The organism is Fibrobacter sp. UWCM, from assembly GCF_900129735.1.
Lineage (GTDB): Bacteria > Fibrobacterota > Fibrobacteria > Fibrobacterales > Fibrobacteraceae > Fibrobacter.
In genome coordinates this window covers 1-230,686 of sequence record NZ_FQWR01000003.1, presented here as the reverse complement: position 1 = coordinate 230,686, position 230,686 = coordinate 1, and the positions used below count along the sequence as shown (strand labels likewise).

Annotated in this window: 203 protein-coding genes, 6 tRNA genes and 2 pseudogenes (1 of these 211 cut by a window edge); 106 read left to right on the top strand and 105 right to left on the bottom strand. The window is 54.4% G+C overall.

The genetic code is table 11. The features are described from left to right. On the bottom strand, positions 1–599 hold the 5' end (the start) of the coding sequence (gene dnaA, locus BUB22_RS03645) for a chromosomal replication initiator protein DnaA (protein ID WP_073113967.1). It extends 727 nt beyond the left edge of the window; 599 of the gene's 1,326 nt are visible here — the first part of the coding sequence; the start codon lies at positions 597–599; the stop codon falls past the left edge of the window. Between the two features lie 350 nt (positions 600–949). On the opposite strand from dnaA, the gene BUB22_RS03640 reads away from it, so the two are divergent. From BUB22_RS03640 to lspA, 3 genes are all read left to right on the top strand, one after another. Next, complete coding sequence (locus tag BUB22_RS03640) at positions 950–1,528, top strand: hypothetical protein (RefSeq protein WP_072810631.1); 579 nt, start codon at positions 950–952, stop codon at positions 1,526–1,528. A gap of 170 nt (positions 1,529–1,698) precedes the next feature. Then, complete coding sequence (locus BUB22_RS03635) at positions 1,699–2,823, top strand: squalene/phytoene synthase family protein (RefSeq protein WP_073113966.1); 1,125 nt, start codon at positions 1,699–1,701, stop codon at positions 2,821–2,823. Between the two features lie 61 nt (positions 2,824–2,884). Beyond that, complete coding sequence (gene lspA, locus BUB22_RS03630; RefSeq protein ID WP_073113965.1) at positions 2,885–3,442, top strand: signal peptidase II; 558 nt, start codon at positions 2,885–2,887, stop codon at positions 3,440–3,442. Here the strand turns inward: lspA and BUB22_RS03625 are convergent. Beyond that, entirely contained in the window at positions 3,439–3,837 is a 399-nt protein-coding gene (locus BUB22_RS03625; RefSeq protein WP_073113964.1) for a hypothetical protein, read from the bottom strand. The two genes, lspA and BUB22_RS03625, sit on opposite strands and share 4 nt — an antisense overlap. Before the next feature lie 57 nt (positions 3,838–3,894). Between BUB22_RS03625 and BUB22_RS03620 the strand changes: the two genes are divergently transcribed. Then, on the top strand, positions 3,895–4,107 hold the full coding sequence (locus BUB22_RS03620; protein WP_139258695.1) for a hypothetical protein: 213 nt from the start codon (positions 3,895–3,897) through the stop codon (positions 4,105–4,107). 19 nt (positions 4,108–4,126) lie between these two features. Here BUB22_RS03620 and BUB22_RS03615 read toward each other — a convergent pair whose 3' ends face one another. The 5 genes from BUB22_RS03615 to BUB22_RS03595 form a co-directional block, all read right to left on the bottom strand. Continuing rightward, a complete protein-coding gene (locus BUB22_RS03615; protein ID WP_072810611.1) occupies positions 4,127–4,627 on the bottom strand; it encodes a RidA family protein in 501 nt (166 codons plus the stop codon). Between the two features lie 153 nt (positions 4,628–4,780). Beyond that, positions 4,781–6,475, bottom strand: a complete 1,695-nt coding sequence (locus BUB22_RS03610; protein ID WP_073113963.1) for a sodium-dependent transporter — start codon at positions 6,473–6,475, stop codon at positions 4,781–4,783. Between the two features lie 89 nt (positions 6,476–6,564). Further along, positions 6,565–7,185, bottom strand: a complete 621-nt coding sequence (locus BUB22_RS03605; RefSeq protein ID WP_072810607.1) for an FISUMP domain-containing protein — start codon at positions 7,183–7,185, stop codon at positions 6,565–6,567. 14 nt (positions 7,186–7,199) lie between these two features. After that, positions 7,200–9,473: an aconitate hydratase gene (locus BUB22_RS03600; RefSeq protein WP_073113962.1), complete on the bottom strand. Its 2,274-nt coding sequence runs from the start codon at positions 9,471–9,473 to the stop codon at positions 7,200–7,202. Between the two features lie 47 nt (positions 9,474–9,520). Next, on the bottom strand, positions 9,521–12,673 hold the full coding sequence (locus tag BUB22_RS03595; protein ID WP_073113961.1) for a cellulase family glycosylhydrolase: 3,153 nt from the start codon (positions 12,671–12,673) through the stop codon (positions 9,521–9,523). Between the two features lie 67 nt (positions 12,674–12,740). Between BUB22_RS03595 and BUB22_RS03590 the strand changes: the two genes are divergently transcribed. Together BUB22_RS03590 and murC are read left to right on the top strand one after the other, a co-directional pair. Then, on the top strand, positions 12,741–14,021 hold the full coding sequence (locus BUB22_RS03590; RefSeq protein WP_073113960.1) for an RluA family pseudouridine synthase: 1,281 nt from the start codon (positions 12,741–12,743) through the stop codon (positions 14,019–14,021). Positions 14,022–14,059: 38 nt separating this feature from the next. Continuing rightward, the gene (gene murC / locus BUB22_RS03585) at positions 14,060–15,487 is read left to right on the top strand and encodes a UDP-N-acetylmuramate--L-alanine ligase (protein ID WP_073113959.1); all 1,428 of its coding nucleotides are present in this window, start codon (positions 14,060–14,062) and stop codon (positions 15,485–15,487) included. Positions 15,488–15,679: 192 nt separating this feature from the next. On the opposite strand, the gene BUB22_RS03580 is transcribed toward murC, so the two are convergent. Continuing rightward, entirely contained in the window at positions 15,680–16,687 is a 1,008-nt protein-coding gene (locus BUB22_RS03580) for a GGDEF domain-containing protein (protein ID WP_073113958.1), read from the bottom strand. 132 nt (positions 16,688–16,819) lie between these two features. On the opposite strand from BUB22_RS03580, the gene BUB22_RS03575 reads away from it, so the two are divergent. Next, on the top strand, positions 16,820–18,085 hold the full coding sequence (locus BUB22_RS03575) for an amidohydrolase (RefSeq protein WP_073113957.1): 1,266 nt from the start codon (positions 16,820–16,822) through the stop codon (positions 18,083–18,085). A 31-nt stretch (positions 18,086–18,116) separates the two neighbouring features. Here BUB22_RS03575 and BUB22_RS03570 read toward each other — a convergent pair whose 3' ends face one another. The 3 genes from BUB22_RS03570 to nadB all read right to left on the bottom strand — a co-directional run bounded on the left by BUB22_RS03570 (position 18,117) and on the right by nadB (position 21,563). Next, the gene (locus tag BUB22_RS03570) at positions 18,117–18,875 is read right to left on the bottom strand and encodes a CvpA family protein (protein ID WP_073113956.1); all 759 of its coding nucleotides are present in this window, start codon (positions 18,873–18,875) and stop codon (positions 18,117–18,119) included. Between the two features lie 9 nt (positions 18,876–18,884). Next, complete coding sequence (locus tag BUB22_RS03565) at positions 18,885–19,913, bottom strand: serine/threonine protein kinase (protein ID WP_073113955.1); 1,029 nt, start codon at positions 19,911–19,913, stop codon at positions 18,885–18,887. 63 nt (positions 19,914–19,976) lie between these two features. Beyond that, the gene (gene nadB, locus BUB22_RS03560) at positions 19,977–21,563 is read right to left on the bottom strand and encodes an L-aspartate oxidase (protein WP_073113954.1); all 1,587 of its coding nucleotides are present in this window, start codon (positions 21,561–21,563) and stop codon (positions 19,977–19,979) included. A gap of 236 nt (positions 21,564–21,799) precedes the next feature. Between nadB and BUB22_RS03555 the strand changes: the two genes are divergently transcribed. The 5 genes from BUB22_RS03555 to BUB22_RS03535 all read left to right on the top strand — a co-directional run bounded on the left by BUB22_RS03555 (position 21,800) and on the right by BUB22_RS03535 (position 29,142). Next, positions 21,800–22,636, top strand: a complete 837-nt coding sequence (locus tag BUB22_RS03555) for a TIGR02147 family protein (RefSeq protein ID WP_073113953.1) — start codon at positions 21,800–21,802, stop codon at positions 22,634–22,636. Beyond that, on the top strand, positions 22,623–24,551 hold the full coding sequence (locus BUB22_RS03550; RefSeq protein WP_073113952.1) for an FISUMP domain-containing protein: 1,929 nt from the start codon (positions 22,623–22,625) through the stop codon (positions 24,549–24,551). The genes BUB22_RS03555 and BUB22_RS03550 overlap by 14 nt, the downstream gene beginning before the upstream one ends. A gap of 222 nt (positions 24,552–24,773) precedes the next feature. Continuing rightward, entirely contained in the window at positions 24,774–26,723 is a 1,950-nt protein-coding gene (locus BUB22_RS17220; RefSeq protein WP_073113951.1) for a peptidylprolyl isomerase, read from the top strand. Positions 26,724–26,796: 73 nt separating this feature from the next. Continuing rightward, positions 26,797–26,869 (top strand) — tRNA-Glu (locus tag BUB22_RS03540). Positions 26,870–27,063: 194 nt separating this feature from the next. Further along, positions 27,064–29,142, top strand: coding sequence for an FISUMP domain-containing protein (locus BUB22_RS03535; protein WP_073113950.1), 2,079 nt, complete (start codon positions 27,064–27,066; stop codon positions 29,140–29,142). Positions 29,143–29,421: 279 nt separating this feature from the next. On the opposite strand, the gene ligA is transcribed toward BUB22_RS03535, so the two are convergent. The 8 genes from ligA to BUB22_RS03495 all read right to left on the bottom strand — a co-directional run bounded on the left by ligA (position 29,422) and on the right by BUB22_RS03495 (position 38,155). Beyond that, on the bottom strand, positions 29,422–31,584 hold the full coding sequence (gene ligA / locus BUB22_RS03530; protein ID WP_073113949.1) for an NAD-dependent DNA ligase LigA: 2,163 nt from the start codon (positions 31,582–31,584) through the stop codon (positions 29,422–29,424). 69 nt (positions 31,585–31,653) lie between these two features. Then, positions 31,654–32,604: a geranylgeranylglycerol-phosphate geranylgeranyltransferase gene (locus tag BUB22_RS03525; RefSeq protein ID WP_073113948.1), complete on the bottom strand. Its 951-nt coding sequence runs from the start codon at positions 32,602–32,604 to the stop codon at positions 31,654–31,656. A 59-nt stretch (positions 32,605–32,663) separates the two neighbouring features. Further along, positions 32,664–32,737 (bottom strand) — tRNA-Met (locus tag BUB22_RS03520). A gap of 131 nt (positions 32,738–32,868) precedes the next feature. Then, positions 32,869–34,023 carry a CDP-alcohol phosphatidyltransferase family protein gene (locus BUB22_RS03515; RefSeq protein ID WP_073113947.1) on the bottom strand — a complete coding sequence of 385 codons (1,155 nt, stop codon included), beginning with the start codon at positions 34,021–34,023 and terminating at the stop codon, positions 32,869–32,871. Continuing rightward, complete coding sequence (gene recN, locus BUB22_RS03510) at positions 34,020–35,669, bottom strand: DNA repair protein RecN (protein WP_073113946.1); 1,650 nt, start codon at positions 35,667–35,669, stop codon at positions 34,020–34,022. Before recN ends, BUB22_RS03515 begins: the two co-directional genes overlap by 4 nt. Before the next feature lie 64 nt (positions 35,670–35,733). Next, the gene (locus BUB22_RS03505; RefSeq protein ID WP_073113945.1) at positions 35,734–36,489 is read right to left on the bottom strand and encodes a tRNA (guanine(46)-N(7))-methyltransferase TrmB; all 756 of its coding nucleotides are present in this window, start codon (positions 36,487–36,489) and stop codon (positions 35,734–35,736) included. A 97-nt stretch (positions 36,490–36,586) separates the two neighbouring features. Further along, on the bottom strand, positions 36,587–37,477 hold the full coding sequence (locus BUB22_RS03500; protein ID WP_073113944.1) for an MBL fold metallo-hydrolase: 891 nt from the start codon (positions 37,475–37,477) through the stop codon (positions 36,587–36,589). 75 nt (positions 37,478–37,552) lie between these two features. Further along, positions 37,553–38,155: a hypothetical protein gene (locus BUB22_RS03495; RefSeq protein ID WP_073113943.1), complete on the bottom strand. Its 603-nt coding sequence runs from the start codon at positions 38,153–38,155 to the stop codon at positions 37,553–37,555. 223 nt (positions 38,156–38,378) lie between these two features. On the opposite strand from BUB22_RS03495, the gene BUB22_RS03490 reads away from it, so the two are divergent. Continuing rightward, positions 38,379–39,197 (top strand): exodeoxyribonuclease III, encoded by an 819-nt coding sequence (locus BUB22_RS03490; RefSeq protein WP_073113942.1) that lies wholly within the window; start codon positions 38,379–38,381, stop codon positions 39,195–39,197. 49 nt (positions 39,198–39,246) lie between these two features. Here the strand turns inward: BUB22_RS03490 and BUB22_RS03485 are convergent, their stop codons facing one another. The 4 genes from BUB22_RS03485 to BUB22_RS03470 form a co-directional block, all read right to left on the bottom strand. Continuing rightward, positions 39,247–40,548 carry a pyridoxal phosphate-dependent aminotransferase gene (locus BUB22_RS03485; RefSeq protein ID WP_072810561.1) on the bottom strand — a complete coding sequence of 434 codons (1,302 nt, stop codon included), beginning with the start codon at positions 40,546–40,548 and terminating at the stop codon, positions 39,247–39,249. A 184-nt stretch (positions 40,549–40,732) separates the two neighbouring features. Then, positions 40,733–40,870: a hypothetical protein gene (locus BUB22_RS16585; RefSeq protein WP_175547226.1), complete on the bottom strand. Its 138-nt coding sequence runs from the start codon at positions 40,868–40,870 to the stop codon at positions 40,733–40,735. A gap of 54 nt (positions 40,871–40,924) precedes the next feature. Further along, a complete protein-coding gene (argH, locus tag BUB22_RS03475; protein ID WP_073113940.1) occupies positions 40,925–42,349 on the bottom strand; it encodes an argininosuccinate lyase in 1,425 nt (474 codons plus the stop codon). Positions 42,350–42,405: 56 nt separating this feature from the next. After that, complete coding sequence (locus BUB22_RS03470; RefSeq protein ID WP_073113939.1) at positions 42,406–43,290, bottom strand: tRNA modification radical SAM protein MnmL/YtqA; 885 nt, start codon at positions 43,288–43,290, stop codon at positions 42,406–42,408. 85 nt (positions 43,291–43,375) lie between these two features. Between BUB22_RS03470 and BUB22_RS03465 the strand changes: the two genes are divergently transcribed. The 9 genes from BUB22_RS03465 to BUB22_RS03425 all read left to right on the top strand — a co-directional run bounded on the left by BUB22_RS03465 (position 43,376) and on the right by BUB22_RS03425 (position 52,653). Continuing rightward, positions 43,376–44,992, top strand: coding sequence for an FISUMP domain-containing protein (locus BUB22_RS03465; RefSeq protein WP_073113938.1), 1,617 nt, complete (start codon positions 43,376–43,378; stop codon positions 44,990–44,992). 166 nt (positions 44,993–45,158) lie between these two features. Then, positions 45,159–46,790 (top strand): endo-1,4-beta-xylanase, encoded by a 1,632-nt coding sequence (locus tag BUB22_RS03460; protein WP_175547225.1) that lies wholly within the window; start codon positions 45,159–45,161, stop codon positions 46,788–46,790. A 16-nt stretch (positions 46,791–46,806) separates the two neighbouring features. Further along, on the top strand, positions 46,807–47,046 hold the full coding sequence (locus BUB22_RS03455) for a hypothetical protein (protein ID WP_083535353.1): 240 nt from the start codon (positions 46,807–46,809) through the stop codon (positions 47,044–47,046). Further along, positions 47,046–47,372: an SUI1 family translation initiation factor gene (locus BUB22_RS03450; protein ID WP_073113936.1), complete on the top strand. Its 327-nt coding sequence runs from the start codon at positions 47,046–47,048 to the stop codon at positions 47,370–47,372. The genes BUB22_RS03455 and BUB22_RS03450 overlap by 1 nt, the downstream gene beginning before the upstream one ends. 117 nt (positions 47,373–47,489) lie before the next feature. Beyond that, positions 47,490–48,992: a hypothetical protein gene (locus tag BUB22_RS03445; RefSeq protein ID WP_072810548.1), complete on the top strand. Its 1,503-nt coding sequence runs from the start codon at positions 47,490–47,492 to the stop codon at positions 48,990–48,992. Positions 48,993–49,077: 85 nt separating this feature from the next. Next, positions 49,078–49,150, top strand: a tRNA-Arg gene (locus BUB22_RS03440). 94 nt (positions 49,151–49,244) lie between these two features. Further along, a complete protein-coding gene (locus tag BUB22_RS03435; protein ID WP_073113934.1) occupies positions 49,245–51,062 on the top strand; it encodes an alginate O-acetyltransferase AlgX-related protein in 1,818 nt (605 codons plus the stop codon). Then, a complete protein-coding gene (locus BUB22_RS03430) occupies positions 51,062–51,304 on the top strand; it encodes a helix-turn-helix transcriptional regulator (RefSeq protein ID WP_073113933.1) in 243 nt (80 codons plus the stop codon). The genes BUB22_RS03435 and BUB22_RS03430 overlap by 1 nt, the downstream gene beginning before the upstream one ends. A 20-nt stretch (positions 51,305–51,324) precedes the next feature. Further along, complete coding sequence (locus BUB22_RS03425) at positions 51,325–52,653, top strand: TldD/PmbA family protein (protein ID WP_073113932.1); 1,329 nt, start codon at positions 51,325–51,327, stop codon at positions 52,651–52,653. Between the two features lie 30 nt (positions 52,654–52,683). Here the strand turns inward: BUB22_RS03425 and lgt are convergent, their stop codons facing one another. Genes lgt through orn form a run of 3 tightly spaced genes read right to left on the bottom strand, consistent with a single transcriptional unit; the run spans position 52,684 to position 55,574 of the window. Beyond that, positions 52,684–53,559 carry a prolipoprotein diacylglyceryl transferase gene (gene lgt, locus BUB22_RS03420; protein WP_072810539.1) on the bottom strand — a complete coding sequence of 292 codons (876 nt, stop codon included), beginning with the start codon at positions 53,557–53,559 and terminating at the stop codon, positions 52,684–52,686. A gap of 13 nt (positions 53,560–53,572) precedes the next feature. Then, positions 53,573–55,024 carry a penicillin-binding transpeptidase domain-containing protein gene (locus tag BUB22_RS03415; RefSeq protein WP_073113931.1) on the bottom strand — a complete coding sequence of 484 codons (1,452 nt, stop codon included), beginning with the start codon at positions 55,022–55,024 and terminating at the stop codon, positions 53,573–53,575. Between the two features lie 4 nt (positions 55,025–55,028). Then, positions 55,029–55,574, bottom strand: coding sequence for an oligoribonuclease (orn, locus tag BUB22_RS03410; RefSeq protein WP_072810534.1), 546 nt, complete (start codon positions 55,572–55,574; stop codon positions 55,029–55,031). A 180-nt stretch (positions 55,575–55,754) separates the two neighbouring features. On the opposite strand from orn, the gene fabF reads away from it, so the two are divergent. The 3 genes from fabF (at position 55,755) to BUB22_RS03395 (ending at position 58,666) form a co-directional block, all read left to right on the top strand. After that, on the top strand, positions 55,755–56,984 hold the full coding sequence (gene fabF / locus BUB22_RS03405; RefSeq protein ID WP_072810532.1) for a beta-ketoacyl-ACP synthase II: 1,230 nt from the start codon (positions 55,755–55,757) through the stop codon (positions 56,982–56,984). 143 nt (positions 56,985–57,127) lie between these two features. After that, complete coding sequence (locus tag BUB22_RS03400; protein WP_254794618.1) at positions 57,128–58,078, top strand: YfiM family protein; 951 nt, start codon at positions 57,128–57,130, stop codon at positions 58,076–58,078. A gap of 9 nt (positions 58,079–58,087) precedes the next feature. Next, positions 58,088–58,666, top strand: coding sequence for a fibrobacter succinogenes major paralogous domain-containing protein (locus tag BUB22_RS03395; protein WP_073113930.1), 579 nt, complete (start codon positions 58,088–58,090; stop codon positions 58,664–58,666). Here BUB22_RS03395 and BUB22_RS03390 read toward each other — a convergent pair. From BUB22_RS03390 to BUB22_RS03380, 3 genes are all read right to left on the bottom strand, one after another. Continuing rightward, a complete protein-coding gene (locus BUB22_RS03390) occupies positions 58,663–59,268 on the bottom strand; it encodes a phosphatidylglycerophosphatase A family protein (protein ID WP_073113929.1) in 606 nt (201 codons plus the stop codon). The two genes, BUB22_RS03395 and BUB22_RS03390, sit on opposite strands and share 4 nt — an antisense overlap. 64 nt (positions 59,269–59,332) lie before the next feature. Continuing rightward, positions 59,333–60,505 (bottom strand): GTPase HflX, encoded by a 1,173-nt coding sequence (gene hflX, locus BUB22_RS03385; RefSeq protein ID WP_073113928.1) that lies wholly within the window; start codon positions 60,503–60,505, stop codon positions 59,333–59,335. Positions 60,506–60,513: 8 nt separating this feature from the next. Continuing rightward, a complete protein-coding gene (locus BUB22_RS03380) occupies positions 60,514–60,696 on the bottom strand; it encodes a hypothetical protein (protein ID WP_139258691.1) in 183 nt (60 codons plus the stop codon). A gap of 88 nt (positions 60,697–60,784) precedes the next feature. Here BUB22_RS03380 and BUB22_RS03375 point away from each other — a divergent pair, with 88 nt between their 5' ends. Continuing rightward, positions 60,785–61,477 (top strand): beta/alpha barrel domain-containing protein, encoded by a 693-nt coding sequence (locus tag BUB22_RS03375; RefSeq protein ID WP_073113926.1) that lies wholly within the window; start codon positions 60,785–60,787, stop codon positions 61,475–61,477. Here the strand turns inward: BUB22_RS03375 and BUB22_RS03370 are convergent. Both BUB22_RS03370 and BUB22_RS03365 read right to left on the bottom strand, forming a co-directional pair. Beyond that, the gene (locus BUB22_RS03370; RefSeq protein WP_073113925.1) at positions 61,385–62,410 is read right to left on the bottom strand and encodes a DUF4199 domain-containing protein; all 1,026 of its coding nucleotides are present in this window, start codon (positions 62,408–62,410) and stop codon (positions 61,385–61,387) included. The genes BUB22_RS03375 and BUB22_RS03370 overlap by 93 nt on opposite strands. Positions 62,411–62,419: 9 nt before the next feature. Next, complete coding sequence (locus BUB22_RS03365) at positions 62,420–64,303, bottom strand: glycoside hydrolase family 43 protein (RefSeq protein ID WP_254794617.1); 1,884 nt, start codon at positions 64,301–64,303, stop codon at positions 62,420–62,422. A gap of 219 nt (positions 64,304–64,522) precedes the next feature. Here BUB22_RS03365 and BUB22_RS03360 point away from each other — a divergent pair, with 219 nt between their 5' ends. Continuing rightward, the gene (locus BUB22_RS03360) at positions 64,523–65,593 is read left to right on the top strand and encodes an HD domain-containing phosphohydrolase (RefSeq protein ID WP_073113924.1); all 1,071 of its coding nucleotides are present in this window, start codon (positions 64,523–64,525) and stop codon (positions 65,591–65,593) included. Continuing rightward, positions 65,590–69,576 carry a response regulator gene (locus BUB22_RS03355; protein ID WP_073113923.1) on the top strand — a complete coding sequence of 1,329 codons (3,987 nt, stop codon included), beginning with the start codon at positions 65,590–65,592 and terminating at the stop codon, positions 69,574–69,576. The genes BUB22_RS03360 and BUB22_RS03355 overlap by 4 nt, the downstream gene beginning before the upstream one ends. Before the next feature lie 3 nt (positions 69,577–69,579). On the opposite strand, the gene BUB22_RS03350 is transcribed toward BUB22_RS03355, so the two are convergent. From BUB22_RS03350 to BUB22_RS03340, 3 genes are all read right to left on the bottom strand, one after another. Continuing rightward, positions 69,580–69,837, bottom strand: a complete 258-nt coding sequence (locus tag BUB22_RS03350) for a zinc ribbon domain-containing protein (protein ID WP_073113922.1) — start codon at positions 69,835–69,837, stop codon at positions 69,580–69,582. A gap of 99 nt (positions 69,838–69,936) precedes the next feature. Further along, positions 69,937–70,749, bottom strand: coding sequence for a hypothetical protein (locus tag BUB22_RS03345; RefSeq protein ID WP_073113921.1), 813 nt, complete (start codon positions 70,747–70,749; stop codon positions 69,937–69,939). 154 nt (positions 70,750–70,903) lie between these two features. Further along, on the bottom strand, positions 70,904–71,905 hold the full coding sequence (locus tag BUB22_RS03340) for a class II fructose-bisphosphate aldolase (protein ID WP_072810508.1): 1,002 nt from the start codon (positions 71,903–71,905) through the stop codon (positions 70,904–70,906). Between the two features lie 195 nt (positions 71,906–72,100). On the opposite strand from BUB22_RS03340, the gene BUB22_RS03335 reads away from it, so the two are divergent. Further along, positions 72,101–73,279 carry an RICIN domain-containing protein gene (locus BUB22_RS03335; protein WP_175547224.1) on the top strand — a complete coding sequence of 393 codons (1,179 nt, stop codon included), beginning with the start codon at positions 72,101–72,103 and terminating at the stop codon, positions 73,277–73,279. 156 nt (positions 73,280–73,435) lie between these two features. Here BUB22_RS03335 and BUB22_RS03330 read toward each other — a convergent pair whose 3' ends face one another. The 4 genes from BUB22_RS03330 to BUB22_RS03315 form a co-directional block, all read right to left on the bottom strand. Beyond that, on the bottom strand, positions 73,436–73,762 hold the full coding sequence (locus BUB22_RS03330; RefSeq protein WP_072810504.1) for a hypothetical protein: 327 nt from the start codon (positions 73,760–73,762) through the stop codon (positions 73,436–73,438). A 24-nt stretch (positions 73,763–73,786) separates the two neighbouring features. After that, positions 73,787–73,871, bottom strand: a tRNA-Ser gene (locus tag BUB22_RS03325). A gap of 138 nt (positions 73,872–74,009) precedes the next feature. Beyond that, positions 74,010–75,695, bottom strand: coding sequence for a M3 family oligoendopeptidase (locus BUB22_RS03320; protein ID WP_073113920.1), 1,686 nt, complete (start codon positions 75,693–75,695; stop codon positions 74,010–74,012). An 11-nt stretch (positions 75,696–75,706) separates the two neighbouring features. Continuing rightward, entirely contained in the window at positions 75,707–76,360 is a 654-nt protein-coding gene (locus tag BUB22_RS03315; protein WP_073113919.1) for a hypothetical protein, read from the bottom strand. 383 nt (positions 76,361–76,743) lie between these two features. Between BUB22_RS03315 and grpE the strand changes: the two genes are divergently transcribed. The 11 genes from grpE to BUB22_RS03260 all read left to right on the top strand — a co-directional run bounded on the left by grpE (position 76,744) and on the right by BUB22_RS03260 (position 89,411). Beyond that, positions 76,744–77,436: a nucleotide exchange factor GrpE gene (gene grpE / locus BUB22_RS03310; RefSeq protein WP_073113918.1), complete on the top strand. Its 693-nt coding sequence runs from the start codon at positions 76,744–76,746 to the stop codon at positions 77,434–77,436. 129 nt (positions 77,437–77,565) lie between these two features. Next, complete coding sequence (locus tag BUB22_RS16245; RefSeq protein ID WP_139258689.1) at positions 77,566–78,126, top strand: hypothetical protein; 561 nt, start codon at positions 77,566–77,568, stop codon at positions 78,124–78,126. Positions 78,127–78,417: 291 nt separating this feature from the next. Continuing rightward, positions 78,418–80,535 carry a family 43 glycosylhydrolase gene (locus BUB22_RS03300; protein ID WP_073113916.1) on the top strand — a complete coding sequence of 706 codons (2,118 nt, stop codon included), beginning with the start codon at positions 78,418–78,420 and terminating at the stop codon, positions 80,533–80,535. 160 nt (positions 80,536–80,695) lie between these two features. Next, positions 80,696–81,718, top strand: coding sequence for a RhuM family protein (rhuM, locus tag BUB22_RS03295; protein ID WP_073113915.1), 1,023 nt, complete (start codon positions 80,696–80,698; stop codon positions 81,716–81,718). Between the two features lie 193 nt (positions 81,719–81,911). Then, positions 81,912–83,813, top strand: coding sequence for a molecular chaperone DnaK (gene dnaK / locus BUB22_RS03290; protein WP_073113914.1), 1,902 nt, complete (start codon positions 81,912–81,914; stop codon positions 83,811–83,813). A gap of 100 nt (positions 83,814–83,913) precedes the next feature. Then, positions 83,914–85,059 carry a molecular chaperone DnaJ gene (gene dnaJ / locus BUB22_RS03285; RefSeq protein WP_073113913.1) on the top strand — a complete coding sequence of 382 codons (1,146 nt, stop codon included), beginning with the start codon at positions 83,914–83,916 and terminating at the stop codon, positions 85,057–85,059. Between the two features lie 86 nt (positions 85,060–85,145). Further along, on the top strand, positions 85,146–85,796 hold the full coding sequence (locus BUB22_RS03280; protein WP_073113912.1) for a hypothetical protein: 651 nt from the start codon (positions 85,146–85,148) through the stop codon (positions 85,794–85,796). A 254-nt stretch (positions 85,797–86,050) separates the two neighbouring features. Then, a complete protein-coding gene (locus BUB22_RS16030) occupies positions 86,051–86,359 on the top strand; it encodes a DnaJ C-terminal domain-containing protein (RefSeq protein WP_073113911.1) in 309 nt (102 codons plus the stop codon). Between the two features lie 160 nt (positions 86,360–86,519). After that, positions 86,520–87,209 carry a hypothetical protein gene (locus BUB22_RS03270; RefSeq protein ID WP_073113910.1) on the top strand — a complete coding sequence of 230 codons (690 nt, stop codon included), beginning with the start codon at positions 86,520–86,522 and terminating at the stop codon, positions 87,207–87,209. 201 nt (positions 87,210–87,410) lie between these two features. Next, on the top strand, positions 87,411–88,694 hold the full coding sequence (locus BUB22_RS03265) for an ATP-binding protein (RefSeq protein ID WP_073113909.1): 1,284 nt from the start codon (positions 87,411–87,413) through the stop codon (positions 88,692–88,694). A 45-nt stretch (positions 88,695–88,739) separates the two neighbouring features. Continuing rightward, positions 88,740–89,411: a hypothetical protein gene (locus BUB22_RS03260; protein ID WP_073113908.1), complete on the top strand. Its 672-nt coding sequence runs from the start codon at positions 88,740–88,742 to the stop codon at positions 89,409–89,411. Between the two features lie 52 nt (positions 89,412–89,463). On the opposite strand, the gene BUB22_RS03255 is transcribed toward BUB22_RS03260, so the two are convergent. Together BUB22_RS03255 and BUB22_RS16580 are read right to left on the bottom strand one after the other, a co-directional pair. Next, a complete protein-coding gene (locus tag BUB22_RS03255) occupies positions 89,464–89,817 on the bottom strand; it encodes a hypothetical protein (protein ID WP_073113907.1) in 354 nt (117 codons plus the stop codon). A 7-nt stretch (positions 89,818–89,824) separates the two neighbouring features. Further along, complete coding sequence (locus BUB22_RS16580) at positions 89,825–89,983, bottom strand: hypothetical protein (RefSeq protein ID WP_175547223.1); 159 nt, start codon at positions 89,981–89,983, stop codon at positions 89,825–89,827. Between the two features lie 222 nt (positions 89,984–90,205). Here BUB22_RS16580 and BUB22_RS16575 point away from each other — a divergent pair, with 222 nt between their 5' ends. Together BUB22_RS16575 and BUB22_RS03250 are read left to right on the top strand one after the other, a co-directional pair. Beyond that, the gene (locus BUB22_RS16575) at positions 90,206–90,373 is read left to right on the top strand and encodes a hypothetical protein (RefSeq protein WP_173319863.1); all 168 of its coding nucleotides are present in this window, start codon (positions 90,206–90,208) and stop codon (positions 90,371–90,373) included. Then, positions 90,373–90,981, top strand: coding sequence for a GNAT family N-acetyltransferase (locus tag BUB22_RS03250; RefSeq protein WP_073113906.1), 609 nt, complete (start codon positions 90,373–90,375; stop codon positions 90,979–90,981). Before BUB22_RS16575 ends, BUB22_RS03250 begins: the two co-directional genes overlap by 1 nt. 40 nt (positions 90,982–91,021) lie before the next feature. Here BUB22_RS03250 and BUB22_RS03245 read toward each other — a convergent pair whose 3' ends face one another. Genes BUB22_RS03245 through BUB22_RS17010 form a run of 5 tightly spaced genes read right to left on the bottom strand, consistent with a single transcriptional unit; the run spans position 91,022 to position 96,073 of the window. Continuing rightward, a complete protein-coding gene (locus BUB22_RS03245) occupies positions 91,022–92,089 on the bottom strand; it encodes a fibrobacter succinogenes major paralogous domain-containing protein (protein ID WP_073113905.1) in 1,068 nt (355 codons plus the stop codon). Positions 92,090–92,107: 18 nt separating this feature from the next. Further along, complete coding sequence (locus BUB22_RS03240) at positions 92,108–92,821, bottom strand: fibrobacter succinogenes major paralogous domain-containing protein (RefSeq protein ID WP_254794616.1); 714 nt, start codon at positions 92,819–92,821, stop codon at positions 92,108–92,110. Between the two features lie 18 nt (positions 92,822–92,839). After that, positions 92,840–93,718 (bottom strand): fibrobacter succinogenes major paralogous domain-containing protein, encoded by an 879-nt coding sequence (locus BUB22_RS03235; RefSeq protein ID WP_073113903.1) that lies wholly within the window; start codon positions 93,716–93,718, stop codon positions 92,840–92,842. A gap of 18 nt (positions 93,719–93,736) precedes the next feature. Next, positions 93,737–94,903 carry a fibrobacter succinogenes major paralogous domain-containing protein gene (locus tag BUB22_RS03230; protein ID WP_073113902.1) on the bottom strand — a complete coding sequence of 389 codons (1,167 nt, stop codon included), beginning with the start codon at positions 94,901–94,903 and terminating at the stop codon, positions 93,737–93,739. Between the two features lie 18 nt (positions 94,904–94,921). Further along, positions 94,922–96,073, bottom strand: coding sequence for a fibrobacter succinogenes major paralogous domain-containing protein (locus BUB22_RS17010; protein WP_254794615.1), 1,152 nt, complete (start codon positions 96,071–96,073; stop codon positions 94,922–94,924). A gap of 341 nt (positions 96,074–96,414) precedes the next feature. On the opposite strand from BUB22_RS17010, the pseudogene tenpIN reads away from it, so the two are divergent. After that, a pseudogene (gene tenpIN, locus BUB22_RS17285) lies at positions 96,415–96,849 on the top strand (type III toxin-antitoxin system TenpIN family toxin); the annotation flags it as partial. Here tenpIN and BUB22_RS17005 read toward each other — a convergent pair. The 7 genes from BUB22_RS17005 to BUB22_RS16855 are packed head-to-tail and all read right to left on the bottom strand — an operon-like array spanning position 96,846 to position 105,308. Beyond that, entirely contained in the window at positions 96,846–98,504 is a 1,659-nt protein-coding gene (locus tag BUB22_RS17005; RefSeq protein ID WP_073113898.1) for an FISUMP domain-containing protein, read from the bottom strand. The pseudogene tenpIN and the gene BUB22_RS17005 overlap by 4 nt on opposite strands. Before the next feature lie 18 nt (positions 98,505–98,522). Then, positions 98,523–99,521: a fibrobacter succinogenes major paralogous domain-containing protein gene (locus BUB22_RS03205; RefSeq protein WP_254794614.1), complete on the bottom strand. Its 999-nt coding sequence runs from the start codon at positions 99,519–99,521 to the stop codon at positions 98,523–98,525. Positions 99,522–99,572: 51 nt separating this feature from the next. Beyond that, the gene (locus tag BUB22_RS03200; protein ID WP_073113896.1) at positions 99,573–101,315 is read right to left on the bottom strand and encodes an FISUMP domain-containing protein; all 1,743 of its coding nucleotides are present in this window, start codon (positions 101,313–101,315) and stop codon (positions 99,573–99,575) included. Positions 101,316–101,333: 18 nt separating this feature from the next. After that, positions 101,334–102,494, bottom strand: coding sequence for a fibrobacter succinogenes major paralogous domain-containing protein (locus BUB22_RS17000; protein ID WP_073113895.1), 1,161 nt, complete (start codon positions 102,492–102,494; stop codon positions 101,334–101,336). Between the two features lie 39 nt (positions 102,495–102,533). Next, the gene (locus BUB22_RS03190) at positions 102,534–103,433 is read right to left on the bottom strand and encodes a fibrobacter succinogenes major paralogous domain-containing protein (protein WP_083535351.1); all 900 of its coding nucleotides are present in this window, start codon (positions 103,431–103,433) and stop codon (positions 102,534–102,536) included. Positions 103,434–103,451: 18 nt separating this feature from the next. Further along, entirely contained in the window at positions 103,452–104,390 is a 939-nt protein-coding gene (locus BUB22_RS03185) for a fibrobacter succinogenes major paralogous domain-containing protein (protein WP_139258697.1), read from the bottom strand. 36 nt (positions 104,391–104,426) lie between these two features. After that, the gene (locus BUB22_RS16855) at positions 104,427–105,308 is read right to left on the bottom strand and encodes a fibrobacter succinogenes major paralogous domain-containing protein (RefSeq protein WP_254794613.1); all 882 of its coding nucleotides are present in this window, start codon (positions 105,306–105,308) and stop codon (positions 104,427–104,429) included. A 244-nt stretch (positions 105,309–105,552) separates the two neighbouring features. On the opposite strand from BUB22_RS16855, the gene BUB22_RS03175 reads away from it, so the two are divergent. The 3 genes from BUB22_RS03175 to BUB22_RS16235 are packed head-to-tail and all read left to right on the top strand — an operon-like array spanning position 105,553 to position 108,581. Continuing rightward, positions 105,553–106,371, top strand: coding sequence for a TIGR02147 family protein (locus BUB22_RS03175; RefSeq protein WP_073113891.1), 819 nt, complete (start codon positions 105,553–105,555; stop codon positions 106,369–106,371). Next, positions 106,368–108,167: an FISUMP domain-containing protein gene (locus BUB22_RS03170; RefSeq protein WP_073113890.1), complete on the top strand. Its 1,800-nt coding sequence runs from the start codon at positions 106,368–106,370 to the stop codon at positions 108,165–108,167. The genes BUB22_RS03175 and BUB22_RS03170 overlap by 4 nt, the downstream gene beginning before the upstream one ends. 33 nt (positions 108,168–108,200) lie before the next feature. Further along, on the top strand, positions 108,201–108,581 hold the full coding sequence (locus tag BUB22_RS16235) for a hypothetical protein (RefSeq protein WP_139258688.1): 381 nt from the start codon (positions 108,201–108,203) through the stop codon (positions 108,579–108,581). Here BUB22_RS16235 and BUB22_RS03165 read toward each other — a convergent pair. The 4 genes from BUB22_RS03165 to BUB22_RS03150 are packed head-to-tail and all read right to left on the bottom strand — an operon-like array spanning position 108,544 to position 111,747. Then, positions 108,544–109,023, bottom strand: a complete 480-nt coding sequence (locus BUB22_RS03165) for a hypothetical protein (RefSeq protein ID WP_073113889.1) — start codon at positions 109,021–109,023, stop codon at positions 108,544–108,546. The two genes, BUB22_RS16235 and BUB22_RS03165, sit on opposite strands and share 38 nt — an antisense overlap. Positions 109,024–109,025: 2 nt before the next feature. Continuing rightward, entirely contained in the window at positions 109,026–110,186 is a 1,161-nt protein-coding gene (locus tag BUB22_RS03160) for a DUF2156 domain-containing protein (RefSeq protein ID WP_073113888.1), read from the bottom strand. Between the two features lie 40 nt (positions 110,187–110,226). After that, positions 110,227–111,372, bottom strand: coding sequence for a tRNA guanosine(34) transglycosylase Tgt (gene tgt, locus BUB22_RS03155; RefSeq protein ID WP_073113994.1), 1,146 nt, complete (start codon positions 111,370–111,372; stop codon positions 110,227–110,229). A 24-nt stretch (positions 111,373–111,396) separates the two neighbouring features. After that, complete coding sequence (locus BUB22_RS03150) at positions 111,397–111,747, bottom strand: hypothetical protein (protein ID WP_073113887.1); 351 nt, start codon at positions 111,745–111,747, stop codon at positions 111,397–111,399. A gap of 151 nt (positions 111,748–111,898) precedes the next feature. Between BUB22_RS03150 and BUB22_RS03145 the strand changes: the two genes are divergently transcribed. From BUB22_RS03145 to trmFO, 10 genes are all read left to right on the top strand, one after another. After that, complete coding sequence (locus tag BUB22_RS03145) at positions 111,899–112,933, top strand: D-alanine--D-alanine ligase family protein (protein ID WP_073113886.1); 1,035 nt, start codon at positions 111,899–111,901, stop codon at positions 112,931–112,933. Between the two features lie 91 nt (positions 112,934–113,024). Continuing rightward, the gene (gene tsaB, locus BUB22_RS03140; RefSeq protein WP_073113885.1) at positions 113,025–113,777 is read left to right on the top strand and encodes a tRNA (adenosine(37)-N6)-threonylcarbamoyltransferase complex dimerization subunit type 1 TsaB; all 753 of its coding nucleotides are present in this window, start codon (positions 113,025–113,027) and stop codon (positions 113,775–113,777) included. Between the two features lie 26 nt (positions 113,778–113,803). Continuing rightward, complete coding sequence (locus BUB22_RS03135) at positions 113,804–114,301, top strand: GNAT family N-acetyltransferase (protein WP_073113884.1); 498 nt, start codon at positions 113,804–113,806, stop codon at positions 114,299–114,301. Between the two features lie 11 nt (positions 114,302–114,312). After that, positions 114,313–115,173 (top strand): YdcF family protein, encoded by an 861-nt coding sequence (locus BUB22_RS03130; protein ID WP_139258687.1) that lies wholly within the window; start codon positions 114,313–114,315, stop codon positions 115,171–115,173. 19 nt (positions 115,174–115,192) lie between these two features. Beyond that, positions 115,193–117,532: a DUF748 domain-containing protein gene (locus tag BUB22_RS03125; RefSeq protein WP_073113882.1), complete on the top strand. Its 2,340-nt coding sequence runs from the start codon at positions 115,193–115,195 to the stop codon at positions 117,530–117,532. Between the two features lie 285 nt (positions 117,533–117,817). Next, positions 117,818–118,639, top strand: coding sequence for a NifU family protein (locus BUB22_RS03120; RefSeq protein ID WP_073113881.1), 822 nt, complete (start codon positions 117,818–117,820; stop codon positions 118,637–118,639). A 141-nt stretch (positions 118,640–118,780) separates the two neighbouring features. Then, complete coding sequence (locus tag BUB22_RS03115) at positions 118,781–121,516, top strand: cellulase family glycosylhydrolase (RefSeq protein ID WP_073113880.1); 2,736 nt, start codon at positions 118,781–118,783, stop codon at positions 121,514–121,516. A gap of 324 nt (positions 121,517–121,840) precedes the next feature. Beyond that, complete coding sequence (locus BUB22_RS03105) at positions 121,841–122,893, top strand: IMP cyclohydrolase (protein ID WP_073113878.1); 1,053 nt, start codon at positions 121,841–121,843, stop codon at positions 122,891–122,893. A gap of 10 nt (positions 122,894–122,903) precedes the next feature. Then, on the top strand, positions 122,904–123,359 hold the full coding sequence (locus BUB22_RS03100; RefSeq protein WP_072812152.1) for a hypothetical protein: 456 nt from the start codon (positions 122,904–122,906) through the stop codon (positions 123,357–123,359). A gap of 57 nt (positions 123,360–123,416) precedes the next feature. Further along, positions 123,417–124,745, top strand: a complete 1,329-nt coding sequence (gene trmFO / locus BUB22_RS03095; RefSeq protein ID WP_073113877.1) for a methylenetetrahydrofolate--tRNA-(uracil(54)-C(5))-methyltransferase (FADH(2)-oxidizing) TrmFO — start codon at positions 123,417–123,419, stop codon at positions 124,743–124,745. A 39-nt stretch (positions 124,746–124,784) separates the two neighbouring features. Here trmFO and BUB22_RS03090 read toward each other — a convergent pair. Next, positions 124,785–124,857 (bottom strand) — tRNA-Lys (locus BUB22_RS03090). A gap of 147 nt (positions 124,858–125,004) precedes the next feature. Here BUB22_RS03090 and BUB22_RS03085 point away from each other — a divergent pair. Together BUB22_RS03085 and BUB22_RS03080 are read left to right on the top strand one after the other, a co-directional pair. Then, positions 125,005–125,907 carry a tyrosine recombinase gene (locus BUB22_RS03085; protein ID WP_073113876.1) on the top strand — a complete coding sequence of 301 codons (903 nt, stop codon included), beginning with the start codon at positions 125,005–125,007 and terminating at the stop codon, positions 125,905–125,907. A 95-nt stretch (positions 125,908–126,002) separates the two neighbouring features. After that, positions 126,003–127,739 carry a hypothetical protein gene (locus tag BUB22_RS03080; RefSeq protein ID WP_139258686.1) on the top strand — a complete coding sequence of 579 codons (1,737 nt, stop codon included), beginning with the start codon at positions 126,003–126,005 and terminating at the stop codon, positions 127,737–127,739. A 79-nt stretch (positions 127,740–127,818) separates the two neighbouring features. Here BUB22_RS03080 and BUB22_RS16565 read toward each other — a convergent pair whose 3' ends face one another. Further along, on the bottom strand, positions 127,819–128,499 hold the full coding sequence (locus BUB22_RS16565) for a hypothetical protein (RefSeq protein ID WP_073113874.1): 681 nt from the start codon (positions 128,497–128,499) through the stop codon (positions 127,819–127,821). A gap of 448 nt (positions 128,500–128,947) precedes the next feature. On the opposite strand from BUB22_RS16565, the gene leuB reads away from it, so the two are divergent. Beyond that, the gene (gene leuB, locus BUB22_RS03070; protein WP_073113873.1) at positions 128,948–130,039 is read left to right on the top strand and encodes a 3-isopropylmalate dehydrogenase; all 1,092 of its coding nucleotides are present in this window, start codon (positions 128,948–128,950) and stop codon (positions 130,037–130,039) included. A 131-nt stretch (positions 130,040–130,170) separates the two neighbouring features. Here the strand turns inward: leuB and BUB22_RS03065 are convergent, their stop codons facing one another. The 10 genes from BUB22_RS03065 to BUB22_RS03020 form a co-directional block, all read right to left on the bottom strand. Beyond that, positions 130,171–131,358, bottom strand: a complete 1,188-nt coding sequence (locus BUB22_RS03065; RefSeq protein WP_073113872.1) for a hypothetical protein — start codon at positions 131,356–131,358, stop codon at positions 130,171–130,173. A 99-nt stretch (positions 131,359–131,457) separates the two neighbouring features. Further along, complete coding sequence (locus BUB22_RS03060; protein ID WP_073113871.1) at positions 131,458–132,573, bottom strand: hypothetical protein; 1,116 nt, start codon at positions 132,571–132,573, stop codon at positions 131,458–131,460. A 20-nt stretch (positions 132,574–132,593) separates the two neighbouring features. After that, complete coding sequence (locus BUB22_RS03055) at positions 132,594–133,901, bottom strand: MFS transporter (RefSeq protein WP_073113870.1); 1,308 nt, start codon at positions 133,899–133,901, stop codon at positions 132,594–132,596. 21 nt (positions 133,902–133,922) lie between these two features. Next, positions 133,923–134,888 (bottom strand): tetratricopeptide repeat protein, encoded by a 966-nt coding sequence (locus tag BUB22_RS03050; RefSeq protein ID WP_254794611.1) that lies wholly within the window; start codon positions 134,886–134,888, stop codon positions 133,923–133,925. Between the two features lie 31 nt (positions 134,889–134,919). Further along, positions 134,920–135,561, bottom strand: coding sequence for an energy transducer TonB (locus BUB22_RS03045; protein WP_072812132.1), 642 nt, complete (start codon positions 135,559–135,561; stop codon positions 134,920–134,922). Then, on the bottom strand, positions 135,561–135,965 hold the full coding sequence (locus BUB22_RS03040; RefSeq protein ID WP_072812130.1) for an ExbD/TolR family protein: 405 nt from the start codon (positions 135,963–135,965) through the stop codon (positions 135,561–135,563). Before BUB22_RS03040 ends, BUB22_RS03045 begins: the two co-directional genes overlap by 1 nt. Beyond that, on the bottom strand, positions 135,962–136,660 hold the full coding sequence (locus BUB22_RS03035; RefSeq protein WP_073113868.1) for a MotA/TolQ/ExbB proton channel family protein: 699 nt from the start codon (positions 136,658–136,660) through the stop codon (positions 135,962–135,964). Before BUB22_RS03035 ends, BUB22_RS03040 begins: the two co-directional genes overlap by 4 nt. A 12-nt stretch (positions 136,661–136,672) precedes the next feature. After that, positions 136,673–138,250, bottom strand: coding sequence for a MotA/TolQ/ExbB proton channel family protein (locus BUB22_RS03030; RefSeq protein WP_254794610.1), 1,578 nt, complete (start codon positions 138,248–138,250; stop codon positions 136,673–136,675). Continuing rightward, entirely contained in the window at positions 138,247–139,038 is a 792-nt protein-coding gene (locus tag BUB22_RS03025; RefSeq protein WP_073113993.1) for a DUF3450 family protein, read from the bottom strand. Before BUB22_RS03025 ends, BUB22_RS03030 begins: the two co-directional genes overlap by 4 nt. Positions 139,039–139,128: 90 nt before the next feature. Continuing rightward, entirely contained in the window at positions 139,129–139,902 is a 774-nt protein-coding gene (locus tag BUB22_RS03020) for an ankyrin repeat domain-containing protein (protein ID WP_072812128.1), read from the bottom strand. Positions 139,903–140,014: 112 nt separating this feature from the next. Between BUB22_RS03020 and BUB22_RS03015 the strand changes: the two genes are divergently transcribed. Beyond that, positions 140,015–140,794 carry a hypothetical protein gene (locus BUB22_RS03015; protein WP_072812126.1) on the top strand — a complete coding sequence of 260 codons (780 nt, stop codon included), beginning with the start codon at positions 140,015–140,017 and terminating at the stop codon, positions 140,792–140,794. Positions 140,795–140,829: 35 nt separating this feature from the next. Here the strand turns inward: BUB22_RS03015 and BUB22_RS03010 are convergent, their stop codons facing one another. The 3 genes from BUB22_RS03010 to BUB22_RS16560 all read right to left on the bottom strand — a co-directional run bounded on the left by BUB22_RS03010 (position 140,830) and on the right by BUB22_RS16560 (position 143,496). Next, a complete protein-coding gene (locus BUB22_RS03010) occupies positions 140,830–143,004 on the bottom strand; it encodes a LysM peptidoglycan-binding domain-containing protein (protein WP_254794609.1) in 2,175 nt (724 codons plus the stop codon). A gap of 119 nt (positions 143,005–143,123) precedes the next feature. Beyond that, the gene (locus tag BUB22_RS16225) at positions 143,124–143,324 is read right to left on the bottom strand and encodes a hypothetical protein (RefSeq protein WP_139258684.1); all 201 of its coding nucleotides are present in this window, start codon (positions 143,322–143,324) and stop codon (positions 143,124–143,126) included. Between the two features lie 13 nt (positions 143,325–143,337). Then, positions 143,338–143,496 (bottom strand): hypothetical protein, encoded by a 159-nt coding sequence (locus tag BUB22_RS16560; RefSeq protein ID WP_175547222.1) that lies wholly within the window; start codon positions 143,494–143,496, stop codon positions 143,338–143,340. A gap of 71 nt (positions 143,497–143,567) precedes the next feature. Between BUB22_RS16560 and BUB22_RS17215 the strand changes: the two genes are divergently transcribed. Both BUB22_RS17215 and BUB22_RS03000 read left to right on the top strand, forming a co-directional pair. Continuing rightward, positions 143,568–145,691, top strand: coding sequence for a thrombospondin type 3 repeat-containing protein (locus tag BUB22_RS17215; RefSeq protein WP_073113867.1), 2,124 nt, complete (start codon positions 143,568–143,570; stop codon positions 145,689–145,691). Next, positions 145,688–146,173, top strand: coding sequence for an NUDIX hydrolase (locus BUB22_RS03000; RefSeq protein ID WP_073113866.1), 486 nt, complete (start codon positions 145,688–145,690; stop codon positions 146,171–146,173). Before BUB22_RS17215 ends, BUB22_RS03000 begins: the two co-directional genes overlap by 4 nt. Positions 146,174–146,470: 297 nt before the next feature. On the opposite strand, the gene BUB22_RS02995 is transcribed toward BUB22_RS03000, so the two are convergent. Next, a complete protein-coding gene (locus tag BUB22_RS02995) occupies positions 146,471–146,992 on the bottom strand; it encodes an LptE family protein (RefSeq protein ID WP_073113865.1) in 522 nt (173 codons plus the stop codon). A 67-nt stretch (positions 146,993–147,059) separates the two neighbouring features. On the opposite strand from BUB22_RS02995, the gene BUB22_RS02990 reads away from it, so the two are divergent. From BUB22_RS02990 to serS, 5 genes are all read left to right on the top strand, one after another. Further along, positions 147,060–147,920 carry a hypothetical protein gene (locus tag BUB22_RS02990; RefSeq protein ID WP_217650342.1) on the top strand — a complete coding sequence of 287 codons (861 nt, stop codon included), beginning with the start codon at positions 147,060–147,062 and terminating at the stop codon, positions 147,918–147,920. Then, positions 147,917–148,366, top strand: coding sequence for a S24/S26 family peptidase (locus tag BUB22_RS02985; RefSeq protein WP_073113863.1), 450 nt, complete (start codon positions 147,917–147,919; stop codon positions 148,364–148,366). The genes BUB22_RS02990 and BUB22_RS02985 overlap by 4 nt, the downstream gene beginning before the upstream one ends. Next, positions 148,363–148,632 (top strand): PqqD family protein, encoded by a 270-nt coding sequence (locus tag BUB22_RS02980; RefSeq protein WP_072812113.1) that lies wholly within the window; start codon positions 148,363–148,365, stop codon positions 148,630–148,632. Before BUB22_RS02985 ends, BUB22_RS02980 begins: the two co-directional genes overlap by 4 nt. Continuing rightward, the gene (locus BUB22_RS02975) at positions 148,629–150,365 is read left to right on the top strand and encodes an ABC transporter ATP-binding protein (protein WP_175547221.1); all 1,737 of its coding nucleotides are present in this window, start codon (positions 148,629–148,631) and stop codon (positions 150,363–150,365) included. The genes BUB22_RS02980 and BUB22_RS02975 overlap by 4 nt, the downstream gene beginning before the upstream one ends. Before the next feature lie 68 nt (positions 150,366–150,433). Beyond that, positions 150,434–151,720 carry a serine--tRNA ligase gene (gene serS, locus BUB22_RS02970; RefSeq protein WP_073113861.1) on the top strand — a complete coding sequence of 429 codons (1,287 nt, stop codon included), beginning with the start codon at positions 150,434–150,436 and terminating at the stop codon, positions 151,718–151,720. A 65-nt stretch (positions 151,721–151,785) separates the two neighbouring features. On the opposite strand, the gene BUB22_RS02965 is transcribed toward serS, so the two are convergent. The 6 genes from BUB22_RS02965 to BUB22_RS02940 all read right to left on the bottom strand — a co-directional run bounded on the left by BUB22_RS02965 (position 151,786) and on the right by BUB22_RS02940 (position 158,203). Beyond that, complete coding sequence (locus tag BUB22_RS02965; RefSeq protein WP_139258683.1) at positions 151,786–152,808, bottom strand: fibrobacter succinogenes major paralogous domain-containing protein; 1,023 nt, start codon at positions 152,806–152,808, stop codon at positions 151,786–151,788. Between the two features lie 134 nt (positions 152,809–152,942). Next, positions 152,943–153,362: a type I restriction enzyme HsdR N-terminal domain-containing protein gene (locus BUB22_RS02960; RefSeq protein ID WP_073113859.1), complete on the bottom strand. Its 420-nt coding sequence runs from the start codon at positions 153,360–153,362 to the stop codon at positions 152,943–152,945. A 65-nt stretch (positions 153,363–153,427) separates the two neighbouring features. Next, the gene (locus tag BUB22_RS02955) at positions 153,428–154,063 is read right to left on the bottom strand and encodes a 50S ribosomal protein L25 (RefSeq protein WP_073113858.1); all 636 of its coding nucleotides are present in this window, start codon (positions 154,061–154,063) and stop codon (positions 153,428–153,430) included. Between the two features lie 38 nt (positions 154,064–154,101). After that, positions 154,102–154,173 (bottom strand) — tRNA-Gln (locus tag BUB22_RS02950). A gap of 118 nt (positions 154,174–154,291) precedes the next feature. Next, entirely contained in the window at positions 154,292–155,170 is an 879-nt protein-coding gene (ispE, locus tag BUB22_RS02945; RefSeq protein WP_073113857.1) for a 4-(cytidine 5'-diphospho)-2-C-methyl-D-erythritol kinase, read from the bottom strand. Positions 155,171–155,203: 33 nt separating this feature from the next. Then, entirely contained in the window at positions 155,204–158,203 is a 3,000-nt protein-coding gene (locus BUB22_RS02940; protein WP_073113991.1) for an FtsK/SpoIIIE family DNA translocase, read from the bottom strand. A 63-nt stretch (positions 158,204–158,266) separates the two neighbouring features. On the opposite strand from BUB22_RS02940, the gene BUB22_RS02935 reads away from it, so the two are divergent. Then, positions 158,267–161,311 carry a CHASE2 domain-containing protein gene (locus tag BUB22_RS02935; RefSeq protein WP_073113856.1) on the top strand — a complete coding sequence of 1,015 codons (3,045 nt, stop codon included), beginning with the start codon at positions 158,267–158,269 and terminating at the stop codon, positions 161,309–161,311. Positions 161,312–161,593: 282 nt separating this feature from the next. Here BUB22_RS02935 and panC read toward each other — a convergent pair whose 3' ends face one another. The 3 genes from panC to folK are packed head-to-tail and all read right to left on the bottom strand — an operon-like array spanning position 161,594 to position 163,614. Beyond that, on the bottom strand, positions 161,594–162,445 hold the full coding sequence (gene panC / locus BUB22_RS02930) for a pantoate--beta-alanine ligase (RefSeq protein ID WP_073113855.1): 852 nt from the start codon (positions 162,443–162,445) through the stop codon (positions 161,594–161,596). A 9-nt stretch (positions 162,446–162,454) separates the two neighbouring features. Continuing rightward, positions 162,455–163,105: a deoxynucleoside kinase gene (locus BUB22_RS02925; protein WP_072812093.1), complete on the bottom strand. Its 651-nt coding sequence runs from the start codon at positions 163,103–163,105 to the stop codon at positions 162,455–162,457. After that, entirely contained in the window at positions 163,105–163,614 is a 510-nt protein-coding gene (gene folK, locus BUB22_RS02920) for a 2-amino-4-hydroxy-6-hydroxymethyldihydropteridine diphosphokinase (RefSeq protein ID WP_072812092.1), read from the bottom strand. Before folK ends, BUB22_RS02925 begins: the two co-directional genes overlap by 1 nt. A gap of 288 nt (positions 163,615–163,902) precedes the next feature. On the opposite strand from folK, the gene rho reads away from it, so the two are divergent. The 3 genes from rho to BUB22_RS02905 all read left to right on the top strand — a co-directional run bounded on the left by rho (position 163,903) and on the right by BUB22_RS02905 (position 168,113). After that, positions 163,903–165,828 (top strand): transcription termination factor Rho, encoded by a 1,926-nt coding sequence (gene rho / locus BUB22_RS02915; RefSeq protein WP_371586786.1) that lies wholly within the window; start codon positions 163,903–163,905, stop codon positions 165,826–165,828. 56 nt (positions 165,829–165,884) lie between these two features. Beyond that, positions 165,885–166,691 carry a pyrroline-5-carboxylate reductase gene (gene proC, locus BUB22_RS02910; protein ID WP_073113854.1) on the top strand — a complete coding sequence of 269 codons (807 nt, stop codon included), beginning with the start codon at positions 165,885–165,887 and terminating at the stop codon, positions 166,689–166,691. 99 nt (positions 166,692–166,790) lie between these two features. Beyond that, positions 166,791–168,113 carry a sigma-54 interaction domain-containing protein gene (locus BUB22_RS02905; RefSeq protein WP_073113853.1) on the top strand — a complete coding sequence of 441 codons (1,323 nt, stop codon included), beginning with the start codon at positions 166,791–166,793 and terminating at the stop codon, positions 168,111–168,113. Here the strand turns inward: BUB22_RS02905 and BUB22_RS02900 are convergent. Genes BUB22_RS02900 through BUB22_RS02890 form a run of 3 tightly spaced genes read right to left on the bottom strand, consistent with a single transcriptional unit; the run spans position 168,110 to position 170,595 of the window. Then, positions 168,110–168,844, bottom strand: a complete 735-nt coding sequence (locus tag BUB22_RS02900; protein ID WP_073113852.1) for an ABC transporter ATP-binding protein — start codon at positions 168,842–168,844, stop codon at positions 168,110–168,112. The two genes, BUB22_RS02905 and BUB22_RS02900, sit on opposite strands and share 4 nt — an antisense overlap. Next, entirely contained in the window at positions 168,841–169,824 is a 984-nt protein-coding gene (locus BUB22_RS02895) for a FecCD family ABC transporter permease (RefSeq protein WP_073113851.1), read from the bottom strand. Before BUB22_RS02895 ends, BUB22_RS02900 begins: the two co-directional genes overlap by 4 nt. A 9-nt stretch (positions 169,825–169,833) precedes the next feature. Then, a complete protein-coding gene (locus tag BUB22_RS02890; RefSeq protein WP_143151968.1) occupies positions 169,834–170,595 on the bottom strand; it encodes a hypothetical protein in 762 nt (253 codons plus the stop codon). 107 nt (positions 170,596–170,702) lie between these two features. Between BUB22_RS02890 and nspC the strand changes: the two genes are divergently transcribed. The 3 genes from nspC to BUB22_RS02875 all read left to right on the top strand — a co-directional run bounded on the left by nspC (position 170,703) and on the right by BUB22_RS02875 (position 172,915). After that, positions 170,703–171,830 (top strand): carboxynorspermidine decarboxylase, encoded by a 1,128-nt coding sequence (gene nspC, locus BUB22_RS02885; protein ID WP_073113850.1) that lies wholly within the window; start codon positions 170,703–170,705, stop codon positions 171,828–171,830. A gap of 120 nt (positions 171,831–171,950) precedes the next feature. Then, positions 171,951–172,364 carry a tRNA (adenosine(37)-N6)-threonylcarbamoyltransferase complex ATPase subunit type 1 TsaE gene (gene tsaE / locus BUB22_RS02880; protein ID WP_073113849.1) on the top strand — a complete coding sequence of 138 codons (414 nt, stop codon included), beginning with the start codon at positions 171,951–171,953 and terminating at the stop codon, positions 172,362–172,364. Next, positions 172,352–172,915, top strand: a complete 564-nt coding sequence (locus BUB22_RS02875) for a manganese efflux pump MntP (RefSeq protein ID WP_073113848.1) — start codon at positions 172,352–172,354, stop codon at positions 172,913–172,915. Before tsaE ends, BUB22_RS02875 begins: the two co-directional genes overlap by 13 nt. Before the next feature lies 1 nt (position 172,916). On the opposite strand, the gene BUB22_RS02870 is transcribed toward BUB22_RS02875, so the two are convergent. Together BUB22_RS02870 and BUB22_RS02865 are read right to left on the bottom strand one after the other, a co-directional pair. Continuing rightward, entirely contained in the window at positions 172,917–173,837 is a 921-nt protein-coding gene (locus BUB22_RS02870; protein ID WP_073113847.1) for an NAD-dependent epimerase/dehydratase family protein, read from the bottom strand. 98 nt (positions 173,838–173,935) lie between these two features. After that, positions 173,936–174,127 carry a hypothetical protein gene (locus tag BUB22_RS02865; protein ID WP_072812072.1) on the bottom strand — a complete coding sequence of 64 codons (192 nt, stop codon included), beginning with the start codon at positions 174,125–174,127 and terminating at the stop codon, positions 173,936–173,938. Positions 174,128–174,258: 131 nt separating this feature from the next. Here BUB22_RS02865 and BUB22_RS02860 point away from each other — a divergent pair, with 131 nt between their 5' ends. Continuing rightward, a complete protein-coding gene (locus BUB22_RS02860; protein ID WP_073113846.1) occupies positions 174,259–175,644 on the top strand; it encodes a TrpB-like pyridoxal phosphate-dependent enzyme in 1,386 nt (461 codons plus the stop codon). Between the two features lie 498 nt (positions 175,645–176,142). Here the strand turns inward: BUB22_RS02860 and BUB22_RS02855 are convergent, their stop codons facing one another. Then, positions 176,143–177,126: a diaminopimelate dehydrogenase gene (locus BUB22_RS02855; protein ID WP_073113845.1), complete on the bottom strand. Its 984-nt coding sequence runs from the start codon at positions 177,124–177,126 to the stop codon at positions 176,143–176,145. A gap of 359 nt (positions 177,127–177,485) precedes the next feature. Between BUB22_RS02855 and BUB22_RS16020 the strand changes: the two genes are divergently transcribed. Both BUB22_RS16020 and BUB22_RS02840 read left to right on the top strand, forming a co-directional pair. Continuing rightward, a complete protein-coding gene (locus tag BUB22_RS16020) occupies positions 177,486–178,565 on the top strand; it encodes an FISUMP domain-containing protein (protein WP_175547220.1) in 1,080 nt (359 codons plus the stop codon). 267 nt (positions 178,566–178,832) lie between these two features. Next, positions 178,833–179,204 carry an LEPR-XLL domain-containing protein gene (locus BUB22_RS02840; RefSeq protein WP_073113842.1) on the top strand — a complete coding sequence of 124 codons (372 nt, stop codon included), beginning with the start codon at positions 178,833–178,835 and terminating at the stop codon, positions 179,202–179,204. A 231-nt stretch (positions 179,205–179,435) separates the two neighbouring features. Here the strand turns inward: BUB22_RS02840 and BUB22_RS02835 are convergent, their stop codons facing one another. Both BUB22_RS02835 and BUB22_RS02825 read right to left on the bottom strand, forming a co-directional pair. Further along, positions 179,436–179,801, bottom strand: coding sequence for a helix-turn-helix domain-containing protein (locus BUB22_RS02835; protein WP_072812061.1), 366 nt, complete (start codon positions 179,799–179,801; stop codon positions 179,436–179,438). Positions 179,802–180,266: 465 nt separating this feature from the next. Beyond that, the gene (locus BUB22_RS02825) at positions 180,267–180,701 is read right to left on the bottom strand and encodes a dUTP diphosphatase (protein ID WP_073113841.1); all 435 of its coding nucleotides are present in this window, start codon (positions 180,699–180,701) and stop codon (positions 180,267–180,269) included. A gap of 32 nt (positions 180,702–180,733) precedes the next feature. Between BUB22_RS02825 and BUB22_RS02820 the strand changes: the two genes are divergently transcribed. Beyond that, positions 180,734–183,361 carry a U32 family peptidase gene (locus BUB22_RS02820; protein WP_073113840.1) on the top strand — a complete coding sequence of 876 codons (2,628 nt, stop codon included), beginning with the start codon at positions 180,734–180,736 and terminating at the stop codon, positions 183,359–183,361. Positions 183,362–183,397: 36 nt separating this feature from the next. On the opposite strand, the gene BUB22_RS02815 is transcribed toward BUB22_RS02820, so the two are convergent. Continuing rightward, complete coding sequence (locus tag BUB22_RS02815) at positions 183,398–184,189, bottom strand: hypothetical protein (protein WP_073113839.1); 792 nt, start codon at positions 184,187–184,189, stop codon at positions 183,398–183,400. Positions 184,190–184,360: 171 nt separating this feature from the next. On the opposite strand from BUB22_RS02815, the gene BUB22_RS02810 reads away from it, so the two are divergent. Continuing rightward, positions 184,361–184,999, top strand: coding sequence for an FKBP-type peptidyl-prolyl cis-trans isomerase (locus BUB22_RS02810; RefSeq protein ID WP_073113838.1), 639 nt, complete (start codon positions 184,361–184,363; stop codon positions 184,997–184,999). Positions 185,000–185,398: 399 nt separating this feature from the next. Here BUB22_RS02810 and BUB22_RS02805 read toward each other — a convergent pair whose 3' ends face one another. From BUB22_RS02805 to BUB22_RS02775, 7 genes are all read right to left on the bottom strand, one after another. Then, the gene (locus tag BUB22_RS02805; protein ID WP_073113837.1) at positions 185,399–186,334 is read right to left on the bottom strand and encodes a hypothetical protein; all 936 of its coding nucleotides are present in this window, start codon (positions 186,332–186,334) and stop codon (positions 185,399–185,401) included. Positions 186,335–186,369: 35 nt separating this feature from the next. Next, positions 186,370–187,551 carry a TonB family protein gene (locus BUB22_RS02800; RefSeq protein WP_073113836.1) on the bottom strand — a complete coding sequence of 394 codons (1,182 nt, stop codon included), beginning with the start codon at positions 187,549–187,551 and terminating at the stop codon, positions 186,370–186,372. A gap of 575 nt (positions 187,552–188,126) precedes the next feature. Next, the gene (locus BUB22_RS16990; RefSeq protein ID WP_073113835.1) at positions 188,127–189,155 is read right to left on the bottom strand and encodes a glycosyltransferase family 2 protein; all 1,029 of its coding nucleotides are present in this window, start codon (positions 189,153–189,155) and stop codon (positions 188,127–188,129) included. A 13-nt stretch (positions 189,156–189,168) separates the two neighbouring features. Beyond that, positions 189,169–190,356 carry an NAD-dependent epimerase/dehydratase family protein gene (locus tag BUB22_RS16985; protein ID WP_254794607.1) on the bottom strand — a complete coding sequence of 396 codons (1,188 nt, stop codon included), beginning with the start codon at positions 190,354–190,356 and terminating at the stop codon, positions 189,169–189,171. Next, positions 190,356–190,787, bottom strand: coding sequence for a hypothetical protein (locus BUB22_RS02785; protein WP_073113834.1), 432 nt, complete (start codon positions 190,785–190,787; stop codon positions 190,356–190,358). The genes BUB22_RS16985 and BUB22_RS02785 overlap by 1 nt, the downstream gene beginning before the upstream one ends. Before the next feature lie 44 nt (positions 190,788–190,831). Then, on the bottom strand, positions 190,832–191,377 hold the full coding sequence (locus tag BUB22_RS02780) for a DJ-1 family glyoxalase III (protein WP_073113833.1): 546 nt from the start codon (positions 191,375–191,377) through the stop codon (positions 190,832–190,834). A gap of 47 nt (positions 191,378–191,424) precedes the next feature. Further along, positions 191,425–192,738: a B12-binding domain-containing radical SAM protein gene (locus BUB22_RS02775; protein WP_073113989.1), complete on the bottom strand. Its 1,314-nt coding sequence runs from the start codon at positions 192,736–192,738 to the stop codon at positions 191,425–191,427. A 107-nt stretch (positions 192,739–192,845) separates the two neighbouring features. Between BUB22_RS02775 and BUB22_RS02770 the strand changes: the two genes are divergently transcribed. Together BUB22_RS02770 and thrH are read left to right on the top strand one after the other, a co-directional pair. Further along, positions 192,846–193,724 carry an Hsp33 family molecular chaperone HslO gene (locus BUB22_RS02770; RefSeq protein WP_073113832.1) on the top strand — a complete coding sequence of 293 codons (879 nt, stop codon included), beginning with the start codon at positions 192,846–192,848 and terminating at the stop codon, positions 193,722–193,724. 68 nt (positions 193,725–193,792) lie between these two features. Further along, complete coding sequence (gene thrH, locus BUB22_RS02765) at positions 193,793–194,410, top strand: bifunctional phosphoserine phosphatase/homoserine phosphotransferase ThrH (protein ID WP_073113831.1); 618 nt, start codon at positions 193,793–193,795, stop codon at positions 194,408–194,410. A gap of 374 nt (positions 194,411–194,784) precedes the next feature. Here thrH and BUB22_RS16215 read toward each other — a convergent pair whose 3' ends face one another. Beyond that, entirely contained in the window at positions 194,785–195,009 is a 225-nt protein-coding gene (locus tag BUB22_RS16215; protein WP_139258680.1) for a hypothetical protein, read from the bottom strand. A 90-nt stretch (positions 195,010–195,099) separates the two neighbouring features. Further along, positions 195,100–196,698 carry a glucuronyl esterase domain-containing protein gene (locus BUB22_RS02760; protein ID WP_073113988.1) on the bottom strand — a complete coding sequence of 533 codons (1,599 nt, stop codon included), beginning with the start codon at positions 196,696–196,698 and terminating at the stop codon, positions 195,100–195,102. A gap of 362 nt (positions 196,699–197,060) precedes the next feature. Here BUB22_RS02760 and BUB22_RS16210 point away from each other — a divergent pair, with 362 nt between their 5' ends. The 18 genes and pseudogenes from BUB22_RS16210 to BUB22_RS02675 all read left to right on the top strand — a co-directional run bounded on the left by BUB22_RS16210 (position 197,061) and on the right by BUB22_RS02675 (position 214,275). Continuing rightward, entirely contained in the window at positions 197,061–198,011 is a 951-nt protein-coding gene (locus BUB22_RS16210; RefSeq protein WP_139258679.1) for a hypothetical protein, read from the top strand. Between the two features lie 2 nt (positions 198,012–198,013). After that, complete coding sequence (locus BUB22_RS16205; protein ID WP_139258678.1) at positions 198,014–199,060, top strand: hypothetical protein; 1,047 nt, start codon at positions 198,014–198,016, stop codon at positions 199,058–199,060. Between the two features lie 2 nt (positions 199,061–199,062). After that, positions 199,063–199,434 carry a hypothetical protein gene (locus tag BUB22_RS02745; RefSeq protein WP_073113828.1) on the top strand — a complete coding sequence of 124 codons (372 nt, stop codon included), beginning with the start codon at positions 199,063–199,065 and terminating at the stop codon, positions 199,432–199,434. A gap of 15 nt (positions 199,435–199,449) precedes the next feature. After that, the gene (locus BUB22_RS02740; protein WP_073113827.1) at positions 199,450–199,929 is read left to right on the top strand and encodes a hypothetical protein; all 480 of its coding nucleotides are present in this window, start codon (positions 199,450–199,452) and stop codon (positions 199,927–199,929) included. A gap of 40 nt (positions 199,930–199,969) precedes the next feature. Continuing rightward, positions 199,970–201,046: a TIGR04133 family radical SAM/SPASM protein gene (locus BUB22_RS02735; RefSeq protein ID WP_073113826.1), complete on the top strand. Its 1,077-nt coding sequence runs from the start codon at positions 199,970–199,972 to the stop codon at positions 201,044–201,046. 184 nt (positions 201,047–201,230) lie between these two features. After that, positions 201,231–203,366 (top strand): RelA/SpoT family protein, encoded by a 2,136-nt coding sequence (locus BUB22_RS02730; RefSeq protein ID WP_073113825.1) that lies wholly within the window; start codon positions 201,231–201,233, stop codon positions 203,364–203,366. Beyond that, positions 203,363–203,953 (top strand): hypothetical protein, encoded by a 591-nt coding sequence (locus tag BUB22_RS02725; RefSeq protein WP_073113824.1) that lies wholly within the window; start codon positions 203,363–203,365, stop codon positions 203,951–203,953. The genes BUB22_RS02730 and BUB22_RS02725 overlap by 4 nt, the downstream gene beginning before the upstream one ends. Before the next feature lie 82 nt (positions 203,954–204,035). Then, complete coding sequence (locus BUB22_RS02720) at positions 204,036–204,416, top strand: NADH-quinone oxidoreductase subunit A (RefSeq protein ID WP_073113823.1); 381 nt, start codon at positions 204,036–204,038, stop codon at positions 204,414–204,416. After that, positions 204,407–204,925, top strand: a pseudogene (locus BUB22_RS17280) (NADH-quinone oxidoreductase subunit B); the annotation flags it as partial. The gene BUB22_RS02720 and the pseudogene BUB22_RS17280, both read left to right, overlap by 10 nt. Positions 204,926–204,943: 18 nt before the next feature. Continuing rightward, positions 204,944–205,666, top strand: a complete 723-nt coding sequence (locus tag BUB22_RS17275; protein WP_371586800.1) for an NADH-quinone oxidoreductase subunit C — start codon at positions 204,944–204,946, stop codon at positions 205,664–205,666. Beyond that, positions 205,666–206,802 carry an NADH-quinone oxidoreductase subunit D gene (locus BUB22_RS02710; RefSeq protein ID WP_072812016.1) on the top strand — a complete coding sequence of 379 codons (1,137 nt, stop codon included), beginning with the start codon at positions 205,666–205,668 and terminating at the stop codon, positions 206,800–206,802. Before BUB22_RS17275 ends, BUB22_RS02710 begins: the two co-directional genes overlap by 1 nt. 3 nt (positions 206,803–206,805) lie before the next feature. Further along, entirely contained in the window at positions 206,806–207,927 is a 1,122-nt protein-coding gene (locus BUB22_RS02705) for a complex I subunit 1/NuoH family protein (protein ID WP_073113821.1), read from the top strand. 3 nt (positions 207,928–207,930) lie between these two features. Beyond that, complete coding sequence (locus BUB22_RS02700) at positions 207,931–208,407, top strand: 4Fe-4S binding protein (protein WP_072812012.1); 477 nt, start codon at positions 207,931–207,933, stop codon at positions 208,405–208,407. After that, positions 208,407–209,030, top strand: coding sequence for an NADH-quinone oxidoreductase subunit J family protein (locus tag BUB22_RS02695; RefSeq protein ID WP_254794606.1), 624 nt, complete (start codon positions 208,407–208,409; stop codon positions 209,028–209,030). The genes BUB22_RS02700 and BUB22_RS02695 overlap by 1 nt, the downstream gene beginning before the upstream one ends. Continuing rightward, positions 209,030–209,335: an NADH-quinone oxidoreductase subunit NuoK gene (gene nuoK, locus BUB22_RS02690; RefSeq protein ID WP_072812009.1), complete on the top strand. Its 306-nt coding sequence runs from the start codon at positions 209,030–209,032 to the stop codon at positions 209,333–209,335. The genes BUB22_RS02695 and nuoK overlap by 1 nt, the downstream gene beginning before the upstream one ends. After that, positions 209,328–211,283, top strand: coding sequence for an NADH-quinone oxidoreductase subunit L (gene nuoL, locus BUB22_RS02685; protein WP_073113820.1), 1,956 nt, complete (start codon positions 209,328–209,330; stop codon positions 211,281–211,283). The genes nuoK and nuoL overlap by 8 nt, the downstream gene beginning before the upstream one ends. A gap of 7 nt (positions 211,284–211,290) precedes the next feature. Beyond that, positions 211,291–212,829, top strand: coding sequence for a complex I subunit 4 family protein (locus BUB22_RS02680; protein WP_073113819.1), 1,539 nt, complete (start codon positions 211,291–211,293; stop codon positions 212,827–212,829). A 3-nt stretch (positions 212,830–212,832) separates the two neighbouring features. Beyond that, on the top strand, positions 212,833–214,275 hold the full coding sequence (locus tag BUB22_RS02675) for an NADH-quinone oxidoreductase subunit N (protein WP_073113818.1): 1,443 nt from the start codon (positions 212,833–212,835) through the stop codon (positions 214,273–214,275). 17 nt (positions 214,276–214,292) lie between these two features. On the opposite strand, the gene BUB22_RS02670 is transcribed toward BUB22_RS02675, so the two are convergent. From BUB22_RS02670 to BUB22_RS02655, 4 genes are read right to left on the bottom strand one after another with little or no spacing between them, the layout of a single operon-like run. Beyond that, positions 214,293–214,640, bottom strand: coding sequence for a hypothetical protein (locus BUB22_RS02670; protein WP_073113817.1), 348 nt, complete (start codon positions 214,638–214,640; stop codon positions 214,293–214,295). A gap of 3 nt (positions 214,641–214,643) precedes the next feature. Continuing rightward, complete coding sequence (locus BUB22_RS02665) at positions 214,644–215,408, bottom strand: RNA methyltransferase (RefSeq protein WP_073113816.1); 765 nt, start codon at positions 215,406–215,408, stop codon at positions 214,644–214,646. 16 nt (positions 215,409–215,424) lie between these two features. Next, a complete protein-coding gene (locus BUB22_RS02660; protein ID WP_073113815.1) occupies positions 215,425–215,817 on the bottom strand; it encodes a four helix bundle protein in 393 nt (130 codons plus the stop codon). Positions 215,818–215,857: 40 nt separating this feature from the next. Then, entirely contained in the window at positions 215,858–216,739 is an 882-nt protein-coding gene (locus BUB22_RS02655; protein WP_254794605.1) for a sugar phosphate nucleotidyltransferase, read from the bottom strand. A 76-nt stretch (positions 216,740–216,815) separates the two neighbouring features. Between BUB22_RS02655 and BUB22_RS02650 the strand changes: the two genes are divergently transcribed. Then, on the top strand, positions 216,816–217,337 hold the full coding sequence (locus BUB22_RS02650; RefSeq protein WP_073113814.1) for a hypothetical protein: 522 nt from the start codon (positions 216,816–216,818) through the stop codon (positions 217,335–217,337). Between the two features lie 3 nt (positions 217,338–217,340). On the opposite strand, the gene BUB22_RS02645 is transcribed toward BUB22_RS02650, so the two are convergent. Beyond that, positions 217,341–219,242, bottom strand: coding sequence for a CBM35 domain-containing protein (locus tag BUB22_RS02645; RefSeq protein ID WP_175547219.1), 1,902 nt, complete (start codon positions 219,240–219,242; stop codon positions 217,341–217,343). Between the two features lie 92 nt (positions 219,243–219,334). On the opposite strand from BUB22_RS02645, the gene hisS reads away from it, so the two are divergent. The 6 genes from hisS to BUB22_RS02615 all read left to right on the top strand — a co-directional run bounded on the left by hisS (position 219,335) and on the right by BUB22_RS02615 (position 229,520). Then, on the top strand, positions 219,335–220,648 hold the full coding sequence (gene hisS / locus BUB22_RS02640) for a histidine--tRNA ligase (RefSeq protein ID WP_073113812.1): 1,314 nt from the start codon (positions 219,335–219,337) through the stop codon (positions 220,646–220,648). 61 nt (positions 220,649–220,709) lie between these two features. Continuing rightward, positions 220,710–222,251 (top strand): SGNH/GDSL hydrolase family protein, encoded by a 1,542-nt coding sequence (locus tag BUB22_RS02635; RefSeq protein WP_073113811.1) that lies wholly within the window; start codon positions 220,710–220,712, stop codon positions 222,249–222,251. Then, complete coding sequence (locus BUB22_RS16980) at positions 222,248–223,990, top strand: GDSL-type esterase/lipase family protein (RefSeq protein WP_254794604.1); 1,743 nt, start codon at positions 222,248–222,250, stop codon at positions 223,988–223,990. Before BUB22_RS02635 ends, BUB22_RS16980 begins: the two co-directional genes overlap by 4 nt. A gap of 60 nt (positions 223,991–224,050) precedes the next feature. Then, positions 224,051–225,901: an MBOAT family O-acyltransferase gene (locus BUB22_RS02625; protein WP_073113810.1), complete on the top strand. Its 1,851-nt coding sequence runs from the start codon at positions 224,051–224,053 to the stop codon at positions 225,899–225,901. A 28-nt stretch (positions 225,902–225,929) separates the two neighbouring features. Further along, a complete protein-coding gene (locus BUB22_RS02620) occupies positions 225,930–227,687 on the top strand; it encodes a hypothetical protein (RefSeq protein ID WP_073113809.1) in 1,758 nt (585 codons plus the stop codon). Between the two features lie 201 nt (positions 227,688–227,888). Next, positions 227,889–229,520, top strand: coding sequence for a hypothetical protein (locus BUB22_RS02615; protein ID WP_073113808.1), 1,632 nt, complete (start codon positions 227,889–227,891; stop codon positions 229,518–229,520). Between the two features lie 126 nt (positions 229,521–229,646). On the opposite strand, the gene BUB22_RS02610 is transcribed toward BUB22_RS02615, so the two are convergent. Beyond that, a complete protein-coding gene (locus BUB22_RS02610; RefSeq protein ID WP_073113807.1) occupies positions 229,647–230,615 on the bottom strand; it encodes a nucleotidyltransferase family protein in 969 nt (322 codons plus the stop codon). Positions 230,616–230,686: the final 71 nt, after the last annotated feature.

The window sequence follows — 230,686 nt, the reverse complement described above, 5'->3', positions numbered from 1 at the left end:
TTACGGTAGAAGTCGCTCATCTCGGTCACGCGACCGTCGCGCAGGCACTTCATGTACTGCTGTGAAAAGTCTTCGCTGGTAAGGTAGCACACGCGCTTGTTCGGGTCTTCCTCGAGCACGTAGTTGCCGATGGCCTGCAGCAGGTGAGTCTTGCCGAGGCCCGAGGAACCGTAGATGAACAGCGGGTTGTACTGCGTGCCGTCGGGATTCTTTGCGACAGCGATTGCCGCATTGAACGCGAGCTGCGCCTTGTCGCCGGGCACAAAATTCTCGAAGCGGAAACTGGGCGAGAGAGGCACGCTCGGCTTGAGGAAATCCCTGAAGGTGTTGTCAGTCTCGGTATTTGCCTTCGGGGCAACTTCCTGCGGCTGGAACTCGAATTCCATGGGGGTCTCGCTGTGCGTGGCCTCTTTCCAGCCAAGCTTGATGAGTTCCTTGTAGGCGGCATAGACCTTAGTATCCAGTCCGGGCTGCACCGAAATGACGGCGTGACCGGTGGTCTGGTTTACCATCTTGGTCTGGGCGAAATAAGTCTTATAGACGGAATCGGAGAGCATTCCGCGCAGGTAGTTCAGGCATCTTTCCCATTCGACTTGCATAACGCGTTCTATCCCTTGTCCGGCAGTTTCCGGGACACGAAAATCTATCAACAGTTGGACTCTAAATTTATAAAAAAATGCTTTGATGTTGATAAGTCTAGCGAGGTGACCCTGAAAAAGGCCTTTTTCGAGGTCGGACCGGCACCGTAAGTCCTTGATACACCGTAAGTTATGAATTCCGGCGTGCGGTGGGCTGCTCGACCCGCCTTCCGGGCCTGGAAACTCCCCGAAAGACGGCATTTTGTACAAACTAACGGGCTGTTTTGGCACGCGCCGGCGGTTTTGGCCCGGTTCTCTGCCAGCCTGTTTTGGGCCTTGTTTTTTGCCGAAATTTCTATATTTGAGCCCGTATGGAATACCTTGATAAACTTGATTACGTGATATGGCTGCCCCTTTTGCTGTGGGTGGCTCTCTATTTTTGGTTCTGGCGTTTCTCGTACCCGCTTTTTATGCATAAGATGGTCAAGAAGGGGCAAAGATGGGCGTATGTCTCGGGCTCGTCCGCCGAAATCCATTCCCGTAAGGCGAAACTCCGCCTGCTGAATTTCGTGTTCTCGCTCGTTGCCTCGGTCGCGCTCTCGGTGAGCGTCTGTTGGCTGTTCCGCAGGTTCGGCATTTGCGAGCCGGTCTACGGCCTTGTGGCGATTGCCCCGGCGATGATTCTGGCCGCAGTGCTCTACAGTATTGCGATGGGCCGGATTGCCGCGATGTTCACCTCCGCATATTTCTTGGAATACCGCAAGGTGCGCTATGAGACGGAAAGCAAGGGCACGTTCATGAGCGAGCCCGATATCCACAACCGTACTATCTGGAGTTACAACAAGAAGCTCCGCCACGCGCAGGAACACAGGCGCTTTTGGAAGTACGTGAGGGCGATGGCGAAAACGAAGAAGATTCCGCCCGATGTCTACGCCGAGACGATGTACTAGTTTTGGCGCGAATGTCGAAGGGTGACGGACAAAAGGGTGATTAGGATTTTATAACTTTATGTACAAGGTCAATAGTCATTAGTCAATGGTCATTAGTTTTTTTTTGCGGTAATGCCGCCTGACTTCAACTAATAACTAATGACTAACAACTAATAACTAGTAACTAGAAAATGGCGAATATACTTGATTCACTTGGAATGGGCGAGGATGTGCTCGAAGGCAAGAAGGCGTGGCTTTACGCCGAGGAAATCCTGCTGCACGTTTCGCGTACGTTCGCGCTCAATATCAATGTGCTCAAGGGACGGCTCCACAGGAGCATCCTGCTTGCGTACCTGTACCTGCGCATAGCCGATACGGTGGAAGACGACCCCGACATGAAGGCCTCCGAGAAGGAGGTGCTGCTCGGGAAATTCGCCGACATTTTTAGGACCGCCGATTTGCCCGATGGGGCGATTGCTGCGTTCGAAGATGCCCTGCCCGAAAGCTGGCGCAAGTCCGATCACCCGTACATGAACCTGTGCCTGCATACGCACGTGGTAGTGCCTCTCCTGAAGGAACTGCCCGAGGTCTATGCCGCCCCGGTGCGCGCCGTGACTATCGAGATGTGTCATGGCATGGCGAAGTTTGCGCTTAGGCAGGAGGCCGCGCTCTTTTCCGGCTGGTTCACGCTCGAGAGCGTTGCCGACCTGGACGAGTACTGCTATTACGTTGCAGGCATTGTCGGGAAGCTGCTCACGAACCTGTTTGCGGCCGATACCTGCCTGATTGGCGATGCGCGCAAGGCCGAGATGCAAAAACTTGACGTGAGTTTCGGGCTTGCGCTCCAGGTGGCGAACATCGTGAAGGACTGCATGGAGGATTCGACCCGCAGGGTGTGCTTCGTGCCCGAGGAAATCTGCCGCCGCCACGGCTTCGAGCATTCCTACGACATGTTCAACCTGCCGGTAGGGGTAGCGGACGAGGTGCGGGCCGATTTCGAGGCACGCCGTGCCGCCGTGATGGAAGAACTCGTGAAGAAGGCGTGGGGGCACCTGGACGATGCCATCGCGTACACGAAGCTCGTGCCGAACGTGAAGATGCGCACCCGACTCTTCTGCCTGTGGCCGCTCTTTATGGCAGCAGAGAACATGAAGCTTATCGGCGACGGCTCGGGCCTGTTTGCTGCCGACAAGAAGATGAAGATTACCCGCGATACGGTGAAGCGTATCGTGAAGTCCACGTCGATGCATTTCTATTCCGACCGCTGGATTGAGAAAACCTATTTGCAATTGAAAAAAGGGGTGATGTCATCCTGAGCGGAGTGCGTAGCACGAAGTCGAAGGATCTCCCTGTGAAATTAAGAGTATAAGGCAACGTATGAAGTTCTACAACAAATGGCCGTTCCATATTGCCGTAATCGTTTTTAGCATTGTGGCAGACCAGCTCACGAAACTGTGGGCGCTTGCCCGGTTCACGAACGAGACCGGCGCGCCGAACCATGACGTGATAAACATCCTCGGCGAATTCCTGCGCTTCCAGCTGGTGTTCAACAAGGGTGCCGCGTTCAGCAGCCGCCCGCAAGACCTGATGCCGTTCCTTTCGCCGACCGTTTTCTTTATATTGATATCGCTTGTCGCCGTCGTAGTGATGGGCTGGTTCTACAAAAATATCGACAAGCGCGACTGGATGAGCCGCCTTGGCGTGGTGATGATTCTCGGCGGTGCGATTGGCAACTTCATCGACCGCATGCGCCTCCAGATGGTCGTGGACTTTATCGACTGCGACTTGCCCGACTTTATCATGACGCGCTTCCCGACGTTCAACGTCGCGGATTCCTTCGTCACGGTAGGTGTCACCATCGTGATTCTTTCACCGTTTATCCTGAAAGAGATTCACAAACAAATTAAGGAAGAAAAGGAACAGGCTAAGTCCTAGAAAAGATCTTCGATCTTATACCCGAATTTCACGATTGCTCCGGATTCCCTGATCCGGAGATTTTTTTTGTGGGCGAGGCCTTCGAGAATGGCGTCGTCGATGCGCCCCTGTATCTGGTCGGGTGTGCCTTCGAAGGAAATTTCTGCGGGTTCCTGTGCGCCGTCGGGCAGCCACTCGCGGGCGGGGATTCCGGCTGCTTCCTTGATGATGGCTGCAACCCGGTAGTCGGGGTCGATTTCGAAGATTTGCTCGTAGATAAAGGTGTCGTCGTCGGGGGTGTTCGCCTTGCAGGAAAATGCGGGTTCAGTCGAAAGCCTGAGCGCCTTCGGATCGCAAACCGATATGGAGCCCTTGTAGCCTTGAGCGTTAAACCATTCCCAGACCTTGTTAATCATAATACCTTTTTCCGCAGATTGTTCTTCTTGTCCCATATTTATAATTAAATTTTGGACATGACAAGGTTAAATGTTATTTTATTGGCAATTATCGCGACCTTTTTGTGTTTCGCCTGCTCTAATCCCGAAGTGGAGAACGAAATCCGCCTGCTCGAATCGAAGAAAGTAGAACTTGAGGGCCAGATACAGGCTCTGCAGGTCCAGGTCGATTCTCTCCAGAAAGAAAACAAGAAAATGCAGGACAAGCTATCCGCGCTCGACATGAACTAGGCGCGGATAGCAGGCAAGCCTAGCCAATCCAGTTCATGCGCCCGGTAAAGCGAACCTCTTCGGGGACGACCTCGAATGTGCAGCTGATTTCGACAGCGGCGTTTTTCGGGAGTGCGCTCACGCCGACGGCGGTACGGGCGTGCTTCCCGTTTTCACCGAGAATCTGGACTGCGAGTTCGCTTGCGCCGTTGAGGATAGCGGGCTGCTCGTGGAAGTCCGCGGCGGACTGCACAAAGCCCTGCATCTGCACGAGTTTGAGGGTCTCGCCGTGTTCGAGTTTTGTCATGGCGGCGGCGATGTTGTTCAGGAGGCAGATGCGGGCGGCTTCGGTAGCCTTTTCAATGGAAAGTTCGTTCGGGACTGTGCCGCAATAGGCGGAAAAATCCCCCTTCACGGAAGGGAGCTGGCCCGATACTGCAATCACGTTGCCGAAGCGCGTCGCGGGCACGTATGCGGCAAGCGGTGCGGGGCATTCGGGTAGGGTGAGCGCCAGTTCTTCGACTTTCTTCTTGATATCCATAAAATTCTCCTGTTATTCGTGTACAAGATAACAAAAATTATTGCCTACTTGTTCTTGAACACCTTGACAAAGCAAAATACGCACAGTCCAATGATGGCCGCCCAGGACGAGAGCATAAAAACGAGTCCGCTGGTGGTGAATTCTGCATCCATGTTATGCCTCCTTCTGTGTTTCGGTTTCGTCGGAATTGCCCATAGGCATCTTCTGTATGCCTGCGTTACGGCCCTGTTCTGCGGTGCCGCCCTTGCGCCATGCGTATGCGATGGCGACGTTCAGGAGCACGATGACGAGCAGCAGGAACCCGCGGAACGCCCAGGTGAAGCCCTTCTGCGGGAATTCCATACCGAGGAAGGTGACCTTCGCCGTGTCGGCGATGTTGCTGAGCGTGATAATCGGGAGGCCGTCTGTAAACGTGAACGAGATGAGCAGGATGATGAGGTATGCCGGGCAAACGTACTGGATGATGGGCCTGAAGAAGCGGGGGAGCTTTAGCTTTGCACCCACGTTCATGAGACCGAAGGCGACGTTCTCGTTCGGGTCGCCGATGGTGTCTTCGCCCTGGTAGAACGATTCGTTCGAGATGACCGCCTTGCGGCGCCCGAGCACGAAACTGAACATGATGGCCTGGATGGCCCCGAACACCACGAGCAGGAAGGTGCCGCCCCAGAAGTCGAGTTCGTCGACCGTACCTGCGGCAAGCCCGAAGATGGCGGTGAGGCTGCCGATAAACGTGATGGTGCTGATGGTCGCCACGGACTTTTTGCGGGAGAACTTGAGGTCGTCTTCGCAGAAGCTGATGAGCGGCTGGATGATTGAAATTGCACTCGTGATGCCCGCAAAGAATAGCATCGCGAACCAGATGGTCTGCAACAGGCCTCCGAGCGGGAGCGTGCCGAACACGTAGGGCATGGTCTGGAAGCCGAGGCCGAAGGTGCCGAGCTTTGCGCACTGCTCGATGTCCGCGCCCGCGATAAGCACGGCTATCGGGATGACGACCGTACCGCCGATGATGATTTCGGCAAAGCCGTTCGTGGCGCTAGCGGTAAGCGAGGAAAGCGTGAGGTCTTCCTTGGGCTTGAGGTAGCTTGCGTAGCAGAAGATGATGCCCATGCCGAGGCTCATGGTGAAGAACACCTGGCCTGCTGCCGCCATCCATACCTTGGGGCTGGCGAGTTCGGAAAGGTTCGGGTTCCACATGAAGGCGAGACCCTTGCCGATACCGTCGAGCGTGAGCACGCGTGCTACGAGAATGAGACCCATGATAAGGAGGATGGGCATGCATATCTTGTTTGCGCGCTCGATACCCTTGCGCACGCCGAACGAGAGCACTCCCATGTTGCAGGCGAACGTGATGAGGAAGAATATGAGGGCTACGGGAACGGGGCCCACGCAGGTCTTGAGCATGATGAAGTCGCTGAAGAACTGGGTGACCGCCTCGGGCCCGAGGGCGACCTTCTCCATGAGGGTGCCGTTGAGCGAATAGAATGCGAACGCGAGAATCCACGACTGGATGAACACGTAGTAGAACACGATGAAGATGGGCGGCAAGAGTCCGATGGACCCGAGATGCTTGGCCCAGCCCTTCTTCTTGTGGAAAATGATGTGGAACGTGCTCGGGGCGGTGCCGTAGTTGTGGCTGCCCGCATAGCGCCCGAGGCTCCATTCCATCCACGCGAGGGGAATCCCGAGAAACACGAAAGCGATGAGGTAGGGGATGATAAAGGCGCCGCCACCGTTGGTGGCCGCCTGCACCGGGAAGCGCAAGAAGTTGCCAAGCCCGACGGCGGAACCTGCGACAGCGAGGATTACGCCCAGCTTGGAACCCCAGTTTTCACGATTGCCTTGCATTGCGATACACTCCGTTTAGTAATCAAGACAAATTTAATTATTTGTCACGGAGTTGCAACTGCGTTGCAAGTTATTTTATCTGAGCGCGCTTAGCGGTCCTTTACCAGACGGAGCGCGAGGGCCTGCGCCTTGTACGTCCTGAAACCGGTGAAGTCTTCGCCTGCATACGTGCCGCCCCAGCGGATGGCGTAAACCTTGTCGACTTCGGTAGATGTCCAGAAGTGCGCGCCCTTGCCGCCGTAGAGGTATTCCCCGTTGGGCATGTGGCGGCCCGACGGGAGGGCGTTGAACCCGACCTCGTCGGCACCTGCGGGGCAGCCGTCCGGGTCCTTTTTCCAGCCCTTCCTGGACTTGAGCGCGGTCCCGAATTCGGTATCGGCGATGCTATCGACATACGCCTTGAGTTCCTTCCATTCGGCATCGCTCGGAATGTGCCAGCCCTCGGGTGCGATGCCCCTGTAGGTGGCATTGCGTTCCTCGTCGGTTGTGAAAGCGACATTGTCGTTCATCTTGCCGTCGAACCCCATCAGTTCCGCCCAGGTGTATAGCCTGCCGTACCGAGTCTCGTTTTCGGTCTTGTTCTCGTAAACGACACTGCCCGGGCAGTCATAGTCGAAGTTCTCGGCGAACCATTCCTGGTTGCCAATCTTTACAGTACGGTACGTGCGGCCGTCCCTGGGGTCTGTAAAGGTGCTGAATTCCGGCTCCATAGGCATTCCCTTGCTTACTTGTTGTTCGCGCGGATGAGGTTGAGGGCGGAACCTGCCTTGAACCATGCCCACTGCTGTTCGTTGTAGGTGTGGCAGAGGGCGATGTTATCGACCGAGCCGTTCTTGTGGTGGGCAACGAGGGTGAACTCGGAACCCGGGGCGAACTTGGTGAGGCCAACGATGTCGAACACGTCCTGTTCCTGGATCTTGTCGTAGTCGGCGGCGTTCTTGAAGGTGAGGGCGAGCATGCCCTGCTTCTTGAGGTTCGTTTCGTGGATGCGGGCGAAGCTCTTCACGATCACGGCCTTCACGCCGAGGAAGCGCGGTTCCATAGCGGCGTGTTCGCGGCTGGAGCCTTCACCATAGTTTTCGTCACCGATGACGATGGAGCCCGTGCCCTTGGCCTTGTAAATCTTGGCAAGTTCGGGGACTTCCTTGTATTCACCGCACTGGCAGAGAACCTTGTTCGTTTCGCCGTTGAAAGCGTTCACGGCGCCGATGAGCATGTTGTTCGAAATGTTTTCGAGGTGACCGCGGTAGTTGAGCCACGGACCTGCCATAGAAATGTGGTCGGTAGTGCACTTGCCCTTGGCCTTGATGAGGAGCGGGGCGCCCACGATGTCCTTGCCGTCCCAAGCGGCGAACGGGGCGAGAGCCTGGAGGCGCTTGCTTTCCGGGTTGATGGAAACGGTAATCTTGGAACCGTCTTCGGCAGGTGCCTGGTAGCCGGCATCCTTGACTTCGAAACCCTTCGGCGGGAGTTCGCACTGTTCCGGCGGGTCGAGCTTCACGGCCTGGCCCTCATTGTTCACGAGGGTGTCGGTCATCGGGTTGAAGCGGATGTCGCCGCTGAGGGCTGCAATCACGGCCATGAGCGGGCTAGCAACGAAGGCGTGCGTGTTCGGGTTGCCGTCGGCGCGCTTTGCGAAGTTGCGGTTAAAACTATGGACGATGGTGTTGAGTTCCTTCTTGTCGGCACCGGCGCGGTCCCAGCGGCCAATGCAAGGACCGCAGGCGTTCGTCATGATGGTGGCACCGAACTGCTTGAACAAGTCGATGAGGCCGTCGCGTTCGGCGGTGTAGCGCACCTGTTCGCTCCCCGGGTTGATGAGGAGCGGGCACTTCGGGGAAAGACCCTTCGCGAGGGCCTGCTTGATCATGTTCGCTGCCATGAACAAATCTTCGTAGCTGGAGTTCGTGCAGCTGCCGATGAGGGCGGCGCTTACGACCGGCGTAGATTCCGGCTTGGTTTCGGTGGCCTTGAGGCTTTCGGCCATGTCGGTCACGGCGTAGGCGCGGTCCGGGCTAAACGGGCCGTTGAAGTGCGGAATGAGCGTGTTGAGGTCGATTTCCACGACACGGTCAAAGTACTTTTCCGGCTCGGCTTCGACTTCCGGGTCGGCCTTGAGGTGTTCTGCAATCTTGTCGGCGGCGGCGGCAACGTCGGCACGGCCTGTAGCGCGGAGGTAGCGGCTCATGGAATCGTCGTAGCTGAAGGTGGAGCAGGTAGCGCCCACTTCGGCACCCATATTCGCAATCGTCGCCTTGCCTGTTGCGGAGAGGCTGCGTGCGCCTTCGCCGAAGTATTCGATAATGGCGTTGGTGCCGCCCTTCACGGTGAGGATGCCTGCGAGCTTGAGGATGATGTCTTTGGCGGTTGCGAAGCCCTGGAGTTTGCCGGTGAGTTTCACGCCGATCATCTTCGGGTACTTGAGTTCCCACGGGAGGCCCACCATGGCATCCACGGCGTCTGCACCGCCCACGCCAATCGCGAGCATGCCGAGACCGCCAGCGTTCACGGTGTGGGAGTCGGTACCGATCATCATGCCGCCCGGGAAGGCGTAGTTTTCGAGCACCACCTGGTGGATGATGCCAGCACCCGGGAGCCAGCAGTCAATGCCGTACTTGGCGGAGACGGACTGGAGGAAATCGTAAACTTCCTTGCTTTCTTCCTTGGCGCGGGGGAGGTCCTTTTCGACACCTTCGCGGGCGATAATCAGGTGGTCGCAGTGCACGGAGCTCGGCACTGCCACGCGGGCCTTACCGGCGGTAGTGAACTGGAGAAGGGCCATCTGGGCGGTAGCGTCCTGCATGGCCACGCGATCGGGGTGGAATTCGGCAAAATCCTTGCCGCGCTCGTAAGTCCTGTTCTCGGCGCCATCGATCAGGTGGCTGTAGATAATCTTTTCGGCGAGGGTGAGCGGACGGCCCAGCTGCTTGCGGGCAGCTTCAACGCGGGCGGGAATGCGGGCATAGACGCCCTGGATCATGTCGAAATTGAAAAGCATAGTCTCTTTGGGTTATAGGTTGAATTTTCGGGCGTAAAGATAGAAAATTATCGGGTCACGATGCGGTGGGCGATGTTGTTCCACAGGTTGTCGATGTGGCCTTCGCCGAGCCGCAAGCGTTGCGGGAGCGTTGGCGTGCGGTCGTAGAGCATCTGGATGTATTCGTCCTTCTGCCCGCCAAAATCAAGAATCTCGACGGTATAGACGCTCGGGATGCGCGGGCTTCGTGTATTGCGGATGGCAACGACAGTTCCCGTAACCTGCAAGGTGTACATCTTCTTCGATATGGTGAGGCTGATGGGCTCGCCCAGGTTCAGGATGTTCAGTTCGTCGGTAAAGATGTCCACTCCGTGTTCCGTCAACTTCGTGGTAATGCCCTCGATTTCGTGTCCGTCCTGCTTTTTCACCATCACGTTCTCGGCGGCAAGGACCTTCACGGGTTCGCTGTCGGAGTCGCGGCCCATCCCGAGGAACAAGCACATGGTGAGGTAGTAGGCGTTGCGGAAAAGCCAGAAGAGAATGGCGAGAATTTCGATGTATCCGAGTGCGATAATCATGTAGCCCATGTGGACGATACCCGCGAGAGTGAGTACGAGCAATACGGCAAACGGGGCGATAGTCTTCCCGTCGGCCTGCGGTCGGACTGCGCGCTTGTCTTTCTGGGTCACCTTGAACTTGGAAAGCGTCATACCCAGAGTCTCCTTGACGATGGGCAAAAGCAGGAATGGCATGACGGATGTCTCGTAGATGCCGCTCCAGCGGGCGCTAATCTTTCCGTGGCTTGTGAAGCGGAGGGCCCACATCGACATCAGGTGCATCGGGAGCCAGAACAGGGCAAGGTCAACCAGAGTGCACTTGAATATCGGTACGCAGAATACGGCAAACATCAGGGGCGAAAGCAGGTAGATTAGGTTCTTGACGGGGGAGAACCAGTAAAGTACGGAACTCAGGTAGCTCAACTTTTGCGAGATGTTCAACTTGCGGTTGAACAAGAACTTGAGCTGCTTTGCGGTCGCAATGACGCCGCGTCCCCAGCGGGTGCGCTGCTGGATGTGCTCGCGGAAGCTGGAGGGCGCAATGCCCGATGCGAGCGGTTGCGAAAGACCGAGGCTCACAAAGCCTGCCGATTCGATCAGCATGCCTGTCGCAAAGTCTTCCGTGATGGATTTCGTGTAGAATCCGCCGATGGCGTCAAGTGCCTTGCGCGAAATAATCGTGTTCGACCCGCCGTAAATCACGCTGTTGGTGGATGTCTTTGCAGCCTCGATGACGCAGTAGAAGTAGTCCTGTTCGTTAGGGACCTTCGTTTCGGCGTAGAGGTTGTGCTGGAACACGTCGGGCGTGTAGAAACTTTGCGGTGTCTGGATAAACCCGAGCGGGCGGCGCGTTTCTTCGGGGAGGCTTTCGTTGATGCGTTCGGCGTCTACAAAATAGGGGATAGTCTTGAGCAGGAATTTTCTCTGCGGAATCATGTCCGCGTCGAAGGTCACCACGTAGGGCGAACTCGTGCGGGCGAGTGCCGCGTTCAGGTTGCCCGCTTTCGCGCCATCGTTGTTCGGGCGGTCGAAGTAGTTTATCTCCAGTTCCTCGGCGAGTTTGCGCATTTCGCTACGGCGGTTGTCGTCGCACAGGTAGATATGCACCTTCGACCTGTCGGGGTAATCCATGTGCTTGCAGCCGATAATCGTCTTGCGCAAAAGTTCGGGCGGTTCGTTATAAGTCGAAATGAAAATATCTACGTCGGGGTAATCCGCGTCGGCAATTTCGGGCATGGGATGTTCCCGTAGCTTGAGCATTCCGCCGTAGTGTATGAGCGATTCGATAAAGCCGAGGACTTCTATGGCGAGCAGGATGCAGCTTCCGATGATGGCAATCCAGCCGTAGGCATACGGGATGGAACACGTAAAGCGCCAGCATAGATAAATTAACGTGAAGAAAGTGCTCAGGAAGAGAAACAGGTCGCCGAGTAATTGCTTTGCTGGCCTGGAGTTGAATTTTTTCGCGCTTTCGTTCTTGCTGAATTTAAGAAGGTCGTCGTAGGTGCGAACCTTGCTGTAGCGGAAACGCTTCCTGATTTTCTGGATGAGGAAAGCGACAAGGATGATAACAAAGACAGGAATGGCAAAAATCCCCCACACAATATAGGGCTTCGTGCGGGCGAGAATCTTGAAGTTCGATACGGGCTCGTAGATAAGCGGAATCTGGTTCAGGTCCTTGCCCTGGAAAAGAGCCCGCGCATAGAGGCCCGAAAGGCTCAGGTCGCTTTCGGCAAGGGAATCCACTGCACGTGAATCGGCACGCACCATGGCGGATTCCTCTTCCTTGTTCGACATGCTCCAGATGGTGTAGCTCAGGTGCAGGGAATCCAGGGTGGCGTACCACTGCTTGACGCTTTCCAGGTCAATCTTTCCGTCGCCGCTCGCTTCGCAGAGTCCGCTTTCGGTAATGAAGATGGGGGTTCCGCCGCCTACGACTTCTTTGAGGAGCGAAAGTGATTCGCCCTTGTGGGAGGTGGCGTAGAAGTGGAACGAATACATCACGTTATCAAAGGCCACCGGGTCTTTCGCCGGTTCCTGGATTTCACGGTCGTAATTCGGTGTGCCGATGAGAATCAGCGCGTCGGGCTTGTGCCTGCGGATAACGGGAATGATGATGTTCGCGTATTCCTTGATGTCTTCCCAGGTGCAGTCACCGTTGGGCTCGTTGCAGATTTCAAAAATCACGTTTGGGACGTTCGCGTATTCCTTTGCCATCATGTTGAAGAAATTGATGGCTTCGGCAAGGTTTTCGTTCGGATTGTTGTCGATGAGGATATGCCAGTCCACCATCACGTACATGTCGTTCTCGATGGCGTACTGCACGCCTTTCCGCAGGATTTCGAGATTCTTTTCGCGGTCGCCGTGCACGTAGTCGTACGAATACATGGCTAGGCGAATCAGGTTCGTGTTCCATTCCCTGCTGAGCTGGCGGAAAAGGTTGGTGTTTACGTATTGCGGGAACCAGGTGAGTCCGTGGGTACTCGCACCCTTAATGACAACCTGGTTGCCATGTTCGTCGAAGAGGTTCGTACCTTCTACATGGAGCTTCCCGTTTATGGAGGGGCGTGCATTTATAACGGTGGTCGTGTCTGCGCTGGCCATTGCGGCAAGGAACAGCGTGCAGATGGTGAAAATGCGAATAAATCTCTGTAATGAAGTCATGCTTGAAAGATACGAAAAAAACAGGAGGAATCCATGCGGTCATATAAATTTTTTTAAGTTTGATACCATGAATTTTCCTGTAAAAGATGAACACTCCGGTGAACGCATCGACAAGTTCCTTGTCGGCGCAATGGAGAACGTGTCCCGCACTGACGTACAGAAACTTATAGTTGCGGGCGAGGTGAAGGTCGGTGGCGCTGCCGTTTCCAAGAATTTCCGCGTAGAGAGCGGTATGGTCGTAGTGGTGGAGAAGGTTCCCGAGAAGCAGGCGAGTACGCTTGAACCCGAGGAAATCCCGCTCGACATCGTGTACGAGGACGACGATATTGTCGTGCTGAACAAGCCGCGCAACCTGGTGGTGCATCCGGGTAACGGTATTAGCAAGGGAACGCTTGCATCTGGGCTCCTGCACCATTTCAAGGAAAATCTCTCGACTGTAAACGGCCCGCTTCGCCCGGGTATCGTGCATCGCCTGGACAAGGATACGCCGGGCCTCATGGTGGTGGCCAAGAACGATGCCGCCCACAGACACCTGGCACACCAGCTGGAAACCCGCACGCTGCACCGCACCTACAATGCGCTCGTGTGGGGCTGCCCGCGCGACCTGGAAGGCTGCATTGATGCCCCCATCGGGCGCAACCCGAAAAATCGCCTGAAGATGGCGGTGGTGAAGGGCGGCAAGGAAAGCCGCACGCATTTTGTGGCGAAGGAATTCTTTGCGATTGCGACCCTGCTTGAACTGCAACTGGAATCGGGCCGTACGCACCAGATTCGCGTGCATACCCGCTATACGGGCCACCCGGTAGTGGGCGACCCGCTCTATGACGGTCGCGAAGATAGCCTGAACCGCGTGCCGCCCCTGATGAAGGAGATTGCGGGGAAGGTGCTCGAGATTGCCCCGGCGCAGCTTTTGCAGGCGGTGAAGATTGAACTCATTCACCCGCGCACGGGCAAGAAGATGAAGTTCAAGGTCCCGCTGGAAGAACCGTTCGCGAAGGTGCTGAAACTCCTGAAGAAGGAATGCCCGGCAGACGCCCCGGTGTTCGATGAGGAAGAAGGCTTCCGCGACTTTGATGCCGACATCCGTTTTGACGAAGGCTTCGATGAGGACTTCGATGGCGATATGCCCGAAGAAGAGCAGGAATGCGTGTTTCCGGAACTGAAGGAGCGCAAGACTCGCGCCCAGCGCCATGCCGAGAAGGCGGCTACAGCCGCGCACCGCAAGGCGAAAGCGGCCGAACGCAAGCTCATCAAGCAGATGAAGGCGGCGCGCAAGAAGGGAATTGCGACCGAGGACTTCGTGGAACCCGGTTACGAGCCTACGATTGACCCGGATTTGCTAGATTAGACGAAAGACGATAACTATTGACTAATAACTAATGACCAATGACTGAATCTTACTTCTTTATCGGTGTTGCGGGCGTGGGCATGAGTGCTATCGCCCAGTACCTGGCGGGCAAGGGTGTTGCGGTGAGCGGGTCCGACCGTCAGTTCGGTGAATTCCTGGCGGGCAAGTGCGAAAAGCCGCTCGTGATGGGCCAGCTCGAGGATTGCGGAATCAAGTGCTTTGCGCAGGATGGCTCGGGCATTGTCGCGGGCCTCTCTGCCGTGGTGGTGAGTACCGCCATCGAGGATACGAACCCCGACTTGAAGCGCGCGAAGGAACTCGGCGTCCCTGTGATGCACCGTAGTGAAATGCTTGCGAAGATTTCGAAGGAAGCCCGCACGATTGCGGTGAGCGGGACGAGCGGCAAAAGCACCGTGACCGCGATGATTTACCACATCCTGGAATACGCTGGACTCCAGCCCTCCGTGATGACGGGTGCCGGCCTCGTGAACCTGCAGAAGCAGGGCAAGATTGGTAACGCGGTGAGCGGCAAGGGCGAGTGGCTCGTTGTTGAAGCCGACGAGAGCGACGGAACCCTCGTGCGCTACGAGCCGGAAATCGGCCTGATTTTGAATGTGGACAAGGACCACAAGGAAATGGACGAACTGCAGGAAATCTTCCTCAAGTTCAGCCACAATATTCTGGACAACGGCAAGATTCTTATCGTGAACGACGCGCACCCGCTGGCAAAGAAGTTCAGCGCGGGCCGCGAATTCGATTTTGGGTTCGAGAACTACGTGGGCGTGCAGGGCACGGACTTCAAGACTGCCGGTACGCATATCAAGTTCCGCGTGCGCCATAAGGCGGAACTTGTGAATTTCGAGGTGCCGCTCCCGGGCAAGCATAACATGGAAAACGCCCTCGCGGCGACTGCGGCGGCGCTCTTTGCGGGCGTTTCGCTCCATACGTGTGCCGACGCGCTGGCAACTTTCCCGGGCGTGTTCCGCCGCCACCAGATATTGGGAACGTTCAACGGCGTTACCCTCGTGGATGACTTCGCGCATAACCCCGCAAAGATTGCGGCAAGCATCAGGAGTGCGCAGGACTTTACCGAGGGCCGCGTGATTGCCTGGTTCCAACCGCATGGCTTTGGGCCCACGCGTTTTTTGCGGCATGACCTTGTGGAATTCATCGCGAAGACGCTCCGCCCGAAGGACTTTGATTTCGACCGCGATAACGACATGATGTTCTTCAGCGAAATCTACTATGCGGGCGGTACCGTCACGCGCGATATAAGTGCGGGCGACCTTGCCGACGACCTCCTGCTGAAGGGCTGCGAGGCCATCTACATCGAGAACCGTGACGAGTGCGCGAAAAAGATGGTGGAATGCGCCCAGCCCGGCGATACCATCTTGCTGATGGGCGCGCGAGACCCGAGTTTGGAAGGCTTTGCACGTTCAGTGAAAAGCCTTCTTGAAACGAAGTAAAGCGCCCATCACCGTGAGCAATAAAGCCCCTAGTATTAACTAGGGGCGGTTGCGAAAGCGAGTGAGTTACCGGAGGTTTTGTGCCCGATACGTCGAACGAGCGGTCGCTTTGGGGCGCGCGAGACCCGAGTTTGCAGGCCTACGCACAAAGCGTGCAGAAATTGCTGGAGGCGAAGTAGAGCGGTTGCTTTACTACGTGCCGGTTTTTAGCAACTGCATTTTGCCGTCGCCCAGGTTCTGGCAGACACGGTTCCTGCCATTCTGCTTGGCGTGGTAGAGAGCCTTGTCTGCGCGGTCGATGAGCGATGCGACAGTATCGTTGTCGACACGTTCCGCAAACCCGATGCTCACGGTAACCTGGATGATGTTGCCGTCCGGGAGCGAAATGCTCATGTTCTCCATGTCGCGACGGATGCGTTCTGCAATAATCTTTGCGTTCTTGGTCGAAGTCCCGGGCAGGAACACCGTGAACTCCTCGCCGCCGTAACGCACCGGCATGTCAGAAGGCCTCAGGCTGCGTGTAAGCGTCTGCGCCACGGAAATAAGCACCTGGTCACCTGCGAGGTGGCCGTAGGTGTCGTTCACGTTCTTGAAGTGGTCGATGTCGAGCATGAATGCCGTGAGCATAATGTTTCCCTTGTTGCTCCGGGCCATCTCGCGCGTGTACATTTCTTCGAGCCAGCGGCGGTTGTGGAGCCCTGTCATCGCGTCCACCTTTGCGTATTCTTCCATGCGGCGGATATGGTACTGCTCCTCGCATACAATCTTGTTGTTGTTGCGGATGCACTGGCTCATTATCTGCAAAAAGTTCAGGCACAGTTCGTGCGAGGCGGAAAGCATCGCACGTGCGATGTCGGAGGGGATAAGCAGCACCTTGCTGTTATCCTTTGCAGATACCGTCGCGCTCGGGGGAATGCTGTCGAATATCGACATCTCTCCGGCGCAGTGCCCCTGTTCGATGGTGCTTGTAAACGTTCCTCCCTCGGATTCGAGTTTCACTTCGAGGCTGCCGCGCAATACGATGACCAGGTCGATGTTCGGATTGTCGGGGCTAATGAGCGTTGTACCCTGTTCGACCTCCTTGGTCTTGCAGGGCAGCAGGAATCCCGCCAATTTTTCGAATTGGATATTCTTGAAAATTTCCAGTTCGGCGAATTCGTTCCTGGATATCGGGAGAGTCTCTTTTTCGTCGTAGTTCATAATTCTATTATATAATTTTCGGTGCGCTCGGGTTACCTTGTGTGCCTTTTTTTTCAGAAATAAGAATTTTTTATCATATTTTAGGCTTCTAAAACGGAAAAATGCTATCTTGCAAGGGGTAAGGGTATCGTTATGCACAAGATTTTACTGAAGTCGGTGGTGTTGCCCGGTCAGGGCTGCGGCAAAGTTGTGGATGTGCTTATTGCGGGGAATCGCTTTGCACGCATAGGGGTGGTTCCCCCCGAGGAGTCGCTTGGCGCTGAGGTCGTGGACTGCTCGCGCTTCGCCATTTTCCCGGCGTTCTACAACGGGCATACGCATGCGGCGATGACGCTCTTGCGCGGGTATGCCGACGATATGCCGCTCCAGAAGTGGCTGCAGGAATACATCTGGCCGTTCGAGGCCAAACTTACGGGTGACGATATCGACGTGGCTTGTCGACTTGCCCTTCTCGAGATGATTAAGTCGGGTACGGTTTTCTTTGCCGACATGTACTGGCATCGCGAACGTACCATCAAGGTTGTCGGGGAGATGGGCATACGTGCTGCAGTGGGCGTGACGTTTGCGGAATCTCTCATGTCGCCAGAAGCGATTGAGGGCAATTTCAAGTTCCTTGCCGCGCATACCGGTGAATCGGAACGCGTGCGCCTTGCGGTTGCCCCGCATTCCGTATACACAGTGGGCGAGACGCTGCTGAAGCGCTGTGCCGACTTTGCCCGTTCCGAAAATTTCATGGTCCATACGCACCTCTCCGAAACGAAAAAGGAACTGGAAGATTGCGAAAGGCAGTACGGGTGCAGTCCGGTCCGCTTGCTGGAACGTGCGGGAATGCTCGGTTCGAATCTCGCTGCGGCGCATTGCGTTCATCTCTCGGATGACGACATGAAGGCATTCGTGGATTCGGGCGCGACGGCGGTATTGAACCCGAATTCGAACTTGAAACTCGCTAGCGGTATCCCGCCGATTGACCGCCTGTTGCGTTCCGGTGCAAATGTTGCCCTCGGTACGGATGGCGATTCCTCGAACAACAACCTTGACATGCACGAGGAGATGAAGCTTGCGGCTTTGCTTGCGAAGGTGCAGGGCGGTGCGGAGACGTTGCCTGCGCACGAAGCGCTGAAGATGGCGACTGTCCATGTGGCGCGTGCCTACGGGCTAATGGATGCCGGCGAAATCAAGGAAGGCTACCTCGCGGATTGCCTGCTGGTCGACCTGAAGAACGAACGCATGGTGCCCGGCCACAACCTGGTAAGTAACTGGGTGTACGCTGCCGACAGCAGTTGCATTGATTCGGTTATCTGTAACGGAAAGTTCGTAATGCGTGGCCGCCACGTGGATGGCGAAGAAGAAATTGTGCGTGAAGCCGAAACCTGCGCAAAAAGGCTTGCGGCCGTTTAAGTTCGGTAAGCTAAGCTTTGTCGATTGAGTTCTACTTCTTTTCCACGGAGTAGGTGTTCGGGGCCTTCTCGTTGCTTACCTTGTAAGTCGTTCCGGCTTTTTCCGTGACCTTTTCCTTGACGGCCGAAACGGCTGAGTCAGCCTTCGCGTCGACTTTCTTGACTAGCGAATCCTTGACGTCGGTTGCTGCCTTCACGGCTGCGTCCTTGGCCTGCTCGGCGGCCTGCGTCGTGGTCTCCTTGACCTTCTCGACAGCCTTGTCGGTGATTTCCTTGCTGAGTTCGGTCGCCTTCTTTTCGGCCATACCAACTAGGTCAGGTTCTTCCGAAGAGAATCCGAATAGCTCCAGGTTGAACTTGTAGAAACTGTATGCGGTAGCGTCATTACGCGTGTCCTTGAGCCCGCCGGATACCGGGATGATGTGCAGGATGGAGAGAAAAATGAAGCAGATAATCCAGCCCTTGCACGCCCCGAGAATCCCGCCGAGAATCCTGTTTACCTTGCCTACGGGGGTGTCGGCGACGGCCTTCTGCACAAAATGCCCTATCATGAACAACGTAATGAACGGCACGAGGAACCCGATGCAGATGCACAGGAGCTTTACGGTAAACCCGGTTATCTCGAGGTTTGTCGCGAGCGTGTCGGCGAGGAGGTCGTTTGCAAAGTATGCGCCCGCAAGCGCTGCGGCCCAGGCGACAAGCCGGAACAGGTCCTTCAGGAACCCGCGCCACACACCGATGAGCGTGAGGATGAGTACGCAGACAAGGCAGAATATGTCTATCCAGTTCATTGGTAACCTTTAGAAGTTCGATAAGAGCAGGTATACGCCGGTTGTGACTGCTGCGCTTAATATAGCCGTAAGCGCGATTGTCATTTTGTTCCTGCTTGGGTAGGTCTTGGGTTCAATGGCGGTCTTTTCGCCCCTCATCGTTGCGCTTACCCATTCGGCGAGGTAGGGCGTGAGGTCGCGCGGGTAGGCGCGCATCAGCCGGCTGAGTTCGTCGGCGACATCTGCGGCGGAAAGCGGGCGCTTGGAGGGCTTCTTTTCGAGAAGCTTCATCACGAGTTTTACAAGCCCCTTCGGAGTGCCGGCGGGGAAGGCTTTTTTGCCGATTTTAAGGCGGCGGATGTTCTGGAACGTCTGGTTCAGCGATTCCCCGCGGAACACGTTTTCGCCAAGGAGCATCTCGCTTGCGATAATGCCCATGCTGAACAGGTCCGATGCCGGAGAGGCCTCGTTCCCCATGGTCTGTTCGGGACTCATGTACGCGCCGGTACCGATTTGCGAACCCGCCATGGTGAGCGTCATGTCGTCGCCGTTACGCCTGTCCACGTGGGCAACACCGAAATCGAGCAGGCGGATTCGCCCGTCCTTGTCGACCATCATGTTCGCGGGTTTCAAGTCGCGGTGCACGATGCCCGCGCGGTGCACGACGCTCAATGCAAGGAACATCTCGTGGAGGATTGCCATCACGACCCATACGGGAGGCTGCTTGCAGGTGTCCAGAATTTCGCGGAGGTTCTTGCCCATCACGAATTCCATCGAGAGCGAAAGTTGTCCGTCGGGTTCCTTCCAGAGGGCGTAGGGCACGACGATTGCCGGGTGGTTCAGGTGGGCGAGGATTGTCGCCTCCTGCTGGAACCGGAGGATAAAGGAGTCCTGGTCCAAAAGCTTCGGGACCATCTGCTTCACGATGACCATGCGGTCGAGCGATTCGTCATGGCACAGCCACACGTTGCCCATGGCTCCGTGCCCGAGCATCTGCGTCGGCTTGTAACCGCCGATTTTCTTCGGCAAGGCTTCCTTTGTCTTCTTCGCTACAGTCATTCTTTTCGTTCCTGCTGTCATCCTGGAGGCCGAAGGCCGATAGGATCCAGTGCTTCTCCTCTGTTACTTGGAACCCTTTTCCAGATATATCGTGTGGTGCTTGGTCTTGGGGTCGAGATTCGGGTAGTCGAGAATGTAGTGTAGCCCGCGCGATTCCTTGCGGTGGAGCGCTGCGGTGAGAATCATCTTGGAAACCTGCAGGGCGTTCAGGAACTCGAGGAAGTGGATGTTCTCCGTTTCCTTGTTCTTGATGGCAGCATCCACGTCGGCCTCGAGGGTGGCGATTTCCTTGAGGCCCTGGTTCAGGCCCGCGGTCGTGCGCACGATGCCGCAGTAGGCCCACATCGTATCTTGCAGGGCCTTCTTGCGCTTGCGCCAGTAGGCGGCCTTCGTGAACGAAACCTTTTCTTTCTTGGTCGATTTCTTCACGTCGAGTTTCGCCTTCAGGAGCCCGCTATCGCAGATATTGTCCACCGCGCGGATTGCAAAGACGACGCTCTCCAGCAGGGAGTTCGATGCCAGGCGGTTTGCTCCGTGGACGCCCGTCGCGGCGACTTCGCCGCAGGCGTACAGGCCCTTGATTTCGGTACGCGACCACGTGTCGACCAGTACGCCTCCGCACATGTAGTGTGCGGCGGGCACCACGGGAATCCATTCCTTCGTGATGTCGATACCTGCGTCGAGGCACTTCGCGTAGATGTTCGGGAAGTGGCTCTTGATGTCCTTCGGGGTGCGGCCCGAGAGGTCGATGAACATGTTGGGCTTGCCCAGGCGCTGCATCTCGCTGTGGATGGCGCGCGCCACGATGTCGCGGGGCGCGAGCGAGTGGAGCGGGTGAACCTGGTTCATGAACTCTTCGCCCTTGTAGTTCTTCAAAATGCCGCCGAACCCGCGCACCGCTTCCGAAATCAGGAAGGGCTTCTTGAGCTGCGGGGCGTAGAGGCTTGTCGGGTGGAACTGCATGAACTCGATATCCTGCAGGGCGGCGCCTGCACGGGCCGCAATCGCCATGCCGTCGCCACAGCTGTCGGGCGGGCAAACGGTGTATTGCCAGATACGGCCAGCACCGCCGGTAGAAAGGATGGAGGCCTTTGCGTAGAGGTCTTCGACAATGCCTGTCTTCTGGTGGATAATCTTTGCTCCCACGCAACGCTTGTTCTTGCCTTCGCCCTTGCAGATGAGGTCCTTGATGTAGCAGTTCTCGATGTAGTGGATGTTCTTGTGCTTGTGGAGTTCACACAGGAGCGCGCGCATGATTTCCTTGCCGGTGAGGTCCGCCGCGTGCAAGATGCGGTGATGGCTGTGGCCGCCTTCCAGGTGCAGGTCGAACTGCGTCTTGTCGGCAGGCGATGGCGTGAACTGCACGCCCCACTTCACGAGCTGCTTGATGGTTGCGGGCCCGCTCTTGGTGAGGATGTTCACGGGTTCCTTCTTGCAGAGGCCGGCACCCGCCTCGAGCGTGTCGTCGATGTGGAACTTGAACTTGTCCGTCTTCTCGGTGACGGTCGCGATGCCGCCCTGCGCGTAGTTGGAAGAACCGTCCGGTTTTGCGCCTTTCGTGAGAATAACGACCGAAAGGCCCTTTTCTGCCGCATGCAGGGCAGCGGAGAGGCCGGAAATACCTGCTCCCAGGACTAGAATATCGTACATGACCAAACTCCGTTGGTAAGTTTTATGCTCCATAGATAGAAATTTACTTGCATTCGTGATTATAGCTTTCTGTCGTGACTTGAGTTCCTGGAAAAAATCCTATATGCAATACTTCATTGCATATACGCAAATGTAATAGAAAATTTACTATAAAAATGCGGAAATTTTTAAAATTTCTTTAATTTTGTTGACTAAAATGCTTGTTTTCTTAAAATCGCGATTGTATATTTCTTGGTATGAAGCCGATTACCGAATACACAGACTACCGCAAGTTCATGCTGGATTATTACGAAGACAGAAAGGCACATTCCGTTTTCTCGTGGCGCGAGTTTTCTAACCTTGCAGGATTTTCTTCCTGTTCGTACATGAAGGTCGTTTGTGACGGTAAGAGCAAGCTGAGTAAGCAGGGTGTGGAACGTACTGCACAGGCGATGGGGCTCGTGGGTTTTGAGGTAGAGTATTTCCGTGCGATGGTTACCTTTTGCCAGTCTAGATCGGACGCAAAGAAGAAAGAGGCGTTCGAGCGGATGTGTTCCATCGCGAAGAACCACAAGGTACGTGTTCTTGAAGAAAGGCTTTTTGATTACTACGAGTCGTGGAAGAACCCGACCTTGCGTGAACTTGCGCCGTTGATGCCGGGGGCGACTCCCGGTGAACTAGCGAAGAAGTGTTACCCGCCAGTAACGGCTTGGGAGGTTCAGGAAACCTTAAAGTTCCTTACCGATTCTGGGCTCCTGCTCAAGGCCAAGGACGGAACGTATTCTCAATCAGAAAGTTCCATTACGGGGTCGAGCGAGGCGACTCGCCTTGCAATCCGGACGGCGCACCGCCAGATGTCGCAACTCGCGGCGAATTCCCTTGACCTGCCTACGACGGAGCGCAACATCACCGGTGTCACTATGGGCATTTCTGATGAAACCTACGACAGGATTGTTCATGAACTTGAGACGTTCCGCCAGAAGATTATATCCATTGCCGTTGCAGACAAGAATATTAACCAGGTCTACAGACTCAACCTGCAGTTTTTCCCGCTGACCCGAAAGGTGAAGGAGGTTCCCCATGAAAACGACTAACCTGAGATTTGTAATTTCCATTGCTGCGCTGGGCCTTGCCTCCACATGGCTTTCGTCTTGCAATGATTCAAGATCTGTGGCAGGAACATCGGACGACCCGAACCAGATTACAGCAAGCATCGAGGGCGTTGTTGAGAAGGGGCCGTTCGTGAAGGGTACGACTGTTACCTTGTACGAACTGAATTCCCAAACTTTTGCGCAGACGGGCAAGACGTTTACGGGCACCGTTGACGGCGATGACGGCTCGTTCTCGATAGGCAAGGTGGAACTGGATTCGCGCTACGTGCTTGTGGAGGCGTCGGGGTACTACTGGAACGAACTCTATGGGCTGAAATCCACCAATCCGCTATCGTTAAAGGCGGTCGCCAAAGTCGGGAAGGATGGCAAGATAAATATCAATGTGGGTACGCACATTACGCACAAGCGAATTCTTTCGCTCGTGGAAAATGGTATGGATTTCGATAAGGCAAAATCGCAGGCGGAAAAGGAAGTCGTGGAAGCCTTCTTTGGCGATAAGGCTGGCACTGCCTTCGAAAATGCGAGCATCTTTGATGACGAAAAACTCCTTGCACTTTCTGTGCTCGTGCTGCTAGCGGGCCCGGAACCCGACGTGACCGAGATGATTGCAAGCCTTGCAGCTGGAGTGAACGACGATTTGCTTGTCAAGCTTGCCGACAAGGCCGCGCTGCGCTACAACGAGTATGCGTATGCCCGTAGGTTTATGGACCAGCATTTCCCTGATGCCTCGATTGGGTATTTTGAACACTATATCATTGCGTTCTGGCAAAAGGTTTACGGATTGGGCGAGTGCAACAAGGACAAATCGGGTGTACTAGATACCGTTCGTGCTGAAAAGTCGGAGAATGCGGGCAAAGTCCTGATATGCAAGGAATTTGAACCGGAATCTGGTGTGTATCTGTGGTTAAGTGCGAGCAACGTGGAGCAGAATACATTCAATTTGGAACCTGTGGAGGATGGCCGCCTAATAAGGTCGGAAACTGATTCTACCGTGGCCTATGTCTATGATAATGGAAAATGGCGTGAAGCGTATTCTAGTGAAATTACGGTTGGTATTGGGTGTGTAAAGACAACAAACGATTCGTTGGTGGTAATGGGGCGCAAAGCTTACCGTTGTGAATGGAAGTATTGCATTGAGACCGTTAATGGGTTCAGGTCAGATGGCACTTTTGTTATGCCTGATAGTACGGATTTTGTGTGCCGATGGAATAATTCACCTGCGTGGAAATCGCTAGGTGTGAAAGAATTTCCGAAGGACTATTTCTTTAGCAAGAATGTGGAATATGGGACTGTGACTGATGAACGTGATGGTAAAGTTTATCGTACCGTTGAACTTGCGGGTAAAACCTGGATGGCGGAGAATCTTTCTTATGGGGTTTTATGCTCTATTGACTCATCTTATGGATGTTTCTACAAATGGAGGCCGGCAATGGACATCCCTGAAAATGATTCCATTGTTATAGGAGATGTGCACCAAGGTATTTGCATGAAAGGTTGGCATGTTCCGGATTCTACGGAATGGGTGACGTTGCTGTCTGAATATGAACTGGCAGGCTTGAAATCAGAGATTGGTTGGCTTGATGGAACTAATGAAACAGGTTTTTCTGTCATTCCGACATCTTACGATTGTCAGGAGTTTAGAGATGCCTACTCTAATACTCCTGTTGAGACTCATGCTTGTTCTGATTTTATTGTTGCAAGATCAAGAGAAGGAGTTTTGCCTCTATCTAATAATGAAAAAACATATTATGGGGTTATGGCTGCTTTTGATGTTGATGGAACATCAATTAAAACAATGGCGCAGATAAGCAAGTCTAGTTCTCGAGGTACAAAGGCTGTACTCCGTTGCGTGAAGGATTATAACTTACTTGAACAATCAACCAATATAGGAGAATAAAATGAGTTACGGAATATACTATGTCGATGACTATTCTGGAACCGATTATGCCACTTTACTGGCGGGTTACTTTGCAATAGAGTGGAACTTTGGCTGATTGGCGGTATTAACCGTATGATACAGGGATTTGGGCTAATTTGTGCCTAATTCCCTTTTTTTATACGAAAGCGTCGTTTTCTTTTGTTATATTTTGCCCCGACAAATTTTAATGGAGTCTACTCTATGTTAACGTGGATTAATGAAAAGGCCAAGTGGGTTATCGTCATTTTCGCGGCAGGTATTGTCGTGGGCCTGTTGGCTATGGACCGTGTTCCGAATAGTGCACAGAGCTACCCTGTCGGAGTGGTGAACGACCACAAGATCAGCTATGCCGAATTTGATGCCCGCATCAAGATGCTGCAGCAGAACCAGTTCCAGAACCAGCACCTCGAGGACGAGCAGTACGCGCAGCTCCGTAGCGACGTGTTCCGCTCCTTTGTCCGCCAGATTCTCCTGGACGGGCAGTTCGAGAAGGCCGGACTGGCAGCCTCGGTCGCCGAACTCAAGTCTGAATTCAAGACCAATTCTAATGCCGTTCGCCAGCGCCTGGTGCAGGAAGCTCAGTATCGTCTCTTTGCGATTCAGCAGCAGGCAACCTCTCAGGAAGACCTGATGCAGCGCAGTCAGGCTTACATCGCTTCGCTCCCGAAGTTCCTGACCGATTCTACCGCAAGTGCCGCAGACTACGAGGCCTGGCTCGAGACTCCGGAGGCCTTCAAGTGGAACTCCATGCTCCAGCTCGAAGAAGAAATGAAGAACACGAACATTCCTGTGCGCCAACTTCAAACGCTGGTCAGCGCTGGAATCCACCCGACGTCGCTCGAGGCCAAGTGGGCTGTTGAACGCCGCATGACTGATTTCGATATCGATGTCGCGTTTGCTTCTGCAAGCGATTTCGCCGTTGCCGACGACGCGGTCGATACGGCGATGGTGAAGGGTTACTTCAATGCCCACCAGGACAGCTTCTTCGTGGAAAAGGATGCCGTGAAGTTTGACTACGTGACCATCCCGGTCGCAGCGACTGCCGCTGACGACGAGCGCGTGCGTGAATACGCGATGACGATTTACTTCCAGCTCGCCGATACGTCTTCTACCGCTTCGTTCGAGGAAATGGCCCGTATTTCTTCCGAAGACCCGGGCAGTGCCGAGAAGGGTGGCGTGCTTGACCAGCCTGCTGGCCTTGGCGTATATGTTCCTGAATTCGAGAAGGCCGCCCTCGCGCTTGATTCCGGCGCCGTCTCTGAACCGGTCAAGACCCAGTTCGGCTACCACATCATCAAGAGCTTCGGCAAGTCCACCGATTCCACCGGCAAGGTTACCGCCAACGTCGGCCATATCCTGCTTGTCGTGAACGCATCTTCTGAAACCATCGACAGCCTCGAGAAGATTCTTACGGGCGTGAGGAACGAAGTGAACGCCGGTACCAAGGACTTTGCCGCCGCCGTCAAGGAACGCGGTCTCGAAGTCAAACACTCCGGCTGGGTGGGCAGGAACGAGAACGTGGACGACCTCGGTTACCTGAAGGGCGTTACCACGTTTGCATGGCCCAACGAACACCTCCCCGAAGAGGATGGTATCGTGTCGCAGGTGCTCCGCAACAACAAGTTTGTCGCCATCTTCAAGAAGGACAAGGAACTCAAGGCCGGTGAACGCAGCATCGACCTGCACTTTGATGCCATCAAGAATAGCCTCAAGGCCCGCAAGTCCGAGAACGCTGCCGGCGCTTACCTGAACTCCGTCGCCGCGAAGGTGAAGGAATGGAAGGCCGCCGACCCGGCCGATTCTGCCGCCGCTGCAGCAAGTGCCATCGAGAAGGTGAATGTCCAGAACTACAAGGCTTCTGCAGAAGGCTATATTCCGGGCTTCGGCTACGGCAATGCTGCCCTCTACAAGGTGCTGAACGGCCAGAAGCAGGGTGAATGGGGCCCGGTCGTTGAAACTGAGCTCGGCGCCGTGATGGTCCGCGTGAACGGCAAGACCGCTCCCGAAGATTCTGCCGTGACGAGCGCCGTGAAGCAGGAAGTCGAAAATGCCTCCCGCTTTACCTCCATGACGCTGTTCAATGAATTTGTCAGTAATATGGAAAAGGGCACTCCGGTCGAAAGCAACCTCGACCTGTTCTACAAGGAATAGCTGAATTTCGTTGACGGGATTTTCCCGTTGACGGTTTCACCTTCTTTTGTTATATTTGTGCCGCTTAACTGATGCCCCCATCGTCTAGTGGCCCAGGACTCGGGATTCTCATTCCCGCAACAGCGGTTCGAGTCCGCTTGGGGGTACGAAAAGGAACTCACCGGAAGGTGGGTTTCTTTTTTTGTGATAAAACGGGGTTTTATCAACCATGACAATGCAAGTATGGCCGCGGGGTTATGAATGGTATGTTGCTTTTGTTAGGGCGCTTTTTATGCGCTTTTGGGTGCTTTTTTGGGGTAGGGCTTGTACTTTTTAGGAAAAATGGATTTATTTTATTTGTATGATGCGTTACTTGACTCTTTTTCTGATGATGGCAGTCTCTACGGCGTTCGCGGGCATGATTGTCCCGATGCCGAACCTGGTGGACCCGCGCGACAAGCAGGTCTATAAGACGGTACAGATTGGCGACCAGCGCTGGATGGCCGAAAACCTGCGGTTCAAGTTGAAGGGTACGTTCTGCTACAACAAGAACGATTCGTACTGCAACGAGTACGGAAGGCTTTATACGTGGGCGGCCTCCATGAGGCTTGTGGACTATTTCAACCATACCGTCGCGAAGGATGCCGTGAAGAAGGTGCACGACGTGTGTCCCAAGGGCTGGCGCGTGCCGACGAACAAGGACTGGAAGAAGCTCAACTATTACGTAACCAAGATGGGGATTAGCGACGGTGCGGGGATAAGCCTCAAATCGAAGGAGGGCTGGGATCGCGAACTTCGCTTGCCTGCAGGGTCCGATGAGTTCGGGTTCAACGCCTTGCCTGCGGGTGAGTTCCACTACGTGGGTGAATTTATGGACAAGGGCGCCTCCACGCAGTTCTGGGCGTCGAACGAGTACGATGCATACGGCGCGTACTTCTGGCGCATTACATACGATTCGAGAACGTTCGAGAAGGTCTACGACGCGAAGGATAACGCCGTGTCGGTGCGTTGCGTCGAGGAGAAGTACTACAAGCCGGTCGAACCGCCTCCGCCGCCAAACTTCGTGAAGGTCGAGGTGGTGACGGTGCAGAACAAGGAAATCCTCACCATTCACGTGGGCGACCAGGTATGGATGGCGAAGAACCTGGACGTAGATGTGCCGGGAAGCTTCTGTTATGGGGGAAAGGAAGAAAACTGCAAGAAGTTCGGGCGCCTCTACACGTGGTCTGCTGCAATGAAGCTCCCTCAGGAATATGGCGAGAAGATTGCCCGCGATTCGGTGAAGCGGACTCACCGCGGTTTGTGCCCTTACGGCTGGCATATCCCGAGCATATACGATTTCGACAGGCTTAACGCCTACCTCAAGGATATCGACGAGGCGGTAGGCGTGGGTGCGAACCTGAAGGCCCGCGACATCTGGCCGGAGTCGGACAACTCCCTGCCTGGCGAGAACGGTTTCGGGTTCAACGCGCTTCCTTCGGGCATATTGCCGGCGAATTTGCCGTTTAGCGGGCTTGATTCCGTGACGGGTTTCTGGAGCACCGCCGAGACGGATTCCGTTACGGCGCTGTTCTGGTCGCTGCGTTATGATAGCGACGACCTGGTGCGAGACAGTGCGGGCAAGGCGGGGGCGTTCCCGGTGCGTTGCCTGATGGACCCGCCTGGCGTGGACGAGATTTACGATAGCACCGCACTGTATGATTCCCGCGACGAGAACCGCTACAAGACCGTAGAAATCGGCGGTACACGCTGGATGGCGGAGAACCTGCGGTTTGCTGCCCCCGGGAGCTTCTGCTACGAGGACAAGGATATCCGTTGCAGGAGTTATGGGAGGCTTTACCCGTGGCATGTGGCGATGCGCCTGCCTGCAGACTTCATCACGAATCCGGTGGAAGGCGCGATTACCGTCGAGCACCAGGGTATTTGCCCTGCGGGTTGGCACGTGCCTTCGCAGAAGGAATGGAGTGACATGATGCTCGGTGTCGCCAAGATGAAGAAGGGTAGCATTGCGGCCGCGCTCAAGATGCGCGAGGGCTGGGTGCGAAGCGGTGCGCCGATTAGCGAGGCTTCGGGCTTCAATGCCATACCTGCGGGTGCGCGTTACAACGACGGCGAGTTTATGGAACTTGGCACGAGTGCGTACTTCTGGGAGGCAAGTGGCGGCGGCGATACGGGTGCGGCCTACTGGAACCTCATCAACAGCAAGGACGATGTGATGCGCGCGGAAGACTTCGAGAATACTGCGTTCTCGCTGCGCTGCGTGAAGAATGCGCCTGTTGCGGCGGATAGCACGAAGGCTGCTACGGCGGGGAATACTGCTCCGGCGGGGGATAGTGCCGCGCCTGCTGGGAATTCTGTTCCGGCGGGGGATGTTGCCGCGCCTGCTGGGAATGCTGCTGCGCAGGGGAATGCTGCTGCGGGTGCCTTGCAGCAGAAATAGTACTTTTTGCAATAAAATAGGACTAAATGCTAATTTTTGTATCGTTTAGTCCTATTTTTGTTAATTTGTGTGTATTACTTTTGGGGTGAATTGCCCCTTTTTTGAAAAAAATGAGCGGAAACGAGGGAAAATGTGTGGTTTTTGAGCGGCACATGAACAACCTATGCTGAAAATCTGTTACTTTGTATGAAAAATATAGGACTAAATGCACAGTTTTCGGGCGTTTAGTCCTATTTTTCGCCCTATAGCGCTGCGGGCCCAGCTATTGCGCCCGGCACCTTAGAACAAACTAAGTTGCCCGTTTGCATCGCCGGCTTTGTTGCCCGAAATGCCACTGCTGTCGATGGCAGGTGATGCCGCGGGGTTGCCTTCGTTGCCTGCGTCGGAATCTGCTGCGGCAATCTGCGCTAAAAGCCATGCCTCGTCGTGCACGGGAATGCCGAGTTCGTTCGCCTTGGTGAGCTTGGAACCGGCAGCTTCGCCCGCGAGGACCCAGCTCGTCTTCTTGCTTACGGAGCCACTGACCTTGCCACCGTTCTCTTCGATGAGCTTGCGGGCTTCGTCGCGGTCCATGCTCGGGAGCGTTCCGGTGATGACTGCGGTTTGCCCCTGGAATAGCGTCTTCACGACGCCCTTGAATTCAGTGGGGCACCCGAGGGCCACGAGTTCGTCAATTTCGTTCGTGTAGAGCGGCGTGTGGAAGAAGTCGTAGACGGATTTCCCGATGCGTTCGCCGACGTCGGTCACGTTCTGCAGGTCTTCGACGGTGGCTGTGCGGATTTTTTCCAGCGTGCGGAAGTGCTTCGCGAGGTTCCTGGCACTTGTGCGGCCCACAAAGCGAATGCCGAGCCCGTGCAACAGGTTCTCGAGGCTACGTTCCTTCGAGGCGGCGATGGCGTCGTAGACGTTCTTCGCGCTCTTCTTGGCCATGCGCTCCTGGGATTCCAAATCCTCGATGGTGAGACGGTACAGGTCCGGGATGCGCTTGATTTTGCCTGTAGCAATCAGGCTTGCGATGAGGGCGGGGCCGAGGTTCTCGATGTTCATGGCCTCGCGGCTCACGAAATGCTCGAACAGGCATTGCACCTGCGCCGCACAGTGCATGTTTTCGCACCGGAGAATGACTTCGCCATCCACGTGCGTCAAAGGCTCGCCACAAACCGGGCATTTTTCGGGGGCGACGACGGGGGAGGCTCCGGCGGGGCGGAGTTCCTTCTTGACGTCGGTAATTTTCGGGATGATTTCGCCGCCCTTCTCGACGCCGACGGTGTCTCCGTAATGCAGGTCTAGGCGCGAGACTTCGTCGAAGTTGTGGAGGGTGGCGCGCTTGACGGTGGTGCCCGCGAGGCGCACGGGGGCGAGGTTTGCCACGGGCGTGACTGCACCGGTGCGGCCCACCTGGAATTCAACAGAAAGGAGCGGCGTGTAGGCGCGCTCGGCCTTGAACTTGTAGGCGATGGCCCAGCGCGGGCTCTTGCTCGTGGTACCGAGGGCGCGCTGCATGGCAAGGTCGTTCAGCTTCACGACCATGCCGTCTATTTCGAAGGGGAGGCTGTCGCGGCTCGCACCAATCTGCTCCGAAATCTTCATGATTTCATCGGTGGTGTCCGCAGTCCAGTAGTCGTTCGTGTGGAACCCGAGGCGCTTGAGCTGTAGCAGGTTTTCTTCGTGCGTCTTGTTGTTGCTTTGCGGTATGTGGTAGGCGAAGAATCGCATCGGGCGAGTCTTGCATTCGGCCACGCTCTTGAGCTTGAGCGAACCCGAGACGGTATTGCGCGGGTTCTGGAAAATCTTCTTGCCTTCCAATATGAACTGCTCGTTCAGGCGCTCGAAAGCTTCGCGCTCCATGTAGACTTCGCCGCGCACCTCGAAAGTGCCCTGCGGGATTTCGCTCGGATCAATCTTCAGTTTCTTCGCGTCAAAGTATTCGGGAATGTCCGCAATCGTAAGTGCGTTCAGGGTCACGTCGTCGCCCTGGGCGCCGTCGCCGCGGGTGGCCGCCTGCTTCAAGCGTCCGTTCTCGTACACGATGGAAAGCGAAACGCCGTCGATTTTCCGCTCGCAGATCCATTTCGCGCGCTTCTTGCCCCCCGCGTCATCCTGAGGGGCTGAATCCAGACTTGCGATTCCATCTTCTGCGGCCCTGACAAACTCCGCCATCTCTTCGGCGCTGTACACGTTCGCGATGCTGAGCATGGGCACGGCGTGCGCGACCTTCGCAAAGTCATTCGTCAGGTCGCTGCCGACCCGCTGCGTGAGCGAACCCTGACCGCGCAGTTCCGGGTACTTCGCCTCGAGCGCTTCCATCTCCTTGAGCCCGAAGTCGAAATCCTGGTCGCTCATGGGGGAGACGCCTTCCTTGTAGTATAGGCGGCTCGCTTCTTCCAGTTGCTTCTTCAGTTCAAAATAGCGGGTAAAGTCGAAATCTTTCTGCTCGGTCATGGCCTTAATATAGCAAGTTTTGCGCAATTTTTTTGCGCAGTCTTTTGGCTCGAATCGTTACTTGTGGAATTAAAAAATTGTGCAGACGATAAGGGCGATGAGGCCTGCGAACATGGCCACCTTCGTGAGCGACTGTGCCCGGCGGTAGTTCTTGCGGTGGGCGCTGAATAGGATTACCGCGAATGTCGGCGTGAGCGCAATGCCTGTGATAATCAGGAACAGCGGCGGGTAGTTGTGCCCGAACACCTTGTCCATGTAGAATACCGGGAGCGGGAGCGAAATCCAGGTGAAGAGGATGATGGCGCCGGCGAGCCTCCTAGCGGTTGCCGAACCTGCGATAAGCGGGAACGTCATGATGCCCGCCTTCAGGTCTCCTGTTTCGTCTTCCAGGTCCTTGTAGATTTCACGCGCAGTCGTGAGCAAAAATGCGAACGGGATTGCCGGGATAATCGCCCAGATGTGTTCTTGTGCGTAGTCGTTTCCTGGTAGGATGAGATTGGATAGTATGAGATAATCCATCAGGGCGTAGAGCAGGGGAGTTGTACACAGGAAGGCGACTGTCATGTTCTTTAACAAGGGTATATGCTTGAGCCACTTGTTGTAGGCTATCAGGAGCACCCCGAGTAAAAAGAAGAAGCCGAGCGGAAGGTATTCAAACGGAGGGGATGAATTTGAATCTCCAAGTCCGCAGAGGAGCATCAGTACGAACAAGGCCATCCAGGTTATGCGTGCGGCCTTTACCGAAACTTTCCCGGTTACGAGCGGGCGTTCCGGGCGGTTCATCTTGTCGCTTTCCAGGTCCAGGATGTCGTTCTGGATGTTCGCAAACCCGATGGCGAATGCGAACCCGAACGCTTCCACTACAACGGTAGACCAGCCAATCCAATCAAAGTCGGAATTGCAGTCGTCGGGCAAGAAAAGCGAATTGGGAAACCCGAGCAGCATATACCCGACCACGAGCGTGATTATCGCAATCACGATGTTCTTGGGGCGGGTCATCTTGATGAGTTCGACAAGCATCGTGTTCCAAATATAAAAAAGGGAATAAAAAAAATCCGGCTTTGAACCGGATCTTTTAGTAGCGGGGGCAGGACTTGAACGCTGCGACCTTCGGGTTATGAGCCCGACGAGCTACCAACTGCTCCACCCCGCGTCGAGGTTGTTGCCATATATAGAAAATTTTTATGGTTATGTCAAGGGTAGAACCGCTTTTTCTGCGAAAATAAGCGAAAAAAAGCAATTTCCCAAAAGATGCTCGCCTACGCGAGCATGACGAAGTGTGCGCTACACGAACTTCTTGAGGATGTGCTTGCTCGAAACGAAGTAGTCGATACCGCTGATGATGGTGATGGCGGTAATGATGCCCATGACGATTGTCGGGAATATGTGCCAGATGTCGCTCAGGCCGGGGACGAGCGCACGCACGGGTTCAATCGCCCCGAGGAGGATTGCCACGATGCCGATTCCCTGGAGGGCCGTCTTCCACTTGCCGCTCCTGCGTGCAGGCATGATGAGCCCCTCGCTGGCGGCGAGCGTGCGGAGAGTCTCCACGCTGGATTCACGGAAGTAGATGAGCGCCACCATCCACACGGGCGCATAGTCCGTGGCGATGAAGCACATGAAAATCGTCATGTTCGAAATCTTGTCGCTGAACGGGTCGAGGTACTTGCCGAGCGTGCTCACTTCGCCCATGGCGCGGGCGAGTTTCCCGTCCAAAAAGTCGGTAAGCATGAACCCGAGAACCATCGCAAGCGCAAGCACCTTGAATACGATGCTGTTGTTGCTGTAGTTCAGGTCGTTGTCGTAGAAGAATACCCAGAGGAAGAACGGCGTGAGCACGATACGGCTCATCGTAAGCTGGCTTGCGATGGAGAGCGGCTTGCGGTGTGCCGGGTCGCGGTAGTACCAATAGGCGTAGGCGACTGTGGAGGCTACAATCAGCAGGATGGTCGCCACCATGCAAATTTGCTGATAGTCCTCGAGGTTCAACAGGTAGACGCCCATCGTAACCGTGGTCGCAAGGTTTGCAAGCTTGGACCAACGGCGTTTTTGCGGCAGTTTCTTGCCTTCGCGCAGCACACCGAGAGAAAACAGGGAATGCGCGATGAGTCGCCCGAGAATAAAGGCGCAGCCGATGCCGAGGAGTTTTTCTGCGCTTTCGGAATAGTAGAGGTCGCGCACGAAAATGCTTGTCATGACGCTGAACTGCAACAGACCGTCGACAACGTTCAGCCAGAGTCTGTAGTAGGGCTTCTCGATTTCCTGGCTACGCAACTGGTAGAGGTTCACCCACCCCATGATGAGGGCGATAAGCACGAAGGCGCAGGCGGTCTTCGCCATGCCGAGCCAGATGAAGATGATGACGCAGACAAAAACGAGCGCCCGTAGTAGGCTCCAGATGCGGCTGCGTAACCGCACGTCTGTTGTGTTTTCGCTCATTCGCAATTCTCCAAAAGTTGTTTCGCGTGCTCGCGCACCGTGGCAGATTCACCGCCCAGCATCCGCACGAGTTCGTCGACACGTCCGTCCGCATCGAGGTTCGTTACGGAGGTGTACGTGCGCCCATCGACTTCCTGCTTGCTTACGGCCAGCTGGTTGTCGGCACGGCTTGCGACCTGGTGCAGGTGGGTGATGGTGAGTACCTGATGGTGCTTGCCCAGGTTTCTGAGCGCAATCCCGATGTTGTTGCCCACTTCACCGCTGATGCCGGAATCTACCTCGTCAAAAATTAGCAAAGGAACGGCGTCGAGTTCTGCCATCACGGTCTTGATGGCGAGCAAAACGCGGCTCAGTTCACCGCCCGATACCGCCTTCTGGAGCGATTTTGCCCCTTCGCCCGGGTTGGGCGCTAACATAAATTCAATCTTGTCGGCCCCGTTCGCGGCAAAGTCCTGCTTTTCGATGCTCGTATGGAAGGTCGCCTTGGGCATGCCGAGCGTGTGGAGATTTCCCTCCACGTCGGCATCGAACTTCTGTGCGGCCGCCTTGCGGATTTCTGTCAGCCTTGTTGCGGCTTCCTGCATCTCGGCCTGGTGCTTTTGGGCCTTGCGGGCGAGTTCCTCGAGGTCTGCATCCAGGTTCTCGAGGCTTTCGAGTTCTTCCTTGCGCTGTGCGGTAAGCGCGATGAGGCCGGCGACATCGGTGCGGTACTTGCGCTTGAGTTTCTGGATGGCAGCAATGCGCGAATTTGCACGGTCGATTTCGGCGGGGGAAAGCGAACGCGCGGGGGAAAGCCGGAGCAGGTCCTTGCAGACGCTTTCGAACGGGTCGGCGACCTCTGCGAGCGAGTTCACGTATTCCTCGTAATGCGGGATTTTCGATGCCAGCGCGCGCATCTTGGATTGCAGAATCTGAACCTGGTCCAGGAGGCCGCTATCGCCGCCGAGAAGCGCCTGGATATCGTTGATGTAGTTGCGTTCCGCTTCGCCCTTGCTCGCGATATTTACCTTGTCTTCGAGTTCTTCCTCTTCGCCTTCGCGGAGGGCCGCCTTCGAGAGTTCGTCGTACTGGAACTTGAGGAAATCCTTCTGGGCGGCGAGGTTCTTCGCCTTGTTCTCGGTTTCCTCGATTTGCGCGAGTGTCTGGTTCCAGGCATTCCAGGCGGCAGTGTATTGCGAAAGCACCTGCGAGTCGTTCGCGAAGTCGTCGAGCATCTGGGCGTGCGTGCGCGTATCGCGGAGCAGGAGTTGCTCGGTCTGGCCATGCATCTGGATGAGGTGCTCTCCGATTTCCTGCAGGTCGGCGAGATTTACCATATTGCCGTTGACGCGCGTGCGGCCCTTGCCGTTCTCGAGAATCTCGCGCCGGATAACGAGCTCGTCGTCACAGTCTATTCCGAGACTTTCGACAATCTTCTTGACTTTCGGTTCGTTGCTGATGTCAAAAATGCCTTCGATGACGGCCTTGCTCTCGCCGGTACGCACCATCGATGCCTGCGCCTTGTCGCCACAGACCATGCGGAGCGCCTTGAGAAGTACGGACTTGCCTGCGCCGGTTTCGCCGGTAATGGCCGTGAACCCTTCGCGGAAAGGGACTTCTGCCTTGGCAATCAGGGTAAAATCGTTTATCGAAAGAGTCTTTAACATAGTGACGATAAATTAGAAAATTCCAAATCGCGCGACCAGACAAATTTTGACATCCGAAAAAAAATTATTTTTCGAACTCGATTACGCTCCGGTAGATGGGCCTGCCTTCTTTCCTGTACTTGCGTTCAAAACCGGTGGTGATGCCCTCGGTCGGTTCTGCGGTATTGCGCACGACGACCTTGCATCCGGGGAAGTTGTCGAACGTTTCAAGCGCAATCTCGTTGTATTCCTTGTGGTCTGTACCCCAGTAGAACAGGCGCTTGCCGGGCTTGAGCACGCGGGCGACCTCGGTCAGGAAGTCGGGGCGCAACAGGCGGTTCTTGTGGTGGCGCTCCTTGGGCCACGGGTCCGGGAAGTACATGTGGAATGCGTCTACGGTGTTGCTCTTTACTGCATCGCGCAAGAAGTAGAATACGTCGCCGCGCAGCATGGACGCGTTGTCGAGCACCCCGCGCTTTTCCATGCGATCATGCGCGAATACGGCCCACGTGTAGTCCCACTCGCTACCCATGATAAAGTAGTCGGGGTGCTTCTGGGCGTAGTCCGCAATAAAGTTGCCCTTGCCGCTCCCGATTTCGACCTCGATGTGGCCGTTCTCGTTTTCGAACATGTCATTCCAGTTGAAATCCAGCTTGTGGGGGAGGCCGTCGGTTGTTTTGATGGGCTTGCGGTCACCGTTCGTGCGGAACACGTAGTGCCAGAGGCTCCTGTGCTCGCTGTCCCGGTTCAAATCGCGGTAGAATTCCGGAATTACGACCTGCTTTTCGCCGGCATCTTCAGTAGCTTCTTCTACGTTCTTGTTGATTACATCTTCACTCATACTTTTCCTATTCCTCCCGCAATAAACATTGCCTAACCTGCAATAAACATCTCGCAACCCAACAACTAATCATCCATTATACATCATCAATCATCAATTAAATAAACGCTACGACCTTCTCTCTAAACTTTTCCGGTATTTCCTTCGCGATAGTCTCGCGGATATACTTTTCCGAATACTTCATCGAGAAGTGCGTGAGGATAATCTGTTCGCACTTGACTTCGTCCCCAAGTTCATTCAGCGCATGTACGATGTGGTCGAGATGCGTGTGCCCCTTCTTGCGGCTCATGGGCTCGTCTTCGGGGGCGATAAACGTGCATTCGGTAACGAGGACTTTCGAGTCGAAAACGGAGCGGTTCTCGAGCAGGCTCTCGCCGAGGCAGTCTCCCATGAAACTCATCTGCGGTTCGAATACCTCGCGTGTAATCTCGACACCTGCCTGCCGAAGTGCGATGATTTCGCTTGCGTCCTTCCCGAGGAACTCGTCCTTGAGCTTTCTCTTGTGCAGGTAGAGCGTGCCGCCCATCGCGGGGACGGAGTGTTTCACCTCAAAGGGTTCCAGGACCATGTCCTTCCTGTAGCGCAGCGGAATGCGTTCTCCCGCCCTGACGGCAACGATTTCCGGGTAACGGAACTTGGCTTCGCTCACTCCTTCGAACATCGCTTCGGCGCGGATCCAGTCCTTTGCCCCTTCATAGATGCTTTCGGGAATGTAGTACACGCTGTCGCGTTCTACGCCCATCATTTTGCGGAGGCTGTGGTGACGCATGAGGCAGCGGGCGTGGTCGCCGTGCGCGTGCGTGAGGAACACGTGGTCGATGGGGGTGGCCGAAAGCGGGCATTCTCCCATGTCGATGCAGAAGTTCATTTCGGGGAACTGCATATACGTTGCAAGTCCCGAAATGGAAAAACCGTAAACGCTCGAGCACGGGGCCTTGTGGTGGACCTGCTTGAGTGCGTTGTGGATGTACTTGCTTTCTGTTGTCACGTTTGTACCGTGGCCTAATTTAGAAAAAAAAGGAACCGCAGGTCATGCGGCTCCGTTTAAAAGGTGTAGCGGGGTCTAGAGTCCCTTTGCCGCTTTTTCCGCCTTCACGATGGTTTCGAAGTCTTCGCAATCCATGCGCTCGATGTTGTTACCCATGGCCTTGCTACGTGTTCTTGCGTTACCCTTTGCTTCGGGGATGCGGAAGCAGAATTCGCGCGTACTGCCGAAGTCGGTCGGGATGCCCATCTTGAATATGCGTGTACGTTCCTTGGAAACCTTGTTGTAGATTTCGTGGTAGTCGTAGGTGTTCTTGATTCTTTCGAGGCGCTTCTCCTGGCTGAAGAGGATCTCGTTCACGATAGGGCCTTCCAGGTAGAGCGGTAGGGAATTCTGGAAACGAAGTTCAAGCTTGTTGCCCGTCTTCACGATGGAAGTCTCGCTGGGCTTAATGAGGTAGCGCTGCTGCGGAATGTTTTTGTAAGCCTTGTTGTGAGCCTTGCGGACGCCGCACATCTCACGCATGTCGGGGTTCGCGACGAAGTCGATGTCACGGCAGATGGGGGGGAGGTTCGTGGGAACTTCAAGATCATCCCCGTTGGACGAACCGGCACAGCCGGAAAAGAATGTCAGGGATGCGAGAAACGCGGTAAGCTTGATGGCGAGGATTTTAGAATTCATGATTCAAATATAAATTTTCTAAAGAAAAAAACATTTCTTTTCTCAAATCTAGTGAAAAAAATTAGCAACTTTGCTCAAAATTGAGATTTTATCCTAAATCTTGTGTAAAAATATTGTTACAAACTATCGCGATGCGGGAGTTTTTTCTTTTTTCGCTTTGGTCTATACACTTTTGGATTTAAAAACCTATCTTTAACCTAGAGAGATTGGGTTACGGTATAAGATGAATATATACAGTTGGAACGTGAACGGTATACGTTCGGCACTCAAGAAAGGATTCGAGGAATGGTTCGCCAGTACGGCACCCGATATCCTCTGCCTTCAGGAGGTTCGAGCCGAAGAAAACCAGGTACCCGACACGCTTCGGAATCCGGAAGGCTACTTTACTTACTGGAATGCGTGCAAGCGCAAGAAGGGTTACAGCGGTGTTGCCGTGTATACCCGCATCGAGCCCGACATGGTGAACTATGGGTTTGATATCGACGAGTTCGACGAGGAAGGCCGCGTGCTTCAGCTCGTGTTTCCGGACTGGGTCCTCAACTCCATCTATTTCCCGAACGGAGGTTCGGGCGACGACCGCCTGGACTACAAGCTGCGCTTTTATGATGCGTTCCTCGAGAACTCGCTGCGTTGGCTTGCGAACGGCAAGCACGTGCTTACGGTGGGCGACTACAATACCTGCCATAAGGAAATCGACATCGCGCGCCCCAAGGAAAACGAGAATATCAGCGGGTTCCTGCCGATTGAACGCGCCTGGATGGACAAGTACGTAGAAAACGGTTTCGTGGATACGTTCCGTAACCTGCACCCCGATACGCGAGAAGCCTATACCTGGTGGAGCAACCGCTTTGGTGCGCGTGCCCGTAACGTGGGGTGGCGTCTGGACTATGCGTTTGTCGATGAAGCGCTCATGCCGAATGTACTGAATTCTGAGATTCATTCCTCCGTGCAGGGTTCGGACCATTGCCCCATCAGCATAGAACTGGAACCGCCGTTCGCGCCGATCCCAATCAAGCCCGCATCCGTAGACGCCGAAATCTAATAGAAAAAGTCGCCCTTTCGAGCGACTTTTCTTAACTTGTCTGTACCGACTACGAGTGCAGGTATTCCACGATGGCATCGTGGATGGTCGTGAACACTTCGCGCAGTTCCTCTTCGTCTTCTTCCAGGAGCGTCACGCGGAAGCCCTTCAAGTCCGTGCAGAAGCTCGTGCTCGGCACCACGCAGATGCCCTTAGCGCCTAGCAGGTAGTACACGAAGCGGTAGTCGAGGTTCGTCGTCTTGCTGCACCATTCTTCCACCTTCTTCTTGATAATCGGGTTGTCGATCTTGAGCGTCTGGTGGCTGTTGAGCGTGCCTTCGCGGAAGATGATGGTGTTGTAGAACGCGCCGTAGGTCGGGTTGAAGTACAGTTCCGGAATGTCCGAAAGGATTTCGTTGATGATGGCGCTACGGCGGCCAATCTTCTCGTTCAGCGCGGTGCGGTGCTCGATAAAGCGCGGGTCGCCCAGCACACGCGGAATGGTCATCTGCGGGAGCGTGGTCGAGCAGACTTCCACCATCTTCGCGTTGTCGATGGCGCGGCAGAAGGCGTCGAACTGTTCGTCCTTGTCGCGGTTGTAGTATTCGGCCCAGCCGCAACGAGCGCCCGGCCACGGGTATTCCTTCGAAATGCCCTTGAGCGCGATGCCCGGGACGTCGCCGATGTATTCGGCCAGGGCATAGGCGTGTGCGCCATTGTACGTAATCTTGTTGTAGATTTCGTCGCAGATGATGAACAGGTTGTAGCGCTTCGCGATGTCCACAATCTTCTTGAGGATGTCGAGCGGGTAGACCATGCCGGTCGGGTTGTCCGGGTTCAAGATGAGAATGCCCGCGATGCTCGGGTTGTACTTCACCTTGTTTTCCAGTTCTTCCAGGTCCGGGTACCAGTGGTTCTCGGGCTGGAGGCTGTAGGTGATGGGGGCCGTGTGGGCGTGTGCCGCCTCGGCGGAACTGTGAGTGCTGTATGCCGGCGCAGGTCCGATGATGCGGGTGTTCATCGAGAGCAGACCGTAGATGGTGGCGATGGCGTCACCGAGACCGTTGAAGAACAGGATGTCGTCGACGTTGATCTGTGCGCCGCCGAGCTTGTTGTTCTCTTTGACCAGGAATTCGCGGGTTTCGAGCATGCCCTTGGAGGGGCAGTAGCCGTAGCTGCGGTTCGTCTTGACGAGGTCGACCACGATGTCCTTGATCCAGTCGGGCAACTGGCACTTCTTTTCGATGGGGTCGCCGATGTTTTCCCAGTGGATGGGGAGGCCGAGTGCCTTGAGCTGGTTTGCCTTCTTCACGATCTCGCGGATTTCGTAAGAGAGTTCCTTGGCACCTTCGCTCAAAAGTCTTCTGCGCATTTTATGCTCCTGTATAGGTATCGAAAATTCTTTTTGCGCTGTAATTATAGCATAAAATTGTTCAAGAATTTCCGTTGTTCCTTGTGGTTAGTGGTTAAAAAGGGGGGTAAATAAGAACGAGCGGTTGCAAAAAGAGCAGCCTTTTACGGGGCTGCCCTTGAAACTTGCTATCTGGATTTTGGCGTTATGCCTTGCAGACTTTGGTTTCTCTGGACAGCCCCACAATAGCTCGGGCTGCTGCCGGGCTTGCCGCTTTCGCCATTGCGGCGTTAGCTGCAATTCTTGCATCTGCTGCGATGTTCTGTCCAAAGATTTTGTTCATGGCCTTAAATATAGTTTCGATTTTCGCGAAAGTCAAGAAATTTTTTTTGTGAGTTTACTTCTTGAACTTCTTCAGAATCGCATCGGCCTTTACGAACTGCTGCTTGACGGACTTGGGACCGGTGCCACCTTCGATATTCCTGCGGCTCACGCTGTATTCGAAGGTGAGAGTTTTCTTCATCTGCTTGACGTTCGGGACGCCGGCGCTTGCCCAGGCCTCGTCGCTAAGGTCCGTGAATTCGAGGCCTTGGCGGGCGGCTTCGCCGACCAGGCTACCGACCACGTGGTGGGCATCGCGGAACGGCACGCCGGATTCGACCAGCAAGTCAGCGAGGTCGGTAGCCAGCAGCGCCGGCAGCATCTTCGCATGCATCTTGTCGAAGTTAAAGCGTGCACTTTCCAAGGCTTCCTTCATCACGCGGAGAATCACCTTCACGTTATGGACGGAGTCGAATACCGGTTCCTTGTCTTCTTGCAGGTCGCGGCTGTAGCTCAGCGGGGCACCCTTCACCAGCGTGTAGAGGGCGCTGAAGTTACCGAGCATACGGCCGGACTTTCCGCGGATGAGTTCCATGGAATCCGGGTTCTTCTTCTGCGGCATCATCGAGGAACCACTAGAGAAGGCGTCGTGCAGGGTGAGGTAGCCGAATTCGCTGGTGCTCCAGTTCACGAAGTCTTCGGCGTAGCGGCTCATGGTGTTCGCGATAATCGCGAGGTCGGCTTCGAATTCCAGCATCATGTCGCGGTGACTCACTGCATCGATGCTGTTGGGGCATACACCCTTGAATCCGAGTTCCTTCGCGACGAGGGCACGGTGATAGGGGAATGCGGAACCGGCCATGGCGCCGCTACCCAGCGGAAGTTCGCTGTGCAACTCCAAGAAATTGTCGAGGCGCTTCACGTCGCGGCTCACGGCAAAGAACATGCTCATCAGGTAATGGCTGAAGTAAATCGGCTGAGCCTGCTGCAAGTGGGTGTAGCCCGGCATCATCTTGCCGAAGTATTTCTTGGCGAGGTCGAGAACCGTTTCCATCAAAGAAACTTCGAGGGCGCGGATTTCGGTGGCGCGGTGACGCATGTAGAGCTTGAAGTCCGTGCAGACCTGGTCGTTACGGCTACGGCCCGTGTGAATCTTCTTGCCGAGGGCGCCGATGCGTTCGGTGAGCACGCGTTCTACGGCCATGTGGATGTCTTCGTCAGATTCCTTCCACAGGTTCTTGCCGGCCTTGTAATCCTTGAGGATGCTGGCCAGACCATCGCAAATCTTCTTGTAGTCGGCCTTGCTTAACACGCCGGATTCTACCAGGCCCTTGCCGTGGCCGATGCTGCCTTCGATGTCTTCTTCGATGAGTTCGGCGTCGAATTGCAGGCTGAAGCTCAGGTCCACCATGCTCTGCGCCATACCGCTAGCAAAACGGCCGGTCCACATGTTGGTCTGGGTGCCCTTCTTTTCAGTTTTCTTTGCGCTGGTCTTTGCCATTTTCAAATCCTTTTTGTTTTTTCGGATGCAAATTTAAAAAAATATGGGTGCCGCGACTATTGTTTATCGAGCAGTTTTTCCACTTCCGCGATAATCTTGTCGCGTTCCCCGCACCAGTTGGGGGCAAGGAGCATGTCGCTCGGGCTTTCGCCGCTGAAACGCTCGATGGCGGTATCTGGCCCGATAATTTTAATCATCTCGGCGACGGCGGCGCAATATTCCTCGAATTCCAACAGCTTGATTTCGCCTGCGGAAAAATCTTGTGCCATCACAGTGCCCGCGACAATATGCAGCGGGTGGATTTTCACGGCGGCGAGGTGCAGGTCGCGGACGACGGTGGCCGTCTTCTTGAAGTCTTCCAGCGTTTCACCGGGGAGCCCGACAATCACGTGCGTGGTGACGGTGAGACCCGCCGCCTGGCAGCGCTTGACGGCATCCTCGAATTCGGCGAGTGTATGCCTGCGGTTTATTGCCGCAAGCGTCAGGTCGTTTGCCGTCTGGAGCCCGATTTCCACGATAATCGGCTTCTTGCGGTTCAGTTCCGCGAGGTAGGCGATTTTCTCGTCTTCGAGGCAGTCCGGGCGCGTCCCTATCGCAAGCCCCGCAATTTCCTTGTGCTTGATAATCGGGTCGATTATCCCTTTCAGGTGCTCGAGCGGGGCGTGCGTGTTCGTGTACGGCTGCAGGTAGGCGAGGATGCCCGCATTCGGGTACTTTTCGCGGAGCCTCGGCACGAACTTATCGAGCTGCTCCTGGATGCTGACCTTCGCCTGGTCGAACACCGGGCTAAAGCTGCGGTTGTTGCAGTAGCTGCATCCCGAGAAACCCTTGGTGCCGTCGAGGTTCGGGCAACTCATGCCGCCGTTCAGCGGGAGCTTTCTCACCTTGAGGTAGTTCGGGAATAGTTTGAGCAGTAAATCGCGGTAGGGTGTGTAGTGCATATCCCAAAAAATAGATTAAAGATGTAGAATAATCACATTTTTTTTCTATGTTTCCTATTGAATCTGGGTTTCAAGGAGAAATAAGATGCGTTTTCAAGCCAGTACTCTAATAATATCGCTTTCGCTAGCAATGTTTACGGCCTGCGGTGATGACGACTCTTTTATTCCGAGGCAGCGTGAACTCCCCGGCGAAGTGGCCGATATGGACGAACTGGAATCCTACGCATGCAGTGACGAATTCAAGGGCGAGAAAGTCTATGTGGCAGATCTCAAGCAAGACTATGAATGTGATGGTGATAGGTGGATTCGGGTCGATGACGAGGAAACGTCTAGTTCGTCTTCTGCCAGGTCATCTTCCAGCGACAGGGCTAGTTCTAGCAGCATCCGGAGTTCTTCCAGTAGCGTACGGTCTTCTAGTAGTCTAGGGTCTTCTAGCAGCACTCCTTATAGTTCAGTCAGTTTCGATTTTACCAAGGACGAGGCGTTTAATTCGAATGTCCAGTACGGCGAACTGAAGGATGCACGCGACGGGCATGTCTACAAGACGGTCACTGTCGGAAGGCAGGTCTGGATGGCGGAAGACCTTGCCTTCGAGTATGTGGTGAACGATGAACCATTTGAGAATTACTGCGGCACGGATTCCTGCAAAATTTTAGGTCGTTATTATACCTGGGCGGCTGTCATGGATAGTGCCGGTATTTTTGGTACAGCGGGCAAGGGGTGTGGTATGGGCAATAAATGTTCGCCGGCATATCCGGCGCGAGGCATTTGCCCCGAAGGCTGGCACGTGCCGACAAATCAGGAATACAACAACTTGATACTTTATGCCGGTGGGTCTTATGAGGCTGCATTAAAGATAAAATCTCAAGTTGGATGGAAAGATTCCCTAAATTCGGACATCTATGGCCTGTCTTTCTTACCCGGTGGGCGAAGCACGGCGATAGGAAATATAAAAGACATAAGTGAAACATTCTCGTGGACATCTACTGAATACGATGAGAAATTTGCTGCATGGTTTATTTTGTCGAGTCGTAGTGCCGGAATTGTCTATAACCATACCAAGAACATGGCGAACGCTGTCCGCTGTATCAAGGATACCCTGGTCGAAGATTCCTTCTATGATACCATTACCATAGCACAGCCCTGCAGGACGGAGCAGGAAGACAACTGCACTTATGGAGAATTTACCGACCCACGAGACAATCAGGTCTATAAAACGATAAAGATTGGTAATCAGGTCTGGTTTGCCGAGAACTTGAAGTACGAGACATCGATTAGCCGTTGTTACGCCAACGATTGCGATTTATATGGCCGTTATTACCTATGGAGGGATATTGCTAACAATGGAGGAGACCTTTGCCCTGCTGGTTCGCACATGCCGTCTAAGGAAGAATGGGAAACTTTATTCTGGGCCGTCTCTGGGGCTAACGCATCTGGAGCTGCGCTGAAATCGTCTACCTGGCGAAAGAGAAAGGAAGTTGACCATTTTGGTTTTTCGGCTTTGCCGGCTCGCGAGTTCTATGGGAGTTCGTGGGGGAACAGTAATACAGATTACGCCGAATTCTGGTCTTCAACAAAAGGGGAAAATGGTGTCTATAGTTTATCATTATACAGTGACAGCGATGTATGCTATTTTGAAGAGTTCAAGTATTACACAAGCGACTATATGTATGCCATCCGTTGTATCGTGGATTCGGAATAGTGGTTAGATACACTTGATACACTTTGGTATTTCTGTGGACAATATTGTTCCTTACTGTAACCGAAAAAAGGCATTTTATCGAAGTAAAATGCCGGCCCATATTTTATATTCTGGGCGAACAGATGACTCTAGGCGAAAAAGCGAGGTCCTTATGAATCTTTCGAGCGTGAAATTTGCGTGCGCGGCCGCGGCCCTGGCCGCCGCCCCGTTGGTGGCACAGAACGTGCTGACGAATGGCGACATGTCTTATGGTGATGGCGGCTGGTACCTGTGGAACAACCCGGATGGCCCGGCGAAGGTGGACCTGCAGCTCGGTAAGCCCGGTCTCGGTGTGGATGGCTCCGAGGGCGTGAAGGTCACGGTGACCGAACTTCCGAACCCCAGTTGGGGCCTGCAGTTGCAGCCCCCCAAGTGGCTCGCCGATTCCGCCTACTATACGCTTACGTTCAAGGCGAAGGGCAACATGCCTATCAACGCCATCGTGCAGGGCGGCGCTCCCGACTGGCGCCAGAAGGAAAGCGCGTCCTTCATGCTCACCAATGAATGGAAAACCTATTCCATGACCTTCCTTGCCGACCAGAAGGGCTACGGCCTCAACAACGTCACGTTCCATGTGGGCCTCGCGAAGGGCTGGATGCAGATGGACGACGTGGAAATCGAGAAGGTGGAAGGCCTCGACGACATGACCTGGTACAACAATTCCGCCGCCCGCATTGACAGCCTCCGCAAAAAGGAACTGACCGTGAAGGCGGCCCCCGGTGCGCAGGTGAAGGTGGAACTCATGCGCCACGCTTTCCCCTTCGGTACGGCTCTCGCGCTATACCCGAGCAAGGACAGCGTGGAGACCTGGTATAGGAAGACCGCCAACAAGTACTTCTGGTACGGCGTGCCCGAGAACCAGTTCAAGTGGCCGGATTACGAACCCAAGAAGGGCAAGATCCGCCGCGACGAATTCAAGCAGTACCTCGACTACGTGGATGCCTACAAGTGGGGCTTCCGCGCCCATACGCTCGTGTGGGGCCACCAGGGCTACGGCTTCGACAAGCATTTCAGCAACCAGGGGAGCTGCAAGGACATCTCGAACAAAATCAAGGACCGCATCACCCGCGACCTCAAGGAATACAAGGGCCGCATCAAGGAATACGACGTGTGGAACGAAGCCTTCCACGAGCCGTTTATCTTCAACAAGTGCGGTTGGGACCTGCTGGATAGCGCCCATGTGTGGGCTCACCGTGCCGACCCGGATGCACGCCTGTTTATCAATGAGTACAACGTGGTGGCCGCTGGCGAAACCGAGCGCCTCTACGACATCGTGAAGGGAATGCTCGACCGCAAGGTGCCCGTACACGGCATCGGCGTGCAGTGCCACTTCGGTGACCGCCAGCTGAACCCGAACTTCATCAAGAAGCGCCTTGACAGGCTCGGCTCGCTCGGGCTCCCCATCAAGATTACCGAGCTTGACTTTGGCGACTGGCAGAAGGGCATGTACTTCGGCGAAGACGAACAGGCCCGCCGCTACGAGATGGTCCTGCGCATCGCCTTCAGCCACCCGGCCGTGGAAGGCATTGTGCTGTGGGGCTTCTGGGATGGCCGCCACTGGGTCAAGAACGGCGGTATTGTTGCCATGGACGGGCGCGAGAAGCCTGCCGCCAAGCTAATCTACGACCTGTGGCACAAGGTGTGGACCACCAACGGCACGTTCAAGGCAGACGAGAACGGCGTCGTGAAGTTCCGCGGTTACCCCGGCAAGTACAAGGTAACCGTCGACGGCAAGAGCGAGATGGTCGATCTCAGATAAAACTATATTTCCCGGTATGAAAAAATCTCTACCGGGTATTTTGTGTTTGCTCGCCATGCCCTGTAGCATCCTCATTTTCGTGAAGGTGCAGGCCTTGTCGGGCGATTTGCTTGCGCTCCTTGCCGCAGTGCTTTTCTACATCGCAGTCATTGTCGTTTGCGCACTCGTGTTCAATAAGCCGGACCCGCGCAACGTGCCTATGGAGCACCCGATTATAAAGGATGGCAAGGATGATGAGCCGAAGGAGGGCGAGTAATGTCTATCGAAGATCGTTCTACGCTTGTTTTTGCGACCGGGGTTGGCCGTGTCAAGGAAGAAAAGCCCAAGGCGGAACGCCCCCTGGGTGACGGAGTCGTGCGCATCCAGTTGAAGCGCCTCGGTGGCGGCAAGATGGCGAGCGTCGTTACGGGAATCCCGCTTGACGAGGATGAACTGAAGGACTTGGCCCGCACGCTCAAGCAGAAGTGCGGGGTGGGCGGCTCCGTAAAGGACTTCAACATTGAAATCCAGGGTGATAAACGTAATATTTTGAAAACAGAACTCGAAAAGAAGGGCTATACCGTCAAACTCTCGGGCGGTTAATTCGTTCGAATCGGCCATTCGCACTCTTTTTTTTTGAAAAGTTGTCTATATTTAAGGCGTATAGGGAAATGAAAAATGAGAATACGCCTGTTTAAAACTGTTTTTGCTACTGTTTCGGTGTTATCCGTTCTTGCTTCTGCGCAGGAACTCTCGCCGAAGTATTTCGATTGCTGGATGGAAAACGTTGCCCACGTAGATGCCTCCGAAATCTCGCGCCTGGGTATCAAGACCTACGGTGACGGCTGGATTTGCGGATGCTTCAATGTGGAAGAAACTGAAGGCGTGGACTGGCAGGAAGGTGAAATCCTCACGAAGGTGAACAAGGTCTGGGATTTGCCGCAGTACGAGATTCTCCCGTGCCGCGCCAAGGACTGCAGTGACACAAGCGAAACCTACCAGAAAAGCCTTGACCTGTGCGTCGACCACCTGAACAATAGCGGGTTTACGCTTTCCGCCTTTGCGGATTCCGGCAAGGTACATGACGCCATCGCGCAGACTTTCCCCGATTCCAAGAAAAAGCCTTCCAAGAAGGATGACGATTCCAACCTGACCGATTTCGGCAAGTATTTCCAGGACCACAAGGCAAAAGCCGACAGCGTTCTCTGCTTCTTCCAGTATCATGAACGTCCGGGTACGGAACGCTTCCTCGACTGGGACAAGAAGGGCGTGTTCAGTATTTCCGGCTTGCCCGAGAAGCTTTTGCCCGAGTCCATCGGTAGTTTCCCCGACTACAGCGACGTGCGTTGCAAGGACGGCAATACGTGGACGGGCTTTCTCGTGAACGGCTATGTCGAGAATATTATGAATGTCGATGGGGAAGGCAAGTTCCACGGCCGAGAAACCGGCTTCGGCAACGACCTTACGCTTCCGGTTCGCCAGGGCAAGGACTTTGGCAAGGTGCTCTACACAGTCGATTATGTGCATGGCGTAAAGAATGGCACGGCCAAGTTCTACCGTTATAGCGCGATGGACAACATTGCGGTAACCGACAAGAAACTGAAGAAGAAACTCGAGAAGTACTACTTCTTGCACCTGGAAGTGCCTTACAGGAAGGGCGCTGTCCACGGCATGGTGAACATGTTCTCGCACAAGGGATTCCTTATGGCCGAAATCCCGTACTGGAACAACGAGATTCACGGACGCGTGGTGGTGCACTACCCGTTTGTCGAAGACGTGAAGGCGATTGAGGCTGCCGACAAGAAGGAAATGAAGCGCATCTCCAAGATCAAGAAGAAGAAGGACAAGGAAGAGGCCCTGGAAGCTTTCCAGAAGATGAAGGAAGAGCGCGAGAAGAACAAGCCGAAGGACAAGGTCACGATTGACTACAAGAAGGGCAAACTCAATGGCCCGAACGACCTCGGGTATTCCTTCGGTAACTACCGCGATGGCAAGCTCGATGGCAAGTACATGACGTTTACCGTGAAGGAAACCTGCTACGACTGGATTCCGGTGAACGGGCAGGAAGGTATTGATTCCACGACCACGAACAAGGTTTGCTTGACTGAGAAGCAGGACAAGAAGAGCTGGGGCACGTTCCGTAACGGCGAACTCCAGGGCCTGATTGAATGCGCGAACGGTATCAAGGGCAAGGAGAACGTGGACTGCGACCACGCTTACTAGGCGGACTTTCGCCCCGATGACAAAACGGGCGCTTTTAGTTATATTTGTCGCGAACTTGAAAGACCGCAAGGCCTGAAGGTTGCATGCCTGGTTAGTTTAACAGGATAAAACGCGTCCCTCCTAAGGATGAGCTCCGCGTTCGAGTCGCGGACCGGGTATTACGCTGGCGGATTACTCCGACAGCGTTTCTTTTTTGCTACGTCATCCCCGACTTGGTCGGGGATCTCCTTTGCATTTTTGTAACTTTACATCGTGAATAAAAAGTACGTTGCAATTGTTGTCCTGTTCGGGATCTTGCTCCTGCTTCCGTTTACGGTGCAGGCCGTCGCGGACCTGCGTGGCGATAAACGGTTTGTTTCCTTCGACATCTTTAAGGACATTGTCTATACCCCATTCGTGCGGGAATCTAATATGATTGCGGGGGCGATGCGCCTGGATAGTGCCTGGCGTGCTGCGCGCGAGTCTATTGCGGGTGGCGCGGAGACTGTGGATGCGCTGGAACCCGTAATCGGGGCCCTTTCCGACTTGGAGGCGGTCGCGCTGACCGTCAATGCGTATGCGCAGCTCGATACAGCGGAGGCGGGCTACAAGCTGCTCAAGCAGGCGGACACGTTGCTTGCGAGTCTCGAGGACGAGCCCGAAAGTTTCAAGGTCGTCGATTCAACACTCAAGGCGGTGGTGGGCGAGTTCGGGCATTTCTCGGTTGTGCGGGCAATTTCGGGCGTCAAGCATTACGGCGTATGGACGAGCCGCTATCTGCGGGCTTTCGAGAAGAAGGTGGAAGACGAGAATGCGCTGGTGCTTGCGGTGCGCCCGCGTTACCAGCTCGCGGTATGGAATATCTTTAACGACCCGGGCGAAAAGGTGGTGCTCGGTGCGGCAGGCGATTGCATTGGTGCAGGCTGCGGGCGCGATACCGCCACGGCTTCTGATCGCTGGCTTTTCTACCGGCAGGATGTGGAATTCCTGGTGCAACCGTCCCCGCTGGATGAGCGCAGTGCGAAACTCGATAACCCGGTGCAGGCGATTCTCCGGTTCCGCGACCAGCTGAAGGCGAAGGGCGTGGAACTCCTTGTGGTGGTTACTCCGGGCAAGCCGAGCATCTATCCCGAAAGGCTGACCGGCGCATCCCCGGTCGCAGGCATTAACGGCGCGGACATATCTCGGGGCGCGACTGCCGCGGGTCACGGCAAGTCGATTCTCGATTCGCTCGCTCGCCTCGGGCTCCATACGGTGGATTTGTACACGCCACTCCTTGCCGCGAAGGCAGACGATGCAAAACTTGGACCGCTCTACCTGAACGACGACACGCACTGGACTCCGCGCGGGGCAGAACTTGCCGCAGGCGTGATTGCAGGCAAGGTGCGCGAGATGGTGGAGGCGGGAGTCGTGGATATCAGTGAGCCATCTATGGAATACGTCGCATCTGATTCCGTGGCCGACCGCATGGGCGATATCGGCGAGATGAGCGGGCTCAACAAGTTCGATGTGTTCAAGGTGCAGCAGGTGACGGGGCATGTGGTGATGCAGCAGAATATCATAGAAAGAATTGGTATGGCTCAGAGCAGTGCTAACTGCTTGGATTCTCTGATGAAGGATTGTCCCGAACGTGACGATTCTTGCTATTTTGCAAAGAATAGTCCCTGTGATGAAGATGATGCTGCCTGTGTGCGTGCTTTGACAAAAAGTTGTCCTAAGGGTAGTGCATTTGATTCATGCTACCATGTTAGAATGAATCCATGCGAGGAAGACGATTCGCTTTATTACGATACGACTGTGACTCCCTTCAAGGACGATTTCCGCAAGGCGAAGATCTTGATTCTCGGTGATAGCTTCAGCCGCATCTACCAGACGGATTCGCCGGTAAACGCGGGCTGGATTGCACACTTCGCGAAGGAAATGGGAAGGCCTGTCGCAAGTATCGTGAGCGATGGTGGCGCTTCGACCCTTGTGCGCGAGAAGCTTGCCCGCAAGGCCGGCGTGCTTAAGGGCAAAAAGCTCCTTATTTGGGAATTTGTAGAACGTGACCTCCGCTTTGGTGCGGAAGGCTGGAAAGAGGTTGATTTCTAATGGCAAGGCATGGAACGCCCACTCCGGGGCAGGCAATTTTGGAAGGTATCGAGTGGCTCAAGATGGACAAGGCCGAATTCGCGCGCCGCATCGGGGTGCCGATGGAAACGCTCGAGGGCTTGATTGCAGGGACCGTCGAGATTACCCGAGAACTCGCCGAATCGCTCGAATCCGTGACGGGGAGCCCCGCCGCCTACTGGCGAATGCTTGCCAGTAAAGCGAAAAAAACTATTGACCAATAACTAATGACCATTGGCAAACTATGAATATTACTGACGCAGTTTCTTGTATGTGTGACCTCGCGAAGGGCGAGGCGGAACAGTTCGACATAATCGCTTCGAATTCGCATTCCGAGGGTATCTCTGTTTTTCAGGGGCAGGTGCAGAATACTGAGATTTCCGATTCTGTAGGGCTTGGTATCCGCGTCATCAAGGACGGACATCCAGGGTATGCGCACACCGAGCGCCTTACCAGGGATGCGATTGCACAGACCATCAAGGATGCGGTTTGCCACACGCAGTGGACGGAGCCTGTAAATATTGAACTTCCGAAGCCGGCGCAGATTCCGGATGACAGCCCGAATTACAATCCTGCCCTCGATTCGCTTTCGCTTGCGGAGCTCAAGGATTTCTGCATAGAACTCGAAAAGGAAACATTCGCACGTTCCACCGACATCAAGAACATTCCGTACCTCGGTGCCGACCTGAACCGTGAAATCTCTATCGTGGCGAACAGTAACGGGCTTTTCTACACCGACAAGGACAACTCCGTTTCTGTCGGTGCGGGTGCGGTCGCAGTACGCGATGGAGTCAGTAAGTTAGGTAATTGCGTAAAGAGCCGTCGCGACTGGAATGAAATTTCGATGAAAGAAATCGCGGACAAGGCTGCTACATACGCCACTGAACTTTTTGGCGCGAAGAGAATTGAAGGCGGAAAAATTCCTGTGATTTTCTCGGAACGCATTGCCGGCCGCTTTGTTGGAATGTACGGGTCGCCGTTTATCGCAGAATCCATGCAGAAGGGCATGTCCCGCCTTGCGGGTAAGCTGGGTGAAAAGATTGCGTCCGAAAAGTTCTCTCTCTGGAGCGACCCGAATTCCGAGAATTTCTGCAACAAGGTCTATTTCGATTCCGAAGGCTCTCTCACGCGTCGCGTTGAGGTTATAAAGGACGGTGTCTTTAACGAGGCTCTCTACAATCTGGAAACAGCCGCGAAAGATGGCTGCAGTACAACAGGTAGCGCTGCCCGTGGTTTCGGTTCGAAGATGGGTACTGCGTTCTGGAACATGTATGTGCCTGCGGGCGACAAGACTACGGCGGAACTCTTGAAGTTATTCCCGAAATGCCTGTTGGTTGTTCGCCTGGAGGGCAATTCTGGCTGCAATGCCGTTTCGGGCGAACTGAGCATCGGGGCTCACGGGTTCTGGTGCGAAAACGGGGTGATCCAGCATCCGGTTGATGGCGTGACGCTTTCCGGAAATTTCTTCGACATTATCCAGAATGTCGTCGCCGTCGGGAGCGAATACTACGACAAGTTTTCAGGTATAAAGGTGCCCGCGCTCGCGGTTTCAAACCTTGCGGTGAGTTGCTAGGTTTACTGATGTGGTCCGTTGCACCCAGGACTAGCCGTTTTTAACGGCCTTTTTCTGGCGGTAAATCAGCACAATCAGCCACACAAGGCCTGTGATAATCATGAGGCTGCAGAGCGTCTGCCCGCGGCTCATGCCGAACAGGTCGATGCGCCCCAGGTGGGCATCGGGCCTGCGGAAGAATTCGATAAAGAAGCGGAATATGCCGTAGCCCATCAGGTAGAGGCAGGGCATTTTGTCGCGCAATAGCGGAATGCGTCTCAGGTTATAGAGAACCGCAAACAGGATGATTCCCTCGAAGCACATTTCGTAGAGCTGGCTCGGGTGGTGAAGAATCGGGTTCGTGATGGGGCTGTCGTGGGCAAGCGGGAAGAACATGCCGATGGGGCTTGTGGTCACCTCGCCAAAAAGTTCACCGTTGATGAAGTTGCCCCATCGCCCCCAGGTATAGGCGAGCGGGGCAGCAAGGAAACTCAGGTTGAGCGTTTTCCACACGTCCATCTTGTTGCGTTTCATTCCGATAATCGCAAAGATGGTGCCGAGAATCATGCCGCCATGGTAGCTCATGCCTGCAATGCCCGTAAAGTGCCACCCGAGTGCGTCGTGGGTGAGGGGAATGATTATTTCAAGCGGGTTTGCGAGGTAATAGCCCGGTTTGTAGAAGAAAACGTACCCGAGTCGCGCACCGATGAGGATGCCCGCGATGGCCCACATGAACAGGTTGTCGAACTGCTCCTTGGTGTACCCGAGATTTTCCTTCGAGTTGATTTTCCACATGGTAAAGTATGCGGTGACGAACGCGAAAATGTACATCACGCCGTACCAGTGGACCGGGAAGTTCATGAGGGGAATTGTAAATGCGATTCCGTCAAAGTAGGTCGGTATAAGGTTCCACCAGGAAGGTTCCATTTTGTCCTCGCTTTTAGTTTGTCTGCCATAATTTCTGGTGAGCCCAGTAGTTCATTATCATCGCCGCCACCTGGCATGCAGGCTGCGAGCGGTAGCCCTGCAGGTCGTGAACCTGCATGATGACTACGATAATCGCCTTCTTGGGGTCTTCCTTCGACTGTGCAAATCCCATAAACCATTCGTATCGCCCGTTCGGGTCGTTACCGTCGAGCGAACCAGTCTTGCCGCCGATGTTCAGGGCGTTGAAATTCTTGCGGGCCATATTCTTGGTCGATAAGTGCTTCCTTGCGGTCCCGTTCGTGACGGAACGTAGCATGGCGGCCCGTAGCCCGTAGTAGGTGTTCTCGCTGAACTTACCCACGTCGAGAGCGATGCGCTGCTTGGGGGCGATGCCTTCGAGGTCTTTCGCCCACGGGATTTCGAGAGGTTTCTTGGCGAGTATGGAACGCACCTGCGCGGCCGCTAGGAGGGGAGAGAGGGTTGTCGACTGGATAAACCCGCAGCTCACTTCGGCAAGCCCGTATCCGGAATCGGGAGGTGCATAGTTCGAGCGCCCGGGGAGGCCTCCGGGGAAGTTCGTGTTGTAGCCGAGCATCTTTGCCGCGTCGCGCAGGCGCTTTGCCCCGACGTTCAGGCCGATGATGCCGAGCGGCGGGTTTGCGGATTTCGCATAGGCGTCCTGCAGTTCAATAGTCGGGCCCGCATAGTTCTCGGGCACGCGCAACTGGTTCTTGTACAGCGTGTGGTGCGCGCCCCTGTCGGGTATCGGGGAATTGAGCGAATAGCGGTTGCTTTCCATCGCGGCTGCAATCGTGACGGTCTTTGCAAGCGATGCGGCGGGGAAGGTGTTGCGCGAGATGTAGTCCGGCGCATTCTGCACCTTGTAATCCTTGGTTTCACCCCAGGCAATGATTTCGTTGCTGTTCGGTTCCACCACAAGAATCGCGCTGTGCATGGGCTTGAAGCGCCGGAGCATGTTGTCGATTTTCTCGGCGAGGAACACGTCCTTCTGGTTCTTGATATGCACGGAATCAACAATTTCTACCTCGGGCGGATTTTCCGGGGTGACCGCAGCGGTTACGGCTGCCTGCGTGTTCTCGAGGTCTTCCTTCCTTTCGGATTCCTTCGAGACTGCTTCCGCTGATGCCTTTGCCTCGCCGAAAAGACTCTTTACTGTGGATTCGGTTAATGTATCCTTCAGCTTGATTGCTCGGTGCGCTTCCTTGAGCGAATCGATGATGGAAGAATCCACACGGAGTGTGTCCTTGATCCATTCTTTGGATGTTGCCGTAGGATCATTGCCGTTTACGACGAATCCTTTCGGTTGCGCCGCCCGTTCGCCGCTCTTGAATATGCACGAGCCAATCAGGGCGCAGGCTGCAACAAAAATGGCAATAGCGATGCAACGGTTACGTAATCTCTTCTTGTAGGGGAGTCGATTCTGGGGGTCGTAGTAATATTTCATCGATTTACTTAAAAATGGTCTTACGGTAGTAGGCGAGTTCGGCGATGCTCTCGCGGATGTCGTTCAGGGCCTCGTGGCGCTTTTCCTTTTGGAATTCATCAAGTTTTGGATACCAGCGGAATGAGAGTTCCTTGATGGAACTTACGTCTATATTCCTGTAGCAAAGCCAGTTCGATATTTCGGGCATGTATTTGTACAAGAAACGCCTGTCCTGCGTGATGGAATTGCCGCACAGTACGTTCTTTGCCTTTTCGGTAAAAGGCTTGATAAAGTCGAGCGTCACCTTTTCGGCGTCGGCGGTGGAGTATTGCGAATGCCTGCAGCGTTCTACAAGACCGCTCGCCGTATGGTGCTTGGTATTCCATTCGTCCATGGATTCAAAGACGTTCTCGTTCTGGTGAATGGCAATGACGGGCCCTTCGGCTAGGATGTTGAGTTCCGCATCGGTAACGATGGTGGCAATCTCCAGGATAACGTCCTTTTCGGGGTCGAGCCCGGACATTTCCAAATCCATCCAGACCAGGTTTCTAGAACTTTTCTTTTTTGCCATATCGTTGTAAATTTAGTTTTTTGTACCGAAGTGTAAAATTGTCAAGATATTTTTTGACGTTTTGTCTGCCTATTTTTACGCTTCGTCAAACAACGATGTCAATGAGAAATAAAACACTTTATTGTAAGAAAAATATTTGCTATATTCGGCTCGTTAATTTGTTACACACAGGAATACACTATGGAAGAAGTAGTAATTACCGGTATGGGCTGTGTTTCGGCCCTTGGAAATTCCCCCGACATCCTCTGGGACAACCTTTTGCAGGGCAAGTCCGGCGTCGCCAAGATTGATAGGTTCGACGTTTCTGCACTGCCGGTCCAGATTGCGGCTGCGGTCAAGGAATTTGACGGTTCCGAGTTCTTTAGCACCAGAGACCAGTCCAGGTTCTCGAAGTGCATCCAGTACGCAGTCTATTCTGCCTTCCAGGCATTGAAGAATGCCGGTGTTGACCCGAAGGCCGAAGACCCGTCCCGTTCCGGCGTGATTATCGGTGCAGGTATTGGCGGTATGAACACTTACACTGACAACGCGGTTACCTGGGGTACCCGTGGTCCGACCCGCGTCTCACCGTTCTTTATCCCGATGTCCATTACGAACATGCCTGCGGGCGAAGTTTCCAACCGCACCGGCTGGATGGGCCCCTGCTTTGCAGTGGTTTCCGCCTGCGCGACATCGAACCATTCTATCGCAGCGGCCTTTGACGCTATCCGCCTGGGTCGCGCCGACATCATGCTCGCTGGCGGTACCGACGAGACGGTGAACCCGCTCGCCCTCGCTGGCTTTACCAACATGCACGCCCTCTCCAAGCGCAACGATGACCCGGCCACTGCTTCCCGCCCGTTCGACAAGGACCGCGACGGCTTCGTGATGGGCGAAGGTTCCGGCATTCTCGTGCTCGAAAGCCTTTCTCACGCCAAGAAGCGCGGCGCGAACATCCTTGCCCGCGTTGCTGCTGTCGGCATGAGCGCCGATGCGCACCACATGTCCGCCCCGCGCGAAGACGGCGAAGGCGTGCGTCTCGCTATCGAGATGGCGCTCCGCGATGCAGGCATTTCCCCGAAGGAAGTGGGCTACGTGAATACTCACGGTACGTCGACCCCGCTCGGCGATGTGGCTGAATGCTCCGCCCTCGAGAAGGTGTTCGGTGCATCGGACTCCCTGAAGATCAACTCCTCCAAGTGCATGATCGGCCACGCCCTCGGTGCTGCCGGTGCCCTTGAGGCCATCATCACGGTGAAGTCTCTGCAGAACCAGATGATTCACGCTACGACGAACGTGTTCAACAAGGATGAACGCATCCATCTCGATGTTTGCGCGAACAAGAACACGAGTCACAACTTCAAGTACGCGCTCTCCGACGGATTCGGCTTCGGTGGCCAGAACAGCGTGCTTCTGTTGGCCCGCGACTAATTGGTTGTTAGTCATTGGTCATTAGCTATTAGTCATTAGTCGTTGATTGGTGGCTGACGTGACCTGCCTTGAACCCCCGTCATCCTGTAGTTACGCAGTAGCGATAGGATTTGGCGGGGTTTTCTTTTTCTATCTTTAAATGCGTGAGATTATCGTTTCCGAAAAGCCTTGCTGTTTTCGTTTTTGCGCTGGTTTGCCTTGTGCAGTCCACGCAGGCGGCCCCTTTTGACCCGCCCACATGGCGCGATTCCACGTGGGATTATCGCAGCGAGGATTCCGTCGATATCAAGTCCGAAATTTCGTGGTGGAAGGTCGGTGGACTTGGTGCGCTCACGCTTTCTTCCTTCGGCGCTGCATACATATTTGTGTTTTCCAAGGGGTGGTGGGATGACGAAAGGAGTCATTTCCATTTTGAAAATGATTTCGAATATTCGTTAAACTTGGACAAACTTGGACATTTTGCTGCAGGTGTGATTCTTGGTGAAACATTCTACGAAGGTTATCGTTGGGCAGGGCTTTCTGAGTTCCAGTCTTACTTGTTTGCGGGGCTCTCCGCGATGACTACGCATATTGCGATTGATGTCAAGGATGGTTATTCGCCTAGATGGGGATTCAGTGTTTTTGACGTACTTTCTGGAACTTTGGGTGGTTTTTTGCCTATGGCAGAGCGTTATGTGCCGGTGTTTAAGTACGTGGACCTTAAGTGGAGTTATTGGATAAACTCTGATGCCTATTATGATAAGAATGATGGTCATGTGGGTGATGCCGTATTTACCGACGATTACGTGAACCAGACTTTTTGGGCATCATTTAAACCCTACCGAATGCTGCCTGCTGGCGCTCGCAAGTATTACCCAAGCTGGCTTGCTTTTGCGGCAGGTATAAGTGTCAATGAAGAAACCATGGATTACCATGCGAAAAATCGGCACCGTGAAGTCTACCTTGCTTTAGACTACGACTTGGAAGCATTCCGCCCGCAGAGCCGCTTGGCCCGCACGCTTATCAAGTACTTGAATTACTTCAAGTTGCCGGCCCCTACCATACAAGTTTACCCGGAATTCCACTGGTACTTGCTTTACCCGATAAAGTTCTAGGAGGTTCGCGTGAATTGCATCCCTAAAGTTGCCTGCATTTCGCTTTTACTTGGCGCGACATTCGCGATTGCCCTGCCTCAGACGGGCTCGTTCCGTGACAGCCGTGACGGCAAGACCTACAGGACGGTTGTTATCGGGAGCCGCATATGGATGGCGGAAAATCTCGCGTACAACGTGAAGGGGAGCGCCTGTTACGACAACAAGAACGAGAACTGTGTGAAGTACGGCCGGCTTTACAATTTCGAGATGGCAAATAAAGCATGCCCATCGAGATGGCACCTGCCCGAGAATGACGAATGGAAACGCTTCCGCACGTTTATCGAGGATAGCGACGGCAAGGAAGCTGCCTGGATGAGTTTAAAGTCCCGCGACAAGTGGGATGGCAGCGACCGTTACGGGTTCGACGTGGTACCTGCGGGCAAGGCGACCGATGAATTTGTGGAACTGGGTGTCTCTGCGCATTTCTGGAGTTCCACGACTGAAGATGGCGATGCTTACGGCTGGCATCTTGAGCCTCCCGGAGATTTCAGGATGGAATTCGACGTGAGCAGCAACATGTATTCCGTGCGCTGCCTCAAGGACTACTAGAAGCCAATGGCAACGGCAATCGCCGTTCCCAACTCAAGCAGGATTCCTGCGTAGAAACCGCCAAGAAGGTCATCCGCCATTACGCCCCATGCTCCGGGGAATTTTTCGAACTTGTGTATTCCGAGCGGTTTGAGGATATCGAAGAAGCGAAACAGCCCGAATGCGATGGCTAGGAACCATGGATAATGTACGATTGTGTACGTCGGGAGAAAAGCGAGTGTCATGAAAATCCCGCAGACTTCGTCGATGACTATCCAGCCGGGGTCCTCGGTGCCGGTGTCCTTCATCGCCTTATTTACGAAGGGAATTGCGGCAAAGAATACGATAAGGGCTGTTGCCAGGAAAAATGGGTTTATAAAGAAACCGAAATGGAATGCTTTGCCAGAAATTGACCATACGTAGTTTCCAAATTGGCGCAATGCGAGCCATGCCATGGGGTAGGCGATAATCGCCGCGGCGAGGCTGCCCATGGTGCCGGGAGCCTTCGGGCTCATTCCCGAGCCGAAAAATGTCACGACGAGCGTGGTAAACCAGTCCGTCTTGCGCCATTCGTGCGGTACGCGCTTCTTCCCGTATTTCTCTTTCAGTTCTTCCTTGTTCATGGATTATTAGTTCTTGGTCAATAGTCAATGGTCATTAGTTGTTCGTCATTCTGAACGGAGTGAATCATCCCTCCGGTGGCCACGGCATTTCTGCCCTTTTCTTTTCGGCTGCTTCATGTGCTTCGCGCTTCTTTTTCCAGGCGGCAAGCTGTGTCTTGAATGCGTCGCGCAGGCGCTCCATGCCGATGTTTTCGCGGGCGCTTACCTGGATGGCTTCGGGATAGTTCTGCAAGAGCTCGGTACGGCGGGCCTCGTCGCAGATTTCGGCCTTGTTGAACACGCGGATGCGCGGAGTGTCTTTGCTGATGATGCCTTCGAGCGTCTTGTGCGTCACTTCCAGGTGTTCACGGTAATCCGGCGCACTCCCGTCTACGACTTCCAGAATGCAGTCTGCATGGGATGCTACCCCGAGGGTGCTCTTGAAGGTTTCGATGAGGTTGTGGGGGAGCTTGCGGATAAACCCGACAGTATCGGAGAGGATGATGTTTTCGCCATCGAGGTAAAGTTTGCGCGTGGTGCTGTCGAGGGTCGCGAACAGCTTGTCTTCTACATAGACGTCAGCACCGGTGAGGCGGTTCGTGAGGGTCGATTTTCCGGCGTTCGTGTAGCCGACGATACCCACGTGAAAAATGTCGTTCCTATTTTCGGCCTGGCTTTCGCGGGCATCCTCGATCTTTTCGAGTTTCTTCTTGAGTTCCTGGATGCGCTTTCGGATCATGCGGCGGTCTGTTTCCAGCTGCGTCTCACCCGGCCCCTTGGTGCCTATGCCGCCGTTGTGCTGGCGGCATAGGTGCGTCCACGCACCGGTGAGCCGCGGCATCATGTACTGCAACTGCGCGACTTCCACCATCAGGCGGCTTTCTGCGGTTATGGCATGCTTTGCAAAAATATCGAGAATGAGGCCCGTACGGTCGAGCACCTTTATTCCGGGAAGGCGCTGTTCGAGGTTACGGACCTGCGAGCCGGAGAGGTCGTCGTCAAATACGACCATCTTCGCGTTGTCTTCTTCGAGGGCGCGCTTGACCTCGTTCACCTTGCCCTCGCCGATGAGGGTGGCCGGGCTAAAATTCTGCACGCGCTGGATAAAATTGCGGGTAACGACAGCGCCCGCGGTTTCGGCGAGGCGCCCGAGTTCCGCTACCTGTTCAGATACGAGCCACGGGCGTGTCTTCGGGGTGCATATCCCTACGAGAACGCAGCGTTCTTTTTCCTGTTTATGTTCTGCAGGCTGTTTCATCTATGCGGTCAGCAATTCCCGTTCAGTTTCAGGAACCAGTAATCCTCGCTGTTGATGCTGCTGCCTTCGGGCGAGGCGGCATCGGCGAGTTTCGCGAAATCCGGAGCATTGTTGCCCGGCGCATTGCTGTCCTGCGGACATGCGCTGGCTGCGTCTGGCGCATTCTTGTCCTGAATATTTTTGTCGTTCATATCGGCCATGCGCAGAATATAATAAATCTCGATGCTCGCGCACATCTCAGGTGCGTTTCCGTTGCGGGCAAAAAACTATATTCGTGTCATGCGGCTTTGGCTTTCGACATGCCTCGACGATTTTTCCTCGGAGTTCGATGACATCGAGGAGATGTTCAAGCGCGGGCTCACGAGGCTCATTCTCCAGAAGCGCGTGCCGGGGTTCGCACAGGACTTGGCGGACGGTGCGGTACGGTATGCGACCGAAGCGCAGTACGAACGCTGGCTTATGGCCCTCCCGATGGAATATCGCGACCGCATCTGGGTGCGCGGTACACCCGATATGGCAGAGCGCCTGGAAGTGCGCGGATGCGTGTGCGATGCCGCCCTCCTTTCGCAAGATGTCCCGGAACGATGGAAGCGCGTGAACTGCATTGCGGTCTGTCGCAATCTGGAGCAACTCAATTCTTTGCCGGAATGGGTGGCGGGAGCGCTTGTAGGGCCCGTTTTCCAACCGCAGTCCATCTACGAGCCGGTCGAAACACTCGGCATTGCGTGCATTACTGATAAACTAGCCGCGCAAGACACGGCCTGCGATGAACGTCAAGGTTCCGCGCGCGATGCAACCCGCAAAATGCCTGAAGTCCCGCAGGTCATCGCTTTCGGGGGCATCGATCACGAGAACCTGGACGATATCAAGAAACTTCCCCTACAGGGAATCTCCGTGCTGGGTGGTATCTGGAACTACGCCGACCCCGTCAACGCCTTTATCAAGCTCGGGCGTGCTTGCGGCGGGCTCTGATTCCTTGGGCACGTTGCTCAGGGATTCCTTGAGGCTCACGAGTTGGTGCGCAAATTCGTTGCACCGGCTGTCTTCGGGGAGTGTAATTTCCCAATCGAGGGCGCCATTGTGGAGGACAGGGTGAATCCGCCATTCGGTTTTGTACGGGCAATGGTAACTTGTCATGTATTTGACTCTAAGACCATTCCCGTCCATTCTGTATAGGAATTGTCCGTTCCATTTGACGGATCCGCTCATGTAGCGGATCTCCTTTACGTCACCGATTTTGCCGGTCTGCTCAAAATAGTTCTTTTGGGCAAGCATGTAGTCTTCGACAGCCAGTTTCATCTTGGCGGTAACGCGTTCACCGTTGTTCCATACAATCTCGTAGGTAGAATATCCGTCGAAATTCAGCATTACAGCGTGGATAATTGTGAAAATGAGGGCCAATGCGGGCATCCACGATTTTGACTCATATTTTTTGCCGGTCTTTCGGTTCCTGTACTTGCCGAGCGAGATTTTCCACACATCCTTCAGGAAAAGGAATACAATGAATGCGTAGCCGATAAAGGCGATTGCACCTACCGCGGTGGGAATCGTGAACCCGTTTTCCCGAAGGATGAGGTAAATGATTCTATATGTCAGTCCACCGAAAATCAAGTAAAGTGCACCGCGAAGGTTTCGACCGCTGCTAGAACAGTGAGCACCGGTAAAACCGATGAGGAGTGCTAACCAGAATATTTTAAGGCCGGGCTCCTTTGACTTGTGATGGTGGTGTTCTTTTGCGGTTTTTGTTTCGGGCTTGGGCGTTTCTGCCTTAATTTCGGGCTTGATTTCAGGTTCGGATTCGTTCTCCGGTGAATCTTCCGCTCCGTAGTTCGGGTTCGGTGCATCGCACCAGAGGCACTTGGGCATGTCGTCTTCGTATTTTCGCTTGCATTTGGGGCAAATCATTATGCTTTTTTACCTTATGCTAATCTTTGAAATTCTCGACATCCCATTAACCAGAATTTCCTTTCGGATATATACACCTTGTTCGCGCGGTCTAGCCTTGAGCATCTGGCCGTTTACGCTGAAGTATTCCGTGCGGACGACCTTGCCTGCGAAATTGAGGTCGCGCGCGATACTGCCTGCGATTTCAGTCTTGCTGGTGTCAATCGTAGAGGTGTCCGGCTCCACATAGGGCTTGTCCGGGTCGTCTACCACAAGCTTGATTCTCGCCCGGCTCTTGCATCCGGTTTCGTTCGTGTAAACCACGGTGTAGTAGCCGCTAAAGTCTCCGTCCACGTTCTTGAGCGAGTTCTCGCGAGTCGTCGACTTGAATCCGTTCGGGCCTTCCCAGCTCCAGATCTTGCCGTCCCAGGGGTGTGGGCCGAACTGCACCGTGGCGCCCTTCGCGACCTTCAGGTCGAGCGTTTCGTTCCAGCCACCGTCATCTACCTTCACATAGGGAACAATCTTCGTGCCGCTGCAGGGGCCAACAACCTTCTTCCCGTCGCACACGCCGATGGAATCCGGAATGTCAATCACTCGCGGTTCAAAGTCCGGGGTGGGGAAGGCCTTCATGAGGGCTGCCGTCTCCTGGGCGGTAACCGGGAGGATTGTCCCGTGGCGGGGCGTGAATGCGCCGCTCGTCTTGGTATCCTGCACGAACTTGAAGTTTTCGAGGTCGGGGCTGCTCGTGAACTGGTAATGCCCGTTTATGTAGCAGTCGTACATGAGCACCCAGGAATTCTGGTTGATGAGCTTGAATACGCCCGCGCCTTCCACGGCTTCGGTCGTCTGTTGCAGAGCCTTGCTCGGCTTGCTCCACTGCGAACCGCTGGCGGCTCCACTCTTGGGCATGAGCGAGCTTGCGGTCACCTTGCAGATGCCGCCGTCGCCCTCGTTCTTGTAGAAGGCATGGTAGAATTTATCGACCGGGTTGTAGACGATATCCATGTCGATGGTTGATTTTCCGCGGTCAAAGAAGTGCTGCGGTTCGCCTTCCAAATCGGTAAAGTCCTTGTTCGAGTAGGCATAGAATACCTTGTCGTAGGGGATGGTTCCGTCGTTGGTCAGGAGGGAGAAGTACACGAGCGGACGGCCCTTGGTGCCGTCGCCGTTGTCGTAGGTGTCGTCCCAGAAGGTTTCGGGGGCCCAGACGCGAGTCACGTTCGCGAAGTTCTTGCCCTTGTACTTGTCGGGGAAATGTACGGTGGCGTGCTTCCAGTTGATGAGGTCGCGGGAGCGCATGAGCACCATGCCGCGGTTGCTTGCCCAGCCCTCGGCGCTCTTCATGTCGGTATTCACCATGTAGAACCAGCCGTCGGGAGCACGCAGAACATGCGGGTCGCGGAGCCCCTTCTTGATGCTTACCGTGTCGGCGGCCACCACGCGCTTTCCGTTGTTCATGGCGGTAAAGCTGTAGCCGTCGTTGCTCAGCGCGTAGTAGATATTCTCGTTGTCGTTGGCCGGGAAATACGCAAAAAGGTAGTTCGAGTAGGGTTCATACCCATGGATAGAGACCTTTAAAGGCACGTCTTGCGTCTTTGCGCTCAGGCCGTCGTGGATAGTCGCCGTGAGGGTCACTTGCTTGTTTTCGCCCACAAACCTGCCGTTGATATGGCCGTCGTGGGCAAGAAATAGCGTGTCGCTGCTTTTCCAGGTGATGGGGAAGGTTTCCCCGGCAAGCTTTATGGTGTCGAGGAGGGTGAGGTCGGTATACAGGTCGTTGGCCGAGTTGCCCAGGCTCCGGCTAACGCTGTCGACAGAGCGCCAGAAGGGGGTAACATCGACTTGTGCAGAAATAGCGCCCGCACAAAAAAGTAGCGCTAAAATTTCCTTTTTTACCCAAACCATGTCCATTTTGGACTCCTTTTTTCGCTCTTTAATATAATTTAATTCAATTTGGCGTAATCCCCGTCGTAGTTTTTTGTATTTACAAATTATCAACGCAAAATGCGATAATAAAGTAAGTTTTTGGTAATAAAATAGAGCCTGTCAAGGCGTTACGTTTTTTCCCTTATTCCACTTTGGAATAAAACAGGCTGTCTTATTTCGTTTTTTGAACATATATTTGGGCTTATGGAACAGGCTAGAGCCAAGATACTTGTAGTTGACGATACCAAGACTAACATTGAGGTCCTGGAAGGCGTTTTATCTGTACATTACGATGTTTTTGTTGCGAAAAACGGGCGCAAGGCAATCGAAATTGCCGAAAAAGTACACCCGGACCTTATTTTGCTCGACGTGATGATGCCCGAAATGAACGGTTACGAGACCATGAGGGTAATGCGCGCGCACGAGGACCTGAAGAACATTCCCGTATTTTTCTTGACGGCAAAGTCGGATAGCGAAAGCGAACAAATTGGGCTTGACCTGGGTGCTGTCGACTATATTGGCAAACCGTTTAGCCCGCATCTGGTGCTCTTGCGCGTCAAGAACCAGCTCGAATACAAGCGGCAGCGCGACCACCTGCACGACCTTGTGGAAGAACGTACCGCAGACCTGCGTAAGACCCTCAAGGTAATGCTGACGAGCCTCGGTTCGCTTGCGGAATTCCGCGACCCCGAAACGGGCGAACACATCAAGCGCACGCAGATTATTGTGCAGAGGCTTGCAGAAGTCCTGATGAACAACCCGAAGTACGCGCAGGCTATTCCGAACAGCCAGTACGTGGATTTCTATGCGACGGCGGCCCCCCTGCACGATATCGGCAAGGTGGGTATCGAGGACGAAATCCTGCGCAAGCCCGCAAGGCTTAACGAGCAGGAACGCGAAATTATGCGCAAGCACCCGAAGATGGGTTACGACGTGCTCATGGATGCCACCAAGGAATTGCACGACAACCCGATGGTGAAGATTGCGGCTGATATCGCGTTTGCACACCACGAACGCTGGGACGGTCTCGGTTACCCGAACAAGCTCAAGGGCGAAGAAATACCCGTGGGAGCGCGCCTCATGGCGGTAGCCGACGTGTACGATGCCCTCGTGTCGAAGCGCTCATATAAGGACCCTTACCCGCACAAGGTTGCCGTCGATGAAATTGTACGCGAAAAGGGGACGCAGTTCGACCCGGGAGTGGTCGATGCCTTCCTTTCTATCGCCGACGAATTACCCAAGCTTTACGAACAGTTTAAGGAAACCGCTGATTGACAAGGAACCTGGCAAATACAAAGCGCCGTAAGCTCAGCTGGCGTATTTCTTTTGTCTACACGATACCGCTCGTAGTCGCGACGGTAATGCTTGTCTTTGCGTTCCTTTTCTATCTCGAGAATACGCTCATTTCTACTGCGTACAGCAGTTCCGAAATGATGCTCCGCAAAACGGTCGAATCCTGTGAAGGCATTTTGAACAAGCGCCAGACGGATTTTACCAAGTTCCTTTCCAACGTAGGTACAATTACCAAGCAGAATGCCAAGAACGTGCTCACCAAGAGAGTCCTGAAGAACGATGACATGGTGGATATGTTCTTCGGGTCTTCTGACGGCGAATACATCAGTGCCCGCGGTTTTGCTCTCGACAAGGGCGTTTCGGAATTCCGTACCAAGGACTGGTACCTGGAGGCATCCCGCAATAAGGGGATTGCAATTACGGGGCCTACCATCCGCAAATCCCAGAACAAGGAAGTCCTCACGATTTCGCAGGCCGTCCGCGACAAGAACAACAACGTGAAGGGGGTCGTTGCCGAGGATATCAATATTCAGCTTGTCGAGAAGGCCCTGAGCGATGGGGTGGACAAGACTGAAGGCGGCATCATCATGGTGCTCGACAACAGCAACAACATTCTGGCACACTATCCGGAACAGTCCAATCTGGGCAAGATTGACCTCGACAGCGTAAGGACCCTGCTTGACATGGTTTCGAGCGAGTTCGACGTGGATTCCCTCCTGATGTACGGGAACGGGAATGTGCTTCATTTTGACAAGACAAATAACCACCGCCAGAGTTTCGTGTTCATGGTTTCGGCCATGAAGAAGAACCCGTACTACGTGGTCCGTATTCTGCACCAGAATACCGTCGTGGCGAAGTTCAGCGAACGGTTCAAGGGAATCAAACTCGCGCTTATTATTGCAGTTATCATTCTGATGTCGCTTGCGGGGCTATTGGCACGAATCCTCTTCAAGCGGTTTATCGAAAAGGACCTTAAGGATAGCGTGAGCTCGAGTACCCTTTTTGATACGTTGCTTTCGAGCCCGAACATGACGCTTATCCTCACGAACGAAACCTTCGACATTCTGCAGGCGAGCAGCAACGTGGTGGAGTTCTTCACCGGCGGAATGGAAGACATCAAGGGCGAAGTCCTCTGGAAATACATATCTTCGGAGCAGTTCAAGAAATTTGCGCATCACGTTGCCCTGGGCGGTGAACTTCACCCGAGCGAACGCAAGACGGTCGTGATGGTCAAGAACTCGAAGGGGGAGGAATACTGGTGGAGCATCTTCTTCCAGTTCCTTTCCGAAGACGACGGCAGTATCCGCTACCTGTTCATGATTGATGATGCCACGAGTGGCATCCAGAAGGATACCATCCTCGATACCATCATGCTTTCGGCGGACCGTTCGCTCCTCATGATTTTTGACCGTACGCTCCATATTAAGTACATGTCGAAACAGCTGGGCGACATTTTCCAGAAGGATTGGCGCGAACTTCTCGGGCTCTCGCTTACCGAACTTTCGACTTGCGGCATTCCCGACAACGTGATGAAGGAACTGGTGAAGGCGTTCCGCGAACGAGAAACCTGGAAGGATTCCTTCATGATGCCTTCGAACGAAGGGCGTGGCGAAATCTGGTTCCGTGGCGAGGCGGTAACGCTCAAGGCCGAAGAGGCCGTTGTGGGCTACATGTTCTCCATGACGGATATTTCCGAGATTATCGAGGCCCGCGAGATTGCGGAACAGGCAACCCAGGCGAAGAGCGAGTTCCTCGCCAACATGAGCCACGAAATCCGTACCCCGATGAACGCGATTATCGGCATGGCGCACCTCATTGCCGAAACCGACCTTTCCGAACGCCAGCGCGGGTTCGTGGAACGTATCAGCCATGCGGCAAAGTCCCTGCTCGGCATCATCAACAATATTCTCGACTTCTCGAAGATCGAGGCGAAGAAGCAGGAACTCGAGGTTACGCAGTTCGTGCTGCAGGACGTTATCAGCGAGGTGGCCGCCCTTGCCGAAGTGCGCATTGCAGGCCGCCCGATAGAACTGATTGTCGATGTCGACCCGGATATCCCGGAAATCCTCATGGGCGACCCGCTCAGGCTTTCGCAGATTTTCACGAACCTCGTGAATAATGCTACAAAGTTCACCGAGAAGGGCGATATCACCCTCAAGGTGGAACTCGAGAATATCACCGAAAAGAATGTGCGCCTTGCCTTCAGCGTGAAGGACACGGGTATCGGCATGACGCCCGAACAGCTTGGCAGGCTATTCAACGCGTTCACGCAGGCAGATGGCTCGACCACACGCAAGTACGGTGGTACCGGCCTCGGGCTCGTTATTTCCAAGTCGCTCGTGGAACTCATGGGCGGCAAGATGCAGGTGGAAAGTACGTCCGGAGTGGGCTCGCGATTCTTCTTCAGCATATCGCTCCCGATTGCCCCGAATGCGGGCGAACCCAAGTGGAAATCCGTCCATTCCTTCGACGGAAAGAACGTGCTGCTCGTAGATGACTGCGCGAACATGCGTGCGGTACTCCGGCATATCCTTACCAAGCTCCACTGCGTCGTGGAAGAGGCATGCTCTGCCGCAGAGGCGTTCGATTTAATCCAGGCACACGAAGAAGCGGGTGAGGCCCCGTACGACTACTTCCTTGTGGATTACAAGATGGGGCTCGAAACCGGGTTTGATTTTGCGAAGGGCATTCCCGAAAAGATGCAGATTATCCCGAAGATTCTCATGCATCCGCTTCACTTTGAGGAAAGCGAGCACGAAATGGCGCTCATGCTGGGCTACAACAGCTGCCTGCCCAAGCCCCCGCAGATAAGTTCCGTGCTTACTGCTCTCCAGGAATCCATCGGGCTCAAGCTCACTTACCAGCAGGTGGCAAAGAAGGAAAAACGCAAGGTTTACTTCAAGCCCGCAAAGATTCTCCTGGTCGAAGACAACCTCATGAACCAGGAACTTGCCGTATCGCTCCTCAATAGCGTGGGCCTTACCACGATGATTGCGAACAATGGTAAGGAGGCTCTGGAACTGCTCAAGCCGGATTCGTTCGACCTCGTGCTCATGGACCTGCAGATGCCTGTGATGGATGGCCTTACCGCCACGAAGGAAATCCGCGCGAAGGAAGAGGAATATTTCAAGAAGGTCCCGATTCTTGCGATGAGCGCGCGCGCCTTCCAGAAGGACAAGGAAGAATGCTACGATGCCGGCATGAATTCGTATATCGTAAAGCCTATCGACCCTTCGCTCTTGTACGAGGATTTGGCCAAGTATCTGCCGATTGCTGCTGAGGGTTCCGGAGCGCCTGCAAAGACCGTCATTGCTGAGAACAACCAGTTGAGCGAAGATGAATCGAATTTTGTCGCGCGCTTCTCGAAGGTTCGTAACTTCGATGCGGCGGCTGGCCTGTACCACGCGAACAGCAACAAGAATATCTACATGAGAATCCTGCACGGGTTTGTGCGTGACTACAGCGGCAACAACTTTGAACTTCGCAAGCTCATCGAAACGGCAAAGTTCGAGGAAGCGACCCGCATTACGCATACCATCAAGGGGCTCTGCGGTACAATCGGTTCTAGCTATGTGCAGTCGCTCGGCGCCAAGGTGGAGGCGACGCTCTCGCAAAAGCAGCAGAATTTCGAGGAATACAATGTATTCGAGGCGGCGTTGCACGACCTCATCGAAGACCTGAATGTGGTGCTGAACGACCTCGATATGGATCAGGCGCAGCAACCCGTGCAGAAGAAGGAAGACCCGCAGGCGTTAGAGAAACTCAAGAATGCGATTGCAGGCCTCAAGGGCGCTCTCGACTCCTGCACTTCGACGCAGTGCAAGAGAATCCTCGATACGCTGGAAGGCATCGCCTTTGCGAAGGATGTGGATGCTCTACTGCAGAAGATTGTGAACCAGGTCGATGACTATGAATTCAGCGAGGCGGCTGAAACGCTTGCCGAACTTGAAAAAACAGTAGGGTAGATTCTAAAAAATCATTGCCGCGATAAACGCGAGTGCCACGATAACGGCGGCCGCTATGGCGAGCGGGTTCGCCTTTTTCTTTTTTGCGTAGGGGCTGTTCGGGTCGTCGCCGAACTCGTTTTCCAAAATCTCATCATAATCCGGCGTTTCGAGGTCGGTAAACTCCGCGCCTTCTTTCCAGCCGGTATCGGCGTCGCTCCCGCAATGCGGGCAGAACGTGGCGCCGTCTTTCAATTCAGAGTGGCAGTGAGGGCAGAGCATGATGGTGTGAAGTGTGGAGTGTGAGGTGTGTAATGGGGGATGATATTGTCATGCCCGCGGCTTGTAGTGAGCATGTCGAACTAAGGCGGGCATCTTCGTTTATTTCGTGAATTTATAACGGCCGAGCAGATCGAAATAGCGGGCCCTGGGGGAGATTTTAACGGGTTTGAGAGTCTTGCGGATGGAGGTTGTATTTTGTTTTACATTTATAAAATAGGTTTCAGTATAATTATCCCCTTTAGATTGTATTATAGAGAATCCATTTTCGACGGGCTTGTATAAAAAAGTAGATAGAAGATTATTTTCTTCATCGTATAGTTCACATTTATAATTATCATCTAGATCCGCAACATAGAATCTTTCTTCTGTTCTTGAAGAATCAGTATTATAGTTTACAGTTCTTGAATCAATAAGAGAATCGTTTCTGAAAAACATTTCCAATAGTTCTGAATAAGAAGAATTTTTTAGTTCTTCACTTAAATAATTTGGAGCAATCCTAATTAATTGAGTATATTCAAATTTTCCCTTATAATACGTTTTAATATCATACAATAAGGTATCTTGTTTTTTTTCTTCAGATACGATGTATTCATACCCTTCGTTCTTCAATACGGTCTCGTTGGTATCATTGTAAAAAATCCAAAAGGCGGGTGCATGATTTTCATTCTTGAAATCCGCACGGACTTTTTCAATAATTCCATTGTTGTATATATATTTTTTCCCTTTCCAGGAGCTGCTGTCATCGTTTATATAAACTGAATCAACACGAACGAAGCTTTCACGATTGAACATCATCGGCGATTGGTTCTGATAGACGGCTTCCGTACACGTATTTGCCGAAGCTGCATCATTCAAGGCAAAAATGGTGGCAGGAATCAAACAGAAAAAATTGCTGGCACGGAATGGAAACATGGAAACTCCTTAATTTGCTTTAAATATATCTTTTTCAAATGAAAATCTAGCAGGAAAGACAACAAAAAACCGCGCGGTTTAACCCGTGCGGCTTCTAAGCTTTTTGCATTAGCCCTTTGCTTCGGCCCTTCGGCAAGCTCAGGGACCTTGCAAATTACAGCTTGTCGTTGGAACCAAGAACGTCAACGATCTTGTGCATGTACATCTTCTTCATGTTTTCACGAGCCGGCTTGAGGTACTGGCGCGGGTCGAAGTGTTCCGGATGTTCGTCGAAATACTTACGGATAGCGGCAGTCATAGCGAGACGGCTGTCAGAGTCGATGTTGATCTTGCAGACAGCAGAGCGAGAAGCTTCGCGGAGCTGTTCTTCCGGAATACCGACTGCATCCGGGAGCTTGCCACCGTGGGCGTTGATGGTGTCCACTTCGTCCTGCGGCACGGAAGAAGAACCGTGGAGAACGATCGGGAAGCCCGGGAGCTTCTTTTCGATGGCGTGGAGCACGTCGAATGCCAGGGGAGGCGGAACGAGCTTGCCAGTCTTCGGGTCGCGAGTGCACTGTTCCGGCTTGAACTTGTAAGCACCGTGGCTGGTACCGATGGAAATAGCGAGGGAGTCGCAGCCCGTACGGGTAGCGAAGTCGATCACTTCTTCCGGCTTCGTGTAGTGAGAAACTTCAGAAGCAACTTCGTCTTCGACACCGGCGAGAACACCGAGTTCAGCTTCGACGGTAACGTCGTGCTGGTGAGCGTATTCAACAACCTTCTTGGTGAGGGCGATGTTTTCTTCGTACGGAAGAGCAGAACCGTCGATCATCACGGAAGAGAAACCGTTGTCGATGCAGTCCTTGCAGAGTTCGAAAGAGTCACCGTGGTCGAGGTGGAGCACGATCTGCGGATTGGCGCAGCCGAGTTCCTTGGCGTATTCAACAGCACCCTGAGCCATGTAGCGGAGGATGGTGCCGTTGGCGTAGTTGCGGGCACCCTTAGAGACCTGCATGATCACCGGAGACTTGGTTTCAACGGCGGCCTGCACGATGGCCTGCATCTGTTCCATGGTGTTGAAGTTGAAAGCCGGGATGGCGTAGCCACCCTTAACAGCCTTTGCAAACATTTCCCTGGTGTTCACCAGGCCGAGTTCCTTGTAAGAAACTGCCATTTGTTTTACCTCTTGATTCTTTGGCGACTTGCATCGCCGGTTAAAAGTTACGGGCTAAAGATAGCATTTTCACCCTGTTTTGTCCACCAATTTCGTCGCCGTTCTGCGCATGCCCGTCCGATTTTTCGGTTTTTACTTGCGGGACGAGCGGCAGGAATGTATATTAAAAGAGGTGTCTGGTTTTAAGGAGTATCTATGCTTTTCGAGAGAAGCCTGCTAGCGGTGTTGGCCATTGGCCTTATGGCTGTGTTTTCGCATGCCGAGGTCACCTACACGCTCCACAAGTCCGCAAACCCGACTGCCGACGAGCAGGACGCCTACAAGCGCATTACGGCCGTGATGGATTCGGCGGTCAAGCTCTACAACACCTACTCGAACCTTTCGAAGTTCATCAACGTTTACTACGCGCCGGGCGTGCCCACAGCCGAGGCGAGCAGCAACGGCGACCTCCGGTTTGGCGAAAACCGCAGCTACATGGTGGTGCCCACGGCCATGCATGAGATGGCGCATACGCTTGGAGTCGGGACCACATCGGAATATGCGGCAACTTGCGTGGACGGTGTGTTCAGGGACGACAAGGTGCAGGCGAAACTCCGTGAAATGGACGGCCCGAACGCGGAACTCCATTGCGACCGTCAGCATATATGGCCGTATGGCCTGAACCAGGCGAGCGAGGCCAAGTCCGAAAAGGACCTGATAAACCACGTGATTCTCGTGGAGACCATTTACCAGCAGCTGTTCAAGGTGGCGTTCTACAAGGAGGGGAGGATCAAGTCCCTCGGCGAAACAAAGAAATGCATGGGAATTACATCTAGCAATGCGCTCGAACTCATGGATTGTAGCGATACGGCGACCTTCGTGAAGATTTTCTCGGTGGGTGATAACCCCGTTACCTACTACATCCAGCTCGGGAACCGCGTCGTGGATATCCCGAACGAGTCTACGGCTGCAGGCATTGTCGCCTCGACCTACGGCTACAACGGCGGGGCTCACCAGCGTTATACCTTCGACGATGCCGGAATCAATACGCCGAATGCCTTCTTGCTCAAGAACTACAAGAGCGGGCTCTATCTGCAGGCGGTGGGCACGCAGGTACAGCAGAACCGCAAGGTGGAACGCGACGAATCCTTCATCTGGAAACTCGAGGAAGCGGGCACGATGCCCGATACGTCTTCTGCTGGCGATACGAGCGTCGTTGCTCCCGACACCTCCGACACGAGCAAGACTGATACGTCGATAACGAGGATTGTCCGTATCCGTGACATTCAGCTGCAGGCTGCGCCGACCAGGACGTTCGACCTGAAGGGGAGGAGTGTCCGCGGGCAACCGCTCGGCCGCAACCGCAATACGCATAAGGTTCTTTTCCAGAAGTAGACTCGCATCCGCGAAACACGTAGTTTTTTTCCAGAAGTAAAACGTCACACCGCAGTCGCGTAGCGACAAGAGTGTCCACTGGCACCTTCGGTGCTTACCCTCATACAAAAAAACGGCTCGAGTGGAGCCGTTTTCTAAAAGTTTGTCGCGAGTTGATTACACGCCGAAGGCTGCATCTGCGGCAGCGGCATTTTCAGCGATGTTTTCCGGTGCGGCGGCTTCGGCCTGTGCAGCTTCCTGAGCGGCGGCAACGGCTTCTTCAGTCACGTCGTTGTTCTTCTTTTCCGTCATGGAGAGCTTGCCTTCCTTGAACTTGTACATGGCAATCGTGGTCGGCTTCTTGTTCAGGTGGATGTAACCCTGGCTGGCCTGGTTGTTCACGAAACGTGCTTCCTGGGCCATCATCACGACAGCGCGGAACACAGAACCTTCGCATTCCTTGCTTGCGTAGATATCGTCAAGATAGACTCTCTGATCGGACATCGGGGTACCTCCGAAAAATTTTAGAAGAGGGAGAGGGATTCGAACCCTCGTTACCGTAAAGTAAACACGCTTTCCAAGCGTGCGCCTTCAACCACTCGGCCATCCCTCCAGGATGTGAGGCCAAATATAGATTGATTTTAGGCTCTTGTCAACCGATTTTGGCCATTTTTTGCAAAAATTTGCGAAAAAAAAGATATTTCTTTCGTCTTTCGTCTAAAGTCTCACCTTTGGTGGGGCGTTCTTTCGTCTAGTTCAGTTCATCCCAGACGACTTGCATGAGCGGTTCAAGCGTCTTGGGGGAGAAGTCGAACTTGATATTTGCGGCCTCGAAGAGTTCCTTTACGGGGCGGCTGCTACCGAGACTTTCGGCCCGGAACAGGTCGTCGATGGCCTTTTTCGGGTCCTTCTTGAAGTTCGCCCATACCTGCAGGGCGCCGATCTGGGCAATTCCGTACTCGATGTAGTAGAACGGGCACTCGAATATGTGGAGCTGTTTCTGCCAGAGGTTGCGGCGCACGGCTTCGAGCCCGGTGTAGTCCACGCCCGCATCGTAACGGTCCATGATTTCGGTCCATATATCGCTGCGGTCGCTCGCCGTATGTTCGGGGAAGTTGTAGAGCCTGTGCTGGAAACTGTCGACGCTCGCGACCCACGGGAACAGCCATATAACGTCTTCGAGTTCGCCGATGGTACTGCGTTCGATTGCCTCGCGGTCATTGCCGTAGAAGGGCTTGAGGTTCGACATGCCGATGAGTTCCATGCTCATGCTCGCCACTTCGGCAAATTCTGCGGGTACGTCGCGGTACGGGAAAATCGGCTGGTCCGCAAGCGCGAACTGGTGGAACGAGTGCCCTGATTCGTGCAGCAGCGTGTAGATATCGCGGTCCGTGCAGGCAGAATTCATGAAGATGAAGGGGAGGCGGCTCTCGTCAAAACCGATCTGGTAGCCACCCGGGGCCTTGCCGAGCCTGGAATCCGGGTCGATGAGTTTTTTCGCCTGCATCTCGCGGGCCCACTTGCCTGCCTGCGGGTGGATGCTCTCGAAAATCTGGTCTACCTTCTCGATGAGTTCGTCGCCGGTGCTGTACGGCTTGAGCGGGGCGCGGTCCAGTGGGTCTACGTTCAAGTCCCACGGGCGCAGGCGTTCAAGGCCCATCTTCTGCGCGCGCTTCTTGTATATCTCCTTCTGGAGGGGGAGGACCAGTTTCTCGATGCTCTCGTGGAAGGCCTCGCAGTCGGCAGGGGAGTAGTCAAAACGGTGCTTTGCGAGGAAAATATAGTCGATGAAGTCCTTGCAATGTGCGTTTTTTGCCACCTGCTTGCGGATTGCAAACAGGTTGTCGAACGACTTGTCGAGTGCGTCCTTGTCCTGGAGGCGGCGTTCCCACATCGTGCGCCAGGCACGTTCACGCAGCTCGCGGTCCGTGCGTTCCATGTAGGCGGCCATCTGCTGCATTGTCTTGGTTTCGCCGTCAAATTCGACGCTCATGCCGCCGGTAATCTTCTGGTACGCCTGGATTTCCTTGTTCTCTTCGGTTTCGAGCGCGATATTGTCGGGGGAGAACAGGTCCAGAGAAACCTGCACGCCCTTGAACCACTCGCCAAATTCGCCCTGGAGCGCATCCTTTGCCGGGTGGGCGACGAGCTTCTTGTTCAGCTTGTCGTCGTACTCGTTCATGATGGGCTGGATGTTCTCGACAAAGTCCGTGTAGGCCTTGGCGGCTTTCTCGTCGGCGGTATTGCAGGTCATCGCCACGTAGCGGCGGCAGCTCACTTCGCCGAGCACCGATTCAAGTTCGCTCCAGTCCAGAATCCACTGGCGGAGTTTCGCGGAATCTACTGGAATCTCGCGCTGCAGCAGGTGCCTGTAAAGTTTGGAAACCTCGTGGGTGTCATCGACGTTCAAGTTTTCGGGAACATACGTGCGGTTCATTTTTCCTCCGGTTAAAGCCCGCCGACCCAGTCTTTCAATATACTGTTCAGGATGGTCTGCCTTACGTTGTCTTCAATGGCGACCATTTCTTCGTGCGAAATCGTGCGGGAATCGTTGAAGTCAAAAGGCACGGATTCGCCTTTCGGGCCGAGCGCCACAACAAGCTTGCCTGTGGCCTTGACTTCCTTGATTTCTTTGAATTTGAAAATTCTCTTGTCCAGCGGGAGGCGCGTGGAAAGCCGTACCTTGTTCTCGCCGGGGATAAGCGTGACGGAATCCTTCAGTTCGAGCGGCAGGTCCATGAGCGTGTCGAGCGATACGTGTGCGGTAAAGTCACGCAGCCAGAGTGTATCGACGTCGGAATTTTTCACGTCGAGGACGACGCCCAGGTATGCGTACCCGAGATCGATGTTGACGATGCCTTTCGCGAGGTTCTGCACGAACGCGACGACATTCGGGTTCGGCAGGATTCCTCCGACAATCGCTCCGCCGAGCTGATCGACAATGTCGGGACGGATTTCCACCGAGTCGAGCGTAATCTGCCGGAAATCCACCTTCATGTTGCGCATGATGCTCGCCGCGTCGAGTTTGCGCGTCACGGCGCAGCCGTCCATCAGGGCGACGGCGATGAGCAAAAGGCAGGCGATTGTGGCGATTTTCTTCATTTTTCAACAATATAACAAAAAGGACATATACTTATCGTGTGACAGGCTCGGAATGTACAGCGATTGGCGTTTTTAGTTAAATATCCTGCATTTTGGCATTATGTTGTTGCCGATAATGCGGATTATGTAAACTAAACAAACGCAAATGAGAGAGGTATGGCACGATGCTTACGTTTCAAAATAAAACCTGCCGCCGCGGGAAATTGCCCCGTATTACCATAAAATGGCGCATATTCCTTGCAAAAACGGCGAAACTCCCCTGCTTCACCTTTGGCATGGAATTTGCTATCTTTGCATTCGAAAAGTGCTTTTTGCGCAGAAAATGTAAAACAGATGTCCCGCGGGCAATATTCCGGCGGGCAATTAAACAGGAACGTATTGAAATGGCAGAAGATTTGAATCAGCAGGAACCGACCGCAGAAGAAAAGGCAAAATTCGAGAATGACGTGCTCAAGGCCGCCGAAGACGCAATGAAGATGGATGGTTCGACAGGCTCACCAACCGAGAACAAGGCCGACGCACAGGCCGAAGAAAAGGTCGCTGAGCCTTCCGACGCCCCCGCTGAAAATGCTGCAGACGCAGCAGAACAGCCTGCGGAACCCGCTGCCGAACAGCCTGCCGAAGACCCGACTGCCGCGCTCAAGGCAGCCCTTGCCGATGCCAACGACCGCAACTTGCGCCTAATTGCCGAATTCGACAACTACCGCCGCCGTACCGCCAAGGAACAGCTCGAACTCATCGAGACCGCGAACGGCAAGCTCCTCGAAAAACTCTCCGAAGTGCAGGACAACTTCGAGCGCGCCTTCGCGAGCGAAAACAAGGCCCAGGATTTGGAAGCCTTCGAAAAAGGCATGCAGATGATTTACAACCAGTTCGCAAAAATCTTGACCGACGCGGGCCTCGAGCAAATCGACCCGACAGGCGCGGAATTCGACCCGAACATGCACGAAGCCCTGATGCAGCAGCCCAGCGAGACCGTGCCCGAAGGCCACGTGGTCACCGTGTTCCAGAAGGGTTACAAGCTCAAGAACAAGATCCTCAAAACCGCGAAGGTGATCGTCTCTTCCGGGAAATAAGCCCGCGCCGCCATCCGGAGCCGCGCGACACTCCCCCGCGCGACTCCCCTATTGAATCCCCGACCTCTCGTAACGATGGCCGGGGTTTTTATTATATTTAAATGGAAGCCCCATAAAAAAGAGGAAATCATGGCCAAACTGAAGGAATATTACGGCAAGACGCTGCTTGAAATAGATTTTTTTGTTTTGTTAGCAAGATACTTTGTTGTAGCAGTATCAATAGTTATTGTCGCCTGTTCGGACAATTCTTCCAAACCTACCGCACCAACAGTCCATACAGTTCCCTCATACTATTGTAGTTTGAATGGAGTCACCTATAATTCGGAAGCTAATTATCGATCTTTTTGCGTTGCACAACCTAATCCCCAAAGCAATACTTCCATCAGTTACAGTAGTCAAAATATTTCATCTAGTAGTACATCCCCAAATACAAGTAGTAGCATACCGACAACACCAAAAGAAACGACACAAAGATTGTCTTGTCAGGGCATTTATTTTGTTTGTTCAACTGTTTATGCAATCTCAGCTAAACAAGCATGTGAATCTCTTGAACAAAATTTGGTTGTGAATGGCATGAATTTGTCCGGTCTAGGAAAAAAGCAAGCTATACAAACTATGGTTCAATATAATTGCAAGTGCGTATCAGATAAGGAATTAAAAGATTATATGACTTCTGTGGGTTGTTTGTAACCTAAGTTATCCTTTGATAACATTTAAGCCGGGGGTTTTAGGGGGTGGAACCACCTAGGCGAGGGGGTGCTGGAAGACGGCTTGGACGCGCAGAAAAGATCCCCGCCTTCGCGGGGATGACGAGAATTGGCGCGGGGATGACGAGAATTGGCGCGGACAAGGCGGCTGCAAGCAGGGGGATGTTTCCCCCACCTTTGTAAAATTGTCAATGATAAGTTAATTCCGGGGCGTTCCGCGGGGCTTTTCGCGATATATCTTTATCTCTGGTGTAAAACATGTTTGGAGATTAAGATGAAAAATATCTTATTCGTTTCTTCCGTATTGGCCTTGGCTTGTACGGGTTTCGCTCAGAAAATTGTAATCACGACGAACTATACGGCGGACCCGGCGCCCTATGTCCATGGGGATACGGTTTACCTGTACACGACCCATGACGAAGACAATGCCGACGGGTTCATGATGTACGACTGGCTGTTGCACACATCCACGGACATGGTCAACTGGACCAGCCACGGTGCCGTAGCGAGCCTGGGCGATATCAAGTGGAGCTCAAAAACCAACGGGGCCTGGGCGGAACAGGTCATCGAGCGCGACGGCAAGTGGTTCATGTACGTCCCCATTCACGGCAACGGCATTTCCGTCTTGGTGGCGGACAACCCTTACGGCCCCTTCAAGGAACCTTTGAACAAGGCCCTGGTCTGGCAGCGCGAGCACTGGAACGATATCGACCCTACCGTCTGGATTGACGACGACGGGCAGGCCTACATGTACTGGGGCAACCCCGATTTGTACTTGATCAAGTTGAACAAGGACATGATCAGTACTCAGGGCTCCATCGTCACCTACCCCAAGATCAAGGATTACCAGGAAGGCCCTTGGGTCTATAAGCACGGCAACAATTACTACATGACTTTCGCATCCACCTGCTGTGCGGAAGGTATCGGGTATGCCATGAGCGACAAGATTACGGGCCCCTGGACCTACAAGGGCGACATTATGCCGCATTCTTCGCGCAGTAACGGGAACCACCCGGGAATCATAGATTTCAAGGGAAAATCCTATGTTTTCGGCCTGAATTACGAACTTTGGCGTTACAAGTCCGAGAAGATGGGCCAGAAATACCAACACAAGGAGCGTCGTTCTGTCGGCCTTTCCGAAATGAAGTACAACGCCGACGGTACTATTCAAAAAATTGACTATTGGCCGGACAATGGCGTGGCCCAGCTGGAAGATTTCGACCCGTACAAGCGCGTGGAAGCGGAAACCATGTCGTGGGGCGAAGACGTGAGAGTCCGCAAGAGCGGTACCGCCGGCAATACGGTCATCACCAATCTTTCCGAAGGGAAATACACCAAGATTAGCGGCGTGGAATTCGGCGACGTGGGCGCGGAAAGTTTCTCGGCGTCGGTACTGAGCGTCAAGAAGGCGTCGAGCATCACCGTGCGTCTGGACAAGGTGGATGGCGAAATCGTCGGCAAGGCGGAATTTAGCGCCGACGGCCTGGTGACAGTGCCGCTCTCCGGTGCGGTCGGCAAGCACGACGTGTTCTTCGTGTTCGCGGGCGATTTCGAGGCGGACTACTGGGAATTCGAGGACAGCAAGACCTCCATTCCGCAGGGCCCGTTCTGCAAGGCGAAACTCGGCGACCCCGAGGCAAAATGCGACGTGCCGGTGGTGGGCGCGAAGGTCGAGGGCACGGCCAACTTCATCGACTTCGAGAACTACGACGTGGGCGGTGCGGGCAAGGCCTACTACGACATGGATACCAAGAACCAGGGCGGCGAATACCGCGAAGACCGCGTAGACATCGTGAAAAACGGCGACGGATTTGCCGTGGGCTACACGCAGAAGGGCGAATGGCTGGAATACACCGTGAACGTGCAGGCCGGCGGGAAACTCCCCTTCGAGCTCAGCTATGCAAGCGGCATGGACAACACGAGCGTGCAGCTCTTTATGGACGACGAGCCGATTACCGACACGCTCGCACTCGCGGGCACCGGGGATTTCGACTCCTACGGCACCTTCAAGGGAACGACCACCAAGGAACTCACCGAGGGCGAGCACGTGCTCAAGGTGATGGTAACAAGCGACTACGTGAACCTCGACTGGATTGCCTTTGGTGAAAGCGAAGGCAGCGCTGAGGATATCAGGAACGGGACCACGGGCATCGTGCCGAAAATCGCCCTAAACGGCGTCGGAGCCGCGGGCATGGCAAACGCTTTCGCGAGGGCCGCAGGCAGCTACAGGGTGTTCGACCTGATGGGCTCCGAGCTCGGGAACATCCGCCTGAACGCCGGCGCAACACTCACGGACCTCAAGGCCGGACTCAAGACCGCCGGTTACGGGAGCGGCGTCTATGTGGTCCGCAACCCCGCCGGAAAGACCCTGAAACTGCAAGTCGGGGAATGAGTTCTCGCGCATCTTAAACCGCGCGCAGCCTCCCCCGCCTTAAAAGGTTTGCTTTCATCAACCCGTTTTTGTATATTACGCCTAAACAGGCATAGTGGGCAGCGCCATGCTTGCCAACGACCGTATTCCATTTATCGTCGATTCTCATATTGAGGATTAAATGGATGCGGTCTTTTTTTATGAGGTGAAAATGGACCAAAATGACGAAAAAACAGGCGAAATTGTGCTTTACCAGCCCGAGGGGGCAATAAAGCTGGAGGTTCGTGTCGAAAACGAGACAGTGTGGCTTAATCGTCAACAAATCGCGTTGCTGTTCAATCGCGACATCAAGACTATCGGCAAGCATATTGCAAATGCACTTCGCGAGGAATGTCAAAATTCAGTTGTCGCAAAATTTGCGACAACTGCCGAAGATGGTAAAAATTACCAGGTTGAACATTATGATCTGGACATGATACTGTCCATTGGTTATCGCGTAAAATCAGCAAATGGTGTAAAATTCCGCCAATGGGCAAACCAAGTCCTCAAGGACCATTTGCTCAAGGGCTACAGCCTCAACCGCCGCATGCTCGCGGCAGGAATGCAGCTCGAAAGCCGCTTCCAGGAACAAGAGAAACAAATCGAGTCGCAAAAAGAGGAAATTGCCGAAATGAAGGTCTCGGTTAATTCGCAGGATGCCCGCATCAGGGCGGTAGAGAACCATATTGATTTCTTCGTGAAGGCGGCCCAGCTACCAAACGGAGGGGTCATTGCCCCAAATACACGATTCGACGGCTATGTGCTGATTGCCGACCTCGTAAAGACGGCCAAAAAATCGGTGGTGTTCATTGATCCGTACGCCGATATTAGCGCGTTGAAATTTGCCGCGATGAAAGCAGAAGGAGTCTCTGCCACCATCTATTCTGCGCGAATATCGCACCAGTTCAAGGAAGAGGCTGCATTGTACAAAAAACAGCATCCGGAATTTGATTTAAAGACCATGCGAGTTATTCATGACCGTTTCCTGCTTGTAGACGACACTGTTTACCACTTCGGAGCTTCTTTCAAGGATATGGGCGCCGAGTTTTCGGCATACAGCGTGCTGAACTTTGTAACTCCGGAAGAAGTCATTGAAAAAGTCCAAGAGGTGACAAAGGAGTCTTCCCCCAAAAAGAACGTGAAGGGTGATGACGGTGCAATGTAATCAAGAGGAGGTCTCCCCAACCACTATTTCATTATGAAACACGCCGTTTTTGCCCCGATTAAGGGCTTTTTCTTGTTTCAGAACGAAACGAAATGGCCGTTTTTTGCCAGTTATTAGCGTTTGGCACGGGTTTTGCTTATGTATGGGCGTAAAAAGGCCTACGGGCTAAAGAATTTAAAATAGGAGACTCATTATGAGCAAGATTATCGGTATTGACTTGGGAACGACCAACAGCTGCGTGTCCGTGATGGAAGGCGGCAAGCCGGTCGTCATCGCTAACGCGGAAGGTTTCCGCACCACCCCGTCCATTGTCGCTTTCGGCAAGAACGGCGAACGTCTGGTGGGCCACGTGGCAAAGCGTCAGGCCATCACCAACCCCGAAAAGACGATTTACTCCATCAAGCGTTTCATGGGCCGCACCGCCGGCGAATGCTCCGCTGCCGAAAAGAACATGCCCTACAAGCTGGTGGGCACGGGTTCTGACCCGGTGCGCGTGCAGGTGGACGACAAGCAGTTCGCTCCTCCCGAGATTTCGGCCATGGTTCTCCAGACCATGAAGAAGATTGCCGAAGACTACCTGGGCCAGCCGGTGACGCAGGCCGTGATTACGGTCCCTGCCTACTTCAACGACTCCCAGCGTCAGGCTACGAAGGATGCCGGCAAGATTGCTGGCCTCGAAGTGCTGCGTATCGTGAACGAACCGACGGCAGCAGCCCTTGCCTACGGTCTTGACTCCAAGAAGAGCGAAAAGGTCGCCGTGTATGACCTCGGTGGCGGTACGTTCGATATCTCTATCCTGGAAATCGACGACGGCATGTTCAGCGTGAAGGCCACCAACGGCGATACGATGCTCGGCGGTGACAACTTCGACGAAGTCATCATCGACTGGATCAACGACGAATTCAAGAAGGACAATCCGGGCATCGACCTGAAGAAGGACAAGATGGCCCTGCAGCGTTTGAAGGACGCCGCGGAAAAGGCGAAAATCGACCTTTCTGCCACGACTTCCACGAACATCAACCTCCCCTTCATCACTGCCGACGCTTCGGGCCCGAAACATTTGGACCTCACGCTCAGCCGTGCAAAGTTTGACCAGCTGACCGCCCACCTGGTGGAACGCTCCATGGAACCCTGCCGCAAGGCTATCGCCGACTCCGGCCTCTCCCTGAGCGAAATCGACGAGGTGATCCTGGTCGGTGGTTCGACCCGTATCCCGGCCGTTCAGGAAGCCGTGAAGAAGTTCTTCGGCAAGGAACCGAACAAGACTGTGAACCCGGACGAAGTGGTGGCTATCGGTGCCGCCGTCCAGGGTGCCGTGCTTAGCGGCGACTCCTCCGTGAAGGACGTGTTGCTCCTCGACGTGACCCCGCTTTCCTTGGGTATCGAGACTCTCGGTGGCGTGATGACCAAGCTCATCGACCGTAACACCACGATTCCGACCAAGAAGAGCCAGGTGTTCTCTACCGCCGAAGACAACCAGCCGGCCGTGACGATTCACGTGTTGCAGGGCGAACGCGAATTTGCCCGCGACAACCGTACGCTCGGCAAGTTCGACTTGACCGACCTTCCGAAGAAGCCCCGTGGCGTGCCGCAGATCGAAGTGACCTTCGATATCGATGCGAACGGCATCGTGCACGTGTCTGCTAAGGACAAGGAAACCGGCAAGGAACAGTCCATCAAGATTACTTCTTCCAGCGGCTTGTCTGAAGACGAAATCAACAAGATGGTGAAGGATGCCGAAGCCAACGCTGCCAAGGACAAGGAACAGCGCGAGCTGGTGGATATCAGGAACCAGGCCGAACAGATGGCATACCAGGCTGAAGGTCAGCTCAAGGAATTTGGCGACAAGCTGCCGGCCGACACCAAGAGCCAGCTGCAGGCTGCCATCGACGACATCAAGGCCAAGAAGGACAACGGCACCAAGGAAGAGATCAAGGCCGCTATGGACAAGCTCCAGGGCATGATCAGCTCCATGGCCCAGGCCGCCGGTGCAAACCAGGCCCAGCCGGGTCCGCAGCCGGGTGCTTCTGAACAGCCGAAGAACGACAAGAAGGGCGACGGTCCGGAAGTCGTCGACGCGGAAGTGGTTGACTAATTTCAACCTTAAAAAATCAAACAGGATTCGCCTCTCAAAAAGGGGCAATCCTTTTTGCGTAAATAGAGTTTGTTAATCGAAGTGAAGCCGAAGGCATATTATGGCTGAAAAAAGAGATTATTACGAAGTTCTAGGCGTCGGCAAGGACGCGAGTGCAGACGAGATCAAGCACGCCTACAAGAAACTTGCCATCAAGTACCACCCGGACAAGAACCCGGGCGACAAGGAAGCCGAAGAGAAGTTCAAGGAAGCTGCCGAGGCCTACGATGTGCTCAGCAACCCCGAGAAGCGTAAGCAGTATGACCAGTTCGGCTTTAACGCCCCCGGTGGCGGTTTTGGTGGCGGCGGATTCGGCGGCCAGGGATTCAGTTTCGAGGATATCTTCGCGAACTTTGGCGATATTTTCGGTGGCGGATTCAGTGGCTTTGGCGGCGGTGGCCGCAGGAGCTCACGCAAGGCCGGGCCTCCGCGCGGAAACGATTTGCAGATCAAGGTGGCGCTCAGCTACAAGGAAATCTTCGAGGGTTGCACCAAGAAGGTTCGCCTGAAACGCTACACGCCGTGTACGGAATGTAACGGCAAGGGCGGTCAGGACATCAAGGAATGCAGCACCTGTCATGGAACGGGTCGTGTGCGCCGCTCTACAGGCGGATTTTTCCAGATGATTACCGAGAGCGCCTGCCCCACCTGTAACGGTACGGGTGAAGTTATCGCGAAACCGTGTAGCAACTGCCATGGCGAAGGTCGTGTGCAGGAAACGGAAGAGATTTCCATCAAGATTCCGGCGGGCGTTGCCGAGGGCCAGTACCTGAACCTGCGCGGCGAAGGCAACTGCGGTCCTCGCGGCGGTGCCTGCGGCGACTTGCTGGCGGTCATTGCCGAAAAGCCCGACGACTTCTACACCCGCGAAGGCGACGATTTGCACTGCGAAATCAAGGTGCCGGTCCACAAGCTGGTGCTTGGCGGTACGCAGAGAATCCCCACGCTAGACGGTGGCGAAGTGCAGATCAAGATTGCGGCCGGCACTCAGGCCGGGAGCATCTTGCGCCTGCGCGAACAGGGCCTGTACCCGCTGAACAAGCGCGGCGACCGCGGAAGCCTCTACGTGAACATCGGCGTGGAAATTCCGAAGGACATCTCCCGCGAAGAGAAGGAACTCTACCAGAAACTCGCGGAACTCAGGCACGACAAGGAAACCGCGCAGGAAGAAAGCTTCCTCGAGAAGATGAAGAATCTGTTCAAGTGACGCGCAATGTCATCGTAAAAAATTATCCCGGGCTGCGACGCCCGGGATTTTTTATATTATTTTTAAAATGACATTTGAAGTTTTATATGAAAAAAGTCCTTATTATAGCCCTACTCTTTTTGATGACATCTGCTTTTTGCGATGAATATGGGGTTTATTTATCAGGTGGTTATTCCCAGACATTGACAGGGACCACTCCCGTTGGCGATTTAAGTTACGGATGGCATTCCCAACCATTTGAAAATTATGGTATGGAAGTGGGGATAGATATCTTTCGTTTTCAAATTGGATTCACAGATCGCTTTCAAGCTATCTCAGACGAATCCATATTCCAATTACCGTTTTTAGTCCTTGCAGCAGCCCCTTGGTTAGTGAAAAAACCTGCGGGACGTTCGGAAGGTTTCGAATCTTTAGATGGGTATTTACGCACTATAGAAGTGATTGGATTTATATTACATGGGTCACTCTATTTCCCGGTAGTGCCCAACAATTATTTTGGCTTTGTAAACAAGCATCGTCTTATAACCGAAATGATTACCAAGGGAATCCACAAGGAAAGCTTTACATTCCAAGACGACATTGGCATCCGTCTTCAAATTCACCCCGAAGGCCATTATGGATTTTTCATTGATGGCGGATTCCGATTCGAGAAAAACTTCGACCGTGATTTTGAAAAGAAATGGTTCGTGCAAGCCGCTCTGATCACTACTAATTCTTTTATTTATTTAAGAAAATAAGTAATTAGAAATACACGCCGTAATTGGGGCGCGATTTCAGGCTGCGGCCCTTTATGTCATATGTGCGAGTGCGATCCAACTTGAACGGAATCGGGGCGCGTGCGCCGCGTGTCTGGCGGTTTCTTCCAGATGGTTTCCGAAAGCGCCTGCCCCACCTGTAACGGTATGGGTGAAGTCATCGCGAATCCGTGTAGCCATTGCCGCGGCGAGGGTCGTGTGCAGGAAACGGAAGACATCTCCATCAAGATTCCAAGGTGCCGGTCCACAAGCTGGTCTTTGGCGGTACGCAACGAATCCCGACGCTGGACGGTGGCGAAGTACAGATCAAGATTGCGGCCGGTACTCTGGCCGGAAGTATTCTACTCCTGCGCGAACAGGGCCTGTACCCGCTGAACAAGCGCGGCGACCGTGGAAGCCTCTACGTGAACATTGGCGTGGAAATCCCGAAGGATTTGAGCCGCGAAGAGAAGGAACTCTACCAGAAACTCGCGGAACTCAGGCACGACAAGGAAACCGCACAGGAAGAAAGCTTCCTTGAAAAGATGAAGAACCTGTTCAAATAACAACCCTTCGACAGGCTCAGGGCAGGCTCCGTGTCATCCTGAGCGAAGCCGATATACGAAACTTGGCAACTTGTTGCCTTAGTTGAGTTAGGTTCGAAGGAGTAGTATCAAAGAAATTATCCCGGACTTTGTTGCCCGGGATTTTTTATATTAAATATATATGAGAAAATTTGTCCTAATTTGTTTATTATTTCTTTTTACAGTTGTTTTTGGCGAGACTCGCGTAAACAGTTTTTACGGAAAGCATAATTCTTCTACAGCAGACGTATTCTTTATAGGCTATGCCCAAGGATTGAATGGTAATGCACCGACCATCGACCTGAACCTGATCACAATTTCATTTTTCCCTTTTGACTTCTACGACATGGAAATAGGAATGGATTTCCTTCATTTCCAAATTTCAACAGTTGGCCGGATTCAAAGAGTTTCTGACGAAGCGTTATGGTGCATTATTAGTGCAGTGCCCTTTAGTATAGGCTTTGCAGGCGGGTCTCCAATTTTATTAGACATCGGATACCCACTTTTTATGGGAGTTAATTATGCTTGGCACAGTTCTCTTTATTTCCCGGTATTACCCCAAAGGTGGCTAGGCATCGTAAACAAGCATCGGTTTGTGACCGAGATAATCACAAAGGGCTGGCACAAGAAAAGTATTACATTTCAAGACGATTTGGGACTTCGCTTAGAATTCATCTTGAAGAAAACGGAGTCTGCTTGCGATTACCCCCAATGTAAAGGCGTAACCCGCTATGACAAGCTCTTTATTGATACCGGAGTTCGATTCGAGAAGAATTTTGACCGAGACTGGAACTCAAAATTGTTCCTGCAAACCGGTTACCGGATATTGTAAAACTAATGATTTTATTCCGCTTCCTGCTGTAGTTGCGGGATAATTTGTGCGGACCATCGACCTGGGTGTTTTTGCGTAAAAATGTCGCTTATTTAATATTTTTGTTGAAAGTAGCAAAAATATTAAATACATTTTGCATTTTTATGAAAAATTATGTATATTTATTCATAGAAACAACAGAATGTAGCAAAAATATTAAATATGAAGATTAAACGTCCGAAATACATCGAAGACCTAAAAAACAGGATGGGCAACGGCATGATCAAGGTCGTTACGGGCGTTCGGCGCTCCGGAAAGTCCTACCTGCTGTTTGAACTCTTCTACGCCTACTTGCTGGAATCGGGTGTGGAGCGCGGAGATATCATCTCCATCGCCCTGGACGACGACAGGCTCACGCGTCTCAGGGACGTGGACGAACTTGCTGCGTATATCCGCGAAAGGACTCCCGACGAATCGAAGAAATACTACCTGTTTTTGGATGAGATTCAATACGCGATTTCCGACGAAGAAATCAAGTCGACCAAGCCACCCCGAATTTACGACGTGTTGAATGGGTTGTTGCACCGCCATAATGTGGACGTGTATGTGACAGGTTCCAATTCCAGGTTCCTCTCCACCGACGTGATGACAGAATTCCGTGGCCGTGGCGACGAGGTTCACGTGCTTCCGCTTTCTTTTTCGGAATTCATGCAAGCTTACGAAGGGGACATTTACCATGCCTGGGCGGAATATTCGACCTACGGTGGACTTCCGCTTTTGCCATCGCTGAAGACTGACGAACAGAAAATCCTTTACCTGAAAAAGTTGTTCGAGGAAACCTACCTCAAGGACATTCAGGCACGGTACAGGATAAAGAAGAAGGTCGAACTGGACGACCTGATAAACATCCTCGCTTCGGCGACCGGCTCGCTTACCAATCCGCACAAGATTTGCCAGACCTTCAGGAGCGTCTACAATTCCGAAATCAGCGAATACACCGTTTCGAACTATATCGGTTTCTTGCGTGACGCCTTTATCTTGAACGAAGCGAACCGTTATGACGTGAAGGGGCGCCGATATATTGGGAGCCCCAGCAAGTATTACTTCGAGGATGTCGGCTTGCGGAATGCTCGGCTAAATTTTCGGCAGATGGAAGAAAATCATGTGATGGAGAACGTCATATACAACGAACTCCGCTACAGGGGCTTCTGCGTGGATGTGGGGGTCGTGGAACGGCAAGTCAAAATCGAGGGCAAGCCAAAACGGTCGTATTACGAAATCGACTTTGTGGCAAACAAAGGGAGCCAGCGATTCAACATTCAATCCGCCTTTGAAATATCGACCGCCGAAAAACGCGAGCAGGAGAAGAAATCCCTGGTGAACCTGACGGACGGATTTAAGCGGATTATCGTCGTTAAAGACGTTGTCAAGCAGCATTACGACGACAACGGAATTCTTGTTGTCGGCTTACTGGATTTTTTGATACAAACGGAATGGAGCGACTGAGTTACGTTTGGGCGGTTTATAGAAGAGTTTTTTATAATTACATTCATGAACAAATTCATCGCCATCGTACTTTTAATATGCGCCATCGCATTTGCGAACGAAGATGGCGTAGTCCCCGAGGTAGATAGGAAAAGACAAATTGACCCCGCCCTTATTTTGGGAGGTTTCGGATATTCCTCTCTAGACAGAATTGCAATCGAAGGATTTATTTTAAATGGATTTCAGCCGTTTAAAAACATAGGCTTATATCTTGAATATTCCCCACGGCTAGATTTAAGGTTAGATGCTGATGAGCCATCTTATGGTAGCTTAAGTATTTTTTTGATTGCAGGCACGGCAAATCTAATATTGCAAGCCAATGAAGGTTACAAAGAGGAAAAAGAAGAAATATCTGTTGCCTACTACATTGTTTTCGGATCATTATGGCTTTCTTCAGGTACATCCTATTATGCTCTTTTGGGAAACAACATGATTGGCCTATCCATATTCGAAAATCATCTATTTGAATGGTGGATAGACAAAGACGATTGGGATATGAGAGAAGTTGGATTTATGGAAAGCGTCGGCCTGCAGGCCAATTTACTTTTTATGTTTGTCGGTGGCGGTGTTCAGTTTGAGGTAACGAATAGACGACGAAACATGGGCTTTTTCTTCCAAATAAAAGTTCTTCCCATATTTTTCGAAAGGTTTGGCGAAAGAGATCTCGACAAACGTTAATAAAACTTCGACCATGATTTTGAAAAGAAATGGTTCGTACAAGCCGCCTTGACTAGTGGGAGTAAATAAAAACCACCGGAAATCCTTCGCGGTATTCTTTGACAATGTACGGGTGCGTCTTGGCGTACTCGAAAATTGTTTCTCCGAGGCCGCCCAGCACCAGGTCCACGAGGGCCTTATCCGGGGTTGCGCCGATGCTCGGGCATGTAGGCGTGAGCGCGATGACGAGTTTACCGTCTTTATTCATAATGCGGAGCGGCCAGATGCTACAGTCGAAGGGTTTGTCTTCAGGCTTTAGGATGCAACCGCATTCCGGGTCCAAAAAGGTGCACGGGACTTCTTCTTCGGGGTCGTCGGTGCGGTAGCCGCCAAGGATAATTTGACCGTCGCGGAATTTCCCCACCACGCCATATTCATTGGGCTGGCTCAGTGACCTTGGCGCTGCTGCTCAGGGCGCTTGTTTCGGTTTCATCGCCACCCGCCGATGACGAATCGTCGCAACCAGTAAACGCAACACCGAGCACCCCAGCAAGGGCACAGACCACAAAACTTTTGGCAAATGAATTCTTCATAAAAAACCGTCGTAATGATTTACCCCTAAAAAATAACAAGGCGGCATGCAAAATTCTTCCATTTTGTCATTTTGTGACACTTCAAAAAGTTATTTTTACTCTAGCACAGTCAAAAAGGCTTTATTTGCCCCGAATAAACCTTTTGACGCAGGTTTCACCACTTGCACCAGCACGAGGAAAAATGTATATTGATTATAGTTCAATTCAACAAGGGAGGTCGTCATGGCACTAGCAATAGCATCAGTACCGATACTGACCGGCGAAGCGTCGGACAGGTTTGACCTCATGATGGAAGAAAGCGAAAAGCGTCGCGGTTCCATCGATTTCTCCAAGCAAATTGAACAGGCCAGGGACATTCTCTCCAAGGCCGATTTTAGAGAATTTAAGTAATGAACTTTCTCCAACAGAATTGCCGCTTTGGGTTCTACACTCAAGGCAAGGCCGCCCTATGCAAATCATTCAAGTGCGGGGACAACGACTTGGATGATTTCTTCACGAAAGACGCCTTTTTACAGAGCGAAGAGTTGCTTTGCAAGAATTATTGTTTTTCTCTTGTCGATGACCCGGCACAACTGGTGGCGGTTTTCACTCTTTCCAATGACAGCATCAAAAAAATTCCGGGGTCACGCAAGAAGAAAGTCGAGAAAAACATCCCCCGCGAAAAGATATACAGCAGTTATCCAGCCGTCATGATAGGCAGACTCGGCATAAGCCTTGATTTTCAGAGCAAACATCTGGGGAGTGACGTTCTCAGTTTTATAAAGGCTTGGTTCGTTGACCCGCTTAACAAGACCGGTTGCCGGTTTTTATTGGTAGATTCCTACAACAGGGAACGAAACCTGAAATTTTACCAAAACAACGAATTCAAGTTCTTGTTCAGCACCGAAGAACAGGAAAGGGAATTTCGCGGTCTTGGTCCTGAGAAGCCCTTGAACAGCCGTCTGATGTATTTCGATCTGATTGAATTGAAAAAGAAACAGACAGGCAAAGCAGAATAAACATTCGCGTTAGGGAAAGCCTAGTGTGCTAGCCCCCCCCCTACTCGGAGTCCTTGACGCAACGGACGGAGTACCCGCCATCCTTGGATAATTGCTTTTCGTACCTTGATCTGTCATAATCGATCAGGTATATACCGTATGCGCTGGAACCGTAGTAATCAGTAGAACTCCAAAAATATGCATAGTGACCAACATGGTCAAATCTCTGAGAGAATGTACGGATGCCAGAAGGAATAGCGGTAAATCCGAATGAGTCATCGCCGTTACCTTTTCCATTCCAGCCACTCTGGGCCTTGAGTTTGGCGGCAGCAGTGGACCAACCGTGAACAGTCTTAAACAAAGTGTCCCACTCGCTCCTGCTTGGCAAATGCCAACCTTTAGGACAAATACCTTGGACAGGTTCAATGTTATGGCACTCTTTGTAAAAACCACAAACACATGGTTTTTCTATATCATTAGCGAGTTTCACCGAATCAATAGCCGCTGCCCAGGTGTAAAGACGACCAGCCACATCGCAATTTTTCGGCTCATTGTTGTAGCACCAAGACCAATCGTATTTATCCTCACCCAAACCACCCTGTCCTGGGTCGTAGTTCAGATTCTCTGCCATCCATACCTGGTCACCAATTTTCACCGTCCTATAGACATTGCCGTCACGCTCATCAGTCATAGAGCCGTAGTCAATGTCAGGATTGAAGCGGCATTCTTTCGGCACATCCCAACTCCAGCCCGTATTTCCTTCCAGAAGCGCTGAACAATCCTCCTTGCCCACAGAACTGTTGCTTGACTTTGCGCCATTTCCAGACGAATTGGAGTTGCTTGACTTGGTCGATGTTCCTGCCGAAGAAGGGCTATCCTTGCTGTCGCTGGAGTCGTCGGTCACTTCGGCTGAGTCGGTGGACTTGCCGCTGCTGGAGATTGCTTCGTCCTTACAGTCCTCGCAATGACGAAAAGAACTAGAACTTCCGTACTCTTCAGCGCTGCTCAGGGCACTTGTTTCGTTATTATCACCCCCCGCCGATGACGAATCGTCGCAACCAGTAAATGCAACACCGAGCACCCCAGCAAGGGCACAGACCGTAAACATTTTCGCGAATGTGTTTTTCATAGGGAAACCTTTTGAGATTTAGTCCGAGTCCTTCACGCAGCGCACTGCGAAGGCGTTGTACTTATTGTAGCCGCTGTCCAAGAACGCGTGCGCATAGGAATAGCCCAGGAACATATGGTACGCAATGCTTGCGTCGTCTTCGGAAGCGGACCAGAAGTATGCGCCGTTGCCCACGTGGCTGTAGTCTCCGCCGCCGTTCCTGTAGCCAGACGGGAACACCGAGAAGCCGTAGGCATCTGTTCCGCTCCCGTTGTCATGCCACCCTGAACTTGCCTTCAAAGCCGTGCCCGCAGTAGACTGGCCGCCGATGGCCATAAAGAGGGCTACCCATTCCGCGCGACTCGGCAAATGCCAGCCCGTGGGGCAGACGCCTTGCGCCCTTCCGGAATCCGCCGCGCAGGTCTTGCCATAGCCGCAGCCCGTCGTCGCCGAATCCATCGCCGCGGCCCAGGTGTAGAGACGTCCGTACTTGGCACAGGAGTCGGCACTATTGTCATAGCAGTACGAGCCATAGGATTCTCCTGCAACCTTGTAGTCGAAGTTCAGGTTCTCCGCCATCCAGGTCTGCGAGCCGATGGTGACGATCCTGTAGGCCTGGCCGTCGCGTTCGTCCGTCATGGTGGTCGGAGAAGTGCCGCCGTTTTCATCGTCATTCGCGGAAACGTCGTCCCCGCAGGCGACGAGCAGGGCGGCAAAGAAGAACGAGAGGAGAAGCAGTTTGACGGCTTTCACGGCGATTTCTCCTGATTCTCAATCTTTCACGCAGCGGACGGAGAAACCGTCGTACTTGTTGCCGTACCTCAGGTTCGCTTCCGCGTTGCCGTAGCTCAAGCGCATGGTGTACGCCCCCTCCGGGCCATTCTCCGAAGAAGACCAGAAGCCCGCGTACCTGCCCGCATAGTAGAAAATCCCGTTGTCGTCCCTGTTGCCGGACGGGAGCGCCGAGAAGCCGGAACTGTTCGTGCCGGGAACATAGCTCGCGCTGCCGTCATACCACCCCGTCTCCGATTTCAATGCCGTTCCCGCAACGGATTGACCGCCGACAATCGTGGCGGCGAAAAGGGTATCCCATTCCGTTCGGCTCGGCAAATGCCATCCGTTCGGACAGACACCTTGCACCGCGCCGGTGTCGGCATCGCATTCGGAGCCATATCCGCAGCCCGTCGACGCAGAGTCCATCGCCGCGGGCCAAGTGTAGAGTTTGCCGTACTTGGCGCAGGAATCGGCACTGTTGACATAGCAGCAATTGCCGAACGAGGCACCCTCGACCTTGTATTCGTAGTTCAGGTTCTCGGCCATCCATGTCTGCGAGCCGATGCGGACCATCGCGTAGACGGCGCTGTCGCGGATGTCGCAGAAATGCGTCGTCGAATCGTAAGGCGTTGCGCCGCAGAGAGCGTTGTAATCGACGGCAATCGACGAACTGCTGGAGACCTTGGCGGAACTTTTGCCGACGCGCGAGCTGGAGGATCCGGATGTTTCTTCGTCGGAGGAACCCGGGACGAACGATGTTCCGCTGGAAAGCTCTTCGGAACTGTCGCCGCCGTCGCTTCCGGTGGAAGAATCGCCGCATCCGGCGAGGAAGGCGGCAAGAAGGAGCGGAAAAAGGAACGGTTTGGCGGCTTTCATAGCGATTTCTCCTGATTCTTAATCCTTGACGCAGCGGACCGCGAAGCCGTATTTCTTGTGGTAATTGTACTGGTTCGCGCTCGAGTCGCTGTAGTACAGGTACATGCCGTACGCGTTGACAGTGCCCTCCTCCGAAGAGGACCAGAAGTGCGCGTCGCCGCCCAGAAGCCTGAAGTACCCGTCGGTGGCACTCCTGTATCCGGATGGGAGCGCCGAGAAGCCGGAGCTGTTCGTGCCGGGAATATAGCTCGCGCTGCCGTCATGCCACCCCGTCTTCGATTTCAATGCAGTTCCCGCAACGGATTGACCGCCAACGGCCGCGAAGAGGGTATCCCATTCCGCCGGGCTCGGCAAATGCCAGTCATTCGGGCAGACGCCTTTTACCCTTCCGGTATCCGCCGCGCATTCCCTGCCATGGCCGCAACCGACAGCAGCAGAGTCCATCGCGGCTCCCCAAGTGTACAAGCGGCCCATCGTGGAGCAGTATTTGGCGCTATCGTTGTAGCACCAATTGCGGTAGGTGGCGCCTGCGACCTTGTAATCGAAATTCAGGTTTTCGGCCATCCAGGTTTGCGCGCCGATTCGGATGATTCCGTAGAGTTTGCCGTCGCGAACATCGCAGAGTTGCGCGTCCGGATCGTACGAGCCGGGCTCGCAAAAGTTTTCCGCTGCGGCGGAGCTGGAACTAGATTCGTCCATGCTGGAGGTGGAGTCATCGCTCGAACTGCCGGGCTTTCCCTGGGAACTTCCGCCCTGTTGCGATTTTCCATTGTCGTCGTTCGCGCCGTCAGCGGAGGAAAGATCTTCGGACGAATCGCCTTCGTCGGACGAACCCGGGACGAACGATGTGCCGCTGGAAAGATCATCGGAACTGTCGCCGCCGCCGGTGTCCTTGCTACTCGACGACTTTGTAGATGTTGAACTCGGCTTTGTCTGGTCGTAGGACTTGAACCACTTTTCGCCGTCGCATTCGTAGTTCAGTTCAAGGTCTGCTACATAGACCTTCTCGCCGATGACATCCATGCTGCACTCGTAGGTTTCGAGTTCCGCCTTGTCAGCCACTTCGGCAGGGAGCCCCGTCCCTTTCGGTGAAGACGAGTCGTCGTCACCGCAGGCTGTAAACGCAACACCGAGCACCCACGCAAGGGCGCAAACCGTAAACTTTTTCGCGAATGTGTTTTTCATAGGGAAACCTTTGGGTTATTACTCGGAGTCCTTTACGCAACGAACCGAGTAGGCAAAAAATTTATAACTCCCAGACCGATACGCATACTCGTCCTTGGCAATCAAGCTCATGGAACCAGCTTTTTCAACAAGAAGAGTCGCATCCCCACTCCAGAAGTATGCGTGGTCTCTAAAATGGTCAAAGTAGCCAGACTGATGTCTAAAGCCTACAGGCAACGCTGAAAAACCATAAGCATCGTCGCCGTTAGCATCACAGCACCAGCCCGTTTGGGATTTCAGTATATTACCTGCCGTAGATTTACCCCCGACAGTTGTAAACAGCGTATCCCATTCGGCCGCAGTCGGCAAATGCCAGCCTTCGGGACAGATTCCCTGAACTCTTGCAGGAAGAGAGCAGTTTTTGCCATAACCGCAATCCAACGGGTTCTCGGCATCATTTGCAAGTTTCACCGAGTCAATTGCTGCAGCCCAGGTGTAAAGGCGACCTGTCCCAGCACAATTACCCAGCACATTAAGATAACACCAACTTGAGGAATCAGAACTATAGTCTTTATCAGAGTTATCGTCTCTATAATTGAATTTCACACCTGTGTAAGCATAGTTCAAATTCTCCGCCATCCACACCTGCGAACCGATTTTTACCGTTCTATAAACTTGACCATCGCGGCTGTCGGTCATAGAGCCGTAGTCAATATCAGGATTAAACCGGCATTCCTTCGGCACATACCAATTCCATTTGTCATGTTTTTTTTCCAACTCTAAAAATGTCGAACAATCCACCTTATCCGCAGAACTGCTACTTGCCTCGGACAATTTCTCCGAGCTACTAGACTCCGTTTTCTTTTCGGACGAACTAGACCGGCTAGACCCATTCGACTCCGCATTGCCGTCGCTAGAGATTGCTTCGTCACATTCTTCAGAAGCACCTGCGCAACGAGAAGAAGAAGACAAGGTCTCCGAACCCGCCGAAGATACCGAGCTCGAAGATGAACGCCCCTGCTTTTCAGCACTACTCAACGCCGCAGGTTCACTGTTCTCTGCCGAAGCCGACGAAGAATCGTCACAGCCCACAACCACCCCAAGGCAAAATGCCACCAGAATGGATCCTATCGCCGCCCCGCGGCTCCAGGATGACACTTTCACAAATTTCTTGGCAAATGAATTTTTCATAAAAACCCGTCATAAAAATTTACCCCTAAAAAAATAACAAGGCGGTCCGCAAAATCCCACCCGTCAACGCACCGAAAAAGAAGTTTTTTCGGCGACTTTTTATCGAAAATTTTCTATATGACTCACCGTGAGACATATAGGAAAAATTTCTGTGTCCGCACGACGAAATCTTCATTTTTACCGATTTTGAAAAAAAATTTCACTATCGCTTGCTTTTTTTATAAAAAAAATGTATATTAACGGCAGGAACAGGGTGGTAGGTCGCTACCTGAGAAAAAAAAGAAAGACCAATTTTGCCGTTTTTTATATGAAAGTATAAGAAACGGTATTTTTTTTGGAGGCACCAGAACCATCCTGAAATTTTGGGCAAACCAGAACGCCCCCACCTTGTTTTGCTGTTGTCGCTTGGCGAATTAACTTTTGCAATCCCTTTCAGGACTAACGCGCACAAGCCCAAAAACAGTGGCGTATCGCATTGTTACTTTTTCTCTTCTTCATCTCGCATTGAGAAAAGTTCGAAAGGCAGAGTCCCCGCATTGGACTTTTCCAAATCACTGATAATAGAAGATTCCGATATTGACGAACCAACAAAAATTGACCAAAACGAATTCAAGGAATTGCAGGACAACCACCATTTAATAGAGGACAAGTTCAAAAAGTACCTGCAATTCTACCTAACAAGCGTCAGGAGCAAAAGCAATCTAAATCTCCCTGCGATAAAATATTCAACACTCCAATATTTTTCAAAGGAACTTGAGGCTATTGGCGAAATTTAGTCCTTCACGCAACGGACGGAGTAGGCGTCACTCTTGTAAAGCCTTTCCTTGCCCATCCAATCGGATCCATAAGACAAATACTTAGCATCGGTAAAACTCAAACCGTCAGTTCGGTCCATGGTAGTATGGAAATAAGCGAGACCTCCGATGAATTTGCCGGAGCTGGTCCTGTAACCAGCAGGAATCCCTGAAAAACCGAGGGTGTCGGTGCCGATATATTTACAACCACGATATTCCCATCCCATCTGCGACTTGAGAGCCTTGCCTGCCGTTTCTTCTTCTTCGCCCACTGCAATATACATGATACGGAATTCATCATCATCAATTGTAGCATATCTAGGCAAGTGCCAGCCTGAAGGACAAATGCCCCGCACTTTTTTAGGCATAGTGCAGTTAACGCCATCACCACAATTCACACCATTGCCATTATCATAGAGTGCAACGGAATCTATTGCCGCCGCCCAGGTGTAAAGGCGGCCCGCCACGTCGCAGTTCTCGGTTTTATTGTCGTAGCACCAACTGCGTTCCAACAGACTCGGTGTCTTGACGCTGTCAGCGTAGTTCAGGTTCTCCGCCATCCATATCTGGTCACCTATCTGCACCGTCCTGTAAACCTTGCCGTCGCGTTCATCGGTCATGGAGCCGTAAGTAATATTCGGATTAAAGTAGGCTTCCTTTGGCACATCCCAGTTCCAACGCATTAGAGAGACCCAACCATTTGCCGTGCAATAATACTTGTTAGTTTCGGTCACAACGCCATTTGTTCTCGTCCCCACTTCTGCGTTGGTGCACGTTTTGCCATAAGTATCCATGTCAATTTCCTTGGCCTTTTCCCACGAACCATTTTTACAGACAACATAGGACGAAGAATCCTTCTTTCCGATAAATCCTTCCCTACTCGCATTGCATTCTGGCAACGCCTTTACCGTGTCCTTCACGCAACTCTTTATTTTGTTGTCGTTCCCGCCGCCGTTCTTGCAGGTGGACTTTGCGGCGTTGAAGGCGTATTCCTGACTGATTTCATTGGTCATGTCGCTATAGACTTTCAGCGTGTCGATGTCTTCGACCCCCTTGTAATCGATCGTCTTGACCATAAGCTGCGTGCCTTCCACGAAATAGATGTATTCCATGTCCCTGTCAAAGCCATCCTTGCGCACAAAGTGCCACGTGCTGATGTCGGTCTTGACCATGGCGTCGCAGGCGCCCACTTCGGTGCAGGTCTCGTTCACGGTGATTTCGGGTTCAAGGATTTCGGTCGGCCGCCAACTGCTGGACTTTGCGGAACTGCTTGATTTCGCCTCGCCCTTGTCGTTGTCCGAAGAACCTTCCTTGTCGGTAGCCCTGGAGTCGCTGGAGCCGTCGGTGTCCTTGCTGCCCGACGACTTTGTAGAACTCGGCTTTGTCTGGTCGTAGGACTTGAACCACTTCTCGCCGTCGCATTCGTAGTTCTCTTCGAGTTCGGTCACATAGACCTTCTCGCCGATGACATCCATGCTGCACTCGTATGTCTCGAGTTCCGCCTTGTCCGTCACTTCGGCAGGGAGTCCTTTCGCGCTCGGCGAAGACGAGTTGTCGTCACCGCAGGCGATAAACGCAGAACCAAGCACCCCCGCAAGGGCACAGACCGTAAACTTTCTAGAGAACGTGTTTTTCATAGGGAAACCTTTTGAGATTTAGTCCGAGTCCTTCACGCAGCGGACCGCGTAGCCGTAGTCCTCATTGCTGCGATCCACGTATGCGTACGCGTTGGTGCTGCGCAGGATCATCTGGTACGCGACGAGGCCCGTGATGTACTCGAAAGAAGACCAGATGTTCGCATAGCCGCCGGCGGTGTAGTAGTCCCCGCCTCTGCTCCTGTAGCCGGACGGGAGCGCCGAGAAGCCGAACGCATCCGTGCCGTTGCCATCGTTCCCCCACCCATCGTTCTCCCACCCGGAGGTCGATTTCAACTTTGCTCCCGCGGAATACTGTCCGCCGGCAGCTACGATGAGATCGTGCCAATCGGTCGTATCGGGAAGGTGCCAGCCGCTCGGGCAGATGCCCTGGACGGGATGCGTCGCCGTGCAGGACTTGCCGAAACCACAATAGGTCGTAGCGGAGTCCATCGCGGCGGCCCAGGTGTAGAGCCGCCCGTATTTGGCGCAATTGGAAGGGTCGTCGTCATAGCACCATGACCAATCGTATGCCGACGAACCTGAACCACCCTGTCCAGGGTCATAGTTCAGGTTTTCGGCCATCCACACCTTGTCGCCGATTTTCACCGTCTTGTATGTCTGGCCATCGCGTTCATCCACCAACTCGCCATACTCGCAGTTGTCTTCGGTTTCAGTCTTGCACGGCGTCGCCAAGCCATTCACCTTGCCCGCAGAACTGCTGCTGGACGAGTCACCCGACTTCACAGAACTTGAACTCTTGGAGTCAGAAGAAGTCTTGGTTTCTTTCGCCGAACTGCTGGACTTGGCGTCGCTATCCGGCCGCCCCTTCTCCACCGACGAACTGGAGCCTTCGGCAGGCTCGCTATCCTTATCAGTGACCTTGGCGCTGCTGCTCAGGGCACTTATTTCGGTTTCATCGCCACCCGCCGATGACGAATCGTCACAGCCGACAAAAACCCCAAGGCAAAGCGCCGCGAGCACGCACCCTACCGCCGTCCCGCCTCTCCAGGATGACACTTTCACAAATTTCTTGGCAAATGAATTTTTCATAGCGAAACCTTTGGGTTATTACTCGGAGTCCTTGATGCAACGAACTGATCGGGCGATATTTTTGAAATCATAAACAGATGTCACTTTATTGCCTGCATGAAAACCAAAACAAGCCGCATAATTGTAGTAATCGTTCCATTCTCCTTCAGAAGATGACCAAAAAACAGTGCTACTTCCAGCATCAGTAAATTCCGCTTTTCTGTTTCTATCTCCTGCAGGTAAAGCGGAAAAACCTTTTTCGTCAGTTCCATCACCATAACCATAGGAATCAGTATTCCAACCAGAACTAGATTTTAATGTTCGTGCCGCCAAATTTTCGCCACCTGCTTCTGTAATGAGAGTACGCCATTCTGTACTGCTTGGTAGATGCCAACCACTTGGACAGATTCCTTGAATAGCTTTTTTATCAAGATTTTCCTGAGTAAGTCTGTCGCATATATGCCCGATACCGCAAATTTGTGGATTACTCTCATCATTTGCTAATGTAGAAGAATCTATAGCTGCAGCCCATGTGTAAAGGCGGCCCGTCACAGCGCAATAATCGGGATTATCATCATAGCAGAAGCTTTTTCCCGATTCATCATCAAAGTTTAGATTCTCCGCCATCCAGACTTGATTTCCTATTTCAATAGTTTTATAGGTTTGATTATCTCGGGAATCTGTCATTGTTCCATAAGTAAGCTTTGGATTCAACCGATCCTTTTTGGGAACATTCCAGCTCCAGCCATCAGCACTATCCATGACACAACGGACAGACATATAAGCACCGCGATCAAGAAGAGAGCTTCCCATACTAGAATCCGAACTCATAACATGTATATGCCTACCTGTTGAAGTCCAAAAATAAGCACCTGTTCCTACACTTTGATATTTTTTATGATAATTCATGCCACCAGGCAAAATGGAAAAACCAAAAGAATTCTCATTGGTAAGTGGATGGCTATCATTACTGGTATCCCAACCACCGATTGTTTTGAGCTTAATTCCAGACACACTGTAATCAACATAATTCAGCATACTTTCCCATTCATTGTAGCGAGGTAAATGCCAGCTTTCGGGGCAAACTCCTTGAATTGGAAAAGACGCAGCACATTCAACGCCTTCACTACATTGACTAGCTATTCCAGATGCAACTCCAGCACTATCCATAGCAGCAGACCATAAATACAGGCGTCCGAAATATGTACAATTTACAGGATTATTTTCATAGCAAAGGCTCAAAGAATCCAAAGTTTCTGTCGGCTCTTTATATGCGTAATTCAAATTTTCAGCCATCCAAACATGCCCACCAATTACAACGGTCTTGTAGATTTTACCATCTCGTTTATCGGTAAATTCACCATAATCAATATCAGGATTCAAGTAATCCCAAACCGATTTTGAAGAATCTAAATTCTGAAGAAATTTATTGACTCCGCTACTCGACGAACCATCCCTATCAGCAGTCTTGGAGTCGCTGGAGCCGTCGGGATTCTTGCCGCTCGATGACTCTGTCGAACTCGGCTTTGTCTGGTCGTAGGACTTGAACCACTTTTCGCCGTCGCATTCGTAGTTCTCTTCGAGTTCGGTCACATAGACCTTCTCGCCGATGACATCCATGCTGCACTCGTATGTCTCGAGTTCCGCCTTGTCCGTCACTTCGGCAGGGAGTCCTTTCGCGCTCGGCGAAGACGACCCGTCGTCCCCGCAGGCGATAAACGCAGCGCCAAACATCCACGCAAGGGCGCAGACCGTAAACTTTTTCGCGAATGTATTTTTCATAGCGAAACCTTTGGGTTATTACTCGGAGTCCTTCACGCAACGGATGGAGTACCCGATGTACTTATAGTTGTAGTCCAGGTTCGGATCGTCGCTGCCGTAGCCCAAGTATATGCGGTACGCGTGGTAGCTATTGTACTCAGTAGAGCTCCAGAAGTAAGCGAAGCTACCTTCGTGGATGAATTCGCCACTGCGGCTCCTGTAGCCAGCAGGCAGCGCGGAAAAACCGAAAGTGTCCGTGCCGTTACCGTTACTGTACCAGTCGCTCTGCGACTTGAGCACCTTGCCCGCAATATCGGAACCGCCCACCGCCGTGAACAAGGTGTTCCATTCCACATTACTGGGCAAGTGCCAGCCTGTGGGGCAAATGCCCTGCACAGGCAAGGTCGGCGAGCATGTCGAACCGTATCCGCAGCCAGTCTTTACCGAGTCGATTGCCGCCGCCCAGGTGTAAAGGCGACCGCCCACGTTGCAGTTTGCGGGTTTGTCATCGCAGCACCAGTTCCGACCATTCAGGCTCGGGGTCTTTACGCCATTGGCATAGTTCAGGTTTTCCGCCATCCATACCTGGTCGCCAATCGTTACCGTCCTGTAAACCTTGCCGTCGCGTTCATCGGTCATAGAGCCATAGTCAATATCAGGATTAAATCGGCATTCCTTCGGCACATCCCAACTCCAATGCGTTTTCCCTTCCAAGAGCGCCGGACAATTCACTTTCCCCGCAGAACTGCTGCTGGAAGAATCCCCCGACTTTACAGAACTTGAACTCTTGGAGTCAGAAGAAGTCTTGGTTTCTTTCGCCGAGCTGCTGGACTTGGCGTCGCTGTCCGGCAGCCCCTTCTCCACCGACGAACAGGACACTTCGGCAGGCTCGCTATCCTTATCAGTGGCCTTGGCGCTCGACGAAGAAAAGTCGCAGTCCATCTTCTCGATGAGAGTCCCGATGACCCAGCCGTTGTCGCCATCGCAAACAGCCATGTTATGGTATTCCGTCAGGTAGGTGGCAACGCACTTCTGACTCTTGCCGCAGTCATAGTCCGACAGTTCCATGAATGTCTCGACGGTGTCAGGAATTCCACCACGGTTCCCGCCACTACCATTATCACCCCCCGCCGACGAAGAATCGTCGCAGGCGGTCAGAGCGAACCCGAGCACCCCCGCAAGGGCGCAGACCGTAAACATTTTCGCGAATGTGTTTTTCAAAGCAAAACCTTTTGGAAATTACTCAGAATCCTTGACGCAACGAACAGAAAACCCGTTGCACTTGTAGTTGTTATACAGGGACGCAGAGTCGATGTAGAAGTACAATTCCATGAAGTACGCGTAGTAGTCGCTACCGGGCACGGTAGAACTCCAGAAGCGCGCGTCGTTACCCTCGCTGTAGTAATCCCCACCGTTGCCCCTGTAGCCGGCAGGAAGCGCCGAAAACCCGAAGGCATCCTCGTTGGTGATGCCGCTGGACGCCGTCCAGCCAGTCTGGGACTTCAGCTTGGAACCCGCCGTATTTGAAGACGTATATTCCGTAATGGAACCGTCAACGGTCACAATCAGGTCCTTCCATTCATCATTGCTTGGCAGGTGCCAGCCCTTGGGGCAGATGCCCCGCACCAAGGTCGCTGAGCCCGCCGAAGCGACGCTACAAGTATTGTCAAGGCCGCAGCCCTTGCCGTTTGTGCTCCACTCGCCCACGCTGTCCATGGCCGCAGCCCAGGTGTACAGGCGGCCGTACTTGGCGCAGTTGGCAGGGTCGTTGTCGTAGCACCAGCTAGTAGAATCGGAAGTATAGTTGCCGTTATCAAAGGGAACGCCGGTGTAGGCGTAGTTCAAGTTCTCCGCCATCCACACCTGGTCACCGATTTTAACCGTCTTATAGACTTGTCCATCACGTTCATCGGTAAACTCTCCATAATCGATGTCCGGATTCAAGTAATCCCAGGCAGTTTTGCTAGACCCCTCGACATCGCTCGGGGTGACACTTGAAGAACTAGAGTTGCTGGACTTGGTCGATGTTTCGCCGCCATCACCCCCCGCCGACGAAGAATCGTCACAGGCGGTCAGGGCGAAACCGAGCACCCCCGCAAGGGCACAGACCGTAAACATTTTCGCGAATGTATTTTTCATAGCAAAACCTTTGGGGATTTAGTCCGAGTCCTTGATGCAACGGACGGAGTACCCGTCGTTCTTACTGTTGATGCCCGGATTCGCCGCTTTCTCGTTGAGGTAGTCCAAGTGCATGCGGTACGCGTCGCCGGTATGGTACTCTGTTGAACACCAGAAGCGCACGTTGCGGCCACCATAGTTGAATTGGCCATCGGCGTACCTGTTGCCGGCGGGCAAGGCACTGAACCCGAAAGCATCCGTGCCGTTACCGTTGCTATACCATCCGCTCTGCGACTTGAGTACCTTGCCCGCAGTTGATTGGCCGCCCACCGCCGTGAACAGAACGTTCCATTCGGCATAAGTCGGCAAGTGCCAATTCGGCGGGCAGACACCCTGAGCAGGCAAGGTCGGAGAGCAATTCTCGTAACCGCAGCCAGTCTTTACAGAATCCATTGCCGCTGCCCAGGTGTACAGGCGACCAGTCACGTCGCAGTTTGCCGCAACATTGTTGTAGCACCAGTTCCTGCGCTTCAGGCTCGGGGTCTTTACGCTATCGGCGTAGTTCAGGTTCTCCGCCATCCATACCTGGTCGCCAATCGTTACTGTCCTATAAACCTTGCCGTCGCGTTCATCGGTCATAGAGCCGTAGTCAATATCAGGGTTAAAGCGACATTCCTTTGACACATCCCAATTCCAACCCGTTTCGCCTTCCAAGAGCGCCGAACAATTTACCTTGCCCGCAGAACTGCTGCTGGACGCACGTGTCTCGCTAGACCCATTCGACTCCAGAGCCTGTCCTGAGCTTGTCGAAGGGTTCAGGGTGACACTGCTACTGGACGAAGATTCCGTCCCGTCCGGACGCGTCGCAAAACCGCTTTCGTCATCATCACAGCCCACAAACGCCCCAAGGCAAAGCGCCGCGAGCACGCACCCTACCGCCGCCCCGCCTCTCCAGGATGACACTTTCACAAAGTTCATGGCGAATAATTTTTTCATAGCGAAACCTTTGGGTTATTACTTGGAGTCCTTGACGCAGCGGACTGAGAATGCCTTATTCTTGGCATTGTCGATCGGACCCGCCCTTCGGACGGTGTAGTACATATACATCTGGGACGAACTGTCCGGGCTGCTCTCGGAGGAGGACCAGAAGTTCGCGTTTTGGCCCGCGTTGTCGAAGCCCCCGTTGCCGTGCCTTATTCCGGAAGGGAGCGCCGAGAAGCCGTAGCCGTCGTCGCCGTTTGCATTGTCATACCACCCCGAGATCGACCTAAGCCGTCTCCCCGCCACGTCCTTTCCACCGACAAACGCGATCAGCGTATCCCATTCCGCACGGCTAGGCAAATGCCAGCCGTCGGGGCAGATACCCTGCACCGCGCCGGCGTCCGTTTCGCAAGTCGCGCCGTAGCCGCAGCCTGTCGTCGCCGAATCCATCGCCGCGGCCCAAGTATAGAGGCGCCCGTACCGTTCGCAGTACAGGGCGCTGTCGTTGTAGCACCAGTTGCCGTAGGTCGAACCGTTCACCTTGTATTCGTAGTTCAGGTTCTCGGCCATCCATGTCTGCGCACCGATGACCACCGTCCTGTACGTTTGTCCGCCGTAGGTCAGAGTTCCCGCGGCGGGACCGGACGACGACGAATTGGAGGAACTGCTGCTGGACGCACGTGTCTCGCTAGACCCATTCGACTCTAGAGCCTGTCCTGAGCTTGTCGAAGGGTTCAGGGTGACACTGCTACTGGACGAAGATTCCGTCCCGTCCGGACGCGTCGCAAAACCGCTTTCGTCATCATCACAGCCCACAAACGCCCCAAGGCAAAGCGCCGCGAGCACGCTCCCTACCGCCGCCCTGCGGCTCCAGGATGACACTTTATCAAATTTCTTGGCGAATGAATTTTTCATAGCGAAACCGTCGTAATGATTTACCCCTAAAAAATAACAAGGCGGCATGCAAAATTCCACCCATAAACGCACCGAAAAAAACATTTTTCGTCGTATTTTTACCGAAAATTTTCTATATGACTCACTGTGAGACATATAGAAAAAATTTCTGTGTCCGCACGACGAAATCTTCATTTTTACCGTTTTTTTCCCTTTCAAAAAATTTGAAAAAATCTGCCCAATTAGGTAAATTTGAAGAAGCCCTATGAAACCAATATCCGACTACAAAGATTATCGCCTTTATATCAGGGATTTCTACGAAGAGCGCAAGATGATGACCGGCCTGTCCTGGCGCGGCTTCAACAAGATGGCAGGATACTCCTCCACAAGATTCCTGAAACTTGTCTGTGACGGGAAGTCGAAGTTGAGCGGTGTCGGAGCCGCCCGCGTGGCAAGTGCCATGGGTCTTTCCAAGATCCAGACGTCCTATTTTTTGGCAATGGTCACCTACGGCAACACTCCCGTAGAAAAGAAAAAGCAGGAAGCCCTTGAACTCATGGAATCCATAGCGAAGGACAACAAGGTCAGGATTGTAGAGGGCGACGCCTACGATTACTTCAAGAACTGGTGGAACCCCATCCTGAGGGAACTTGCGCCCAGGGTTGCCGTCGCTACGCCGTCAAAGTTGGCTCAATTATTCTACGAGAACGTAACTCCCGAGAACGTGAGGAACTCCCTTACCTTCATGGTGCAGGCGGGGTTCCTGAAAGAGCACAGAAACAGGTATGTGCAATCCGACAAGGCGATTCTGGGTTCTTCCGAAAAGATTCCAAAGGCAATCCGCAACATGCACAAGCAAATGGCAAGGTTCGCGGAGAAGGCCATCGAGAATTTCCCGGTATCCGACCGCAACTTTTCGGGAATGACGGTTGCCGTAAACCGGGAGGCATACGAGCGGATTGTAAAGGAACTCGACATCTGCCGCAAGAAGATTGCCGAGATTGTTTCTGCCGCAGAAGATTACGACCGGATTTACAGGGTGAACTTGCAGTTGTTCCCGCTGACGAAAGAGATTGAAAAATGAAATGGTTTCCGAAAATCCTATCCATCACGTGTCTTGCGTTCCTGTTCTACACCGCTTGCAGCGATTCAGACAAGGAAATCGCCAACGGCTATACCGAAGAGCAGAACGCCACGAACCTGGATAGCGCCGCCTACGCAAGGCTGATGACGTGGGAACCCAAGGTCGCCCTGAGGCTCGTGGAAGTCAAGGACAAGGAACGGGGCTTGTCGTGGTTCGATGTCGATTTTACCACAGCCGCCAAGCCCTACTATGAGCATGCGGGCGGGACCGTTGACGACGGTTGCACCGTGAACCTGTATGCCGAACAGAACGGCGTCCGCATGAACTTGACTCGCACCTACAAGAAGAACATCTATACGGAATTTTTGAATCGGGATTCGCTGGACGCTGTAGTGGAGGATCACCTGGACAATTCTTACGGCGACAGTGCCACAGCAAGTTGCCGGGCGGATTCTACGGCCTTCGCAGACTACTGTGCCGAAAACGGCGGGGCCGTGACGGACCTTTTCAAACTGGACCGTTGCAGCGTACTTCACTTGACATGCGTCATGAAGTTCACGCCGAAAGTTGCCGCCGATGAATACTTGCAGGCTACGGCCAAGAGAATGAAGGATATCTGCATTGCCGAGTTCTACGTCCCGGGAGAAGACGCTGAAGCCGATTCCACGCTCCTTGTGGACAAGCGGGACGGTCAAGTGTACAGGACGGTAAAAATCGGCGAACAGGTGTGGATGGCGGAGAACCTGAACTACGCCTATCGAGCTTCTTCGGAAACCATGGATTCCCTCAGTTACTGCCCGGAAGGAAATCCCGCCAACTGCGAAAAATACGGGCGGCTCTATACATGGGCCGCGGCAGTGGGCTGCACCGAAGAGCCCTGCGATATCGGGAGCAATGTCCAGGGGATATGCCCAGTGGGCTGGCGCGTGCCAAACCTTGACGACTTCGAGATTCTCGAAGAAGAAATGGGCGGGCGCGACGTCGCCGGGAAAAAGGCGGCGGCAGAAGAGTTCATGGGAACGGACGATTACGGGTTTACGGCACTGTTCCCGGGTTATTCCGTTCTGCCGCCCGAAACGGAAAGGCAGGAAAAGTATTACGGCTACGGGGCCTTCTTTATCATGGCTTCGACGAACATGGGAATCCCGCAGCATTGGAGACTCCTTTTCGGCGATACCAGCTCGAATGTCGAATTGGCTTCGTCATACGCATTCGAATCGCTCCGCTGCATAAAGGGCGCGGCGACGGATATTCCCTGGGGCGCCGTGGACCCTGCTCAGGTTGTCGCCGGGACCTTCACGGACGAGCGCGACGGGCGGACTTACGCCACCACGACGATAGGCTCGCAGACCTGGCTGGCCGAGAACCTGAAATACAAGGGGGATTTCACAAGTTACTGCTACGAGAACGACGACGAGAACTGCGAAAAATACGGCAGGATGTATTCTCCCGACGACGCCAAGACGGCCTGCCCGGAGGGTTGGCGGCTGCCGTCCGCCCAGGACTTTGTAGACCTGGAGGATAACACCGGGAAGGACATGACTGCTCTCAGGACGACCGAAGGCTGGGAAAGCGGAAACGGAAGCGATCTTTACGGATTCAGCCTTTACCCGGCAGGACGCTACAGCATCATCGGGAACACCCTGAAATTCGTGTCAATGGGAGTGACCGCCTACCTATGGACGGACACGGAAAGCGAATTCGGGACTCTCGTTTTTGACGGACTCAACATCGGTTACCCGACAACATCCATGACATCGGGCAACTACCTGAATGTCCGCTGCATAATGGATTAAGGGCGTAATGGGTGGACCTTCGCCTTCCAGACCGTGTCCCCCGACCAGCTGAAGACCACCATCAACGCCTTCAACGCCATTACCGAAGAAGCTGAGAAGATTCCCGATTTCAAGGACCGCATGGACTTCTACAAGAAGTGCTACTCCACCTTTATCGGCACCTACGTGTTCAGTTACATCGGCCGCCTTGCGGACCATGGCTACATGAACGAAATCGAGGACGTGTCCTGGACATCCGCCATCCGCCGCATTCCCCTACAGCATGGAAGCCGCCCAGATGTTCCATACCGAGGGCTAAAAAGAGTTGCACGGTTAAACCGTGCGGCCTTACATTTCTCGTTTTATAAAATTCCCGGACCTTGTGCCGGGAGTTTTTTTACATCAGTACGGGGAAACCTTCGCGGTATTCCTTGACAATGTAGGGGTGTGTCTTGGCATATTCCAGAAGGGTTTCGCCCAGACCGCCCTCCACAAGTTCTTTTAATTTTATGGAAGGAGTTTCGCCGATGGCGGGGCACGTGGGCGTGAGGGCGATGACGAGTTCACCGTTTTTACGCATAATACGGAGTGGCCAGATGCTACAGTCGAAGGGTTTGTCTTCAGGCTTCAGGATGCAGCCTTTGTGCGGGTCCAGGAGGGTACAGGGGACCTCTTCTTCGGGGTCATCGGTTTTGTAGCCGCCAAGGACAATTTGACCGTCGCGGAACTCCCCCACCACGCCGTATTCGTTGGGTTTGCTGAGTTTTTCGGCGACCTCGGGCGGGAAAAGAGGAGTTTCCCAAAGGCTTTGACGCCGGAAGGAGCAGCAGAACTTGCAGGCGGCGCATTGTTTTTTTGAGAGGATGGAGGAAAGCATGATTACTCCGGACTGGATCCTTCTCCCCGCAAGGGGGACCATGGATCACTAAGGGCTGAAGCCCAAGTGTCCAAAGTGACTTCGCGCTGCGCGCTTCGCTCAGGATGACAATTAAGGTCGCGGGGATGACAATGAAGGTCGAGATGACTCGTAACGTGCGTTTTGTTGAGAATCGTTTGCGGGTAGTACGAGAGTTTGGCCTTGCGGAGGCCTTCGATGTTGATGTCCTCTTCGCGGTTGATTAAATGAGCTCCCGTAGCCCAGAGTTTTTCGGCGAATAGTTTGTTTATAATCGCATAACCGCCATTCACGGCGTATTCATCGATGACCTTTTCAAAATGCGTGTCCCAGACGCCGGGCAAAATTTCTGACGCCATCGTCATGCCAGCGGGAGCTCCGCCAATATAGAGCACCGCCCCTTTCATGCCGAGAGCATCAAAGTGTTCAAGAGCCTCGCGGATAGCGCAGTATTCCGAGAGTCTAGATTTCTCATCTTCGGAGCGTTCCGCCCAGGCGGCTTCGCGGCATTCGCAGGTGCATTCACAGTCGGTGTCGCTGGATTCGCCCAAGGTTTCGATATTGAGCCAACTCTTTTCGACTGTGAGCGCGTCTGCAAAATTCTCCGGCGTAAGCGGGCGGATTTCGTAGTCCGAATAAGTCCTGTTAAATCGGGAAACGTGGTTGCGCTTTTTCTTGTACTGGTTTCCGGCCAAGGTGGCAAGGCTTTCGGCAGAATAGATGTAGTCGCTGTCGCCGCGGTTTTCTTCGAAACGGAGTAGAGGCTCGGCGCATTCCTTGCCAAAAACTCCATCCGTTTCGACGAAGGAATTCGCATCGAAATACTCCCGCAAAATCTGTGCCCGCGGCTCGTCCACAAGGCAGAATTCCAGCGGACGACCCGATTCGCGGGCGTCTTCGGCAATAAGCGCGAGAGCTGCTTGCGGCTCCCCCGACCCGAGCGGGAAAGCGTACCCGCGACGGCTCCCAACTCCGTTATAGTAGCGGAAAAGAAACCCATCTTGCAGCGCAATCTGCGTGCCGTACTTTTGCCGTAGCAGGAAAATGTTCGCGAAGCTTGCGTCACTGCCGATATAGCCCGAATCGGCCACGGCCTTTGCCGCCGCCGCCCGATCAGAAAGTTCTGGGGTCTTAAAGTTTATCATCTACTAGAAAATACAATTTTTTACGGCTTAAGGTGTGGATTTAAGCTTCCTGCTGGAGTTGCGGGATTATTTGTGCGGACCATTCCTCGAAATCACCGGCTTCAATGTGGTCGCGGGCCTGTTGCATCAGGTGCAGGTAAAAATGCAGGTTGTGAATGGTGGAAAGCGTCCAGCCGAGGGATTCCTTGGTCTTGAACAGGTGGCGCACATAGGCGCGCGTGTAGTTCCGGCAGCAGTAGCAGTCGCATTCCGGGTCCAGCGGCGCATCGTGCTGGTGCGCGAACTTGGCGTTCTTGTAACGAAGCACTCCCCTGCTGGTATAAACGAGGCCGTCCTGCGCGTTTTTCGCGGGCAAAATACAGTCGAACATGTCGACCCCGCGGGCAATAAGCGAAAGCAGGTTCCAGGGCGTGCCCACCCCCATCACGTAGCGGGCGCGGTCCTCGGGCAAGTAGTTTGTGCAAAAATCCGCAATCTCGTACATGGTTTCTACGGGTTCGCCTACGGAAAGGCCGCCCATCGCGTAACCGTCGGGGCCAAGTTCCTTAAGCGCGTCGATGGACTTTTTGCGGAGTTCCTTGTGCATGCCGCCCTGCACAATCCCGAAAAAGAATTGCGGGTAGCCGTGGAGTGGCGGATTTTCGCTGAGCCAGTCTATGGCGCGGCGGGTCCATTTGAGCGTCAGGTCCAGCGAGTGCGAGGCCTCCTCGGGCGTGCTCGGATAAGGCGTACATTCGTCAAAGGCCATGATGATGTCGGCCCCGATTTCGCGCTGGGCTTGCATCACGGATTCGGGCGTGAATTTGTGGCGGCTGCCGTCCAGCAGACTCTTAAATTCCACTCCATCTTCGGTAATGTGGCGAAAATCCTTGAGGCTCCAGACCTGGAATCCGCCGCTGTCCGTAAGCATGGGGCCGTTCCAGCCCATGAACTTTTGCACGCCGCCCGCTTCGGCAATCAGCTTGGTGCCTGGGCGCAAGTACAGGTGGTACGTATTCGCGAGAATGATCTGCGCTTGCATTTCGCGCAGGTCCCGCGACGAAAGCCCCTTCACGCTCGCAAGAGTGCCCACCGGCATAAAAATCGGTGTTTCCACGACGCCATGCGCCGTGTGGAGCCGACCGCGGCGGGCCTTGCTCTTGTCGCTTGTCTTTATGAGTTCGAAGGGATTCTGATTCAATGATATACCCACATCAACGAATCTAGAAATTCATCGCCTGAAATAATTCCGTTCGAGTGCTGCATCAATAGCATTATTAATTATTTCTTCATCGGTGAGTTCTTCATCATAAGAATCTTCCATAATGCCCCCTAAGGGAGATTCGCTCCAATCATAATTTCCTGATTCAGAGGATGTCGAATCCTTCTCTAAAGAAACGGTAGAATCTTGTGTAATTGCATTTGTTGAATCCGTCGGGGGCGTAGGAATAACTGCATCGCTACCCTGAGGCTCCGCCGGAACGGACAATGCCGCGGAAAGCCCCAAAAGGGCGGCAAGTGTCGCCTTGGTCTTGGGGCTAAACTCGCCCACGCTTTCGACTTTTTTGCGTTCAATTTTCATCGTATTATCCGTTACCTTATAAACTACAAATTTTTACATATTATGTAGCGATTTTTTAACACGATAAACAATCCTAAATATGGTTCTTTGGCGTCGGCCTCGTACCGGCGTTTTACTATAATTAAAGCATATAATTCACAAAGAGGTTTTTATGTCCCGCTTACGCGTATTGGTCCTGATGGGTGGCCCGTCCACCGAGCACGATGTTTCCGTAGTGAGTGGCACCGGTGTTGTCCGCGCCATGAATCCGGAACGCTACAATATCCACCCCGTTTTGATTGACAAGGACGGCACCTGGCACTGGTCCGCCCGCGAACTTTCCCCGTACCAGAAGGACAACTTCTCGGTGAACTACTTCCGTAGCCTCGAAGGCACGGCCGCCTGCTCCAAGAAGTCCCCTGCCCTTTCCGAACTCCCGGCTGCCGACATCGCGTTTTTGGCACTGCACGGCAAGTGGGGCGAAGATGGTCACATCCAGGCGATGCTCGAGAACTGGGGCATCCCGTACACGGGTTGCGGGCTTCTCGCTTCTGCACTCGCGATGGACAAGATCAAGTCCAAGGAAATCTACCGCGCGAACGGCATCCCGACCCCGCCGTACCGCGTCATCTGGAAGCACGACTTTACGGGCGATACGCTCGTGAGCGTCGCCGACGAACTCGGGTTCCCGCTCGTGATCAAGGACCCGCTGGGCGGCTCCTCCATCGGCATTGGCATCGCCAAGAATCTCGACGAAGCCGGAAAGATTGCGCAGGACCTGTTCAAGGATTCCAACCGCCTGCTGTGCGAGAAGTTTATTGCCGGCGGCGAAGCGAGCTGCGGATACATTGAAGGCGAAAAGCCGCTCCCGCCCACCGAGATGCGAATGACGACCCGTGAATACTTCGACTTCGAAGCGAAGTACAACGGGGAATGCCAGGAAGTGACTCCCGCGGAATTCGCGCCGGAACTCACCGCCCGCATTCAGGAACTCGTGAAGAACGCCCACTACGCCCTCGGCGGCGCAGGCTACAGCCGTACGGACGTCCGCATTACGAAGGACGGCGAACTCTTCGCCATCGAGACGAACACGCTCCCAGGCATGACTCCCACGTCGATTCTCCCGGCTCAGGCGGCCTGCAACGGCATTACCTACAGCCAGCTCATTGACATGATTATCGACAAGAGCCTAGCAATCAAGCGGTAGATCCTTCGACGGAGTTTTCCCTGAGCTTGTCGAAGGGCCTCAGGATGACGATTCTAATAACCATTGACTAATGACCAATGACTATTGACCAATGACTATTGACTTATACGTAGATACTTCCCGGAAGGGCATCTCGATGGCGGTTGCGACCAGCGGCCAGCCTGTGAATGCGCGAACTACGGATGCAAGCGCTCGCGTTTACGAGGAAATCGTGAACACGGAGGCCCGCGGGGAAATTCTCGGGGAATCGCTCGACACGCTGCTCACGCGCGTGGGCGCGACTCTCGATGACGTAAAGCGCGTGATGGTGACGCTCGGGCCCGGCTCTTTCAGCGGGCTCAGGACCGGAGTGGCATTCTGCCAGGGGCTTTGCTTCAGCGGGAAGCGCGAACTCTACGGGGTCACGACCCTGCAGGCGCTCGCATGTTTTGCGCACGATGCCGCGGACAATACACTTGCGTGTACCGATGCCGCGGGCAAAGCACCCGAGATGCCGGCCCCCGCAGGTGTTGTCGCGGGCAAGGAATGCGCCGAGATTGCGGTTGTTATCCGCGCGCGCACCGGGTTCTGGTACATGAGGCTGAACGGCGAGGAATTTTTCATCGAGACGCCCGAGGTTATCGAACGCATCAAGAACGCGAAAGTCAAGGCGATTGTCGCGGACGCCCCCGCGCAGGAAGACGAAGCGCTCAAGGCCGCCTTTGCAGAGATTGGCGCAAGTGTTTCGCTCGATACGGGCAAGCCTCTCGACATGTGGGCCCCGCTGTTCAGTACCGTAAAGCCGTCGCTCATTCAGGAAGCGAACTACATTCAGCCGTCCTATTTCGAAAAGTTGAAATCGTAGCCCGCGGGCTTGCGGAAGGTTTGCCGATGCCCGTTCGCGAAATGAAAATAGATGACTTGCCGCAGGTGCTTCAAATCCAGAAGGCGCTTGCCTTCCAGGACTGGAACGAGCGGCAGTTTATTGCAGAAATCACGGCGGACTACGCCCTGTGCGTCGTTTACGAGGAAGCGGCGCAGTTTAACACCAACGAAGATTCCCGTGATTCTATCGGGGCTTCGCCCCTCCAGAATGACAGCAAGGATATATTGGGTTATGCAGTCTTCCACCTGATGGGGCCGGACAGCGAACTTCTGAGCATCGCCGCAAACGCGTCGCACCAGCGCGCAGGAATCGGCACGGCGCTATTGAACGCGGGCCTTGCGCATCTCGATTTCGCAAAAGGCGATAAAATGTTCCTCGAGGTCCGCGAAGGCAATACAAAAGCCCGCCGCTTCTATGAGAAGCATGGTTTCGAGCCATACGCAGAGCGCAAGAAGTACTATGCCGACGGTGAAAACGCAATACTTTATCAGAAATCAAAATAAAGGATGTACTCGTGACTAAGATTCTGATGCAGGACAAGAATACGCGCAAAAGGAGCCGCAAGGTTCTGGGTGCGATTATAGTCGTGGTATTTTGCTTGTTGGCCGCCATCTATGTCGTTGTGGAAAAGAGCGGCAAGTGGCTCGTGGTCAATGACGAGTTCGAACACGCCACCTGGGCAGTGATTCTTGACGGGCAATCCGCGAACATGGAAAGGAATGACTACGTGGCAGACCTGAAGGCTCAAGGGAAAGTCGATTCCGTGCTTATCCTCGGGCGCCGCGTCTACCGCGACAAGAGCAACGTGGACTTTTACGCCGAAGACTTCATGCGCCTCGGCAAGTTCAACCCCGCCACTATTTTCCTTGTCCGTCACGATGACCCTTCCACGCTGAGTGAGGCATGCACGATTATTCCCTGGCTCAAGAAACACAAGGCGGATACGGTCCTTCTGGTTACGGCGGCTCCGGCCACCCGCAGGGCGAAGCGCATTTTCGAGACGCTTTCGGGTGATAGTCCCGTGTACGTTACCGCAGATATTGGTTACAAGCAGCAGTATATCGCCGATGCCTGGATTTTCAACCGCGAGTCGCGCAAGAGCTGGCTGCGCGAATGGTTTGCCTATGCGCATTCCTTCTTTGACCTGATGGGTACGCACCCCTTCACCGAGGCTGATTCAACGTATTTCTCAAAAATTCGTTCCATCGCCGAAGAGGAGAAGGATGAACCCGTCATTGACCTCTTTAACCTGCAAAAGAGCGAGGAAAAACCTGAAAAGGAACTCCCCCGCGACACTGTTGCGGTACCTGCCCCTGCGGGCGATTCCGCCCAGGCTACTTCTAGTTCCCAGGCAAACACGAACAACTTAAAATAACTTTGTTAAATTGGTTATTATGAAAAAGGCACTCAAGATAACAGGCATCGTAATTGCGGCTCTACTCATTCTCGTGATTGCCGCGCTCAAGTTCGCTCCTGGAATTGTAAGGGGCTATATCGTCAACAACTCCGAGGACCTCATCGGGCGCAAGGTCGCTATCGAGAGCATCTCGCTCGATCCGTTCTCGTTTACGCTGAGCATCGACAGCCTTGCTGTGTTCGAGAAGGATGGCGAGACTCCGTTCGTGTCGTTTGAGAAATTCCGCGTGAATGTGGACCCGTTCGATATGCTTACGGGTACGGCCTCGGTGAGCGAAATCTACCTGAAGGGCCTGTACGCGCGAGTGCTCCAGCACGAGGACCGCTTCAATTTTACCGACATCATTGAGTTCCTTGCGAAGGGCGATTCTACGGCGCTCGATTCCGCTGCTGGCGTGGCTGCGGCCGATTCCGCTACTGCGAAGGCCGATACGGCAAGCGTGGATTCTGCGGGCATGGTGAATGCGGCCGAGATTGCGGAAGGCCTCCCCTTCAACATTTCCGTAAAGAACATCGTGTTCGAGAAGGGCAACATCATTTACCAGGATACGAAGGTCGGTTCCAAGATTCATCTGCAGGACTTTTCGCTCAATATCCCTGCGGTGTACCTGAGCAACAAGCAGACCGACGTGGGTTTAAGCCTCAAGTTTGCCGACGGTGGTGACCTGAATGTGAAGGTGGAAGCGAACGCGGCGACAAACGACTTTAAGCTTGACGTGAACCTCAAGGACTTTGCACTTGCCTGCGGAAAGCCGTACCTGAACGACTTTATCAACTACAAGGACTTTACAGGCACGCTCTCTGTGGCCGTGAACATGGCGGGCAACCTGAACGACATTCTCTCTTCGGATATCAAGGGCACCGTATCGCTCGATAGCGTCGTGCTTACCGAAACGAGCGGGCGTACGCTCGGCGTGAACCACGTGGGCGTGGGTATTGGCAAGGCGAACATCAACGAGAACAACTACGTGGTGGATTCTGTGGTGGTAGACGGTGCCTTTGCGCACCTTGACCTGTACAAGAACGGTAAGACGAATATCGACGTGTTGTTGAAGAAGGGTTCCGCCGATGAGCCGGATAGCGCGCAGCTTGCGGCCGACCAGCAACTAGTGCTTGGCGATGCACCCGATTCTACCGTCACCAAGGCGAAGGAAGAAACTGCGCCTGCCGAAAAGTCCAAGCCGCTCAAGGCAAAGATCAACAAACTTCTTTTGCAGAACACGAAGGTGAGCGCGACCGACCATTCCATCACCAGGCCGTTTAACTACACGGTGAGCGGGATTACGGTGCTCGGCTCGAACATCAACTACGATACACCCTGTTCCATCAACGTGAAGGCGGCATTCCCCGACGGCGGAAGCCTGAACGTGAAATACAAGGGAGCGCTCAGCAATATTGGCACGATGGATGCCTACGTGAGCGTGAAGAACCTCGCCCTGAAGCACTTCAGCAACTACAGCCACCACTACACGGGCTACCCGCTCAGCGCCGGCACGCTTGCCTTTGCGAGCGAGAACAAGATAAAGGATTTTGAACTCGACAGCAAGAACACCATCGACATCTACAACATCGATGTTGCGGACAAGGACCCGAATTCGAACCCTGAATTTATGGTGCCCATGAAGGTGGGCCTGTACATCTTGAAGGATAAGGACGACAAGATTCAGTTCGATATTCCGGTACACGGCAACCTGAAGGACCCGCAGTTCTCCGTGGGCAAGATTATCTGGAAGACGGTGATGAACCTGCTTATCAAGGTGGCCCTCTCCCCGCTCAAGATTGTGGGTAACCTCGCCTCTACCGGCGCGGGAGCCATCGGGCTTGACCTGGGCAAGAACGACGAAATCATCATCGATGCGACGGCCAAGACATTCACGAGCGAGCAGTACGCGAAGGCGTCCAAGATGACGGAAGCGCTCTCGAAGGACAAGAACCTGAAGCTCGTGTTCACGCAACTCTACAACGTGCGCAAGACTACGGAAGCCTACCGCACCGTAAAACTCAAGACGGAATACTACAAGAAGACGCACGGCAAGGAGAATCTGACCGAACTCGACGAGCGGGCCATTGCCGAAATGAGCGACAGCGACGAGGGCTTTGTTGCCTACGTGAAGGAAAACGGCGACAAGCTCGACGTGAAGGCGCTCCGCAAGGAACTTTCCACCCTCGCCGAGGGCAGGAACCAGGACTTGCTGAAGGTTCTCTCGCAGCAGAGCGGCGTGACCAAGAAGAACATCAAGGTCATTACTGCCCCGGCGAACCAGCTTTCGAGCCATCGCGGGAAGGCAATGTACAAGGTTACCGTCGACGTGCAGTAAAAGTTCTGGGTTTTAACTTGTAACTTTTCTAAATTGGCGCTCGTTCCGAGCGCATTTGGCATCTGCGATGCCATGCGGCTGCATTTCGGCCATAGGTAATGTAAACATTACCTGCGGCACTCAATTTGCACGCATTTAGCTAGGCTCGGCCATGTCAAAAAAAATTTTTTTGACGTCTACGACGTCCGTGGCTACGGCTCGAAAATGCAAAAACAAGTTTTTGCGCTTTCTCGCCTTGCACACTTTTGCCGCGGCGCTCGCCATTTTGCTAAATTTACCCGCGCTATGAGTGAAGAATTGTGCGCGAACCTCTCCAGCAAGGTTCAAGAGATTGCAAAGGCCCCCAAGTACCGCGGGGCAATTTTCCAGATTGAAGCCGACGAGAAGGGGCTTGCCCTTGTCGACGCGAAGGAATCGAGCCTGAAGGTCTACCTGATGGTTGACCCCGAATGCGACAAAATTCTGGAAACGCGCTTCTTCACATACGGCGGCCCCATATTCACCGCCCTCGCCGATACCTTCTGCAAGAAAATCCAGATGGTGACTATCGAGGAAGCGTGCGCGATTACCGCCGAGAGCCTGGAACAAGAACTCCGCGATAACCCCGACTCCCCCGCCATTCCGGCAAATGCGCCCGAGATTGGCCAGATGAACACGCTCATCAAGAAGGTCCTGGAAGCCTACCCCGAAAAGAAGGCGACCGCCATCTTGGTGCGCGAGAAGATGGAGCGTATCAAGTACCGCACGCAGACCGCCGAAGGCCGCGCCGAAGCCGACGCCGAATGGAATGCGCTCGCGAAGCACGAGAAAATCGAGAAGATCGAGGCCTGGCTGCACCAGTCCGTGCGCGGCATGCTGCAGGGCGACGGCGGAGACGTGGAAATACTCGATCTCACGGATGACAACCGCCTCAAGATTCGTTACCAGGGGGCGTGTGCAGGCTGCGGTTCTGCGATGGGTGGCACGCTGTTCTACATCGAGGACGAACTCAAGAACAACGTGTACTACAACCTGATTGTGGAACCCGAGGATCCGCTCGACAACATCGCGCCGAACCCGAACCTCCCCGGCCTCGACGACAACAATCCTCCTGCAAGCCTTTTCTAGCCTAAATCGTGTAAAATAATATTATCCAAAGCGGTCAAAAACCGCGTTTTTTGCGTGTTTTACAAATATTACATGCATTTTTACCATATAAAGTTATTTTTAGGCCGGGATGGTGTAAACCAAAAAATCAGAGGATGTCAAATGAAAAAGATTCTTGCAATTCTCGGCATGGCTGCAGTATCTGCCATGGCCATCAGTGCAAGCCGTGTTGGCCCTGTCAGCACGTACGGTGAACTCAAGGCTAACGGCGGTAAGCTCTCCGGCACTTGCCCGCAATACCAGAATTCTGCCGTGCAGGTGAAGGGCATGAGCCTTTTCTGGAGTTCCGCTGCAGATAGTGCCACGGCATTCTATACCGAAAAGGCTGTGAACCTCATGGTGAAGGACATGGGTATCGAAGTTATCCGCTTTGCTATGGGCGTGAGCAATGACTTTGACAAGGGCCGTGGCTACATCACCGGTGGCGAGGATTTGCAGAAAGCCTACCTCAAGAACGTGGTAAACGCCGCCATCGACAACGACATCTACGTGATTATCGACTGGCACATCGAAAGTGGGAACGGCTACACTAGCGATGCTGTCAAGTTCTTTGAATACGCCGCCCAGCAGTACGGCGAGTACAACAACGTTATTTTCGAAGTGTGGAATGAGCCTAAGGATGGCGCAAGCATGGGCACGGTCGCTTCCCATGCTAATACCGTGATTAACGCTATCCGTAAATACTCCGACAACCTGGTGCTTGTAGGTAGCCCGGAATGGTCCAGCCATCCCGAGCAGTGTGCAACAGGTGGCATTAATGACAGCAAAAAGAATTTCGCTTGTACGCTCCATTTCTATGCCGATTCACATTCAGCGAGCGGCGATTACTCTAGCCGTGCAAACCAAGCCATGAGCAATAACGTTCCCGTGTTCGCTTCCGAATGGGGAACTGTCAACGCCAATGGTAACGGTGGTGCTAACCAGAGTGCTAGCCAGGCCTGGATTGACTGGATGAACCAGAACAAGGTTTCTTGGGCCAACTGGTCTGCTTCGGGCGTGAACGAAGGTTCTGCTGCATTTAACAAGATTAACATCGATGCAGGTCTATCCTACTCCGCTTCCGGCAGCATGGTCAAGGGCTGGATGAACAAGAACGCCTCTTACAAGGATTGTGGCCTCCAGAACGGCAGCAGCTCTGGCAGCAGTGGCTACTCCACAGGTGTGGCCAACGGCGCCAAGACGGACCTTATCGACGATATGGAAGACAACGACCGCTATGCCTACACGGGTGGTTTCTGGTCTGCTTGGACCGATGCCAATGAAAGCGGCTCCAATGGTGTTGGCCAGTCTTCTCTTACAAACGCCAAGTGGGAAAACGATTTCGGTAAAGAAGTTTACGACGTGCTTATGCCTTCCGATGGTGGTAAGAACACCTCCAAGTACATGGTTGGCCTCAAGGGCATCAAGCTTGCCAAGGGAACTTACGAATACGCTCCGTATGCTGACCTCGGTCTGAACCTCACGAAGGACACCACCGTGTTCAACATGAAGTCCTGCAAGTCCATCAGCTACAAGTTCAAGGGCGCAAGCCATAACTTCCGTCTTGAAACGTCTCTTGTGACTAACTGGAACTTCCACCATGTGAACAAGGACGCTTCCGAAGACTGGAAGGAAGTCGAACTCACTTGGGACCAGTTCAACCAGGAAGACTGGGGCGACAACGACAAGCACTTCAACCTTAAGGACAAGGGCCTCGACAAGGTCATGCGCCTCGCCTGGGAAGTCAAGGGCGTACTCAACGTTCCGGATGCCCAGAACCAGCCGAAGTACAACTACCTTTACGTGGACGACGTACGCTGTGACGGCATGAGCATTACCGCCATTTCTGACAATAACGGTGGTAATGACAATCCGACATCTTCTTCTTCGGGCAAGTCCAGCTCCAGCAAGGGTGGTAAGTCTAGCTCTAGTGGCATTGCTCCTGTCAGTTCTTCTTCCGCCTATGTTCCGCCGGTATCTTCTGTCGTGATTACCGACCTCGCCATTCTCGATGACGTCGAAGATGGTGACGAAGTGCTCAACACGACCGGTACGTGGTACGCCTACACCGATAATGAATCTGGTGGCGAATCCAAGATTACTAACGTCTACGATCCGGCCCTTCCGGGCTACGTCGTTGTATTCCCGGGAACCAAGGATGCGACAAACGGCTCTATGGGTTTTGTCGGTATGGAAGGTATTCAGTGGGGTGATGGCTCGCTCACGTTCGACCCATTTGTCGCCCTCGGCCTTAACACCAACGCTGACACCTCCAAGGGTATCGACCTGAGCGCCTGTCCGGTACTCAGCTACCGCTACAAGGGTGCCGCACACACCATCAAGCTCCAGGATGGCCAAGTTTTGGACTTCGCGTTCCACAACAAGAAGTTGCTCGATGCAGCCGAATGGACTCAGGTGACCATTGCCCAGGCCGATTTCAAGCAGCCGAGCTGGACCCAAACCCAGGTCGAACTGAATTGGAAGAACATCAAGAAGATGTCTTGGGAAGTCATCGGCGCACTCGGCTACTCCGACGTGTTCCAGCCGGAATACAACTTCCTCTACGTAGATGACCTGAAGTGCGTCGACCAGGTTATTGGCATTAAGTCTTACGCCAATAACGCTGCCGCCGGCATCAAGCTTGCCGCTCAGGGTTCTAGCCTTAACATTTCCGTCGCTAAGGCGGGTTATGTGAAGGTCCAGGTGTTCGACATGACCGGCCACTCCGTCAAGAGCGTCTCCGAGAACATGCAGGCTGGTGCCCACGCGGTTTCTCTCGAGAACCTGACGGCAGGCAGCTACATCGTCCGCGTGCAGGCCGGCAGCGCAGTCAAGTCCGCCCGCATTACGCTCAAGTAATTCCGAACCAGAATCATTGAATTTTATTCAGTGATTCTAGTAACCATCAAAAATCCCTGGCCCCGCTGCCAGGTTTTTTTTGCATGCAATAAACATTTTTGTATTTGAGAAAAAACAGCAAATTCATCTCTTTAATAGAAATAAACTGTCTTATAAATGGAAGGCGTCGGCCAAGGATGAGGAGGGTGCAGGGAGGGGCCCGTGCGGCCTTCGCAACTCCGAGCTGGGGCCCCTCCTGCATATAGTTCATACCTTAGGTGTTATAAAAAGAATCCTTTTTTCTATATTTTTCTTTGGAAAAAGGATTTACTCAAAGGAAAACATATGTCCGAAGAACTCGTTTTGAAATTCGTTGACCCCGTGCCGATGCGCTACGGTGAAAACTCCCACCAGTCCGCTGTGTTCTACCGCGACCCGACCTGCACCGAAGCAAGCCTCGCCACCGCAAAGCAGCTCTGGGGTAAGGAACTTTCTTACAACAACATCGTGGATGCCGACGCCGCCTTGGAAATGGCCCGCGAATTCTGCGACGACAATGCGGTCGTTATCGTGAAGCACATGAACCCGTGCGGACTCGCTACCGGCAAGACCCTGCGCAACGCTATGGAAGCCGCTTGGGAAGGCGACCCGGTGTCGGCCTTCGGTTCCGTGATCGCCGTTACCAAGAAGGTGGACTTGAAAACCGCCGAATTCCTGAAGGGCAAGTTCGTCGAAATCCTTCTCGCCCCGGCATTCGACAAGGACGCTCTGGAATTTTTGAAGAACAAGTCCAAGGACATTCGTCTCCTTGAAGTGGGCAAGATCAAGAAGGCAACCCGCTGCAAGGTCTATAAGCACGTGATCGGTGGCATGCTGGTTCAGGACCGCGACGTGGACGTTTACGAAAAGTTCGAATGCGTCACCAAGAAGAAGTTCGCAAAGAACAAGGAAGCCCTCGCCCGCTTCACTTGGATCGTGACCAAGCACACGAAGTCTAACGCCATCGTCATGGGTTACGAATATGCCCGCGGTTACTTCCAGGTCATCGGCCTTGGCCCCGGCCAGCCGAACCGCATTGACTCTAACCTCCGCCTCTGCCAGCCCCGCGTCCGTGACAACGTGGCCCGCATGAAGGCTGCCCAGAAGTTCTTCAACGAAAAGGGCAAGTGCATCGACAAGGCCGGTCTCAAGGCTCTGGAAAAGAAGGTGTTCAGCGAAGTCGTGATGGGCTCCGACGCCTTCTTCCCGTTCCCGGACAACGTGGAAGCCGCTGCCAAGGCTGGCGTCCAGTACATCGTGCAACCGGGTGGCTCCAAGAAAGACAACCTCTCCATCGAAGCCTGCGACAAGCTTGGCGTTGCCATGGTGTTCACCGGCATGAGGCACTTCCGCCACTAAGGGTTTGCGTATGCCTCCCGTGTCGCAGAAAGAAACGAACCAGAAGGAAAAGGACCTCTACTACGCGGTCCTCTCCTTCTTGAAGTCTGTCCGCAAGGCAGGCCGCACGACCGATGTCGAGTGGCGCGAATACAAGGAAAAGCTCCTGAAGATTGCGCCTACGCCCGACATGGGCAAGGCCGCCGATATGTGGACGATGGACAACCTCGACCAGTTCAGCCCCGACAACAAGCAGTTGCCGCCGCTCAACGACATGGACTACGTGGCGAACATTTCCCCGAAGTTCGCGTCGCAACTGATGGAAGCGATGTACTACGGGATGCTCAACCTGACGCAGGCGAACCTGATTTCGGACGAAATCCAGGATGCCGACCCGGAATGCGTGTCTACCGCCTCGCTCGAGGAACTGCTCGTGAAGCTCTGGATAGGCAACGCGAAAAGCTACCGGAAAGTCGTGGCCAATTAGACGAAAGAACGGACCTACGGTCCTACAGACGAAAGACGAAAGGATTTAGTAGGAAGAATGACCTATAAAGTTCGTGTCATAGGTGGTGGGCTTGCGGGCTGCGAGGCGGCTTTGCAACTGGCAAGCCGTGGTTTCAAGGTAGACCTGTACGAGATGCGCCCGGTCAAGAACACTCCCGCCCACAAGGACGGTCACCTGGCGCAGTTAGTTTGTTCCAACAGCTTCAAGGCGCTGGGCGTCACGAGCGCACACGGGCTTTTAAAACAGGAACTCACGATGCTCGGGAGCTTTCTGCTGGATAGCGCCCGTGAGGCGGCCGTACCCGCAGGCGATTCCTTGACCGTGAACCGCGATATCTTCAGCGAATCTGTGGAAAAAAAGATTGCGGAGAGCCCGAACATAACGCTCCACCGCGAAGAAGTCACGAGCCTTGAAGGCGACTGCCCTACCCTCGTTGCGGCGGGGCCGCTGGCCAGCGACGCGCTCGCCGACGATATCTTCAAGCGCCTGGGGAGCGAGCGCCTCCATTTCTTCGACGCCATCGCCCCTGTGGTAGAGACTGACAGTATCGACTTTGACCACGCCTTCTACATGAACCGCTGGGAAAAGGGCGAAACGGCGGACTTTATCAACTGCCCGCTGGACAAGGAAACCTACGCCGAGTTTGTACGCAAGCTGTGCGAGGCCGAAGCCGTGGAGCCGCGTCCCTTCGAGAAGAACGAACTGTTCGAGGGCTGCCTGCCCGTCGAAGAAATGGCCCGCCGCGGTTACGAGACGCTCCGTCACGGCCCCATGCGCCCCATCGGGCTTGGCTTGGGCAATAACGGTCACCTGTGGTACGCGGTAATCCAGCTCCGCGCCGAAAACAAGCAGAAGACGCTCTTCAACATGGTGGGTTTCCAGACGCGCCTCAAGTGGGGCACGCAGAAGGAAATCTTCACGATGGTTCCCGCCCTCCGGAACGCCCGTTTTGCCCGCCTCGGCTGCATGCACAGGAACACGTTTATCGAATCGCCCAAGTTCCTGGACGCGACCTTGCGCCTGCGCCCAGACCTCCCCTGCGCCCAGGGAATCCCGCCCACATGGTTTGCGGGCCAGATTACCGGCAGTGAAGGCTACACCGAGGCGGTCGCCACCGGCTGGTATGCTGCCTGGAACATGGCTCAGACTATCCTGCACGGGCATGCCGACCCACTCCCGAACGAGAGCTGCATCGCATCGCTCATGAATCGCCTTGTGGAAGAAAACGAGGATTTCCAGCCCATGAACTTCAACTTCGGGCTCCTCCCCAACCACGAAGGCCTCAAGAAAAAGAACAAGAAAGAAATCCTCGCTGCACGAGCCGAGCAGGCCGTCCGCCAGTGGATTGCCGAACGCAAATTCTAAAAAGCACAAAAAAGACCTCTCCGCTAGGAGAGGTCTTCGTGGATGATGCAGGGGTCGAACCTGCGACCCGCTGATTAAGAGTCAGCTGCTCTACCAACTGAGCTAATCATCCATTGTCGCTTGGACGGGGTCAAATATAGAATAGAATTTGACGGCTGTCAAGGGGGGATGGTTCTTTTTTAAAAGAAAAGTAGAAAAAAGTACGCGGGAGAGGCCCCAGCTCAGAGTGGACGCCTACTTATATCTATATTTCACGTATATGAGCCTCAATTCGAACCGTGTAGATGCCTATCTGGCGTTTTTGGGGGTGGAACGGAACCTTTCTCCGGCCACCATCCAGAGCTATCAGGAGGATTTGCGGCATTTTGTAGGCTGGCTCGACGAAATCGGGCTCGATCTGAAGGCCCTGACCCCCGAAAAGCTGGACGAATTCCTGACGCTCACCGCCGGGCAGGTGGAATACTCCCCCACGTCCATCGCGAGGCATTTTTCGAGCCTGCGCGGGTTCCTCAAGTACATGCAGAGGGTGGGCGAATACGACTACAGCACCGAATCGATGCTCGAACGCCCCAAGCTCGGGCACTACCTCCCCCAGTACCTCACCCGCGAGGAGGTGGACAGCGTTTTCGAGAGCGCAGCAAACGGCAAGAACCCGCTGAGGGATACGGCGCTTTTCGAACTCATGTACAGCGCGGGGCTACGCATCTCGGAAACCCTCGGAATCAAGCTTTCGCAACTCGATCTCGATAATGAATGGCTTACCCCCATCGGGAAAGGCAACAAGCAGCGTCTGGTGCCCCTCGGGAGCAAGGCCAAAGAGAATCTGAAGGCCTGGATTGAGGATGGTCGCCCCCTCACCCACCCGACTACGGACAACGTTATATTGAATTCCCGCGGCAAGCCCATGACCCGCATGGGAGCCTGGAAAATCGTGCAGCAGCATACCGCGCACCTGACCAAGCAGGTCTCGCCCCACACGTTCCGGCACAGTTTTGCCACGCACTGCCTGGAGGCGGGCATGGACCTGCGCGTGCTGCAGGAACTGCTAGGCCACGCCGACATCAGTACGACGCAAATTTATACGCACATCGATAAGGAATTCATCAAGCAGGAACACCGTGCGCATCATCCGCGTGAAAATGGCTCCATTACCTCTGGATAAAAAAACTATAATTGACTTTGTATGGGAAAATAAAGGAGTCAATTATGAGGAAAGCCTTTTTCTCTTTTTTCCTTGTGGCCGTTGTCGGAGCCGCAATGTCATTTATAGCCTGCGGTGACGATGATTCATCCGGTCGCGAGGTTATAACGGAAGTCAACTCGATTTTCGAACTCGGAACATGTGGCGAGGATAACGAGGGCGATACAGTATACGCCAAGGAACAGGATGCGGAGTACTACTGCCACGAAGCGAAATGGTCGCCTGTTGCCACCCCCGTCTCATCCAGTTCCGCAAAATCTTCTAGCAGCGTTGCGAGTTCCTCGTCCATGACCAAGGCGGAACTCGATAAATTTACGGAACTGTGTAAGGCTTCCGGCGGTACCGCGAAAGATGGGGCCTGTGTCTGCAAGAGCGAACTCTGCGATATCGGTGCTGTCTGTAACACCATCACAGGCGTCTGCGGCAACCAGAGCAAACCAACTGACATAGACTCCACCGCCAGTTCTTCCTCGACCGCGACCACATTCGCCGACTTGTGCAAGGCATCTGGCGGTACGGCAAAAGACGGGGCTTGCGTCTGTAAAGAAACCACTTGCGACGAAGGCGTTCTCTGCAACACCAAGAGCAAGGAATGCGCAAACAAGGACGCTGTTGAAATCGAATGCGACGACAGCTACAAGAGCACCTGCTCCGACAGCCCTGCAAGCATCGGCATTGTCAAGGAATGCGTGAAGGGAATCGTCGTGAACCGCTCGTGCGGCACAGTATCTTGTAACGAAGAGGGCACGGACTGCGGCGAATGCCTCAATGACGTACAGACCTGTACCGAAGACAAGAACTTCAAGGCGACCGTCACCCACTGCGAAAAGGGCAAGAAAGTAACCGAGAGCTGTAACGGGAAATCCTGCGACCCACGCGACAACGGTTGCGGCGAGTGCACGAACTACGAACACACATGCACCAACGATGACGAAGGAAAGGGAACCGTCTACGAATGCGTCGCCGGCGAAGCCAAGAAGGCCGTTTCCATATGCGGCAACAAGTCGTGCCGTACCGACAAGGCCATCTGCGGCGAATGCCTTAACGGAGAACTGAGGTGCGACAACGACATCAACAACAACGCCATCATGTACAGGTGCGTCGACGGGCAATGGGAAAGGCTCCATAACAAGTTCGACCCGCTCGACAAGGAGTATTACCAATGCCCCGTCGCTTGTAGAGAAGGCACCGATCCACAGAAGATGGAGAACGAATGCGACACGGATCAATGTTCGAATTGTGATCCCTGCTGGGGTGAGCCAATGGGCGGAGCGCCTTCCAATCCAAACCCCTGCTACAACGAGGAACGTTGCAAACAAATTCTCAAGGACGAAGACCCCGACTACCCGCCGTTCAGGAGTTTCGAGACGAAACAGAAATGGAAGGACCTGATTCCTAGTAAAAAGATGGCAGCGAAAGAAGTTCACGGCTACAACTGGACGAATCACAAACCAGTCTCCGCTCCTGAAGAACGCGTGGAAGATTTTGAATTCGACCTTACTAACGAGACGCGCCGCGTATCGTGCAACGCCCTGGGAACCTACTTCGGCTTATGCCACAACACCCTCCAGACCTGCATCAACAATGTTTACCATGGTGAGGGATTTATGGTGGTCTGCGCTAGCGGCGAACTTGTTGACGCTGATGGCAACAACGATGGTATTGCTTGCGAATGCGAAAAAACAGCTAGCAACGCCAACGGATGTTGCTACACCAGAAGCGCCTGCTTCAAGCAGACCAACTGGTCGAGAGACCGCTGCGCTAAGCCCTCGGGCAACGAAAACGACGATTAAGGCCACAATCAGAATCGTCCCATCAATAAATTGAAAAGGAGCCTAACGGCTCCTTTTTTGTGAATGGTAGTTGACAAAATCAAGGCACGTTTCTCACAAACGTACCATCTTTCTTATAGATGGACAATCCGTCATGCCTTATCACATCACTTCCCAATACATCCTGACATGAATAACTCAAATTTTCTAAATCAAAGCGACATGTACCTAGAGAATACGTATCAATCTGCCAATTCTTTATGTTCCAACGAACTAAAGCGATTAACTCCGAGCAATGAATTCCATCTTTAGAATAACATTGATGTTTGCGGGAAACGCTCCCTGCAAAGAATTGTTCCGCGCTCCTACTTCCATACTGATAAGTAAAAGAAACCAAAGTATCTAGTCTTTTTTCTATAACTTTACGAACATGTTCCACGACAGCAGAGTCCATGACGCAAGGTTCTGCAAATCCATCCTTGTAACACATGTCAAAGGATATCAAGGAATCTCGCACACTTTTCTTCACATAGATTTCTTTTTCATACACCGAATCAAGCAATGCAGAAAGTTCATCTTTTGCACCAAAATCTTCGCCAATCAAGAAATCATATTTCCTTGGCCAATATTTAGCAGATGGCTTCATCTTTTTAGAGACAACAACATTAGCATACAAAAAATCGCACTTCACGCTATCTTTAGAAGCACAAATTGCATCATAGGATCCATCTTCATTCTGATAAAGATGAGAAAAGCCTGCAGCACCAGAGTTAAGCACCATATTTGCATATGAAATATGATTCACCCTTGTTTCCAAATCTTTTACAGAATCACGAGAATTAAAATTTTTAAGAATTCGAACAAGTAATGAGGTGTCTAAATCGCAGGGATACCACAGGTTCTCTCCTTCTACACTCGTCGAACACGCCTTGTACAGTAACGCTTTGCGGGGTATAGTGTCAATAAAATCGGCTCTGTTAGAGTGCGAATTAATCCAAGAAGAGCAATATTCCAAACTGTTGTGATACTGTTGTACCGAGATTCCGGGACTCACTTCATTAGGGCACCATCCTGAAGGAGAGCACTTTGGCTTTGGGTGACACCCAGCCAAAACCGCCAAAATCAAAAGAATCAGAACTCTATAAAGCATACATCACCCGCAAAAAAGTGCCCTTCACCCATAATTTTACTAAATTTGAGCCGTTCAAATTATAAACCAAGGATTAACAATGAGCAAGAATTACAAGATTGCAGTGCTTCCGGGCGACGGTATCGGCCCTGAAGTCATGAAAGAAGCTGTCCGCGTGCTGGACGTGGTTTCCAAGAAGTTCGGCTTCGACGTGAACGCCGAATGGGCAAACGTCGGTGGTGCCGCCTATGACGAAAGCGGTTCCCCGCTGCCGGAAAGCACCCTCAAGCTGGGCGAAGCTTCTGACTGTATTCTTTTCGGTTCCGTGGGTGGCCCGAAGTGGGAACACCTCCCCCCGAACCTGCAGCCGGAACGCGGCGCACTTCTGCCGCTCCGTAAGCACTTCAAGCTTTTCTGCAACCTCCGCCCGGCCCGCGTCTATAAGGAACTCGCAGGCGCTTGCCCGCTCCGTGCCGACATCGTGGGTGACGGTTTCAACATCCTCACCGTCCGCGAACTGACGGGTGACGTTTACTTTGGCCAGCCGAAGGGCCGCGAAGGCGTTCCGGGCTCCAAGGAAGAAATCGGTTTCGATACCATGAAGTACAGCCGCTACGAAGTCGAACGCATCGCCCGCTTCGCCTTTGACGCCGCCATGCTCCGTAACAAGAAGGTTGCCAGCATCGACAAGGCCAACGTGCTCACCACGAGCGTGCTCTGGCGCGAAGTCGTGAACGAAGTCATCAAGGACTATCCGGAACTGACTCTCGAACACCTCTACGTGGACAACGCCGCCATGCAGCTCCTCAAGCGCCCGCGTGAATTCGACGTGCTGCTCTGCCCGAACCTCTTCGGCGACATCCTCACCGACGAATGTGCCATGCTCACCGGTTCCATGGGTCTCCTCCCGTCCGCTTCTATCGCCGAAGGTTCTTTCGGCCTCTACGAACCGGCAGGTGGTTCCGCTCCGGATATCGCAGGCAAGGGTATCGCAAACCCGCTGGCCCAGATCCTCTCCGTGGCATTGATGCTCCGCTACACCTTCAAGGAAGAAGAAGCGGCCAAGGCTATCGAAGCTGCCTGCGAAAAGGTGATTGCCCAGGGCTTCCGCACTGGCGACATCTACCAGGAAGGCTGCACCAAGGTCGGCACGACCGGCATGGGCGACGCGATTATCAAGGCCCTCGCTTAACCAACATTGTCATTCCCGGCTACGGCCGGGAATCTTTTTTGCGTACAGAAATGGCCCCCGAAAGGGGGCTTTTCTTGTAAGATCCTCGCCTACGCGAGGATGACGTTGAAGCGCGAGGACGACTTTGAAACTTAATTACAGCCGGTACCGAGGGTGCCTTCGAGTACGGATTCACACTGAGCTGTCAGTCCAGTGGCTTCTTCGCTTCCGGCAGGGAATTCAAGGCATTCACCCATGACGCCCGGGATGTCGCAGGAGACCATGTCGCCCGCAGGAGTCGTGACACTGCTCGAAGAAGCGGTTCCCTCGCTAGACGAAGAGGTTTCTTCGACATCAGCGGAACTGGAACTTTCCGGTTCGACTTCAGCAGGAACCTTTTCCTTGCAGTAGTTCTGCTCGCTCTTGAAGACATCTTCCCTCGGCTTGGAGAGCGTGCCCGAAGCAGAAGCGTTGACATAGCCTTCCATGGTGCAGAAGTTGGTCGTACCGATATTCGAGAACTTCTTGGTCATGCATTCCACATAAGGCATCGGCTGGATTTCGTACTTGTGGCTCATGATTTCGCCTTCCGCAGAATCGTACGCCACGACATACTTCACGATGACGCTGTCAGTACCGCGCCAGTTCTCGTCGAGGTAGGAGTAAGTCCATTCGGGATCATCGATGGCGAAGTTGCAGTTCGAAGTTGTCTGGAGCGGGAACACTTCGAACGCGGTGCCGTTCACGGCAGCCTGGCAGGCCTTCAGCACGGATGCATGCACAGTTTCGCGGGCGTTGCTTGCGAAGTAACCCTTCTCCGTACGGGTAGAAACGAGCACTGCAGTGCTTCCGCCTTCGCAGGTCTCTTCGCCGGCAAGCTTTCCGTCCATGGACTTGGGGTGCGTCGCGGTAGAGTCGTTCATGCTCATCAGGCGGCAGTAGATATTTGCCGTCTGGCCCGTAAAGCGTACGGAGTCACGGATGATAAGGTCTTCGCCCTGGATTTCAAAGACGGTCCTGATGTTCGCGTTGTTGTCGCCATCGTTCCCCTTGTAAGAAATTGCCCAGGCATTGTCCGTTGCGGCAAAAGAGCAGGGTTCCGCCTCTTCGACAGAAGCGCTGGACTCTGCGGGGCTGGAACTGCCGCCATTGCTGGAACTGGAAGAAGTGCCGTTGTCATCGCTGGAGTCCGGAGCGCCGGTACCTTCGCTGCTGGAAGAGAGCGTCGTATCCGGGTCGTCGTTCGATGCAGGCGAAAAACTGCTGGAATCGTCACCACAGGCGACAAGACCGATAGCGGTAGCAAGAGAAAGACCAAAACCAAATTTCGAGATATTCATATTTTCTCCTTTTAAAAGAAGGACGGGTAAAATGTAAAAAAAAATCCGGAGAAACAGTGCCTCCGGAGGTAAAATTCCGTTGTATGTAAGGACAACGTATTAGTCGCGGTCGTCGAATGCCTGAGCCTCTTCGGGCTCCTCGACGGTCCATTCGCGAATGTGGTCCGCAAGTGCCTTCTGGCCGTCCTTCTCGAGTTCGTCGGAGATGCCTTTCAGGATTTCTGCATCCTGTGCGGGCAAGTCCTTCTCGTACATGTCGATGTACTGCTCGAGAATGCCGTAACGCTTCATTCCAGCCAGGAGTTGCATAAATTCCATGTCGATGTTCCCGCCACTGCGGAAACTGGAATGTTCCCTGAGGAGCGTATCGGCCTGCTTCTCGTCGACCTGCTGGCAGAGGCGCGCGAGATTGATGACTTTCGGGTAACTTTCGTACAGGCGCATTGCAATCTTGACACAGTCGGACTTGCGGCCTTCCTTGTCGGCAATTGCCGCCATGAGGTCGAGATAGGCTTCCTCGTCTTCGGAACCGGGGTCGCGCACGTCGCCGAGCCACTGCTTGGCAAGCTCGATGTTGCCCGCGACAAAGCACTCGTTCGCGATATCGATAAGCGTCGCGTTGCTCTTGTCCGGGTCCTTCAGGAGGGCAGCCTTCGTATAGCGTTCGTAGTCGCCGAGAGCATCTGCCATGTCAGTCAGGGCGTCGAGAACGTCCTCGCGGTTCTGCATTTCCACTTCTGAGACCGTCGCGATAAGCTCGTCAACAAGAGCCTTAGCGCGTTCGTCGGGCAAAACCTCGTTGAGCGAGAGGAATAGGACCGAGCGGCCTTCCCCACCCACGTGACGGAGCGCCAGGTCGTGAATCAGGTCGGCAATGTAGTCCTTGTCATCGTACTGGCTTGCAAGTTCCACGAAGAAGGTTCCCGCGTCGTAGAAGAGGCTTTCCCAGTCGTCACGTTCCTCGTCGTCGGCCTTGAACGAGAGAAAGTCCGTACGGAGCGTCCACGCGAGCAGTTCAAGCTGCAGGCGAACATCCTTGAAATCCTCGATATCGTCAATAGTCTGCGCGATAAATTCGTATAGTTCGTCCGGGCGGTGCAACAAGCGGCTCTGCCCGCTAATAATCTGCGTGAGCGTCTCGCGAATGCGGTCTTCCTTACCGCGGAATGCGGCAGCTCCGCTATTCGATTTCCAAACTTTTTTCTTCTTTGCCATGATTACAAATGTAGAAACATTTACCGCATGCGGGCCTTCGCGAGCTTAGCACGCTTTTGTTTTCGGCGGAGCCTGCGGCGTTCGCGGCGTGCACTACGGCGCCGCTCATCCATCAACTTCACCTGCTGCAGAACATCCATGAAGCGTTCGACAGCGAATGCCTTATTGAGCCTCTTGCGCGTCACGTAATCGAGCAGGCACACACACAGCAGAAGCGAACCCACAAAAAAGGCAAGAGCCACAGGCCATACAATCACCGAAAAATGGCTCGCAACAAACCCGAATGCTGGCGGCATCATGATGGAACCCAGATACGAACCCGCCATCTGTATGCTGATGGCACGCCCCGAAAGTTCTTCACCGAACCGCGCAGGAGTGGCATGGATAAGCGACGGGTAAACGGGAGCGCACCCGAAACCAAGCAGGCAGATGCAAACCGGCGTGACCCACGGCGGGAGCGGGAATACGAGGACAAGGCAGCCGACAACGACAATCGCGATACCCGCATGCACAAGGCGCATGTCGGTAAACCGGATGGCGAAAATACCGCTGAGGATGCGCCCTACCATTACGGAAGCGAACATGAGCGAAACGGCGAGCGCGCCCACCTCGGGTTCGAAACCGCGGGCTACCAGGTACGTACCGCACCAGAGGCTCGTCGATATCTCAAGCGACGAATAGAAGAAGAACGTCAGGAACGAGAGTTTCATTCCTGGGACGCGCAAGGCGGCCCGCAATGAGATATCGGGAATACTGGATTTTTGTTGCAGGCGGGAATCGCCTCGCTCCCTCCGCTTCCAAAGCGGGAGCGAAACAAGCATCATGACCGCGATGACGCCGAGCAACAATGCCACCAGTTCGTAAGCGCCGCGCCAGCCGAACCCGAAGAAGGCTGAACCCGCAAGCAGCGCGGGGCCAAGGCACGCGCCGATTCCCCAGCTCGCATGCAGCCAGTTCGTGTGTTTCGATTCCAGATGGATTGCCGCAAAGTTGTTCATCGCGACGTCGATTGCCCCCGCACCAATTCCCATCGGGATTGCAAACAGGCACATCATCCAGAACGCAGGCGAAAAGCCGTACCCTGCGGATGCGACAGCCGTCAGCGCGATACTCACGAAGACGAGTTTGCCCGTACCGAACTGGCGCAGGAGTTTTGGCGTGAGGAGGCTAGAAACAATCGTACCCGCGCTCACGATAATTGAGAGGAGGCCCGCAGCCGAAAGCGTGGCATGCAGGTCGCGCTGCATCAGCGGCCAGGCCGCCCCTAAAACCGTATCCGGAAGCCCGAGGCCGATAAAGGCCACATATATGACAATCAGGAGAAACAAGCGCTACACCACGAATCCATTCTACTTCTTTTCCCGAATTCGCTTGTATAGGTTTTCGGCCTTCTCGGTATCGCCCGCGTTCGAGAACACGTGGCCCACGTTCTCGGCACCGATGCGGCCCTGCGAACTGCCCGCAAGCCAGGCCTTCATGTAGCATTCGAACGCTTCGTCGTAGCGCTTCTGGTTGAAGTAGATCTGCCCCAAATCCAGGTTGAGGTCGCCCTTGCCCTTGTTGTGCCGCAGGCCTTCTTCCAGTGTGAAGATTGCCATCCACGGGGAATTGTTCTGCACATACATCTGCGCGAGGTAGCGGCGGGCCGAAACGTTTTCGGGGTCCATCAGCAGGCCGTTTTCCATCTCGTTCAGGGACTGGCGCGTGGAATCCATGCTGCGGTAATAATAGGCAAGCGTGAAATGCACGTCGGCACCCGCGGTAGCTGTCATCTGGAGCGCATTCTGCAAGGTCTTGATGGCGTACTCGTAGTCGCCCAACTTCTCGTAGACTTCGGCAAGCCCGTACCAGGCATCCATGCGGTCGGGGTTCAGCTGCAGCGCCCGCTCGAAGTTCTTCTGCGCGAGCGTCCAGTCGCGGCCCTTCAGGTAACATTCCGCAAGCGCAAAGTGCACGTGGTCCGATTCCACCCCGAGTTCTATGGCGCGACGGTATGCCGCAATCGCATCGCCCGGCGAATCTGCGAGATAGTAGAGATCGCCGAGCAGCATCCACGCCTTCTCGAAATTCGGCAGGAGTTCTACGGTGCGCTTGTAGGCGACCATCGCGACCTGCTTGCGGTCGAGCTGCACCAGTGCGTTGCCCAAGTTGAACCATGCGAAAGGCTCGTATCGGCCCTCGTCAATCGCCGCGCGGTAGAGCGGCACCGCTTCCTTGTATTTTCCCTGGTCGTAAAGCTCGTTCGCCTTGAAGAAGTAATCTTCGGCAGCCCAGGAGAACGCGGTAAGAAGCAGAATCAGGAGCGAGATTGCCACGCCTCTACGAGGCTCGCAATGACGTTTTAAATTACTTGACAAAGCGGAACTCCTTTGTGGCCTTCTGTGCCACGGGATATCCGCCAAGCTGAGCGGGACTGAATTTCCACTGGCGAACTGCCTTCAGGGCCTCGTTCTCGAAGCCGTAACCCGGCGGGTCGAGGCTCATCACGTTCGCCTGCGCCACGTCGCCATACACGTCGATGACAACCATCACCTTCACGTAGCCTGAAATGCCGAGTTTCTTTGCGCGTTCGGGGAACTTCGGCTGAACTTCCTTAAGAACCTGGGCCTGTTCGTCCACTTCACCCGCCTCGTACACCACGTTCTCCATCGAGCCCGTACCCACGGCCACGCCGTCTCCTGCGGCTCCGCGAGCAAGCGACAAATCCATCTGGAAATTCTGGCTGCGGCTTACACCCATGTTCGAGGAAATCTTGAACGGATTCGGGTTCACGATAGTGCGTATAACCTTTTGCTTCACCTCGGGCTTTTTCTCGCTCACGAGCACCTCGACTTCCGTCACGGTGTCGAGTTCCTTCTCCGTCTTTACGCCCCTGTCGAAGAACAGCGCGTTCAGCACCGGCACGGCAAGGAAGAACACCGCGCTCACCGCAAAGGAGAGCACGAATGCCACCGGGAACCGGAAATATTTAGCGAGAAAGTCGAGCACTATTCCTCTTTGTTCGCGGAAATGGAAACCTTGCGGACTTTAGCCAAATTGCATTCGTCGAGAATGTCCACCACCACGCCGTTGGGGGCGTCGCGGTCGCTCACGATAATCACGGGGCGGTCGGGCGCTTCGGCCATCATCTGGCGCAATACTGTATTCAGGGTAGAGAGGTTCACCTGTGTCTCGTTGATGTGGATTGTCCCCTGGCGCGTCACGCCAATCAATATGCTTTCCTTCGCGAGTTCCTTCGCGGAGCTTGCCTTCGGCTTCGTCACGTCCACGCCGGTTTCGCGCGTGAAGGTCGACGTCACCACGAAGAAGATGAGCAAGATGAACACGATGTCGAGCATCGGGGAAATGTCTATCTTGCCGGAATCGCTAGAACGTTTACGTATGAAACTCATTTTTCCTCCTCCGCGGAACTATCCGCGACGGAATCGGCCGGCCCTGCCGCGCCATTTTCAAACACAAAGGATTCGTACTTGAGCGCTTCGCTCCACGCCTGCTTTTCGACCTTCTCGACACAGCCCGAGAGGAAGTTGTAGGCAAGCATCAGCGGGAACGCCACGAGCAGGCCCGCCTGCGTGGTAAGCATGGCTTCGGAGATGCCGTCGGCCAGGAGTGTCGGGTTTCCGAACCCGAAAAGCTTGATGGTATCGAAGGTGTGCGCCATGCCCGAGACCGTACCGAGCAGGCCGAGCATCGGGGCCAGTGCCGCGCATGTAGAAATCGTCTTGAGCGAGCGCGAGAGGTTCACGGATATGCGGTGGCGCGTCTCTTCCATCGCGTTACGCACGGCAACGGGGCCTTCTGCACGGTGGTCGCGCACGTCGCATGCAAGCGCGTAAAAGTAGCCGTAGGGCCTGCGGGCAAGTTTAGCGAACGCGACATCCTCGCCCTTCTTTTTCAGGTTGTTCCAGAACCCGCCGAACACGCCGTTCACGCTGCCGCCCTTGAGCATGAAGTAATAGCCGTAGCGTTCAAGCATCAAGAACCAGCCGAACCACCCGATAACGAATATGGGCGCAAGCACCCATCCTCCGCGGAAGAGCACGGCCATGGCGGCTTCGATTACAGATATTTCGCTTACGGTTTCCACAGGGATTCCCGCTTACTTTTCTTTGATCCAGAGCGCATTCAGCACGGCGAGCCCGGCACTTTCCATACGGCTGCGAACGGCGTCGGCGCGGTTCACGAGGAAGGTGTGAATCAGTTGCAAGGGAATCGCCGCAATCAGGCCCGCTTCCGTAGTCACGAGGGCGATGGAAATGCCCCCCGCCAAAAGCTTCGGGTCGGATGTACCGTGCATCGTAATCACGTCGAAGAGTTCAATCATACCCATCACGGTACCCAGGAGCCCAAGCAGCGGGGCGGTCGCCGCAATCACGGAAATCCAAGTGAGCCCGGATTCCAGCTTCGGGACATCGGCGGAGAAGAGTTCCTCGAGCGCCTTTTCGGCACCTTCGCGGCCGGCGTAGTTCTTGGAAAGCACGGTACGCAGCACCTTCCCCACTTCGCCGTGCGTCTTTGCCGCAAGCGAGCGTGCCGTATCGATGTCGCCCGCCTTGAGTGCCTTCAGCACGCGCCTGTTCGCGATACCGCCGAAGCCCCTCACCATGAGCCATACAAAGCGCCAGAGAGCGATGAGCAGGCCGATGGCAAACAGCGCAACAATCGGGTACATGATAATGCCGCCGTCCTTGAAGAACTGCCTGAGCTTGTCCTTCCAGGTGGTTTCCTGGTGGTTCGCGAGTTCAGACGAAAGTTCCGTACTCAGGAGCACGTCGACCGGCACCATCACGAACGCGGAATCGTTCACGTTCGCAAACACGGTCGCGATATTCTTCTTCGCTTCGGGAGCGAGGTTTTCTTGCCAGCTGTAGGCGCGCTTCTTTTCGCCCGCAACGGGGAGCATCATTGCCGCCGCGTGCAGGCCGTGAATGTCGGCGACGTTCGCCATCTGCACGGCATACAGCCCGCCGAGGCGCATGCGGTCGCCCTGCGCGACGGCAGAGCCAAACACGAGTTCTGCCTTCTCAACGCTTGTCTCGCGGGTAAAGGCCATCTCGGCGCGGGCCGCGTCGAGCACGCCCTTCGCAATGCGGAGCGGGTCGTCCTTGTAGAGGCCCATCTCTTTCTTCACCTTGTTCTGCACTTCCACGCGTTCCGCCATCTTGAAAGGCACGCCCTGTTCCTGGAACTTCGCGAGCGTCTCAAGGCGTTCCGGACCGGCAGCCAAGGACAGGAATTCGGCACGTGCTTTTTCGGCCTGGAGCTTCACCTGGGCCAGGTCCTCGCGGGCCACGCGCACGTCCTCGAACAGGCGGGCACGTTCCGACATCAGGGCATCGACCTTCTCCTTGCTTTCCTGGTACTTGTCGTTGAACATCTCGCGTTCCTGGTTTGCCGTCTCGCGGTCCTTCCAGCGGGCGGCAACTGCCATGTCGCGTTTTTTGCGGGCTTCTTCCAGGTCGGCCTTCGCGCTGTTGAGTTCTGCGCGCTTCTTTACCGCATCGATGTCGGAAGGCTGCTGAGCATTGGCTGCAGGAGCGAGAATTGCGAATGCTGCTACAACAAGAGGTATGAAGAAACGTGCACTGGATCCTTCGACTCCGCGCTTCGCGCTTCGCTCAGGATGACGATTGAGGCCAATTCCTAATTCCGAATTCCGAATTCCGAATTTCATCATTCACCCTCCTTCGGGAAGGCGACCGGTATGGTCACGAGCCTCGGAGCGGTCTTCCCTTCGGCGACCTTCATCACGTCCTTCAACACGGTACGCATCGCGAGGTCGTCGGACACGTTCTTCCAGGCGTAACCGCCATCGGGAGTCCTCGAAAGCCAAAGCACGTCGTTGCCGTCGTTGCTCACGAATACGGAGGCAACGGCACCGTAACGCAGGTACGTCCCCGGGACGCTGCGGGCATCCACCTGCAAAAAGCCCTTGTAGACCTCGGTCGTGTAGCCCAGGCGGATGCGGTCGTAAAACACCTCAAGCGTGCGGTTCAGGGCATCGTCCGCCTCTATAACACCCTTGTGGAGCTGGTCCGCAATTTCCCTGACGCTCTTTACCGTTTCCTCGTTCCTGTAGGGGAAGTCCGACTCGAAAACGGGTACCAGGGAATCGATAACCTTCGCGAACGATTCGTTGTACTTCGCCTTGCGGCTTTCGTACCAGCGGATGGTACCCATCGTCTTCTGGCGTACCTCGGCAATGTGCCCGAGTTCCGCCTTCAGGGAATCGATTTCGGCCTTGAGCGTCTTGTTCTGGCTCGAGAGCGCCTGCACCTTCTTGCGCCCGACTTCGACAAATTCCGCATGGCGCTTCTTTTCGGCGTCGTGCATGTTCTTTTCGCGGGCGGTTTCTGCCTCGACCGCCTTTATCTGGCGGCGTACGCTTTCCACCGTTTCCTGGGCGCCAGCCATTACGGCGACAAGCCCGATACATACGAGTAGTTTCGAGAATGTAAAATTCATATGCGAAAAATACAAAAAAGTGCCCCTAAAAAACAAAGATCCCCGCATAATGGCGGGGATGAGAAAACGGATTAGGAACCGTGTCGCAGATTACTTCTTGGAATCCTTGAAGTACTGAGCGGTGTTCTTTGCGCCGGCCTTCTTCAGGGCCTTAATCAGGCGGGTGTAGCCTTCGTTCGTGGCCCAGTCGAGTACGGAGTAGCCCTGGTCGCACTTGGCGTTCACGTCCACCTTCTTGTCGATGAGGAACATCATGGCGTCGTAGTTGCCGTTCTTCACGGTCCAGTGAATCGGGAGGTAGCCATCCGGGCCACGGTTCTCGAGCGGAGCGCCTGCATCGGCGAGCACCTGGAGCATGTCGACCTTGCCTGTCTTGGCGGCGATAAGCACTGCAGTGCCGAGGCTTGCCGGGTCTGCGCCTTCCTTCTTGAGCTGGTCAATGAGAAGCTTCACCACATCGGCGTTGCCCATCATCACGGCGTTGTCGAGCACGGCTTCACCGTTGCTGTTCTTGACGTTCGCCTTTGCGCCGTTGTTGAAGAGGTAGTTCAGCACCATCATGTTGCCCTTGTTTGCGGCAATGGCCACGGCGTTGTTACCGTTGTCGGCAATGGCGTCGATTTCGAAGGAGGCCTTCAGGAACACGGTCATCATGAGCGTATCGCTGTTGAATGCGTAATTGATGAAGTTGTTTGCATTGAAAGCGATGTGGTTGTTTTCGAGAGCCTTGCGGACGCCCTGGGGGTCGGCTTTGGCGAGGAAGGCCTGCACGGAGGCCGGATCCTTAAAGTTTACGTCGTCACCGCAGGCGACAAGGGAAAATGCAAGACCGAGACCGCAGAGTCCAAGAAGGGTTTTCTTCATTTTTTTACTCCAAAAAAGGTGTTTTTGTTCTTATACCTCTAAAATTACACTTTTTTTAGCCAATTTATTCACAAAAAAAAATTTTTTTCCAAATTTTTTTAAATTTCCACTCATGAGTAAATTTTTCTTTGCCTTAGCACTCGGCGCAGCCGCGATTTGCAACGCCGACACCGTCTTTATCGACAATTCCATGGCCGCCGACAATAAGAGCGACATCAACGAATACGAGGAACGCTTCGCTATCGGCCCCTACATCGAATTCACGAACATCAAGATGGACAACGTGAACTGGGACTACACGGTTTACGGCCGCAAGTACAATATCGAGGTCAACAACACGTTCACCTTCGGCGGTACGGGTATCCTCCCCTTCAACAACTACGTCGGCATCTATGCCATTCTCGCCTACCAGTTCCTGGGTGTTTCTTACAAGGACAGAAACCTCAAGGAAGCCTACGCGGTACAGGAAGCGATGGAAATCGAATATGACGGCTGGAACGTGCCCGTCGAGAAGGACGACATCGAGGGCCATCACAAGATTCACATCGCGCTCGCGCAGATTGGCGTGGATTTCGGCGTTCCGCTGTACAGCAGCTACAACTACCAGTTCATGTGCAAGCTCTACGGTTTCGTGGGCGGCATTACCGGCAAGACGTTCTTCCAGAACGATTCCAAGTACTTAGCTCCCGCTATTTGGGGCTACACCTACGGTGCGGGCCTGCGCGTCGCGTTCCATGCCTTCACGCTCGCCGGCGGCATTCGCAATACGCACGAATACTTCCACACCTACTACGAGCAGCCCATTTCGGACAAGAAGGAAAACGAGGAGTTCATGCTTGACTTCGACGCCTTCCTCCAGCCCTACGTAAGCGCGACAATAGATTTGTTCTAAATAATTTAAGGCGCCGTTTAGGCGCCCACGCAAATTTAAGGCTTTTTAATCTTGAGTTTATCGCCGGGCTTGATCTTTGTGTCCTTGAGCCCGTTCCACTTCATTATGTCTTCCTTGGTCGTCTTGTAGCTCTTGGCTATGTCGAACAAGGAATCGCCCTGCTTCACCGTGTAGGTGATGAATTTTTCGGCCTGTGCGCCGGAATTCTCCTTCGAGGCAGGTTTTGCAGCCCCCTTCGCGCCACGAACCACGAGCGTATCGCCCGGATGGATATTCGAGTTGGTTAGCCCGTTCCAAGCCATCAGGTCATCGACCGTGCAGGAGAACTTCTTCGAGATGTAGTAGAGATTGTCGCCCGATTCCACCACGTAGGTATTGCCCTTCGTGGGAGCGACCTTCTCGGATGTCTTCTTCGCCTTTTCCGCCTTCTCGTTAGCCTTCTTGCTATCGGCCTTCGGTTCGGGCTTTGCGGGCTTCTTGGGCGGCGTGTAGGCCGGAATTACGAGTGAATCTCCGATGGTAAGCCTGCGGATAAACCCGCTGTTCGCTTCCATCAAAAGGCGCGTCGGTATGGAGAGTGCCTCGGCAATATTCGCGTAGGTATCACCCGCCCCCACCACGTAGCGTTCCCCCTTCTTGAGGGTAATCTTCTTCACTTCGTCTGCGGGCTTGAGCTCGGGCTTAGACACGAAAATTGTATCGCCGGGCTTTACGACCGCGCTCGGTTCCATCTGGTTCCAAATGCGCAGGGATTCCTGCGAGACGCCGAACTGGCGGGCGATAGATGCGAGGTTGTCGCTCAGTTCCACCACGTAGGTGCGCACCTTCATGGGCTTCTTGCCCGATGACTTCTTCGGGCTCACCTTGATAGGAATCAGGAGTGTCTTGCCCTGGCGCACGCGGTCGTTCTTGAGGTTGTTCGCGAGCTTGAGTTCCGTGACGGTAATGCCGTACTGCTTGGCAATCGCCCCCAGGTTCTCGCCCTTCTTGACCCTGTGGTGGTGCCAGCTGGAGAACGAGTTCTTCTGCATGCGGTCATAGCCCTCGACAAAAGCAGAGCGGGTGCCGAACGGCAGGCGCAGCAGGTAAGAATCCACGTTGGGCGGCGTACACCACATCACGAGTTCCATGTTGAGCGTGCGGAGAGTATCTTCGGGGACCTTCAGGAGTTTCGCCACTTCTTCGAGCGAGAAGGAGTCGAACACCGTCACGGTATCGAACTGCGGGCGGAACGTCTGCTTCACGTTGATATCGTACTGTTCCGGGTAATGACCGATGACCATCGCCGCGAGGATACGCGGAACGTAGTGCATCGTCTCCTTCGGGAGTTCCAAATCCCAGTAGGTCACGGCCTGCGTGGTATCGTGAGTGGAATCTGCCTTCCATTCGCGGATTTCGCGACGGATACGGCCTTCACCGCAGTTGTAGGCAGCCATGGCCAAGAGCCAGTCGCCAAATTCATTGTAGAGGTAAGAGAGGTAGTTGAGCGCGGCCTCGGTAGCAAGTTCCGGGTTGCGGCGCATGTCCACCCAGTAGTCAACGCTCAGGCCGTAGCGCTTGCCCGTCTCGGGGATAAACTGCCACAGGCCCGAAGCCTTCGCGCGGCTGTAGGCCTTCACCTTGAAGCCGGATTCCACGAGGGAAAGGAATATGAGGTCGCGGGGCATGTTGTGCTCGGCGAGCTTCGCGTAGACAAGCGAATCGTAGGCGGTCTTGCGGCTGAGCGACCCTTCGGTAAAGCTTTTTGCCTTTGAGGTGAGGTAGAATACCTCCTGCAGCACGCGCTCGTTGAACTTGATGGGGAGCGTAAACTCGTTCACGTCGAGGGAATCGAGCTGGTACTCGAGGCTCGTGAGGGAGGCGCTGTCGGCAAGGACGCTTTCGTCCTGGAATATGCCGTCGAGCGGGCCTTCGTCGGCACCCGTCACCTCGTTGGGGTAAACTTCGTCGAGCGCACGCACCAATAGCACGGACATCTTGAGCCTGTAGAGGGAATCCTCCTTAGGGCTCACATTCGCGTAAGTAGAATCGAAATGTTCAGTAACAAGATTGCGGAGAGAGCGGTTCAGGTAACGGCGAGCCTGGTTCCATTCCTGGTTGTCCATCGCCTGCAATGCGTACTGGTAGTTTTCCCACGAGGGGCGCATGGCAAGCGAATCGGAAACCTTGAACCGGAGCGACCATTCGGCAAAAGACAGCGTATCGCTCACAGGCGCTTCTTGCACCTGCACGTCGGCCAAACCGCTATCGGCCTGGTTTGGAGCACAGGCTAACAGGACGGATGTAGCGAATACGGCTAAAAGATAGCCAACAGGCCAGCACCAGCGGATCACTGGTCGTAGTCCAGGTCTTCGGCGTAATCGGACCAGATCTGGTCGCGCTTGAAGGAAGGCTGGTCGAAGTCCACTTCCTCGTCGACTTCTTCCTCTTCCTCGATTTCTTCCTCTTCTTCTTCGTTGGAGAAGGGCATCGGGGCATCAAAACCATCACCTTTAGGGCGGCGACCACAATGATAGGCGAACTGTAACATAATACCTCTTGTTTCAGTTTAACACGCGCGCCATGCCATACAGGATAACCCCGCACATCACAAGGGCGGCAACCATCTGGAGAATGATTATCACGCGATTCACGCGATAAGCCTTCTGTGCCTTCCTATGCCACGCGGGAAGATTCTGTTTTTGTCTGGACGCGAGACTCACGGAGGCAAATATATACATAAACTTGAAAAAGCAACAAGAAAAATCAAAAAAAGTTAAATTTTTTGAGGATTATGAAGAAAATCCTGCTCTCACTGCTGTTTATAGCCCAAATCCTGTACGCCCAAATTGGCATCGGGCAGGATATGGAGGGCGTCCGCGTGCCTACCGCGAACACCTTGAGCCAGGGTTATTTCTTTATTTCGGGCAGTTACGAGGCTATAAGCGACGGGCATGCGCTCGCCATGAACGGCTACACAATCGACGACGGCTCCGACATCAACCCGCTCGACAAGAACACGCCCTCCTCGGGCGGCTCGCTTACGCTCGGGTTCGGTGCGACTGACAACCTGGAACTCTCGCTCATGCTCCCCCTCTACTACGAGGGCACCATCGACGGTACGGAACTTGACGGTTTCGGCGCAGGCGACCTGTATGCGGGAATCAAGTATTCCTACCCCATTCCGGGCGTTCCGGTCAATCTCGCGTTCGTAAGCGCCCTCACGCTCCCCACGGGCGCTAAATCCATCGGGTTTCGGCCCAGGCACCAGTGGTTCATATACAACAACAACAATTCGTACGCCTACACGGCAGGCAAGTGGGGCTTGTTCATAGAAGGAATCGTTTCGGTAAACATCTTCGACTACGTCTACTGGAACAGCTATGCGGGCTACTTCCACGTGCTGAACGCAAAGAACTACACCGTGGTCTGGGGTTCCGGGTTCGAGATATTCCCGAAGAAGATGGTTTCGGGCGTGCTCGAGATGACTGCAGAAACATCGCTGTTCCGCGACAATCCCGTCAAGGAACTCATGAACGACGTGTTCCGCGTGACGCCCGCGGTGAAGATTCATTTGCCCGATATGCTCAACCTGATGCTCGGCATGGACGTGGGTTTCGACTTCGTGCGCAAGGCGAACCTCGACAACAGCATAGAGGTAAACCGGCGGTACGAAGACAAGACGCTCAAGTACAACATTCGCGGTACGCCCGAGTTCGCGATGGTCCTCGCCGTCACCAAGACGCTTGACTTTAGCCGCAAGGATGCCGACAATGACGGTGTGATTGACCGCCATGACCTGTGCCCGAACACCGAACTGGGGGTCGCGGTCAACAGCAGGGGTTGCCCTGTGGATAACGACCAGGATGGCGTGCTCAACATATTCGACAACTGCCCCGAGACCCCGCGCGGCGTAACCGTAGACTATTTCGGATGCCCCGTAGATAATGACGGTGACGGCGTACCGGACTATCTGGACCAGTGCCAGGCGACGCCCAAGGGTACGGCTGTCGATAGCACAGGATGTATGCGCGACAGCGATGGCGACGGCGTGGACGACAACCATGACAAGTGCCCGAACTCGCTTTCGAGGGACAAGGTGGACGAGGACGGCTGCCCGCTCGACGATGACCACGATGGCGTATTGAACGACCGCGACGAGTGCCCGCATACCCCGCGCGGATACTCAGTCGACCTTCGTGGATGCCCGCTCGATTTTGACCATGACGGCGTTCCCAACGATATCGACATGTGCCCGAACAGCGTCGAGGGTGAAACTGTGGACGAGGACGGCTGCCCCGCCGACAACGACCGCGACGGCGTCGCTGACAGCAGGGACAAGTGCCTCGACACCCCTAGAGGATTCCCGGTAGACGAGAACGGATGCCCGCGCGACCACGACGAGGACGGCGTGCCTGACGCGCTCGACGAGTGCCCGAACTCGCCCGCACACGCTCCCGTGGATTCTGTCGGATGCCCGATTGACTCGGACAACGATGAGGTGTACGACTACATGGACAAATGCCCGGGAACGTTCCCGAACGTGATTGTCGGGCGTGACGGATGCCCGCTGAACTCGAAGAACAACCTGAACTCCATCGCCGCGCTCGTGAAGTTCAAGAACAATTCCGAAACGCTGCTGAACTCGAGCTACACCGCACTGAACGATGTTATCTACCTGATGCGCAAGTTCGTGTTCGACCTCGAAATACAGTGCAGCACCCCCGCGGGAGAAGAGGTCTCGAACCTGCAGGCGCAGGCGATTGCCGATTACCTCATCGAGAAGGGAATCGACAAGAAGCGCATCCACGCGCAAGGGTTCGGGGCGAAACTCCCGCAAGGCGAAGAATTCAAGAACTGGAACAGGAGCGGCGTGCGGCTCATCCCCATAATGTACGCCGAAGAAGAACAGAAATGATAAACACGACCCTCTGCTATATTGAGCAAGACGGCAAGTACCTGCTGCTCCACCGCGTCAAGAAGAAGAACGATATCAACAAGGACAAGTGGATTGGAATCGGCGGCAAGTTCGAGGAAAAGGAATCGCCCGAGGACTGCATCCGACGCGAGGTCATGGAAGAAACCGGACTTACTCTTGTGCACCCGCGCTACCGCGGTATCGTGACATTCATCAGCGACGGCATGCAGGAAACGGAATTCATGCACCTGTTCACCGCAACCGAATTTGCGGGTACAATCAAGGAATGCGACGAGGGGACTCTCGAGTGGGTGCCCAAGGAAGACGTGATTCGCCTCCCCCACTGGGACGGCGACCTCATATTCCTCGCCCTGCTGGAACGGGGCGAGCCGTTCTTCTCGTTAAAATTGACGTATGCGGGATCGACGCTTACCGAGGCCCTGTTGAACGAGAAGCCTGTATTCGTCAAGGATTTTATTTAACCAGTTTATAATGTTTGCTTCAAGGAGCACTTCGCACGCTCACACAATCACTTCGTTCCAGTGTTCGCTTTGCAAAAGTGCCCCTCTACGCAAAGACCACGATATTTGTTCCGGACGGAAATAGTTTATCGCAGGATATTTGAGAAAAGACGGGTTCTGCAGAATCCCTTGTGACTGTTAGTCCCTTCGGGATTCTACGAAAATCAATTCTGATATTAAACTGCGGGAAGGAGTTCCCACACGCTCACACAATCACTTCGTGCGAGTATTTGCTTTTGTATTTATAAGAAGCGAGCACTACCACTTGGCTAGCGCGTTTGCGATAATCAGGTCCTGCAGCTTCTCGATGGCGCGGGCCTGGCCGTGCCTTTCTTCGGATTCGTTCTTCTGGATATCGTACACGCCGTCGGCAGAGAGCGACTTGTTCTCGTAGATAATGCGTTCCTTCACGTTGTCGTAGAACTTCACGCTCACGCGGATGGTCACGCGGTACGTTTCCACGTCGCTGTTGCTGTTGTAGTTCTCGGGCTTGTTCGCATAACTCAGGAGCGTAATCTCGAAATCGGCATTCGCCTCCTCGTTCACGAGGCGGATGCCGCCAGCGTTCTTCTTGAACATGTCGACAACCGCCGTGTGCAGGTCATTTGCCAGCACCGGGTCGAGGGCCTTGTCTTCGACATCGTGAATCTGCACCGTCTTGATGTGGCTCGGGAGCGTACTTGCCGTAAAGCTGTAGCAGCCCGAAAAAACAAGCGTAAGCAGGCTCAGGCTAACACATGCAAGCAACCGGGTAAAGACCTTTCCGTTGAACAAGAACATATTGCAAATGTAGCATATTTTGCAGGCAAAAACATTTTTATATTAAAAAGAAAAGGCTTCACTGAAAATGGCATGTTATTCATACAAGGTCGCAGGGCACGTTTTCACTCTGGAATCCGGGCTCGAAATTGCCCCGCTGCTCGACAACTACGCGCCGTTCGCCTATGCAGGCGACGAATCCGCGCTGTTTTCCCTGAAAATCGAGAAGGGCGACTCCCCCGCATTTACCGAAGAGACCAGGCAGGACGAGGAAGGCCAGCAGATTATCTGCGGGCACACGCAGGGCAACGACGCCGTATTTGAATTCAGGCTGCAGAACAGGATTTGCGGGACGCTTGTTTGCGAAGGAGAATACCGGCGGGGAACGCTCTATCTCACCGAATTCGCCCAGAAATTTTCGATAAACAACTCTCTGATGGTTTTCTACGCCCTTGCGACGGCCCGCCACAAGACGGCTCTATTCCATTCGGCCGTAATAAAGCATGAAGGCTACGGGTACATGTTCCTCGGCAAGAGCGGCACGGGAAAGAGCACGCACGCGCGTCTCTGGCTCGAAAACATCGAAGGTTCGGTGCTCCTGAACGACGACAACCCGGTGGTACGCGTATTCGATAACGAAATCCGCGTGTTCGGTTCGCCCTGGAGCGGCAAGACGCCCTGCTATAAGAACGATTCTTGCGCCCTCGGGGGCATCGTGCTCTTGAGCCAGGCTCCCTACAACAAGATTGAGCGGTTACGCGGGATAGAGGCTTATGCAGCCCTCGTGCCGAGCATCTCCGGCAAGCGCTGGGACAAGCAAATCGCCGACGGGCTTCACGAAACCGAAAATGCACTTGCGATGAGGGTGCCTACCTGGTACCTGGAATGCCTTCCCGACGCGGATGCGGCCAATACCAGCTACAACGCCATAAGGGTACAGGAAGCATGAACGTTTCGGACGACGAAATTCTCGCGGAAGCCATCCGGCTTGTAGCGGAAGGAATCCCGGTCACCTTCCCCGTGAACGGCAGGAGCATGCTCCCGTTTATCGTGGGTGGCCGTGAAAGCGTCGTCCTGGAAAAGGCGATTGCCCCGCAGGTCGGCGATATCGTGCTTGCATTTGTCGAAGGCAACCGCTACGTCATACACCGCATATTGAAAATCGACGGCGAAAGCGTGATTCTCATGGGCGATGGAAACCTCTACGGGGTTGAACATTGCAAGGTTACGGATATCAAGGCGCAGGCCACTTATGCCGTGAACAGCAAGGGTAAACGCCGCTCGCTCGTTTCAAGACAATCGAGGCGACGCGCATCGCTCTGGTGCAGGCTCAGGCCCGCGCGGAAATGGTTACTATTGTGTTATAGAATTTTAGAAAAGGTAAAGGCATTATGAAACTGAAAAGCGGATTCGTGCTGCGCGACGTGTGCGGCGAACAGGTGATTATGGGCGAAGGTATCGGCGCTCTCGATTTCGGGCGGCTCCTGTGCCTCAACGAGACGGCAGTATTCCTTTGGAAAAAGGCAGACGCCGCGGGCGAATTCAGCGTCGATTCTCTTGTCGAGGCCCTTTGCGAAGAATACGACGTGAGTGCGGAACAGGCCAAGACGGATGTCGCCGCCATCGTCGAAGAATGGAAGAAGGTCGGCGTCGTAGAATGAAATACGCGGCCTGGCTATGGCGCAACACGCGCGGTACACGGCTAAACGCCCTGGTACGCATCGGGATCGGTTCGGTCCAGGTGGTGCTCGGGCTATTGATGGTATGGCTCTCCAAGAAATTTATCGACGAGACCATACGCACGGGAACATCGCGCGAAATCGCGTGGATGATTGCATTCCTCGTGCTTACCGTCGTGGGGCGAATCCTGCTCCGCCAGGTCTACTACTACATGACGACGGTCACCGTCACGCGCAAGTCTAACGCGCTCCGGCTCGACCTCTTCGGCAGGTATTTCTCGAAGCACCTCTTTAGCGAGCACGACTTCCATTCCGGTGACATAACCTCGCGCCTCACGAAGGACATCGATTCCGTAGCGACGGTCATTGCCGACACGCTCCCGCAGATGGTCGTTACGGGCTTGCAGTTGCTGGGCGCGTTCCTGCTGATGCGGTTCTTCGATGCGCGACTCGCCTGGGCGCTCGTGATATTCACGCCGTTCGCGATTGTCATCGGGAAGTTTATCGCCCACCGCCTCAAGAACATGACGCACGATATCCGCGAGAAGGAAAGCAATATCCAGATGCATGTGCAGGAAGGCGTGGAACACAATGCGGTACTGCGCTCTCTCGGGAGCGAACAGTGGATGACGGAGCGTCTCGGCACCATGCAGAGCGAACTCGAGAGTGGCGTGCAGCGCAGGACAAAGTTCTCGACCGTCACGCGGTTCATGCTCGGGTGCGCCTTCGGCATCGGCTACCTGATGGCATTCGTGTGGGGCGGTATCGGGCTCAGAAACGGCGTAATCACGTTCGGCGTCATGACATCGTTCCTGCAGCTGGTGGGGCAAATCCAGCAGCCGATTCTTACGCTACTCAACATGACCCCGCAGGTCGTGCACTCCACCGCAAGTATCGACAGGCTCGAGGAAATCCGTACAGGCGACGATGTTGCTGGCAACGCGCTTGCGGTAAGCGACGCGCCTGCGGCGAACGGCGAGGAATCAAACGACGCTGTATCAAACGGTTCTCTGTTAAACGGTGCGGCATTAAACGGCGCGGCCGGGGTGCGGTTCGAGGATGCCACGTTCAAGTACGCGAAGGGCGACCGCGAAATTGTATCGCACTTTACTCACGATTTTAAACCGGGTACAAAGACAGCCCTCCTGGGCGAAACCGGCGCCGGGAAGACGACCCTCTTCAGGCTCATGCTCGGGTTTATCGAACCTACCGGCGGGCACGTCTCGGTATATGCGGCGCAGTCAAACTCGGGCGACAAGCCTACAGCGCCCCCTGCTGGCAACAACGAGTTCCCCGCAGGCAAGGCGACGCGGGCGAATTTCGTATATGTCCCGCAGGGCAACACGCTCATGAGCGGCTCCATCCGGTACAACCTGCTCCTTGCAAAGCCTAGCGCAAGCGACGAGGAACTCAGGGCGGCTTTGCATACCGCCTGTGCAGACTTCGTGCTAGATTTCCCCCGCGGGCTCGATACCGAAATCGGCGAGCGGGGCGCGGGCCTCAGCGAGGGCCAGGCACAGCGTATCGCGATTGCCCGCGGGTTGCTCCGCCCGGGCAGCATCCTCTTGCTTGACGAAATCAGCGCGTCGCTCGACGAAGAAACCGAACGCGAACTGTACACGCGCCTCTTTGCCGCCTTCCCCGAAAAGACGATGATCTTCATCACCCACCGTAGCGCAATCTGCACCCTCTGCGACGAGATTGTGCGGGTTTGATACAGCCGCTACCCGCAGTAAATTTTCTATCTTTACCCCTGTTAAATTTTTATCATCCGAGGCATAAAATGCTTGACATCAAGAAAATCCGCGAAAATCCGGAATACTACATTGCTGAAACCGAAAAGAAGTACACCACGGTGAGCCTGAAGGACGTTCTTGCCATCGATAACGAACGCCGCCCGCTCCTCACCGAAGTGGAACGCCTCAAGAGCGAACGCAACGCCGAATCCAAGAAGATTGGCGACCTCAAGAAGAAGGGCGAGAACGCCGACGAGGCCGTGGCCGCCATGCGTGCACTCGGCGACAAGATTGACGAACTCGACAAGAAGCTCAAGGATTTGGACTACAAGCAGACCGAGATGCTCATGCACGTGCCGAACATCGCCCCGCGTTCCCCGGAAGGCAAGGACTCTAGCGACAACGTGGTGGAGAAGGACGGCCCGATTCCGTTTGACTACTACACCAAGAACGATGACTTTGCCCGTGTGGACCACAAGACCCTCGGCGAACGCCTCGGCATCTTTGACTTTGAACGTGGCGCCAAGATTTCCGGCAGCGGTTTCCCGGTCTACCGCGGTCTCGGTTCCCGCCTGGAACGCGCCCTCATCCAGTTCTTCCTCGACGAACACCAGAAGAACGGCTTCGAGGAATTCACGCCTCCGTACCTTGTGACCCGCAATACCATGCGCGGCACGGGCCAGCTCCCGAAGTTCGAAGAAGACATGTACCGCTGCGACAAGGACGACGACCTGTTCCTCATCCCGACCGCAGAAGTGCCGCTCACGAACCTCTATGCCGGTGAAGTGATTCCGGAATCCGAACTCCCGAAGCGCATCTGCGCCTACTCCGCCTGCTTCCGCCGTGAAGCCGGTTCTTACGGCAAGGACACCCGCGGACTCCTCCGCCTGCACCAGTTCAACAAGGTGGAAATGGTCTACTTTGCCCATCCGGAACACAGCTACGAGGACCACGAGGAACTCACCCGCTTCGGTGAAAAGCTCCTGGAAAAGCTCGGCCTCCCCTACCACCGTCTGGCCCTCTGCAAGGGTGACCTCGGTTTCGGTGCCGCCAAGTGCTACGACCTGGAAGTCTACGCCCCGGTGGAAAAGAAGTGGCTCGAAGTCAGCTCCTGCAGTAACTTCGAAGACTACCAGGCACGCCGCGCCAACATCAAGACGAAGATTAACGGCAAGAACACCTTCGTGCACACGCTGAACGGTTCCGGCCTCGCCACCCCGCGCGTGATGGTCGGCATCTGCGACAACTACCAGCAGAAGGACGGCTCGCTCTTGATTCCTGAAGTGCTGCGTCCGTATATGGGTGGTCTCGAGAAGATCGAGCCCAAGAAGTAGTCCTCACCTTCGGTGCAATAAAATTTCCCCGCCTCTCATGAAGCGGGGTTCTTTTTTACTCTTAACTATTCTGCCGTGGAATCTTCCGGGGCTTTTTCTGCTTCCGGGTTCGGTTCTGTATGCGGCTTGTCGTCAGCAGCCTTGTTCTTGAGGCAGCGCACCGAGTAGGCGTACGTTTTCTTCTTGCTGTAGTCGCCCAGGAACTCGTCGTTATCGTAATAGAGGTTCCAGTACGGTGCATGTGAAGGATTGTTGCTTTCTTCTGCAACCCAGAAGTCGGCGTCGTGCCCGAGTTCCCTGAACACGCCCTGCGCATTGCGGAAACCGGATGCCATCGCGCCAAAGCCGAAGCGGTCCGTGCCTGCAGGCCATTCCTCGCTGTATTTCCAGGAGAACGCCATCTTCAGTGCTGTTCCGCTCCGTTCATTGGGGAAGCGGTTGTTGTTCTTCATGTAAGAGACAAGCGTGTTGAAGTCGGCATCCTTAGGCATGTGGAAACCTTCCGGGCATGCGCCCCTGTGTTCCTTTTCTATCACGCCTGCTGCAGACGCCGTCGCGTAAGACTTGTCGAGCGCCATCGCGGAAGTCCAGGTGTAGAGCCTTCCGAACACCTTGCAGTTCTCGTGCTTGTCTTCGTAGCAGTAACTGCCGTGCGTGGCGTAGTTCAGGTTCTGGCCCATCCAGGTTTGGCTTCCGATGTGCACCAGCCTGTAGAGATGTCCATCACGCTTGTCGCAGAGCATTTCTTCGGGAGCGTTCTCGCAAAACACCGGCGTAGGCGGAGCAGACGACGAGGACGATTCGACAAGCGGGGAATTTTTCACCACGACCTTCTCGCTCGAAGAAGATTCGATGGACGAGGAAGTCGCGACCGTTTCCGAAGACTCTGGAACAACCACACTATCCTGACTTGCTGCAGCGGTATCTGCCAGTGCAGGATGGAACGCAGATTCGTCGCGGTATACGAGCGGAACCGGAGAAGGAATCTCCCGCTTAACAAGCTTTTTTTCTGTCTTGTTTTCGGTAGCAGCCGTTTGCGATTGCGCTACAGACTGCTTTGCAGGCTCGTTTTGCTCACAGGAAACCATACCCCCGGCAATGGCGAGGAGCGATCCTAACAAAACTATTCTTTTTATTTCCTGCACACGAAAAATATACCCATTTTTGTGACGTAGCGCACACTTAAAAAGTAAAAAAAGCGCAAATCGGGGTGCTTTTTTTACTAGGAATTGGAATATTCGGGTAAAGAATTCACGCTTTTAAAAGTCTTGCCCACGGGGTCTAGAACAAAATAACGTGTAGCGTCGCCCAGCGCAAGCATCACGTATTTCGGCGTAAGAATCTTCAGGTAGCGGTTCAACTGCACCTGCAGCTCGGGCCAGGTGTATTCGCCCGGAGCCTTGCATTCCACCATGAGCCACGGCCTGTCGATGGACGCTCCCTCGCGGAAATTGTTGACCACGATATCGGCACGCTCGTCGGATTTAGGGTCTACAAGCCCTAGCGGGAACTCGACCGTGATGGCGTGCTCGGGAACCTTGACCACATCGAGCAAGAAGCGTATAGTTGCCTGCCGCACGTGTTCTTCGGGAGTCGCGGGTACATCCTTCTTGCGTATCGGGTCATAGAGCGTTTTTTGCATGGCTATAAATATAAATAAGGGAGAGCGCAAGCGCTCTCCCAAAGTTCCTGTCTGTGAAGCAAGAATTACTTCTTTTCTTCAGCAGCGGCCGGAGCGGCAGCAGCGGCGGCAGCCGGAGCGGCTTCAGCAGCTTCGTCCTTCTTCTTGGACTTGGAGGTAATCGTGAAGATAACCGTGCGCGGGAGGCTGGCGAGTTCGCAGCCTTCCGGAAGCTTGAAGGACTTGGCGTAGAACGTCACGTTCGTTTCGAAAGCGGAGATGTCCATTTCGAGAACGGTCGGGATAAAGCCCGGCTTGGCGGCGAGGTAGATGTAGCGGGATTCCTGAGAGAACACGCCACCCTGAGTCTTGACGCCGACCGGAAGGCCGGTGAGCTTCACCGGAACGCGGACCTTGATCTTGGAGTCGTCGCTGATCTTGATGAAGTCGATGTGGGTAATCGCCTGCGTGATGGCATCCTTCTGGTAGTTGTAGATGACAGCGGGATTGCCGGCCTTGCCGTCGATCTCGAGGTCGAGAAGGGTGTAACGCTTGCCCGGGGCGAGAACCTTGCGAACATCAATAGCGCTGACGCTGATATTCACAGACTCCTGACCCTTACCATAATAGACGGCCGGAATCTTGCCTTCCTTGCGGAGACGGGCGCAGTCGCGGCTCTTGCCTAGCACTCTCGAGGTTGCTGCGAGTTTTGTGAGTTCCATTTTTTACTCCAATTTGAGTTTGAATGTTAAAAAGTTCATTGGGGTAGCTGGATTCGAACCAACGAATAACGGAATCAAAATCCGTTGTCTTACCACTTGACGATACCCCAATGGTGGCGCAAATATAAAAAAATTATTGATTTTTTTAAAGGGAAATTGTTTATTCCTGGGCGAAAAAAGCCTTTTTAAAGGTTTAAACGTCTTGCGGGAGGGGCCCCCGCGAGCCCACTACGTGTGCCAGAATTTAGTGAGGGCGATGTAGCGGGAGTATGCCTTGAGGGTTTCGGCGGCGGTTTCGGCCTGCTGCCTGTCCGCAAAGATGCCAAAGACAGATGCGCCGGAGCCGCTCATGAGGGCGACCCTCGCCCCGAGGTCCAAGAACTTGTCCTTCATCGCGCCTACCAGCGGGTGCTTCGGGAATACGGAAACCTCGAACGCATTGAAGAACGCGCCTGAATCGAGCAGCGGCCCGCCGAAAGAACGTTCCGCATCGGATGCAGTTTCCCATGCGAGCTTGTAGCCTTCCCAGCGGTCAGGCCCGGACTTGGGGACACCCGCATAGGCATCCTTGGTGGGGACGCTGTCGTGCGGGGTCGCGATAAGCAACACCTCGCCCGCAGGCAGGTCTAACGGGGAGATAAACGATAAACGTTCGCCGATGCCCTCGGCGAAAGCCGTGCCGCCTCTGACCAGGAAGGGGACGTCGGCCCCGAGTTTTGCCCCGATGCGTTCCAGTTCCGCAGGCGGCAACCGCAACTCCCAGAGGCGGTTCAGCGCGCGGAGCGCCGCTGCTGCATCGGCGGAACCACCGCCAAGGCCTGCACCGAGCGGCATTATCTTGTCCAAAAAGATATCCGCACCCAGGTCATTGTTGCCCACATGCGAACGCAGTGCGACCGCCGCCTTGTACACGAGGTCCGATTCCACGGGGTATTCCTGCGGGTTGCTGTACTCCAGGTGGATTTCTCCGTCGTCGCGGGCGCTGAATTCAAGCGTATCGCCGACATCTACCGTCTGGAAAACCGTTCCCAGGTCGTGATAGCCGTCCTCACGCTTGCGGATGACATCGAGAAAAAGATTGATTTTAGCGGGAGCAAATTCTTTCATAGTCATTGGTCAATAGTCATTAGTCAATAGTTGCTACCTAAATGCGCCGGAGCGTTCGAGTTGCATGAGTTCGTCCATGCCGATGAGCATCGCGCGGGGCTTGGAATTGCCTGTACTGCGTGCGCACAGGCCCATACCGTAAAGCTGGTCCACAATCTTGCCCGCACGGCTGTAACCCACGCTGAAGTGGCGCTGGACGGCAGAGGTAGAAAGGCCGTTCCCGCATTCAATGGCCCACTTGGCCACTTCGAACAGGAGCTTGTCCTTCTTCTCGTTCATGGCGGCATTGCCTTCTTCGTCATCGCCTTCCCCGCCCGCTTCCTCGACCTCGAAGGTCTCGAGCTGCGGGTAACACACATTCTGGTTGCTACAGGCATCGGCAAGTTTTTCCGCTTCCTCGTCGCTCAGGAATGCGCCGTGTACGCGCACCGGGTCGGGTGCATTCACCGCCTTGAACAGCATGTCACCGCGGCCAAGCAGTTTCTCGGCACCGGCGTGGTCCATCACGGTACGCGCATCCACCTGGGAGGCCACCTTGAAACTGATACGCGTCGGCAGGTTCGCCTTGATGTTACCGGTTATCACCTTCACCGACGGGCGCTGGGTTGCAAGCACCAAGTGGATACCCACGGCGCGCGCCTTAGCAGCGAGTCTCGAAACGTTCTTCTCGATTTCCTTCCCGGCGACCATCATGAGGTCTGCCATTTCGTCGATAATCACGACGATAAACGCCATGCGGTGGCCGCTGTCCGTATCGGGCACGTCTTCGGGGAGCAGGCCCGCATCGAACTTCTCGTTAAAGCCGTTGAGGTTACGCACCTTCGCCTTCGCGAGCACTTCGGTACGGCGGTCCATCTCGTAGCAAAGCCATTGCAGCGCCTGGATAGCGACTTCGGGCTTGGTAATCACGGGAGCGAGCAGGTGCGGAATGTTCTCGTACATCTTGAGTTCCACCGCCTTCGGGTCCACGAGAATCATGCGCAACTCGTCGGGGGTCTTGCTCAAAAGCATGCTCGCCATGAGGGCGTTAATGCACACGGATTTACCGGAACCGGTCTGGCCCGCAATCATCAGGTGCGGGGCCTTCGCCAGGTCCATCGTAAACGGCTCGCCGGAGATATCCTTACCGAGGGCCATGATAATCTTGTCCGGCGTGGGCTTGAACGCCTCGCTCTCGAAGATGTCGCGCCCGAAGATGGTCTGCATCTTGCGGTTCGGGATTTCAATGCCCACGGCGCCCTTGCCGGGAATCGGCGCGAGGATGCGGATAGAGACCGCCTTCAGGGCCATCGCGAGGTCATCTTGCAGCGCGCTGAACTGGCTTACCTTCACGCCCGGGCCCGGTTCCACCTCGAAGCGCGTAATCACGGGGCCGGTCTCGCAGCCGACCACCTTCCCCTTCACCTTGAAGTTCTCGAGTTTCTCCTCGAGCATGCGGCCAATCGCATTGAGTTCTTCCACGGTGTAGTCCGCAGGCTGCGGGTCGTGCGCGTCGAGAATCTCGTCCACCGTCGGAATGCGGTACGGGTCGTAATGCACCGTCGGGTCAGGCTGCGGAATCCCGTTCGCGGCACCGCCCACGGTCGTATTGCCCGAAGAAGATGTACCAATCTGGTTCGGGGCCACGTAGCTCGGGTCCTGCCCCATGGTCGGGTCGCGTTCCACATCGTCGCTCGTGACAATCTCGGGCATAAACGTGTCATCGTCCGCAGATTCGCCCTCCGTGCTTCCCGATGCCGGAGAATCAAAGCCACCCGCAGTCGCATCTTCATCCGGGGATTCACTACCCGGGAACCCGCCGATAGTTCCATTCGCCTGGGTCGTCCTGGCTCCCGCGACAAGCGTCGGTTCGGAGGCTGCGCCCGCGGCAACAGTAGCGTCTTCCGGAGCGGCAGCCGGGCGGCCTGCAGGCTCATCGCCGGGCTGTCCGCGCACGGCACCCTTCACCACGAGGTTGCCCTTGCGCTCGTTTTCCCACTTGATTTCTTCGCGGGCACGGCGGATTTCCGCAATCTTGTCCTTGATATCCTTGATCTCGAGGGCGCTCATGTTGCGGTAGTTATCGCGCAGTTGCTGTTCCAAGCGCAAGATTTCGGGATCCTCGCCCGACAGGTCCGGCGCGGCCGTTTCTGCCGGAGCCATGGTCCTTGCGGGTGCTGCCGGCATCGTAGCATTCATCATCGGTGCAATTGTCGTTTCGCCCGAACCGGCCTCGTCCCCGCGATCCATCAAGGGAGAATCCATCCAGTTCTTGCGTGCGCTAAAGGGCTTCAGTTCACCGCGGCGCTTGATCTTGTAGCCGTCGGGTTCACGGAAGAGCGTGTCGTCGTCTATCAGTGAAATCCCGCGGCGCAGAGGCTTCGAGGGTTCCACGTCGGTTTCTTCCGGCTCGTCGCCATCCTCGCCTTCTTCCTGCTTTTTGCGGAACAGGCCCACAAACCAGCGCGTCCCGCTTGCGATAAACGCAAAGTGGCGCGGACGAAGCCCGAACGAGAGCACAAGAATGAGCACGAGCACCGTAAGGAGCAGAAGGAGCGGAGCCACGAACGAGACCTTCCCGAACACGGGAATGGCGATGTTCTGGCAGAAGAACTGACCCACGATGCCGCCGTTCATCATCATCACATCGCGGCCGACTTGAGCCAGGCCGTAGGTTTTGAGCGCCATGAGACACGAAAGGTCGAGCGTAAGCAGGGTGCAGCCAATCGCGAAACTCAGTATATGCGGGCGCACGGAACGGATGGCGACGAAGAGTCCCCAAAGCACAAGGCCTGCAATAAAGGCTACAACCGGGAGCTTGCCGAAAACGAAACAGAAAAAGTCGGGAATCAGCTTGCCGAGATAGGGGCCAAGCCAGTTCCCGTCCGAGCCGCTATACACCGAACTGACGCACCCGAGCAAGAGGATTACGCCAAAAGCAACCAAGAACCAGCCCGCAAGCAGGGCGATAAACGGGGTTTCGGGCTCTACAGGGGACTTTCCCTTTGATTTTGTACTTATTTTTTTAGAAGATTTCTTTTTTTGTGCAGCCAAAATGCGCTCCTGGGGCAATACCTTCGGAAATATACATTTTATTCTTTTGTTATACTTGATTACATGAATAAAAAAATATTGAAAAAGATTAAGAAGATTCTCGTCGGTACGGCGATTACAAGTATACTTGTCTTTCTCATTCTCCTCCTCGGAAATTCGCAGGACCCCTACATCGACGTCACGAAGACGGCGGCGCAGGACATGGAGAACATCTTCTACGACCAGTTCTTCAAGATAAAGACCGGCAAGACATTCGAAAAGCTGGAAAAGGATGGCAAGGTCTCGATGAGCCACAGCTTTGAGCCCAACATCATGATTGTCGATATCGACGAGAACGCGCTTACGAAACTGGGCAACTACAACGAGTGGGACCGTTCCATCCATGCAAACGTCATCAAGAACCTGAGCGAGGGCGGAGCGTCGGCAATCGGCTTCGATATTCTGTTCAAGAGCGCGGACTTCGGGCAAAAAAAAGCCGAGCAGACGATTGGCATCTTGAACTCTCTCGATTCCACAAAGCCCTGGGACACGCTGTTTTCGGACATCCGTTCGCATTACAACTTCGACTCCCTCATGATCAAGGACATCAAGGAGAGCGGGAACGCCATCGTGTGCTTCATGATGGACGACTCGACCTCGTTCAGCCACAAGTCCGTATGGGAAAAGCTTGCCACCTACGAGCGCGCCGAGGAACTCGGGTTCAGTTCCACGTTCGACAACTCGCAGGTTGATTCCATCACCCACGTTGAACCCAAGACGCTCCTCGACAACATCTATCCCGAACTTGCCCGGGCCGGCGCCCGCATGGGTTCCGTGAACGCCTACCCCGACGATGACGGCGTGGTGCGTCACGTGTCGATGCTCTACCGCTTCCCGAACCCCTACGCCTATCCCGATGTCCCGAGCCGCGTGTACTCCACCATGTCGCTCATGACGGTGATGCACCTGTTCCACCTCGACCCGAAAGACGTTAAAATCAAGATGGGGCAATACATCGAGCTCGGCAAGCCCTTCGGCATCTACCGCGATTCCACGGGCATATTCCACACGACTTTCCCGCAGTTCAGTTACCCGATGTTCACCGAACTGCGCAAGTTCCTCAAGAACAAGGACGCCCAGCAGATTGCGACAGACGAAATCATCGATATTTCCAAGAAACTTATCGCGAAAAAGAACAGCGACGGGAAAATCCAGATTTCGCTCTTTGACGGGCAGGCGCTCGACGAGGACGTTTCTGAACTGCTTTTGAATATTGCCGACAAGATTGACGGGGATTCCCTCCTCGCCATTCCGGAAGGCGAATCGCTCGAAGTGTTCGAAGGGGTTACCATTACCCGCGAGGAAGATGCAGAAATCAACAATCTGTTCCTCGTGACCGACGCAAAAAGCGAGGAGGAATTCAACATAGTCCCCTCCACGCTCAACACGCTGCGGTTCTTCAGGGATTCTCTCAAGGTTCTCCCCGAAAACGAACCCAAGCACCTTTCCATCGACATGGACGTGCGCTACGACAAGGCCGAAAAGAAATGGAAATCTAGCCTCGTCATCCTGACCGACAAGGTCATCCGCGATATTATGAACGCCCCGAACGAGAAGGTGGACAACCTGAAGTCCGGCGAAGAATTCCGCTTTGGCCCCGTAAAGCGCGTGCCTATCGACAACTACGGCCGCTACCTCGTGAACTATATCGGGCGTTTCAATACCGACAAGGAAAGCCGCCCGTTCCAGCACCTCTCCTACTACGACGTGACCATGAACCGTCACGACCAGGCGATGTTCCAGGGCAAGGTTTTCATCCTCGGTTCTGCCGCTCCGGCCCTGTTCGACTTTGTGCCGGGTCCTCACGAAGAAAACAACCCGGCGGTGCTCATACACGCGACTATCATCCAGAATATCCTGAACGACAACTATATCGTGAACCTCGCCGAAAGGCACCAGCAGGTCATTGTAATCCTGCTCGCCATCCTCTGCATGTTGCTCGGCCTCTTCATCAAGAGCTACATATCGATTGCAATTTCGATGATTCTCATGGGCCTGTATGCATTCATCGCGTTCCGCTACTTCCAGGACGGCCTCTACATCGGCGTTTCCAAGCAACTGCTTGCCATGCTGCTCACGAACATTGCCGCATTGATTGTGCAGTTCTACTACGAAAACAAGGAAAAGCGATTCCTCGACAACGCGTTCAAGCAGTATATTTCGCCTGAACTGATCGATGAAATGGTGAACAACGAGATTATGCCGACCCTCGGTGGCGAAAAATCGAACATCACCGCATACTTTACCGATATCGCAAGCTTCTCCACGTTCTCCGAAAAGATTGGCGACCCGAGCCGACTCGTGGACCTGTTGAACGAATACCTCACAGCAATGACAGACACGCTACTGAGCAACAAGGGTACGCTAGACAAGTACGAAGGTGACGCCATCATTGCGTTCTTCGGTGCACCGATGCCCCTCGAGAACCACGCCCAGAGCGCCTGTAGCGCCGCCTGCGACATGCAGAGCAAACTCATGAAGCTCCGTAAAAAATGGGCAAGCGAAGGCGACAAGTGGCCGAAGGTGGTGCACGATATGCACATGCGCATCGGTATCAACTCGGGCGACATAGTGACGGGTAACATGGGTTCTACCATGCGCAAGAACTACACCATGATGGGCGACGCCGTGAACCTTGCCGCACGACTCGAGAGTGCGGCCAAGCAGTACGGCGCGTACATACAAATTAGTGAAGACACGCAGAAGCACCTGGAACCGGGCCTGTTTATTTACCGCTCGCTCGACACCATCCGCGTGGTGGGCAAGAGCCAGCCCGTCAAGACGTTCGAATTGCTCTCCAAGACCGGCTGCGAGAACGAGGAAACGCTCCTCAAGCTCGTGGAAATCTGGGAACAGGCACGTGCGGCATACCTCGCCATGGAATGGGACAAGGCCATCGAACTGTTTACGCAGTGCCTGGATTACGAGCCGCACCTGCCCGAACGCGACCCGGGAAGCAAGAGCTGCCCGAGCCTCGTGTATATCGAGCGCTGCAAGACGTACAAGGAAAACCCGCCCGTCAAGCCTGGCGAGGAATGGGACGGTGTGTTTACCGCGACAAGTAAATAGTTAGTTTGCTTCAAGGATTACTTCGCACGCTCACACAATCACTTCGTTCCAGTGTTCACTTTGCGAAGCAATCCTCTACGCAAAAAAAACAAAAACGCCTATGGTTTCTTGACGCTTATAGCGGCAAACATTTAAAATATGGCGCTGCGAAGTCCTTGTGACTGTTAGTCCCTGCGGCCTTCGACGAGACGCGGGTTAAAAATTAAACCGCATTAGGCGCTTGTTTAAATAAGATTAGGGAGGGGTTCCATCCCCTCCCTAAGACCCTCCTGGCACTGCGTGTCAGTTGAATTCAATGTTATCGATGAGTCGTGTCTTGCCGAAGAAGGCGGCGACGAGCACGACGACCTTGTCGGTCGGCTTGAGCACGCCCGAATACTTCTGCAAGTCATTCTGGTTCACGATTTCCACGAACTGCACCTGGCCGCGGCTCAGCACAATCGACTTCACCACGATATCGCGGAGTTTCGACACTCCCCTCTCGCCGGCAAGGTAGGCTTCCTTCGCCTCGTTCAGGCCGCGCGAAATGGCGAGTGCCTGCTTGCGCTCGTCAACAGAAAGGTACTCGTTGCGGCTAGACATCGCAAGGCCCGTAGATTCGCGCACGATAGGCACGCGGTGAATCTCGATATCGAAATTCAGGTCCTTCACCATGCGCTCGATAAGGAAGAGCTGCTGGTAGTCCTTCTCGCCGAAATAGGCGTGGTTCGCCTTGCTAATCAAGAAAAGCTTGGAAACGACGGTCAACACGCCGCGGAAATGCCCGGGCCTGTAGGCACCGCAGTAAAGGCATTCGAGCGACTCGTCGCGGACCATCGTGAGCGGGTCACCGTTCGGGTACATCTCGGCTACACTCGGTGCAAAAACATAATCCGCCCCGAGCGAGGCTGCAAAATTTGCATCGGCCTCGAGCCTCTTGGGGTACTTGTCCAAATCCTCATTCCTGCCGAACTGAATCGGGTTCAAAAACACGCTGACAACCGTAATGTCGCAATCTTTCACGGAAGCCTTGATAAGGGCACCGTGGCCATCGTGTAGCGCCCCCATGGTAGGGACAAGACCGACTTTCTTTCCCTCCTTCTGAAACGGCTTGAGTGTTTCGCGCAGAGATTCGATTGACTTGATGATTTGCATATAACCTTCTTAATTTCCTTCTGGGACAAAGTAAGTCGTCTGCTGTGGGCAGGCTGCGATAGCATCTAAAACAAGCTTCAGATGGTTCTCGTTGTGGACAAAGTCTATGTGGTCGGTGTTAATGATAAGCACCGGCGCGTACGGGTAATGCCAGAAATGCAGGTCGAACCTGCTCTGGAGATCTTTCAAGTAGTTGCCCTCGATGTTCCTTTCCATCGGGCGGCCGCGCATCTTGATGCGGTTTAACAGCGTGGGGATGCTCGCCTGCAGGTAAACCACCAGATCGGGCCTCGGCACGTCGCGGTCGAGCGTCCTGGATATCTGCTCGTACATCGCGAACTCGCTGTCCGAAAGGTTCTGGGCCGCAAAGATGGCGTCCTTGTCGTAGGTGTAGTCGCTCACGATAAGGTCGTGGAACAGGTCGCTCTGCATGGCGTAGTTCTGCAACTGCTTGTGGCGGTCGAGCAAGAAGAACAGCTGGGTCTGGAACGCGTAGGGCTCCGGATTCTCGTAGAACTTCTCGAGGAACGGGTTCTCGTCGAAGTTTTCCTCGATGCAGAGTCCGTTCCAGCGTTCGGCGATAATCCGCGCGAGGGAGGTCTTCCCTGCCCCGATGACGCCTTCTATGGCGAGAAAATGTACACCTTTTTCGGTCAGCATTAGGGTTCCTCCGCGGTTATGGTCCGGAACGGAATCTTCGATTCCTTTTCCAAAAGCTGCGCAAGCAAGTCCTTCACGGTAACGTTGCTCAACGGGTCCACCCAGTCGGGTGCGATGTCGTTCAACGGTACAAGCACAAACTGTCTATTGGGGATTTCTACATGCGGGATGGTCGGTCGGCCAGCCATGACCCTGTTCCCGAAATAGAGCAGGTCCAAATCGATTTCGCGTGAATTCCAGTGCCCGCGGGGTTTACGCCCGAGCACGAGTTCCGCACCCTTCAGGTAATGGAGCAGGCGCTTCGGTTCACCGTCGTACCAGAAACTCACCACCTGGTTAAAGTACGGGCCCTGGCCTTCTGGGCCTACAGGCGGAGTTTCGTATATGGGACTTTCGAGCCAGCCTCCCGAAGAAATACGGGACAGCATATCGCGCCCCTCGGCAAGTCTTGCATACCGGGGAGCGAGATTTGAACCCAAAGCAATAAATACGCGGTTTAATGAATCCACGACCCCAATATAGTTTTTTCAAGGTGTCAATTTACTGACATTCTGGAGCAAAAATTGTGTTTTTTATGGAATTTCTTGAAAACTTGACGATTTTACAAAAAAAATACCGCACAGAAGGCAATTTTTTTGACAGACTTTTCAATTTTTTATATTTTATACGTGATTCCCGAGGGAATCGAATATTCCCATAAATATTTCAGCAAAGGGATTTTTATCTCCCTTTTTTCTCGTTAAACAGTTTATCATTTCACAATTTCCCATAAAAACAACTAGACAAAGGAACGTAGAGTGCCTAGAACAAAGAAGGTTCAAGACGAACCGAAATTACTTTCCGATACCATCGACCTGGACAAATCTATCGACTATGAAAAACTTGGCGACCTCGCTGCCCCCATTCCGGGCGTAGACGCGGCAGAAAGTGCCCCCAAGCGCCGTGGACGCCCCGCCAAGAAGGCCAAGGGAGACGATGCCCCCAACGTGGCTGCCGAAGCCCCCGCACAGGAAGCTGCTCCGGTAAAAAAGGAACGTACGGAAAAGAACGATAATCCGGTCCAGGCAGAAACAAAGGCTCAGGCCGAACCGTCTAGTGAAAGCGCCCCGCAGAACAATGCGCCCGCAGCCCCGGCAGATGCCCCGCAGAACGGCGAAAACAAGCAGGCCCAGCAGCAGGGCGGCCAGAACAACCCGCAGAACAATGGCCAGAATAACGGTCAGAATAATGGCCAAAACAACGGACAGAACGGCGGGAAGTTCAACAATAACGGGAACTACAATAACAACGGCAAGTTCAACAACAATGGCAAGTTCAACAAGTTCAACAAGAACAAGAACCGCCACAACAGGAACCTCCCGCAAGACGACTTTATCGACGAGAGCATCCAGCTGCCCCCGCCGCCTCCCGAAGTAGTGGCGGCCGCAAAGGCAAAGTGGCGCGAACTCCGCGGGCTCCCGATGTTCGAACTGCAGCAGCGTGCCGAAGAACTCGGCATCGAAGACTGCAAGAAGATGCGCAAGCAGGCGCTCGTCTACAGCATCCTTTCTTCTACCGGTGGCGAGGAGACCCCCATCTACACGGAAGGCGTGCTCGAGATTATTCCGGAAGGCGGCCACGGATTCCTGCGTAACCCCGACCACAACTACCTCGCCGGCCCCGATGACATCTACATTAGCCGCAACATCATCCGCCGCTACGACCTCAAGATGGGCGACACCATCACGGGCCAGGTGCGCCAGCCGCGCGAAGGCGAGAAGTACTTTGCCCTGATGCGCATCGACACGGTGAACTTCGAACCTCCCGAGAAGACGAAGCGCCGCGTCGCATTCGAATACCTCACCCCCATCCACCCGATCGAAAAACTCAATCTGGAATGGAAGAAGGACGAGTACAGCACACGCATCATGAACCTCTTTACCCCCATCGGCAAGGGCCAGCGTAGCATTATCCTCGCTCCCCCACGCACCGGTAAGACGGTCCTCCTCCAGAATGTGACGCAGGCGCTCACCGTGAACCACCCCGAAGTGAAGCTCATGGTACTCCTGATCGACGAACGCCCCGAAGAAGTTACCGAAATGAGGAAGCTCATCGACCGCCTCAAGAACGATGCGGTGAACGCCGGCAAGAACATCCAGGCCGAAGTGCTCGCCTCCACGTTCGACGAACCTCCCGAGCGCCACATTAAGGTGGCCGACATGGTCCTCGAGAAGGCAAAGCGCCTCGTGGAACACGGCAACGACGTGGTGATCTTGCTTGACTCCATCACGCGTTTCGCCCGCGCGAACAACGTCGTAATTCCGCATTCCGGCAAGATTCTCTCCGGCGGTGTGGACGCGAACGCCATGCAGCGCCCCAAGCGCTTCTTCGGTGCTGCCCGCAAGATCGAGAACGGCGGCTCCCTCACCATCATCGGAACGGCCCTCATCGAGACCGGTAGCCGCATGGACGAAGTGATTTTCGAAGAATTCAAGGGTACGGGCAACATGGAACTCGTGCTCGACCGCCGCATCGCCGAAAAGCGCATCTGGCCGGCCATCGATATCTTCAAGTCCGGTACCCGCAAGGAAGAGTTGTTGCTTAGCGACGAGGAACTGCGCCGCGTCTGGGTGCTGCGCCGCTACCTGCAGGATATGACTACCGTCGAAATCATGGAATTCATGCGCGACAAGCTCAAGATGTTCGAGACGAACCGCGACTTCCTCACGTCCATGAATGGATGATAATTAATTGATAATTGATGATTGATAATGGATGATTTTATATAAGGATTAAGGTTATGAACCAGAAAATTTTCTTTGCGGGCACGGGCAACATGGGCGGCGCAATCCTGCGCGGGCTCCTGAATGCGAAAGTTGACCCCAAGTCCATCTTCTTCTTTGACCCGAGCGATGCTGCCGCGGCTGCGGTAAGCGCACTCGGCTGCGTCCGCGTGAAGAACTTCGCGGAAGGCGTCAAGAAGGCAGACATTACCTTCCTCTGCGTCAAGCCGCAGATTTTCAAGCTCGTCGCTCCGGAATGGAAGAACGCCGTCAAGGCCATCAAGGGCGTCAAGACTTTCGTGAGCATCATGGCGGGTGTCGCCCGCAAGGACCTCACCGAAGTTCTCGGCGCAAAGAACCAGGTGCTCCGCGTGATGCCGAACCTGCCGCTCACTGTCGGCAAGGGCACCGTCGCGCTCGCGACGGACGGCGTCAACGAGGCGACCCTCAAGGCTGCCGAAGAAATCTTCGGGAACATCGGGGTTACCTGCCGCGTCGCCGAAAGCCTCATGGACGCCGTCACCGGACTTTCCGGTAGTGCCCCCGCCTACGTGTTCGAGTTTATCGAGGGCCTTACCCGCGGTGGCGTAAAAGCCGGTTTAACCCGCGATGTGGCCCTCAAGCTCGCCCTCGGGACAATCGAAGGCAGCGTCGAGCTCGTGAAGCAGTCGGGCAAGAGCCCGAGCGATCTCTGCGCGATGGTCTGCTCGCCCGCCGGCACGACAATTGCAGGCGTGGACGCCCTCGAAGAGGGTGCCTTCCGCTCTAGCCTCATCAAGGCCGTAGTCGCCGGAACCGAACGCTCTAAGGAACTCGGGAAATAATTAGTTGTTAGTCATTGGTCATTAGTTATTAGTTGGCATAGCCGCGATTATAGAAGCCAATGACCATTGACCAATGACTAGTGACCTGATCCATTAACCATGTCCTCGATTGATCTTTTCTCGCAAGATACAGCAACGTCCTCGTTCATACAGGACGTTCTTTCTTCCGTAGACTACTCGGTAGAGACGCACAGCGAAACCTCCATTCCGGCGCGGCTCTCCCCTATCGTCATCTGGGACATGGATTCCTTCGGGGGCGAAAGTACCGCGGCGCTTACCCGCATACGCACGACTAGCCCCGATACCATGATTCTCGCCTACGCCGAAAACCCGGAAGAATACGGTGGCATTCCCGGCAACCTCTACGACATCTTCCTCTCGGTGGAATCACTCCGGCTTCACCTGATGAGCAAGATTGCCCGCCTCAAGGAAATCCAGAAGGCTCGGCAGATATTCAACGAGCGCATGAGCCACCTCGTGGGCAAGAGCGAATCGATGCAGGCCCTCCGCAAGACGGTCGAACGCGCCATCCTGAGTTCGGGCCCGGTGCTCATCCAGGGCGAATCCGGCGTCGGCAAGGACCTGGTGGCAAAGGCAATCGCCTGCATGTACGACAAGTTCGTGGTGGTGAACTGCAGCGCCATTCCCGAAACGCTATTCGAGAGCGAGCTCTTCGGGCATACGCGGGGCGCGTTTACCGGAGCGCAGAACGAACGCATCGGGCTCTTTGAAGACGCGAACGGCGGTGCCATATTCCTGGATGAAATCGGCGACATGCCCCTGCACGCCCAAGTGAAACTGCTGCGCGTTATCCAGAACAAGGAAATTCGCCCGATTGGCGCAAACAAGACCCGCCATATCGACGTGCGCATAATCGCGGCAACGAACCGCGACCTGCGCGAAGAAATATTCGAGAAACGTTTCCGCGAAGACCTGTTCTACCGCCTGAACGTGATTCCTGTGCATATCTCGCCTCTCCGCGAACGCAAGGAAGACGTAGAAGACATCGCGAAGTATTTCATAAAGCAGTACGCCCCCGCAGGTGAGCCCTACACGCTCTCGCCCGATGCTATCGAAAAACTGCGGAACCACGACTGGCCCGGAAACATACGCGAGCTCGAAAACGTCATCCAGCGCACGCTCTGCTTTACCAATCCGGGAATCATTACGGCAGACGACCTGCAAATCGAGGAAATGGCCTCGCACCCGCAATACCAAAGCCAGGGCATCGCCACTACGGGCATCAAGAGCTACGATGCGTTCCAGCAAATGCAGCAACAGCAAGAAATCGCCTTCCTGAAATCGAAGATTCACGAATGCGGCGGGTCGGTCAGCCTTGCGGCCGAAAAGCTCGGGATGTTGCGCACCACGCTCTACAACAGGCTTTCCCGCCTCGGCGTGAACGTCAAGGAACTGCGCTAGTCCGCGCGGGCCCAGTCCAGAAGGCCGCTCTGTTCGGCAGAACCTGCTGCGGCGACTTTCACTTCCCCACCATCGATTACCATGATGCGGTCGGCATACCGGAGCGCATATTCCACCGAATGCGTCGAGACCACAATTCCCATCCCGCGCGAGGCGGCAAGGGAACGCAACGTACGGAACAGCGCGTGGCTGCGGGGAATATCCAAAAACGCATTCGGCTCGTCGAGCAGGAGCACGTTCACGCTCTGCGCAATCGCCTCGGCAAGGTACACGCGGGTGCGCTCGCCATCGCTCAGTTCGCAGACCGCACGGCCCGCAAAGCGCTTCACGTCGAGCGATTCCAAGGATTGCTCGATAACCGCCTCGTCCTCGGCGGAACGCCCGTCGAGCACGCCCGCATACGGGGTTCGCCCGAGACTCACGAATTCCTGCACCGTCATGCGGTCGGGGGGAGCCATATTCATGCGCGTGAGCGAGACCTGCTTCGAGAGTTCCTGCAGGGTGTAGCCCTTCTCGCGGTCATGAACGTCGCGGCCCTGTATCGCGACACTGCCCGCGACCGGCCGGAGCATCCCCGCAAATGTCTTGAGGAGTGTGCTCTTTCCGCAACCGTTCTCGCCCATCAGGGCAACGACCTCGCCCGCATCGAGCGCGAAGTCGAAAGCACGCGAAAACGGCTGGCCCGCCGCATACCCGAACTGCAGGGATTTTGCCTCGAGAATCACGCTCATAGCGCACCTCCGCGGTTACTGCCTTTCAGGAGTACATACAAAATAACAGGAACGCCTACGATGCTCAATATCGCATTGAGCGGGATAGATACCGGGAACAGGCCCGCGAGCAGCGCGAGGAACGCACCGCACAGCGAAACACCCGGCAAAAGAATGCGGTGGTTCGTGGTGCGGAAAACCATGAAGGCCAGGTGCGGGACGGCGATACCGATAAACGCCACGGGGCCGCAGTAGGCGGTAGTTGCACCCGCGAGGATGCTCGACCCGAGCAGCACCATTATGCGGGAACGGTGCACGGCAACGCCCAGCCCGCGTGCAAAGTCGTCGCCCATGCGGACCACGTTCAGGTACCGCATCGAGACAAGCACGAGCGCAAACCCCACCGCACTCGCGGCAATGAACCCGGGAACGGCCGGGAGCGTAAGGCGCGTAAACCCGCCAAGCCCCCACGACACGTAGGCCTGCAGGCTTTCCGCATCGGCGCCTGCCACGAGCACGTTCACAAGCGCGTTCACGAAGTAGCCGACCATGAGCCCCGCCACAAGGAGCACCGACGCATTCTTGAACCTCGAGGCGAGGACCAATACCACCTGCGTCACGAGTATTGCCCCGAGCGATGCCGCCCCGAGCACGCCGAACGCGCCGAACCCGAAACCGGCAAGGAGGGCAAGCGCCACCCCAAGACTCGCCCCGCTGCTGATGCCGAGCACGTAGGGGCCGCACAGCGGGTTACGGAAAACGGTCTGCAGGCAGAGGCCCGAAACGGAGAGCGACGCACCCGCAAGTACGGCTGCGAGCGCCCGCGGGAACCGCAGTTCCCACAGGATTTTTGCATGGAAGGGTTCCGCCCTGTCGGGGCTAAACAGCGCAACGGCAAGGTCGGAAAGGGAAACGTCGACCGGACCGGACACCAAGGTCCAAACAAAAAGAACCAGAACGCCAATAAATAGCGTTCCGAAACAAATCAGGTTACGCCGCATGAGCGGTCCTTATTTCTTGGATTTGGCGCTAGCCTGGTCCTGCTTCTTGAGCTTTTCGGTTTCCTTCTGGTCGCGAATGTAGTTCTCGGGAGGAACGTTCTCGAAGCCCTGGAGAGCGTTGAGCCAGTTGTCGTTCAGGTCGCGGAACTCGAGCTTTTTCAGGTTGTGCTTGAGCGTATCGCCCGCAATCTTGAAGGTCACGTAGTCCCAGCGGATGACCTGACGGTCGCGGAAGACTTCGCGGGTCACCATGGAAGAATCGTTGTCGAAGCGGTAACGGGCCTTGTAGGCGTAGTCACCCGTCTTCTGGTAGCGGTCGGCGGACGCATAGGTGCGTGTGGCACCCGTAAGCGTATCGTTCATGTTGAACTGGAGTTCGGCATCGCGGAAGGCATGGCCGTGGGCAACGATAGGAGTACGCCACACGCCGTTGACCTGGTCCTTGACCTTCTTCTGGAAAAGCGTATCGACCTTCCAGTGGTCGAAGTTACTCTTGTCGTACTTGGCACGCTGGACATACTTGCCCGCCTGGATCATCTTGCGCACGCTGTCGGCCTTCGCCTTCGCAAGGCTATCGGTATTGGCCTTCGGGGCGCTGGACTGGTTAGCGGAGTTCAAGGAATCCAGCTTGTGCTGAATCATTTCGTCGAGGGTCGCCTGCGCCCCACGGGATGCGACGACAGAATCGACAGGTTGTTGAGCAAAAGACACCCCGGCAAAAGCAAGGGATACGAACGCTGCGAAAAAGCACTTATGTATAGACAAAATCATCGCTTTAAATTTAGTTAAAGGTTTGGAAAAATGACCACCAAAATCACAAAAAAACGGCATAAAAAAGCATACTACACAAAATAAGGCAACAATTTTATATTTGTGGCATGCTCGATTACACCCAAGTACCCAGCCCCTGCTTCGTCCTGGACGAAAAAAGACTCGTAAAAAACATGGAAATTCTGGACGATATCCAGAAAAAGACCGGAGTCCACATCATCTGCGCCCTCAAGGGGTACAGTTTCTGGCGGTCATTCCCCCTCATCGGGAAGTACCTTGCCGGAGCCACGGCCTCGAGCCTGAACGAGGCGCGCCTCGCCCGCGAGGAAATGAACAAGCAGGTGCACGTGTTCGCGCCGGTGTATTCCGACGACGAAATCGACGAGATTCTCTCGCTTGCCGACCACATCAGTTTCAACAGTTTTAGCCAGTGGGCGCGGTTCAAGGAAAAGACCCTCAAGGCGGGCGTCAGCGCGGGCATACGCGTAAACCCGGAATTTTCCACAGTCGAGACCGATATCTACAACCCGTGCGGCAAGCACTCGAGACTCGGGGTGACCGAAGCCGAATTCAAGCCCGAACTGCTGGACGGGATCGAGGGGCTGCACTTCCATGCCCTGTGCGAGCAGGACGCCGACGCGCTCGAAGGCGTGCTCGCCGCTTTCGAGAAGCACTTCGGCAAATACATCGACCGCATGAAGTGGGTGAACTTCGGCGGCGGCCACCACATTACCCGCAAGGATTACCACAGGGACGACCTCGTGCGCATCCTCAAGGGGTTCATGGAACGCCATCCTGGAGTCGAGGTTATCATGGAACCGGGGGAAGCGGTCGGCTGGCAGACCGGCGAACTGGTGACGACGGTCGAGGATATCGTGCACAACGAAGTCGATATCGCCATCCTGAACGTGTCCATCAGCGCGCACATGCCGGACTGCCTCGAAATGCCCTACAGGCCCGCCGTTACGGGCTCCGGGATGCCCGGCGAGAAGGCGTTTACATACAAGTTAACAGGATGTTCGTGCCTTGCGGGCGACCAGCTCGGGGATTTCTCCTTCGACAAGCCTCTCCAGGTGGGCGACAAGATTATCTTCGAGGACATGATTCACTACACCATGGTGAAGACTACATTCTTCAACGGGGTAAGGCACCCGAGCATCGGCAAGTTCGACATGGATGGCAAGTTCCACCTGCTGCACAAGTTCACGTACGAACAGTTTAAAGACAAGTTGTAGTTGGTCATTAGTCATTAGTCATTAGTCATTAGTCATTAGTCATTAGTTATTGGTTATTAGTGTTGCGGGTTACGAGATGTTTATTGCGGGTTGCGAGATGTTTGTTGCGGGAAGGATGTAATGATTTTTAACAGCGAAGAAGAGACGTACAACTGGGCTGTGGAATTCGGGAAGTCGCTCAAGCCGGGTGACATGGTCGCGCTGTACGGGAACCTCGGCGCGGGCAAGACGGTGATGAGCCGCGGGATATGCAAGGGCCTCGGGTTCGAAGGCTCGGTCTGCTCCCCCACCTACACCATTCTGCACGAATACCCGAACGACCCGCCACTCTTCCACTTCGACCTTTACCGCCTGGAACCGGGTGCGGAACTGTACGAGGTCGGATTCGACCACGACTACCTTTCCAGGGGAATCACGCTTATCGAATGGCCCGAAAGGCTCGAGGACCAGACCGCAGATGTCACGTATAAGATTAACATCGAGATTGTCTCGGAAAACGTCCGCGAAGTGACCGTCGAAAAATGGGAATCGTAGAAATCATAGTTATCGCCATCGTCGAGGCCATGGACTGCTTCGCCGTCGCCATTGCCACCGGGCTTTCCAAGTCGGGCATCCGCTATAGCCGTGCGATGCTCCAGGCCGTGAGTTTCGGCGTATTCCAGGGCGTCATGACTCTCCTCGGGTACTTTCTCGGGAGCTTCGCCGAACGCTGGTTCAGTTCCGTAGGCACGCCCATCGCCTGCACCATCCTCTGCATTCTGGGTGGCCGCATGATATGGGGCGCAATCCGCGGGGACAGCGGCGAAGAAGAAGGCGAAAAAATTGCCGCAAAGAACCTCACCATCGCAAACATATTGCTCCTTTCGGTGGCGACAAGCATCGACGCCTTTGCCGTAGGGATTTCCTTCGCGTTCATAAATGCGAACATGGCGCTTGCCACATCCGCAATCGCACTGGCAAGCTTTGCCATGGGCGTCATCGGGTACGAGATAGGCAGGCACGCCGCCAAGCGCTTCAAAACGAAAATCCCCGAGATTATCGCGGGGATTATTCTAATCGCCATCGGCGTGAAGATGCTGTTCTAGCTTACGCCTGCTCGTAGGTCCACTTCACGTGGTCCATCATAAAATCGTGCGCATCGAAGGCAAGGCCAAACTGGTCCTTAATCTTGCTCACGTCAAAGAGCATCGGGTCGTCGCCCCAGCCGAGGTCCTTCTCCACAATCTTCGACTTGCAGCCGGGCTTCAGGGAAATCATCATCTCTGCGATTTCCTTCCAGCTTATCCAGACCTCGCCCAGGCCGAGGAAGATTTCCTCGTTCTTGTCGCTCTCGAGGACCTTCATGTAGAGTTCTGCCTGCTGGCTCGCGTGGATGAACTGCGTGCCGTCGTTCTTGACAATCTCGATATCGCGGTCATCCTTTACGGCGCGGGCCATGTCGAAGAAGCGGCGATCGGGCTGGGAACAGCCGTCGGGGAAAGCGGGGTTACCGAAGGTGTAGCCCGGGCGGATGATGTTCCTCTGCATGGTGACATGCGGGAAGTTCTTGCCGTAGCCCTGGCGGAAACCGAGCACGTAGGCCTCGCCCGCCGCCTTGGTGGCACCGTACAGGTCCATCGGAAGGTTGCTCGTAACTTCGCGCATCACCGGGCGCATGCGGCCCATCGCGGCGGTGCTGCTCGTCTGGATGAACTTCTTGCAACCGGCCTTTGCCGCCATTTCCAAAAGCATTACAGTCGCGCGCGTGTCGTTCATGAGCATGGTGCTCGGGGTTTCGCCCCAGCCAAGCGCAATGTGGATGCAGGCGTCACAGCCCTTGAGGCCTTCGCCCATCTTGTCGAAATCGGTAAGCGAGGCCTCGACAAAGCTCACGTTGGGTTTTGCCGCAAGCGAAGGCACCTTGTTCGGGTGGCGGGTCGCGATAACGACATCGTGCCCCCGTTCAAGAAGCGCCTTTACAACGTAGTGACCGATAAAACCTGTTCCGCCGGTAACGAAAACACGCATAGAAAACCTCACTATTTAAACCCGTACGTTCAACCCGCACGAACTCCCCTAAAAATAGTATGATTTTATAGAAAGGAACTATACAATAAGTGAAAAAGTCACGTAGTTGTGCGGGCAGTTTCGCCCGACTTGCCCCTGCGGACTGACTTACACGGAGTGCGGTGGACGCTCGGGCGCTTATCGCCCGGATGTAACGGCATAACCTTCGCCGTTGCCGAAAGCGTGTGGTCCAACCTGTTCTCCTCCAGCGAGGAGCACTGTCCTGTCAAAAGTCTGCTGTCAATTGCCATAAATCGTACCTGTGAAAAGCGAAAATGGATAAGAGGGGCGTCTATTCAAGATAATTTATTTTTTTGATTTGTCAACTATTCTTTTTTTAAGGTATATTTGGTGCGTTAAAAATTCAAAAAAAGGAATTAGTATGAGAAATTCGCTCAAGCTTGATGGTCCGGTCAAGACTTACCTCGACGAAAACGAACTCCCGAAGGCATGGTACAACGTGCGTGCCGACATGAAGAAGAAGCCCGCGCCGCTCCTGAACCCCGGTACCGGCAAGCCGGTGACCTTCGAAGACCTGCAGCCCGTGTTCTGCGACGAGCTCATCAAGCAGGAACTCGACAACGATACCGCCTACTTCGAAATTCCCGAAGATATTCTCACTTTCTACAAGATGTACCGCCCCTCCCCGCTCGTCCGCGCCTACTTCCTGGAACAGGCGCTCGGCACTCCGGCGCACATCTACTACAAGTTCGAAGGCAACAACACCTCGGGCTCCCACAAGCTGAACTCCGCCATCGCGCAGGCATACTACGCCAAGAAGCAGGGCCTCAAGGGCGTGACCACCGAAACGGGTGCTGGCCAGTGGGGCACCGCCCTTTCGATGTCCACCGCCTTCTTCGGACTGGACTGCCAGGTCTACATGGTGAAGGTCTCCTACGAGCAGAAACCGTTCCGCCGCGAAGTCATGCGCACCTACGGTGCTAGCGTTACCCCGTCGCCTTCCATGACCACCGAAATCGGCAAGAAGATTAACGCAGAATTCCCGGGCACCACGGGTAGCCTCGGCTGCGCTATTTCCGAAGCCGTGGAAGCCGCCGTGAAGCAGCCGGGTTACCGCTACGTTCTCGGTTCCGTGCTGAACCAGGTGTTGCTGCACCAGTCCGTCATCGGTCTCGAAACGAAGGCCGCCCTCGACAAGCTCGGCGTGAAGGCCGACCTCATCATCGGTTGCGCCGGCGGTGGTTCCAACCTCGGTGGCCTTATCAGCCCGTTCGTCGGCGAAAAGCTCCGTGGCGAAGCCGACTACGACATTCTTGCCATCGAACCGGCAAGCTGCCCGAGCTTTACCCGCGGCAAGTACGCCTACGACTTCTGCGATACCGGCAAGGTCTGCCCGCTCGCCAAGATGTACACGCTGGGTTCCAGCTTTATCCCGTCTGCGAACCACGCCGGCGGCCTGCGCTACCACGGCATGAGCACTATCCTCTCTGAACTCTACGACCAGAAGCTCATCCGCGCTGCGTCCGTGGAACAGACCAAGGTGTTCGAAGCCGCCAAGCTCTTCGCCCAGACCGAAGGCATCCTCCCGGCTCCGGAATCCAGCCACGCCATCCGCGCGACCATCGACGAAGCCCTCAAGTGCAAGGAATCCGGAGAGGCGAAGAACATCGTGTTCGGCCTCACCGGCACGGGTTACTTCGACATGGTGGCCTACCAGAAGTTCAACGACGGCGAAATGAGCGACTACATCCCGACGGATGAAGACATCGCGAAGAGCCTCGCCCAGCTTCCGAAGGTAGAAGGCTAGTACCCATTTGTCATCCCCGCGAAGGCGGGGATCTCCTAGAACTTAAAAGGCCCCGGATTCGAATCCGGGGTCTTTTTTTGCAATTGAACAGACTAAATCACCCACTTGCATCGTTTAATCCGTAATTTTACACACAAATTAACCTAAAAATGACATAAATTTACGTTTAAAAGCGTCTAATAGCCTCTTTTTTAACATTTTTCACTCAAAACAAGCCAAAAATACCACATACAAAGTAATATTTTACAGACTAAATTCGCACACCCACGCATTTAGTCCGTTCAAAACACATTTTTTAGTGATTTTCAAATGAAAAAGCCCGCCGATGGCGGGACATTTTCTAGATCCTGCTCCTTCGAACCTAACTCAACTAAGGCAACAAGTTGCCAAGTTTCGTATATCGACTTCGGCGCATTGCGCCTTCTACCCAAAGGGCATAACTCAACTAGAGAACTAAAGTTCTAAGTTTCGTTTAGCTCAGGATGACACTTCGTCGCATTACAAGCAGTGCGCTCTCAGGTCGTCGTCGCTCAGGGTGCTGAGGTATGCAGGCGGCACGTCGAGAACGGTCTTGCAACCGGTCACTCCGTTAGCCTTCATACGCAGAGCCGCGCGGGCGTAAGCCACGAGGACGCTCGTCGTGAATTCCGGGTTGGAATCGAGTTTGAGGCTGTATTCAATCACGTGGGTGTGTTCCTTGTTCATGCCGGTCTTGCCGGTACGAATCACGAAACCACCATGAGCAAGGCCGCTGTGGTTCTTGTTGAATTCTTCTTCGCTGATGAAGTTGACCGTGGTGTCGTATTCATCGAAGTAGTTCGGCATCGTCTTGATGGCGTTCTCGATGTAGGCCTTGTCGGCACCTTCTTCGGCAACCACGTAAACGAGACGCGTGTGCTTCTGGCGCGTGGTGAGTTCCGGCATGGAACCGCTACGCACGGCTTCGAGAGCCGCTTCCACCGGGCAGGTGTACTGCTTTGCGTTCTTCACGCCCTTGATGCGGCGGACAGCGTCGCTGTGGCCCTGGCTAACACCCTTGCCCCAGAACGTGTAGTCCTTGCCTTCCGGGAGAATAGACTGGGCGTACACGCGGTTCAGGCTGAACATGCCCGGGTCCCAACCCACAGAAATCATCGCGATGTTGCCGGCAGACTTGGCGGCAGCGTCAACAGCGGCGAAATGCTGCGGGATCTTGGCGTGCGTGTCGAAGGAATCGATTACGTTGAACATGGCGGCGTACTTCGGGGTGAGCACCGGCAGATCCGTAGCGGAGCCGCCACAGATGATGAGCAGGTCCACCTTGCCTTTCCAGGCTTCCATTTCAGAGACGTTCAGCACCGGAACGCCCGCCGTCTGGATCTTGACCGTAGAGGGGTCACGACGCGTGAAAACGGCGACGAGTTCCATATCCGGAGCCTGCTTCACGGCGCATTCCACACCGCGACCCAGGTTTCCGTAACCGAGAATAGCAATCTTTGCCATAACAATATCCTTGTTAAAAATTTTTGCGTAGAAAATATAGGAAAGTCGGAAGTTGGAAGTCGGAAGAAGGAAGTGAATTTCATGTAAAAATTATAGGGAGTAAAGGGGGACACCTCCCCCTGGCTGCAACCTCGCCCTTCTGTCACCCTGGAGCGCAGCGATAGGGTCCAGGGCGAGTCTTTCGCCCCCCTCTCGAGCGGGTGCGGCAACCCCCGGAATGCAGACTCGGAGGAATTTGTTCAAAATTTTTACTATTTTTGGGGATAGAAGGAACGAAGAGTATGTCTATCATTAGAAAAGCGCCATTTGGTCATGTGGTAACCGCATTTCTGCAGTCATCCTCGTGCAGGCGAGGATCTGTGCGTCTTGTGTTTGCTCTTGCATTGACGCTTGCGCTTGCCGCCTGTGATGACGACGAGAGCAGTTTCGTGCGGCCCGGGGAAGATTCCTCGTCGAGCGTCTGCGAGGACTGCGACGATGCCAGCAGCAGTTCTGTAAAGTCGAACTCTTCGTCCAGCGCGAAGTCATCTTCGAGTGTCAATGCGAAGTCGTCTTCTTCCAGCGTTGCACCGAAGTCAAGCAGCTCGGTGCGTTCGTCATCCAGCGTCGCTTCGAGCAGTTCCGTGCGTTCGTCATCCTCGGCTCCGGTCGAGGATCTGTCGAGTAGCAGTTCGGTGAAGTCTTCATCGAGCGCGAAATCGAGTTCCTCGTCGGTGTCGAGCAGCAGTGAGTATGTGCCGTTTGACCACTCGAAGACCCTTGGCTGGCAAAAACTGGATGGTGGTTATAAAACATTTACGGATTCTCGCAATGGTCGCAGCTATTACTACATAACGATAATGGGAAGAGATACTGCGGACAATGTGGCTTCTGTGACCGTGATGGCGGAAAACCTGAATGTCGGTGCCGATGTGTCTGGCGACCAGGACCAGAATGACGACACCAAGATAGAGCGCTATTGCTATAACAACGATACCACCAAGTGCGACGAGTTCGGCGGCCTATACCAGTGGGCCGAAATGATGCAACTGCCCAGCGAATGCAACACCAAGAGCTGCGCTGACCAGATCAAGCCGAACCACCAGGGAATCTGCCCTGACGGATGGCGCTTGCTGACGTATAATGATTTTTACATCATTTTGCATAGTGATGGAAATACTCATGGAATAGAAGGACTCCGTTCAACCTTTGGCTTTGGAGGGTATAACACGACAGGCTATAGCCTTGTTGGTGCTGGAGATAGATACTCTCGTAGTGAGGGTGGGTTTAATCTTTTGAATGATGCTTGCTTTTGGTATTATCCAATCGAGGTCGAAAAAAATAATGCTAGCTATCCTGGAGCCGCATCAACAAGTAGTACAGCCACAACGATAGATGCAAATACCTTTAATTATACAAAATTAGATGGTTTCTCTGTTCGCTGTGTGATGGTTGAATAACCGTTAATCCAAACAAACAATTTTAACAAAATAAACAGGGCTGTCTTGAACAGCCCATTGGGGTTCGTATGTCCAAAAGCGTGCTAAACGAGTGTCGCATAATCAAACTTGTTTGATTATATGACCGAGTGACGCCGCGGACGCCATCGGCGTCAAAAAGGTCAACAAGAAGAAAAACACTCGTAACAACTACAAGATGGACGCCTAAAGGCGTCTACGGCTGCGTTCGGTCATGCCAAAACGCAAGCGTTTTGTCGCGACACTCACTTGCACGCTACTGAATCGCTTGAACCGCGCCTGATGATGGATGCGGATGTCAATCTGGAGGAATTCGGCAACCAGATAGAAAGCATTTCTACGGTTGTCGACAACAGCATCAGTTCGATTTCCAATTTGGATTTATCGAGCCTCGGCCTCGATTCTAAACTGGACTCCGCTTCGGAGCTGATTTCGAACGCCGGTGATACTATTAAAACGAAGATTGAGGGTATCTATAGTAGCTACCTTGAATCTTTTGTATCGGTTGTTGAATCAGTAAAGATAGAAGACTTGGTATCGGCCCTTAATAATAATATAGGTGATCTTCCTTCTGGGGTGTCCGAATTGTCTTTTGTCCAGGAAGGGCACCCGTTTCCTTGACCACCCCGTGACCAAACACACTGAAAACGCCCGATTTTGTCATAATCTGACATAGCAATTAAAGTATATTTGTTCGCAGACATTTGTCTATGGAGTTCTCATGTCATATACGCCGAACTCTCCAAAGCCATCTCCGAAATCAAAAACGGAGCAAAAGCCGCAGATGCCGAAAAATTCATCAAAGGATGGATGAATTCCTAGCAAAAATCCATCATAGGGAAGGCTTCCCCTTTACTTACTAAAATCAAAGAAGGCTGCGGGATCCGTTCCGAAGATTTCGCCGAGCTTTACCGCCATCTTTCGGGATACCGCCCTGCGTCCGTTTTCCATGGCGCAGAGGTTCTGGACCTGAATTCCAAGTTTCTCGGCGAGAGTGACCTGCGACCAGTTGCGCAAATCGCGGTTCGCGACAATCATTTCGCCGGGGGTGGAATCCAGGTTCTTGAACCAGTCAGACTCCTCGAAGGGAATCGAATCCTCGTTTTTGCAGACCGCCACGTTTTCAGGTTTGTAGGTGTCCTTCAAAAACCTGACAAGCGGAGCAGGGATGTGCTTCGCGCGGATTTCAATACGGGGCTTTTTCACGACTGCCAACATAGTATACCTCAATATTTATCGACCCATTTTCGCATGTCCAGCAAGCAACCCAATTCAAGGCGATGTGACAATGATACCTGTTATCGCCTAGTTTTGAGTAATGCCAGAAAAGTGGTTGTATAGGTCCCGAAGCCTTTAGTGATTGCAGTAGAGCCTTCAGCTTGTTCTGCACCGCTCTAGGCATCGTTTTTGCCGAACGTTCCGCCTTTTTGGTTATGGTTACATTGTACATAGTTGAATATAATCAATTTTTGATTATCCGTCAATAGAGTTGAACATTAACAAACAAAAAAAGCCGGCTTTTGATATATGAAAATCCCAATTTTCATTGGGGATATAATCAAAAAGCCGACTTTATTGTCGAACGTGGCTTGTAAGCGGAAATCCGCTACCGGTGCCTGTCAGGTGATAATATACAAAAATAGCAGAAAGAAAACAGAAATACGAGATTTAGACGCAATCCTTCTAGATTCCCGTGCTGCCGAAGCCGCCGCGGTCGGTGCCGTCAAGCGGGCCTTCCTCGAAGGTGAGCGTCGGTTGCTGCTCCATGATGCGGAACTGAGCGATGCGGCTCCCCTTCTCGATGGTCACGTCACGGGTGGCGTACACCGGCATTTTCCACCAGTCGTTCGCACCGCAGTAGCTGGAATCCACCACGCCCACGGAATTCGCCTGCAGAATGCCGAAGTTCTTGAACGTGGAACTGCGCGGGGCGATATGCGCCTCGTAGCCCTCGGGCAACTTCATCGCGACCCCCAGGTGAATCAAGCGGAACTCCCCCGCCTTGAGCGTCACGGTCTCCGCCGCCGCAAGGTCAATCCAGTCGGACTTGCCGCCCACATACGTGAGGCGCGTGATAGAATCGTCGAGATATTGAATTTTAATCGTCTGTGAGGCCATGATTCAAATATACAATTTTTATCTTTAACTATATGAATTCGAGTACGAGGCCATCTCCGGAACTTCTCTTGCCCGTAGGTACGCGCGAGATGCTCGAGGCCGCCGTCGCTAACGGCGCCGATGCCGTTTATTTCGGGGTTCCGCACTGGAATGCGCGCGGGCGCACCGAGGACTTTTCGCTCGAAGACGTCGGCGAGATGATCCGGTATGCGAGGGTGCGCGGCGTGCGCACGTTCCTCGCGATGAACGTGCTGGTATTCGAGCGCGAACTGCGGGAACTGCCGGAATTCCTCGCGAAGGTGATTTCGCTGGAACCGGACGCCTTCATTATCCAGGATATCGGGCTTGCGCGCCTGATACGCGCCATCGCGCCCACGCAAGAAATTCACGCGAGCACGCAGATGACGCTCGCGAGCGCCGAAAGCGTGAACTTGGCGGCAAAACTGGGGTTCAACCGCGCCGTGCTCGCCCGCGAACTTTCGCTCAAGGAAATCGCCCGCATCAAGGAAGCGACCCCGCTCGAACTCGAGGTGTTCATACACGGCGCGCTCTGCGTGAGCTATTCGGGGCAGTGCCTCACCAGTGAAAATTTCGGCGGCCGCAGCGCAAACCGAGGGCAATGCGCCCAGAGTTGCAGGCTTCCCTACCGCATATTTGTGGACGGCAAGGAATACCGCGATACGGATGCGCAATACCTGTTCAGCCCGCACGACCTGTGCGCCCTCCCGCGACTCGGCGAACTTGAAGAAATTGGCGTGAACTCGCTCAAGGTGGAAGGCCGCCTCAAGAGCCCGGAATACGTGGCGGCGGTCGCGCGCGCCTACCGCAAGGCACTGGACCGTACACCGCTCGAGGCAAGCGACAGGGAACCGCTCGAAGTGCTGTTCAGCCGTGGGCTTCGCACGGGCTGGCTCGACGGAGACAACCACCAGGAACTCGTGGACGGCACGTTCAGCAACCATCACGGGATGTACCTCGGGACGGTCGTGCGCGTGGAACGCGGGTGTGTCGTGGTGGAACTGGATGAATGTTTGGAGATCCCCGCCTGCGCGGGGATGACAAAACAGGACAAGGGATGCGCCGATGGCCTTGTCGCAGGTATGATGCCGCGGCCGGGTGACGGAATCCTGTTCGAGGAACCGAGATTCGCGCAAAGCGCCGGTGCGAGACTCTACGCCTCGCAAGTCGTGCACGAGCACAAGGGCAAGCCATCTACACGCGGGTGCGGCCCGCAACTCCTGAAAATGGAATTCGGGCGCGATTTCGACACGCGGCAGGTCGCCCGCGGGATGAAGGTGTACAGGAACGACTCCCCCGCGCTGGAAAAGGAACTGCGCAAGACGTTTACCGACCGCGAGCAGGCGAAGCGCATTCCCGTGAAGATGCTGCTGGAAGGTTGCATTGGCACGCCCCTGTCGCTTACCGTGCAGGACTACAGCGGGCATTCCGTGACGGCGCAGGACGACACTCCCATCGAAGAAGCCCGGAACAGCGGTGCAGTCGCGGGCAAAAACGATGCGGGTAAATGCGATGCGGGTAACAAACTGCGCGACCTCGCACAGAAGGAACTTTCGGCTCTCGGATCGACCGCCTACAGGCTCGACAATATCTCAGTCAGCGTCGCGCCAAACGCGTTTATCGCCGGAAAGATGCTCCGCACGCTCCGCCAGAAGGCGATAGAAGCGCTTGACAACGCGCGCTGCGAATGGCACGAGCTGAACCCGAGCGCCAATGCGGGCCGAGCGCTGCTCAACAGCGTGAAGTTTGGCACGAAAGTTGCGCCCACTGCCGCTCGACCGGTCATTTCGGTGCTCGTCCGCAGCCCCGAACAAATCCCTGCGCTCGAAGGACTCGACATAGACAACGTTGTCATGGATTTCGACTGGGGCGTAAAATACGACGAGCCTCTGGAACAAATCCGCGAACTCGGTTTCAGGGCAGGTATGGCCACGCTCCGCATCCACAAGCCGGGCGAAAGCCACTACCTCAAGAACATCCTGCGGCTCTGCCCCGACTTTGCGCTGGTCCGTAACCTCGGTGCACTTTCCATCCTCAAGGAAAGCGGCATTCCGCTCGCGGGCGACTACAGCCTGAACGCCGCGAACTGCCTGAGCTACGACTGGCTCCTGTCACAAGGGCTGCAAACGCTCCACCCCTCGTGGGACCTGAACTCCACTCAACTTTTCGACCTGCTGGGCGATATTGACGGGAGCCGCATGGAACTCACGCTCCACCAGTACATGCCCGCCTTCCATTCCGAATACTGCGCGTTTGCCCGAGCGCTCACTACCGGCAGGCGGTTCCCCGAATGCGGCAAGATTTGCACCCAGCACAAGGTCGAAATCCTCGACCACAAGGGCGAACGTCACTTCTTGCAATCCGATGCCGAATGTCGCAACACGCTATTCGTTGGCAAGCCACAATCGGCCCTGAAATTATTGCCGGACTTGCGCGCCGCCGGAGTGAACCATTTCCGCCTCGAAATGCTCCAGGAAGACGCAGCAACAGTGCACAAGAAGGCGCTCATCTACACGCAGGCCATCCGCGGGAAGATTTCCATCGAGGAAGCCATCCGCATGGCGGGCGTCGAGGAGAAATACGGCCTGAGCGAAGGCCAGCTCTTCAACGAAAGCGTCTGGAAAGACCGCAAGAAAAATTGACGCCGGCAAAATGCCAGCGCCATAAAAGCTCTATAATTACGAGCCGCAATAATTCCTATAGATTTCGTCCTTAGAGTAATCCTCAAACGAATGATCCTCAATAAGCAGGAATTTACCGTCGCATGAGTATTCTGCAGTCGGATCCGTGGCAAGAAATTCCAGCGTCTTTTGACAGAGTTCTTCATCAGTCTGTTCCGACTTCGTTATCATAACGGCCTTGCCGGTGTCCCACTTGAAAGTCATCTCGCCGCCACCTTCACCGTTCTGAATGACCCAGGTGTCGTCGGACTTCTTGAAGTTGCAGGTATAGTCGCCATCGCCGCCATTGCCCGGTCCAACGTCACCATCGCCGTCTGTAGAGCCTTCACCATCGTCATCCGTACCGGCTTCGTCATCATCATCCGAGGGCTTTGTATCCTTGCCCCACGATGCCGGTTCTGGGCAAGCCTTCGTCGCGGCTCCGGCATATTCCTGAAATTCCTCCGTAGTCACGGCTTCTTTCGTTTTAACCGTAAGTACGTTATCTTTACAAGTCATTTCAGCATCGTCCTCGTCAACCTCAGTCGGCATAGGACCATCACACACATTATTGTGTCCAGAACCATATTCATAACGCGTTGTCATGGTTCCATCCTCGTTATGGGTATATGTCATCGTAACCGAGTAGGGCCCGGCATTCTGCTTGACAACGACCTTCTTAGCCGTAATGTCGCAGGTATAGAGTTCGTCATCACCTCCAGCACTTGTGCCGCTATCGTCGTCGCCACAGGCGGTCAGGCAGGCCATTGCGGTCAAGGCGAGTGCGCCGGTCCAAAGCAATTTTTTCATGTGTACTCCTTGGTTTTATGTTTAAGAAGAATATAACCAAAAAAGAAGAAGCATGCACAAATTTTCACAACACACTTCACTTTTCGTGCAAAAATTTGTCTTTTATCACGTTGCAAACCGCTTTTTTCTATATTTAGCCTACTTTTTTACCCCCTCACACAAAGGAACACCATGAAAATCGTCGATAAAACCGTCGTCCAGATGCACTACACCCTCACCTCCGACGAAGGAGCCGTCATCGATTCCTCCGAAGGCCGCGAACCGCTCCAGTACATCCAGGGCGCCCACATGATTGTTGTGGGGCTCGAAAACGCGATGGTCGGCCACGAAGTCGGCGACAAGTTCGACGTGAAGGTCATCCCCGCCGAAGGCTACGGCGAATACGACGAGCGCATGACGCAGGAAGTCCCGGTCGACGTGTTCCAGGGTGTAGAGAAGGTGGAACCCGGCATGATGTTCTACGCGCAGACGCCCATGGGCCCGATGCCTATCCGCGTCAAGTCCGTCGCGGGCGACAAGGCCGTGATTGACGCGAACCACGAACTCGCAGGCAAAAACCTGAATTTCGCCATCGAGGTCGTGAGCGTGCGCGAGGCTACCGAAGAGGAACTGAACCCGCCAGGCCACTGCTGCTGCGGCGGCCACGGTGACGGCGAATGCAAGTGTGGCGAAGAAGGCCATGAATGCGAATGCGGCGGCGACCCTTCGACAGGCTCAGGGACCGAATGTTGTGGTGGTAAAAAGGAAAACTGCGACGGCCAGGGCGGCTGCGGCTGTCCCAACCACGACAAGCACCACGGCAACGGGTAAGCGTTAAGCTGCTGCAACCGCCGCGGGTATTAAAATGCCGCGGGCGCTATGTTGCCGTGGGCACTATGCTACCGCGGGCGCTATGTTGCCGCAGTTAGCTTGCGAGCCAGCCGCCGAAATGCAAAAAATTGCAAAATTGGGTACCAAACTGCATTAAATTGCACTGTTTGGTACCCAAAATTTTAGTTTGTCCACAATAATATTGGCAAAATTGCCGCCACAATGGGTACCAAACCACAGAAAAAATGTATTTTGGTACCCAGCCGAAGCATTTTTTAGCGATTATTAGACACTGTTCGCCCGAAATTCAGTTACTTTGTTCTAAAAAATGGGTACCAAAATAGGCAAAACAACCCTGTTTGGTGCCCAATTTGGGCAAAAATCCAGCATGAGCGCCGGCTAGAAGCAGAACCCCACGACAATACCGGCGGCTCCGATGATGGACAAGGCAATCCCGATGCCGAATTGCAGTGTTCCGTCGTCCCCTTTTTTCTTTTTCATTTCCCAGGTGTCGTAGTCCGTTTCGTACTCATCTTCCTCGCCCGCAAAAGCAGCAAGGACAAGGCCCGTCGTGAGCAAAACGCTTCCGCCACCAATAAGCCCCCAACGGATCCATACCCTGTTCTGGGTGTTCTTAACCGCAGGGACATCGTTAATGGGCTTGTTCGACCTGGGCATGTCTTCGTCATCATCGTCAAGCTCCACATCCTTAGCGCGGGAGACCTTTACTTTGTCCGCATCCTCATTTGCGGCAGGGCCCTGGCTACCATCGCCTATACCGCCGGCACCATGCACGCGGCGCCCGCCATTACGAGAACCCTTTGGAGCCTCGCCGATACCGCCGGAACCTGCATCCCTGTTGAATTTCACCTTGCCGAAGAAATCCGGGGCGTTCTCCTTGATGACCTTCAGGAGAGCCTCCACGTTCTTGCCGTTCCCATTGAAACTCGCCACAAGTTTGTTGCCCGCAGTCTCGTAGATTTCTGCCGAGAGGGCAAGTTTCGAGCCGAAGCTGCTCATGCGCGCCTGGCACACGAAATCGGCAGAAATATTCCGGCCCGTTTCCGCAAGGCAAGTGCCCTCGCAGTCCTCGATGGCCTTCCCCGGCGGGAGCATCGCAGAGATGTTCTCGCGCGTCATGATGGTGTAGCCATCTTCTGGCGAGAGCTGCTTGACAGCCTCCTCGCGCAATACGTTCGTGAGGTACTGCCTGTCGGAGAGCGTCACCTTCTTCTTTACCGCAGGGTCTACGCCCGTCTCGAGCACGGCGACATGCGTCGCGAATGCACCCGAAGCGCATGCGAGCAAAAGAAAGATCGTTGCCAGAAGTCGCATTTGTGGCTCCTTACTTTGTACGCATAACGCGAAGTTTATTCCGAGAAGACGAACGGGATTGTCACCGTGGTGTTGCCGGCACCGGCCTCGCCAAAGTTCCATTCACTGACTTTCTTCTTGATTTCTTCGTCAAACTTGGCGTTGTTTGTCGTAGATGACTTGATGGACATCGAGACGACCTTGCCATCTGGGCCAATCGTGAACTTCAGGACGACTCTGCCCTCGAAACTCGGGTCGTTTTCCCTGTACTTGTTGTAGATGCTTCTGAGCGCCGGAGTGCGATTCTTCATGACCTTCATGATGTCGGCAGCCGAGCGGGGGCCCTTGGCCTTGACTTCGTTCTCCTGCGCAGTCGCGTGGCCGCCCACATTCGCGTCACTGATACCCCCGCTGCCGTTTTTCGCGGAACCGCCGAGCTTATCGCCGTCGCCCTTGACCCGACGTCCACCTTTTTTGCCGGAATCGCCAGCAGTGTCCGAGAAATCGAACGGGACAATCAGAGTCTTGTTGTTGCTCCCCGGAATCTCGCCAAAGTCCCATTTGCTGACGGCCTCCTTGATTTGCTGGTCAAAATCAAGTTCGCCTGTCGTCGTGCCCTCGATAGAAATGTCGATGATGTTCCCGCTTGCCGCGATGGTGAACTTCAGCATGACACGGCCCTCGAACTTCTTTTTCGTGTCTTTTTTGTACTGCTTGTAGATGTCGTCGAGTTCCTGGTAGTGCTGGTTTATGACCGCATCGAGATCCTTGCTAGAGCGGATGGCGTCGTCTTCGTCTTCTTCGAAGTTGCTCTCGAAACCTCCGAACAGGGGCGCCCAGTAGTAGTTGTAAATCTGGTCGACATCCACATAGGGAACTTCGTTGTCGCCCTTCCAGGCCTTATACTTGGTGACCTTGATGGTGCACCTCTTCTTGTCGCCTGTCACGTCGATGTAATAACGGTGCGATACAGTGCCGACCATCCCGTACCCGGCGTAGAGCATGGCGAGGTGCCTTTCCGTCACGATTCGGCCCGCCATCGGGTCGGCCTTGGTAAGCTCGACTCCCCTGCCCACAAAGGTCCTGATGACCGCGTTGTAGCACACATGGTGAGGCTGGTTGTAGGTCCTGGTGAGGTACTGGTCATAGAGCGCAGGATCGTTCAGTTGCATGGTCTTTGCGCAGCCCGAAAGAAGGGCGACAGAAGCGACGAGTAATGCAAGAAGGGGCTTTTTCATACTTTTTCCTTTTTGTTGTCGGGCCATGTGAGAGACAAGACGTATGGCGGGTCTCATAAGGCGGGCCTGATATCGGGTTTGGTATCAGGTCACGCTGGAGAATATAAAAAAAAAGGCACATACAGTCGGCTGAGAGTTTTGAAAAACAGGACGATTTGGAGGCTCTCGGGTTGTCTGGAGCGCAGTTTGGAAGCGTTTGGGCGCGGTTTGGGGCTTAGGATGCGCGAGAAAGCGCGGGAAAGGCGCTTTTAGAGGTGTAAATTGCATTTGTGGCGGTGAAATCGGGAATTTTTTGCTGTTTTCACCGCCACTTTGTTATGTTGTATGTGGTTTCGTAACGAAAAATGTAGGTCCGTGGCGGTGAAAAAGGAGATTTGCAGGCAATTTCACCGCCGGAATGAGGGAAACCGGCAAAAAATCGAGCGAATTTTTGAGCGTTCCGCGTCTTTTACTACACACAAAGTAATTTTTGGCGGTGAAATGAGAGATTTTTTACGGTTTTCACCGCCACTTTCGCGATTTCGGGATGCGAATGTTGTTGAAACGAAGGTTGCGAGATGCGCGCGAAATGAGCCTTACCGCATGCAAATACGGCGAGCAATTTGCCGCAAGACGCGCAGGCCGTAGGTAACGACGTTCAGGTTGGATTTTTCGCCGGCATAGCGCGTGGGTATCGGGAGTTCGGCCAGTCGCCACCCGCGGGCATCAGCGATGGAGATTATTTCCAGGTCAATATCGAAGCTCGGGCTGAGTTTCGCGAGGTCAAGCGTCTTCAAAAATTCCGCATTGTAGACGATGAAACCGCTGTGGCGGTCTGTAAGTTTTTGCCGGAAGGCGATGTTCTCGAGCGCCGTAAGGAACGCGCCGCCGATGCGCTTGTGGAGGGGCATGTTGCCGGCACGGGCTGCCCCCGGGACGAGGCGGCGCGAGCCTTGCACCAAGGCGATTGCTGGCGAATTGTCCGCGGCAGATGCTGGCCGGTTGCCTGCTGGCGCATGATCTTCGAGTTGGCCGCGCGGGTCAAATTCAGGCGCGACATTTTCGGGTGCGGCATTTTCGGGCGGGTTGCTCGCTGGAGAACTGCCCGCGCCCTCGAGATGCGCGAAGAATTCGCCAAGTTGTTCTGCAGGGTACTGCCCGTCGCCATGCAGGCAAGCGATGTATTTTGCACCGGATCGCAGCCCTTCGGATATTCCGCGCTTCACCACGGCTCCGTAACCCAAGTTCCTCTCGAAACGCATGTACTGCAGGTGGTCCGCGCATGCCAAACCTGGAGCGGCGCGGTTATCTCCCGTGCAGTCACTGTCCGTGCATGCCAAACTTGGAGCGGCGCGGCTATTACCAGCAACTCCATTGCCAACACAGTTGGTACCCGCGATTGCATTACCCGCGACTTCACTGTCCGCGGCACTTGCCTCCCCCGCGACACCCGCCGATTTAGCGACAAACGTTTCGTAAGCCCCGCGCGTATCGTCCTTCGAGCCGTCGTCAATCACGAGCACCGTCGCGCGTTCCATGACCGCGGGAGGAATGCGCCCCAGCACGCCGGCGAGAGTCGCGGCGACATTGTATGCAGGGACAAAGATGAAGTAGTCGGGAATCATTGGATTCTATCGCCTACGGCTCCTCGCAATGACACGTTTCAGCCACATCGTAGTGCTTCACGAACCAGGAGAGCGATTCTTCCAGAGCCGTGTCGAGCGGGATGCGCGCCCTGAACCCGAGCAGGCGCTCGGCCTTCGCAACCGAGGGCATGCGACGCATCGAATCGTCATAACCCGCGCCGTAGTATTCCTCGCCCGAAACGCTTTGCGGTTCCGGCAACGAAGAAACGTCCACCCCGCGCACCTTCGCGAAAATCGTGCGCATTTTCTGCGCCAGTTCCGCAATCGAAACCTCGTTCTCCGCATTCCCCACATTGAACGCCTGCGAGAATACACCAGCATTCGGCGCGGCACCTACCTTCGATACACCCGCGGCATCTCGACCCGAGTGACCTGCGCCCGCCGCGGTTTTACAACCAGCCCCCGACACAGTCTCGTTGCCAGAACCCAAAGTGCATCCAAGTCCCGCATCAAATAGCGCGAACAAGAAGTCTACTGCATCGTGCACGCTCGTAAAGCAGCGCTTCGCCTTCCCGCCGTTCACAAGCTTCAGGGGTTCGCCCCGCAAAAGCGACGTCGAAAAGTTCGCGAGCACCCGCGGAATTCCCTCACCGTCCACTCCCGGCATAAAGTCCATGTACGGCCCGACAAAATTGAACGGGCGGACAACCGTCCACTTGAGTCCAGGGAGCCCCGCAATAAACCGTTCCGCCAGGAGTTTCGCCGTCGCATAACTCCAGCGACTCGCGGCAACCGGCCCGAACACGGCAGAGGTTTCGTCTTCAATCAGTTCACCAGAATCCGGCAACGTACGTCCGTAAATCTCGGAAGTCGAGAAATGCACAAGCCAGGCCCCGCTCTTCGCGCACGCCTCGGCCAAAGCCGCCGGATGGTCGTAATTGCTCCGGATGACCTCGCACGCCTCCCCCATGTAGCGGCTCGGCGTACAAATCGCTGCCAAGTTCACCACCAGCGGGAACTGTGCAATGCGCTCCACGACGGCAGGGTCGGCCAAATCCGCACACAGGAACTCGCACCGCTCATGGTTCAGGCGGTGCTGCAGCCTGTAGAAATCGAGATCCACGCCAAAAACGCGCCAGCGGGTACGTTCCAGCACGGCGTCGAGCAGATGGCTACCGATAAAACCACCGCAGCCCACGATGGCTACGGTGATGCTACTGTCGTCGAAACGGAGGTTCATTACTCCTTGACCTTGAAGGTCCCGGACTTGCCCGCCTTGGACTGCTTGGAATACGGGTAGACGTAGATGTAGGCGTCGTCTGCCGCAACAATGCCCTCGGCATCCAGCTTGATGCTGTACTCGTTGCAGGTCTTGCCATCGATTACAGCGTCGTCGATGCTTTCTTCGAGCAGGTTCACCTTCTGTGCGCCATCGTCAAAGCGGAGTTCCACACCGAAGCCGCCGAAATCCATGTCGGAACCGAACACGACCTTGATGGTCTCGCCCACTTTGAACTCTTCGCCACCCTTGGGGGTAACAACCTTCACGCCATCGGTAACGGAGCAATCCGCGGTATCTGAATTGCTCGGACCGGTAGAAGACTCGTCATCGTCACCGCAGGCGAAAAACGCGAGCGAACTTGCAAGAATCAAAGCATGGGAAAACTTCATAAAAGCCTCACTTTTTGTTTTATGCAAACAATATACAAAATCGGCTAGCGCGCCACGACTTGCTTGCGGATTTTCTCGGACAATTCGCGACCGCCCAGCTGCGCGATGCACTCGAACGCGAATTCCTCGGCGGTTCCGGCCCCGCGGCTCGTGACGATATTGCCGTCCACCACCACGCGGTCTTCCACAAACTTGTTGCAGACAAGTTCCTCCACGCAGCCCGGGAAGCATGTCGCCGTCCTATCCACAAGAAGCCCGGCCTTGCTCAACACGAGCGGGGCCGCGCAGATAGCGAAAATCCACTTGTTCTTGTCGTTGAAGTCGCACACGACGCGCTCCACGTCGGCAGACGCCTTGAGGCGCTGCACGCCGGGGCCGCCACCCGGCAGGAGAACGGCATCGAACTTGGCGGTATCGGCACCCGAAAGCGCAAAATCGGCCGCAATCTTGAGCCCGTGGGCACCCGTCACGAACGAATCTCCCGAAACGCTCGCGAGCGCCACCTCGAAGCCCGCCCTCTGGAAGTAATCGAACGGTGTGACGAACTCGGTTTCTTCAAAGCCATCGGCCATAAGGAAAAGTATCTGCATATTGAACCTCTTTTTGAGGAAAATAATAAATTCAAAGACTATTCATCTTAGACCGACTTCGCTATTCGTTCCGCAATCGCCCCTATTTTTTCATACGATATCAAATGGCAGAGCATATCGGTAAACTTTCCATACTTCCGGTATAAAAGATTAAATGTAAAGTAGGCTGCTCTTATGCCCTTAGACTCCGGACGACGTCTCCATATATTTTTCAAGCTATATATTTCTTTATAAATCCAATGATACCCTTGATACAGTTCCTGCCTAGTCATTCCTCTTGGTTGATAAACCACATGAGCCGTATTGTAAAGGGTCAAGTCATCGGTAAGGATTCTTCCTTCCGATTTCATCCTGTCATAGAGAGCCGTTCCCGGATAAGGCGTCAGAATATGGGATGTGACCGTTTCAATCTTATTTTTCACAATCCAATCTAGAGTCGACTTAAAGACTTCAGGCGTATCGCCATCCAGCCCGAACACGAAACTAGCGTTAATCATGATACCCCTTTCATGAATAGCCCTTATCGCTTTCTCATATTCCTGCGTGTGGTTCTGAACTTTGTGAACCCCGCTTACAGAATCCGGATTGATACTTTCAAAACCGATAAACAGACTTTGGCATCCTGATTTTTTCATCAAGTCAAGCAATTCATCATCGAATGCCGCATTGATGGACACGGCCGCTCTCCACTTTAACCGCATCGGCATAATTTCTTTCAGGAACTGTTTTATCCATATTGGGTTCCCCGCAAAATTATCATCGATAAACATGATGTGTCTCGAATGAACCGCCCTAATATCCGCCAAGACATCCTGAATATTGCGATTTAGGTATTGATGCGCTTTAGCGCTGTTATAGCAAAAATCACACCTAAAAGGACAACCCCTGCTTGTGTGAACGACATGACAGTATAAGTATTCGCCTTTCTTGAGGAAATCGTATGCAGGAGAAACTATGAGGTTCCCCTCTTGCAGTTTTGGACAGCGATAGACAGGCTTCAGATTGTTGTCCAGAAAATCCTTTATAATCTCCGGCCAAGTGCCTTCTGCAGCGCCAATGCAAAGCACATCAAAAGCATCCGTCGGAATCGTATCAAAGGCGGTCGTCACATGAATTCCCCCAGCAACAACAATGGAGCCTTTTTCACGAAAACGTCGCGCTATCTCGATGGCCCTCGGCAAGGTGTCAACCGTAACCGATATTCCAACAATGTCAGGCGCATCATCATAATGAATTTGCTGAATATTTTCATTTTCCAGTTGCACCCTGTGCTCTTTCCTGACCAGATTCACAATCGTGAGCAGGCCCAAAGGAGGTGCCATGTGCAACTTTATGTCCGTATCCATTGGACGACGATGCATCTTGGGTTGAATCAATTTGATAAATAGCTGTTTTTCCACTGGTACAATTATAACAACACATACCACTCTACTTCCCTCGGGCTATATTTTTTACTACATTTGTGCCCATGAATTTCAAGGACCGCATTATCCGCGCCACGGGCCAGAAGACGCCCTTCCGCCTGATTGTCGTCGACTTGACCGCGACGATGAACGAAATCGGCAAGCAGCACAACGCACAGGGGTTCGCCCTCAAGCTTTTGGCCGAGAACTCCATCGCAAGCATCTTCCTGAGCGCAAGCCTCAAGTACGCGGGCACCGTCTCGCTGACCACGCGCTTCGGTGGCGAAATCACGAAGGTTTCCTCCGACACGACGCCGATGGGGCTTGTGCGCGCGATGATCCCGCAGGCCGAACTCCAGGCCGTTGGCGGTAACGAGCCCGCGCTCATCCCGCAGAGCGTGCAGGTCGTGAAACTGAACGAGCAGGGCAAGCGCGTCCACGAGAGCATTATCGAGGCTCCGTCGATTTCGATGGGCCAGAACCTCGCCACCTACCTGCTGCAGTCCGAGCAGATCCGCTCCGCCGTGGGCATCGAGGCCGCATTCAACCGCGAAGACCCGAGCAAGCTCGACTACGCCGCCGGCTTCTACATCGAGGCGTTCCCCGACCTCGAGGACAAGGACATCAACCTGATCGAAGTCATCGTGCAGAACCTGCCGAAGTTCAAGGACATGAACACGCCCGAGGGTTTTGACCTGGACGAGTTGCTGGACCAGCTGCGCGGGCCGTACGAAATCGACATCGTCAAAGAAATCGACCCGAAGGCCTACTGCCCCTGCAGCCGCGAACGCACGGTGGCGACGCTTGCAACGCTCCCGCTCAAGGACCTGCAGGAACTCGAAGCCGAAGGCAAGAACCTCGAAGTCATCTGCGACTTCTGCCGCACGCCGTACCAGATTACGGTAGAGGATCTGCGCGCAATTATTAAGGAACGGAAGAACTAAACGTTAAAGGAGATGTTCCCGCCGGAGCCTGCCCTGAGCAAGCCGAACGGGCGGGGATGACAATCAGTATGTTTACGAAGCAATGTGTCGTTACCCTGGACCTTGAAGGTGTCCTCGCCCCCGAAATCTGGATTGCCGTCGCCGAAAAGACGGGCATCAAGGACCTGCGCCTCACCACGCGCGACATCCCCGACTACGACGTGCTCATGAAGGGCCGCATCGCGATTCTCGACCGCGAGAACATCAAGCTTTCGGACATCCAGAACGTCATCGCGAACTTGGGCCTGCTCGACGGCGCGCGCGACTTCATGGACAAGCTCCGCGACGAGACCCAGGTGATTATCCTTTCGGACACGTTCCAGGAATTCGCCTACCCCATCATGAAGAACCTCGGGTTCCCGACCATCTTCTGCCACAATCTCGTGGTGGAAAACGACCGCATCAGGGGCTACCACCTGCGCATGAGCGACCAGAAGACGAAGGTCGTAAAGCACCTGCAGGAGCTGAACTTCAAGGTGTTCGCTTCGGGTGACGCCTTCAACGACACGGGCATGCTCAAGCAGGCGGACAAGGGGTGCTTCTTCTGCGCGCCGGACTCCATCGTGGCGCAGTTCCCGCAGCTCGAGGCCACAAAGACTTACGCCGAGTTGCTGGAGAAGTTCCACCAGTTCCAAGAAATGTTATAAGACCGCTCGTTCGGCGTTTCGGGGGCGGAACCTCCGGTTTCTCACTCGCTCTCACTGCAAAGGCCCGTTAATACGGGCCTTTTCCGTTCACAGAAAGACCGCTCGTTCGACGTTTCGGGAGTCGAGACCTCCGGCTCCTCACTCACTTTCGCAACCGCCCCTGTTTAAGAACAGGGGCTTTGTTGCTCACGGAAGCGCTTCCCCAAAGAGGATAACTCTACTAAGGTGCTAAAGCACCAAGTATCGTATAAAAGCGCTAAGTGGTCAAAGTGCTTTCGGGTCGCATTTTTGCGTTTGGGCAGACCAAATGGCAGCAAAACACTCATTTAGTCTGCTACTTTACGCACAAAGTAACTAAAAGAAGCCTTTTTTTCTTAAAAATCGGTGAAATCCGGTGCATTCGACGCAAATTTTGCGAAGAAAACATCGAGATCACCCACATCAACTACAAACAAAGTAATTTTCAGCAGACTAAATCCAACAAAACAATGCGTTTGGTCTGCCATTTCAAGCATTTTTACTATTTGGGCGATCGTTTTGCCGCTTTTCAGCCTTCTTGCCGCATTCCTCCCCGCGGGAGCAACCGCAGGCCGGCGCAATTTAATACACCAAACGTAGCACGAGCGATCAAAAAAATGCGGGGCCCGCGTTCACGGGTCCCGCTCTGGAGTTAACCAGGAGTTAGGAAATTACTTGAGGGTCGGCGTATCCCAGTCAATCCACTCGGACTTGTTCCACTTAGCGATACTGCTGAAGGATTCTACCTTGCCCTTTGTCGTTCCGCTCTCGTTCAAGAAGGCGTTGACATAGGCCTTTACCTCATCGTAATGGTCTTGCGGCAGGTCGCAGTGGTTATGACCACCCTTCTGGGCATAGGTGTAATTGTCTTCGATGCCGAGGGCCTTGAACACTTCAAGTGAAGCATTGCCGCAGTAGTTCGACGGGACCTCGCCAAGCCAGTCAAAGGACTGGTTGTCAAGCAGGAGGAGTGCACGCGGTGCCACCATGGCCGTCAGCATGTGCTGGTCGAACGGGAGGGTGGTTTCCTTGCCATCGTAATTCTTGAAGCTGCTTTTCAGCCAACGGCCTTCGGTACCTGCACTGGCCAGGCCCTGCACGAACTGCGTGCCCTTCTGCTTGTTCACCTGGGCGATAGAACGCCAGAGAGACGCGCCACCGGAACCGGATTCCTGCGGAATCACGAGCGCAATGCGTTCATCAAACGCACCAGCAATCAGGGAGCCCTTGCCATGACGCGAACACCCGGTAACACCCAGATGGTGCACATCAATGCCCGCCTCGGGGGTCTTTTCAAGAGCGTCGATTACACGGCTAATACCCCATGCCCAAGCAATGGCGGTACCTGCATCGGAGCCATTATAGAGCTGGAAGAAGGAGCCACCGCCGTTTTCGGGAGCGACGTCATCCGGATTGAACGAAATCATGGCAACGCCAAGACCGTTCGTAGAGGCACCCAGGCTTCCGCAACCACCGAAGCTCGCAAAGCCGATGATGCCGGGTTTCGGTTTATCCTTGGTTCCGCCTCCAGAAATGCTGACAGAGAAGGAGATGGTTTTGCCCTTGTCGGTCACGGATACCTTGAGTTTGTTACCAGAGAAGGAGCCTTCGACCTTTTCGGGGTTACGCGGCTTTTGGCCGAACATAATCTTTTCGTACATCGCGCCGATTTCTTCGCGGCGGCACTTCCATTCATCCTTCGAAGAGATGCGCTTGCCGTCAAGGCCCATGAACGGGTCGGGCAGCTTCGCGTTGTTCACGCTCGTCGGAATATTGCCGATCTGGCATTCGCTGCGGTGGTCTTCCACGAAGTCGTTTGCGAGTGTCGGCGGCACAACCACAACGCTCGAGCTGGAAACAGGCGGCAAATCGACGGAACTGCTGGAACTGTGATGGTGACGATGCGAGCTGCTGGACGGTTCCGGCAAAATAAGACTACTGCTGGATACGCAAGCCCACGGCGTTTGCGGGCCGCACGCAACCTCAGCCTCGCTGCTGCTCGATTCACCCAGTTCCATCTCGTGACCCGCTTCAAGCGGATCAGGGCGTTCGGCAGAATACACCGTCAAGGACGAAGAACTGCTCCCCCCCTGTGCAGCAAGGATGGAATCTTCCAGGGCCTTGTTTGCGGAGTCCGCGTTGAATTCCCCATATTGATCGATGAGGCACTGTTCGGTGACACATGCTGTGGTAGAATTGTTGTCTTCTCCACAAGCCCACAACCCGAAGGCAGCGACTGCCAACGGAAATATATATTTCCTTTTATTCATAACCAACCCCATGTTCAAGGCCGGGAATTCGACCTTTCCGGGTATTTTTAAAGTATAAAAAAGAGGAACTAAAAGTACCGATTTCGGTAGAAAAACGTTGTTCGCACTTACAACATTACCAAAATGTAAATAAATGCCCTTTACAAGCAAAAAAAAGACGTTATAAGGCCGAGCGCCATGACTCTAAAATTTTACGTTGTAATAAATTAGAACAAAAATGTTCATTTTTAACATATAGAACGCTGAGTGTGCTATATAGAACGCTCTTTTGTTTTTTTTCAAAAAAAATCGTCCATTACTTGCAATTATGCCAGCCAGACCAAACAAATAAAATATATATTGCAATCATAAAAGGAGGAAACATGTTCTACAAGCATTGGAAAAAAATTGCACTTACATTGACCGCATTCTTCTGGTCGGCTTGTGAAGACTCCGTATCCGAGGCAGAGTGCCTATATGGCCCGCCAGAATACTACGGATTAAGCAGTCCCAAGGAACCCCAGCCGGAAAGTTCCAGCGAGGCGACCGGTAACGAAACGAGCTCCAGTTCCGAGGCGACCAAGCCCGAAAGTTCAAGCAGCAGCGGATTCCAACCCATGCCACTGTACGGGGTCTCCAGCGACCTCGTCACCTGCCTCCAGAAAGACGATTCAACGTTTAGATGTGTTGACGGTGTCACCTGCACGAAATCGACAAGGGATACTACAATAGTACCTTCCTGCCATGAAACCGAGTATGAAGGCGATATCATATCCATCTGCCCAGATTATGGCATTATGCAGATTCATGAAAACACCTACGAGTGTGACGGCAAGGTGTACAACGAGGCAGAATTTAAATCCCGCTATAAGACGATGACCGTCGTGAACCCTCCCGAAGAAGGTTCATCCAGTTCCGGCAACGTCACATGCACACCCACAGATTCCAGCGTTGCGTATTTCCCCAACGATTACAGTGCAGACAATGCCAAATTCTGGAAAGAGGAAGCGGCCAAGCACGATGCCGTCGCCAAGATAGATTCCGTCAAGGAGACGTTGGCCGAAACGCCCATGTGTCTTGAACACCTGCGTATGGAACTCGACCAATTCGTGGCGCTTTACGGCGCTCCGACCATCATTAGAAATGCGGTAGAAAAATGCATTGACGGCACCATCAGGCCCAGCGAAGAATACGCCAAGTTCCTCAAGATGCAGGAAGAGTGGGAAGCGAACAAGCCCGCCCTGGACGAAGAACTCCAGAAGGTCTACGAAGACAAGATGAAGGAAATCCAGGAACGGATTAACAAGTGTCTTTCCAGCAAGAGTGACAAGTAATCATGTTCTATAAACATTGGAAAAAGATACTCTTGTCAACTGCGGCTCTTTTCTGGGCTGGATGTGGCGGTGATAGCGAAAACTCTTCGTCTATAGTCATCCCTCCTCAAGATTCTAATTCCAATGATCTCGACGGACTGAAAACGGATACACTATATGGCATCCGACCGGTCTATAACGCTGATTCGGGATCCATTGTTAGTTCAGACAACTGCCAAAGTTCTAGTTCAAGTAACAATGCCGAATCAAGTTCTAGCGCGGAGCCTTTGGGACCTTATAAACTTGCTAGTGATACTAGTGTAACATGTAAAGTATTAGATCAAAAATGCGATTACACTTGCTTTGATAAAAATTATAATCCGTTTGATTTAATGGACAAACTAGAAAATAACGAAACAAAAACTCTTGAACAACTCGAAAAAATTGAAAACGACTTGGAGTATAACACGCTTAGCTATGGTGCTGTATACGGATGTATGAGTGGTATTATGGTTGGTCCATGTTATCCATATAGATACAAATGTTCAAACGATTCCATTTATTACAAAGAACGTGAAGGATTTATATATACTGATGAAGAGTTTAACAAAAAATATCCACCTATTGAACCCAAGAAACCATCACCATTTTGCAAAAAAACAGATTTTGTAACCTCATCATGGTACACTTTCGGTTATTACGAATACGATGAAGATAATCCATTCAAAGATGAAATAGAAAACAGGTATGAAGCCGGCAAAAAAATATTAATTGACAGCGTCAAAAATGAAACTAGCGATTCTCTTACAAATAACCAAATAGTTTGTCTTGATTCAAACATTCACTTGTTCGGAGAAAATAAAAAAAGCGGTCCCATCGCAACAATGCAAATCTGTGATGGAGATACCACCGTAAATCCACGATACCAGGCAAAACTTGATTCCAATAGGGCATACATTATGGAACAAGTCGAAGATTGCCTTAAACAGGAAGAACAAGAATCAGACACAACATCCATTACCCCGACTGATTCTTCCGAGGTTTCGCCAATTCAGGAAGAGGATGAATAATCATGTTCAAGAAACATTGGAAAAAATTTCTATTAAGCCTGTGCGCTCTTTTCTGGAGCGGCTGCAGCGACGATTCCTCTAGCGACAGCAAGGAACTGATTGCCTGCGACCTTGAACAGATATGCCCCGAATATGGTATTTTCTACGATTGCGAAAACGAGGAAGATGCGATTGCCGGGAACTTCGAAAACTGCACCATGTCATACCCGGCGTGCACGGACACGTACTATTGTGAAGACGACGTCACCTGTTTCCAATCGACCGACGACGAAACGAAAACTTTCGACTGTCGCGACGAAAAGGACAACAAGACAATCTACACCGAAGACGAATTCAAGTCAAAATACTACGTTGAACATGAACGTGTCCATTAGACAATAATTATACCTATGTTTTACAAGCATTGGAAAAAAATTGCACTTGCGCTGGCCGGGCTCTTTTGGGCCAGCTGCGGAGACGACGGCTCCAGCGATGAAGTTTCTATGTTTGCTCCCGAATATGGCGTTCAGGTAATGCCATCCGACTCTATAGGGGGTGCAGTTTGCCTTTATGGCGTAGAGGCCCCAGTCTATGTTGAAGTGAACAATCTTTGCTACAACGATACTGCCGTGAACGAGTCGGGCAAGGTATTCAAGATTATCGACTGCACCGACGGCAACAAGTACCTGAGGGATCCCTCTGCTGCGGGTGCGGAAGGCGTCGAACTCCCCGAAGGAGTCCAGGTGTTCGCCCCGAAGGCGGGTAGCGATAAAGCCCCGAACTGCACAGAAAATGGTGACGTCTGCATCGAACGGAACCCGTATATTTCCGAAGAACTGGATTCACTGGCCGGTTGCCACCCCATCATCGACTGCCCCGAGAAACCCTAACCTCACACTTCACGCCTCACATTTCACACCCCACATTTTTATGCAACTCTCTCTTAAGAAAAAACTCGCTCTCGAAGCTTACCGCCTTTACCGCCACAACGAAATCAAGGCGCATCCGCTCACGTACTTTTTCTGGGAATGCACGCTGCGCTGCAACCTGCACTGCCTGCACTGCGGTAGCGACTGCGTGAAAGACGCCATCCCCGACATGCCTCGCGAAGACTTCATGAGCGTGCTGGATAAACTCGCCCCGCACATCGACCCGAAGCACTTTATCGTAGTGATTACCGGCGGCGAACCCTTGATGCGCCAGGACCTCGAAGAATGCGGACAAGAAATCAAGAAGCGCGGCTACCCCTGGGGAATGGTCAGCAACGGCCTTGCCATGACGCCCGAACGCTACACCAAGCTGCTGAATGCAGGGCTGCGCTCACTCACGATTAGCCTGGACGGCCTCAAGGAAAGCCACAACCATTTCCGCGGCGCCCCCACGAGTTTCGACAACGCGCTCCGCGCCATCGACATGGCCGCCCACACGCAAGGCCTCACCTTCGACGTGATGACCTGCGTGAACCGCCAGAACTTGAAGGAACTCCCGAAAATTCTCGACATCCTCCTGAAAATCGGCGTGAAGCGTTGGCGCATCGCGACCGTGTTCCCGAAGGGCCGCGCGAAGGACAATCCGCTGTTCCAGCTCACGAACCAGGAATTCCGCCAGGTGTTCGATTTTATCCGCGAAGTCAAGAAACTGAACGTCATCAACGTGAACTACGGCTGCGAAGGCTTCCTCGGCAGCTACGAGAAGGACGCGCGCAACTACCCATTCTTCTGCCGTGCCGGCGTGAATGTATCTTCCGTACTTTGCGATGGCAGCATTTCTGCCTGCCCGAGCCTCCGCGGTGATTACATCCAGGGCAACATCTACAAGGACGACCTCTGGGATGTGTGGCAGAACCGCTACCAGGTGATGCGCGACCGCAGCTGGGCAAAAATTGGCGACTGCAAAAAATGCAAGTACTGGCGCTACTGCGAAGGCTCCAGCCTGCACCTCCGCGACGAGAAAACGAAAGAGTTGGCCTATTGCCATGTAAAACGCTTGGAAGCCGCCGGGGCATAAACAAGGCCTAAAGCCTGCCGAACAGGGCCAAAATACGCTTTTTTCCTAAAAAAACAGCACTGTACGCCCAGTGTATGTAAAAAAAAAGATTATTGACCGCAATCAACGCCCGAAAGTGATTTTTTTTGCGTTTTTTCTAAAAAAAACGCCTTTTCCATCGAAAAGAAATAATAAATTATAGTTGATGGACAAGGCAATTTTCACACCGAATGAAGAGCACATCATCAAGGTGCTCCTCAAGAAGAACGAGAAGCTCGATGAAGGGATTCTCCGCAAGGCTATTGCCTTCATTGCCGATGCCCACGACGGTCAGTACCGCAAGAGCGGCATGCCCTACACCGAGCACCCCTTTGAGGTGGCCAAGATTCTTGCCGAACTCCAGCAGGACCAGGCTACCGTACTCGCGGGCCTATTGCACGACGTGGTAGAAGACACCCCGCACACGCTTGCCGAAATCGCGACCGAATTCGGGGAAGATACCGCATTCATGGTCGACGCCGTCACCAAGATTACCGCCGCGCAGGAACAGAACAAGGCGGCACAGAAGGCGGAAACCTACCGCAAGCTGATTATAGCGATGGCAAAGGACCCGCGGGTCATCATGATTAAAATCGCGGACCGCATCCACAACATGCGCACCATGCGGTACATGAAGCCCGAAAAACGCAGGTCCATCGCCCAGGAAACGCTCGACATATACGTGCCCCTCACCCACAGGTTCGGCCTTTACAAGCTCAAGACCGAACTCGAGGACCTGAGTTTCAAGTACGTAAACCCGGACGAATATCAGAAAATCGTCGACGCGCTTATCGAGAACAAGGAAAAGCGCGAAAAGTACGTGCAGTCCGTGATTGGCCCGCTCCAAATCAAGATGGCGCTCGAAGACTTCGACTGCACCATCCAGGGCCGCACCAAGAACATCTACAGCATCTACAACAAGATGATCAGTCGCGATTGCCAGTTCGAGGACATCTTCGACATCTTTGCGATACGCATCATCGTAGAGACCATTCCCGAATGCTACCTCGCGCTTGGCTACGTCCACAACCTGTGGACCCCGATGCAGAGCCGCTTCAAGGACTACATCGCGACCCCCAAGCCGAACCTTTACCAGAGCATCCACACCACAGTCATCGGGCCCGAGAACAAGATGGTGGAAGTCCAGATCCGCACGAAGGACATGGACCTGACCGCCGAGAAGGGATTCGCCGCGCACTGGGCCTACAAGATGGAAACCCAGCACGAGGGCGAGGAACTTGCGTGGCTCAACCACATGGTAAAGCTCCAATCGGAAATTTCCGACTCCAAAGAGTATCTGGACTTCCTGAAGGTGGACCTCAAGCCCGAAGGCATGACGGTATTTACCCCGAAGGGAGCCTCCATTGAACTGCCGGAAGGCTCCACGGTGCTCGACTTCGCATTTGCCATCCACACGGAACTGGGCCTGCACTGCATCGGTGCCCGCATCAACGAGGAAGTCGTGAGCCTCGACCACGTGGTGACGCACGGGGCGACCATCCAGGTGCTCAAGAGCCCGAGCCAGGAACCGAGCCCCGAGTGGCTCGACATCGTAAAGACGGTGAAGGCCAAGCAGGAACTGCGCCGGTGGATGAAGACCAGCATTATACAGCAGTCACGTAGCCTGGGCAAGGAAATCTGGACCCGCGAGCTCAGGCTTGCGAAAGTCGAGAAGGACAAGCGCCCCGGCGAGGAAGAAATCCGCAGGTACTTCGGCACCCTCTCGATGGACGACTTCTACGAGCGGATTGGCCAGGGCGAACTGCCCCTGCAGGACATCCACAGGTTCATTACCGGCGGGAATTCGCTCCCCAAGGAAATGGCGCTCCGGTTCTTCCCCACCTTCGGAAGCGACAAGAAGGCCGCCGAGGAAATGCCTCTGCAAATCGGGCAGGAAACTAGCCTCGTCATCCATTTTGCAGACTGCTGCGCGCCCCTCCCGGGTGACGAGATTGTGGGCGTCCTCCGCCCGCAAATCGGTATCGAGGTCCACAACAAGAACTGCAGTTGCCTCAAGAACCTCCCGGTAGAACAGCAGATTGCGGTCGCCTGGAGCGCCGACGTCACCAAGCCGTTCATGACGCACCTCACCATCGACACCGACAACCGCAAGAACATCACGCTCGATATCCTCGAGCAGCTCAAGGGTTCCGACGTATCGCTCGACCGCATGAGTGTCGCAAGCAAGCAGTCCACGGGCCGCATCCGCATGGAATTCAAGGCGTTCCGCAAGGAGCAGGTCGACTCCATCATCACGAAAATCAAACAGATTTCGGGCGTACGGGAGGTTTCGAAGGCATGATTACTCCGCTCCACCACAGCGACTACACGCTCAAGAACCGCGCGTTCAACTGCCGCATGCGCAACCGCTACTACGAGGAAGTCTACTACGCCTTCAGGGCGATTCTCCCCATGGACAAGAACGGCAACATCGACGGTTCTGCCATGGACCTCCCCTGGTTCAACAACCTCAAGCAAGAAATCAAGAGGCTCGACCGCCTTCTCATGACATGCCTCGAATATTCGCAGGCTGCGGTTTTCTACGGGAAAGCCGACATCGCCACGCTCTACTCCAAGGACAAGCGCTGGGGCATCCTCCAGGAAGAAATCTTCCTCGTGCACTTCTTGCAGGAACTGCTCTCGACAACGCGCTATATCATCGCGCGTATCGAGACCGACCAGATGCTGCAGCGCTGGAGCGGCTCCATGCAAGATATGAAGGCGAAGCCCATGAATTCCGGCTTCGTGAGTTCCATCCAAGAAAAACTCGCCGCCATGAACAATGCGACCATCGAGGAATTCAAGGACCTCTTCAAGCACATCATCGACAGGTTCCAGATAGGCAACACGCTGTTCGGGACCGTGCAGGAACTCCAGAACTTCTACTAATGACTATTGACTAATGACTAATGACTAATGACTATTGACTATTGACTATTGACTATTGACTATTGACCAATAACTAATAACTATGTCTGAATACATCATATTATCAATCTTCCTTTTCCTAGGCGCGTTTATCGCGGCAGCGGCTACCGTCACGGGCCTACTGCTCGGCTACCGCACCCGGAACACCAGGAACAAGATGGCCCCGTACGAATGCGGCATGGAGACCATCGGTAACGCACGCATCCAGTTCAAGGTGGGCTACTACCTGTTCGCGCTCCTGTTCCTCGTGTTCGACATCGAAGCGCTCTTCCTGTTCCCCGTCATGATGAACTTCAAGGAAATCATGGCCGGGCATACGGCACTCTCGCCCGTCGTCGTCATCATTGACCTCGTGATATTCATGGCTATCCTTGTATCTGGCCTCGCATACGCCTGGAAAAAAGGAATTCTCAAATGGGAATAATCAATTACGCACCCAAGATTCTGGACCCGATTCCCGGCGGCAAGTACGTCGTGAACGCTATAGACTATGTAGTGAACTGGGCCCGAGCCAACTCCATCTGGCCCCTCACCTACGGCACCAGCTGTTGCGCCATCGAAATGATGTCGAGTTCCATGGCCCGCTACGATATTGCACGCTTTGGTAGTGAAGTGTTCCGCTCGTCCCCGAGACAGGCGGACCTTTTCATTCTGGCGGGCACCATCACGCACCGCATGGCACCTGCCATCCAGATGCTCTGGGAACAGATTCCCGGGCCCAAGTACGTGATTGCGATGGGCGCCTGCACCATCAGCGGCGGCCCGTTTATCTATGACAACTATTCCGTGGTGCGTGGCGCACAGAACCTGATTCCGGTCGACGTTTATGTACCGGGATGCCCGCCGCGCCCCGAGGCGCTCTTTCACGGGCTACTCACCCTGCGTGAAAAGATTTTGAAGGAAACCTGCCGCCACCCGTGGCACGAAGGACGCCCCAAAGACGTGTCCACCATGGACCGCTACCGCGAGGCCGCTAAGACTTGGGCCGCCCTCGAAGAGATGAAGGACGAGGAGATGGCCGAAGCCCGTGCGAAGTTCAAGGAAGAACACCCGGACTACAAGAGCACGTTCAAGCCTGTCCGCGTGAAGAAGGAAGACTTCCCCGAAGTGCCCCGCGTGCCGTTCAAGCGGCTCGGGCTCACGCAGTCCGAACTGTTCGCGAAACTGCGCAAGAAATTCCCCGAGGTGACGGTCCACACCCACAGCGAGGACCCCATCGAGGACGTGGTGGCGGCAATACCCGCAGACCGCCCGCTCGAAGTGATGGTAAGGCCCGAAGACTACCTCCCGATTGTAGAATACGTGAAAGGCAATCCCGAATTCAAGATGGACTACCTCATCGACGTGACCGCCATCGACTACGACGACCATTTCGACATGGTTACGATGCTACGCAGCCTGGAACATGGCCACAAGCTGTTTCTCTGCGTACAGCTGAAGAAGGACTTCAGCATTCCCGAAGAAAAACGCGCCACGTCGCTTTTGGCAAGCATCGGCACGATTAGCCACCTCTACCCCGCCGCGGAATTCAAGGAACGCGAAGTTTACGACATGTTCGGCATCAACTTCGAAGGCCACCCCGACCAGCGGCGCATATTCCTCGACAAGGACTTCGTCGGCTACCCGCTCCGCAAGGACTTTACTCACCCGCAAATGATCAGGAGGCCCGTATAATGCCTACACTGCCTCCAGGATTCCGCATCCAGCGCGAAACCAATACCGAAGAATTTTTCATCAACATGGGTCCGCAGCACCCGAGTACACACGGCGCGCTCCGCCTTGCGCTGCGCATGGACGGCGAAACCATCGTTGAACTTGTACCGCATTTCGGCTACATCCACCGCGGCATGGAAAAGCAGGCGGAATCGATGAGCTACCTGCAGTACATTGCGCTTAGCGACCGCCAGGACTACCTCACCGCCATCCAGAACAACCTGGGTGTAGTCATCGCCCTTGAAAAGGGCATGAACGTGGGCGTACCCGAGAAGGGCGAATACATCCGCGTGATGCTCCAGGAACTGGGCCGCATTGCATCTCACCTGGTGTTCTTCGGCTGCTTCGGCGGCGACCTCGGCGGGCAAACCTGCCTGCTGTTCGGGTTCAAGGAACGCGAGATGATCCACGACATTCTCGAAGAAGTCACCGGCTCGCGCCTTACCACGAACTTCTTCAGGCCCGGTGGAAGCCGCTACGACGTGCCCGAGACGTTTATCCCGCGCGTGAAGGCGTTCCTCGACCACCTGGAAGATTCCATGAGGGACTACGAGAGGTTCCTTTCCAAGAACATCATCGTGCTCGAGAGAAGCGTCGGGATTGGCGTACTTTCCAAGGAAGACGCGATTGCCTACGGATGCTCGGGCCCGGTTCTGCGTGCGAGCGGCGTGAACTTCGACGTGCGTCGCGTGAACCCGTACAGCATCTACGACCAGTTCGATTTCGACATACCCGTGTTCCACAACGGCGACTGCTATGACCGTTACAAGATACGCATTGCCGAGATTCACGAATCCATGAAGATTCTGCGGCAGTGTGTAGAGAAGTTCCCGAAGGAAGGGCCCTGGCGCAGCAAGGAAAAGCCGGTGAGACTCCCCGAAGGCCGCTACTACAGTGAAATCGAGACGGCGAAGGGCCTGTATGCCACTTACGTGGTGGCAGCAACGACCGGCGAGAAGCCCTACCGTATCCACACGCGCGGGCCAAGCTTCCCGCACATTGCAGCACTCAACAAGATGGTGCAGGGCCACAAGATTTCGGACCTCGTGACCATCATGGCCACCCTCGACCCCGTGATCCCGGAAATTGACAGGTAGCTTATGTTTGTTCCCTCAGTTACAAACCCCATCGGCGATTTTGTACGCGACATGGTCCCGCGGGTAGCGGAATTTTTGCCGGCGAATCTCCAGAGCGAGACGCTCAACAGCATATCGGCATTCCTCATCAACGCGGTCATCTGCGTTATTGCGGTATGTGCCGTGAATATCGGGTCTGCCCCAATTCTCATCTACATGGAACGCAAGGTATGTGCCCATATCCAGTGCAGGCTTGGCCCCATGCGCCTCGGCTGGCACGGAACCATCCAGACCGTCGCCGACGTTATCAAGATGCTCTTCAAGGAAGTGTACGCCCCGAGCGGCGCGGACAAGTTGATGTTCTACCTCGCCCCGCTCATCGTGCTTATCGCCCCCTTCATCGTGTGCGCGCTCATCCCGTTCGGGCGCAACCTCGTCGTTGCCGACGTATCGATGGGAATCCCGCTCATTATCGCGGTGAACGGCTTCGGCGTTTTGGGCATCTTGCTTGGCGGCTGGAGCAGCAACAACAAGTATTCCCTGCTCGGTGCACTCCGTAGCGGCGCGCAGATGATCAGCTACGAAATCTCGTTCGCGATGATTCTCCTGTTCGTCGTGATGATTTCGGGTTCCACGAACCTGATGAGTATCACCCTCGGGCAAGAGGGAACCGTTCTCGACTGGTGGATTTTCAAGATTCCCGTACTCGGGATTGTCGCATTCATCCTGTTCTTTATTTCTTCTACCGCCGAAATGAACCGCGCGCCCTTCGACATCGCCGAAGCCGAGCAGGAACTTACGGGCGGCTACCATACGGAATACAACGGCACGCCGTTCGCCATGTTCTACCTGGCCGAATACATCGCGCTCGTCACGAACTCCGCACTTGCCACCACGTGCTTCCTCGGCGGATTCCTGCCGCCCTGCATCGGGGTCGCGTTCGTGGACAACTACCTCAACATGGTCCCGGGAGTCGTGTGGTTCTTCGCGAAGGTCTTCTTCATGATTTGGTGCTACATGATGGTCCGCTGGACTTTCGTGCGCCCGCGCGTAGACCAGCTCATGGATTTCGAATGGAAATTTTTGTTGCCCGTGAACCTCGTGCTGCTCGTTGCCGGTGCGGCGTGGATTGCGATTGGAGGGTAAGGCATGCAGCAAGAAAACATTACATTAGTACAGTATTTCAAGCGCTACCTGAAGCGCTGCATTACCGGACCGTGGAGCCTGATGTGCGGCCTTTCCGTGTCGCTCAAGTATTTCTTTGACCCGCGACGCATTGTCACGGAGCAGTACCCCGAGAACCGCAAGACCCTCAAGATGCACCCGCGCTACCGCGGACGCCTCGAGATGATCGAGGATGCGGAAGGCAATAACCACTGCACCGCTTGCGGCATGTGCGAACGCGCCTGCCCGAACGCATCTATCAACGTGCTTGCCACCAAGAACATTGCGGGCAAGAAGGTGCTCGGACGCTACGTGTACCACTTTGCGAGTTGCACCCAGTGCGGTCTCTGCGTAGAGGCGTGCCCGTTCGGTGCAATCCGCATGAACCAGGAATTCGAGGTGGCGACAACCGACCCGAACACGCTCGAAATGATATTGAACAAGAAGGAGGGACAAGGCTAATGTTCCCGAACCTGTCTATTCCGGGGCTCCAGATGCCCGACCTGCCGTTTGCATTCCCCATGGGAGGCATGGATCTCGCGTTCTATGCCGTAGCCATCGTGATGCTCGTTACCGCAGTCTTTACGGTCGCCGTGAAGAATATTCTGCAGAGCGCCGTGTTCCTGATTTTCAGCTTTGTCGCGACAGCCATCCTCTACCTGCTCTTGCATGCCGAATTCATCGCACTTGCGCAGGTGATGGTCTACGTGGGAGGTGTCGTCATCTTCGTGGTGTTCACCATCCTGTTGACAAGCCACTTGGGCGAAGACGCCTTCGCCACAAAAATCCCGCGCGTGTTTGCCGCATTCGCGCTATCCATCGCGTTCGTGTTCGTTATGGTCAAGTGCATCTTGCCCACACCGGGAATCGCGTCGGGCGCGGTGAACGCCCCCGCCGGATACTCCTCCCTCGAAAATTTCGCCCTGCGCCTGCTCGGCTATGACGTGAGCGGGTTCATCATCCCGTTCGAGGTGGTGAGCGTGCTCCTGCTGATGACGCTTATCTGCGCCATCACGGTCGCCCGCCGTAGCAAGGACGAGATGGAGACCGCCGAAAACGCTTCTAAACAAAAGGAGGTCAAGTAATGAACCTTCTTAACTGCCTGATTCTCGCATTCCTGCTGTTCGGGATTGGCGTCTGGGGCCTGATGCGCCGGCGTCACCTCATCGGCATGCTCATTTCTATCGAGCTCATGCTGAACGCAGCGAATATCAACTTCATCAGTTTTGCATACTTTACTGCACACGACGCTACCGCCGGTGCACTGTTCAGCATTTTCGTCATCGCCGTCACGGCCTGCGAAATGGCAATCGCACTTGCCATCATCGTCACCATGTACCGCCGTCACAAGAGCCTTGACGCCGACCAGTTGAGGGACCTCCATGATTAACGATATTACACTCGGATACCTCATTCTGGTTCTGCCGTTCCTCACCTTCGCGATAAACGGGCTTTTCCTCGGCAACAAGAACGCAAAGGCGGCGGCAGGCCTTGCCGTCACGTTCAACGGGCTTGCCTTTATCTCGGCGGCATTACTCGCGTTCCACTATTTCACCTCGGTTGTCGCCCCGCAGAAGGTCGTGCTTTTCGACCACTCCTTCATCCCGTTCGCAGGCGAGCTTGTCGCACGTATCGGCATGCTAATCGACCCGCTTTCGGTCATGATGCTCGTGGTAGTAACCTTCATCAGCTTCATGGTGAACATCTACAGCATCGGCTATATGCGCGAAGACCGCGCGATGGGGCGCTTCTTCGCACTCCTCTCGCTGTTCAGTTTCAGCATGCTCGGGCTCGTCGTCGCTACAAACCTCTTCCAGATGTTCATCTTCTGGGAACTGGTGGGCGTTTCCAGCTACCTGCTTATCGGTTTCTGGTACCACAAGCCCTCCGCGGTGAGTGCCTCCAAGCAGGCGTTCATCCTCACGCGTTTCGCCGACAGTTTCTTCCTGCTCGGTATCGTGCTCGTGAGCTACGTGGTCGGGAGTTTCGACTTCACGACCATCAATTCGCTTACAATGTTCCCGTTCCGCAACGAGACCATCGACATGGGTATCTGCGTCATGAGCAAGTCCAGCGCGCTCGTCCTCGGGTCTATCCTCATATTTACCGGCGGCTGGGGAAAATCCGCCATGTTCCCGATGCATATCTGGCTCCCGAACGCGATGGAAGGCCCCACTCCGGTCAGCTCCATCATCCACAGCGCAACGATGGTGGTCGCGGGCGTGTACCTGGTCGCCCGTCTCTTCCCGTTCTTCGCCGTGTGTGGCGATTCCCTCACGCTCATCATGTGGGTGGGTGCATTCACGATGGTGTTCGCCGCCGTCATCGCCTGCACGCAGAAAGATATCAAGCGAATCCTCGCCTACTCCACGCTCTCGCAGCTCGGGTACATGATGTTCGCGCTCGGTGCCTGCAAGATTGGCCAGGCAATTATCACTACGGGCTGGACGGCAAGCACGTTCCACATCTTCACGCACGCCTTCTTCAAGTGCAGCCTCTTCCTTATCGCGGGTAGCCTCATCCATCAGGTGCATACGAACGACCTCGACGCGATGGGCGGGCTCCGCAAGAAGATGCCCCTCACCTACGCCTGCGCGCTCATCTCGATTCTCGCGATTTCGGGTATCCCGCCGTTCTCCGGTTTCTTCTCGAAGGACGAAATCATACTCGCCGCGTTCCAGGGCCAGCACTATGCGGTATTCGCGCTCGCCCTCCTTACAAGCGGGCTCACCACGTTCTACATGTTCCGCCTGTTCTTCCTCGCCTTCCACGGGGAACCGCGCCATGAGGGCGTCAAGGCGGGCCACGTGCACGAGGATTTCTTCATGACCCTCCCGGTCGTGATTCTCGCCATCCCGGCACTCCTCTCGGGTATCCTCGGGAAGGGGCTTTTCGAGCACTTCTTTACCCCCGGCAAGCTGCACGTACCGACCATGCTCAAGGTGGCTCATGCGGAATGGATTCCGTTTGTCGCCATCGGCGTTGCGGTTCTCGCCCTGCTTATCGCGTGGTTCCTGTACGCAAGCCCGAAGGCAAAGATCCAGCGGGCTCTGGACGACACGAACCGCTGCGGCATATACAAGATTATCTACCACAAGTTCTACTTCGACGAGATGTACTACACCGTCGTCCGCCAGTTCATTTTCGGCGGTGTCGCCCGCGTATCACGCGCATTCAACGACTACGTGATCGAGGGCCTGCTCGCTTTCAGCATCTGGTTCATCCACAAGCTGGGCGACCTTGTACGTACGGCACAGGCAGGCTACCTGCCCTTCTATCTCGGGACGCTTATCGTAGGCGTCCTCATTTGGCGATTCTTCGGACAACTTCCCCTGTAGGCGCAATATGGATATACTGCTTTTCAACCTCATCTGGGTCATCCCGCTCTTAACGGTACTCGTCTGCATCCCGATTCCCGCCTCGCACGCGAAGTTGCTCCGCGGGCTGCATACCGCATCGGCAAGCGCAGTCCTCCTCATGGTATGCTATCTAGCCTACCGCGTGTTCATGCTTTCGGGTACACCCGCAAGCGAAGCGGCCTCCCCGCTCGTGCTGCGGTTCCTTACCGACATTCCCTGGCTTGCGATGTTCAACGCGCACTACATCGTGGGTGCGGACGGCCTCAATATTCTCCTGCTCGCGCTCACGGCGTTTATCGTGTGGGGCGGCGTTCTGGTAAGCTACAACATCAAGGGAAACCAGAAGGTATTCTTCGCGCTCATCCAGCTGCTCGCCACGAGCGTGTACGGCGTGTACATGAGTTTCGACCTGGTGCTGTTCTTCGTGTTCTACGAGATGGAAGCGCTGTGCATGTACCTGATGATTGCCTGCTACGGCAGCGGACGCAGGGACTACGGCGGCAAGAAACTTACCTTGACGCTCGCGTTCGGCTCCTCGATGATTCTTGCGACCCTGTTCGGGCTCTACTTCGAAAGCGGTGCAAACAGCTGGAACCTCATCGAAATCGCAAAGACGACCATCCCGATGGAATTCCAGATGTGGGCATTCCCGCTCATGTTCATGGGATTTGCTGTTTCGAGTTCGCTGTTCCCGTTCCACTTCTGGAGCCCGGACGGCCATTCCGCAGCACCTACCGCGGTCTCGATGCTTGCGGCCGGCGTGATGATGAAGATGGGCGCCTACGGCTGCCTGCGCGTCGCCATGTTCCTGATGCCCGAAGCGGCAAAGGTCTGGCTCCCCTACGTGGTGGCACTCCTGATATTCAACGTGGTTCTCGGTCCCTTCATTGCGCTTAGGCACAAGGACCTCAAGTACATTACCGCCTACAGTTCCATCAGCCACCTGGGGCTGATATTCCTCGGCCTTGCGGCCATGACCCCGGTAGGCCTCCGCGGTGCGAGTTTGCAGATGATTTCACACGGGTTCCTGACCGGGCTCTTCTTCGCAACTATCGGCATGATCTACGAACGCACGCATACCCGCGACATCACCGAGATGGGCGGCATCATGCGCAAGATGCCCTTCCTGGGCGTCGGATTCGTGATTGCGGGCTTTGCGGGCCTCGGGCTCCCGGGATTCAGCGGGTTCATCGCCGAGAGCAACATCTTTATCGGCGCGTTCCAGCAGGAATCCACCCTCACGCGCATCGTGACCATACTTGCCATCCTGAGTATCACTACGACTGCCGTTTACATATTGCAGACGGCAAACCGCATGCTGCACGGGCCGCTCCCGCAAAAGTACGAGGGCCTTACCGACGGTTGCTTCCGCGAGAAGCTCGTCATTGTCGTGCTTGTTGCGTGCCTCCTGTTCATTGGCGTTTGCCCTGGTCCGTTCGCCGACCTGCTCGACCAGAGCATCGCACCGATATTTGCAAAGATTTCTGCGGCCACCCAGCCCGTCACCAGCGGGATTGGAGGTTAACACATGTTCGATTTCAATATTCCCGGCTTTATCGTACCCGACATTCTCCTGCTCATTTTCCCGTTCATCGTCATCGGGAGCAGGCTTTTCTGCAGTGCGCAATCCAAGGTGCCCTGGCGCATCGCGAACATCGGGTTCATCGCCATATTCGTGCTGTTGAACCTCATCCCGATTGCCACAGGCGAAGGCAGGTTCTTCATTACCAACTGGCGCGTCGATGACTTCGGCGTGCTCATGCGCGAAGTACTCATGGTTTCGGCAATTCTCGGAATCTGGTTCGCGAAGGACTACTTCGAGCACGGTGCAGATGGAAAGCCGCAAATGCACCAGATTGCGGAATTCATCGGCGCAATCGCGTTCGCGACATTCGGCGGGTTTACGGTCGTTTCGGCCTGCGACATGCTCACGCTCTTCCTCGGGCTCGAAATCGCGACCATCCCGATGTACGCCCTCACCGCATGGAACAAGAAGGACCAGCTCGGGAGCGAAGCCGCTACCAAGTATATATTGATGGGCTCCGTCGCCACGGCGTTCGAACTCTTCGGTTTCAGTTACCTTTACGGCTTCGCGGGCTCGCTCCACTTCAGCGAAATCCAGGCCGCTGTCGCTACGGGCACAAGCCCGCTCCTCTGGGTTGCGGTACTCTTCCTCTTCTGCGGAATCGGATTCAAGCTCACGCTGTTCCCGTTCTACACCTGGGCCCCGGACGTTTACGAAGGCGCTCCGACACCCGTGACGGCAGTACTTTCCGTTACCTCCAAGGCGACCGCCATCGCATTCCTCGCCGTGCTCGTTTTCGGCCCGCTCCAGCCCGTCATCGACAAGATTAACCCGCTTATCGCGCTCCTTGCCGGCACCACGCTCTTCGTGGGTAACCTCGGCGCACTCAAGCAGAGCAGGCTCCGCAGGTTCATGGCCTACAGTTCCATCGCGCAGGCGGGCTATATCATGGTAGCGCTCCTCGGGCCAGAGGCGAACGCGAAGACGGCCATCATCTACTACCTGTTCGTGTATGCCGTATCGAACTACCTCGCGTTCTTTATCTTCGGCATCATCGGGCACCACCGCGAAGAAACGTTCGCGTCCCTCCGCGGGCTTTCCAAGCAAGACGTGAACCTCGCCATCGCGCTCGCCATCTCGATGTTCAGCCTTGCGGGCATCCCCCCGCTTGCCGGCTTCTTCGGCAAATTCCATCTGTTCTTCTGCGGTGCGGCCAACGGGCACTACATGCTTGTCGCCTTTGCCGTCCTGAACAACGTGCTCGCGCTGTTCTACTACATCCAGCTTATCAAGAGCGCCTGGGTGGACGAACCCGACGGACACCTGACCCCGCTACGACTCACCAAGAGGCAGCGCGGCGTCATTATACTCCTCTCCGTAATGGTGGTGATTCTCGGATTCCTGCCGTTCCTGAGCAACAACGTCTTCGCAGGATTCAACTTCTAGTCTAGGGATTTTCGCGGCTATATGACCGCGTCAATCTTTTCGTTCCAGTGGTCCGTAGTTTCACGGGCCACTTCGTTTCCGCAGTCATAGATACACAAGAAGCAGATTTCATTCACGACTTCGTAATCGGAACCGCCGTTGAACACGTTGGCGTTGCCGTACTCTTCGCGGTCTTTCCACACGTAGACTTTGCAGGAATTCTGCACGGAAAGCGCCTTGCAGTAAGCAGCGAGAGCGTCTTCCGTGAGGTCTGCGGCATTCGTCGCGCCCATAGACAAAGGCGACGCAAGGATTTCGGCCAGCGAAATGGCGCGCGCGCCGTCTTTGGACAAAATTCGCCCGGCGATGTTGAATTCGACTTCCATAAATTACTTGGATTCAGCGGCTTCCTTGGTGGCCTTCTCGGCGGCATGCTCGAGGCGCGCAGGCTTGCCGGCAAGATTACGCAACAGCCCGAAGAGAGCCGAAAGTTCGTTGCGCGTGGGGTGCAGGCGCTGCACGAGCGTATTGAGGAAGTTGTCGCGCCACGCCTGGTCATGGTACTGCCCCGTCAAGTAGCGGTCGAGGAACTTCTTGAATCCGTCAATCTGCTGGATAGTCGCGGGAGCCGTCTCGCACGCGCCCTTCGTGCCACGCTTCGCACGGCCTTCCCCGTTCGCAAGCGCTCCGCTGCGGCAGAGTTCATACAGGCCAATAGAAACCGCCTGCCCCAGGTTGAGGCTCATGAGTCCCGGCACCGGGATTTCGCACTGGTACGTGCAGGCGTTTACCTCCTCGAGCGCAAGCCCGCAGGATTCGCGCCCGAACACGAGCGCAATCGTGCCGTCTTCGGGGAGCAATTCCGAAAGGTTCTGCACCATCGTGTGCTTGATGGAACTTGCGAAAATGCGGCGGCTGTACGCGACCGCGCAGGAGCAGTCGCCGATGGCATCCTCGAACCTGTGGACCACATGGGCGTTGTCCAGAATATCATGGCTGTTTGCCGCCGTGTGGTAGGAATTTTCAATCACCTTGTCGCGCTTCGGGTAGACGATATACAGTTCCGGCAACGCATAGCAATGCATGGCGCGCGCGACAAAGCCCACGTTATGGGGATGTTCCGGTTCTACTAGGACAACTCTAAATTTACGCATAGTTATTAGTCAATAGTTATTGGTCAATAGTTTCTCTTGTATCAAGAATCTTTTTTTCTTCTTGTGTCAGGTTCTGTTTCAAACGTGTTATCATTTTTCCAATTGAATGCATCATATCAAATAAATCTTTTTGTTCCCCAGCAATATAGCCTAATTTCATCGCTATAATAATTTGAGTTTCTAATTCAGCTAAAGACCCTTGTGCAATCGATAAAAAATGAGAGAACTGCTGGTGATATTTTCTAGCCTGTCCTTCAGCAATATTGCTTGGAATGGAAACCGCACTCCGTCTTATTTGTGAAACCAATCCATACATTTCTTCTTTCGGGAAAAGATTTGTCAAAGAATAAATTTCAATAGTAAGGTCAATAGCCTTTTGCCAAACAACCAGGTCCTTATAACTATTCATGCATTCTTTTCCAAAAAAACTAATGACTATTGACTACTGACTAATGACCACTTACCTTCCAGTTAAACCCTTTCCCGCGGATTTCGTTCTCAATCGTTTCGCCGGGCTGAATTTCTGCGCCGGAATAAATCACAGAATGCTTCGCGGTTACGCCCGCGGGCAGTTCCACGCCGGGTACGACGACGGCTTCGTTCGGGTCACGGCCCAGTTCCTCAAGGCGCGCCTCCACCGCGTGCATCAAGCCCTCGGGCGACCCCATGTCTATCCAGGTGGCATTCAGCTGGCTCATGTCCACGAAGGGCGCGCGGCCTGCGGCAATTTCCTGCTTCCAGAATTCACGTATATCGAATTCGCCTTCCCGTATGCGCGAGAGGGCCGCGTCGCTGTACCACGACACGCCGGAAAACGTCGCGGGGGTGCCTTCCGTAGCACCGAACCGCCCGGCAATGCCCGCCAGGCGACCGTCAGCGCCCACCCGGAAGGTGTTCACCTGCGGGAAGTCCACCGCAAGGAGCGCTACCTGCGGGCCGTTTTCTAAAGATGCCCGCGCCACGGCGCTTTCCACAAACTTCTTCAGGTCAAAACTGCAATAGGCGTCGCCGTTCATCACGAGCAGGCCACCGCGGTAACCCGCAGCATAAATGCGGTGGAGCGGCCCCGCCGTCCCGAGAATTTCGGGCTGTTCCACCCACACCTTCTCGAATCCGAGAGTCTCGCCCGCCGCGACCACCTGCTCTGCCAGGTAATGCGCGTTCGCATGCAGTCGCACGTTGCCAATCGCACGCGCCTTCCGGGCCTGCAAATCGAGAATCGAAGCATCCACCACGGGCACGAGCGGCTTGGGCACATCGTTCGTGAGCGGGCGAAGCCGCGTCCCGAGCCCCGCCGCCAGAATCAAGACATTCAGGGAACAGTTTTCCATTGCCTCAAATGTAGAAAAATAAAAAATGTATATTCAAAACTGTGAGAAGACTCAACCTAAATAAGGATTCCCTGTAATGTTCTGTCCGAACTGTGGTGAGCATTACAATTTCTCTGAGCCCCGCTGCCCTTGGTGCGGAGCGTCAAAGCCTCATAAAGAATCTTCTAACGAAAAAGATGAGACAGTCGAGATCGACGAAAAAAAACTCCCGCTCAAGACACGACTGTATTCCAAGCGCTATGTCGCAGCGCTTATTTTATTCATAATAGGAATCACAAGTCTTACCGTAATAACGAGAGATGCTTTTATTGCTGAATATCCGGATATAATAGACTACAATTCCCCTTACTTTATTGCATTCGTTTTCTTATTAAGCCTTCCCTTTCTAGGAATCTTGGGATACATGTACGACAGTGAGCAAAAGAATAATCCACGAGATGACTCTAAGAACGACCTTGTTTCTATGTTCAAAACGCAGTTGCAATTCTATTATCTGGCTCCATTCAAGTACGGCTACCGTTGTATAAAAGAACGAAACTACAAAGGCCTGGCCCTTTTTGCAACATTCATTTCAGTAATTGCATTTTTATTTGTCTAGGAGCTACCGGGCAATATTCACGCGATGCACCGCCGAACCTGCACGCACAAGATACGAGCCGGCCCGTTCCACCTGGAAATCGAGCCCGCGCCGCCCCTGCAAATAGCCGGAACGCAGCACCCTGCCCTGCATATCCATGATGGCGACAGAAGCGCCGTCCGTTCCCGATACGTGAACGTTGCGACCCGACACCTGCACATGGAATTTTGCACCCGCCACAGGCGTAAAGCCCGCAACCCGCGTAGACCCACCAGGCACCTTCACCTCGATATAATCAACGTCCACATGCCCCCAGTTCTTGATGATGGCGAAGGTATTGGCCCCCGCGTTGAGCGACACCTGCACCGGCATATCCTCAAAGGCAGCGGCGGCTCCACCCAAGTTACCCTCAAGCGTTACCGGGAATTCCTGGGATTTTACCTTCGTCCCGTTTACATGGATATCCTGAGTCTTGGCGTTTGAAGCGGTGTTGCTGAAACGGATTACAACCTCATACTTCCCGGCCGCAGGGACACTGATATTGAACGTGATGTTGCCCGTCGTTTCGGTGCGCATGTACTTGCCACCCGACGCAGCATCATTCGTCTTCTCGGTGCACCCGGTGCAAGTCGCGGCCTCCGCCTCATAGCGCACGGCCTCATAGGATTCATTCCCCGCCGAAGAACTGGACGGGCTGACCGAGGAACTGGATGGATTTACCGACGCGCTGGACGGCGGCGCAAATCCCGGCAAATATACGATGCTGGACTCCGGAATCTTGAAAAGCTCCTCGCACTCATTGCGAACTTCCCGTATTTCCTCTACCACGGTATTTTTGCTTTCTACGCAGTCATTCGAATCGATTGCGCTGTTGTCGCACCAGCCGTTCTGCGCGTATTTGTCGACGCTGACCACGTAGCCAACAGCTTTCTCGTATTTTTCAATATTACTCCCAGCCTTATTCCCGTTTGACGGCATCACCACTTCTTCCACAAAATAGTTGAAATGGGGATTGTAATAAGGCAGCCCCTGTTTTTTGGAATTATAGAAGTAGTTTCCGGTAACAGTCCAAGAAGCGCCCTTCATGTCGATATTTGCGTCGTCATAGGACACTTCACCGTTGTAATCAAGACTGTCCCCAATGAACATATTGCCCTGGACAAATCCCCTGACCGTTCCTTCCTTCACGTCGATGTTCTCGGCAGTAGTCCCGCTGACGATGTTGCATGTGATTTTCGTATCGTTCACGCGCCAGTCATAGCCGCTATAGCGATGTTGTGAGGCGTCAGTCCCCCAAAAGCCAGCATCCCTGTCGGCCTGCTGGGAAGAGGCCCACCCCGTATTGTAGGTTCCGACATAGATGCCTTCACCGTACTTGGCAATTTCATAGCCAGAACCGTGGATAAAGTTGCGGTTCAGTGTCACCTGCTGGCTGGAATCGCGAACATGGACAATCTCGTTTCCCGTGTGATACACCTCGCAGTCTTCCATCAGAGCCCCGACGGAATTGTCGAATACCACGCCCTTGCTGAAGGAATGAATTTTCAGGTTTTTTAGGATAACGTAATTTCCCGTTACGTGAATGCCGTAGTTGTGCTTGTAATCGGAACTGAAAATCTCCGGAGGATTCTTTGGATCCGAACCGGCAAGGACAACGGGATTGGCCTTCGTGCCATCGGCACCGAGCCAGATGAGGCCGCAGTCGCGACCAGTCTCGTTCACGAACTTGTCGTTCTTGCAGTTGGATGTGGGCAGTTCATACTTGCCCGGGGTAACCCAGATGGTATCGCCCGCCTTCGCGCCAAGCGTCGCCGAAGTGAGGTCGGCGACGGTAGAAACATTGACCTGGTTTGCAAATACCGCCGTAGAAGAAACAAGCGCAGAAGCGCAGATAATGCGCATTACCGTAACGAAAGATTTTTCCATAAACACCTCCATTCAGTTTCCTTCTTTTGAATATATATCCATGACCGCGCCTGTGCAAATATTTCGCAAAAATTTCTAAATTGTGTGACACTATGAGCATTTCTATCCCCCAGTTGCCCAAGGGCACGCGCGATTTTTACCCGGAAGCACAACGCATCCAGAACTACATTTTTGATACCTGGCGCCAAGTCGCCGAATCCTTTGCCTACGAAGAATATGAAGGCCCGATGTTTGAGCATCTGGAGCTATACACCGGCAAGTCCGGCGAAGAAATCGTAAGCCAGCTCTATAACTTCAAGGACAAGGGCGACCGCGAAATCGCGCTCCGCCCCGAAATGACCCCGACGCTCGCCCGCCTCGTGATCCAGAAGGCCCGCGAGCTCAAGAAGCCATTCAAGTGGTTCAGCATGCCGCGCCTTTTCCGCTACGAGAAGGCTCAAAAGGGCCGCCTGCGCGAGTTCTTCCAGTTGAACATGGACATTATCGGCACCGAGAGCATCTACGCCGAAGCCGACCTGATGGCATCCATCGCGACGATGCTCCGCAAGTTCGGCCTCAAGGACGGCGAATTTGCGATTGGCGTTTCGAGCCGCAAACTTTTGGCCACCTACCTCGAAGAGATTGGCGCCCCGAACCCGGCGCTCGTTTACCCGGTGCTTGACCGCCGCCTGAAAATCGGGCCCGAGGCCTTTGCCAAGGCCCTCACCGAAGCAGGCCTCAGCGAAACGCAGATCAAACAGCTCGATGACTTCATGAGCTGCAAGAGCATCGAAGAAGTCCGCGCCGCCGTGAAGAGTGAAAATGCGACCGCCGCCCTCGCCGAAATCGAGGACCTGTTCGCCACGCTGACTGCAGCCGGTTACGGCGAATGCGTGAACCTCGACCTTAGTATCGTGCGCGGCCTCGCCTACTACACGGGCATCGTGTTCGAGGTGTTCGACAAGGGCAAGTCCATGCGCGCCATCGCTGGCGGTGGCCGTTACGACAGCCTCACCGAAAAGCTCGGCGGCGAACGCATCCCGGGCGTGGGATTCGGCATGGGCGACGTGGTCTTGGCAGACCTGCTCGCCGAACACAACTTGTTGCCCAGCCCCAAGCAGAGCGTGGACTTCTACATTGCAAGCTTCACGAACGACATGAAGAAGGTCTTCGAAACCGCCCAGATGTTCCGCGACGCGAAGTTCGGCAACTGCTCCGTAAGCCACCCGCTCGCCCCCATGAAGATGGGCAAGCAACTCGACCAGGCGAACTACCAGGGCGCAAAGATTGTCGTCTACGTGGACGGTTCCAAGGCCGGCGCAGGCGAATTCGAATACAAGGACATGCGCGTGGGCGAAATGCTCGTGGGCAGTCCCGACGCGATTGTCGAACGCAGCAAGAAAGTTATCGAATCCAAGAACGCATAAGGAGATCCCCGGTTGATCCTATCGCCACTACGTGGCTCCAGGATGACAGGGAGAAAAATTCATGACGCCTTTCAAAACATTCCTCAGCATTTTAAGCCTGTTCGTCGTGCTAGGCCTCATGGCGTGGCTCTACCCGGCAAGCGGCATCACCATTGCAGACACCACCTTCAGGTTCCCGGCCCTCACGGACATCTTCGAAAAGCAGGACCCCAATGCCGTCGCCGAAGAAGACAACGCCGAGACCGACCCGCAGAAGGCTATAGAGGAAATGATGGCGGCCACGCAGGCGAAGGAACTCGCGGCATTCTCCGACTCGCTGAAATTCTACGAGGACTTCTTCAAGAACGGGCGCAACAGGTTCGACCTGCCGAACAACGACCCCACATGGTTTGACCGCCTGTTCCTGCACCTGGAACTCGCCAAGATCGATTCGAACATCGTGCATATCATGCACTACGGCGACTCGCAGCTCGAAGAAGACCGCATATCCTCCACCATCCGCGAAGACCTGCAGAAGGAATTCGGCGGTGGCGGCCCGGGCATGCTCCCCGCAGTGCTGAACATCCCGTCGCAGACAACAAGCGTGTGGAATAACGGCGACCTCACCCGCTTCATCATGTTCGGGACCGAAGAGGACCGCGCCGACCACAACCGCTATGGTCCGCTCGCGCAGGTCAGCAAGTTGCAGGGTAGCGCCGTCATCGGCATCAAGAAACGCGAAGACAAGGATGGCAAGTTCACACACGTGGGCGGCTACGGCACCATCAAGGTTCTCGCCAGCAGGCGCGGCAACCTGAAGGTTCGCCTCGCCTACGAAGCCACCGTCATCGAAAACGAAGGCACCGACAAGGAAAAGCGCAAGAAGAAATTCGTGGACGCCCCCGCCCCCACAGACGAAAAGTTCAACAAGCTCCGCGTGTTCACGTGGAAACTCCCCGACACCACGTCTAACGCGAAGGTGTACCTCTCCGGCAACGCAGAAATCTACTCCGTCTCTGTCGACGGCCCCTACGGTGTCGCAGTCGATAACGTCGCCATGCGCGGCAGTTCGGGCACGGTATTCAGCCGCATGGACAAGGAACTCCTCGCCGAATCGTTCAAGGCGATGAACGCCCGCCTCATCATCATGGAATACGGCGGAAACCTCGTCCCGAGCATCAACAAGAGCAACATCGAATACAACAAGAACCTCATCGCGAAGCAAATCCAGACCATCCAGAATGCAAACCCCGATGCAGACATCCTGTTTATCGGCCCCGCCGACATGGCACGCCAGATAGACGGCAAGATGAAGAGTTACCCCGGCCTGTTGCCCACCATCGAGTTCCTCCGCGAAGTAGCACTCGAGAACGGTGCCGCCTACTGGGACATGTACCGCGTGATGGGTGGCGAAGGCTCCATGCGCAAGTGGGTCAAGCAGTCCCCGCCGCTCGCCGGTGCCGACTACATCCATTTCAGCCGCAGGGGTGCCGCCTACATGGGTGAACTCTTCGTCAACGCGCTGCGCATGCATTACGACTACTTCAAGTTCCGCGACAAGCACAAGATTGACGACGCGAAGTTGAAGGATATCCAAAAGCTCAAGGCGGAGGCCGCTCAATGAAAGGACTTTCGCGCATACTCGGCATCCTGACATTCGCCATCTCGGCAACTGCGCTTTTCGCAGCACCTCCGGTCTCTACGCCCGCAGGCTACATCGTCGACTTCACCAAATACGACTTCATCGATTCTACGCTCAACATCATACAGTTCCCGAGCGGCAAGGAATCGTTCGAGCCTTTCTTCCAGAAGATGGATTCGCTCGTGTTCGAGAACAAGGGCAAGGTCAACATCCTGCACATCGGCGGTTCGCACATCCAGGCCGACGTCATATCGGGCCGTATCCGCGAGCACCTCGTGAAAGAATACCCGGGTGCCTCTGCAGGCCGCGGGTTCGTTTTCCCGTATTCTGCCGCCCGCACCAACACGCCCTCCAGCTACGGCTCGCAGTACAAGGGCATCTGGGACATGAGCAAGAACGTGCTCCGCGAAGTCAAGAAACCGCTCGGGCTCCTCGGGATTGCCGTCAGCACGTCTGACCCGCGCGCCGAATTCACGCTACTGCTCGACAAGTACAACTCCGCTCCGGTCTACGCCGAAACAAAGTTCCGCCTCTTCGGGTACAGCGACAGCAACAACGTCGTCCCCGTACTCGTAGTCGATTCGGTGGATATCAAGGGAGTACGCGATTCCGCCACGCAGAGCTACGTGTTCAAGAGCCCCCGCCCGATAGACACGCTCCATTTTGCCTTCCGCTGGTCCGATACCGCCCTCCAGGCAAAGGTCGCGCAGTACCTCGTCGATTCGCTTGTACAAGATTCAATCTACCGCGCAAGCCTAGACACGCTTAACGCAGATTCTACCGCAGACAGCACCGCAAAAAAGAACGCGCTTCCCGAAAATCAGGAAGCCTCCGCGGATTCCATGTTCCAGGGCAACTGCGACATCTTGGATACGACCTGCCTCGAGAAGGAAGAACCCAAGAACGACCTGCTCGCCGCATGCCGCGTCTTCCTGGATTCCGCCAGGCAGGCCGACTCTACGGCCGCGCGTGACACCGCCGCCCGCGATTCCTCGCTCGCAGGCGACTCCACCCGCACTGCGGATTCTACCGTCATCGCAGACACATTGCAGAAGGCAATCTGCGATTCGCTCGTCGCGCTATCTGAAACACTCTCCTTCACGCGCCCGCGCTTCACCATGACAGGCGTCATCTCGGAATCCGACTACCCGGGCATCGTATACACGAACGTGGGCATCAACGGCGCACGCATCGCGCACTACTTCGAAGAAACCTGCCCGCTGTTCGAGAAGGAACTCGCCTTCCTCAAGCCCGACCTCGTGATATTTGCGATAGGCATCAACGACGCGAACGTCGAGAAATTTGACGACAAGACCTTCCGCAACAACTACGACATCCTCATCGAGCGCATACGGCGCGTGAACCCGAATGCCGCGTTCATTTTCGAGACAAACAACGACATGTACCGCAAGGTGCGCAAGCGCCGCTACGTGCAGCACCCCGTAGGCGAACAGGCCCGCAAGGCGTTCTTCTTGCTTGCCGAAAAGCACAAGGCCGGCGTTTGGGACAAGTTCTCCCTGATGGGGGGCCTCGGTTCCATGGCCAAGTGGGAAAAGGCAAGCCTCGCGAAAAAGGACAAGATTCACTTCAACATGGCGGGCTACCACCTGCTCGGCGACATGTTCTACAAGGCGCTCATCGACGCCTACCAGGAACACATCGCGAACCTCCCTGCCCTCGAACCGACTCCGAAGAAGGAGGAGGAAAAAAAGAAAAAATAAAAGATCCCCGGCCAAGCCGGGGATGACAATAAACACTAGGTTTTGCACCCTCTAGAACAAATGCTTGACTACATAATACCTTACCTCACACGCACGTTTGCTTTCGACCCGAACAGCCCGCTACTCTTTACGCAGTTCTATTTCTGGGGTTTCTTCGCAGTCGTTTTCGCCGTCTTCTCGCTCGTCCACCGCAAACTCCTGCTCCGCAACGCATTCCTGTTTGCGACAAGCCTCTTCTTCTACTACAAGACAAGCGGCAGCTACGTTTGCATTCTCCTCTTCTGCGTGGTCGCGAACTTCTTTATCGGCAAGTGGATCGAGAAGGCGCAGGCGCATTGGAAAAAGAAACTCCTGATGATTATCGTCGTCATCATCGACCTGCTCGTCCTCTGCTACTACAAGTATTCCTACTTCTTCCTCGACGCCCTCTACGACTTTACCGGCATCGAGTTGCATGTATACAACTTCTTTGCCGCCGCAAGCAACAAGATGTTCGGCACGCACTCGCTCGTCGATACCATCATTCTGCCCGTGGGTATCTCGTTCTTCACGTTCCAGGCGATGAGCTACTGCATCGACATCTACCGCGGTAAAATCAAGCCCGTCACGAACATCCTCAACTTCGGTTTCTACCTCTCGTTCTTCCCGCAGCTCGTCGCGGGCCCCATCGTGCGCGCCGACAAGTTCGTCCCGCAGCTCTACAAGCCATATTTTCTCCCGCGCCGCACCTTCGGTATCGCCGTATTCTGGATTCTGAACGGCCTCGGCAAGAAGATTATCCTGAGCGACTACCTCGCGACAAACTTCGTGGACCGCGTGTTCGACCAGCCGTTACTTTATACGGGCCTCGAGAACCTCATCGCGCTCTTCGCTTACTCCCTGCAGGTCTACGCCGACTTCTCGGGCTATACCGACATCGCCATCGGCGTCGCCCTCCTGATGGGTTTCCGCCTGCCGCAAAACTTCAACAGCCCCTACAAGGCGCTCTCCCCCACCGAATTCTGGCGCCGTTGGCACATCAGCCTTTCCAGCTGGTGGCGCGATTACCTGTATATCCCGCTGGGCGGTAACCGCAACGCGACTCTCGGCACGTTCTTCTGGATGGGCTTCCTGAGCCTTGTGGCCATCATGCTTTCGGGCAGCGTGTGGGTAGCCGTCGCCCTCATCGCGCTGTTCCTCTACATTTCCATTTACGCGTATTTCAAGCCCGATTCCCGCAAGTTCATCACCACCAACATGAACGCCATGGCCACGCAAATCGTAGGCGGCTGGTGGCACGGTGCCAGCTGGAACTTCATTATCTGGGGCGGCCTCAACGGCTTTGGCCAGGTGTTCAACAAAATCTGGTGCAAGCGCAGCATCACCTTCCGCGCGAGCGCCGCATTCATCCTGTTCGCGGCAAGCGCCATCATCTTCAAGAACTACCACATCGCCATCTTCGCGATTACCGCCGTCTATTTCGGCGTGCTGTTCTTCGGCATCTATTCCGTGCTTATCTTCCGCCTCTTCAGCCAGAAGACGTACCACTGGCTCTATGTGGCATGGAACGTGACGCTCACCTTCGTGTTCATCACCTTCACGCGACTCTTCTTCCGCGCAGGCTCGAATCTCGACCCCGCCGAGGCAAACGAAGTCGCCTGGAACACCGCGAAGAACATGGTCCAGCAGATGGGTACCGCCTGGAAGTGGGATACCCTTGGAACCATCGCCTGGCAGCACATCAACATCATCCTCGTGTTTATCGCGGGCATGCTCATCCACTGGGTTCCCAAGAAGTGGAAGAGCCGCTACCGCATCGCGTTCGCATCGCAGCCCATCCCCCTGATGGTGCTCAGCACGGCGTTCATCATCTTCGTGATTTACCAGTTCATGAGCGCGGACAGCTGCCCGTTCATCTACTTCCAGTTCTAGTTTAGACGAAAAATTCGGGTGTGGCGGCGTGGAAGAACTAGATCGACAGAATCGCGCATTCGAAAAAAGGCTCAAGCGGCAGGTTATAGGAAAGCCTCACCGCTTCTTGGCTATTGCCCCGCTCGGGTTCGAGCAGACGTTTGTCCGGGAGTTCAATACCCTCGGGATTCAAACAACCATATGCGACCCCGGCATCGCGCAGGCCTCTAACCGCCCGCAAGTCGTTGGCGACGGCAAGGTGGAATTCACCGCAAAGATTACCGAAGCCTGGAAGGCCGTCGCATACACGCGCGTCGCGAACCGCATCATGATGCACATTGCCGACTTCAAGGCAGAAAACTTCCGCGACCTAGAGAAAAAGGCCTCCGAAATCCCGTGGGAACTGTACCTGCACCATACCGAAGCGCCCCACCATCGTCATACCGAAGCCTTGCGTAGCAAGGCAAGTGTATCCACCGAGCAAAGCATGGACTCCCTTGCCCCTGCGGGGCTTCGGAATGACAACCAAACAGAAGAACCGCAAATACACATCCACGTCACTTGCAAGCATTCGCGGCTATACCACAGCGACGCCGTCGCCGAACGTTTGTACAAAGTAATTGAAGGGGGAAGCCTCCCCCTCGCTTCTGCCACACGTCATCCCCGCCCATTCGACATGCTCAGGGCAGGCTCCGGCGGGGATCTCCCTGTGTCATTTACTACCCCCTCTGCGGGCGGACAGCACTTAGGAGCTTGCTCCTTAGTGCGCATGGCCACCAAGGTGGGGACACCCCGCAACGCCCCGCCCCAAAATCTCTACGTTACCCTCGTCGACGACCGATGCACCCTCTGGCTCGACCTCGCGGGCGAAGAGCTGTACAAGCGCGGGCACGAGCGGTTCGTAAACGACGCCCCACTCAAGGAGACAATTGCCGCCGCGATGCTCTTCGAAGCCATCGAGTTTGCCACCGCGCCATCATTGGATCCTTCGACTACGCCCTCAAGGGCTTCGCTCAGGATGACTCAATGCTGTCTACTTGACTTAATGTCAGGGAGCGGCACGTTCAGTCTCGAGGCCGCCTACATGGCAAGCGGGCTCATCCCCGGCAAGTGCCGCGACTTCGCACTCAAGCACCAGCCCGCATTCAAGCCCGCCACCTGGAAGCATATTGTTTCTTCTATGGATTCACTTGCCCCTACGGGGCTGCGGAATGACTATAAGAAAGCGCAAGTGTGTCCAATCGCAAAAATCATCACCAGCGACATCTCAGAACGCGCCGTAAACATCATCCGCCACAACGTAGAATGCAGCCCCCTCGCGCAGTCCCCGACCTGCGAACAAACTGCAACAAGCATCAGCCCGCAACTTCGCGACTTCTTCACCTACACCGCGAAAGAAATCGCCGATGCATGCTGTGCCCGAAATAACGCCAGCATCCCCGCGACCCGCGATAAAGATAAACACGCGACCTGCGATAAACACGCAGCCAGCGACAACGATACACAACCCGTCATCGTACTGAACCCGCCGTACGGCAAGCGCCTCGACTTCGACGCACCCGCACTCTACACCCGCATCGGCAAAAAGCTCGCGGAACTCGCCCGCGAACTCGAACCCTTCGGCAAAAAACTGACCGTCGCCATCCTCGCCCCCAACGACGACCCGCGCCCCGGCAGCAAGTTCACCTGCACCGCGAACCTCCTGCGCGAATGCCCAGCACTCGACCCGCAGCGCAACCCCTCCGCAAGGCGCATCGCCACAAGCCACGGCGGCCTCGGCCTGGGTGCATTCATCGCACAAATCTAGGCCGTTTTACCGCCCCCGAAAAGCATTTTTCCGATACGAAAATTCCCGCATCCGTTACGAAAAATATACACTTCCGAAATAAGGAACACCTGGGGAACACTTTGTCTTGATAAACATCACTCTAACCAAATTTTTACATCGCAAATCAGCCATATAAATATATTTTTGGCGTGAATGTTTGGGCATATAACGAGGTAAATTATGAAAGTTCCGTTTTTCAAGTCTTTGATTGTTGCAGGCGCACTGGTGTTTGCGTGGAACTGCACCAACGACGACAATATCAGCACCCCGGTAGTTCAGCCGGGTGCCGACCAGTTTGCTGCCGTCACTATCCCTAGCTGGATTTTCGAAGGCGACCAGACCTACATCATCACGCCGACCGAAGCAGGGTTCTACGTTGCCGACAAAGCCGGGAACCCCGTCGGCTCATACGACCCGGCATCAGGCGTCGTTTCCGACGTAGCTGGAACACCCATTGCATCCATCCCGGACCTCTCTCAGCTCTCGGTACTTACCCCGGACCAGACGATTATCAACCCCGATGGCTCGATTACGGACCTGGCGGGCAACCCCATCGTCACGCCTGTAGAACCGGATCCCGGTAGCCAGGGTGGCGAAGACCCGATTCCGGGTACCCCGGACCCGGTAATTACCAGTTCGGATACTCCGGTCATCCCGGAATCTTCCGCAACGATCAACCCCGAACAGCCGACATCCTCCGCTGTCCAGCCGCAGCCCAAGTCTTCGTCTTCTGCCAAGCAGGAGCAGCCGAAGTCTTCCGCAACCCCATCAAACGGTCAGTGTGATGGCCAGTGCTTCGACGCCCCGTCGGGCAAGTGCGTTGCCCACTACGCAAGTCTTAAGGGCCCCCACGAAGAACAGTACGCTTACGACAACACCTGCGCCCTAAAATGCTATTACGACCCGAATGGCAAGGAATGCAAGGATATGGGCGCAGGCACCGCACCCAAGTCCTCTAACAGCGTAAAGTCCAGTTCCAGCGCAAAGTCCTCGAGCAGCGCCAAATCGAGTTCTAGCGCAAAGTCCTCCAGCAGCGCAAAGAGCAGTTCTTCTAACGCTCCGGCCTCCAGCGCTACCCCGAGTGGCGGAAATGACGCCGAAGCCTCCAAGTATATTGATAAGGGCAAGGGCGGCCAGCAGGGCTGGGCTACCCGTTACTGGGACTGCTGTATGCCGAGCTGCGGCTGGAACGAGAATGCCGGTGGCAACCCGACCAAAACCTGCGACGCCAAGGGCAAGAACCCCATCGGCAGCGGTAGCGGTAGCATTTGCTCTGGCGGGCAGGGAACTACTTGTACAAGCCAAATTCCTATAATCGCAAGCGACAAGGTCGCCTACGCCTTCGCGGCTGTTCCGGCTGCTGACGGCGGCAAGTGCGGCAAGTGCTTCGCCCTTACCTTCACTGGTACCGGCAAGTACGAGACAAAGGCCAACCACAAGGCTCTCGCAGGCAAGACCCTCGTCGTTATGGCATCGAACATCGGTGGCGACGTGAACCACGGTCAATTTGACGTGATGATCCCCGGTGGCGGCAAAGGCGCCTTCGACGGTTGTAGCCAGATGGGCTGGGGCAGCCAGGGCAAACAATATGGCGGTCTCCTCTCCGACTGTGAAGAATCTGTCGGCTACGACGGCGACCTCCTGACCAAGCGCAAGGAATGCCTCACCAACAAGTGCAACGAAGTATTCAAGAATGACTCCGAAGCAAAGCAAGGCTGCCTATTCCTTGCAACATGGATGGAAGCCGCAGGTAACCCGAACCACGAATTCAAGGAAGTCGAATGCCCGCAGGCACTCAAGGCCAAGTGGTAATTTGAAAACAAGCAATGTTTAAAAGACCTCGGCTGTACCGGGGTCTTTTTTTCATCGTCACACCGAAGCCCCACAGGGGCAAGAGTGTGATACTCTTGTCGTGCTTCGCGCGCCGGCGGTATGACGTTAGAACATATCTCGAATCGAGAACTTCCGCAGTTTAATACGGATAGGGAGCGTGCGGGCAAAGGTCCGCCAGTAGGCGACCTCCGCCCAGAACACCTCCACCGGAGAGAACGGGCTGAACTTGATGGCACGCCAGCGCCTGCCAATCCAGCGCGTAAGGAAATTCCTGTATTTCACGTTGAAATAGAAGCCGAAGTTTCCGCCGGCAAGCACAATCTCGAGCATGCGACCGCCAAGCCGCTCATTGGGGGCGCACAGCATACACTCGCGTTCGAGCCCGTAAATATGCCCCAGCAACCACATCAGGGCCCTGGACACGCGCAGCAGGCCGAACCTGCGGAGGTTCTTCGCGATTTCGAGACGGTCGCTGTCGCTCGCCTGCCGCAAAAGCACGTAGTAGTCGGTAATCTGCTTCAGGCCTATACCGCCCGCCATAAAGTGAGTCTGGATGTGCGCCAGCTGCATCGCCAGCGCAAACTTGAGCGACGGGACATAGAACCCCTCCGGCACAAGTTCGGTCTTCAAAATCTCGCTTTGCAGGAAACGCATTAATCGTTTGTCTGCAAACGGGTTCCGGTTCCCGGACGAAGGCAAAAAGTGCGCCTCCACCGTAACCGCAGCCGCATCGTGGGCCAAGTGAACGTGATGCCTCGAAACGCGCACGTTGAGTTTCCGCTTCGCCTCGGCGTACTTTTCCTCATACGTCATCTTGCGGCCAGTAATCGCCTGCGGTTCGGGCTCCATCAGGCCGAGCCTGCGCAGCAAGCCGGTAACGGAATCGCGCCCGCCGTCTATCCAGATGTCGATGTCCCCGCACTGCCGCATGAACTTGTCCGGGTACAGGCGCGCATTCGCAGCACCCTTCAGGATGGCAGTCCGCCTCCCCTCGCCCGCAAACAGCTCCGTAAGCCGCCTGGCCTCGTCGTTCACCAGGCGGTTATGCCCGGTAACGTATATTTTCTTTCGCAAATTCCGCTAAGGGGGTAAAAAAATAGGATGTTCCAATTTTTAGATTTGAAATAACCACAAATCAAACACAA

Coding starts and splice junctions, on each gene's coding strand:
- BUB22_RS17275 (WP_371586800.1), top strand. CDS start 204,944: ATGGACCGCTACCGCGAGGCCGCTAAGACTTGGGCCGCCCTCGAAGAG.
- BUB22_RS03165 (WP_073113889.1), bottom strand. CDS start 109,023: ATGCTTTCCTCCATCCTCTCAAAAAAACAATGCGCCGCCTGCAAGTTC.
- BUB22_RS02740 (WP_073113827.1), top strand. CDS start 199,450: ATGTTTTACAAGCATTGGAAAAAAATTGCACTTGCGCTGGCCGGGCTC.
- BUB22_RS03425 (WP_073113932.1), top strand. CDS start 51,325: ATGAATATTACTGACGCAGTTTCTTGTATGTGTGACCTCGCGAAGGGC.
- BUB22_RS02860 (WP_073113846.1), top strand. CDS start 174,259: ATGAGAAATTCGCTCAAGCTTGATGGTCCGGTCAAGACTTACCTCGAC.
- BUB22_RS02985 (WP_073113863.1), top strand. CDS start 147,917: ATGAACGTTTCGGACGACGAAATTCTCGCGGAAGCCATCCGGCTTGTA.
- BUB22_RS03120 (WP_073113881.1), top strand. CDS start 117,818: ATGAGTGAAGAATTGTGCGCGAACCTCTCCAGCAAGGTTCAAGAGATT.
- BUB22_RS03430 (WP_073113933.1), top strand. CDS start 51,062: ATGGCAAGGCATGGAACGCCCACTCCGGGGCAGGCAATTTTGGAAGGT.
- dnaJ (WP_073113913.1), top strand. CDS start 83,914: ATGGCTGAAAAAAGAGATTATTACGAAGTTCTAGGCGTCGGCAAGGAC.
- argH (WP_073113940.1), bottom strand. CDS start 42,349: ATGGCAAAGACCAGCGCAAAGAAAACTGAAAAGAAGGGCACCCAGACC.
- BUB22_RS03060 (WP_073113871.1), bottom strand. CDS start 132,573: ATGGCAAAGAAGAAAAAAGTTTGGAAATCGAATAGCGGAGCTGCCGCA.
- BUB22_RS03200 (WP_073113896.1), bottom strand. CDS start 101,315: ATGAAAAATACATTCGCGAAAAAGTTTACGGTCTGCGCCCTTGCGTGG.
- BUB22_RS02695 (WP_254794606.1), top strand. CDS start 208,407: ATGTTCCCGAACCTGTCTATTCCGGGGCTCCAGATGCCCGACCTGCCG.
- BUB22_RS03190 (WP_083535351.1), bottom strand. CDS start 103,433: ATGAAAAATACATTCGCGAAAATGTTTACGGTCTGTGCCCTTGCGGGG.
- BUB22_RS02875 (WP_073113848.1), top strand. CDS start 172,352: ATGGGAATCGTAGAAATCATAGTTATCGCCATCGTCGAGGCCATGGAC.
- BUB22_RS02730 (WP_073113825.1), top strand. CDS start 201,231: ATGGACAAGGCAATTTTCACACCGAATGAAGAGCACATCATCAAGGTG.
- BUB22_RS02815 (WP_073113839.1), bottom strand. CDS start 184,189: ATGAAAAAATTGCTTTGGACCGGCGCACTCGCCTTGACCGCAATGGCC.
- BUB22_RS02780 (WP_073113833.1), bottom strand. CDS start 191,377: ATGCAGATACTTTTCCTTATGGCCGATGGCTTTGAAGAAACCGAGTTC.
- BUB22_RS03185 (WP_139258697.1), bottom strand. CDS start 104,390: ATGAACTTTGTGAAAGTGTCATCCTGGAGAGGCGGGGCGGCGGTAGGG.
- BUB22_RS03365 (WP_254794617.1), bottom strand. CDS start 64,303: ATGGACATGGTTTGGGTAAAAAAGGAAATTTTAGCGCTACTTTTTTGT.
- tsaB (WP_073113885.1), top strand. CDS start 113,025: ATGACTATTGACTTATACGTAGATACTTCCCGGAAGGGCATCTCGATG.
- BUB22_RS03575 (WP_073113957.1), top strand. CDS start 16,820: ATGCACAAGATTTTACTGAAGTCGGTGGTGTTGCCCGGTCAGGGCTGC.
- BUB22_RS03235 (WP_073113903.1), bottom strand. CDS start 93,718: ATGAAAGCCGCCAAACCGTTCCTTTTTCCGCTCCTTCTTGCCGCCTTC.
- lspA (WP_073113965.1), top strand. CDS start 2,885: ATGAAGTTCTACAACAAATGGCCGTTCCATATTGCCGTAATCGTTTTT.
- BUB22_RS02825 (WP_073113841.1), bottom strand. CDS start 180,701: ATGGCCTCACAGACGATTAAAATTCAATATCTCGACGATTCTATCACG.
- nspC (WP_073113850.1), top strand. CDS start 170,703: ATGCTCGATTACACCCAAGTACCCAGCCCCTGCTTCGTCCTGGACGAA.
- BUB22_RS03600 (WP_073113962.1), bottom strand. CDS start 9,473: ATGCTTTTCAATTTCGACATGATCCAGGGCGTCTATGCCCGCATTCCC.
- lgt (WP_072810539.1), bottom strand. CDS start 53,559: ATGGAACCTTCCTGGTGGAACCTTATACCGACCTACTTTGACGGAATC.
- BUB22_RS02745 (WP_073113828.1), top strand. CDS start 199,063: ATGTTCAAGAAACATTGGAAAAAATTTCTATTAAGCCTGTGCGCTCTT.
- BUB22_RS03535 (WP_073113950.1), top strand. CDS start 27,064: ATGATGCGTTACTTGACTCTTTTTCTGATGATGGCAGTCTCTACGGCG.
- BUB22_RS02650 (WP_073113814.1), top strand. CDS start 216,816: ATGTTCTGTCCGAACTGTGGTGAGCATTACAATTTCTCTGAGCCCCGC.
- BUB22_RS16990 (WP_073113835.1), bottom strand. CDS start 189,155: ATGATTCCCGACTACTTCATCTTTGTCCCTGCATACAATGTCGCCGCG.
- BUB22_RS03595 (WP_073113961.1), bottom strand. CDS start 12,673: ATGACTTCATTACAGAGATTTATTCGCATTTTCACCATCTGCACGCTG.
- BUB22_RS02785 (WP_073113834.1), bottom strand. CDS start 190,787: ATGAAGTTTTCCCATGCTTTGATTCTTGCAAGTTCGCTCGCGTTTTTC.
- BUB22_RS02835 (WP_072812061.1), bottom strand. CDS start 179,801: ATGTTGGCAGTCGTGAAAAAGCCCCGTATTGAAATCCGCGCGAAGCAC.
- BUB22_RS03315 (WP_073113919.1), bottom strand. CDS start 76,360: ATGAAGAAAATCGCCACAATCGCCTGCCTTTTGCTCATCGCCGTCGCC.
- BUB22_RS02990 (WP_217650342.1), top strand. CDS start 147,060: ATGGCATGTTATTCATACAAGGTCGCAGGGCACGTTTTCACTCTGGAA.
- BUB22_RS03085 (WP_073113876.1), top strand. CDS start 125,005: ATGAGCCTCAATTCGAACCGTGTAGATGCCTATCTGGCGTTTTTGGGG.
- BUB22_RS17220 (WP_073113951.1), top strand. CDS start 24,774: ATGTTAACGTGGATTAATGAAAAGGCCAAGTGGGTTATCGTCATTTTC.
- BUB22_RS03250 (WP_073113906.1), top strand. CDS start 90,373: ATGAACTTTCTCCAACAGAATTGCCGCTTTGGGTTCTACACTCAAGGC.
- BUB22_RS02705 (WP_073113821.1), top strand. CDS start 206,806: ATGTTTGTTCCCTCAGTTACAAACCCCATCGGCGATTTTGTACGCGAC.
- nuoK (WP_072812009.1), top strand. CDS start 209,030: ATGAACCTTCTTAACTGCCTGATTCTCGCATTCCTGCTGTTCGGGATT.
- panC (WP_073113855.1), bottom strand. CDS start 162,445: ATGCAAATCATCAAGTCAATCGAATCTCTGCGCGAAACACTCAAGCCG.
- BUB22_RS02770 (WP_073113832.1), top strand. CDS start 192,846: ATGAATTTCAAGGACCGCATTATCCGCGCCACGGGCCAGAAGACGCCC.
- BUB22_RS03100 (WP_072812152.1), top strand. CDS start 122,904: ATGCCTCCCGTGTCGCAGAAAGAAACGAACCAGAAGGAAAAGGACCTC.
- BUB22_RS03485 (WP_072810561.1), bottom strand. CDS start 40,548: ATGCGCAGAAGACTTTTGAGCGAAGGTGCCAAGGAACTCTCTTACGAA.
- BUB22_RS03270 (WP_073113910.1), top strand. CDS start 86,520: ATGAGAAAATTTGTCCTAATTTGTTTATTATTTCTTTTTACAGTTGTT.
- BUB22_RS03015 (WP_072812126.1), top strand. CDS start 140,015: ATGAGTAAATTTTTCTTTGCCTTAGCACTCGGCGCAGCCGCGATTTGC.
- BUB22_RS16980 (WP_254794604.1), top strand. CDS start 222,248: ATGAAAGGACTTTCGCGCATACTCGGCATCCTGACATTCGCCATCTCG.
- BUB22_RS17010 (WP_254794615.1), bottom strand. CDS start 96,073: ATGAAAAATTCATTTGCCAAGAAATTTGTGAAAGTGTCATCCTGGAGC.
- BUB22_RS17005 (WP_073113898.1), bottom strand. CDS start 98,504: ATGAAAAACACGTTCTCTAGAAAGTTTACGGTCTGTGCCCTTGCGGGG.
- BUB22_RS02680 (WP_073113819.1), top strand. CDS start 211,291: ATGGATATACTGCTTTTCAACCTCATCTGGGTCATCCCGCTCTTAACG.
- BUB22_RS03640 (WP_072810631.1), top strand. CDS start 950: ATGGAATACCTTGATAAACTTGATTACGTGATATGGCTGCCCCTTTTG.
- grpE (WP_073113918.1), top strand. CDS start 76,744: ATGGCAGAAGATTTGAATCAGCAGGAACCGACCGCAGAAGAAAAGGCA.
- BUB22_RS03605 (WP_072810607.1), bottom strand. CDS start 7,185: ATGGAGCCGGAATTCAGCACCTTTACAGACCCCAGGGACGGCCGCACG.
- BUB22_RS02995 (WP_073113865.1), bottom strand. CDS start 146,992: ATGTTCTTGTTCAACGGAAAGGTCTTTACCCGGTTGCTTGCATGTGTT.
- BUB22_RS02965 (WP_139258683.1), bottom strand. CDS start 152,808: ATGGTTTCCTGTGAGCAAAACGAGCCTGCAAAGCAGTCTGTAGCGCAA.
- BUB22_RS03625 (WP_073113964.1), bottom strand. CDS start 3,837: ATGATTAACAAGGTCTGGGAATGGTTTAACGCTCAAGGCTACAAGGGC.
- BUB22_RS03555 (WP_073113953.1), top strand. CDS start 21,800: ATGAAGCCGATTACCGAATACACAGACTACCGCAAGTTCATGCTGGAT.
- BUB22_RS16245 (WP_139258689.1), top strand. CDS start 77,566: ATGGCCAAACTGAAGGAATATTACGGCAAGACGCTGCTTGAAATAGAT.
- BUB22_RS03390 (WP_073113929.1), bottom strand. CDS start 59,268: ATGAACAAGGAAGAACTGAAAGAGAAATACGGGAAGAAGCGCGTACCG.
- recN (WP_073113946.1), bottom strand. CDS start 35,669: ATGTTAAAGACTCTTTCGATAAACGATTTTACCCTGATTGCCAAGGCA.
- BUB22_RS03065 (WP_073113872.1), bottom strand. CDS start 131,358: ATGAATATCTCGAAATTTGGTTTTGGTCTTTCTCTTGCTACCGCTATC.
- BUB22_RS03000 (WP_073113866.1), top strand. CDS start 145,688: ATGATAAACACGACCCTCTGCTATATTGAGCAAGACGGCAAGTACCTG.
- BUB22_RS03230 (WP_073113902.1), bottom strand. CDS start 94,903: ATGAAAAACACATTCGCGAAAAAGTTTACGGTTTGCGCCCTTGCGTGG.
- BUB22_RS03265 (WP_073113909.1), top strand. CDS start 87,411: ATGAAGATTAAACGTCCGAAATACATCGAAGACCTAAAAAACAGGATG.
- ligA (WP_073113949.1), bottom strand. CDS start 31,584: ATGACCGAGCAGAAAGATTTCGACTTTACCCGCTATTTTGAACTGAAG.
- rhuM (WP_073113915.1), top strand. CDS start 80,696: ATGGATGCGGTCTTTTTTTATGAGGTGAAAATGGACCAAAATGACGAA.
- BUB22_RS02855 (WP_073113845.1), bottom strand. CDS start 177,126: ATGGCAAAGATTGCTATTCTCGGTTACGGAAACCTGGGTCGCGGTGTG.
- BUB22_RS03260 (WP_073113908.1), top strand. CDS start 88,740: ATGAACAAATTCATCGCCATCGTACTTTTAATATGCGCCATCGCATTT.
- nuoL (WP_073113820.1), top strand. CDS start 209,328: ATGATTAACGATATTACACTCGGATACCTCATTCTGGTTCTGCCGTTC.
- BUB22_RS02635 (WP_073113811.1), top strand. CDS start 220,710: ATGACGCCTTTCAAAACATTCCTCAGCATTTTAAGCCTGTTCGTCGTG.
- BUB22_RS03565 (WP_073113955.1), bottom strand. CDS start 19,913: ATGACTGTAGCGAAGAAGACAAAGGAAGCCTTGCCGAAGAAAATCGGC.
- BUB22_RS03505 (WP_073113945.1), bottom strand. CDS start 36,489: ATGAGTGAAGATGTAATCAACAAGAACGTAGAAGAAGCTACTGAAGAT.
- BUB22_RS03470 (WP_073113939.1), bottom strand. CDS start 43,290: ATGCACTACACACCCTACCGCGATTTACTGCTCAAACTATTCCCGAAC.
- BUB22_RS02735 (WP_073113826.1), top strand. CDS start 199,970: ATGCAACTCTCTCTTAAGAAAAAACTCGCTCTCGAAGCTTACCGCCTT.
- BUB22_RS02925 (WP_072812093.1), bottom strand. CDS start 163,105: ATGCTGACCGAAAAAGGTGTACATTTTCTCGCCATAGAAGGCGTCATC.
- trmFO (WP_073113877.1), top strand. CDS start 123,417: ATGACCTATAAAGTTCGTGTCATAGGTGGTGGGCTTGCGGGCTGCGAG.
- leuB (WP_073113873.1), top strand. CDS start 128,948: ATGAGCAAGAATTACAAGATTGCAGTGCTTCCGGGCGACGGTATCGGC.
- BUB22_RS03455 (WP_083535353.1), top strand. CDS start 46,807: ATGAAAAAATCTCTACCGGGTATTTTGTGTTTGCTCGCCATGCCCTGT.
- BUB22_RS03300 (WP_073113916.1), top strand. CDS start 78,418: ATGAAAAATATCTTATTCGTTTCTTCCGTATTGGCCTTGGCTTGTACG.
- BUB22_RS02760 (WP_073113988.1), bottom strand. CDS start 196,698: ATGAATAAAAGGAAATATATATTTCCGTTGGCAGTCGCTGCCTTCGGG.
- BUB22_RS17000 (WP_073113895.1), bottom strand. CDS start 102,494: ATGTTTACGGTCTGCGCCCTTGCGGGGGTGCTCGGGTTCGCTCTGACC.
- tsaE (WP_073113849.1), top strand. CDS start 171,951: ATGATTTTTAACAGCGAAGAAGAGACGTACAACTGGGCTGTGGAATTC.
- BUB22_RS03570 (WP_073113956.1), bottom strand. CDS start 18,875: ATGAACTGGATAGACATATTCTGCCTTGTCTGCGTACTCATCCTCACG.
- BUB22_RS02675 (WP_073113818.1), top strand. CDS start 212,833: ATGTTCGATTTCAATATTCCCGGCTTTATCGTACCCGACATTCTCCTG.
- BUB22_RS02700 (WP_072812012.1), top strand. CDS start 207,931: ATGCAGCAAGAAAACATTACATTAGTACAGTATTTCAAGCGCTACCTG.
- BUB22_RS02900 (WP_073113852.1), bottom strand. CDS start 168,844: ATGAGCGTGATTCTCGAGGCAAAATCCCTGCAGTTCGGGTATGCGGCG.
- BUB22_RS02720 (WP_073113823.1), top strand. CDS start 204,036: ATGTCTGAATACATCATATTATCAATCTTCCTTTTCCTAGGCGCGTTT.
- serS (WP_073113861.1), top strand. CDS start 150,434: ATGCTTGACATCAAGAAAATCCGCGAAAATCCGGAATACTACATTGCT.
- BUB22_RS16225 (WP_139258684.1), bottom strand. CDS start 143,324: ATGTTACAGTTCGCCTATCATTGTGGTCGCCGCCCTAAAGGTGATGGT.
- murC (WP_073113959.1), top strand. CDS start 14,060: ATGACTGAATCTTACTTCTTTATCGGTGTTGCGGGCGTGGGCATGAGT.
- BUB22_RS02775 (WP_073113989.1), bottom strand. CDS start 192,738: ATGCATCGTCGTCCAATGGATACGGACATAAAGTTGCACATGGCACCT.
- BUB22_RS03160 (WP_073113888.1), bottom strand. CDS start 110,186: ATGATAAACTTTAAGACCCCAGAACTTTCTGATCGGGCGGCGGCGGCA.
- BUB22_RS02665 (WP_073113816.1), bottom strand. CDS start 215,408: ATGCGTAAATTTAGAGTTGTCCTAGTAGAACCGGAACATCCCCATAAC.
- BUB22_RS03040 (WP_072812130.1), bottom strand. CDS start 135,965: ATGAGTTTCATACGTAAACGTTCTAGCGATTCCGGCAAGATAGACATT.
- BUB22_RS02890 (WP_143151968.1), bottom strand. CDS start 170,595: ATGATTTTGTCTATACATAAGTGCTTTTTCGCAGCGTTCGTATCCCTT.
- BUB22_RS02725 (WP_073113824.1), top strand. CDS start 203,363: ATGATTACTCCGCTCCACCACAGCGACTACACGCTCAAGAACCGCGCG.
- BUB22_RS16585 (WP_175547226.1), bottom strand. CDS start 40,870: ATGAACAAAATCTTTGGACAGAACATCGCAGCAGATGCAAGAATTGCA.
- BUB22_RS17215 (WP_073113867.1), top strand. CDS start 143,568: ATGAAGAAAATCCTGCTCTCACTGCTGTTTATAGCCCAAATCCTGTAC.
- BUB22_RS16985 (WP_254794607.1), bottom strand. CDS start 190,356: ATGAACCTCCGTTTCGACGACAGTAGCATCACCGTAGCCATCGTGGGC.
- BUB22_RS03350 (WP_073113922.1), bottom strand. CDS start 69,837: ATGCTCTGCCCTCACTGCCACTCTGAATTGAAAGACGGCGCCACGTTC.
- BUB22_RS03340 (WP_072810508.1), bottom strand. CDS start 71,905: ATGGCAGTTTCTTACAAGGAACTCGGCCTGGTGAACACCAGGGAAATG.
- BUB22_RS03380 (WP_139258691.1), bottom strand. CDS start 60,696: ATGAACGACAAAAATATTCAGGACAAGAATGCGCCAGACGCAGCCAGC.
- BUB22_RS02935 (WP_073113856.1), top strand. CDS start 158,267: ATGAATAAAAAAATATTGAAAAAGATTAAGAAGATTCTCGTCGGTACG.
- orn (WP_072810534.1), bottom strand. CDS start 55,574: ATGGCAAAAAAGAAAAGTTCTAGAAACCTGGTCTGGATGGATTTGGAA.
- BUB22_RS03450 (WP_073113936.1), top strand. CDS start 47,046: ATGTCTATCGAAGATCGTTCTACGCTTGTTTTTGCGACCGGGGTTGGC.
- BUB22_RS16565 (WP_073113874.1), bottom strand. CDS start 128,499: ATGGTGCTTAACTCTGGTGCTGCAGGCTTTTCTCATCTTTATCAGAAT.
- BUB22_RS03345 (WP_073113921.1), bottom strand. CDS start 70,749: ATGTTTCCATTCCGTGCCAGCAATTTTTTCTGTTTGATTCCTGCCACC.
- BUB22_RS03415 (WP_073113931.1), bottom strand. CDS start 55,024: ATGAAATATTACTACGACCCCCAGAATCGACTCCCCTACAAGAAGAGA.
- BUB22_RS02645 (WP_175547219.1), bottom strand. CDS start 219,242: ATGGAAAAATCTTTCGTTACGGTAATGCGCATTATCTGCGCTTCTGCG.
- BUB22_RS03245 (WP_073113905.1), bottom strand. CDS start 92,089: ATGAAAAACACATTCGCGAAAATGTTTACGGTCTGTGCCCTTGCTGGG.
- BUB22_RS16205 (WP_139258678.1), top strand. CDS start 198,014: ATGTTCTATAAACATTGGAAAAAGATACTCTTGTCAACTGCGGCTCTT.
- BUB22_RS03370 (WP_073113925.1), bottom strand. CDS start 62,410: ATGATTTGCCCCAAATGCAAGCGAAAATACGAAGACGACATGCCCAAG.
- BUB22_RS03335 (WP_175547224.1), top strand. CDS start 72,101: ATGCTTTTCGAGAGAAGCCTGCTAGCGGTGTTGGCCATTGGCCTTATG.
- BUB22_RS16210 (WP_139258679.1), top strand. CDS start 197,061: ATGTTCTACAAGCATTGGAAAAAAATTGCACTTACATTGACCGCATTC.
- BUB22_RS02800 (WP_073113836.1), bottom strand. CDS start 187,551: ATGAAAAAGCCCCTTCTTGCATTACTCGTCGCTTCTGTCGCCCTTCTT.
- BUB22_RS16580 (WP_175547223.1), bottom strand. CDS start 89,983: ATGAAGAATTCATTTGCCAAAAGTTTTGTGGTCTGTGCCCTTGCTGGG.
- BUB22_RS03115 (WP_073113880.1), top strand. CDS start 118,781: ATGAAAAAGATTCTTGCAATTCTCGGCATGGCTGCAGTATCTGCCATG.
- BUB22_RS03375 (WP_073113926.1), top strand. CDS start 60,785: ATGCGGCTTTGGCTTTCGACATGCCTCGACGATTTTTCCTCGGAGTTC.
- BUB22_RS03280 (WP_073113912.1), top strand. CDS start 85,146: ATGAAAAAAGTCCTTATTATAGCCCTACTCTTTTTGATGACATCTGCT.
- BUB22_RS03580 (WP_073113958.1), bottom strand. CDS start 16,687: ATGAACTACGACGAAAAAGAGACTCTCCCGATATCCAGGAACGAATTC.
- BUB22_RS02625 (WP_073113810.1), top strand. CDS start 224,051: ATGCTTGACTACATAATACCTTACCTCACACGCACGTTTGCTTTCGAC.
- BUB22_RS02655 (WP_254794605.1), bottom strand. CDS start 216,739: ATGGAAAACTGTTCCCTGAATGTCTTGATTCTGGCGGCGGGGCTCGGG.
- BUB22_RS02810 (WP_073113838.1), top strand. CDS start 184,361: ATGAAAATCGTCGATAAAACCGTCGTCCAGATGCACTACACCCTCACC.
- BUB22_RS03150 (WP_073113887.1), bottom strand. CDS start 111,747: ATGAAAATTGAACGCAAAAAAGTCGAAAGCGTGGGCGAGTTTAGCCCC.
- BUB22_RS03490 (WP_073113942.1), top strand. CDS start 38,379: ATGAATATATACAGTTGGAACGTGAACGGTATACGTTCGGCACTCAAG.
- BUB22_RS02980 (WP_072812113.1), top strand. CDS start 148,363: ATGAAACTGAAAAGCGGATTCGTGCTGCGCGACGTGTGCGGCGAACAG.
- BUB22_RS03080 (WP_139258686.1), top strand. CDS start 126,003: ATGTCATTTATAGCCTGCGGTGACGATGATTCATCCGGTCGCGAGGTT.
- BUB22_RS02670 (WP_073113817.1), bottom strand. CDS start 214,640: ATGGAAGTCGAATTCAACATCGCCGGGCGAATTTTGTCCAAAGACGGC.
- nadB (WP_073113954.1), bottom strand. CDS start 21,563: ATGTACGATATTCTAGTCCTGGGAGCAGGTATTTCCGGCCTCTCCGCT.
- BUB22_RS02660 (WP_073113815.1), bottom strand. CDS start 215,817: ATGAATAGTTATAAGGACCTGGTTGTTTGGCAAAAGGCTATTGACCTT.
- BUB22_RS03020 (WP_072812128.1), bottom strand. CDS start 139,902: ATGAAGAAAACCCTTCTTGGACTCTGCGGTCTCGGTCTTGCATTTTCC.
- BUB22_RS02865 (WP_072812072.1), bottom strand. CDS start 174,127: ATGGCAATTGACAGCAGACTTTTGACAGGACAGTGCTCCTCGCTGGAG.
- thrH (WP_073113831.1), top strand. CDS start 193,793: ATGTTTACGAAGCAATGTGTCGTTACCCTGGACCTTGAAGGTGTCCTC.
- BUB22_RS02820 (WP_073113840.1), top strand. CDS start 180,734: ATGAATTCGAGTACGAGGCCATCTCCGGAACTTCTCTTGCCCGTAGGT.
- BUB22_RS02710 (WP_072812016.1), top strand. CDS start 205,666: ATGCCTACACTGCCTCCAGGATTCCGCATCCAGCGCGAAACCAATACC.
- BUB22_RS03125 (WP_073113882.1), top strand. CDS start 115,193: ATGAAAAAGGCACTCAAGATAACAGGCATCGTAATTGCGGCTCTACTC.
- BUB22_RS03610 (WP_073113963.1), bottom strand. CDS start 6,475: ATGCAAGGCAATCGTGAAAACTGGGGTTCCAAGCTGGGCGTAATCCTC.
- BUB22_RS02805 (WP_073113837.1), bottom strand. CDS start 186,334: ATGCGACTTCTGGCAACGATCTTTCTTTTGCTCGCATGCGCTTCGGGT.
- fabF (WP_072810532.1), top strand. CDS start 55,755: ATGGAAGAAGTAGTAATTACCGGTATGGGCTGTGTTTCGGCCCTTGGA.
- BUB22_RS03030 (WP_254794610.1), bottom strand. CDS start 138,250: ATGATGAAATTCGGAATTCGGAATTCGGAATTAGGAATTGGCCTCAAT.
- BUB22_RS03590 (WP_073113960.1), top strand. CDS start 12,741: ATGAATTTTCCTGTAAAAGATGAACACTCCGGTGAACGCATCGACAAG.
- dnaK (WP_073113914.1), top strand. CDS start 81,912: ATGAGCAAGATTATCGGTATTGACTTGGGAACGACCAACAGCTGCGTG.
- BUB22_RS03620 (WP_139258695.1), top strand. CDS start 3,895: ATGACAAGGTTAAATGTTATTTTATTGGCAATTATCGCGACCTTTTTG.
- BUB22_RS02895 (WP_073113851.1), bottom strand. CDS start 169,824: ATGCGGCGTAACCTGATTTGTTTCGGAACGCTATTTATTGGCGTTCTG.
- BUB22_RS02975 (WP_175547221.1), top strand. CDS start 148,629: ATGAAATACGCGGCCTGGCTATGGCGCAACACGCGCGGTACACGGCTA.
- BUB22_RS02615 (WP_073113808.1), top strand. CDS start 227,889: ATGAAAGTTCCGTTTTTCAAGTCTTTGATTGTTGCAGGCGCACTGGTG.
- BUB22_RS03320 (WP_073113920.1), bottom strand. CDS start 75,695: ATGAACCGCACGTATGTTCCCGAAAACTTGAACGTCGATGACACCCAC.
- BUB22_RS16575 (WP_173319863.1), top strand. CDS start 90,206: ATGGCACTAGCAATAGCATCAGTACCGATACTGACCGGCGAAGCGTCG.
- BUB22_RS03515 (WP_073113947.1), bottom strand. CDS start 34,023: ATGAGCGAAAACACAACAGACGTGCGGTTACGCAGCCGCATCTGGAGC.
- BUB22_RS03635 (WP_073113966.1), top strand. CDS start 1,699: ATGGCGAATATACTTGATTCACTTGGAATGGGCGAGGATGTGCTCGAA.
- BUB22_RS03465 (WP_073113938.1), top strand. CDS start 43,376: ATGCGTTTTCAAGCCAGTACTCTAATAATATCGCTTTCGCTAGCAATG.
- BUB22_RS03025 (WP_073113993.1), bottom strand. CDS start 139,038: ATGAATTTTACATTCTCGAAACTACTCGTATGTATCGGGCTTGTCGCC.
- BUB22_RS03105 (WP_073113878.1), top strand. CDS start 121,841: ATGTCCGAAGAACTCGTTTTGAAATTCGTTGACCCCGTGCCGATGCGC.
- BUB22_RS03330 (WP_072810504.1), bottom strand. CDS start 73,762: ATGTCCGATCAGAGAGTCTATCTTGACGATATCTACGCAAGCAAGGAA.
- BUB22_RS03525 (WP_073113948.1), bottom strand. CDS start 32,604: ATGCTTGTCGAACTCATCAAGATGACCCGCCCCAAGAACATCGTGATT.
- BUB22_RS16855 (WP_254794613.1), bottom strand. CDS start 105,308: ATGAAAAATTCATTCGCCAAGAAATTTGATAAAGTGTCATCCTGGAGC.
- BUB22_RS03495 (WP_073113943.1), bottom strand. CDS start 38,155: ATGAATTCTAAAATCCTCGCCATCAAGCTTACCGCGTTTCTCGCATCC.
- BUB22_RS03615 (WP_072810611.1), bottom strand. CDS start 4,627: ATGGATATCAAGAAGAAAGTCGAAGAACTGGCGCTCACCCTACCCGAA.
- BUB22_RS02955 (WP_073113858.1), bottom strand. CDS start 154,063: ATGGAACTCACAAAACTCGCAGCAACCTCGAGAGTGCTAGGCAAGAGC.
- BUB22_RS02960 (WP_073113859.1), bottom strand. CDS start 153,362: ATGCAAAAAACGCTCTATGACCCGATACGCAAGAAGGATGTACCCGCG.
- BUB22_RS03145 (WP_073113886.1), top strand. CDS start 111,899: ATGTCCCGCTTACGCGTATTGGTCCTGATGGGTGGCCCGTCCACCGAG.
- BUB22_RS03360 (WP_073113924.1), top strand. CDS start 64,523: ATGGAACAGGCTAGAGCCAAGATACTTGTAGTTGACGATACCAAGACT.
- ispE (WP_073113857.1), bottom strand. CDS start 155,170: ATGAAAGAATTTGCTCCCGCTAAAATCAATCTTTTTCTCGATGTCATC.
- BUB22_RS03175 (WP_073113891.1), top strand. CDS start 105,553: ATGAAACCAATATCCGACTACAAAGATTATCGCCTTTATATCAGGGAT.
- hflX (WP_073113928.1), bottom strand. CDS start 60,505: ATGAAACAGCCTGCAGAACATAAACAGGAAAAAGAACGCTGCGTTCTC.
- BUB22_RS03170 (WP_073113890.1), top strand. CDS start 106,368: ATGAAATGGTTTCCGAAAATCCTATCCATCACGTGTCTTGCGTTCCTG.
- proC (WP_073113854.1), top strand. CDS start 165,885: ATGAACCAGAAAATTTTCTTTGCGGGCACGGGCAACATGGGCGGCGCA.
- BUB22_RS03550 (WP_073113952.1), top strand. CDS start 22,623: ATGAAAACGACTAACCTGAGATTTGTAATTTCCATTGCTGCGCTGGGC.
- hisS (WP_073113812.1), top strand. CDS start 219,335: ATGAGCATTTCTATCCCCCAGTTGCCCAAGGGCACGCGCGATTTTTAC.
- BUB22_RS03135 (WP_073113884.1), top strand. CDS start 113,804: ATGCCCGTTCGCGAAATGAAAATAGATGACTTGCCGCAGGTGCTTCAA.
- BUB22_RS02905 (WP_073113853.1), top strand. CDS start 166,791: ATGTCCTCGATTGATCTTTTCTCGCAAGATACAGCAACGTCCTCGTTC.
- BUB22_RS02870 (WP_073113847.1), bottom strand. CDS start 173,837: ATGCGTGTTTTCGTTACCGGCGGAACAGGTTTTATCGGTCACTACGTT.